Consider the following 230,686-nt stretch of genomic DNA (forward strand, 5'->3'; position numbering starts at 1 on the left):
TGATTTCTCTCATCCTCGTATTTATTGTTCTGATACCATTCTGAGTCTGAACCATACCCCGCGTTCTCTTATTATCTATGGGGCTGGTGTTATCGGTTGTGAATATGCGTCTATTTTTTGTGGCTTGGGTGTGCGTGTTGAGTTAATAAATCCAGGTAAAAAGCTATTAAGCTTTTTGGATGATGAGATCACAGATGCATTGAGTTATCACTTGCGTGACAGTGGCGTATTGATTCGTCATAACGAAACTTACGAATCCGTTGAAACCACTGAGCGTGGCGTTGTGATGCACATGGTATCTGGTAAAAAATTGCGTGCTGATGCTTTGCTATTTTGTAATGGCCGTTCTGGAAATACGGATAATCTTGGTCTGGATTCCATTGATTTGGAAGTGAACAGTCGCGGTCAGTTAGCAGTAAACGATACTTATCAGACTCAAGTTGAAAATGTATATGCTGTAGGTGATGTTATTGGTTGGCCTAGTTTGGCAAGTGCTGCTTACGATCAAGGGCGTGCGGCGGCGGCAAATATGCTTGGTATGCCTGGCGGTGAATTTATCAGCGAGGTACCGACAGGTATCTATACTATTCCAGAAATCAGTTCAGTGGGTAAAACGGAAGCAGAATTAACGGCTGAAAAAGTGCCATATGAAGTGGGTCGTGCTTTCTTCAAAAATACGGCCCGAGCGCAAATTACGGATGAAGCCGTCGGTATGTTGAAGATTTTGTTTCATCGGGAGTCATTAGAAATATTAGGGATCCATTGTTTTGGTGACCAAGCCTCGGAGATAGTGCACATAGGTCAAGCGATTATGAAGCAACCAGGGCAACAGAACACCTTAAAATACTTCTTGAATACCACTTTTAACTATCCAACAATGGCGGAAGCATATCGTGTTGCTGCCTTGAATGGCTTTAACCGAGTGTTTTAGTCTTAGGATTGGTGCATAAAAAAAAGGCGCTTTGTGATTTACAAAGCGCCTTTTTTATTGGTTTTAAAAAGACATTAAGAGCGCCTGCTCATAATGCTTAGCTGCCTTTTACCGCGTAAATGCCTTTTAGATTACGGAAGTAACCCTTGTAGTCCATACCATAGCCGAATAGGAATCTGTCTTCGACATCCGCACCTATGTAATCAGGCACCATGTTTGTCTTGCGGTCATGTAGTTTATTAATCACCGTTGCTGTATATACGCTGCTGGTGCCTTGTTGTTCAAGCCACTTAATGATGGCTTGCAGTGTGTGGCCTTGGTCAAAAATGTCATCCACTACCAAGATATGACGATCTTTTAGCTCTGTTTGTGGGTAGCTGATCCAATTAAGTGAAGTGCCTTCTGTTGCCATGCCATAGCGTGTGGCATGAATATAGTCTAACTCTATAGGAAAGCCTAAACGTTCTATGAGTGCTGCTGTTGGGATAAGGCCGCCGTTCATGACGCAAAGTACTAGGGGTAATTTATCGCCCAAATCGGCGGTGATTTGCTGTGCCATTTTATCGAGAGCGGCATTAATTTGCTGCTCGTTCATAAGGCAGTCTGCATCTTCAAGGATTTGGTTGAGTTGGGTGATGGTTGTCATGATTTACTCTGATTGTCTAAGTAGGCGCGATTTTACATCAAATGCCTATCGATGCTAAGTCTTAATCTTGTGTAATGTAGCGCATAGGCAGATTGAGGCAAGAATGATTAACCACGATGTTTGTAACCAAATTAAAAAAACGGGCAAAGCGGCAAATGCACCATAAATGATTTGGTAGTTAGTAAAAAATTGCGCAAAGGAACTAAAGATGATGTTCAAAATAAAGAGCCCAAGACTGCCAAAAATTGAGGCTAAGCAAGCCAGTTTAAAAGAGACTTCAGCATTAGGTGTTAAATAATTCAAGGTTAGTAGCATGAGAAAATACAGAACTAAACTGCCGAACTCCAAAAGGTTATTAAACCCCGCACTATTACTTTCTTGTTGAAACTCTAATGAGATAAGGGTGCCGTATAGACTTAAAGTGGCGGCGAATAAAATGGGGCCTAGGGTTAAAATAGCCCAATAGGTGAGCATTCTTTCACGGATTTTTCGTCGCTTCTGAATGTGCCAGATAGACTGAACACTGGCTTCGAAATTGTTTAATAAGAGTAGAGCGGTCAGAAACAGCATGATAATGCCAGCAATAGGCAGCTTTTTTGATTGCTCAGAGAACTTGACTAAATAAGGTAATACTTGCTCACTTGAGCCGGGTGCGAGATGCAGTTCGATAAAGTTTAGTAGTTGGTCCTGCATGGTTTGTAGTGTAGGGGTGAAGCTCAAAATACCAAGAATAATGGTGATGATGGGGACTGCTGCTAGTAAACTAGATAGGGTAAGCTGTGCCGCTTTTTGAAACAATGCGCTGGTTTTAAAATGGCCAAGCGTCATGATGGCGTAGGGTTTGAATTGTGTTGTGTAATGCTTGAAGCGAGCGTTCATAAACATCCATTAATTGGCCAAATGTAGAGCAATTAATACTTTATCATAAGGAGAGAAGTCGGGTAATACTCACTTACTTTATGCACAATGCACAAGAATAGTGCAATGTGCTTATTTATGGCGCATTAAGCTTGTTTTTTTCTTCTTTAGTGAGTAATATTGGTTTTGTTCCTTTTGTGATATTTGTGCTGTGGAGTAGTAGAGTTTAGCTATTCTCGGTTCCTTAGTAACAAATAGTCATTTTAGCCCAGTTTAACTGGGCTTTTTTATGTCTATTAGTTGACGATTGCTATTCCATCCCTATAATAGCCCACCACAAGAAATGTAATGAGTATTGCGCCTGTAGCTCAGTTGGATAGAGCATCCGCCTTCTAAGCGGACGGTCAGGGGTTCGAATCCCTTCAGGCGCGCCATTTCAGCCCATTACTTTAATAAGATTTAATTTAGGTTTTGTTGGCTGTGATTAGGTATGATGATCTTTTTGGTCATTTATTAGCCAATAAATTAAAGCAAGTTCCCGAGAGGAAATTTTATGCAAGTTTCTGTAGAGACAACGTCTCCAATTGAACGCGTACTGAGTATCACTGTTCCAGCTGCTCGCGTTGATGAAAAAGTAAATACTGAAGTGGCAAAGACAGCCAAAACTATCCGTATGGATGGTTTCCGTAAAGGTAAAGTGCCAGTTAGCGTGGTGAAAAAACGCTATGGCCAAGGCATTCGTGTTGAAGCAGTTGAACAAATCATGCGTGATGCATATGTTGAAGCGATCCAGAAAGAAGAGCTTCAACCTGCTGGTATGCCTTCAATTGAGCCAAAAAACTTCGCTGAGGGTGCTGATCTAGAGTTTGTTGTTAAAGTAGAAGTTTATCCAGAAGTAGAACTGGCTGATAACGCTGCTATCAAAGTTGATCGCGTTGTGTCTGAAGTAACAGAAGCTGACGTAGACACTATGTTGGAAACACTTCGCAAGCAAAATGCCGAGTGGAATGCTGTTGAGCGTGAAGCGGCTGATGGTGACCAAGTGACAATCGATTTTGTTGGTTACCTAGGTGAAGAAGCTTTTGAAGGTGGTTCTGCTGAAGGTCATAAGTTGGTTTTGGGTTCAAATACTATGATCCCAGGTTTTGAAACTGGCATTATTGGTGCAAAAGCAGGTGAAGAGCGTTCTATCGAAGTGACTTTCCCTGAAGATTACCAAGCGGAAAATCTAAAAGGTAAAGAAGCGACTTTTAAGATCACGGTTTCAGAAGTGGCTGAACAAGTATTGCCTGAACTTGACGATGCATTTGTTGAGAAATTCGGTTTAGAAGAAGCGACGCTAGAAGCTTTGCGTGCTGAAGTACGCAAAAACATGGAGCGTGAGCTAAATCAAGCGGTGAAAGCTAAATTGAAAACAGCTTTGTTTGATGGACTTTCTTCCATCAACGAAGTAGAAGTGCCTTCTGCATTGGTTGATCAAGAAGTAGATGCATTGCGTAAGCAAGCGGCTCAGCAATTTGGTGGTCAAGATTTTGATGCTTCTCAATTGCCGGTAGAACTTTTCCAAGACGAAGCGAAAAAACGCGCTAAACTTGGTCTATTGATTTCAGAAGTGATCAAGAAAGACGACATTAAAGTAGACGATGATCGTGTACGTACTTTCTTGGAAGAAATGGCTCAAGCATACCAAGAGCCACAACAAGTTATCGACTTCTACTTGAAGAACAAAGAGCAACTCGCTCAGGTTCAATCTGCTGTACTTGAAGAGCAGGTTGTTGATAAACTGTTGGAATCCGCTCAAGTAACTGAAGTAACTTTGGGCTATGAAGACGCTATTAAGCCAGCGGCTCAAGCTGCTGAAGCTGGAGAAGAAGCATAAGAATCTCTTCTTATCTTTTTTAAATAAGGTCGACATAGCTCAGGTTATGTCGACTTTTTTGTTTTAAGGAATGCGATATGAATTTGACGAATCCAACGACAGGCCCCGTAGCAATTACCAGTAATGGCCTTGTACCTATGGTCATTGAACAAACCGCACGTGGCGAAAGGTCATTCGATATCTATTCTCGCCTATTGAAAGAGCGTGTTATCTTTTTGGTTGGTCAAGTAGAAGATCACATGGCGAATTTGGTTGTCGCGCAATTGTTGTTTCTAGAGTCCGAGAACCCAGATAAAGATATTCATTTATACATTAATTCGCCTGGTGGTTCGGTAACGGCAGGTATGTCTATTTATGATACTATGCAATTTATCAAGCCAGATGTTAGTACCATGTGTATTGGTCAGGCAGCCAGCATGGGAGCGCTATTATTGACTGCAGGTGCGGCTGGTAAGCGTTATTGCCTACCAAATTCTCGAGTCATGATTCACCAGCCTCTTGGTGGTTATCAAGGTCAGGCGTCAGATATTGAGATCCATACTCGTGAGATCTTAAGTATTAAGCATAAGTTGAATGAAATTATTTCATTCCACACAGGTAAGCCGGTAGATCAGGTTGCTGTGGATACGGATCGTGACAATTTTATGGATCCAGAAGCTGCTAAAGAGTACGGTTTGATTGATGATATTTTGCAAAAACGTACAGTTTAATTTTTTATAAGGGTGGAATAGATGTCGGATGATAATTTTAGTCGTGGCGACCACTCAGATCGGTTGTTGTATTGTTCATTTTGTGGCAAAAGCCAAGATGAAGTAAAAAAACTCATTGCGGGTCCTTCTGTTTATATCTGCAACGAGTGTGTTGATCTGTGTAACAACATTATTACGCAAGAATTGTCACAGGCTGAAAGTGAAACCAGTGCTGATGATGAGTTGCCAACACCAGTTAAGTTAAGCACGGCTCTGGATGATTATGTTATTGGTCAAGATCGTGCTAAGCGGGTTTTGGCCGTTGCAGTCTATAATCATTACAAGCGCTTGCGTCATCAAGGTAAAGCAGAGTCAGGTGTGGAGCTAGGCAAAAGTAATATTTTGCTGATTGGCCCAACAGGAAGTGGTAAAACTTTACTGGCGCAGACATTGGCGCGTGTATTAGATGTGCCTTTCACTATCGCTGATGCAACCACTTTAACAGAAGCGGGTTATGTTGGGGAAGATGTAGAAAACATCATTCAGAAGTTGTTACAAAATTGCGATTATGATGTTGAAAAAGCGCAACGCGGTATTGTCTATATTGATGAGATCGATAAGATCTCACGTAAATCAGATAATCCCTCTATTACTCGTGATGTATCTGGTGAAGGTGTTCAGCAAGCCCTGTTAAAATTGATTGAAGGAACGGTAGCGTCCGTGCCGCCGCAAGGTGGCCGTAAGCATCCTCAGCAAGAGTTCTTGCAAGTTGATACCTCAAATATTTTATTTATTTGTGGTGGTGCGTTTGCTGGACTTGAGCGCGTGATCAGTGAGCGAACTGAGAAAAGCAGTATTGGTTTCTCTGCTAAAGTAAAAAGCAAAGACGAAGGCAAATCTTTTTCTGAAACGGTTCATAGAGTAGAAACCGAGGACTTGGTTAAATTTGGTCTGATTCCTGAGTTTGTTGGCCGTCTGCCTGTTGTGGCAACCTTGTCTGAATTGGATGAAGAGGCTTTGGTAACTATATTGAGTGAGCCGAAAAATGCTTTGGTTAAGCAATACCAGCATTTGTTTGAGCTTGAAGGTGTGGAGTTAGAGTTTACGCCTGAATCATTACATGAAGCGGCAAAGTTAGCATTGGAACGTAAAACCGGTGCTCGTGGTTTACGTAGTATCCTAGAGTCTGCTTTGTTGGATTGTATGTATGACTTACCAACACGACAAGATGTTGTGAAAGTGGTTATGGATGCGCTTTCTGTTCGTGGTGAGTCAGCGCCATTAATGGTGCTCGAAAAAGAAGATGTTGCCAAAAACGCTTAATTGCCATTAAAAATGAATAGCAAAGCCGAACCTGCATATGTGGATTCGGCTTTTTTGTTTTCGCATTTCACAGCAATCTGCGCTAAATTGAATAAGTTGAAAAAATTGAATGCTTGTAATTTCAAGCTTTGCCCTTATCTCTTTCGTAATCCTCGATTTAATAGCTATAGATAAATAGATAGTAAGTGCGCTTATACACAGATGCGCCCAAGTTGGAAATTAATATGTCAGATTCTTTGCTTCTTCCAATGTTGCCGTTACGTGATGTAGTGGTATACCCCCACATGGTGTTGCCTTTATTTGTTGGCCGTTCTAAATCCATTGCTGCACTTGAATCCGCAATGGAAGGCGATAAGCATGTTTTTCTCGTGGCCCAACAAGATGCCTCAAAAGATGACCCTGTGATGGAAGATTTGTACGACATTGGCACCACAGCCAAGGTAATGCAGTTGCTTCGTCTTCCTGATGGTACGGTTAAAGTCTTAGTTGAAGGTGTCAAGCGTGCGCGTTTGCAAGGCATGAAAGATGAAGGTGAGTTTGTATCGGGTGAAGTGATAGAGCTTGATCAAACAGAAGAGGATCAGGCTGAATTTGATGTTATTCGTAGTGCTTTGCTGAAGCAGTTAGATGAATATGTGGCTGGTAGCAAGCGTATTCCTTCTGAAGTGGTGGCCTCCCTTAAATCCATTGATGATTTGGCAAAGCTGATTGATAACATTACTGGCCATATGAGTTTAAAACTCGAAGATAAGCAAAAGATCCTTGAGATGGACTCTTTGGTGGCCCGTGGTGAATACTTGATTGGCTTGATGGATGGCGAGTTAGACATTGCTCATCTTGAAAAGAATATTCGTAGTCGTGTCAAAAAACAAATGGAAAAAAGTCAGCGAGAGTATTATTTGAATGAGCAAATGAAAGCTATTCAAAAAGAGCTGGGCGACATGGAGGACGGCAGTAACGAGTTGGATTTGCTGCAAGAAAAAATCACCGAAGTCGGTATGACAGAAGAGGCCAAAGAAAAAGCCGAAGCAGAGTTGAAAAAACTACGCATGATGTCACCCATGTCGGCTGAGGCCACGGTAGTGCGTGGTTATATCGATTGGTTGGTATCTTTGCCGTGGAAAAAACGCAGTAAGGTGCGTAACGATCTTGCCTATGCTGAGAAAGTATTGAATCAGGATCATTATGGCTTACAAGATGTTAAAGAGCGCATCTTGGAGTTCTTGGCCGTTCAGCAACGGGTGAAAAAAGTCAAAGGTCCTGTATTGTGTTTGGTTGGGCCGCCAGGCGTGGGTAAAACATCCCTAGGCCAATCCATTGCGAAAGCTGTGAATCGTAAATATGTGCGTATGGCATTAGGTGGGGTGCGTGATGAAGCGGAAATTCGCGGTCACCGTCGTACTTATATTGGTTCAATGCCGGGTAAGTTATTGCAAAAATTGACGAAAGTAAAAGTAAAGAACCCATTATTCTTGTTGGATGAAATCGACAAAATGGGCATGGATCAACGTGGGGATCCAGCTTCTGCTTTGCTAGAGGTTTTGGATCCAGAGCAAAATCATACTTTCAATGATCACTACCTAGAAGTGGACTATGATTTATCGGATGTCATGTTTATCTGTACCTCTAATAGCATGAACATTCCTGGACCATTATTGGATCGTATGGAAGTCATTCGTATACCAGGTTATACCGAAGACGAAAAATTAAACATTGCTAAACGTTATTTATTGCCTAAGCAAGTTAAGTTAGCAGGCTTGAAAGACAGTGAAATTGACATTACCGATGACGCTTTGATGGACGTTATTCGTTACTACACCAAAGAGGCTGGTGTACGTGGTTTAGAGAGAGAAATCAGTAAAATTTGTCGTCGTGTGGTGAAAAAACAAGCTTTGGCTAAAGCGAAAAAAACCGCTGTTATCTCTGTCACTAGCGAGAATCTAGAAGATTTCTCTGGTGTTCATAAATTTAGCTATGGCAAAGCGGAAGAAAAAAATCAAATCGGTCAGGTTACCGGTTTGGCTTGGACTTCAGTGGGTGGTGAATTATTAACCATTGAAGCGGCGGGTGTGGCTGGTAAAGGTCGCCATGTGAAAACAGGTTCACTTGGGGATGTGATGCAAGAATCCATTCAAGCCGCTCTTACTGTCGTACGAAGTCGTGCTGCTGGACTGGGAATTGATGACGATTTTCATGAAAAAATTGACCTCCATTTGCACGTACCAGAAGGCGCTACACCGAAGGATGGACCGAGTGCAGGGGTGGCTATGTGCACGGCTATTGTATCGGTGCTTGCAAAAGTGCCCGTTAAAGCCTCTGTGGCGATGACTGGCGAGATTACGTTGCGTGGAGAGGTGTTGCCTATAGGTGGGCTTAAAGAGAAGCTTCTGGCGGCTCATAGAGGTGGTATTAAAACGGTGATTATTCCACAAGAAAATAGCCGTGACCTGAAGGAAATACCAGACAATATTAAAGCAGACATTGATGTTATTCCGGTAAAATGGATTGATGAAGTGCTGGATATTGCATTAGAGTATATTCCTTCACCAAAAAAGGTAGAAACATTACCTTCGAGTGAAAAAACTGTTGATGAACAAGAGTCTGTAAGTCATCATTAAACGCATCCTGTGTTGACAGGGAGTAGGTTAGGCTTGTATAACTGCTCGCTCGGCCTTGTCGGTTGGCATACATACTGCGCCGAAATTAAAACTAAGGAACCACGATAATACTGAAGGGGTACAACGTGAACAAATCTGAATTGATTGATGCTATTGCAGCGTCTGCTGATTTATCTAAAGCTTCTGCGAGCAATGCTCTTGACGCTACTTTAAAAGCAATTGAAACGGCTTTGGCAAAAGGTGACCAGGTAACACTTGTAGGTTTTGGTACTTTTGCTGTTAAAGAACGTGCAGCACGTACTGGCCGCAACCCTCAAACTGGTGAGGAAATCCAAATTAAAGCAGCTAAGGTTCCTGGCTTTAAAGCCGGCAAAGGTTTAAAAGACGCTGTAAACTAATGCACGTGGAGCAGTAGTTCAGTTGGTTAGAATACCTGCCTGTCACGCAGGGGGTCGCGGGTTCGAGTCCCGTCTGTTCCGCCATTAGATACAAAAAGGTGTAGTCCGAGCGGAATACACCTTTTTTTATAGGCTAATTACATAATTTCATGTGGAGGCAGTAATGCTCCAGGATATCAGAGACAAGTCAAAAGGCGTTGCTGCCAAAATCATTGTCGGTTTTATCGTCGTGACTTTTGCTCTATTTGGCGTTGATGCCCTAGTTACGAGTTTTAATTCTTCAGATAAAGTGGCTGAAGTGGATGGCGTTGAAATCACCCGTACACAAATGTTGCAAGGCGCGGAAACTCAACGTCGCCAGCTGATTTCTATGATGGGAAGTCAGATTAATCCGGCTTTACTAGAAGACAATTTATTGCAGCGTCGCGCTCTGGATGAATTGATCCAGCGTGCCGTGCTTGCTAACCAAGCCGATGAGCTTGGCTTGGGGGTTTCAGATGCTCAGGTAAATGCTTACTTGGTGCAGGCTGGTCAATTTCAAACAAACGGTGAATTTGACCAAAACAAATATCTGAATTTCTTGCGCTCTCTTGGCTTTACGCCTTTAGCTTTCAAAGAGCGAATCAAGCAAGATGTGTTGATTCAGCAACCTCGCAATGCTATCGCCGGATCAGAATTTGTGTTGCCTTATCAGGTACAAACGGTAACGGATTTGCAATCACAAGTGCGCTCTTACGATTACGTGTCTTTTTCACTGGCTGATGAATCAGAGCAGACCAGTGTCTCTGATGCTGAGTTACAAGCTTACTATGACGAGCACAAAGACAGCTTTAAGACACCAGAACAAGTGAAGCTAGACTATGTGGTTATCTCTAGCAGCGACTTCAATGATAAAGTGCAGGTGACGGATGCTGAGTTACAAGATGCTTATCAGGCTCTAATTGCTAACATGACGCCAGAAGAACGTTCGGCATCTCATATTCAGATCGAAACAGCGGATCGCTCTGAGCAAGAGGCGGAAGCCATTGCTGCTGAGATCCAAGAAAAATTAGCTGCTGGTGAAAGCTTTGCCGACTTGGCAGCTCAGTATTCTGATGATATTGCCTCCAAAAATGATGGCGGCTACCTTGGTTATATCCAGAAAGGCTCAATGGGCGATGAATTTGAAACGGCTTTATTCTCTATGAAAAAGGGTGAAGTCAAAGAGGTGAAAACCGATTATGGTATTCATCTGATTCAATTAGACGATATTGCCGCGGTGGATCTGCCTAGTTTTGAGTCTGAAAAAGCGCAGTTAACACAAGACTTGCTTGCTGATAAGACTCGTGATGCTTTATTAACGGCTCATGAAGACATTACCGATTTGGCGTACGCAAGTGATAACTTACAAGCCATTGCCAAAGAGTACGATGTCGACGTACTACAAAGTGCTTACTTTGGTCGTCAAGGTGGTAGCGATGAGGTGACATCGAATCCTGCCGTGATTGCGGCGGCGTTTGGTGCCCCTGTGCTGGAAGACGGTCAGAACAGTGATTTAATTGAGTTAAATGACGACGAAGTCGTGGTGATTCATTTAAATGAACATAAAGCCGAAGCGGTGCAGAGTTTTGATGAGGTGAAAGATCAAGTGGCCTCTATCGTGACTCAGGATAAAGCTCTGGCTAACTTGAAGGTTAAAGCGCAAGCGGCTATGCAATCTGCTGGTACCAATTGGACCCGTGTTGAGAATGCACCGCGCGGTCAAGATGAAGTAACCTCATTAGCTTTTTCATTACCTCATCCTGAGCAAGGTCCTGTGACTGAGATTAAAGATATGGCCAATGGAGATTTGGCGCTCATTCGTCTCAACAAGGTGACCATTGGTGATGAGCCAGTAACGGATGAGCAGAAGCAAGCTTACCAGCGTTACTTGAGTCAAAACCAAGCGAGTTTGAGTACGCAAGCTCAGCAAGCTTACTTAACCGGACAAGCGGATATTGAACGCTAGTTATCTTAGTTGACGCATTAAAAAGCCACTTCAACATTATATGTGAAGTGGCTTTTTTGTTTTTTGAATGTTTCGCCTTGCTATGCTGGCAATGAATAGCTGCAGAGCTAAGCGAGCTTTATGCTTGAAATTTTAAAAACCATTCTGTGGCAGGCACAAAAAACGCTTGAGCTGTTTTCGCCTCTGTGTATTTCATAAGGTGGTCCGTGTTGCCTTGTTCATCGCCCAATATCATGCTTTCGAGCATCAGGTTGAAGTTTGTTGGGCTTTTACTGTAGCTGGCGAACATTAAACCTTGGTCAGTTAAACTCCCATAAGGCATGCTTTGGCGCAAAATCTCAATGGATTTACCTTGTGCGTCTTTTAAAGAGGTGCGCTTAGTGTGGGCGTGAACGGATTTTTCTGCAGCAGGGTATTCTTCATTGTCTTCTTTGGTTCGGCCGTAGGTGTCTTCTTGGGTCTTTAGATCTTGTTGTTGCCACTTATCTAAATCATGGCTGAAACGCATTAGGTTTAAGTAAGAGCCATTCGCAAAGTTTGCATCTTCCTCACTTACCAAGGCAACGGCTTTACGCTGTTCTCCTTGCGGGTTTTCGGTGCCATCGACAAAGCCAGTAAGATCACGACTGTCTTTATAGATAAAACAGGTAACCTCTTCTACCAGTTGGACGCAATCTTTGACTAGTGCAAATAGGCGACGACTCAGTTCGAATGCGGCATCGTGTCGCATAGCACGGATGTGTAACACCATGTCGACGTCCGTCGATGTGATTGTCATTTCTGGCCCTTGCAGATCAGGAAAAAGTGCTAACTCTTTAGGTTGTTGAGAGTCCAGTTTAGACCAAATGAGCTTGCTAAAACCCACTGCAGCATGCAATTGAGCCTGTTCAAAGTCTTGCTGAACTTGAGTGATGGTGTTGGGAAAAGCCGCTAGTGCTCTTTTAAAGTTAGAAAGGTGCTCAGGTAGTAGATTTAGGGTAACAAAAAACGCGTCACTGGAAGGTTCCGCGATAATGCCTGACTGGTAACTGGTCATTTTTGTTCCTTAGAAAATTGTCTTATAAATCAGGGTAAAGGGCTTTTAGTTGGCTGGCTTGAGAGGGTTTGGCAATGCCGCTGACATACTCTTCAAGGGCGTCAGCCAAAGGTTCACCATGCCATTCATGAGAAGGGTTGTTGGAGTACATCATGAGTTCTGCTTCCATGAGCAATTGGGTAACTTGTACAGACGTTAGCCGTTTGATGTCATCCAATGTGCGAATTTCGTGGTCGCCCCAACGATGACGTGCCCACTCTAGTAAGTTTGCACGTAACTCAGAAAGTTGATCATTATGACAGGTCGTCAATAACTGTTGAAACGCAGTGGCTTCATCTGGTGTAGCAAGCGGTGCGAACTCTTGCAGGGTCGGAACCGATTCTTCAATCCTTTCTGAGTTTGGTTTTTGACGGCGTAAAATTATCCACCAAGCCAAGGTGAATATAGCCATAGCGAATAGGGTGTATATCAGAAGGGTTTTGAACGACCAAGTTTCATTATCAGACTCAATGATGGTTGGAGGAGCAGTTAAGCTTGGTTCAGATTCAACTTCGGCTTTAGGTTCTGGTTTCTTTTGCAGTGAAATCGGTGCGGTTGAGCTTGGTTGTGCAGGCAAAGGTGTGGTGTCAATGCTAGGCGTTTGCTTATTATTTTTAATGCTTGGCAGTGGTGCAATGTTTATGCTGTTGGTATTGGCCACCGCATGAACCAGCTTGGCGTTGCGAGTGTCCCAGTAGCTAATGTCGATGTCTGGCAATTGCAGATTGCCTTGTGCCGTAGGCACTACTTCTACTTGTATACTTTGTTCACCGATGACGCCATTGGCATTCTTACTGGTACTGAATTTGGGGGGTTGTGGGTAAAGTTTATAATTTCTTGTGCTATTGAAATCTAATGTTGGAATTTGCTCTGGTAATGATCCTGTTGCGCGAATGTGAATGTTCCACAATAAGGTATCACCAACTCGGGGAGTATCAGAAGTAGACGATAGTTTGCTAGTGACTTCCACTGATTGACTTGGCAACCAAGCGTCGGCTACATAACTGGCAGGAATAGGAAGTACCTGTAGGCTTAATGGCTCGCTTTGAACCTTGATCAAGCGACGGCCAAAAGAGGTGTTCACCATGGCTTGAATGCCTTGGGGTGAGATTGTGAGTAAACCACTGCGTTGTGGAAAACTTAAGTAATCACGAGTAATCACCTGGTATTGCGTGCCATTGATGGTTTCATAGGTCATTTGATCATCGCTCAAACGTTCGATGACTAAGTCTGGATGGCTTGGCACAGTACGATTGGCATTTTGTAATGCAACCGAAGTATAAAGTTTGACTCGTAAAATTACCTGTTGTTGTAGATATGGTTCGTTGTTTGAAGCCTCCATGCGAACAATAACGGGAGGGTTGCCATTATCATCAAGCAGTTGAGGTGAGCTTTTCACTTCTAATTTGATTGGCTGGGACTGATGATCGCCAATCCTAATGGCAGGAATTTCTATGGTGCCAACAGATTTGGGCATAAGTGAAACGACCCAAAAGTTGAGTGCTTTGCTGGTGCCAAGGTTAAAACTGAATTGACTGTTTTGACTTTTACCTAATACCTCAAAATCTTTTTGTAACGGGCTCAAATCTGGACCATTACCTGTATTACTGAAATCGGCTTTTAGGGTCAGTTTAACAAGTGTATTTTCGGTGACTACTTTTTTGTCTAGGGTTGCGGTTACCGTGTCTGCATAACTGAAAGTGGACAAAAGCAGGGTGCAGCAGAAAGCCAGACAATAGTTCATTAGCCATCTTTTGTGAGCCTGATAGCAAGTGATGTTTGACTGTCTTACCATGGGTTCATCCCATCCTCTTGTCTTAATATATTCTGATCGCGTTTTTCTTGATGCAAATATTCTAATTTGCGTTGCAATAAGCTACCAGGGTTGTCCTGTATTTGACGTAGCCATTGTTCCAATGCTTGTTGGCTCTCAAGTTGACTTTGAGTTTCTTGATCGCCCTTAGAGGTATTATCCTCCGCTGAATCGCTCTTGTCTTGTGTTTCGTTATTTTTGTTTATTGTTTCTTCCGGTTGAGACTCTTGCTTAGCTTGTGACTCAGATGGCCGCGATGTTTTTGAGTCTTGATCTTTCTGTGGTGAAGGGTTTGGTGTGTTTTGCTGTGATCTTGAGTTTTGCTGTTGTTCTTTTTGTTGCGCTTTTAAATAGTCGAGGTTTTGTTTGGCAACAGTTAGTTCTGGATCTTGTTTTAGCGCTGCTTCGTAGGCTTGTATGGCTTTGTCTGATTGACCAGAAAGAGCATAGGCGTTGCCCAGGTTATAGTTATCAGAAGCGTTGCGCTCTAAGCTCTCTAAATGTTCTATGGTGTCTGAGTATTGTTCCAGCGCATAGGCCGAAGCGGCTTGCCAGTCGGGTCTTTCAAATAACTCACTGGCGGCTTGCCAATTACCTTGATCAACCAATTGTTGTGCTTTTTGGTCTTGCGTGCGGAACCAGTTTAAAGGTGATGCCATGAGGGGTTTACTTGGTAGGTTTAAAATACCAACCAATAGAAGGAAAAGTACGCCCCGACGAAATTGATAAGCCAGCCAAATTAATAATGGAATAGCGAACCAATGTCCCTGATCTTGCCAAGTGATACCTTGATTGTCTGCTTTTTCTCGATTGTCTTGTGAGTCGAATGTCTGATTTATTTTCTGTAATTCCTTGTTGGTAAGGCGGCCATGATAAAAGTGGCCATTAAGAGATTGAGTAAAGCCGCGTAATTTTTTAATGGGGGTTTGGGGAATAATGGTTTGGTTAGCGCGTTTTAATAATCTGCCGTTCGGTAGCTTAATAGTGCCGCCTTGAGGAGTGCCGATAGCAATCAAATTGAGACGAACGTCTTGATCCTTAAGTAACTCTGGGATGCGTACTTCATCTTGCGCAGAAATATCGTCGGTTAGCACGATTAAATGCAATACACTATCGCTCTTGTTAAGTTTAATCGCCGTATCAATAGCATCGGCCAAATTATTACCATAGATTGGCATTATGATGGGTTCGAGGGCCAACAAAAAGTGTGTGATGGTGTCTCTGTCTTGAGTGAAAGGGCTGATGACATAACTGTCCCCAGCGTAAGCGACTAAGGCAATGTCGCCGCCTTTGCTGCTGCTTAATATGTCACGTACTGTTTGTTTTAGCTGAGTTTGGCGATTAGGCTGAATGTCTGTGGCGTACATGGACAGTGATTGATCCACCACAATCACGGTTTTTTCACTGCTTAAATACATAGGTTGGGTGGTTTTTTGCCAGCTGATGCCTGCTATACCAAGCCAGCACAATAAAATGCTAAATAGTCCTAACCATTTATTTAAAGAAGGTATGTTTTGTTTCTCTTGTAAATAGGGTAGAAGATGCGAATCAACAAGGTTATTGAGCTTTTTTTGTTGATCTTGCTGGGCATGAAAGAAATACATTGCTAGTAAGCTAATGGGAATCAAGACTAGCCATTCAGGGCGATCAAAATGCAGACTATCAAATAAGGTCATTGTGCACCTCGACGTATTTGAATGCCTTTAGTGAGTGCCAGTGCGATAATCATACAAAGAATAGAAATGACAGCTAGCCAGTGAAATAAACTGGTAATAGGGCGCTGCCAGATATCTTCCGATGGGGTGGGTTCGAGTTGATCAAGCTCTTGATAAATGGCTTGTAGGTCTTCTGTACTGCGGGCTCGAAAGTAATGCCCACCGGTTTGTTGAGCTATGTCTTGTAACAGGCTTTCATCCAAATCACTGGAGGGGTTGATGATTTTGGGGCCAAAAAAGCCTCGCATTACCATTTGCTCAGCGCCCATACCAATGGTATGTACGCGTACTTGCTGGGAGGCGGCAAAAGCCGCTGCTTGACTGGGTTGCACTCGTCCTGCTGTATTGGCACCGTCGGTCATTAGGATAAGTACTTTTTGTTCGGCTGGTTTATCTTGTAGTTGCTTGATTCCTAATCCTATGGCATCACCAATGGCGGTACGTTGCCCAGCAAAACCAATTTGTGTTTCTTGGACTAATTGATTAATGGTTTTGGTGTCAAAGCTTAATGGTGCTTGTAAGAAGGCTTTGCTACCAAAAACTATAATGCCAATACGATCACCACGGCGTTGGTTGATAAAGTCAGACAGTACCGATTTGGCAACCTGTAAACGATCAGCAACTTGGTTTTCTAATGTCATGTCGGTAATTTTCATGCTGCCCGAAAGGTCTAAGGCAATCAATAAATCTCGCCCAGAAGGTGTTACTTGAGTGGGGTCTCCCAACCAAGTTGGGCGACTCATTCCTAAGACTAAGGTAACCCACGCCAGCCAGAGCATTAGTTTGGCAAGTTTGGTATGACTTGAAATACGGCTTTTGCTTTGATTTTCAATCAACTCACGACTGTGAGCCCACCAAATGGCGGCGTAAATCGTCTGTGCGCGTGGCAGTTTGCTGACCAGCCAAGGCAGTGGCAACAGCACGAATACCCAAGGCCAAATAAACTCAAGCACGATGCCTCCTGATCCAGTATCGGGTCGTTGCTATCATGGTGTCTAGTCGTTCTTTGTCTAACGCTACGTGTTGCTGGTAGGGTGCCGAAATAAAAATGTCGCCTAACTGTGAAAACTGGCGTTTTGTTGGCATGTCTATATCAAGATAAGCAACTAACTCTCGGCTGCTGAGTGCGGCTTTTTGCTCTTGACCTAAACTCACCAAACAACGGCGTATCAATTCGTGACACAGAACAATGGTATCTTTGGCTGAACATTGTGGAAGTTTGCTGTTAAGCAGGGCAAGTGCTTCTCGTCGATAGGCGCGTTTATGATAGCGTCTTATCCACCACCAAATTACCATCATGATGCTACTCAATAAAACAACAATTATTGGCCAAGTCCACCAAACTGGTGGCCACATGGCAATGGCATCAGGCAGTAGGTAGGCTTTATTAGGCAACTCAGTGGCGGAGGTGGATGGTATCATTAACCTAGCGCTCCCATAGAAAGTAAACTTCTGGCAATGCCTTCAGGTGGTTCGCCTAGATCAAATAGAAGATGCTCTATACCTAAATGGTTTAACTTGTGTTTGAGTTGCTGGTTATGTTTGATAAAGCTAGCACGGGCTAACTCTGCACTAGTATGACTAACATTGACTAGATCACTGCCTTTGGCATGTTTTATATGGTACTGTCCTGCAGCCAAATTAAAGGCGTTGTCGTCAATAATTTGTACCCAAAAAACCTTGTTGTGCTCCGCCAAATAATGCAAGTGTGCCAGCTCTTGAGGGGACAGTGACTGCTTATCTGTCAGTAGTATGATGTCTTTGTTTCTCATCTTTTTGGTAATGGCATCAGGCTTGGCAATTTGCAAACTGGCTTGGGCTTGGCTGCGATTGATAATCTGGCTAGCGCGAGACAGCAGTTGAAACAGCATAGACAGATTGCTCAACTTTTGTTGTTGGTGATCTTCACCAGCAAAACAAAGACGATAAGTAAGCACATCACCTTGTTGTTGACTTCGCCAAGCAATGATAGCGGCCAGTTGAATAAACCGAGTGGCAATGAAAGTATGGCGTGTGCCGAAATAGGCATCTGCCGAAAGATCCAGCATTAGCAAGCGCTGATGTTCGTGCTCTTGTGCGTATAGGCGAGTATGGGCTTTTCCTGTGCGAGCGGTAACTCGCCAATCAATGTGACGCAAATCATCGCTTGGTTGATAAGCCCGCAACTCCAGCATTTCCAAGCCTTGGCCTTTTAGGTGTGAGTATTTATCACCCGTGTTGAACGCGTAATGCTTGGCTTTTGGTGCGCGTCCTAAATGTTTCGCGTAATGGGCAAATACAGCAAAATCCGTTTCTGTAAGTTCTGGTGAAACGGGTGACAACAATAAGCTCATAGTGCAATCACCTGTTGATCAAAGTGTTGGCACATGACTTATCAGGCGACCTAATAGATCGTCGGTAGAAAGACCACTGGCTTGAGCTTCAAAGGAAGTAATGACGCGATGGCGCAGAACGGGTAAAGCCACTCGGCGCACATCGTCTGGAGTCACAAAGTCACGTCCTTCTAGCATGGCATTGGCGCGGGCGCAGCGATCCAAGGCGAGGGTGCCGCGTGGGCTTGCGCCAAATTCTATTAGGTGCAGATCTTGTGCTTCTTTACCCAGGAAAAGTTCTGGTTGGCGTGTGGCCATGACCAGTTGCACTATGTACTGTTCAACGTTTTCTGACATATATAAGCTTAGCGCTTGCTGTTGCAGAGCCAGAATTTGTTCAGGGTGACACAATGCTTGCACTGTACTGTCTTGAGTTTTATGTAGATCTTGTTGACGCACCAAACGTAATACTTCGAGTTCGCTTTTAGCGCTTGGGTAAGCCAAATTAATCTTCATCATAAAGCGATCAAGCTGGGCTTCAGGTAATGGGTAAGTCCCTTCTTGCTCAATAGGGTTTTGGGTGGCGATAACGAAGAACAAAGGTGGCAAAGCGTAACTTTGATTGCCCACTGTGACTTGTTGTTCGCCCATGGCTTCCAGTAGGGCGGATTGTACTTTTGCGGGGGCTCGGTTGATTTCGTCTGCCAACACTATGTCATTAATAATTGGGCCAGGTACGAAACTAAATTGCCCGGTTTCTTGTTGGTAAATGTCTGATCCCGTAATGTCACCTGGTAACAAATCAGGCGTAAATTGAATGCGTTGGAAACGACCTTCAATGGCATTGGCGAGGGCTTTTGCGGCAGTGGTCTTGGCAATGCCTGGTGGACCTTCTAATAGCACATGACCATTGGCGATTAATGCCACTAACAATTCGTGTGTTAAATCCTCCTGACCAATAATGGCTTGATTGAGATGATCTTTTAACTGCTCAACAAGAGATAGCATCGAATTGAGGTTCCTTATACTTCTGTCAATAATCGAATGAAAACTTTATAATAGCGCCCATCTTATCGGATTCAAATCTTTACGCACAGAGCTAACTTTGTAAGGGTAACGTAAGCGCGGAACGGAAAAATGGCAAAAATTGTACTAACGGTGGCTTTGCCTGCTTTTAAATATGAGGCCATGTATGCTGGTGCCGCCAAAAACTTGGTTGCCAGCAGTTTGGATGGGCGCAAAGTACAATTACCATTATCTGCTTTTCAATCTTTTGTGACACACCAAGGGATTCATGGTCTGTTTGAAGTGGAATTTGATGATAGGAATAAATTGGTTGGTGTGACTAGACTCAAATAACCGCTGCCAACTTAGATGACGTATTCAGGAGCTTTTGTATGTATCAGTTTGCCCGCTCGCTATTGTTTAAACTTGACCCCGAAGTATCTCATGAGCTTTCTTTGGATATGCTCGCGGCGAGCAGTCGATTGGGCTTGAATAAGCTGTTTGCGGATTTACCCAATACCAAACCGGTTGATCTGATGGGGTTAAGATTTCCGAATGCGGTGGGCTTGGCCGCAGGATTGGATAAAAATGCCGATGCATTTGAAGCCCTTGGGGCCATGGGATTTGGCTTTGTGGAAGTAGGTACTGTGACCCCCAGAGGGCAGGCGGGTAACCCCAAGCCACGTCTTTTTCGTTTGCCTGAACATCAAGCCATCATTAATCGCATGGGGTTTAATAACAAAGGTGTTGATCACCTTGTGTCGCGTATTAAAAAGCACAAGTATCCGGGTATTTTGGGCGTTAATATTGGTAAAAATTTGACTACCTCAGTAGAAGATGCAGCGGCGGATTATTTAGCTTGCTTAGAAGCCGTGATGCCTTATGCGGATTACGTCACCGCTAACATCAGTTCGCCAAATACCCCAGGCCTGCGTAGTTTACAGTTTGGCGAAAGTCTAGCGGAATTGATTTCGCCTTTGGTATCCGCCCGTGACCGCTTTCAAGAAGAGCACGGAAAATGTGTGCCTTTGGCGGTGAAAATTGCCCCAGACATGAGCGACGATGAAATCAAATTGGTGGCAGATACCCTAGTTGAGCAAAAAGTAGATGCCATCATTGCTACCAATACGACTTTATCTCGGGATGCTGTTACAGATCATCCTTTGTCGGAAGAAGCCGGTGGTCTGAGTGGTGCGCCTTTAAATGAAGCATCGACACACGTGGTGTATGTGCTTGCTGAGCATTTAAAAGATGCTTTACCTATTATTGGCGTTGGCGGTATTAGCACGGGAGCTGATGCCGTTGAGAAACTCCAAGCGGGTGCGAGTTTGGTGCAAATCTACTCTGGTTTTATTTATCGTGGGCCAGAGTTGGTGAAAGAGGCTGTTGCTAGTACCGATGCTTATTATCGAGAGCTTGATTTGAATAAGTAATTAAGCGGAATGATTTGCCTGTGTCGTTTGACGGCACAGTACGAGGCGGGATTCATATCCCGCCTTTGTTATTTTGGCGAAACCGCCAAACATTGAATTTAATCAAAAGTAGCCATAAATGAACCCTATGACAGACACACCTGAATCAAGCCTATACGCTTTAGAAATTACTTGCCCAATTGGCATGGAAAACGTACTTGAAAAAGAATTGCATGCTGAAGGTTTAACACAGACGCGTTTAGGTGAGGCTCAGGTAAAGCTCACCACGGATTTAACCGGTATCTATACCGCTTGCTTGTGGTCGCGTGTTGGTACTCGAGTCATGCTGCCCATTAGTCAGTTTAAGATGGAAACAGCGGATGACTTATATGCAGGTGTCAAAGCCATTAATTGGTCTGAGCATTTATCTGTAACCAATACCATTGCTATTGATTGTCATGGTACCAACCATCACATCCGTAACACTCAGTTTGGTGCGGTTCGCACCAAAGATGCAATCGCAGATTACTTTGTTGCTCTGACAGGTCAGCGTCCAAGCGTTGAAAAGAATCAGCCGGATGTGCGTATTGCAGTGCGTATTAAGCGTGACCAAGTGACGGTCAGTATCGACTTGTCAGGTGAAAGTATGCATAGACGCAGCTATCGCCAGCAGGGTTCGATGGCGCCTTTGAAAGAAAACCTTGCTGCGGGTTTATTGCTGCGAGCAGGGTGGCACAAAGACACACAATGGCGTCAGTTGATTGATCCTATGTGTGGTTCGGGCACCTTTTTGGTCGAAGCCGCTTTGATGTCATTGGACATAGCACCAGGTTTACGTCGTCATTACTGGGGCTTTAAAGGCTGGAAGCAGCATGATCATAGATTGTGGCAACAACTGAATGATTTGGCTAAAAATCGTAAAAAAGATCCTCAGACTTTAGGAGTGCGTTTTCAGGGCACAGATCGTGAGCAAAAATCCATCGCAGCAGCCCGTGAAAACATTAAACGTGCAGGTTTAACGGGTGTGATTGATGTGACCTTGTCACCTTTTCAGCAACATGAATTTGATATTGATAGCAGCCAAACGGGACTGGTGATTACCAACCCTCCTTATGGTGAGCGGCTTGGAGACGAGATGGCATTGATTGCCTTATATCGTCAATTGGGAGAATGGGTGGTGAACCATGCAAAAGGTTGGCAATTGATGATGTTGACCAGTAATCATCAATTGGCGCGCCAGATTCCTGTTCGTCCAGAGAAAAGTACTCGTGTCATCAATGGTGGTATTGAATGTCGTGCTTATCAATTTCCAGTAACCGACAACACTATTAAAGCCGATGCTGTGGCGCAATCTGTTATGACTCCGGGGGCTCAAATGGTGGCGAACCGTTTGCAGAAAAACCTTAAGAAGATGAAAAAATGGCTGGAGCGTAACAAAATTCAATGTTTTAGAGTGTACGATGCGGATATGCCCGAATACGCTGTAGCCATCGATTTGTATCAGGACTGGGCGCACGTTCAAGAATATCAGGCACCGAAAAGTGTTGATCCAGAAAAAGCAAAGCAGAGACTGTTTGAAGTGGTGTCTGCTATTCCTAGTGCCTTGCAGATTGCTGAATCCAATGTAGTCGTGAAGCATCGTCAGCGTCAGGCAGGCAAAGGTCAGTATGAAAAACTGGATCAGTCGCAGCATGAAATGGTGGTGGAAGAGCACGGTTGTGACTTCATTGTTAACTTGAAGGACTACTTGGATACAGGTTTGTTTCTTGATCATAGGCCAGTGCGCAAATTGATTCAGGAGAAAGCCAATGGTGTTCGTTTTCTGAATTTATTCTGTTATACCGCATCGGCTTCTGTACATGCAGGTCAAGGGGGCGCGCGTTCTACTTTGAGCGTAGATATGTCTAATACCTATACGGATTGGGCGCGTCGTAACATAGTATTAAATGAATTTTCTGAACGAGATCATAGGGTAGAAAGAGCGGACTGTTTTGAATGGTTAAAACAAAACAAAGACGAGTTTGATCTGATTTTTATGGATCCGCCAACGTTTTCTAATTCCAAAAAAATGGCCGATGTTTTGGACATTCAGCGTGATCACGGCGAACTAGTACGTTTGGCTATGGCGAGATTGGCAACAGGCGGCGAGCTGATTTTCTCAAACAATTATCGACGTTTTTGTTTAGACGAGGATTTGTTGAATGACTTTGACGTTGAAGACATCACTAAATCTACCTTAGATCCAGATTTTGAACGCAACAACAAGATACACCAATGTTATATCATCAAACATAAATCTGGGCGTTAGATGAGGAATCCAGTATAATTTCTTGAAAATTTTATAAAATCTATTTTTTTATAATTAAATCATTGTTTTTAAAGAGCTTATAAGTTTCCTAATATGAGAAAAACATTTCGTCTTGTGATCAGTTGTCCCGATCGTGTTGGGATTGTTGCGGCAGTCAGTCATTTTTTAAATGAGCGCTCTGGCTCGATTATTGAAGCCAGTCACCATACTGACTTAGAACAAAAATGGTTTTTCATGCGTCATGATATTGATGCTGAAAGCCTATCGATTGATGTGGATACTTTCCGTAAGGAATTCTCTTCGATCGCTGAAGAATTCAATATGCGTTGGTACGTGAAGGACAGTGAAGATCGTCCTAAAGTCATTCTAATGGCAACCAAAGAATCCCATTGTCTAAACGACATCATGCATCGCTGGCATACTGGTGAGCTGGCGTGTGAAATCGTTGGTGTGATTGCCAATCATGAAGACCTTCGTTCTATGGTGGAATGGTACAATGTGCCTTATTTCTGCATTCCTGTGCCGAAAGAAGACAAGATGCCAGCATTTCAAGAAATTGAGGCGCGTATTGATGAAACGGACGCAGACACAATTGTGCTAGCCCGTTATATGCAAATATTTCCAGAATATTTGTGTGAAAAATACAAGCATCGCGTGATTAATATTCACCACAGTTTCTTGCCTTCCTTTATTGGCGCTAAGCCATATCACCAAGCCGCGGTGCGCGGTGTGAAATTGATCGGGGCCACTTGTCATTATGTGACGGCTGACCTGGATGCTGGGCCTATCATTGAACAAGACGTTATCCGTGTTCGCCACAGTCATTCTGCGGAAGACATGGTGCGGTTAGGGAAAGACATTGAAAAGCTAGTACTGTCTCGTGGTCTACGTTATCACTTGGAAGACAGGGTACTGGTTCATGGTAACAAAACGGTAGTCTTTGCTGATTAAACGTAGCAACTAACTTATGCAGTAAAAAATGGAAGGCTTGGGCTTTCCATTTTTTTTATGTTTTTTTAATTTTTGTAATCTTAAGTGAGTGGGCATCTTCGTTTTCCCGAAAAGCGTCTATAGTTAACGAATGACTATAGTAAGAGACGGCTTTAAGAGGGAAATTATGAAACTTAAATTAACGCCAACTCAAAATTTATGCGTTGGTTTTTTGGAGTCAGGATTTAAGTTAGTGCAATTGGGCGAGCAATATTATTTTGTTAAAGGCGAGCGTCGCCAAAAAGTGCTCCCTAAAACCCTAGACGCTTTAGTGAATCGCGGAGCGTTATCCTTTACTGACGAGGGCGATTATATTTTAAGTGATGAGTTTGTAGCCCATCGCAAAAGAATGCGAGAGTCTGATCAAAGTGTTCCTATTAAGCATTAGTGAGTAGTTCTGCTTATTGACCCAAGTATTTCAATGTTGAAATCTTGGGTCTTTTTTTGTCTGTCATCTGCGCTATTGAACAGACTTGGGCGTTTGAGCGAATAAGTGTCCAACAGCCTGAGCTAATTGTGAACTGATACGCTCACTTCGCAATAATTGCCACAATGGCTGTTTGGTTTCAGGGTGCTGGCTAAACTCCGCTGTAATTTGTTTAAAGGCAATGAAAGCATCCTGACGATGTGCCAGTTTTTCCATAATAATGCGTAACAGCTGTGGATTAAGTGCAATCCAATGAGGGCATTTTGCTGCTAACGCGGCTATAAGGTGAATGTCATCATCATTGCATTGAGATAAATCCCCTAATAGTCCAAATAATGGCAATAACAATTGCTCAACAAATTCTCCTTTAGATAGGGCTCTAACATAACTGGCGCGCAACATAGGATCTTGCTCTTCACCAAGTTTGGCCAAAAGACTATCGCGAATTTCATTGGGTAGGGCTTGATGCTCTAGGGCATGACACAAAGCCGACACGAAAGGTGCAGGTGCCTTGGCTAAGGCCTTGAGTGCCAATTGGTGTTCTTCTGGCTGATCCACTCGCACTGCTAATTCAGCGATTCCTTGCAATCCTAAAGATTGCCAAGAATCAGAGTGGCTATCAATATCGCCTCGCAAATACTGGATCACATCGGCAAAGTAACGCGAAGTATCTTGGTGAAGGTCTTTTGCTAAGATGGCATGAAAACTCGCCATGCGTTCTTGGTCCGGTTTGAATGCATAAGGGCTGTCTTCCAATGCTTCCGATAAACCTTCTTCTTGCCCTTTATGCAAAATTTTATCAACAATGCTTTTGATAAAGTGGTCACGAGTGCCTAGGTTGAGAGCGCCAGCTTCATCTAATGGTAGCTTGAGAAACCAAATGACAGCTTCTGTATTTTGTTCTTGCCGTTCACCTTGGGTGTTTCTTAATAAGCATGCTAACCAAGCGTGCTGGCGAAAAGGGTAAGGATAAGCTTGCTGCTTACGATCAAATTGAATGGCTTGCTGCGGAGTGATTCTATTAATACAGCGGCCGAGATCATAATAGGTTACTTGGCAGCCGACCATATTAAACAGGTCGGAAAGAGATTCGATTTTATTCATAACTAAATTTTTACTCAGCTTGCCGATAACATACCGAATGTTATTTATATCGGTGATCAATAGATAACCCTATTCTACTGTTTTTGTTGGGAGAAATCAGTTTGAATCAAGGCTTTTTACGCCATCATATTTTGGCGGACTTGCTAATGGATTTGCAGCTTTGTATGCAAGAAAATGCTCTGTGGGAATCTGACGAACCTAGTCAACAAGCACGGCAAAGCCAAGAACCTTTTTGTATTGATACTATGAGTTTTGAACAGTGGTTAAGATATGTGATGATCGAGCGTTTCAAGCGGCTGATAGAAGAAGCTGCCGAGTTACCTACTCGGTGCCATATATCGCCAATGGCAGAAGAGGTTTATAAGGATTGCCCAAATGTCAATTTGCCTTGTTTAATTCAATGTTTGGACCGAATTGATAGACATTTAAGCAGTTAGAGAGAGGCGTAATTTGAATCCTTTGCAGATAATTGAGGATTTACAATGGTTGGTGGAAGGGCATGTCCTTGAGTCCGATTTTGATTTGTCTCCATATTGGTGTGCTGATTTAGAGCAAAGATTAGCTAAACTGAGACAAGACAATCAACCATTATTGGATCGAATTGCTCGCACCAAGTCACATTTTTTAGGCAGTTACTTTGAGGCCTTGTTTAGTTTCGCCATTGAACAGTTAACAGAGTTAAAAATTATCAAAGAGCACTTCCAAATTGATCAAATGGGTAAAACGTTAGGGGAAGTGGATATGTTAGTGCGTTTGCCTACGGGAGAAATTCATCAGTTTGAAATCGCTATTAAATTCTATTTGCAGCGACCAGACTTAGCACCAAATGATTGGATTGGCCCGAATAAAAACGACAGCCTGCATAAAAAGGTAACAAGGGCTCGTCAACATCAATTAACCTTACTATCAACAAGTGTAGGTAAACAATGGCTTGAGCAACACAATATCACTTCCGAAGTTGAATCCAATTTATTGATCTTTGGTCGTTTTTATATGGCGTTGAATAATTCGCGAGCAATTGAGCTTTGGTTTGCTGAAGAGGTCTTAGGTGGTTGGATTCGTGCCAGTCAATTTATACAGCTTCAAGCGTATTTTTCGTGTTTTTATGTTTTACAAAAGCCGCATTGGATGTCAAACCCTTTAGAAGATGCTAATTCCACTTTCTTTTCTAGAGAAAGTGCTTACAATCTTGTAAGCCTTTTCCTACGAGATGAAAGGCCAATACATCTTTTTATGCTGCCTTCGTTAGGGGCAAGCAAGGTTAGCGGTAAATGTATTTTTGTGGTTCCTGATCATTGGTGAAATTTTTTGTTTATTCAGAAACAAAGTCGCTGTAGTATCTGTTGTATTCGAGTTGTATTGAATTTAAATGACTGACTTAAAAGAAGTTCTTAAAAATAAATTGCCAATGGCTGCATGGGTTCTGGATGTCGAGAAATCTTCGGTTATTGCCTATAACGATGCCGCTGAATGCTTGTTAGCCAATTCATTGCAGCAAATCCAATCCGGCAGCAGACGTATTCCGAGCGACTTACAAGATAAATGGGTTCGTAAACTTGCAACCATAGATAGGCAACAGAGTTTTTCTTGTCCTTGGCCATCTGATAACGACGAAACATTGAAACATTGGTGTCAGGGATCGGTAGTTGATCTAGAGGATGGTCGTAAGGGGTTATTGCTCGAGTTACAACTGAAAAGCATCACTAAAGCCTCAGACCCTTTGATCGATAAAGACGTTAATCTACTGAAACAATTTAAAACCCTTTCCTTTGCTATCTTTTCCCTACAAGGCTGCTACCTTAATTCCAGTGATATTTTTACGGAACAATTTGGTTCTTTTGAGCAGTTATCCAGTTTGTTTGCCGTCTCTTCTGCCGCCAAAAGCTTTATGTTGCGTTTAAGCGAGCAGCAAAGCTTGTCGCAAGAAATTATGTTGTCTACTTTAAAGGGTGTTCGTTGGCACCGAATTGAAGCCAGGTATGATGTTCATTCAAAGCAAATTTATCTTCTGGCCCATGACATTCAAGAAGAGAGAGACCATGAGGTTGCGCTTTACCGCTTGAATAATTATGACAATTTGACCAATTTACCTAACCGTAATTTACTCTATCAACAATTGGAAAGTGCACTGCAAAATGCCAAAAAACGTGAACGAGAGTTTGGTCTTTTGTATATGGACTTGGATAGTTTCAAGGTAATTAATGATAATTTTGGTCATAGAGTCGGAGATGAGTTGATACAGCGGGTGGCAGAACGTATCCAGTCGAGTATTCCTGCAGCGGCGTGTTTGTATCGACTGGGTGGTGATGAGTTTGTTGTTGTATTGGAAAATACAAGTGCGATTAGTGATTTAGAAGACATTGCTCGAAGCATTATGTTCAACGCCAGTAACACATATCTGGTGGCTGAGATGGAGATGATGATCAGTGCCAGTATTGGCATTGCCAGTTATCCGCAGCACGCTGAAGATGTTGATAATTTGCTGAAAAACGCGGATGCCGCAATGTATCGTGCTAAATCTACGGGTCACAATTTGTATTGTGTGTATGAAAATCGTATGGCTGACAATATTAATGCACTTCTAACATTAGGCAGTGGTTTACGTAAGGCCATTGATAATGAAGAGTTTGAGTTACATTATCAGCCAAAGGTAGCGTTACCAAAAGAAAATGTTGTGGGCGCTGAGGCGCTAATTCGTTGGAATCACCCTGAATTAGGTATGGTCAGCCCAAATAAATTTATTCCCTTAGCAGAAGAAAGTGGTTTGATTCTTCCTTTGGGTGAGTGGGTGATTCGTCGTGCTTGCCGCCAACTGCAAGAGTGGCGTCAACAAGGTCATCCCCCCATTCGATTATCCGTTAATCTATCCAGTCGTCAGTTTATGCAAGCGGATTTGGTGGACATGGTGAAAGCCATTTTAGAAGAAACTGGGGTCGATCCTGAGTATTTGGAGCTTGAGTTGACGGAAAGTATGTTGATGACGGATGCTCAGCAATCGATAGAGAAATTACATAATTTCAGAAAGTTGGGACTGACGTTATCCATTGATGACTTTGGTACCGGCTATTCTTCATTGTCTTATCTTAAAAAATTCCCCATTCAAACCCTGAAAATTGATCGCTCTTTTATTCATGATATTGGCATAGACAGCGATAATGACGCCATTGTTAAAGCGACCATCGCCATGGCAAAAAGTCTAAATTTGAAGGTCATCGCGGAAGGGGTTGAAAATCGTTCTCAGGTCAGTGCACTTGATGGTTATCAGTGCCAAGAAGTCCAAGGCTTCTTGTATTCTAAACCTTTGCCGAGTAATGACTTTATGAATTACTTACAGGAACAAGTTAAAGTAGAGCATTTTAGTTTGGTGGAAACTGGTTCTTTGTAGTTTATATATTGTAATTATTCGTCATTTTCCATTTACCAACTTGCAGCCACTAGGCTAACCTCTTACTCTTAGCTTCAGACTGTAAATGACGGATTTGCTGTGCCAATCTTAGAAAATTTAACTTGTCCTATTGATGGCGAATACCTGCAAAGGCAAGCAGGAAGCCTGACATGTTCACGAGGACATACTTTCGATCTTGCTAAAACGGGTTATGTTAATTTATTACCCGTTCAAAATAAACGCTCCAAAGACCCGGGTGACAGCAAAGACATGGTGTCCTCGCGGCAAAATTTTCTTAACCTAGAACACTATCTGCCAATTATTGACGCCATTATGACTGGCTGGCCAAAAGCTGCATGGCAACCTCAGATGCGCATTTTGGACGCTGGATGTGGTGAGGGTTATTATCTGCATCATCTTGGACAAGCGTTTGAAAAAGCGGCCATACCAGTTGAGAGAGTGGGGTTGGATATTTCAAAATGGGCGGTGACGGCGGCCAGTAAGCGAGATAAAACGGTTTCTTGGATTGTGGGTAGTAATGCCAGTTTACCTGTGCCGGATCAGCGTTTTGACGTTATCTTATGTTTATTTGGTTTTCCTGTTTTTCATGAGTTTCAACGCACTTTGGTCGACTCAGGTTATTTACTATTGGTAGAGTCCGGCCCTCAGCACTTGATTGAACTGAGAGAAATTCTATACGACAGCATTCATCCTTATAAAGCGACTTATTCTGAAGGCGTCACAGGATTTGAGCTAGAGTCCGAGTACAGCAAACAATTTACTTTTTCACTCATGTCACAACAACAGATTCAATATTTGTTGAGCATGACACCTCATATTCATAAGGCTTCCTATCAAGGAAAACAGCAAATTAAACAATTAGACAAGATTAGCGTAACAGCTGACATCAAGTTACGCTGGTATCGTAAGACGAATGAGAGAAGTAAATAATGCCAAAGCAGAAGATAGAAGACCTTTTTCAAAAAAACCGGGACTGGGCGGAAAAAGTATCGGCTGAAGATCCAGCGTTTTTCTCAACCTTGTCTGAACAGCAACAGCCTGAATATTTATGGATAGGTTGTGCCGATAGTCGTGTGCCTGCCAATCAAATTATTGACCTTCTTCCAGGTGAGGTCTTTGTTCATCGCAATATTGCGAATATGGTAGTACATACCGACCTGAACTGTTTGTCAGTGATTCAATACGCTGTGGATGTGCTTAAGGTGAAACACATTATGGTGGTTGGACATTATGGTTGTGGCGGTATTAAAGCGGCAATGGATAAAGGGGATAATGGCATGATTGATAATTGGTTATGCCATATTAGAGACGTGTATCGTTTTCACCATAAAGAGTTAAACCAAATTAAGGATGAGCAAAAGCGCTTTGATCGCCTGTGCGAGCTTAATGTAATAGAGCAGGTATGGAATGTCTGTCAGACCACGATAGTTCAGAATGCGTGGAAAAAAGATCAAGAGTTACATGTTCATGGCTGGTGTTATAGCATTGATAACGGTCATATTACGGATTTAAAAGTAACGGTTTCGAATGCGCAACAAGCCATTGAAAATTTAGACAAAGTAAAATAATTGAGAAAAATGCCGTCGATTAAGACGGCATTTTTCTATCTAAAACTGGGCTTTTATAGGTTGTTGCTTTCTGCAATGGTCTTAGCACAACCGGCTATACTGGAGCGTAACCATATGTGGCCTGGGTCATGTTGTAACAGTGGGCTCCACAACATCTTCAATTCAATTGGTGGGATATCAAACGGTGGGGCTACTACCGTTACGTGAGAGTTGTCTTTCATTAAGCGTGTTGCAAGGGATGGTAGGGTGGCGATTAATCCCAATTGCTCGGTTGCGCGCATGGCCACATTGTAGTTTCGCGTAAAAAGACGAATGTTTCGCTTATAGCCAAGGTCAGCCAGGGTACCATCTACCCAACCCAGTTTCTGTACTTCTTCTGGTTGAATGCCCACACCGACACCAAACCCCGTTTTACTTACCCACACGTGAGGAGAGGACAAATACATCTCTAAACTGAAATTTTTGGCAATCTCAGAATTAGCTGGAATGAGGCAAGAGAATTGGTCAACCCAGACGGATTTTTGATGGAAAGATTGAGGTAGAGTGTCAAAGCGGTTAATGACCAAGTCGACTTTGCCTTTTTCCACATCGTGAAAGCTCACATCACTTGGGTTCATCACGTCTAAGATGACATTGGGTGCTTCTTCTTGCAGCTTTTTCATTAAAGGTGGAATCAGGGTGGCTTCAGCATAATCACTGGCCATGATACGGAACACTCGAGAGCTGGATTCGGCTTCAAAGTTTTGACCTAGGTGTAGGACTTCGTCGACCGACTGCAAAATATTTTGTACACGAGGTTGTAGCTGAATTGCCAAAGCGGTGGGCATCATGCCATCACTGGTGCGTACTAACAAAGGGTCGTGGAAAAGATCTCGTAATCGTCTTAAACCATTACTCATCGCCGGTTGTGTAATACCAAGTTGGTTGGCAGCATGAGTCACGTTTTGTTCCCTCAGTAGGGAATCCAAATAACGAAGTAAATTGAGGTCTATTTTGTCTAACTGCATCTGGGGGCCGTGTCCACAATTAATGGGGCTGAATCATACTCTATTTCCAAGATGAATAGAATGATTGCGCTTTAATCCTTTATTGAAATAGTCAGATTGTGCTTTTGTAATTGCTCAATTACCTCATAGCAAGCTCCCATGGTGTGGTAGTCTGTCTTGCCAGCGGGACTTTTACAATCGTCAATGGTTTGATTGTCTTGGGTGAGAATACGAAACCATGCTCCATATTGATGATCTACCATATGTTGCCAGCTGTACTGCCAAAGTTGATCGTATTTTTGCCAGTAGTCTGATTTTCCAGTCATCAGGGCCAGCATGGCGGCGGCAGCGAAGGATTCCGCTTGTACCCAGAAATATTTATCGCCATCGCATACTTTCCCTTGCAAGTCATAGCCGTAACAGAGTCCAGCGTTTTTTTCATCCCACGCTTTTAGCCAGGCTTGGTTAAAAAGCTGTTCCGCTTTAGGAATCAGCCAATCAATGGCACGACGTTGATGGATCAGCAAAAGTAGCTTTGCCCACTCAGTTTGATGGCCTGGCTGAAAACCCCAAGGTCTGAACAAATGCTTTGGATTGTCTCGGTTGTAATCCCAATCAAGCTGCCAATCGGCGTGATAATGTTCCCAGATTTCACCATTGGCTAGGTCAGCTTGTCGAATACAGATGTTTTCTGCCAAACGAATAGCGCGCTCAAGATAATGAGACTCTTGAGTGGCATCGTAGGCAGCCAACATGGCCTCACAAGAATGCATATTGGCATTTTGTCCACGGTATGGAGACACTTCTTGCCAATCAGCGGAGATCTCGTCTCGATAGAGACAATAGTCTGCATCCCAGTAATGTTTTTCCATGGTTTGAAAAGTTTCTTCTAGCCAACTTTTAGCTTCAGTAATGCCTGCTTTGTAAGCCATAGAATAGGCTAGCATGACAAATGCGAAGCCATAACAATGATTGGTCTCGTCAAGATTTTTGGCCCCTTTTAATAGCCAAACATAACCGCCATTGGCTTTAAGATGGCGCTTTCTTAAGTAATCAACACCGTGTTTTACTGCGTTAAGATAGTCTGGGTTCTGCTCCGCCAAATACGCTTTAGCATAGTTAAAAACAAAGCGCGTACTGCTTACTAGATGACGAGTGTCACTATCATAGATTTCCCCATTGTCTTTGAAGAAATGAAAGAAGCCGCCATTAGGATCAATGCAGTTTGGGTGATAAAAAGCCATGGTGTTTTGTATGTGTGATGAAAGAAACTCAGGAGAACGAAAATTTGGCAAGGCTGACATTATGATTCCCTAGCATTGTGGCTTGTTATTCTTATGAGTAGAAGAGGATTTTCTTCACATACTAATGGCTTAATTTATTAAATCAACTAGATTTATTAAATTGAAGTGGTTAGTTTACTGGCTTCTTATAAAGGTAATCTTGTCATGCAATCGTCGGGTAGTACCTCGGAACAAAGTCGAATATATAATGAGCGGATCATATTGCACTTGATTCGTCAGCATCCTGAAATATCTCGCGTACAAATCGCGAAACGCACAGGTTTAAGTGCACAGACCATTTCTGTTATTACTTCGTCCTTGTTAGAACGAGAATTATTGTCAGTGGTCGGCAAAGTAACTGGGCGTCGAGGACAACCTTCTATTAAGCTCAGTATTCATCCGCAAGGTGCTTATGGACTTGGTATTAATGTGGACCGCAATCACATCAGTGCCGCTTTATTGGATTTTACTGGAGCGCAGGTTTTATTGCTGGAAAGACAGGTGTCTTTTCCAACCGAACATTCTGCTAAAAGCATTGCGCAAGACTTGCTACAAGAGGTCAAACTTACCCTAGGTGATCGTTGGAGTAAGGTCCAAGGAGTGGGATTGGCCAAACCGGATTACATGGATTCTTGGTTGGATCGTCTGGTAACCAATCAAGATCAGCGAGAAGATTTAGGCAGCTTGCAAATGGCCTTGGCGTATTGGCAATCGGATGCATTTGAGCATTGGTTGAGTGAACAGACGGGCTTATCCTGTTTTTGTCAAAATGATGCCGCAGCCGCAGCCACCAGTGAGCTTTTATTGGCTTCTCAAACACCGCAAAAAGACTTTTTTTACTTATTCGTCAGTACCGCTTGCGGTGGAAGTATGGTGGTAAACGGCGAATGCTATTCTGGGGCCAATGGTAAGGCGGGCAGTTTTGGCTTGATGCCAACGGCCACAGGTCGTCATGGCAAATGGGTATTGGAGGCCCTGTCTTTGGCTTCACTGCATCGACATTTAAGTCATGCTAATTTGACCTGGCCTGATTCGCCACATTTATGGCATCAGCAAAAATGGCAAATTGCAGTACAAGAATGGGCTAGGGAAGTGGCGGAAGAGATCAAAAGTGCAATGGTGTCTTTGATAGCACTTTACGACCCGCAAAGCATATTGATAGGTGGGCCTTTGCCGACTCAGGTCACTTTGGCTTTGATAGATTCATTAGAGTCCGTGTTAGAAGGGGAAACTCTTTTGCCTCTTCCAAGCATCTGTATGGCTCAAACTGGCAATATTGCTGGCGTATTAGGGGCGGCAGTATTGCCTTTGTATGAAACCTTTGCACCACAGCAAAACCTACTTTTACTGAGTTCCAAAAGGTAAAACTTATGCGATTGGAAATACAATGTGAAGACAGAGTTGGCATGATACGTGAGATACTTGATATCTTTATCCCACATCATATTGATGTGCGCATGGTGGAAGTCGATTCTAAACAGCGTTGTGTTTATTGTGGTTTCTCAGATGTGCCTTTTAGTCTACTGCAAAGTCTGTTGGCGGAGATTCGTAAGCTAGACAGTGTTGAGGATGTGAAAACGGTACGTTTTACGCCGTTTGAGCGCGAACACAATGCCTTATATACCTTGCTGGAAACCTTACCTGACGGTGTGATTGCGGTAGATTTGCAAGGTAAGATTACCATGGTAACGGAATTGGCTGCCAAAGATCTGAATGTGCCCGTTCCACAACTGCTTCATCAACCTTTGCAAGATTTTATTAAAGGCATACATTTTTCCAAAAGTGCTTGGGCTAAGCCTCAAGCGGGCAGCAGCAAACGTATTCGTTTGCAAAACAACACTTTTTTATTAGAGATGCGGCCATTTTTTGTGGTCAATGATGAGGGGGATGAGATTCCGGCTGGCAGTGTTGTTTACCTTAAATCAGAACAACGCTTGGATCGGCAAACCGCAAACTTAAAATTAGCCCCGGAGGCCGAGAACCCTCTGGAAGGTTTCTTTCAGGCTGACCTTATTAAAAGCCATGCCATGGCACGCACCTTACAACAAGCTAAAGTCTTTGCTCTAACTCGTCATCCTTTATTAGTACAGGGTGAATCAGGAACTGGTAAGCGACATTTAATAGAGGCTTTATTTCAATATTGGCAACGTCAAGAAATGGATCATACTGTTGAGCTGGTGGTGCGTCATGCTTCGGACATTAGCTTGGCTGACATTCAGAGTTTGGATCAATTTACTGGGTGGTTTGTGATCGACCAAATAGAACACTTGACGACTGAAGTGCAGCAGCAGTTAGTACTCTGGTTACAAAAGCAGGCTGATGAAGCCACCAGCTTTGATCGGCCCGTGCGTTTGGTCAGCGTGACTCAGCATAAACAAGCAGGGCTGGTGACGAATGGTATGAGTAATGAGCTGTATTTCCAGCTCGCCAAACTCAGTCTTGCTATCCCAGCCTTACGAGACAGGACAGAAGATCTACCCGGTTTAATCAGGCAAACCTTAACGGATTTGACGACACGCTATCGTAAGCCTGTGCCAATCTTATCGAAATCTGCACAAGTGAAATTAAGTATGCATGCTTGGGCAGGGAATTTGGCAGAGCTGCAAAATGTGTGTTTGCAAACTCTGTTAGCTTGTCCAACCAGTCATTGGCAAGCAGAAGATATCCATCTCGAGGAGGCATCCTCTCTTTCATTGCGGTTAGAAAACGACTCCCTAGAGCAAACCGTAAAGATGTGGGAAGCGCAATTATTACGACAGCTCTATCCTCAATACCCCAGTACTCGGCGCTTAGCAAAAGCAGTAGGTATGAGTCACAGCACCATCGCCAATAAGCTAAAAGAATATGGAATACATAACTGAAAAAGCCCCATTAATATTCATTAACGAGGCTCTTACTCAAGCAAAAGAGATGGATTAGTAAGGACGCTGCTGACGTCGAGCAGAACGAGAAGCTTGCTCACGCTCAATTTTAATAGGCTGCATTTTTACTTTTGGTTGATTGACGGATTTGTGGATGCTCGCAACCAAGAAAGCAATAACTGCGCAAGCAGCTACGAATAATACGAATTCAAACATGGCGTTTCTCCAAACTAATTATTCTTATAACACTATGGTTTATTATGACCATTAGGTAAAGCACATTATGTTGTCTTTTCGTTAAGGAAGGTGACTTCCTCAATATTTTACGATTCTGTATATCTTAAGTAAGGGCGAAAAAATGGATTTCAAGACCCTAAAGATAATAGCGTTTGCGTAAGTAATGCGCGACCGCATCTTCGTCATGGTGGCCAATAACGTCGCTGGCGGCTTGTTTGACATGCGACATAGCGTTGTCCATTGCAAAGGCTTCATCGGCACAGTCAAACATAGACAAATCATTATCACCGTCGCCAAACACTACTAAGGTTTCGGCACCTATTTCTTGTTTTAGTTCTGTTAGGGCGGACCCTTTGCAAACCTTACTATGATGAATGTCTATCCAGTGGGCATCTGGATTATAAATGCCGCCACCAGAATAAGCCGTTAAGTGGTCGTGTTTTAGGCTTTCCTCAACAATTTTTTCAATATACTCAGGGTGACCCATGGCACTGATATTGGTGATTTTTGAGTCTATGGAAAGCTCAGAAATAGGATGCAGGCTCATGTTTTTATGATTGCCCAATTCGTTGGCGATGTGATCGCTCAGTTTACCTATGAGTGGTGCATGGTATACCTTGTGGCTGCCATCTTCTGCTAAACAAAAAACAAAGGGGGTAATGGCATGAGTATCAAAAGCGGCAAGCAATTCGTTAATGTGAGTCTGATCTAATAAGTGGCGATGGCGATATTCTTGAGCATTTGGTTGCCACCATTCAACACCATTCTTAAATATTTGCCAGTTGGGAAAATCATGACCGGCGATACAAGGCATGGCTGCAAGATGGGTTCGGCCTGTGGCAATGGTATAGTAAACGCCCGCAGCATTGAGTTTTTCAAGTGTTTCAATGGTGAAGTTGGATAAACGCTGATGACGGTTCAGTAAGGTGCCGTCGAGATCAAATGCCACTAATTCCATAATTACCTCGTTCTTATTATGTGACTATCGCATTATGTCTATTACGAATTCAACCGCAAATAGGTTACAAATTTGTATCTTTCATAGTCTTTAGTCTGCGTAATTTTATGCCAACATGGCAGGGGAAAGGAAAAAATGAACGTTGGGATTCAAGATAAGGGGCCAAGGATACGAGTTGGCCCCCTTAACCCATTACTTGGTATGAATGGCTTTTAATGCTTGAGAAGAAAATACCACCCCTTCCCAGCCATTTAACATGAACTGGCGAATGTTTTGATGATCCTCGCCTTGAGGATTTTGCAGTACGTCTACACGATAGAAGTCACCAAAAAGATGCAGGGTTTCATCTTTATTCAGCTGATGAATTAAGGCAAAGGAAAAGATTTTACATGAACCGTTGTTTTCATTAACTGCGTTAACTTGTTCACCATTGGTAAAAGCCGTGGGCGTAAAATCGTATTCCTTCTCAATCACGCCAATGGCTTCTTTGAAGTGTACGTCTTGTGGTGTGTTCTTGATTTTTTCAATCAAGCTTTGTGTATTTAGCATGATAACTCCAGAGCTAATTTCGTTTTGCTGAATAATGCACGGTTACTTTAAAAAGGATGAAGGATACTAGTCCGCATGTGGCCATGGTAGCAAGCATGGGAACAAAAGTACCATTATGAAATAGGCTAACCATGGCGCCACTCAAGGCGCCAAGCGCACAACGAGAGGTGCCGGCTAGGGCTGTGACACTGCCATTATTGTTGCCAGCGCTTTTTAGAGCACCTGCCATGAAGCCGCTACTGAGTATTCCCATCGGCCCAACAAACATCATGCTGGCAAGCATAATAAGCATGAGTGGTGGTTGCTCAAACAAACAAAGAAACAACATAAAGCATGATGCCACTAAAGGCACAAAACTGGCGTATTTGGACAGCACTTCCGTACCCAGTTTTTCAACAAAACGACTATTGATGCTAGACGCTATCATCATGGTGATCACATTGGCGCCCACAAGAAAACCAAAGTGTTCAGGTTTCACTTGATAGATTTCAATATAAACAAAGGATGAGCCTGTGATAAAACTCATCATGCCTGAAAAGAAAAAAGCGCCTGCCGCTATGTAGCCTAATACGGCTGGATTTCGAATAAGCCGATAATAGTTGGTCAGTGCCCCCCATAAAGAAAAAGGAATACGTTTTTCATGGGGCAAGGTTTCAGGAATATTAATGATAAATAATACTATTCCCAGCAGAGATAGCAGGCCAAGAAAAACGAAAATAAAGTGCCAGCTGAAAAGAGTTAAAATAGCGCCACCTAAAATAGGTGCCGCCAAAGGAGCGAGAGCCATAACTAACATGATCATTGACATGGCTTTTGCAAATTCGTTAATGGATAAACCGTCTTTGACTAACGCAGGGATACAAACCGCGACAGCCGCACCACCAAGGGCTTGGATTGCGCGCCCCATCATCAACCAGTCATAACTGCTTGACCAAGCACATATAAAACTGCCTAAAGCAAAAATACTTAAGCCACTGATCACCACTTTACGGCGCCCAATGGCATCGGATATAGGGCCAAATAGAATCTGCAAAAAAGCAAACACAATCAAATACATACTTAGCGTCATCTGTACTAAGCTGATATGGATATTTAAGTCTTTGGCAATGGTCGGAATACTGGGGAGATATGCATCGATGGCAAGCGGCGTTAAACCAGAGAGTAAACCTAGAATAAGAATGATAGGCAGAGTAAGGGACATAAGAGGTTGGTTGGATACCTTAATGGATTTATAACGAAACAGTATTATAATCCCTTTGCTGAAAGCTCGTGATATTAATTGTGCAAACACTAAGTAAAGGCGTTAGCAATCACAGGCATGCTCCATATAGTATGGTTTTAAAAACACTATCATGTTTCAATTTCGTCAAATTTTAATTCCCTTCTCGCTTAGCCGGCTCATTTGACGTATCAAGATGCAGAGAATAATGCAGCGGATACGTGTCGTGCGAAAATAAGGATTAGTATGCTAAGTTTGTTTGAAAAGTGGATCGCTCCCTATCCTGATCAGGATGCAGGGCAAGCTCCCAATACCCTTTATGCTTTTTGTCGCTACTATTCTCGTGGTGCCGAACTGCCTCTGATCATTATGTCTTGTCTGACTGCCATGATTGCCATACTGGAAGTGACCTTGTTTAGCTTTCTTGGACAATTGGTGGATTGGTTAATCGACAAAGATCCTAGTACTTTCTTCGCCCAAGAGGGTGGGCATTTATTGTTGATGTCCTTAATGATTTTGGTGGCTATGCCATTACTGACTTTTTTGCATTCGGCCATTATTCATCAGGTTTTGTTGGGCAACTATCCGATGCGTATTCGTTGGTTATCCCATCAGTTTATCTTAAAACAAAGTATGTCATTCTTTCAGGATGAGTTCGCTGGACGCATTTCTACAAAAGTGATGCAAACCTCTTTAGCGGTTCGTGAAACCGTAATGAAACTATTGGATGTCTTGGTTTATATAGGGGTTTATTTTGTTTCTATGGTGGTGTTAATCGCCAATGCAGACTACCGTTTAATGCTGCCTATGCTGGGCTGGTTGGTTTGCTATGTGATGTTGCAGTTGTATTTTGTGCCCAAGTTGAAACGTATCTCCAAAGCGCAAGCCGATGCGAGATCTATCATGACGGGGCGCGTGGTGGACAGTTATAGCAATATTTCTACCGTTAAACTCTTTTCTCATCACGATAGAGAAGCCGCTTATGCCAAAGAGGGCATGGATGGTTTTTTAAAGACGGTTTACAAGCAAATGCGCTTAGTAACTTTCCTCAATGTGGGGGTGCAAAGCTGTAACTATCTTTTGGCCTTTGTGATCGCGGCTTTGTCTATTTGGTTGTGGTCGGCCAGTGTGATCAGTGTTGGTGCCATCGCTATTTCGGTAAGTTTGGCGCTGAGATTGAATGGCATGTCGCAATGGATTATGTGGGAAGTCAGTGCCTTGTTTGAAAACATAGGTATGGTAAATGACGGCATGCAGACCTTGTCTCGACCAGTGGAAATTCAAGACAAGCCAAATGCCCCCGCTTTGCAAGTGACCCAAGGTCAAATCGATTACAAAAAGGTGTCATTTCATTATGGTAAAGTCGATCGAAAAGTCATTGAAGACTTGGTTTTATCCATTAAACCTGGTGAAAAAGTTGGTTTGGTTGGGCGCTCTGGCGCTGGTAAATCTACCATAGTGAATCTGTTAATGCGTTTCCATGATGTGGAAGCAGGCCAGGTTTGTATTGATGGACAAGATATAAGTGCCGTGACACAAGAGTCATTACGCGCGCAAATTGGTATGGTGACGCAAGATACCTCATTATTGCACAGAACCGTGCGAGAAAATTTACTTTATGGTCGTCCAGATGCCAGTGAAGAAGACATGATTGCGGCAGCGAAAAAGGCAGAGGCTCATGACTTTATTCAAGGTTTAACCGATCCTTATGGTAATCATGGTTATGATGCCATGGTAGGGGAGCGAGGCATAAAATTGTCTGGCGGTCAGCGTCAGCGTATTGCCATCGCTCGAGTATTGCTAAAAGATGCGCCTTTGCTGATGCTAGATGAAGCGACCTCGGCATTGGATTCTGAGGTAGAAGCGGCAATACAGGATAGCCTTTACAAATTAATGCAAGGCAAAACCGTGATCGCCATTGCACACAGACTATCAACTATAGCGGCGATGGACAGACTGATTGTGTTGGATAAAGGGCGCATTGTTGAACAAGGCAGCCATGAAGAATTGGTGAAAGCCAACGGCATTTATTCATCCTTGTGGGCGCACCAAACGGGTGGATTCCTAGCAGAAGACATTGAACTTGACGAAGACACTCTAGTGTAAGTTTGTCATATCATATAAGACGAAAAAGGCGACCCAACAGAGTTAGGTCGCCTTTTTTAGGCAAAATGACATTGCTTGCTGGCGATTTAATCGTCTTTGATTTTGCCTTTTTTATTGGCCAACCAAACAAACTGATAGGGCATCAGGGTGACCTTCCCTAAATGATCTTCATAGACCTGCTCTGATACTAAATCTGTCCAGATATCAGTGGCAATCAGGTTCAGTTCAGAAAGATTAAAATGTTGTGGCTGATCTGACATATTGTATACGGCAAACAGACTTTGACGACGATCCAGACTTTGGCGCCAGAAGGCAAATAAATGCTCTCCCATATGCAAAATGTATTGCGTGGCATTTGGATGAAACGCAGGCTGAGCGCGTCGTACCTTCAATAAATTAGTGACACTATTAAAGACTTTTTGATGATGGGTTGGTGTGTTTAATGCGTGATTTAATTCGTCCATATCCCAAATATGGCGGTTAATTGAGCGGAAATGCCCAGTGTTGTCAACGCGCTCATAATCGTTTTCGGTACCAAATAAGCTGTGAATATAGAAAGCAGGTACGCCTTCTAGGGCCATCATAACCCCAGCAGCACAAAGGAAACGAGCAAATTGCCATTGATCCGGCCCCTGATGGGCTGAGCCAGATAAGGCATCCCATAAACTGATGTTAATCTCATAGGGTTTGGCATCTCCTTGAGGCGTGGTTCGCGAACTAAGCTTGCCACCAAAACGTTTCATGGTGTTGATCAGGGTCTCCAATTCCCATTCGGTCAACAAACCTTCGGTCGGACGTAAGCCTATACCATCGTGAGAGGCAAGAAAATTAAGATAAGTGGTACCCTGTTGAGCTGGAGGCATGCTCATGAGCCATTGTTTTAAATGGTTACAATTCCCTGTTACCAAACTGTTAATCAACAGAGGTGGTAGGGAGAAGTTGTAAATTAAATGGGCTTCGTTGGCGTTACCAAAGTAGGTCAGATTTTCCTGATTTGGAATGTTGGTTTCGGTAATGATCACAGCGTCAGGTGCATAATGCTCTATCATCAAGCGCAACAAACGAATCATTTCGTGGGTTTGCGGTAAATTAATGCAAGTTGTACCGGGAATTTTCCAAAGAAAAGCAACTGCGTCTAGGCGAAACCAACGAATGCCTTTTTCTAAATAAAGACGAATTATACGTAAAAATTCCACTAACACTTCAGGGTTTTCGAAATTCAGGTCCACTTGGTCATGGCTGAAGGTACACCAAACATACTTGTCTCCCTGTTTGGTTTTGACCTCGCGAAGCAAAGGCGAGGTACGTGGACGAACGACAGCACTTAAATCGGCATGGGGGTCGGCTTCATAAAAGAAGCTGGCGCCCGGTTCCACCCCTGCCTTGTAATTTTCAAACCACAAACTACGACTAGAACAGTGATTAATCACCAAGTCTCCCATTACTTTAAAATCTTCAGCCAAGTCAGAGACATTGTCCCAATTGCCTGAAGATGGATTGACCGTAGTGTAGTCCATCACACTGAAACCATCGTCCGAGCTGTAAGGGAAAAAGGGCAGTAAATGCACCGCAGAAATACAACAAGCGAGCTTGCTTTTGACAAATTGATGTAAGGTTTCCAAAGGTGCTTCACCCTTTTTGCGAAGGGTGTCCGCATAGGTGATTAACATCACATCGGACTGATCCCACAAGTTTCTGTGTGGACGAGGTGATTCCGTTGCTGGGTCAAGAGAGAAGGTTGATAAGCATTTACTTGCCAAGTCCTTGTGATCAAGGTTGGGGTAAAGAATCTGCAAATGCGCCATTAACCTTTGTTCCAATTGTGACAAGGGAGCTTGTTCCATAATGTTTCCTGCCTTTTCAAGTGATTGCAAACAACGCCGTAGCGCTCACTTTTGATTTATCTTATTGTTTTATCAGGGCACACTAAAGTGACATTGAGGTGCGCTCTGATGGAAGAGGAGGAATCCTCTTGGTTGGCGAAGCTTACTTAGGTCCGAATTCCGCCATGTCTTTTTCAACCGCTTCTGACAGTTGCGATAGTACTCCAGGGAAGGCACTAATGACGCGATTCCAACTGGGTATAAAAGGTGTTTCCATTGGGTTCTCTAGATAATGATTACCCGCTTTCATAATATTACTGGCAAACAATTCCACGGCTTGCTCTTCCGTATGTACATCCAATTTTAGGCCATTTATCTCTGCATCATTACGATAGGTTTCAATAAAGTCCAATGCAACGCGGAAGTAAGTTGCTTTGATGGTGCGGAAGGTTGCCTGATTGAATATGGTGCCAGTAGTGGCCAATTTACGGAAAATGGCTTTGGTGATATCGATCGACATTTTCGATAATCCACCGTCATCATTATCCGCGGATAGGTCTTGATGTTTATGGTCGTATATATCGGCAATGTCAACCTGACACAATCTATTGGGTGAGTAATTACGATACATCTCACTCAATACACCAATCTCTAATCCCCAATCACTTGGAATGCGAAGGTCGGTCATAACATCGCGGCGGAAAGAGAATTCTCCTGCCAGTGGATAACGGTAGCTATCCAGATAATCTAGGTAATCTAAGTGCCCCAAGACTTTTTTCAAGGAATACAACAAGGGTGTCACCAGCAAACGGCTGACGCGCCCGTTCATTTTGCCATTCGCAGCACGAGCATAAAAACCTTTACAGAACTCGTAGTTAAAGTTTGGATTTGCCACCGGATAGATAAGACGTGCCAGTAGTTCTCGATCATAAGTAACAATGTCACAATCGTGCATGGCGATGGATTCAGCTTTCCCTGCTGCTAGGTTGTAACCCATGCAAAACCAAACATTACGACCTTTGCCCGGATCGGTTGGTGACAGGTTTTCTCCTTTCAAAACACTGTCTATTTCTCTCAAACGTGGGCCATCGTTCCATAGTACTTTGCAGTTTTGAGGTAACACACTAAAAAACTCCAAGGCGTGACGATATTGTTCTTCCGTGGCACGATCTAAGCCTATGATAATTTCAGACAGATAAGGGACCTGTTGCAAGTGCTTAATGATGTTTGGCATAGCCGCGGTTTCAAGTTCCGAATATAAGCAAGGTAAAATCAGCGACATAGGGCGGGTTTTGGCAAACTCGCAAAGCTCTTTCTCCATTTCTTCCAGTGGGCGGTGGGCTAAGTTGTGAAGTGTGGTGATGATGCCATTTTGATGAAAGTCACCCATAAAAAGTCTCCTAAAAAGATAAAATGTATCGTCTTATATTCATTGTGCGATTATTTATAATATTCCCTGTTTTTCTAACACCTGATTAATGGCCTGTGCCCAGCCTTTTGGGCCATAGTCGTCCGTTAACCAAGCATCACTTCGATTCGGTATTTCTGGTGGCACATGCACTGGGGAGCGAATCACCACAGGTATGTCTGCTTTACTCAGCATACCAATGTCATTTTCACCGTCTCCTAGGGCCATAGTAATTAACTCTTGATCTTCCAAAAGCTGATCCTGATAAAGCTTGGTTAGCCAGAGCATAGCATTGGCTTTATCGCACTTCTCTCCCATCAGATGAGAGAAGCGACCACCTTTTTGAATCTGCACACCAAAAGGTTTGAGATGCTCACGCAAACTCTGCAATGCTTGGTTAGAATCCGTCCATAACATAGGTTCAGTAAACTGACGTTGCATGGCCAATTTTGCGTTTTCCTCACTTAACCCTGTGACCCTAATGAGGTCATCCACTGACATGTCACTAAAACGTTGGAAGGTATATTGGTCTAGCTGATCGTCTGTCATATGAATCAGCTCTTTACGTTTTGGGCCAAAGGTTTTTAGCCAATATTCGCCCACGTCTTCGAGTGGTTCTTGGATGTCTAATCCTAATTGCTTAGGAATGTACACGGCAGAACCATTTTCGACAATAAAAGGGTCAAGGTGATTCAATTCCTTGCGTAAGGATAAAAGTTCATGAAAGGTTTTACTGGTATTGATAATACAGGGAATAGCAAATGTTTTTAGAGAAAGCATTGCCGACTTTGCTGGAGCAAAGCTGTAAGTGTGGTGGTCAAGTAAGGTGCCGTCTAGATCGGTAAAAATTAATAGACTCGTCATCTCGTTTCCAAATATAGGTCCATCAAGAGAAACTGTTGGACGTTAGGGTTAATCTTGCAAATCTGGTGCCAGTGCGTGAAAGTAAATACTTAAATTAATAGCTTAATCAAGGTATTAAACAATTAGATGACAAGTTTGCTACGTTTGTATGTCGGTATTTCACTGGCGCTCATTGCGTTTGCTGCCAATTCCGTTTTAAACCGTTTGGCCTTAGCGGATGATTTGATTGATCCGGGCAGTTTTACCCTATGGCGTTTATCCAGTGGCGCCGTCACTCTGTTGTTTCTTTGTTGGTTAAAAAGCCTAGCGAATTCGCAAGAAGACACTTTTATCCAGCTTAAAAAGGGCATGACTGAAGGTAATTGGCTGTCGGCTCTGGCACTCTTTGCCTATGCTGTGAGCTTCTCTTACGCTTACGTCAGCTTATCTACCGGAATGGGAGCCTTAGTCTTGTTTGCTATGGTGCAACTGACGCTGATTACATTGTCGATTTATTCCGGTCAGACATTGAGTAGGTTGGAGTGGCTGGGGCTAGCGTTAGCCTTTGCTGGTTTCGTCTACTTGCTCCTTCCTAATGTAACATCACCTTCCTTTATGGGATTTGTACTAATGTCTTTATCAGGCGTGGCTTGGGGCCTGTATACTTGGCGAGGTAAATTATCCAAACAGGCATTATGGACAACAACAGCTAATTTTACTCGCACTCTACCTATCTTATTGGTTGTTTTTTTGTGTTTGCTTTGGTTTGGCGATAGCCATGTTTCCCGACAAGGAATCGCCTTGGCTGTACTGTCTGGCGCGGTGATGTCAGGCTTAGGATATGCTTTATGGTATGCCGTCTTGCCTCTAATCAGTGCTTCAATGGCTGCGGTTCTGCAACTTCTGGTACCCATCATTGCAACCTTTGGTGGCATTATTTTTTCGGGTGAAAATATGAGTTTCCATCTAATGTCAGCCACACTGGTGGTTATTCTTGGTGTTTTGTTGGTGATACTGGGTAGAAAATAGTGAGTATATTTGGTGCGTTTTATTGTATTGATCTATTTTGGTGCTCGCTTGTGATGCAAAATGGGGAGTGAGAAATGGCCCAATGCGTGGGCCATTTAAAGACAATGCGAAATAAGGCGATTTTTAAGAAGACAGAGCCACATATGCCACAGTAAAGGCGTTTTCTTGGAAGGCTTTTAACCCTGTGGCTTTGAAAGCAACCGGTAATGGGTGACTTTGTAATGTTTCTTTGATGCTGGCGTTGTTATACAGATTGACTTGCACCGTATCGATAAGCTGTATCGCGGCTTCAATCTTGAAACCAATGGCACCGCCGGCAAATTTTCCTTTGGTTGGACGTTCCTTAATAGCAACATGGGTCACTTTGTAATCTTCAAATAATTTTTTTAGCGTGAATTGGAATTTACGCACGCTTTCACTGTCGTTTGGCTGACTTAATGCTAGGCGAATTTGTCGGCAATCTGGTATCTGAAACAAACCATCTTGTTTGGACAGTAAACATAAAATGGCTTCACTGCCTTTGATTTCGACACCACAAGTAATCATAAATGCACCTTCAATCATGAAATTTCTAGCATTATCTCATACTTACCTACATTCTAGCAGAGTAAAATACACTGCTTGTTTATAGCAAAAGAAGTCAGATCTAGGGCGAAAATAATGGCTTCTGGTTTATTACACTCTTTTCAAATTCATCACTCTCTTTATTAAGCGGAATGGGTTAGTATTTCGAGATATTATTTTGCAAAAATACAAATAACGATATTTTCTACTGAATAAATTCAAAAAACTGATTTTTCTTCGGTAGAAGTCTTTCTCTCACTTTGATGAAATTAGGTTGAAGCAAATGACTGTTCAATCGCCATTAGGCGTGACACCACCGCAAGTAAAATCATTGGATGAAATTTTACCTCATGAGCCTCTGTTAATGATGGGAGCAGGCCCTGTACCTATCCCTGAACGTGTGGCCAAGGCAAACTCAGTGGTCATTAACCACTTAGGCAGTGTCATGGCGCAAGTGATTGATCAAGTCAAATCTATGGCCAGATATGTCTTCCAAACAGAGTCCAAATGGGTTCTTGGTGTCGCTGGACCAGCCTCAGCTGCGATGGAGATGGCAGTAGCCAATTTGTTGCAAAAAGACGAACGTATTTTATGCGTTAATAACGGATTTTTTAGTCATCGTATGGCAGAAATGGCGAGCCGAGTGGGGGCTGATGTCCATGAGTTACATGTTGGTACTCATGAAGCGGCTGACCCTGAAAGAGTGCGTAAAGCCATCGAAGAGACGCGTCCTAAAGTCCTGACTCTGGTGCAGGGGGAGACATCAAATACGGTTTTCAATCACAGTCTTGAAGCCATCGCCAAAATCGCCAAATCCTACGGTTGTCTAGTCGTGGTTGATGCGGTATGTACACTGAGCACCATGCCGTTGCAAATGGATGAATGGCAAGTGGATGTGGTGATTACGGGTGGACAAAAAGGCTTATCTTCTATTCCTGGTGCTTCCTTGTTGGCTTTTTCCGATGAAGCTTGGAATGTCATTAAAAATCGTACTCAACCGACTGCACAATGGTGTTTTGATGTGCAATTGGCCGAGAATTTTTGGCACAAGGATGGCTACCATTACACCGCGCCAGTGTCTGGCATTATGGCGTTGCATGAAGCGTTGAAATTGGTTTGTGAAGAAACCTTAGAGCAGAGATTTGCACGTCATTTGCGTTGCTCAAAAGCCTTGCAAGCTGGGATTCAGGGCATGGGCTTGGATTTGTTTATTGCTCCTGAAGCGCGTTTGAATTCCGTGGTGGGAATCAATATTCCACAAGGTTTAACGGCTAATCAAATTTGTCATCATATTTCTGATGTCTATCGTGTGGAAATCGCCGGTTCTTTTGGGCAACCAATTGTGCGTATCGGTCAAATGGGTGAGCAATGTCGTGAGCATAACTTATTTAGAACACTGCACGCGCTTGGCAGCACCATGCGAGATTTAGGCGTGAAAGTGGATCAACCCAATGGCATGGCGGAAATGGAGGCCTATCTGCAACGTGTGCCGCGTACGCTTTATCAAGTAGCTTAACGAAATGTTAGCGAGTTAGACTTTTCCAATATAAAAAATAATGATTAAAAGTTCTTAGTTTTATTGCAACTAAAGGACTTTTTTAAACGAGTTACCATGAAGCTTGGTATAAAAGGGTAATAAATGAAAATAAGAAAATTTCGTTATTTAATTATATTGGTAGTGTTCTTGTGTCTTGGATGTGCAACCCATAATGGTTTGAGTGATGATCAAATCAAAATGGATCAAGACTATGAATATGCAATGAACGTTTATACTGGTCAGAACGGAGAAGAGCAAGATTATGACAAAGCTGTTTCGTTATTTAGTGCGTCTGCAAAAAATAATGATATAAGGGCTCAAGTATTTTTAGGGATCATATATGTATATGGTGCAGGGGTAAACGTTGATTATAAAAAAGCGAGAACACTCCTAGAGAAAGCCGCAGAAAGAGGACACCCAAAAGCTTTATTTCAAATGGGGGATTTATATTTTAAAGGTCGAGGTGTAAAACAAGACTATGAACAAGCAATGATTTTTTATAAAAAATCTGCTCTAAAAGGTGATAAATGGGCTCAACTTTCTTTAGGTAATATGTATTTATCGGGTAAAAGCATAGAAAAAAATTATAAGACAGCGTTTGAATGGTATGAAAAATCAGCACTGCAAGGTAATGACATTGCACAATTCAATGTAGGATTTATGTATGAATCTGGTGTTGGCATCATGCAAAATACTGAAAAAGCTTTAGAGTGGTATAAAAAGTCTGCACAACAGGATAATAAGGAAGCACAAAAAAGGCTGAAAATACTCTTAGGTGCAAACTAATGTGCTTTATTCGGCATCAGACTGGCAAATAAAGCCCCAAAGCTAATGAACAAACAGGCAATAATCTGACCTTGGCTCAGGTGCGCGTCAGTGAATAGTCCTAGCCATGCGGTTGAAAGAGCGGGAGCTGTGTAAGACAGTACGCCAAGCAAAGAAAGGTTGCCGCGTTTTACGCCAACATCCCAGCAGAAAAATGCCACCCCGACAGGGCCTAACCCTAATCCAAAAATCGCCAACCAAGTGCTAGCCTTCAGAGAAGAGGGCGTTGTTTCTAGAGCAAGGTGACTGATTCCCGCCAATAGGCTAGTGATTAAGCAATACCAAAGAACAGAACTGGATGGCACTTGCTGAAAGCGACGATTCGCCACCGAATAGCTTGACCAAATTAAGGCGCAAGCAAAAGCCGCCGCATACCCTGTCCAATGAGTCTTAAAGCCTACCACATCGGTTGATTGTGTTTTCGATTGCAACATGATTCCAGTGCCTACAAAGGCGATAACCGCTCCGACCAAATGAGTCCAAGAAAGTCCATTTCTACTGGTCAAACCTGCTAAAAGGACAATTAACAGTGGCCATAAATACGCGATTAATCCGGCCTCAACTGGCGGTGCGTGTTGGAAAGCATAGAAATAACAAAAGTGATAAAAGAAAAATCCAAGTCCACCCATTACGATGGCCTGTTTAGGGGTTTTTTGCCAAGACAACGTCAGTTCACCTTTAAGTAAATACACAACAAAGAATAACAGTGTGGCAACACCAAAAGTGATGGCCAATAACAGCAAAGGTGGCACCAAACCGGCTTGTGTGGTGAATAAGGCGAGGCTACTCCATAACAAGATAGCGATGCTGCCTATTAAGGTTGCTTGTGGGGAAATACTGGTGGTTGAACTCATTGGATGTCCTTATAAAAAAACGGCTTTTTATGTAAGTAAGGTTAACCTCATTGCAGTAACAAGGCATTGTCGAAAATCTCTGAATGTCTTGTTAAAAATCGTTTTGAGATGGGTGCTGAATAAGAAAAAAGCCATTTGACAGGGTGGTGACAGGTTTAAAAGGTAAGGTGATGACCTTCAAGTTTACTGAGTAATCTATCTGGCAAACTTGACTCGCTAACAAAAACAATAAACAAGCTGGAGAAAATCATGCTTAAAAACCTATCTTTGAAGTCTGTTCTTGTGTCTGGTGCAGTCGCACTTTCTATGGTTGGACAGGCTCATGCCTATGAACCTGCTCGCAGTGCTGAATGTATCGCTCCGGCCAATCCTGGTGGTGGTTGGGATTTTACTTGCCGTAGTGTCGGTAAAGTTCTAGTTGATCAAGATTACATTAAAGGTAATGTACAGACAGTGAACATGTCTGGCGCTGGTGGTGGTGTTGCATTTGCGCATACGGTCAGTAAACGAGCTAAAGATGACAGTTTAATCGTTGCAGCCAGTACTGCGACAACCACTCGTCTTGCTCAAGGTCAATTCCCTGGCATGAACTCTGATCAAGTAAAATGGGTAGGTACTTTGGGAGCAGACTACGGCATCATAGCGGTAGGTAAAGATTCAAAATACACTTCTCTTACTCAACTTTTAGACGCGTTGAAGGAAGATCCTACTTCTGTAAAGTTCGCAGGCGGTAGTGCGTCAGGTGGTTGGGATCATCTAAAAGTCTTAATGACGGCTCAAAAAGCCCAAGTGAAAGACCTGCCTAAAGTTCGTTACCTAGCCTTCAGTGGTGGTTCTGAAGCCTTGGTTCAGGTTGTTGGTGGACACGTTGATGCCTTCACCGGCGATGTTTCTGAAGTAAAAGGCTTTATGGATTCTGGTGACCTTCGTGTTTTGGCTGTGTTGTCTGCAGAACGTTTGCCAGCACCTTTTAATAGCATTCCGACCGCAATGGAACAAGGTATTGATTCTGTTGCACCAAACTGGCGTGGTTTCTATGTACCAGGTAAAGCCAGTCAAGCTTCTTATGATTGGTGGGTGAATACCATGGATGAGTTATACCAAACTCAAGAATGGAAAGACATCATGACCAAGAATGGTTTGATGCCATTTCACAAGTCTGGTGCTGACTTTACTCAATTCGTTAAAAATCAAACCTTGGATATTCAAATCCTGTCAAAAGACATTGGTTTGATTCGTTAATAGCAGACCGCTATTTGGAGAGGGCAACCTCTCCTTTTTTCCTATGTCCTTTAATCTAACATGGAGCAGAAACATGCGCGTGAATGATCGTGTGTTTGGCATGCTGATGCTAATTCTTGCCGTAGCATACGGCTGGCAAGCGACCCAATTTCCTGTGCCTTTTGGTGGTCATGAAAGTGTTGGGCCAGAAACTTTCCCCATCATGCTGTCTATTATCTTAGGGATCAGTTCAATTTACATGATGGTGCGTCCTGATGAAGACGAAAAATGGGCGCCAGCTGCCATGTTAGTTGAACTGACCGTCGTTGTGCTGTCTATGCTGGCATTCGCTTGGGCAATTGAGCCAATTGGTTTTATGCCTGCAGCGGCTTTAGTAGTGAGTTTCTTATGTTGGCGAATGGGAGCCAGTATCACCAAGAGTGTGATTACCGGTGTCGTCAGCTCAGTCAGTATCTTCTTGCTGTTTAATAATGTGCTTGAGCTAGCACTGCCTCTCGGTTTGTTGGAGTTTTAATATGGATACGATCAGCTTATTGATGCAGGGCTTTGCCGTTGCATTATCGCCCGAAAGTATTATGTTTGCCGTGACAGGTGCCATCTTAGGGACATTAATTGGTGCTTTGCCGGGCCTAGGTCCAGCCAATGGTGTGGCGATTCTTATTCCTTTGGCATTCAGCTTGGGCTTGTCGCCAACCTCTTCTTTAATCTTATTGACGTCTGTTTATGCTGGTGCCATGTACGGTGGGCGTATTTCGTCAATCTTACTGAACATTCCTGGTGATGAGCCTGCCATGATGACCTGTTTAGACGGTTATCCTATGGCAGTAAAGGGGAAAGCCGCGGAAGCATTAGCCATTTCGGCCATTGCCTCTTTTATTGGGAGTTTTATTGCGACTATTGGTTTAGTGATTCTGGCGCCAATCCTAGCAAAATTTGCCCTGAAATTTGGCCCGTCTGAATACTTTGCTTTGTTTGCGCTGGCGTTTGCCACTTTGGGTGGTATTACCGGTAAAAATCAATTTAAAACCCTAATGGCCGCGGCCATTGGTTTGATGATTGCCACTGTGGGGATTGATATTTCAACAGGGGTGCAACGCTATACGTTTAATACCCTTGAACTCTTTGAAGGGGTAGATTTCATCATTGCTATTGTCGGTTTGTTTGCCATCAGTGAGTTGTTGTTCTTCCTAGAACGACACGCAGGAGATGGTTTGAAACAAGTGGCCATTAATAAGCTGAAGTTAAGCGCGCAAGACATTATCAAAGTATTACCTGCTTCCATTCGCGGTGCTTTATTAGGCTTTGTGTCTGGTGTTTTACCGGGTGCTGGTGCGTCTTTGGGGAGTTTTATAAGTTACACGCTGGAAAAACGTACGTCTGATAAAGGTGAGTTTGGTAAGGGTGATCCTCGTGGCGTGGCTGCACCTGAAGCGGGTAACAATGGTGCCGCTTCAGGTGCCTTGGTGCCAATGCTGACGTTAGGTGTACCAGGTAGTGGTACCACCGCGGTTTTGCTGGCCATGCTGATCTCTTTAAATATTTCCCCAGGACCAATGTTGTTCCAGCAAAATGCGGACTTGGTGTGGGGGGTTATTGCGGCCATGTTTGTGGGTAACTTGGTATTGCTTTTGTTGAACATTCCTATGGTTGGGATTTTCGTTAAGCTGTTGAGTATTCCACCCAAATACTTGATGCCAATTGTTACCTTGATTGCGTCAGTGGGGATTTATTCAGTTAGTCACAGTGCGTTGGACTTGTACTTTATGGTGGGCTTTGGTGTCGCGGGATACATATTCCGTAAAGTGGACATTCCATTGGTGCCCATTATTTTAGGCATGTTGCTTGGACCCGAAATGGAAAAAAGCCTTCGCCATGCGTTAGTATTGTCCGATGGTGATTGGACTGTTCTGCTCAATAGTGGCCTGAGTATTGGTTTGTGGCTAGTGGCCATTTTAGGCTTGGTACTGCCGATATTGATCGGGCCTATTGTGCGAGCGAAAATGGCAAAATCTAAACATGTGGGTGATTAATATTTAGCACTCTGCAATATAGATTAAAAATTCGAACCGTTTTAGCGGTTCGAATTTTTTGCGTTTTAAACAATAAAAATGAGAAAGCCAATCTATTATGCGAATTTTAGTGGTTGAAGATACGCAAGTGTTAGGACAAGCAATTTGTGAAAGGCTAACCAGCCTTGGCCATGGAGTAGATCTGATCTGTGATGGCAAGCAAGCGGATCATATGCTTAAGTATCAAGCAGTCGACTTGATACTCTTGGATTTAAACTTGCCAGGTTTGTCTGGCTTACAACTCTTACAAAAACTCCGTCAGCGAGATGACGATACGCCAGTGCTTATTTTAACGGCGCGAGATCAAATTGAAGATCGTATTCGTTTATTGGACGCCGGAGCCGATGATTACCTGACCAAGCCTTTTGATTTTGGTGAGCTGGAAGCACGTTGTCGCGCCTTGTTGAGACGAAAGCAAGGTTATGCTGCGAATGTTACCGAACATGGTAATATTCGGGTGAATCGTGACAGTCGCCAAGTGTTTGTCAATGATGAACTCACCGCCATTACCAACAGAGAGTTTCGCTTGTTGGAAATCTTTTTAGGCCATCTAGGTCGTGTTTTGAGTAAGGACGAAATAACCGATCATTTGTTTAATTTTGATGAAACACCTGGGCCCAATGCTATTGAGTTGTATGTTGGACGTTTACGAAAAAAATTAGCGATGGGGGATTTGCGAATTAGTACCTTACGAGGAATCGGTTATGTGGCAGAAATCACTCAGTCCGCAAAATCTGAGTGAAGAAGAAAAGCAGGCGCTGAAAAACGCGCCTTCTTTACGCTTCCGATTCATCATTGCGGGTGTTTTAGTGATAGGCGTCATTGCTGTTATCGCGGTGAATTTGATTTTCGATTACAGTCGTCAGCTTGCCGATTTATCTTACGATCGTTTGCTGCGCAGTGCGTTACTGCAAATGGATGAAAATATTGTCTTGATTGATAACCAAATCAGCGTGGATATTCCTTGGTCGGCGTTTGCCACCCTAGCACAAGCCGATGAAGACAGAGTGTTTTACAAGGTGGAAAGTCAGGAACAAGGCTTTATCACAGGTTATGAAAGCTTAGTTTCAACTCCACCAGAGCCCCCTGAATTAGATCAAATCCAGTTTTATAATCAAGAGTATTCCGGTGAATCGGTGCGTTTCGCTTGGTTAGAACGTCATCTTACTGACCCTGAAAGTGCGCAAACCGTTCGAATTTTACTGGGTCAAACGCGTCTCTCTCGTGAACGCATGGCAACTTCGATTACGCAACGGGCATTAGAGGTGGTGATCGTTATTGCTTTGGTGGCAATCGCCTTGATTATCTTCGGCAGTCATTTGGTGTTGCGTCCTTTGCATCGTATTGAATGGGCCCTAGAAGAGCGGGTCATGGGAGACTTAACCCCTATTACATTGAACACACCCAAAGAAACTCATCATCTTAAAGTGGCGATTAATCACTTCATGGAGCGCTTGCAAAGTAACCTTGAGCAGCTTGAAAATTATACCGCGGATGCAGCCCATCAGTTGCGAACTCCATTAGCCAGTCTTAAGGCTCTAGCAGAGAATGCCCGCGATCATACCTCCCCGGAAAAACAACATATTGCCTTAGAAAATATTGTCAGACAATGTGATGATTTAAGCCAAACGGTCACCTTGTTATTGAATCAGGCGGTGGTTTCTCATCGTTTACAAACCCATCGACTAGAGGCGATTGATTTGCTGGTCCCCATAAAAGCGTCTTGTCGTGAACACGCAGTAACGGCTTTGCATCATGGGGTACATTTGTCCTTTGAAGCGTCGGTGCCACAAGCTTGGGTTTTAGGTGACGCTTTTGCCATGCAGCAAATGATGCAAAATTTGCTTGAGAATGCTGTACGTTATAGTGGTCAAGCAGGAGATGAAGAGAAAGAAGTGATTGTTATGGTGACAGAATCAGAGAAGAGCTTTCGAATCCAAGTGATAGATTATGGTGATGGTATTGCCGATGATGAGAAAGAAAGGGTCTTCGAACGATTCTATCGCGCTCGCTATGACATTGCTGGAAGTGGAGTGGGCTTATCTATGGTAAAAGACATTCTGGATTATCATCACGCGACCATCAGCATTCTGGATACCCGGCCTAAAGGCACCACATTCCAAGTCGAGATTGAAAAGCTGAAGGGCTTTCGGGAGCACCGTCAATGAGAACCCTGCTGTTTGTTTGCTTTTTAATGTCCTGTTCTAAGACGTTGGCCGAAGTGCCAACGGTATGGTTTGGAAAAACCAATGCATCGCGCGTCTTGGTGATTAACTCGGCGTTGGATTTAAGCTCATTTGAACCGATTCTGCAGCGTTTTGTTGAGCAGTATCCTGACATCCGAGTGGCGTATCGTGATGTGAATACACTGGAATTGTATTATCTCACCATAGACCAACAGCCTAACCCTGAAGCCAGTTTGGCGATCAGCAGTGCGATGGATTTACACTTTAAATTGGTCAACGATGGTTATGCTCAAACCTATGAATCGACCAATACGGAAAATTTGCCCAGCGACTATAAATGGCGTAATCAATTGTTTGCTTTTTCGCTTGAGCCGATTGTTATGCTGGTGAACAAAAAAGCCTTTCCAGGCCCTTTACCTCAAGACAGGCAATCCCTATTACAGACGATTCGTCAATATGGCCCAGAGATGACCAAGCGAATTGGTACCTACGATATTCGCCAAAGTGGAGTTGGTTATTTGTTAGCCAGTCAGGATGCCAGACAGGCGGATTTAACATGGGGACGCTTGTTAGAAGCCTTCGGCAGTCATGATGTGCAAACCTATTGTTGTACTCATAATATTATTGATGATGTGGCTGATGGTAAGCTGGTGTTGGGTTATAACTTGTTGGGCTCTTATGCGTCGCAAAGAGCAAAAGACGATGACAGGTTAGAAATGATTCTGCCTAAAGATTTTACCTTAATGTTGATGCGTGCCGCCTTGATTCCAAAAGGTGCGCCTAATCCAACGGATGCGGGTTTATTTATTGACTTTTTATTGTCAGACCAAGCACAAGCTATGATGCAGCAACAAGGTCTGCTTTTTCCCATTCGACCCGATGAGCAAAATAAAGAGGATCCATTTGTGGTGAGCGCACCGGGACCAACCGGCATCATAGAGTTGGATCAGCAATTATTGGTAGGGCGTGATTATGCAAAACAACAGCGTTTCATCCGTAACTGGGAAATCGCCTTTGAGATTAATCAGCAGGAATGAGGCGATATTGTCCTGGCGTGGTGTTTTCGTATTGGCGGAATAAACGGACCAATGCACTGGCATTAGACAATCCCACTTTTTCGGCTACTTGCTCTAAGCTTTTATTACTCTGTTGAAGCCAGTACTTGGCTTGCTTTAGTTGTTGTGCTCTCTGGTATTGCTTGGGTGTCACCTGTAAATGACGCTTAAACAATACCGTTAGTTGGCTTTGGCTTAAATGCACTTCTTGGGCGACTTGTGCAATGCTCATTTCTAGGTTTTCAATCTGTTTGAGTAGATGAATCGCTTTTTGCAATCTCTGATCGGACTTGAAAATATGTTCATTAGGAATAGGGAGTAAGCTCTCTAGTAACGCTAAAGCCTGTTGTTTGCGAAACTTATCATTGTCTTTTACTAAGCTGGCAAGAAAAGGCAAGTAGGTTTGTGCTTGCGGTGTTAAGTCAATAAAAGCCTTTGTGCTAATGAGTTTTTCATCCCAAACGGGGAGCGCATTAAGAATCAGGCATTGATTATCCTCTAATGCCAAATGAGTATGCGCTTGTTGTTTGGAAATCATACAGGCTTGGCCCAGTTGAATATTGGCTTGTTGACCTTCGACTTCCAGATTGAGTTGGCCCGAAAGAGGCAAAACAATTTGTGTGTGCTGATGCAAATGTGCTCTCGCAGTATCTCGATAAGATAGGATTTCAAGGGCATCGCGCATATGACTTTACCTTATGCTTTTTCTCTTGGATTCGACTCGCTTAGGGAACTAATGCAAACTTATGTAGACTGATACTCTATCTTGAACTCATGAAAAGCAAAAGGGGAATCTATGCGCAACCTGTGGATTGGGTGGTTGGTGCTTTGTTGTCAGGCTGTTCATGCCGAGGTGGCATTGCAAATTTTGGATCAAGATCAACAGCCAGTGGCGGATGCTGTGGTATTGGTAGCCAGTAAGCAAGTAGACACACCACAACAAAATGCCATCATTGATCAAATAGATTCGGCTTTTGTGCCACGTGTGGCGGTCATTCAAAAGGGTCAGTCGATAGGTTTTCCTAATAGTGATGATATTCGTCATCACGTTTACAGCTTCTCAGCGCCTAAAAGCTTTGAAATCAAGTTATATAAAGGCTCTGATATTGCTCCCATTGAGTTTGATAAAGCAGGTTTAGTAATTCTAGGCTGTAATATTCATGATGATATGATTGGTTACATTTTAGTGGCGGATAATCAATTTGCCGTAAAAAGTAATAAAAAAGGTTGGGTCACTTTACCAGTTGAAGCAGGAGATGAGATCACCATTTGGAGTGATCGTTTTGTGGCTGGCTTGGAGCATAGACAGAATTTCACTGTAGGATCAGCCAAACAACAAAGTGTCAGTTTGGAATTGTACCCTGCTCTTGAGATGTCAGATCATCAAGGTCATGACAGCGTATATGATTGGTAATGTGTTTGGGAATGGGCCTTATTTTTGGGCAAAGGGGATAAGCAGATAAATTTACAGATCGAGATACAGAAACGACATTCAAAATAAATTGTTATCCTGTATCCTGTTAGTCAAAATCAGTTTAGATATTTTAAGATTTGGCCCAAAAAACGCCTGCAAACCATTGTTTTATAATAAATTTAAGCCTCATCGTGGTGTTTAAGATGGGCCTATAGTATGGTAACACTGCATCTAGGATGCTCTTCTGCATAAATGAGACTTCATTAACAATGTCTTTAATGCGAATCCGTGAAAAGTAAATTTGCTTTTTTATACTGATTTATCGGTATTGGTTCGATTATCCACTATTTTTGTAGAATCAATGCTTGGATTTTAAACTGCCGTCATTGGCTTCAAACAAGGAACCTAAAGGATGGAAATTCTTCTTCATTATTTATTAAGCGTGCAATTTTTAGTTCTTATTCTGGCGGTTGTGCTGTTGAAGAGTTCGATAAAATTTGTGCCACAAAACCGCGCTTTTTTGATTGAGCGTTTTGGCAAATACCAATCGACAAAAGAAGCAGGCTTAAATTTCATTGTGCCATTTGTTGATCGTGTGGCTGCAGACCGTTCATTAAAAGAACAGGCTGTTGATGTTCCCGAGCAAAGTGCGATTACCAAGGATAATATTTCACTGCACGTGGACGGCGTTTTGTATTTTCGCGTTTTGGATCCATACAAAGCCACTTACGGTGTCGATAATTATGTCTTTGCGGTGACGCAATTGGCGCAAACGACCATGCGTTCAGAGTTGGGTAAAATGGAATTAGACAAAACCTTTGAAGAGCGTGATCAGTTGAATACCAACATAGTATCTTCCATTAATGAGGCTGCTGGTCCTTGGGGTATTCAGGTGTTACGTTACGAAATCAAAGACATCGTTCCGCCACATTCTGTGATGGAAGCCATGGAAGCGCAAATGAAGGCTGAGCGGGTTAAGCGTGCGCAGATTCTTGAATCTGAAGGTGATCGTCAAGCGGCGATTAACCGTGCGGAAGGTGAAAAGGCGTCTGTTGTTCTAGCGGCTGAGGCTGATAAAGAAGAGCAAGTTTTACGTGCCGAAGGTGAAGCCAAAGCCATTGTTGCAGTGGCAGAAGCACAAGCTGAAGCCTTGCGTAAAGTGGGTGAAGCGGCGGCGACAGATGAAGGCCAAAAAGCCATTCAATTGGATCTAGCAACCAAGGCCATTGAGGCAAAGCGTGCCATTGCTAAAGAATCTTCTGTGGTATTGTTGCCTGATGGTGCAACAGACGCTTCTTCCTTAGTTGCGCAAGCTACTAGCATTATTCAGCAAATGTCTAAAGGTAACTGAAGATGAGTTTTTTCACCGATAATTTAGCTCAAAGCCTACTCGTTATAGGTTTGATTCTATTGGTGATTGAAGTCGCCGTGTTGGGCTTTGCTACCTTCTTTTTATTTTTTGCTGGCGTCGCAGCCATTGGAACGAGCGTACTCTTGTACTTGGGTGTTATACAAGATACTTGGCTTAGCTCATTAATGAGCACTGGTGTGTTGACACTGGTGGCCGCTTTGCTTTTGTGGCGACCATTGAAAGCCATGCAAGCCAATGTAAGCAGTAAAAAGGCGCAAGGGGATTTAGTCGGTCATCAGTTTGTACTGCAAGATAGGGTATCGGCTACTGAGTCACCCAGTTACTCTTATTCAGGGGTGAAATGGCAGCTGGTTAGTCCGCAGACTCTTGAAGTCGGAACACGAGTTGAAGTGACTGAAGCGGAAGTGGGTGTGTTTCACATCAAACCCGTTGACTGAAAGGGCTTTAAGTAATCAAAAAAAACCAGACAGATGAAATCTTGTCTGGTTTTTTTTTGAGATTATCAACGTAGGATGAGTAAAGGGATAGTGCTTTCAATGATCATTTTACTGGTATTGCTACCGACAAAAAATTGACGCACTTTGGAATGAGCGTAAGCGCCCATCGCCATTAATTCGATATTGTGATCCTCACGATACTGAGTAAGAACTGGGTAGATTTTTCCCGGTAATAGGCTGCTTGTAACTTGGAAGCCTTCCTTCTCTAGTATGTTTTGAGCTTGTGTGAGTTTACCTCTGCGTTCAGGTGTGTCTTCACCTGCCATAACCAAATGGCAAGGTAAGCCTGACAATAGAGGGCTTTTGGCAATACGAGTAATGGCATTATCAGCCGCCTCGCGACCGTCGTATGCGATCATGAAATTTTGAGGTGCTTCAAATTCTCCAATAGTGATAAGAATTGGACGGTGTTGGCTGCGGGCCACTTTCTCAATGTGAGAGCCAATGGTGTGTGCATTCATTTTGTGATTGCTGCCATATCGGCCAAGTACAATTAAGCGAGTATCTTCTTCCAACTCGGATAAGCTTTCAGTCAGTTCGCCATGTCGTTGTAGCTGGGATACCTGATTGGCTCCAGATGACAGAGCAAACGATTTCGCTTTGTCGAGAATCAATTTACCGTGCTCTAACGCCAGTTTGGCGCGTCTGGCATCCAATTCGACCAGTTCTTCTAATAGGTGTTCACGGCTACCAAAACCGATGGAGCCGGACAAATCTTCTTCTGTCCGGCTTTCTTCTTTTTCCAAGGAGTGCAGGAGTATCAGGGGACAGGTTAATTTTTTAGCAGCCCAAACTGAGGCGGCTGTTATGTGTTCTGATAAAGATGAACCATCAATACAGGCGATGACATTGTTCATGATTGCACTCCTTTTTTTGATTTTTATTAGTGCCCACCCATGAGTTTTTCAACTTCTTCTGGATTGTTGTGAACGCCAAATTTATCGACCACGGTGGCACTGGCTTCATTCATGCCGATTAATTCCACTTCTGCGCCTTCTCGACGGAATTTAATCACTACCTTGTCCAGAGCCGATACGGCAGTGATGTCCCAAAAATGCGCATCAGATAGATCAATCGTAACCTTTTCAACGGCTTCTTTAAAATCAAATGATCCATTAAATTGATCTGAAGAAGCAAAAAACACTTGGCCAATTACCTTGTATTTACGATGGGCTTTATGATCGCCTTGCTCTTTTTTAACCGCCATAAAGCGACCAATTTTATTGGCAAAGAACATAGCTGCGAGTAGTACACCAACAAATACTCCCAGCGCCAAATTGTGTGTATAGACCACAATAGATACCGTAGCCAGCATAACAATATTAGTCGACAAAGGGTGCTTTTTCAGATTGATAACGGATTCCCAAGAGAAAGTACCAATGGACACCATGATCATGACGGCAACCAAGGCTGCCATTGGAATTTGACCAATTAACTCGTCTAAGAAAACCACCATAATTAAGAGTAAGAAGCCTGCGATAAAGGTGGAAAGACGACCACGACCGCCGGATTTAACATTGATAACCGATTGACCAATCATGGCACAACCTGCCATACCACCCAGTAAACCAGAAGTGATATTGGCCACGCCTTGGCCTTTACATTCGCGGTTTTTATCGCTTTTTGTGTCCGTGAATTCATCGACAATAGTGGCTGTCATCATGGATTCTAATAAGCCTACCACAGCAAGACCAAGGGAGTAGGGCAGTATGATCCACAAGGTTTCTAGGTTTAGTGGTACATCTGGCCATAGGAAAACAGGCAAGGTATCTGGTAGTTCGCCCATGTCACCAACCGTGCGAATATCTAAGCCATATGTCATAGCAAAGGCTGTCAACAAAACGATACACACAAGTGGTGATGGAATGGCTTTACCGATAACAGGAATGAGTGGGAACAAGTAAATAATACCCAAGCCGACAGCTGTCATCGCATAAACATGCCAAGTGACATTGGTCAGCTCAGGTAACTGGGCCATAAAAATGAGAATGGCCAAAGCATTTACAAAGCCTGTTACCACAGAGCGTGAGACGAAACGCATTAAACTACCGAGTTTCAGGTATCCGGCAATAATCTGAAACACCCCCGTTAGCAAAGTGGCAGCGAGCAAGTATTGCAAGCCATGTTCCTTTACTAGGGTTACCATGAGTAGGGCCATGGCACCCGTGGCAGCAGAAATCATACCTGGACGACCACCGAAAAACGAAATAACCACAGCAATACAGAATGAAGCGTATAGACCAACCTTAGGATCTACTCCTGCTATGATAGAGAATGCTATGGCTTCAGGTATGAGGGCCAAGGCAACCACTGTCCCAGCGAGTGAATCGCCTTTTATATTTGAGAACCAATCTCGTTTTATCGAATCGATCATTTATTACCTTCTGTCGTATGTATTTAGCAATGAGAGTTTTGCCGCTAAGAGAGACGCTGAGGAGCAGATGAGGTCAAGTTAACCTGTTGCTAAAGCTACTTTTAGTGTCATGAGTAGAAGCTGCAGCATCAAATTAAATTGATGAGTACGAGCGTCCAAAAATTAGGCGAAATTATAAAGACTTAGCACATTTAAGGCAATCATAAGGGAAGTTTATGATGCTAAGGTTACATTGCTTAACATTTCGCTACAAAAGCAAGGCGTTGACTGTACCAAGGTACAATAGCAGATAGGTGTTATGTCTCTTATTCTTTAGTTAATCATACATTAAATCCGTTAGTCATCGGAGACACTACATGAGCGACAATCAATTATCCTTCGCAACTCTTGGTCAACCTGTTGGCCTTGTTACCCAGCTAACTGGTGTTGCTGTGGTTGAATCCATCGATGGTCAAGAGCGGGTTGTTAGACTTGGTGATCCTATTTTTTTTGGTGAAGTGGTTAAAACCAGTAACAATAGCAACATCACCATTACATTTATCGATGAATCAGAAATAGTGATTGGTGATGAATCAATTGTTGAAATAAATGATGAAGTCTATAACTCAGGTGACGATGACGATTTAGTGGCGGACTCTTCTACTGACGCCGATGCGATTCAAGCTGCTATCGAGGCGGGAGAGGACCCTACTTTGATTCAAGATGCGCCAGCAGCAGGTGAATCAAACATTGATGAACAAAACAGAGTAGATGTTTCCATAGAACGAAATGATGATAGCGCATTGCCAGGTTTTGGTAATGATGGCATATCCTCTTTGCCTACTTATGGATACGATACAACCAATGGAGCGAATAGTGCTTCAGGGCGTTTGCCTGCAAGTAGTTTTGACAACACGACTTCCAATTCAACGTCTGGTTCAGACACTCAAGCCCAAGCGGGTACAGTGATTATTAATACCATTACCCAAGATGATCAAATCAGCTCAGAAGAAGCGGCTGGTAATGTCACGGTAACGGGTACTGCAACGGGTGGTGATATTTCTCAAGGTGATACCGTTACCTTGGTAATCAATGGTCAAACTTACAGCACAGAGGTGGCTCAAAATGGTACTTGGTCAGTTGAGGTAGCTGGTTCAGATCTTGTTGCCGACACTGATTTTGATGCGGTGGTAACCTCCACTAATGAGTTTGGAGCTCAAGTGCAAAGTGTGGGCTCATCAACACACACAGTTGATGACAGTGAATTGTTGATTAACCTTGATATTGATCCTATTACAGAAGACAGTACCATAAACGCGAATGAAGCGGACAGTACCGTTACCATAACAGGTAGGGTAACGGGCGATGCTTTTGAATCTGGCGTGGTTACTTTAACCATTAATGGTGTTGAGTATACGGCGCAAGTCAATACAGAAGATGGTACTTGGTCTGTCGACGTTGCGGGCAGTGATTTGGCGGCGGATACTGATACACAAGTATCCGGTTCTGTTAGCGTTAGTAATAATATTGGGCAAACTGGCTCTTCAACCACTACTGAAAGCTATTTTGTCGATACTGGTGCGAGAGCATCAATTCGTGTTGATGAGATTACTCAAGACGACATTATTAACGAGGAAGAAAGTAACCAAACTGTGACTGTTTCTGGTCGAGTAGGGTTCGATGCTTCAGCTGGTGATATTGTCTCTATGACTATTGGTGGCACCTTATACACTGCCACCGTTCAAGCCAATAAAACATGGAGTGTTGACGTCGCTGGTAGTGACTTAGTTAGTCAGGGAACTTCTTTTACGGCAACAGTATCTGGCGAAGATGATGCTGGTAATCCATATTCAGCAACAACAACGGCAACCTATGGCGTTGACTTAGAAGCCACGGCGGGTACGGTTACCGTTAACAACATCACTCAAGATGATGTGATCAATGCGACCGAAGCTGCTCAAACAATTGCTGTTACTGGTACTGCCGCGGGCGGTGATATTGCCGCTGGTGATACTGTTACACTTGAAATCAATGGTGAAACTTACACCACCAGGATTGACGAAGATGGCACTTGGTCTGTTGATGTGGCAGGCGCTGATCTTGCTGCGGATACGGCATTTGATGCGGTGGTGAGTTCAAGTGATGAAGCGGGTAACACTGTTGAATCCACAGGCTCGTCCACTCACACGGTCGATACCGAAGCAACCGCTGGCACAGTGACTGTCGGTGCGATTACTCAAGATGATGTCATTAACGCTCAAGAAAGCGGCGAAACTATTGTTGTATCTGGTACCGCAACAGGCGGCGATATTTCTGCAGGTGATACCGTTACTCTGGTGATTAACGACACGGAATACAGCACTACGGTTGATGAAGATGGCACTTGGTCGGTGGATGTATCGGGTGCTGACTTGGCTGCTGATACGGCGTTCGATGCTGTTGTTACATCTTCTGATGCGGCGGGCAATACTGTCGAATCCACTGGCTCTTCGACTCATACGGTGGATACCGAAGCTACTGCTGGTACTGTCACGGTTGGTGCAATTACTCAAGATGACGTGATCAATGCAGCCGAGTCAGAACAAACTATCGCTGTCTCTGGCACCGCTTCAGGCGGTGATATTGCTGAAGGCGATACCGTCACACTGGAAATCAATGGTGAAACTTATACTACCACCGTCTCAGAAAACGGTACTTGGTCTGTCGATGTATCTGGTGCTGACTTGGCGGCGGATACCGAGTTCGATGCTGTGGTGACATCTTCTGATGACGCTGGCAACACTGTTCAATCTACTGGTACGTCTACTCACACAGTTGATACCGAAGCAACTGCGGGTACGGTAACCGTAGACAACATCACGGAAGACGATGTGATCAACGCCACTGAAGCCGCTGGTACTGTATCTGTATCGGGTACGGCTGAAGGCGGTGACATTGCTTCTGGTGATACTGTTACACTTGAAATCAATGGTCAAACTTACACTACCACCGTCTCAGAAAATGGTACTTGGTCTGTTGATGTGGCGGGATCGGATCTGGCGGCGGATACGGCCTTCGATGCGGTGGTTAGCTCAAGTGATGCAGCTGGCAACAGAGTGGAATCCACTGGCTCATCTACTCACACGGTGGATACCGAAGCCACGGCTGGTACTGTCACGGTTGGTGCGATCACTCAAGATGATGTCATTAATGCGGCTGAATCTGAGCAAACGATTGCTGTTACTGGTACCGCTTCAAGCGGTGATATTGCTGCAGGTGATACTGTTACACTTGAAATCAATGGTCAAACTTACACTACCACCGTCTCAGAAAATGGTACTTGGTCTGTTGATGTGGCGGGATCGGATCTGGCGGCGGATACGGCCTTCGATGCGGTGGTTAGCTCAAGTGATGCAGCTGGCAACAGAGTGGAATCCACTGGCTCATCTACTCACACGGTGGATACCGAAGCCACGGCGGGTACGGTGACGGTTGGTGCGATCACTCAAGATGATGTCATTAATGCGGCTGAATCTGAGCAAACGATTGCTGTTACTGGTACCGCTTCAGGCGGTGATATTGCTGCAGGCGATACTGTCACACTAGAAATTAATGGTGAAACTTACACCACCACGGTTGACGAAGACGGCACTTGGTCTGTCGATGTGGCAGGCGCTGATCTTGCGGCGGATACGGCCTTCGATGCCGTGGTTAGCTCAAGTGATGCAGCAGGCAACACAGTGGAATCCACTGGCTCTTCGACTCATACGGTGGATACCGAAGCCACTGCGGGTACGGTTACCGTTAACAACATCACTCAAGATGACGTGATCAATGCGGCGGAATCGGAGCAAACGATTACTGTTACTGGTACGGCAACAGGTGGCGACATTGCTGCAGGCGATACCGTCACACTGGAAATCAACGGTGAAACTTACACTACCACGGTTTCAGAAAATGGTACTTGGTCTGTCGATGTGGCAGGCGCTGATTTGGCGGCGGATACGGCCTTCGATGCCGTTGTGACATCTTCTGATGCGGCGGGCAATACTGTTGAATCCACTGGCTCTTCGACTCATACGGTCGATACTGAAGCCACTGCTGGCACGGTTACCGTTAACAACATTACTCAAGACGATGTCATTAATGCTCAAGAAAGCGGCGAAACTATTGTTGTATCTGGTACCGCAACGGGTGGTGATATTGCCGAAGGCGATACCGTTACTCTGGTGATTAACGACACCGAATACACCACCACGGTTGACGAAGACGGCACTTGGTCGGTGGACGTAGCGGGATCGGATCTGGCTGCCGATACGGCCTTCGATGCGGTAGTGAGTTCAAGTGATGCAGCGGGTAACACAGTTGAATCCACTGGTTCATCAACTCACACGGTCGATACTGAAGCCACTGCTGGCACAGTGACGGTTGGTGCGATTACTCAAGATGATGTCATTAACGCGGCGGAATCGGAGCAAACGATTACTGTTACTGGTACGGCAACAGGTGGCGACATTGCTGCAGGCGATACCGTCACACTGGAAATCAACGGTGAAACTTACACTACCACGGTTTCAGAAAATGGCACTTGGTCGGTGGACGTAGCGGGATCGGATCTTGCTGCCGATACGGCGTTCGATGCTGTAGTTAGCTCAAGTGATGCCGCTGGCAACAGAGTGGAATCTACTGGCTCGTCCACACACAGAGTCGATACCGAAGCCACGGCGGGTACGGTGACTGTTAACAACATCACTCAAGACGATGTCATTAACGCGGCAGAATCTGAGCAAACGATTGCTGTTACTGGTACCGCAACAGGCGGCGATATTGCCGCTGGCGATACCGTCACTCTTGAAATCAACGGTGAAACTTACACCACCACGGTTGACGAAGACGGCACTTGGTCTGTTGATGTGGCGGGATCGGATCTTGCTGCCGATACGGCCTTCGATGCTGTAGTTAGCTCAAGCGATGCCGCTGGCAACACAGTGGAATCCACGGGTTCATCTACTCATACGGTGGATACCGAAGCTACGGCGGGTACGGTTACCGTTAACAACATTACTCAAGACGATGTCATTAACGCGGCGGAATCTGAGCAAACGATTGCTGTTACTGGTACTGCCGCGGGCGGTGATATTGCCGCTGGTGATACGGTTACCTTGGTGATTAACGACACCGAATACAGCACTACGGTTGATGAAGATGGCACTTGGACGGTGGATGTATCGGGTGCTGACTTGGCTGCTGATACGGCCTTCGATGCCGTGGTGACATCTTCTGATACAGCTGGCAACACTGTCGAATCCACTGGCTCATCTACTCACACGGTGGATACCGAAGCCACTGCTGGCAGAGTCACGGTTGGTGCGATCACTCAAGATGATGTCATTAATGCGGCTGAATCTGAGCAAACGATTGCTGTTACTGGTACCGCAACAGGTGGCGACATTGCTGCAGGTGATACCGTCACACTGGAAATCAATGGTGAAACTTACACCACAACCGTTTCAGAAAATGGCACTTGGTCTGTCGATGTAGCAGGTGCGGACTTGGCGGCGGATACGGCCTTCGATGCGGTCGTCACATCTTCTGATGCAGCTGGCAACACTGTCGAATCCACTGGCTCATCTACTCACACGGTGGATACCGAAGCCACTGCTGGCACAGTCACAGTTGGTGCGATCACTCAAGATGACGTGATCAATGCGGCCGAGTCGGAACAAACGATTGCTGTTTCTGGTACTGCAGCGGGTGGTGATATCTCGGCTGGCGACACGGTTACCCTGGTGATTAATGACACAGAATACACCACTACCGTCGACGAAGACGGCACTTGGTCTGTTGATGTGGCGGGATCGGATCTTGCAGAGGATACGGCCTTCGATGCGGTGGTTAGTTCAAGTGATGCAGCAGGCAACACAGTGGAATCCACTGGTTCATCTACTCACACGGTCGACACCGAAGCAACCGCTGGCACAGTAACGGTTGGTGCGATCACTCAAGATGATGTCATTAATGCGGCTGAATCTGAGCAAACGATTGCTGTTACTGGTACCGCTTCAGGTGGTGACATCTCGGCTGGCGATACCGTTACTCTGGTGATTAACGATACGGAATACACCACCACTGTCTCAGAAAATGGCACTTGGTCTGTTGATGTGGCGGGATCGGATCTGGCAGCGGATACGGCCTTCGATGCTGTGGTTAGCTCAAGTGATGCCGCTGGTAATACTGTCGAATCGACTGGCTCATCTACTCATACGGTCGACTTGGCTGCGGAAGCGGGTACGGTTATTGTTAACAACATCACTCAAGATGATGTCATTAACGCTCAAGAAAGTGGCGAAACCATCCTTGTTTCTGGTACGGCAACAGGTGGCGACATCGCTGCAGGCGATACCGTCACACTTGAAATCAATGGTCAAACTTACACAACTACTGTCTCAGAAAACGGTACTTGGTCTGTTGATGTGGCTGGTGCTGATCTTGCGGCGGATACAGCATTTGATGCCGTGGTTAGCTCAAGTGATGCAGCTGGCAATACAGTGGAATCCACAGGTTCATCTACTCATACCGTGGATACCGAAGCCACGGCGGGTACAGTGACGGTTGGTGCGATTACTCAAGATGACGTAATCAATGCGACCGAAGCTGGTCAAACAATTGCTGTTTCTGGTACTGCAGCGGGTGGTGATATCGCTGCAGGCGATACCGTCACTCTGGTGATTAACGACACCGAATACACCACCACGGTTGATGAAAACGGTACTTGGTCTGTCGATGTAGCGGGATCGGATCTGGCTGCGGATACGGCCTTCGATGCCGTGGTGAGTTCAAGTGATGAAGCGGGTAACACTGTTGAATCCACAGGCTCGTCCACTCATACGGTAGATACCGAAGCAACCGCTGGTACAGTCACGGTTGGTGCGATCACTCAAGATGATGTCATTAACGCTCAAGAAAGTGGCGAGACTATTGCTGTATCTGGTACCGCAACAGGCGGCGATATTGCCGCTGGCGATACCGTCACTCTTGAAATCAATGGTGAAACTTACACCACCACGGTTGACGAAGATGGCACTTGGTCTGTTGATGTGGCGGGATCGGATCTTGCTGCCGATACGGCCTTCGATGCTGTAGTTAGCTCAAGTGATGCAGCGGGTAACACTGTTGAATCCACTGGCTCTTCGACTCACACGGTGGATACCGAGGCCACTGCTGGCACAGTGACTGTCGGTGCGATTACTCAAGATGACGTGATCAATGCGACCGAGGCTGGTCAAACTATCGCTGTCTCTGGCACCGCTTCAGGTGGCGACATCGCTGCAGGCGATACTGTTACACTGGAAATCAATGGTCAAACTTACACCACCACAGTCTCTGAAAATGGTACTTGGTCGGTGGACGTAGCTGGTGCTGACTTGGCGGCGGATACAGCGTTCGATGCCGTGGTTAGCTCAAGTGATGCAGCAGGCAACACAGTGGAGTCTACCGGTTCCTCAACACACACAGTCGACTTAGCCGCGGAAGCGGGTACTTTGACTGTCGATGCGATTACTCAAGATGATGTCATTAACGCTCGAGAAAGTGGTGAAACGATTGCTGTTACTGGTACCGCAACAGGTGGCGATATTGCTGCAGGCGATACCGTCACACTGGAAATCAATGGTCAAACTTATACTACTCAAGTAGCCGAAGACGGTACTTGGTCTGTTGATGTGGCAGGTGCTGACCTTGCCGAAGACACGGCGTTTGATGCTGTAGTTAGCTCAAGTGATGCAGCTGGCAATACCGTCGAATCCACGGGTTCATCTACTCATACCGTGGATACTGAAGCAACCGCTGGCACAGTGACGGTTGGTGCGATTACTCAAGATGACGTGATCAATGCTCAAGAAAGCGGTGAGACTATTGCTGTTACGGGTTCAGCTTCAGGTGGTGACATCGCAACGGGCGACACGGTTACCTTGGTGATTAACGACACGGAATACACCACCACAGTTTCAGAAAACGGTACTTGGTCGGTTGATGTGGCAGGTTCAGATCTTGCGGCGGATACGGCCTTCGATGCCGTGGTTAGTTCAAGTGATGAAGCGGGTAACACTGTTGAATCCACTGGCTCTTCGACTCATACGGTGGATACCGAAGCCACTGCTGGCACGGTGACGGTTGGTGCAATCACTCAAGATGACGTGATCAATGCAGCCGAGTCAGAACAAACTATCGCTGTCTCTGGCACCGCAACAGGTGGCGACATCGCTGCAGGCGATACCGTCACACTGGAAATCAATGGTCAAACTTATACCACCACTGTCTCAGAAAACGGCACTTGGTCGGTGGACGTAGCTGGTGCTGACTTGGCGGCGGATACGGCCTTCGATGCCGTGGTTAGCTCAAGTGATGCAGCAGGCAACACAGTGGAATCTACTGGCTCTTCGACTCATACGGTCGACACCGAAGCAACCGCTGGCACAGTGAGGGTTGGTGCGATCACTCAAGACGATGTCATTAACGCGGCGGAATCGGAGCAAACGATTGCTGTTACTGGTACGGCAACAGGCGGCGACATCTCGGCTGGCGATACCGTCACACTGGAAATCAATGGTGAAACTTATACTACTCAAGTAGCCGAAGACGGTACTTGGTCTGTCGATGTAGCAGGCGCTGATCTTGCTGCCGATACTGCCTTCGATGCCGTGGTTAGTTCAAGTGATGCTGCTGGCAATATAGTGGAATCCACTGGTTCATCTACTCACACGGTCGACACCGAAGCAACCGCTGGCACAGTCACAGTTGGTGCGATCACTCAAGACGATGTCATTAATGCTCAAGAAAGCGGCGAAACTATTGCTTTATCTGGTACCGCAACAGGCGGCGACATCTCGGCTGGCGATACCGTTACTCTGGTTATCAACAACAATACTTACACCACCACGGTTTCAGAAAATGGCACTTGGACGGTGGATGTAGCGGGATCGGATTTGGCTGCCGATACGGCCTTCGATGCGGTCGTCGCATCTTCTGATGCCGCTGGCAACACTGTCGAATCTACGGGTTCTTCGATTCATACAGTGGATAGCGAAGCAACCGCTGGCACAGTCACAGTTGGTGCGATTACTCAAGATGACGTGATCAATGCCCAAGAAAGTGGTGAGACTATCGCGGTGTCTGGTACGGCAACAGGCGGTGATATTGCTGCAGGGGATACCGTCACACTGGAAATCAATGGTCAAACTTACACCACCACGGTTGACGAAGATGGTACTTGGTCTGTCGATGTAGCGGGATCGGATCTGGCTGCGGATACGGCCTTCGATGCTGTGGTTAGCTCAAGTGATGCAGCTGGCAACACAGTGGAATCCACTGGCTCTTCGACTCACACGGTCGACTTGGCTGCGGAAGCGGGTACGGTGACTGTTAACAACATCACTCAAGATGATGTTATTAACGCGACTGAATCTGAGCAAACGATTGCTGTTTCTGGTACCGCAACAGGCGGCGACATCTCGGTTGGTGACACGGTTACCTTGGTGATTAACGAAACCGAATACAGCACTACGGTTGATGAAGATGGCACTTGGTCTGTTGACGTGGCAGGCGCTGATCTTGCTGCGGATACGGCATTTGATGCCGTGGTTAGCTCAAGTGATGCTGCTGGTAATACAGTGGATTCTACTGGCTCGTCCACGCACACAGTCGACACAGAAGCAACCGCTGGTACGGTAACCGTAGACAAAATCACGGAAGACGATGTGATCAATGCGACCGAAGCTGGTCAAACGATTGCTGTTACTGGTACCGCAACAGGCGGCGACATTGCCGCGGGCGATACTGTCACTCTGGAAATCAATGGTCAAACGTACACCACAACTGTTGCCGAAGATGGTACTTGGACAGTGGATGTGGCGGGATCGGATCTGGCTGCGGATACGGCCTTCGATGCCGTGGTGACATCCTCTGATGCAGCAGGCAACACAGTGGAATCTACCGGTTCCTCAACACACATAGTCGACTTAGCCGCGGAAGCGGGTACTGTGACTGTTAACAACATCACTCAAGACGATGTAGTTAACGCCCAAGAAAGCGGCGAAACCATCCTTGTTTCTGGTACAGCTTCAGGTGGCGACATCTCGGCTGGCGATACTGTTACACTTGAAATCAATGGTCAAACTTACACCACCAGGATTGACGAAGATGGCACTTGGTCTGTCGATGTGGCAGGCGCTGACCTCGCAGCGGATACCGAGTTCGATGCCGTGGTTAGCTCAAGTGATGCAGCTGGCAATACAGTGGAATCCACAGGTTCATCTACTCATACCGTGGATACCGAAGCCACGGCGGGTACAGTGACGGTTGGTGCGATTACTCAAGATGACGTCATTAACGCTCAAGAAAGCGGCGAAACCATCCTTGTATCTGGTACAGCTTCAGGCGGCGACATCGCTGCAGGCGATACCGTTACACTGGAAATCAATGGTGAAACTTACACCACCACAGTTTCAGAAAATGGTATTTGGTCTGTCGATGTAGCAGGTGCGGACTTGGCGGCGGATACGGCCTTCGATGCCGTGGTGACATCTTCTGATGCGGCGGGTAATACTATTGAATCCACGGGTTCATCTACTCATACGGTGGATAGCGAAGCAACCGCTGGCACAGTCACGGTTGGTGCGATTACTCAAGATGACGTGATCAATGCTCAAGAAAGTGGTGAGACTATCACGGTGTCTGGTACGGCAACCGGTGGCGATATCTCGGCTGGCGATACGGTTACCTTGGTGATTAACGACACCGAATACACCACCACCGTTTCAGAAAACGGCACTTGGTCTGTTGATGTGGCTGGTGCTGATCTGGCTGCTGATACTGACTTCGATGCCGTGGTTAGCTCAAGTGATGCAGCTGGCAACACAGTGGAATCCACTGGCTCTTCGACTCACACGGTGGACACCGAAGCAACCGTTGGCACAGTGACGGTTGGTGCAATTACTCAAGACGATGTTATTAACGCTCAAGAAAGTGGCGAAACCATCCTTGTTTCTGGTATGGCAACAGGTGGCGACATCTCGGTTGGTGACACTGTTACCTTGGTGATTAACGACACCGAATACACCACCACAGTTTCAGAAAACGGCACTTGGTCTGTCGATGTATCGGGTGCTGACTTGGCTGCCGATACGGCCTTCGATGCGGTGGTGAGTTCAAGTGATGCTGCTGACAATACAGTGGAATCCACTGGCTCGTCCACGCACACAGTCGACTTGGCTGCAGAAGCGGGTACGGTGACTGTTAATAACATCACTCAAGACGATGTCATTAACGCTTCGGAATCTGAGCAAACGATTGCTGTTACTGGTACCGCAACAGGCGGCGACATCTCGGCTGGCGATACCGTCACACTGGAAATCAACGGTCAAACTTATACTACCACCGTTTCAGAAAACGGTACTTGGACAGTTGATGTATCGGGTGCTGATCTTGCGGCGGATACTGAGTTCGATGCGGTAGTAAGTTCAAGTGATGCGGCTGGCAACGCAGTGGAATCTACCGGTTCCTCAACACACACAGTCGACTTGGCTGCAGAAGCGGGTACGGTGACTGTTAACAACATCACTCAAGATGACGTCATTAATGCCCAAGAAAGTGGTGATACCATCCTTGTTTCTGGTACGGCAACAGGTGGCGACATTGCTGCAGGTGATACCGTTACGCTAGTAATCAACAACACCGAATACACCACCACAGTTTTAGAAAATGGTACTTGGTCTGTCGATGTGGCAGGCGCTGACTTGGCTGCGGATACGGCGTTCGATGCTGTGGTTAGCTCAAGTGATGCAGCAGGCAATACAGTGGAATCTACAGGCTCATCTACTCATACGGTCGATACTGAAGCCACTGCTGGCACGGTTACCGTTAACGACATCACAGAAGACGATGTCATTAACGCTCAAGAAAGCGGCGAAACCATCCTTGTTTCTGGTACCGCTTCAGGTGGTGACATATCGGCTGGCGATACTGTCTCACTGGAAATTAATGGTCAAACTTACACCACCACCGTCTCAGAAAACGGTACTTGGTCTGTTGATGTGGCAGGCGCTGACTTGGCGGCTGATACGGCGTTCGATGCTGTTGTTACATCTTCTGATGCGGCGGGCAATACTGTCGAATCCACTGGCTCTTCGACTCATACAGTCGACTTAGCCGCGGAAGCGGGCACTGTCACGGTTGGTTCGATTACTCAAGATGACGTGATCAATGCGACCGAAGCTGGGCAAACGATTGCTGTTACTGGTACGGCAACAAGCGGCGACATCGCTGCAGGCGATACCGTTACCCTGGTGATTAATAATAACACCTACACTACCCAAGTAGCCGAAGACGGTACTTGGTCTGTCGATGTGGCAGGTGCTGATCTGGCTGCAGATGCCATTTTTGATGCAGTTGTAACTTCGTCTGATGCCGCAGGCAATAGTGTAGAAAGTAAAGCAACGTCGACCCATACAGTCGATTTGACAGCTAATGCCAGTATTGATGTTGATGTTATCACTGGTGATAAGCTCATTAGTGCGGCAGAAGCTGAAGAAGGGAATTATGTTTCTATTACTGGTTGGGTTGGTGGTGATGCTCGACCAGGCGACACGGTTACGATTGAACTTGAAGGGAATGCTATAGGGACTGCGCAAGTCAGTGCAGAGCAGGATTCAAGTGGTAGATACTTGTACAGTGTTGATGTGTTGGGCTCGGATTTAGCGAATGCCACGGATAACCCATCCATCACGGCAAAAGTCACTGGTACTGATGATGCTGGCAATGATTTTGTTGCTACCAGTACTGAGATTTATAAGGTTGATCTAGTCGCAGATATTGATGCTTTTGTTAAAGATGAAAGTGGCGATATGGTCATTAATCTTGATGAACAAGGCAATATGACCGTTGGTGGTTGGATTGAATTAGGCGGTGACGTTCAATCTATTACCATTACCGATGAACAAGGAAACAGCATTAGGATAACGGAAGGCATAGATATTGAGGATGATAGTGGTTATGGCTATTTTGAAATTGGAGCGGATGTCTCTAGTTTACTTGATGGTGAATTAAGCGTTGTCGTAAATGCTTCGGATGCCGCTGGTAATACTGTTCAGTCTGAAGTGATGAGCATAGAGAAAGATACTTCAGCTGAATCCGGTGAGGTAACCGTTAATGCAATTACGTCAGATGACATTATCAACATAACAGAGAGTGAGCAGACGGTAACTGTGTCTGGTAGCGCTTCTGGTGGTGATATTTCAGCTGGTGATGTTGTCACCATGACCATTAATGGCACTGAATACTCAACCCGTGTTCAAGCGGATGGTACTTGGTCAGTTGCGGTAGCAGGCTCCGATCTCGCTGCAGATACCGAATTTGATGTTGTGGTTTCTTCTACTGACAGTGCAGGAAATGAAGTTGAGTCTACAGTAAGTTCGACACACACAACGGATTTAAGCATTGCTACACCGTCCATTAGCTTCGAAAGCACGGGTGACGACTCTTTATATAATGCCGATGAGGTGGGTGAAGACGGCACTGTGACAGCGACAATTGCTGTAACTGGTTCTGAAGTGGGCGACAAAGTTACCTATCAGATAAACAACAATACGGCTGTTACCATCACTTTGACGGCCGCCCTTATTGAAAGTGGTATTGCGGTTGAAGTGGCGCCAGAAGATAGCATAACTGTGAGTCTTTCTGATGACGCGGGTAACCGTTCCGTTGAAGTCAGCGGAACTGCACCAGCAGCGGATCTAGAAGCAGAAGCGGGAAGCGTTACTGTCAATGCAATTACCTCTGATGATCAGATTGATGGTACGGAATTATATGACACTGTGACCGTTTCTGGTCAGGCTTCAGGTGGGGACATTACTGTGGGTGACCAAGTTAAGATGGTCATCAATGGTACGGAATACACGACGACCGTTAATGACGACGGCTCTTGGTCGGTAAATGTCGCTGCCAGCGAATTGGCCGAAGATACAGAGTTTGATGTTGTGGTTACTTCCAGTGATGCAGCGGGTAATACAGTAGAAAGCCGAGGTACGTCAACTCATACCGTAGATCTGTCGACAGAAGTCACTTTATCGGCTGGTGAAGGTCAACAAGTTGTGCTGACAGGTTTGCCCGAAGGTTTTGTTTTCCCAGACGGTGTGACGCAAGTAACGACGGACTTTGGTGCCACTATTAGTCTGGTTGATGGAGAATATCTATACCAAGCGCCAGTTCGAGATCACAGTGACTCGCAAGGAGATCAAGACTCAGTCACAGTCACCTTGGACGATGGTCGTAGTTTTATTGTCAACATTGATGTAGAAGATTCCGTGCCAGTAGCCGTAGATGATCAAACGGATATCACAGTTCGACGCGAAACATTTGAAGTGTCCGGTGTTGAAGCGAATTGGGTTAGTCGCAGTGGCGGGACAAATGTTTGGACATTTGATGGCAATGATAATGATGACGGAGACGATCAAATTCGCTGGGGTCATTCGGCAAACTATAACGGAGCACAATCTGGCTACGGTTTTGTTGATAATGACGCGGAATTAGATGGCCATTTTGAACTTAACGAAGACATAGTGCTAGGGACTTTTACTCATTATAACTACCCAATTTTTGACGGTGGTGCCATTAATGCGGCTTCAATGACGGTTGATTTCGCATTGACCGATGACTTAGGAACCACTGAGTCGGTTCAATTGACGGTCAACTTCAGTCATAACGAAACACTGAATGTAAATGGTGATGAAGAAGCCTCTCGTGACATAGTTACCGTGGAAAATACCTTTGTTACTTTTGAATGGGAAGGCGATATTTACACTCTACAAGTGGTTGGTTTTCGTGAAGTAGGCAACCCAGATGGAGAGATCATTACCTCTATCCATACCTATGAAAATGCTTCCACAAGCTATGAACTTGTTGTTCGAGTGGTTGAAGGAGAAGGTTACAGCTTACCTGAAACAACGGGTAACGTGTTTGATGACAATGGTCTTGGTGCAGATGAGTTAAGCCAAGATGGTAGTATCAGCGTGACGAATGTGGCTGCCGGCAATACGGTCGATGTAGATGATTTCGCAGCGGGACAAAGTGTTGAAGGTGAGTACGGTCGTTTAACCTTAAATGCGGATGGCAGCTATGAATATCTTGTGACAGCAAGTGTTTCAAACATTCCTAGTGGTGCAACTGAAACCTTTACCTACATGATTCAAGACCAAGATGGTAGTACAGCAAGTGCCACATTGTCGATCAATGTAGGCTTGAATAATACGCCAGAAGCTTTTGATGATACTTTTGTGTCTATAACAAATGGCCTTAAAGGTGAGTACTTTGGCTTCAATGAACAGATTGATAATTTAACCGACTTCAAAAACTTGATCTCTAATAGCAGTGCTGATGCCGAATTTGTCGCCTCGAATATTGCTTACCAGTATGGTACAGGTAATGTTTCGAGTGGTTCTAATCTACAGAATTTCTTAGGTAGCGATGCGGCAAGTTTGAGTAATGATCCAGCAACCACGAGCGATGGTGGTATGCGCTTGTCAGGTTATGTTTATCTAGAGGCGGGCAGCTATAACTTTAAGGTGTATGCAGACGATGGCTATCAAATCACCCTTGATGGTAATGTGGTGGCGTCCGCCAGTAACAATCAAATAGCCTCAGAAGATACATTTGCTAGTTTTACAATCGCAGAAGACGGCTATTACGCCATAGAAATGTTGTGGTGGGATCAAGGTGGAGATCATGTTTTTCAGCCAGAGATTAGCGATGATGGTGGCGTAACTTACTCCGCTCTTGATTCATCAAGCTTAACGGCAAGCCTTTCTAGTACTGGTGGTGCGATAACAATGGATCCATCTGAACTCTTATCTAATGATACGGATTTAGATGGAGACACCTTAAATATTACAAGTGTTTCGAATGCACAGCATGGCTATGTTTATATGGATGCCACTGGAAAGATAATTTTTATTCCAGAAGTGGATTACAGTGGTAATGCATCATTTGATTACCGCATTTCCGATGGTAAAGGTGGTGAGTCGACAGCGTCTGTAAACTTATCAGTGCAAAATACTGCAGCAAGTATCACAGTGGATATAACCGAAGTCGCTGCTCAAGAAAGCCAATTTAACGCTAAATCTGATGTTATTACCAATGCAACTCATATTGAGTCTAAGGATTATGATAATTGGGTTAGATTTGATAACAGCGATCATCAAATCGACATTGGCGATGATATTGAAGCCAGTCTGCAAACAGGCTCGGGTGATGACAGTATCTATGTCAAAGACGATCTAAAAGGTAATGGCTACCTTTCAACGGGGAGCGGAGACGACAAAGTCTTTATTGGAGATAAAGTCGATGCAACTATGGAGACAGGGGCAGGAGATGACTCTGTCACTGTAGGTGGAAGCTTAACACGTGATGGTTATATCAATTTAGGCAGTGGTAATGACACTTTATCTATCAATGGGAATCTTCTTGCTTCAGTACACACTGGCTCTAACGATGATTATGTTGTGATTAAAGGACTTATCAGTCAAGGATACAATCAGGGCTACATTAGTGGGGGAGCCGGAACGGACTCCATTGTATTAGAGTCTTACACACTACAGGATTACCAAAATAATAAGGATAATATTAAGTATCAGGTGTCTGGCTTTGAAAATATTATGTTGGCAGATGGCTTACTAAAAGGTGACGAGAATGCCTTTAATAATAGCAGTACGGCTGGCTATAGTGTGGCAATTAGTGTGGCGGATTTGGCGCAAAATGAGAATGTGGAAAGCATTACCATTACTGGTGTTCCAGATGATGCTAAGCTGCAACAAAACGGTGAGGATCTGACTGAAAATTCAGATGGCAGTTATACGGTAACCTTGTCAGAAGGGCAAACGGAAGTAGATGATTTGTTGATCGTGAGCACTACGGATCAAGAGCTAGGACAATTTGATCTCGCCGTGACCGCCAATACCAGCGATGTAAATGATGGGCTTATGAACACCACACAAGATGACTATCTCGTTGGATCGGGTAATGATGATTATCTTGAAGGTGGAGTTGGTGAAGACAATATCTTGGGCAACCTTGGTGATGATGTACTGTTCGGTGGTGAAGACAATGCTGTTGATAGTCTTACTGGTGGAGAAGGCAATGATATCTTTATTCTGAATAATGATGATGACTTGTCTGATGGCTTTACACAAGACTTGTTGGTTGACTTCAACATGAATGAAGATTCATTGGATATCTCCGATTTACTGGATCTGCCGAATGGAACAGATTCTGAAGACGCTGATGCTATCACGGCATTCCTTGAGTCTAATGTAAGTATTACGGAAGACGGAGAAGGCGCGAAACATTTAACAATTGGTTCAGGTGAAGAGGCTCAGGATGTTGCTGTATTTGGTGATGCGAGCAATGTTGCTGCTGGCGGCACCATTAGTGTGGTATTTAATAATCAAGAATACGACATTAACATTGATGGTTAATGGTGATAGCCAAAAAAGCCGAGTACAGAACTCGGCTTTTTTCGTTTCGGGGTGAGTTTTAATGATCTTTAAATTGACAATCCGATAGGGCAACTGACACCTGTTCCAGCTAAACCACAGTAGCCATTTGGATTCTTATGAAGATATTGTTGATGATATTCTTCCGCTAGATAATACTTCTTCAGTGGCTCTATTTCTGTGGTGATCATTCCATGCCCGCTTTGGATAAGTGCTTTTTGAAAAGCGGCTTTACTTTGTTCAGCGATGGCCAAATCCGTTTCTTGAGTTGTATAAATAACGGACCGATATTGACTGCCAATGTCATTGCCTTGTCGCATCCCCTGAGTGGGATCATGACTTTCCCAGAACACTTTCAGAATGGTTTCTAAGTTGGTTTGCTTAGTATCGTAGACAACTTGTACCACTTCACTGTGACCTGTTTGACCAGTACAAACCTCTTCATAACTTGGGTTAGGAGTGAAACCGCCAGCGTAACCAACGGATGTCATGATAACGCCAGGTGTATTCCATAACCTTCGTTCGGCGCCCCAAAAACACCCCATGCCAAGAATGACCTCTGCTTCATGACTGGCTTTCTCCCTCAGAAAGTTCTCACCGTTAACGGCATGAATACCTGAAACTTGGATGGCTGAGTGACGACCGGGTAGTGCCTCAGACTCACTGGGGATAGAAGATTTTTTCAGCATTTGTTCAATTGGATTCGGCATAAAGAATTCCTCAACAAGCAAAATAATATGAGCGACACTTTTGCAGACACTGGATGAGTCTTCAAGTTTTTTCTTGCAACCAACAACACATCAATTGTGTTAAAAAAGTGCAAAACAAGCTAAATTTATTTAAATGCTAATATAGTGTTGACTCTGTTCTAAATCTACCTATAATACGCACCTCGTTGACGCGGGATGGAGCAGTCTGGTAGCTCGTCGGGCTCATAACCCGAAGGTCGTTGGTTCGAATCCGGCTCCCGCAACCAATGAAGTGAACAAAAATGTTAGTGGATTTATCTTTAAATCCTAATCTGTCGCGGGATGGAGCAGTCTGGTAGCTCGTCGGGCTCATAACCCGAAGGTCGTTGGTTCGAATCCGGCTCCCGCAACCAATCTAAAGGTCGTTGGTTCACTTTTTATTCAAGGAAGTGGCTCCCGCAACCAATTTAAAGGTCGTTGGTTCACTAAGAAAATTGTTAGCTATATCAATAGTTTATTTGTCGCGGGATGGAGCAGTCTGGTAGCTCGTCGGGCTCATAACCCGAAGGTCGTTGGTTCGAATCCGGCTCCCGCAACCATTTCTAATATCCTTAACGGTCGTTGGTTCGCTTTTTATTCAAGGAAGTGGCTCCCGCAACCATTTTTAATATCCTTACGGTCGTTGGTTCGCTTTTTATTCAAGGAAGTGGCTCCCGTAACCAATTCTAATCTTAATTTATCCTTAATGGTCGTTAGTTCGCTTTTCATTCAAGCAAGTGGCTCCCGCAACCATTTCAAAATTAATCATTGAATTTCAATAGGTTACATGTCGCGGGATGGAGCAGTCTGGTAGCTCGTCGGGCTCATAACCCGAAGGTCGTTGGTTCGCTTTTTATTCAAGAAAGTGGCTCCCGCAACCAATATTAAGGTCGTTAGTTCGCTTTTTATTCAAGAAAGAGGCTCCCGCAACCAATTCTAATTTTGACTTATCCTTAACGGTCGTTGGTTCGCTTCTCATTCAAAAAAGTGGCTCCCGCAACCATTTCTAATCTTGATTTATCCTTAATGGTCGTTAGTTCTCTTTTTATTTGAGAAAGAGGCTCCCGCAATCAATTCTAATTTTGGCTTATCCTTAACGGTTGTTGGTTCGCTTTTTATTCAAGAAAATGCTCCCGCAACGATTTAATTTCCTTTTTAAAAGGCATAGGTTGTTTATTTCTCTAAAGTGTTTCGTCCCAATTAATCTTTCAGCCATTCACTATTAAGGTTCATTGGGTAATCTCGAGGATTTTTTTCATACGTAGAGGTAAGCACTGGTTTGCTAGGTTTGAATTTGGCCACCACTCAGTGGAGAAAAGCTTAAGAGTTGAAGAGTGGCTGAGGTGATCCGTTTACCCAGCAAATGACATAGCATTCGCTGGGTAGGATTAGCATCGCGAGATTAGGTTTACGATAAATCAACCGTTAGCTCCGCAAAAGCTTGGTCGAGTGTTGTTAAAATTTGCTGAATTTGAGCTTCAGTAACGCACAAGGCTGGACTCATATTCAAAATATTATTGAATTTGGCAAAGCTACGATTGGTTCGACCGATTAACAATCCTGCTTGTTTGCATTTAGCAAAAATGCTGATGGCAATGCTCTCATCCAAAGGTTGTTTGCTAATTGGATCTGCAACCAGCTCAATGCCGACCAGTAAGCCTTTGCCTCGAACATCACCAATAATGGGATATTTTGATTTAAGCGCTGCTAAGCCTTTGAGTAAAATTTCACCCATTTTAGCTGAGTTCTCAATTAGATTTTCCTTTTCTATGATATTCATATTAGCGATGGCCGCAGCAGGGCCTGCTAAGCAGCCACCATAAGTTGAAATGTCTCGAAAATAGCCAAGTTTATCTGTTTGATCTGTTTCCTGAAGGTCTTTGTAAACAGCTTCTGTTGTCACAGTACATGAAATCGCAGCGTAACCAGAGGCAACGCCTTTTGCCATGGTGACTATGTCTGGTTGGATATCGTAATGTTGGTATCCGAACCACTTTCCTGTTCTGCCCAGTCCACATACGACTTCGTCAAGGATCAAAAGAACATTGTGTTTTTTACAGATTTGCTCTACCGCTTTTAAATAACCTTCAGGTGGAGTGATAATGCCGCCACCTGCGGTAATGGGTTCAATAATCACCGCACCTACTGTCTCAGGTCCTTCTTGTAAAATCACGTCCTCCATTAATTTTGCTGCTTTAAGACCATAATCTGTACAGTCTTCAAATTGACTACGATATTCAAAGCAGTGAGGGAATTCCACAAAGTCCGGTACAAAAGGACCGAATTGATCACGCCTCTGTGATTGCCCTGTCGCGCTCAAGGCGGCAATAGTGGTGCCGTGATAATCACGTTCACGATATAGAATTTTATGTTTCTTACCTGCGTACTTTTTGTGTGAAATTTGTCTCACCATTTTGAAGGCTTTTTCATTCGCTTCTGAACCTGAGCTTGAGTAAAAAACACGATTCATACCTGGCATTTTATCGATTAATTGATTTGCAAAAACCGCAGCGGGTTTGTTTCCCATGGCGCTGGCAAAGAAATTTAATTCCAGTAGTTGTTCGCTAATAGCATCGACGATCTCTTTACGGCCATAGCCTGTATTGGTAACCCAAACGCCACCTGCAGACGCGTCTAGGTAGTGGTTGCCATCGATATCCCATAGATCGAGGCCTTGACCCTTAACAAATACTGGCAGGCCATTATTTGCAGCCGTGCCTGGAGTTAAGTGGTGCCACACATGTTTTTTATCAAAGGCTTTTATTTGATGGTCAGTGTATGCATTTATTAAAGACATAAGGAATTCCTCTGAAATTTATTGATGGCGTTGAACAGCAAAAGGTGACCAGCTTTGGCTCACTGGCATGATTTCTAATTGATTAATGTTTAAATGAGCGGGAAGTTGAGCGATCCATAGTAAGGTTTCCGCAATGTCCTCTGGTTGTATGGCATTCGCTCCCTTATACAGAGCATCGTAGGCTTGTTTATCGCCGCCTGTTCTGACAAGAGTAAACTCACTTTCAGAAAGTCCAGGCGCTAGGCAAGTTACTCGAACGCCTGTTCCAGCGAGATCACAACGTAACGCGAGCGAAAACTGTTCGACAAAAGCCTTGGTGCCACAATAAACATTGCCGCCAGGATAAGGCCATCTTCCAGCAATCGAGCCAATGTTAATAATGCTAGCTGCGTTTCCAGACGCTATGAGTCGAGGCAATAGAGCATGAGTAACACTGGTTAAACCTTTGATATTGGTATCTATCATGGTGTGCCACTGTTTTAGGTCTGATTCTTGTGCAGCTTCTGTTCCCAAAGCTAAACCTGCGTTATTGATGAGTAAGTCTATAGATTGAAAATCAGCAGGTAATGATTGAAACGCAGCAATAATCTGCTGGTTATCACACACATCAAGTATCAACGTGAGCACCTTAGTTTGGTTGGATAGGTCGTCTTTAATTTGCTTTAGTCGATCACTTCTTCTACCTGTAAGGATGAGATTCCATCCTGATTGGGCAAAGAGTTTCGCCGCAGCTAAACCAAAGCCAGAAGTGGCACCCGTGATAACGGCGGTTTTGTTCATGTCACTCTCCTTAACGAGCAATGTGAAAGTTGAAATACAGACTCAGTAAAGACAAAGAAATCAGCACAGGTAGTGCGATATGCCGAAATGATTTTGGTGTATGTCGATGGAATAGCCATTGACCTAGCATGACGCCGATAAAGGCAGGGCCAAGTAAAATGAGAGTAGGCGCAAGCAAAGAGGCATCGATAAATTGATTCATCATCATGAGGATGACGGAAGCGAAATCGGTAGCGCTAAGAAACAGGACAAGTGTGGCACGTTGAACCTGAGCGGCATAAGAGGTGAGAAGTAAATAGCACACAACTGGCAAACCGCCAATCGATGCAGCAGCGGTAAAACCACCCGAAATCATGCCTATCTCACGTGTCAGCCATTTGTGTGGCGTTAAATGCTGATAATGTGGTTTTAATAGCCAGCATGACATGGCAAGGACGCTGACGCTCACACTCAATTTTAGAATAGAGTCTGGTAGGTGGGTTAAAATCAAAAGACCACAAGGAATGCCGACAAACGCTCCCATGCTGAGTTGTTTGAGCAAGTCCATGTCTGCAAAACACCAAGCTTTTCTGAGTAAGCCAATTGAGCAAATCAAGTCCAATAGTAAAATGACGGGAACACTCACTTTGGCAGGCCAAATAAAACTTAATCCCGAAATGGCAATTGCGGCGAAGCCAAAACCTGTGTAACCGCGAATGACAGCAGCCATAAAAATTAACAAGATGGCAATTTCAAAATGGGGCATTCAAACGATCTCCGTTATCACTGGCCCGAAGTGAGATGAAGTATGGGCGCAGTGATACGGTATAAGGGATTCTCGATTAGCCTATAGGTCCAGCTATAAGGGAATATGGTGCCAGCGAAGAAAGGCATCAATAACAGCGATAAATAGGGGCGTTAGATTTGACCTAATCCATACTAGAGAAAGTGGTCGAATACTTGTTTTAAGGCTTTGATGCCAGGTTCAATTTTATGAGATTCAATGGCTGAAAAGCCCAATCGGAAAAAATTCTGTGGCGGATTCTCAACCGTGAAGTGAACGGCCCCAGGCTCCATTAAAATGCTACTTTGTGCTGCCAACCAAGAAACTTCCTCTGTATTGACATGCTCTGGAGCTTTCAGCCAAACAGACGTTGCACCTGCACTGACATGTTGAATGGTGCGCATTTCTGGGAGATGACAATCAATGGCGTCGTTGATACGTTGCGACTTAGAGGCATTGATGACTCTGAGTTTTCTCAGATAAGTGTCGTGATAACCCAAGGACAAAAATAAGGACAGTTGGCGCTGTATATTCGCTGGAGGGTGGCGATACATAAGTCGCCTTAGAGCACGAATCTCTGTAATCAATTCTTCATCTGCCACCATAAACCCTACTCGTAGGCCTGGAGAAATGGATTTTGACATGCTGCCTATGTATATCACTCGATTGTTTTTATCGAGGGCTTTTAACGCTGGTTGTGGGTTTTGTTTGATGTTTACTTCTGCGTCGTAATCGTCCTCGATAATGATACAGTCATGTTTCGTACAGAGAGATAACAGCTGTTGTCTTCTTTCCTTACTGAGTTCTACGCCAGTTGGCACCTGAGTACTTGGCGTGATATAGACATAATCGCATTCTTTTAGTTGGTCATTCACAATCAGACCATGCTGATCGATGGGTTGACGGTGGATATTCGCATTAAAGATGGAAAAAATATTAAGAGCATCTCTAAATCCGGGATTTTCCAAGGCAACCTTAGTGGTCTGATTGCATAGTAGATTAGCCAATAAATAGAGAGAATTTTGCGTGCCGATAGTGATCAAAATTTCACTAGGTTCTACGTAAATACCACGTCGTGGCAATAGACGAGTGCGGATCTGCTCAATCAAAAGAGGGTCATCTGAATCAACAAGGTCATTGATCCAGTATTTATTCCATTGCCCCGACATACTTTTTCTCACACAGTCGCGCCATTGCTCCAAGGGGAAAAAGTCTTTTTGCACTTGTCCATAAATAAAAGGGTATTCAAACCTTTGCCAATCATAAGGTTTAACAATATTAATTTCGTTGCTTGGTTGTCTTTGAAAACGCTCAGACCAGTTTGGAGGGTTACTGTCGTCTTCTTGCACTAAATCAGTGCTCAAAGCTTCTGTGCTGTGAAATGTATGGCTAACATAAAAACCTTTTCGCGAACGCGCTTCAATGAAACCACTGTCCACTAGACTTTCATAAATCAGCACAATGGTATTACGAGAAACCCCTAACATCTTTGATAGATGGCGAGAAGAAGGCAAGGGTTCGTCTAATGGCAGGCCACCTTTCAGTATCAAATTGACGATAAATTCTCTGATCTGATCCTGTAGTGTTCTTTCAGGGTCAAATTCAATATGAAAGTAATGTTCTAACAAGATGTACCTCCACATCATCAATTTAATGCTCCAAACTAATGCAATATTTGCTCCACAACGATTAACTGGACTAATGCTTTTAAGCAACTGGATCTATCGCTTCATTCTCGACAACTTTTAAGGTGGGAAAAGTAGCAACCAATCCCATACTCAGGAGAACGAAAATGAACGTGAACCCATTAACAAAACTGGCTCGAAAAAGTCTTGGTTTGTCTTTAATAATGAGTAGCTTGTGTCTTTCTCAATTCGTCAGCGCGGAAACCATCACCATTGGTTATCAAGGCATGATGAACCCATGGAAATCTGTCATTGCAGAGAAAAAATTTGAAAGTGCGACTGGCATGGATGTGGAATGGCGTCGCTTTGACTCTGGGGCCAAGGTGATAACCGCAATGGCATCTGGGGACATTGATATTGCAACAGCGGGTTCTAGTCCAATAGCCGCTGCGGTGAATCGAGGATTAGACATTGAGTTGGTATGGATTCTTGAAAACATTAACGATGCTGAAGCCTTGGTCGTGCGCGATGGTTCAGGTATTTCTGCACCACAAGACCTAAAAGGCAAAAAAATTGGTGTGCCTTTCGTCTCAACAACGCATTTTCATATGTTGTTTGCGTTGGAGCAATTTGGTTTAACGGATAAAGAAGTCAACCTGATTAACATGCAACCCAATGCGATTGCTGCGGCATGGGAGCGAGGTGACATTGATGGTGCATTTATTTGGGATCCAGCATTAGGGCGTATCAAACAATCTGGTCAAGTATTGATTAGCTCTGGAGAGTTAAGCCGTTGGGGGAAAGCCACTTTTGATGGCATGGTGATCAACAAATCATTCGGTGAAGAGCATCCAGAAACAGTGGCTCAATTGATTAAACTAATTGCAGACACAGATGCGGAATACCGTAACAACAAAGCTTCATTGACAGCCGACTCAGTAATGGTGAAGAACATCGCCAAAATGACAGGTGGACAAGCTGACAATGTGTTAGGTGTGCTGGCATTGTATGAATTCCCAAGTCTAGCCGATCAAACCAGTTGCTTATGGTTAGGTTGTGGTAATCAAGGCGGTGCCGCTAAAGCCTTAAAATTCACCTCTGAATTTCTTAAACAAGAAGGCAAAGTGCCATCACTTGCAGACGATTACAGTGTTTTTGTAAACCCTTCTTTCGCGGAAGCTGCCGCCAATCTTTAAGTTAAATATGAGCTTCCTTTCGACAAGAATGCAGTCGAAAGGAAGTCTTCACACGATTTTTACACTTGGAGAAGTTAATGAGTCGACTAGAAATCCATGATGTGTCTGTTCGCTACCCCGGTATGAATGGGGGAGACATGATCACCGCTTTATCAGGCATTAATTTTCATATTGAGCCAGGCGAATTTGTTGTTGCGTTAGGTGCGTCAGGTTGTGGCAAAACGACCCTGCTCAATTTAATGGCTGGCTTTATTCAACCCAGTGATGGCTACTTAACATTGGGAGATAGTAGGGTCGCAGGTTTACCCCGTGTGGCCGTTGGCGTTGAATTGAATGATCAGATCACAGGCCCTGGTAAAGAACGAGGTGTGGTCTTTCAAAAGCATGCGTTATTGCCCTGGTTGAATGTACTGGAAAACACGGCGTTTGGTTTGAAATTGCAAGGTGTGGGGTTAAAAGAGCGTCATGCGAGAGCAAGTGAATACCTTAGGCTGGTTGGTTTAGAAGATTTTCATAATCATCCTGTTTATCAACTATCTGGTGGAATGCAACAACGTGTTGGTATCGCCAGAGCGTTAACCAATGACCCAAGAATGTTGCTATTAGATGAGCCACTGGGCGCTCTGGATGCATTAACGAGAGAGGTGTTGCAAGAGTTGTTATTAGAAGTTTGGCAACAAACTCAAAAAATGATGTTCTTCATCACACACAGTGTAGAAGAGGCGCTGTTTATGGCTTCTCGTTTAATTATTATGTCACCTCGACCTGGCCGTATTACTCATGACTTCTCATTGGATTTCAATAAAATTTTCCTTGAAACTCGCGATGCGAGAAAAGTGAAATCTATGCCAGAGTTCATTGCGATGCGGGAAAAAGTCCTAGGTATTATTCACGGTGACGAGGCAGCCAATGGAGGAGCTCACTAATGACTAAATCACTTGATCCGATGGACTCACTTGACCAACTGAGCAACAAGGCAAGCTTAAATGACATGGGGAAAATTACCTTATTACACCGCTTTACTCGTCTATTTGCGGCAGGGCCAGTGAAACCAGGGGAATCTTATGGCGCTCCTGGTCAGGGAAAGAGCCTTGCGATAAGTTTGTTAACTACCTTTGTGCTGATTTTCGTATGGTATCTTGCGACCCAACTGGCGTGGGTTAAACCTTTGTTCCTGCCTTCTCCAGTTGCAGTTGTAGAAAGGTTTTGGGAAGTTGCGACAGAAGGTTTTGCAAACGCCACACTTATTGAGCATACGGGCTGGAGTATGTTGCGTGTCTTTTCCGCTTTTGTACTTGCCTTATTAACGGCTGTGCCTATTGGTATTTTCATGGGGGTAAACCGTATTGTTCGGGGATTGTTTGACCCAATTATTGAGTTTTATCGTCCTTTGCCTCCTCTGGCCTATTTACCTCTGGTGATCATTTGGTTAGGCATTGGTGAGGTTTCAAAAGTTGTTTTGATTTATCTTGCTATTTTTGCCCCTATGGCGCTAAGTGCGAGAGCCGGTGTGAAATCGGTAGCCATTGAACAAATTCACGCAGCCTATTCAATGGGAGCCACTCGTTGGCAAGTCATTAGGCATATTGTTCTCATTAATGCTTTGCCAGAGATTCTGACGGGAATGCGTATTGGTATAGGCTTTGGTTGGACCACATTGGTGGCGGCTGAAATGGTAGCCGCACAAGCTGGTTTGGGCTTTATGGTGCTTAATGCGGCCGAGTTTTTAGTTACGGATGTGGTCATTATGGGAATTATAGTGATAGGCATCATTGCCTATTTATTTGATATGTTCATGCGATTCTTAGAAAAGAAACTGGTTCCGTGGAAAGGGCGTTAAGTGATTGAGCCTTGATCACTAAAAATAAAACACATTGACCAAACTACAGAGTAGCCACATGCAGATCGCATAATGGTAACTGTTTTTGACAATGGTTTTAGTGGCTATGCCGTATCGGCTGGTCATGAGTAAGCCTAATCCGGTTAAACCACTGCTGCCAGCTGAAATGGCCCACGCACTGAGAAATAAAAAGCCTAGTTGGCTAGGGTTGGGGGCGAGAGGTAGTATAAGTGGACTAATGATGGCCACGCTAACCACAGGATGAATGCCAATCATTCCTGCTATTATCATGGCTGCAAGGATGCCTGCAAACAGCCAAGCATTAAAGTCTAGATTGTCAAAGTTTATGGCGTTTGGGAAACTTTGGATAACCGCCGCGATGCCACTTGAAAAAACACCTGCGGCAAGAAACAAAGCAAACTGGCTACCAACTTGGGGCAGTTTATTTTGTACAAAGTGAATTAAGGTGCTCTGTCTTGGTTTGGAGCGCATGAGTAAGATTGCCGAGCTAGGAGCAAGTATACAAATTAACACGAGTATACTGATATTAGGTGAAATAAAGTGCGCAATTATGACAGCACATGCTAAAAAAAGGGGAATAATTAAACTTTCCTTGCGTAGCGGATAACCTTGAAAGGTGTCCTTACTGGTACGGTTTGCTTCAATGCTGGAGTAGATGACAGCTATCAATCCCATTAACAACCCTGGTAATACCGTCTCTTGCCAAGCCATTCCTGGTGAATAGGTAATGGCGACACCCGTTGCCACAAAAAATGGTGACCACCAAGCCGCCGCTGAAAAATTACGGGTCAGTATGTATTGCTGAGTAGGGCTGAGTTGAAACTTGCCTTTCATCCGATCAGCAAACACCATGATGACGGACAAATTGATTACGGCACCTAAAACCTGAACCCCCAGCGCTGTGTTGAAGATGGCTTTTGAACCTTTGGGCAAGGATGTGTCACTGTCTTTACTATTGGTTAGATCGAGAAAAGACACAGCAACAAACATTGCCAGCATGGGTAAATTTGCCGCAAAAACTTGCTGCCAATTCATCCAGACTCCGTGACTGGCGGCAAAGACTAAGCAACTTAAACCAATCAAGAATAACCATGATGATTGTCTCTTGGCGCCGCGACTCAGGCCATTCCAGAGGGCGAGATTAGCTAACCAAGCTATCATGGCAGAGGCAACGAATAAGCTGTTAAAGATAAGACTCAGTAAATACAGAACTAGGGTACCCAGTACCAAAATTCCGCTGTGCTTTTGAACGAATGACATGATAGTCCTTGTTGCGGGTTTTCCTTGAGGAAAAAGTCGCTAAGTGACTTATTTTCAGGGAAAAAGGATATGAAAATAATGAGCTAGAGGGTAGAGATTAATAAATCAATCCTCTATTTTAAAGGACTAATCCTTTTTACATGGCGACATTTTGCATTCATGTGTCATTCTTTATTTAGTAGGCAAGGAATATGAAGGGTTTTTTTAAGCAAAAAATTCGCCAATGCCAAGCATTATTAGAACATGGTTTTGGCGAAAGTGAGTTCGGTTATCAAAGGTATTTATCGGCTTTATTTAGTCTAGTGGGTTCTCTTATCGCCGTAGCCACTGGCATCAATGCTTGGTTGTTAGGATTAACTGTCTTATCAATAAGTTTGTGTATCGCTGGTGGATTGTTGTTCTTGTGTAGTTGGATCTTGATTCAGCCTGCTTATGCTAAATTTCATGGTGTAATGAAGTATGTTTCACTCATGGCGTTGTTTTTGTTGGGAGCGTATTTGATTGCTTCCGGTGGAGTAAACAACAGCGGCCCCTTATGGGTATTCGTTTTTCCTGCTGTCTTTTTTGCTTTCTGCGGTTTTAAAATAGGCATGATACTGAATCTGCTTTTTGTTGTTTTGATGGTATTGATGCTGTTTGCTTGGGGGCATCTATTACAAACTTTTTATCCGCAAGCTTTTAAAAGCAGACTGATTTTTGCGTATTTGACGACGGCCGCATTGTCTGGTTTTTACGAAATGGCTCGACACAGCTCCTATATGAAAATGAAGGGCTTGATGGAAAAATTTGAACATGAGTCAAGGCTGGATGAATTAACTTTATTACCTAATCGGCGGGGTATGGGAAATACCCTGCGAGAAGAATATCGTCGTATTTTAAAAAGCCAGTCTGTTTCCAGTATAGCGGTATTTGATATTGATTATTTCAAGGGCGTGAACGATTCTTTTGGTCATGATGTCGGTGATGAAGTATTAAGACATGTCAGCCAAGTGCTTAGAGATGGAATTGAACCACAAGATACTTTAAGTCGTTGGGGAGGCGAAGAGTTCTTGTTATTGATGCCAGAAACGAATGAAGAGGAGGCGATTAATCGACTGGAAGACTTGCGCAAACGAATGCAGTCCATGCCTTATGTAACAAGTGACTTTTGTATTCAAATTACCTTCAGTGTTGGTGTGTGTGATATGGCTCAGGATAGATCTTTGACTGAGATAATCTATTTTGCTGACATGTGTTTATACCGTGCCAAACATCAAGGACGTAACTGCGTGGTGGGCTACAGCAGTGTGACCTTATAAAAAACGCTAGAGCTAAATAAAAAAAGATAATTTTTCTCTTAGCGACTTCTCTTTACATTTCGTTTTACTCCTTTGGAGTTCCTGTATAAATAAAATAACAAGGAATACGAAGATGAAACGAGTTCTATCAATCAGTTTATTAGCGGCGACTTGTCTTGCCGTTTCCTTTCCTTCGCTAGCAGCAGGTGAAAAAATTGGGCTCCTAATGTCTGATTTACGTCTCGAACGCTGGCAAAAAGACCGAGATTTGTTCACTGCTGAAGCAGAAAAATTAGGGGCGAGAGTTTACACTCAATCTGCTAACGGTGATGTGAGTACACAAATTTCCCAAATAGAAAACATGATTTCTCGCGGTGTTGATGTATTAGTGATTGTGCCAGAAAACGGCGAAGTATTAAGTAATGTTCTGGCCGAAGCCAAAGCTGAAGGCATTAAAGTATTGGCTTATGATCGCTTAATAAAGTTTGCAGACATTGATTTGTATGTGTCTTTTGACAATATCCGTGTAGGTGAGATGCAAGCTGAAGCCTTGTTAAAAAGAAAGCCCATGGGGCGTTATTTTTTAATGGGTGGTTCGCCAACGGACAATAACGCGAAGATGTTTCGTGAAGGACAAATGAATGTACTGCAACCTGCTATAGATGCTGAAAAGATTCAAGTTATTGGCGATCAGTGGGCTATGGGCTGGTCAGCTGAAGCCGCGCTTAACATTATGGAAAATGCCTTAACGGCCAATGCGAATAAGGTGGATGCGGTGGTAGCCTCTAATGATTCTACTGCAGGAGGGGCTATTCAAGCCTTGGCGGCACAAGGACTCAGCGGCAAAGTCATTATTTCAGGTCAAGATGCCGATCTCGCGGCCGTGCGTAGAATCGTTCAAGGATCACAAACCATGACAGTATACAAACCCATTTCAAAATTGGCTGAAACCAGTGCTGAAATGGCGGTGAAATTGGCTCGTGGTGAAGCGATTCAGGCCGATGGCTATGTGAATAATGGCCAGAAAGATGTTGATGCTGTATTACTGACCCCCATTGCTGTGACTAAGGAAAATCTAGATGAGACAGTCATAGCGGATGGTTTTCATAGCAAAGCAGCGGTTTATAACCCGTAATTCATCCAGATAATGGCGCTGCAAAGCGCCATTTGCTTTTCATAAGGTGTTTAAAATGAAGCAAAAACTCTTGGATATGCAGGGGATTGTAAAAAGCTTTTCTGGTGTGCGCGCGTTAAATGGCGTGAATATTTCTCTTGAGGCGGGAGAAATTCTTTCCTTATGTGGTGAAAATGGTTCCGGCAAATCGACCTTGATGAAGGTGTTAAGTGGTGTGTGGCCATATGGCTCTTACGAGGGTGAAATTTGGTTCGATGGTCAACAAGTTAAGGCCAATAAAATTCGTGATACTGAATCGTTAGGTATCGTGATCATTCATCAGGAGCTGGCATTAGTTAAAGAGCTAAGCGTAATGGAAAACTTGTTTCTGGGAAATGAAATGGGTAAGAGCTGGCGGCTGGATGAAGAAAGTATGTATAGCCAGGCTCGAGAGTTACTCAAGCGCGTTAAGTTATCGGTTCCACCAGATACTCTAGTGAGTGAATTGGGGGTAGGTCAGCAGCAGTTAGTGGAAATTGCCAAAGCCTTAAACAAAGAAGTGAAGCTGTTGATACTAGATGAACCGACTTCTTCGTTGACCTCACAAGAAACCGATATTTTATTAGACATAGTGCATGGCTTAAAACAACAAGGGATTGCCTGCATTTATATTTCTCACAAATTGGATGAAGTGTTAAGTCTCTCTGACTGGGTCACTGTGATTCGTGATGGTGAACATATCGCTACACAACCGGCCGCTGAGCTCACGCAAGGTGACATTATTAGCATGATGGTCGGACGTGAATTAGAAGCTTTATTTCCCCGTCAAGAACATCCTATTGGTGAGGTCATTCTGGAAGTGAAAAACGCCAATGCACGCTTATACGGGGCCAGTCGTGCGCAAGTAGAGGATGTCAGTTTTGAATTACGCGAAGGGGAAATTCTTGGTATAGCAGGCTTAATTGGCTCTGGGCGAACCGAGCTGATGCAATGCTTGTTTGGTTGCTATACCGGAGACTATTCTGTGGCCATGCGACTTCATAATCAACCTGTGCAAATAAACAGCCAGAGCGACGCTTTGGCCGCTGGGATTGCCATGGTTCCAGAAGATCGAAAAACGCATGGTATTGTTCCTATTATGTCCGTTGGACGCAATATTACTTTGCCCGTCTTGGATAGATTCACCAATGTGATTTCAGCAATAGACGAAGAGCAAGAGGGCCATGACATTGAACATTTTATTGATAAGTTGAAAGTCAAAACAGCCTCATCAGACCTTGCTATCAAACATTTGAGTGGTGGTAATCAGCAAAAAGCCATCATCGCCAAATATCTTTTAACAGAGCCGAAGATACTGATTTTGGATGAGCCGACTCGGGGGATCGATGTGGGGGCGAAATACGAAATTTATAAACTCATGTTTGAGCTGGTGAAAAGCGGGGTATCTATCATCATGGTATCTTCGGAGTTGCCTGAGGTAATTGGCATAAGTGATCGTGTCTTAGTGATGCATGAAGGTAAGTTAAAAGGCCAGTTTGATCACTTAGGATTGACCCAAGAAATGATAATGAATTGCGCAATAAAAGAAGGGATGTCGCATGCTTAAAATAATAAAAACCAGTCAATTACAACTGTTAGCCATGATCGCGGCTTTGCTATTGATCTTGGTGTTTTTTTCTATTGCGACCGAAGGGGCTTTTATTTCTTCACGTAATATATCAAACCTGATTCGTCAAACCGCTATTGTGGGGGTATTGGCCATTGGTATGGTGTTTGTGATTATCAGTGCTGAAATTGATTTGTCTGTCGGTTCCATGATGGGACTGTTAGGCGGTATCGCTGCCATTCTCGATGTGTGGTTTGATTTGCCGATTTTGCTGACTATTTTAGTGACCTTGGCAAGTGGTTTATTGTTAGGGTTATTTAATGGCTGGTGGGTAGCTTATCAAAAGGTGCCATCTTTCATTGTGACTTTGGCTGGAATGTTGGCGTTTCGCGGTATCTTAGTGGGGTTAACAGATGGTGTAACAATCGCTCCAACATCATCCGCCTTGTCAGTTATTGGTCAAAGTTATGTCCCTTCCGCTTGGGGCATCAGTGTGGTGGCGTTAATATGTCTTGGTTTACTCGCCAAAGTTTACAGTAAACGACGCGCCAAAATACGTCATCAAGTCGCGGTTCCAAGTGCGCAATTTGAATACGGTAAAGCCACTTTGGCGGTACTTGTTTTGTTAAGCCTGCTTTGGAGCTTGGAAAATTATCGTGGTATTCCCACACCAATACTCATCATGGGTGTTTTGATTTTAGTAGCGAGTTATGTGGCCAAGCGAACAGCCTTTGGACGTAGGGTTTATGCCATAGGTGGAAATATTGAAGCCAGTCGAATGTCAGGTGTAAATGTTGAGAAAACCAAAATGTGGGTGTTTGGTTTTAACGGCATTATGGTGGCTGTTGCTGCCTTGATTTTAACATCACGATTGGGGGCCGGCTCACCGGCGGCCGGTAATATGGCGGAACTTGATGCCATTGCAGCTTGTGTGATTGGTGGCACCAGTTTGGCGGGAGGAATAGGGACTGTATTTGGTGCCATTATGGGAGCCTTGATCATGGCGAGCCTAGACAATGGTATGAGTATGTTGGATGTACCCACTTTTTGGCAGTTAATTGTAAAAGGTGCCATTCTATTACTGGCTGTTTGGTTGGATGTAAAAACCAAAAAAACACAATAAAAACAATATTTCAGAATTAGGCTATTTATGTTTATCGGGATTGATCTTGGCACTTCGGGTGTCAAAGTGGTATTGATGAATGCAGCAGGCTACATTTTAGCTTCCAGTTCAGTGGCTTTAAAGGTATCACGTCCACAAGAGATGTGGTCGGAACAAGATCCTGAAGATTGGTGGCAAGCCACAGATCGAGCGATGCGAGACTTGGCCAAACAGCATAGTCTGATGGACGTACAATCATTAGGCTTTTCTGGGCAAATGCACGGCGCGACACTGTTAGATAAACAGGGTAAGGTGCTGCGTCCTGCCATCTTGTGGAATGATGGTCGCTCCTATGAGGCATGCGGCCAGTTACAAAACCGTTGTCCTGATATACAAGCCATAACGGGTAACCTTGTTATGCCAGGTTTTACTGCACCAAAACTGGTGTGGTTGCAGCAACATGAAGCGGATATTTTTGCTCAACTTGATAAGATATTGTTGCCAAAAGATTATCTTCGTTATCGTATGACAGGTGAGTTTTATACCGATGTGTCTGATGCATCCGGTACCTTGTGGCTGGATATGGAAACTCGCCAATGGAGCTCACAAGCATTAGAAGCGTGTGGATTGAATGAGACGCACATGCCGACTGTGGTGGAAGGTACAAGGGTTACTGGTCATCTCAACGAAGCGCTAGCGACCTCATGGTCAATGCCGGTTGTTCCAGTGGTCGCAGGCGCTGGAGATAATGCCGCTGGGGCAATCGGTATGGGAATTATCAAACCCAAACAAACCATGATGTCACTTGGTACTTCCGGGGTGATTTTTTCCGTGAGTGACGGTTTTGTTGCGAATCCTGCTATGGCATTGCACAGTTTTGGGCACGCTATCTCGTCAACTTGGCACAGTATGTCTGTCATGTTAAGTGCCGCCAGTTGCGTACAATGGGTAGCTGACTTGACCAAGTTTAATAGTGTACAAGAGGCATTGCAGGCGGCGGAAAGTCGCTCAAAAGAAACTTCTTGTTCGGTTATTTTCTTACCCTATTTAAGCGGTGAAAGAACCCCTCATAATGACCCTGATGCCAAAGGTGTATTTTGGGGAATGACGCATCTAACGACGGCAGCGGATTTAGTGCAAGCGGTATTAGAAGGGATTGGTTTTGCCTTATTGGATGGCTTGGATGCGGTCCGCTCAGTGCAAAGCATTGAAGACAGTATCGATGTTATTGGAGGAGGGGCACGCAGTCGTTACTGGTTACAGCTATTGGCCGATATGTTCGCTATCAAGATGGTTTATCGTGAAGGTGGTGACCTTGGCCCTGCTTTGGGCGCTGCTCGTTTGGCTGCGTTAGGGGTTGAAGGTGAAGATAAACTGTCAGAACTCTGTGCCAAGCCAAAAATCATTGAAACCTTTCTACCGGACTTAAGCCAGCAAGGCATGTGGCAAGAGAAAAGAGGCCGTTTCCAAGCCTTATATCATGCATTACGAGATATTTAGAGAGACATACCTTAGACAGAAAAAAGGAAAAGTGGGCAAAATGCTGTCTTTGGAAGTATGCTTTATGACTAATAATAAAAATAAAGTAAGGGATGCTTCGTTATGTTTGAAAAACGTTATCGACTTAATTTGGTTTTCAATGCTAACAAAGTTTATGACCGTCAGGTGATTGAAGGCATAGGGGAATATTTACAAGCAGCACAATGCGATTGGGATGTGTATTTCGAGGATGATTTTCGTAGCCGCTTAGATGGCCTGAAGTATTGGCAAGGTGATGGCATCATCGCCGATTTTGATAATCCTGAGGTAGAAGAGTCACTTAAAGAAACGGATATACCTACGGTCGCTGTGGGAGGTTCTTATCAACGTAAGGAAGATTATCCCAGATTGCCCTATGTAGCGACCGATAATGCTGCTTTGGTCAGCAGTGCCTACCAACACTTAAAACGAAAAGGGCTTAGCCATTTTGGTTTTTATGGTGTTCCAGCCAACAAATATCATCGCTGGTCAAGTGAAAGACAACATACTTTTGTTGAACAAGTAGCCTGTGATGGTTTTCAACCTTACGTATATGAAGGGTATTTGACTTCAACACAACTTTGGGAAACAGCTCAACAGGGCTTAGAGAATTGGCTTAATGATTTACCCAAGCCGATTGGTATTATTGCGGTGACGGATTCCCGGGCCAGACATCTTCTACAGGTCTGCGATCATTTAAACATCATGGTGCCTGAGCAGGTGTCCATCATAGGGATAGACAATGAAAATATGGCGCGTTATCTCAATCGTACAGCCTTATCATCAGTAGAGCAGGGATGTAAGCAAATGGGTTATGAAGCAGCAAAAATATTACATAGGATGTTGTTGGGCTATAGCCAGAATAAAAGCCTAGTGTTGGTTAATCCAAATGGTGTACAAGAGAGGCAATCCTCTGATTTTCGAGCCTTGCGCGATCCTTATGTGATTCAAGCCATGCATTATATTCGACACAATGCTTGCCGGGGCGTTAAAGTTGCTCAAGTGGTTGATTATATTGGTATTTCACGAACTAATCTGGAATCACGCTTTGTCGATGAAATGGGCTGTTCAATGCACGAGCAATTGCATATGACAAAATTCTCTCGGGCATGCGAATTAATTTGTTCCACCAATTTACCTTTTGATGAAATTGCCCGTACCTGTGGTTATCCTTCAGTGCAATATTTGTATACGGTATCGCGCAAAAATTTAGGTATGACACCAAAAGAATATCGAGTCTCCAGTCGTTTGCAGAAAGAAGACTCGTAATTTTACTGTGTAGAATTTATCGTAATCAATGCCTAGTTTTTAGGGGAACGTATATAGGAATGCAGCAGGTTTTCAAGCATTTCTTGGCGACCTGATACAGGTTGTGGGTTGATATTGTGGGTTTCAGCATATTCAGCCACTTGTGACAAGGTCATCTTTCCATGCAGAAGCTGTTCACCTAAAGTTTGTGACCAAGCTTGGTAGCGATCTTTTATCATGGTTTCTAAGCTTGCTTCTTGGAGCATAGCGGCGGCATTTTGCAAGGCCAATGCTAAGGTGTCCATGGCGCCAATGTGGCCGTGGAAAAGGTCTTCTAGATCGATTGATTGTCGACGTAATTTGGTATCAAACATATAACCACCGGTTTTGAAACCACCAGCCTTGAGGATTTCGTAAGTCGCTAAGGTGTACTCTTCAACACTGGTTGGATATTGATCCGTGTCCCAGCCCAGTTGGGCGTCGCCCTGATTGGCATCAATGGAACCAAAAATGCCTAATGCGCAAGCGGTGGCGATTTCATGATGGAAGCTATGGCCCGCTAGGGTGGCGTGATTGGCTTCAATATTAACTTTGATTTCTTTTTCTAGATCAAATTCTTTTAAAAATCCAAAGACGGTGGCGGTATCATAATCGTATTGATGCTTAGTTGGTTCAGCAGGCTTGGGTTCGATCAGAATGGTGCCTTGAAAGCCTATCTTATGCTTGTGTTCCACCACCATTTGCATAAAACGTCCAAGTTGTTGGCGTTCTCGCTTTAGGTCTGTGTTAAGCAAAGTTTCATAGCCTTCCCGTCCTCCCCAGAGTACGTAGTTTTCCCCTTTTAATCTATGAGTTGCCTGCATGGCATGACACACTTGCGTCGCGGCATAGGCAAATATTTCCGGGTTCGGATTAGAGGCAGCACCTGACATATATCTTGGATGGGAAAAGACATTGGCGGTCCCCCATAATAGTTTCATGCCTGTAGTGGCTTGCTTTTCTTCTAACACATCTTGCATGTGCGCAAAGTTATTAATGTACTCACCTATGTTATTGCCTTCTGGTGAGACATCGACATCATGAAAACTGTAATAGGGAATGCCTAATTTGCTGAAGAATTCAAAAGCGGCATCGGCTTTTTGTTTGGCTGCTTGCATTTCATTATCTGTCTTATACCAAGGACGTTGAAAGGTGTTTGCGCCGAACACGTCACTGCCTTGCCAACAGAAATTATGCCAATAACAAGCTGCCATTCTTAGGTGTTCCGACATGCTTTTCCCCATGACAATTTTATTGGCGTCATAATGTTTAAAGGCAAATGGATTTTTAGATTGAGCACCTTCGTAACGAATAGGTGAAATATTGGGGAAGTATTCCGTCATGTGACTCTCCTAATTTTTGTTGTTGTTTTAGGTTTCATCTTGTCGGCATTGTGAAGACGCAGCAATTACGAAATTTGTTGTGGCCTTTATAGATTTGCGCAGTGTTGAAATAGCGATAGTGTGTGATGAAAAAAAGATTTATGAAATGCTGTTTTATTTATTGTAAGATGGTTGAAAGCCATTCCTATTTCCAAGAGCTGTCAAAAATTGAGTCTTGTTGCAAAAGATAATGTCACTAAAAATGTTTCATTAGCTTGGCCTCTGGCCTTAAATTCGCTGCTGGTACAATCCATGGTGCTAGTTGATGTCATGCTGGTGGCTGGGCTGGGAGAAGTGTCTGTGGCTGGTTTGGGCTTGGCTTCTGCTATTTTGGCCTTGCTGATTGGCACTCAGTATGCCTTAGCCAATGGTACTCAATTAATACTGGCAAGAGCCTTTGGTGCCGAAGACGGTCGTAAAATCGCCAACAGCTTATTCATTGGTTGGATCATAAACCTAGGTTTGACCTTGCTCACCAGTTTTTCTCTCATATTATCCATCGATATATTGCTACCTATATTAGTGGATGACCTTCTGGTGGCAGAACAAGCCTCATCCTATCTGCATGTCAGCGCTTTTATGCTATTAGCATCATCTTGTGCGCAAGTGATGATTGCTTTTTTTAATGGAAGTGGGAAAACACGCTTACCCCTTTATGGTTATGGCATTGAGATTCCTATTAATATTTTGCTCAGTTGGAGCTTAATATATGGGCATTATGGCTTACCTGAAATGGGCTTGCAGGGCGCTGCGGTGGGCAGCTTAGTGGCGGTTCTGATTCGTGTGCTGTATTTGTCTTGGCAACTTGGTAGGCAGGCAAATGTATCAATAAAGTTTGCCAAACAAGATATAAAGGCGCAGCAGATTTGGCGACATTTGGTCGAAATTTCCCCTATTGCTGCCAATTTTATTACGCTTGCTTCAGGGGTTATGCTGCATCAAATTTTATTCGCTCAGTTGGATATATATTCCTTTGCAGCCATCACTTTGGTGATGCCTTGGATGCAAATGGGAGCGCAATTTGTTACCTCCTGGGCGCTTGCCACATCCATTAATATTAGTCAGCTTAGAGGACAAAATCAGCCACATTTGATTCCCGGATTTGTTAGGGACGCGGTGCGTATTATCTTATTGTTGGGCATGCTTTTGTGTGGGATTTTTATTGCTTTTGGTGAAAGTCTGGGGTGGATTTACCCAAATTTAGCCCCCGCGACGTTACGAGCATTGGAAGTGATTGCTCCGATTTATATCTTGATTCCATTGGTGCGTACTTATAATGGTTTGTGTGGCCATTCTCTTCGTGCTCTGGGCCACAGCGTGACAGTGTTGCAGATTCACTTTGTTACTCAATGGATTATTGGTTTGCCATATCTGGCGTTGATGGTGTATTGGCAGGCGCCACTGTGGGCGATTTTTGGTTCTATTTTGTTAGAAGAGTGCTTGAAAGTGTATTTCTTCCGTAAGCACTTACAAAGAGAACTCATGTCTCTTTGTAAGCCAGCCTGATACTTATTTGGTTGGGACTGGTGTGTTAACCGAAGCGCTTTTCTAAATAACGGATAATTTCCGACGATTCGTACATCCAAGTGACTTGTCCCGCTTTTTCTATGCGTAAACAAGGTACTTTTACTTGTCCTCCACCTTCTAAGAGGGCCTGTCTGTGTTCGGAGCCTTCTGTGGCGTTGCGCTTTTCGATAGGCAAATTTAGCTTATAAAGAGCGCGACGAGTTTTTATACAAAAAGGATAAGCAAAAAATTGATAAAGGACTAAATTTTGTGAAGCCTTATCTACTTCAGTTTGTGCTTCAGTTGAACGTTTTAGATTACGGCCACGTGTTGCGAGATCGGCAATGGCGATAATGATGCCCAATAGATTACGGACGATTTTTAGGAAGAATTTCATAATGGATCTTTCAGCTGAAAATAAGGTGACATTATATCCATTGTGAATTTTGCTGAAAGTGCTAAACAGGCAATTTTTTAGTGTTATTTTAAAGGGCGTTAAGTGTCTTTTTTGATGTTTGTACCTTTCCTAAGCCTATTAAAAAACACACAAAGTAGTGAAATATAAATGGCTGTAATTTGACTTGTTACAAGAAGATACTCTTCCAAAAGGAATAGTATTGGTGTTATTTGCAGGGAAACATCATATTTATGCAAATCTTGCTATCCGCTCTTCCTATTCTTTTACTGATATGGCTAATGACCAAACGCTCTCCTTGGCCAGCCCATATTGCCTTGCCATTTACCGCCTTGCTGGTGGCGTTAGTACAAGTATTTTCCTTCCAAGCAGATATTCTTTTAATGTTAGCAAATGCCATCGCTGGTGTTTTGGCAGTGTTGACACCAATCTCCATTGTGGCTGGAGCCATCCTACTAAACCGTATCTTGTATTACTCTGGCGCGGAAGCGCATTTGAGCGCATGGTTAAAAACCATCAGTGATAATGATATTGCGCAATTGATGATTATAGGTTGGGCGTTTGCTTTTATGATTGAAGGAGCTTCCGGTTTCGGTACACCTGCTGCCATCGCGGCTCCTATACTAGTAGGATTGGGTTTTCCTGTATTGCGTGTGGCAATACTCACCTTAACCATGAACTCTATTCCTGTGTCTTTTGGCGCGGTAGGAACCCCACTTTGGTTTGGTCTAAGTGGTTTGAATTTAACCACGGACATGATGACTGAAATCGCTTCTCTGACAGCCTTACTAAACACGTTAGCCGCTTTCGTCGTACCTATTATCGCACTGAGTTTTGTCGTGACTTGGAAGTACATATGGCGTAACTCTGTGTTTATTATTTTGAGTATATTGTCCTGTACTTTACCCTATTACTTTGTCGCCCAATGGAATTATGAGTTTCCAGCTTTGATTGGTGGCGCAGTGGGACTAATACTGAGTATAGGCTTGGCAAAATTGGGCATTGGTTTAGTCAAGCAGCCTGATGAAACTTTTGATAAGAAGCACTTGTCAAACCTACAATTGATCAAAGTTATTACACCTTTCACATTGCTCATAATTGTTTTGGTGGTGACTCGCTTACCGCAATTGCCATTCAAAAGCTGGTTGAATGATGTCACCCCCATGTGGAGCAGCTTTATTGGCATAGGGCAGTTTGAGATCAGTCGAGCCTTGGTGTTAAGTGTCACTGATATACTGACTACTCAGGTAAGTTGGCAATATAAAAGTTTGTATGTTCCAGCACTGATTCCTTTTGTTTTGGTGGTTTTGATCTGTATACCCTTGTATCACATGTCTCGTCAGCAAGTATTCATGGCGATATCGGATACCTTTAAAAGATTATTACTGCCTTGCCTGTCTTTAATCGGTGCTTTGGTGATGGTCAATCTTATGATGCAGGGAGACAATGAGTCACCGATGAATATATTGGCGAATGGCTTTGCTCAATTACTTGGAGGTAGTTGGTTGTATGCCGCAGCTTGGTTAGGAGCGCTTGGGTCCTTTTTTTCTGGTTCGGCGACTGTCTCAAATTTAACCTTTAGTGGTATTCAGTACGCTATTGCTGAGAAGGTAGGACTACCAGTTAGTGTGATTTTAGCCTTGCAATCTGTGGGGGCAGCAATGGGCAATATGGTATGCATTAATAACATTATTGCAGTGTCGACGATTTTAGGCTTTGCGAATAAGGAAGGCGTCATTATTAAACGAACAATTTTGCCTATGCTTGCTTATGGTCTAATCGCTGGGGGAGTTGCATGGTGTCTTTTGAGGTGAAGATATGGTTAGGGTATTTGTTTATGGCACATTAAAAGAAGGGTTTCCCAACTTTCACCTCAATCATGGAAAACGCTTAGATGGTGATTTTGTCACTCAACAGAGTTTCCCTTTGTATTTGATTGGTGAACGTCATTCACCTTGGTTAATGCTTTCTGCAGGTCTTGGGCATCCCATAAAAGGACAAGTATTTTCGGTTTCAGATGAAATTTTAGCAGCAATGGATAAGCTGGAGCGGTGTGATCAGGCTAATGGATATAAAAGGGTGACGGTGCAAGTGATGTGTCTGCAAACAGGCAATGTATTAGAAGTCTATATGTATGGTAAGCCTAGTATCTTGCTTGATATTAAAGAGATCAAAGCAGAGTTGCACGGTGAATACGGGCAAGAACATGCGCGTTTGTATCGTTCAAGGTCTTTATAACTTAGTAAAAAAACAAGGCCAGCGGATAGCGGCCTTGTTTTCTGCGGATGAAAGACAGAAATTATGCGTCCGTCTTTTTCTCTGCTTGCTGTTTTTCTAGACGTTTTTCCCAGAAGTCAGCACCCTTAATGCCTAGGGCTTTTGGATCAAAAGTATAGTCAGTAACGCCACGAGCTTTTTGATTTTCGTAGTCTTTAAGCGCTTTCATGGTTGGTTGTGCCATGAAGAAAATCAGTAAAATACCAACAATGTTAAGCCAAGCCATTAAGCCAACACCAACGTCACCCAAGTTCCAGATGTAACCCGCTGTGTTTACTGTACCGTATGCCACCATAAACATAATTAATAGTTTTACTAGGGTCAGTGAAATATTCATGTTTAAGGCACGGCGAAGGTAAGCTACGTTGGTTTCTGCAATATAGTAGTAGGCCAAAATAGTGGTGAAAGCGAAGAAGAACAAAGCAATACCAACAAAGGCAGAACCTGTGTGCCCAAATACACTTGCTAATGCCATTTGAGTAAAGGCTGGTGAAGCGATGATAGTTGACGCATCCACATTTTGTACGATGAACTGACCTTCTGATAGTGTACCTTGTACATTGTACTGTTGTGTGATCAAGATCATTAAAGCGGTAGCCGTACAGATGAACAAAGTGTCCACGTATACAGAGAAAGCTTGTACTAGACCTTGCTGTGCAGGGTGCTGAACTTCTGCTGCTGCGGCCGCATGTGGGCCAGTACCTTGACCTGCTTCGTTAGAATACACACCACGTTTTACCCCCCAACCAATGGCCGCACCAAAACCCGCTTGAGCGGTGAAAGCATCGGAAATGATCAAGCTAAAAATGCCTGGTACTTTATCAAGGTTTAGGAAAACAATGATTAATGCCATGATGATGTAACCCATCGCCATGAAAGGCACAATGACTTGCGTGAAGTTAGCGATGCGTTTGATGCCACCAAAGATGATGAAAGCCAAAACCACAAGGATAACAGCCAAGGCTAATAGCTTAGTAGAACCTACTTCACCAAATGAGCTGGTGACCATAGTACCCTCGCCAAAGACTTGCGTTACTGCATTACCTACAGAGTTAGCTTGGATACCTGGTAAGAAAATACCACAGGCAATGATAGAAGACAGGGCAAACAAGACTCCTAACCAGCGCCAGCCTAGGCAACGTTCAAAGTAGTAAGCAGGGCCACCTCGGTATTGACCGTTTTCGCTGACTTTGTAAATCTGACCTAAGGTCGATTCTGCGTAGGCTGTGCTGGCGCCTAAGAAGGCCACAACCCACATCCAGAACACGGCACCAGGGCCACCAAATCCAATGGCGGCTGCAACACCGGCAATGTTACCTGTACCAACACGACCTGATAGTGATACCGCCAAAGCTTGGAAAGAAGAAATACCTTTTTCAGAGGTATTACCGTTAAACAGTAAAGTCCACATTTCTTTAAAATGGCGAACTTGCGCAAAACGCGTCAGAATTGAGTAGAAAAGACCTGCGCCAAGGCAGAGATAGATTAAGGCTGGGCTCCAAATGATACCGTTCAGGAAATCAATGAATGCTTGCATAGTAAATCCTCGAGTATAAGCTCGGTGAGCTTTTTTTAGTTGTTATATTCCTGATGAAGAAGCAAAGCTTGTGGCTTTTTTTCTTCGTACTAAGTGTGCGCACTAAAATTCATAAGTAAGTTTCTTAACATTAAGAAAGTGTGTGCACCTTAGTGGGGCAAATTTACCATGATTGCCAAAATTAGGCTATTTAATAGGAGCTAAAAATGCCTTTAATAAAAAAATCCCGCCCCCAAAATGGGGGACGGGATATAAGGCGGGAGTGCCTTAAAGAATATGAAGTGAGACACTTTGTATCGACTAGATAATCAAACTAATGGCATCTAATAGATACAGGTCGAACATGCCTTCTGGATAGTCAACATGCATAATACGACCCAAGGTTACCAAGAAGATAACCAGACACACGGCGATGGTGCTGGACTTCAGGTAAGAGGCTTTGGCGATCACACGCAAGAACACCAAAGAAAATACGAAAGTAGTGCAAATAAAACCAAACAAGTAATAGCAATATGCAATACCAAAGAAACCGGCGATGTATACCAAATTGGCAGTTAACTGAGCGGGAACCAAAGGATGTTTTTCTCGCACAGCTTTAATCGCCACCATAATTACAGAGAAGAGAACAATAGCAATAGCAATAATAGGGAAAGAGCGCGTTAACTCTGCCATGTTCCATACGTCGTATAAAGCATAGCCTGCGCACACAGCTAAGATAGCCATGATACCGTAATCGGCTAATGACATGGTTTGTTGCTCATCTTCTACAGGAGCAACGGCTTTTTCCGCTTCACTGGCTTGCGCCAATTTTGCTGCTTTACGTTTCTTCAAAACTGGTGGTAGAACAAAACCTATGATGATAAGTGCCGCAATAATCAAGACACCGGGACGGAAGAACCAAGAGGTTCCGTAGAACTGGATGCTCTGGAAGAAGTAGTTTTCAGCTCCTGAAGACAATACAAAACCAATCAGAAAAGCAGGGCGAGGCCAGTTTGCCCCTTTCATCAGAATACCAAGGCTTGCTACCACGCCAAGTAAAATGAAGTCACCTAAACTGCGAGTTGCTTGATAAGCGGCAAACAGGATAAGGGTTAAAATAATAGGAGTTAATACAGAGAACTTGATGTAAGTTAACAATGAAATTGGACGCGTAAAGCAAATACAGAAAATAGCGCCCAAAATGTTAGCCATCGCCAATGACCAGATAATGGTATAAGTCAGGTCTAGGTGCGTGGAGATCATAGATACGCCTGGCTGGATGCCAAGTAATAACATGCCACCAAGGAAAACCGCCGCTGAACCAGAACCTGGTACACCAAATAAGATGGTAGGAATCATACTCCCCGAAGCACAGGCATTGTTTGCTGACTCTGGTGCGATAACACCACGGATTTCCCCTTTACCAAACTGCGAAGTGTCTTTGCTTGAATTTAAAGCAAAGCTGTAAGTCATCCAGTCAACCACAGAGCCACCTAAACCAGGAATGGCACCGATCAAACTACCAAAAACAGATGATTTACCGACCAGTGGTAAATTGGCAAATACGTCTTTAAAACCTTGACCTAGGCCATGACCTAGCTTGTTTTTTGCTGATGCAATGGCGGTATCTTTTACCAATAGACTAACAATTTCAGGTAAGGCAAAAATACCCAAACCCACAATCACAAGTGGAATGCCGTCGTACAGATAATCAATGTCTAAAGTAAAACGGAATTCACCGGTGGCAGGTGCACCACCAATGGTACCAACCAATAAGCCAAATCCACATGCTGCTAACCCCTTGTATAGGTTACGGCCAGATAAGGCAGCCACAACGCTTAAGCCTAATAGAGTCAACATGAATAACTCGGCTGACGAGAAAGCCAATACCACAGGACGAGCAACAAGTATAAATACGCTGAGCACAATTGCCCCCACTACGCCACCTATCATGGAAGATAAGAAGGCAGCAGCGAGAGCACGTGCAGCTTGACCTTTTTTGGCTAATGGGAAGCCGTCCATCACAGTTGCTTGTGATGAACTAGAGCCTGGAATACCCATTAGGACAGAGGTAAAGGTATCCCCTGTCGGAATTACGGCGACAAGTCCCATCAGCATGCCGAGACCTACGGCAGGTTCCATCCCATACAAAAAAGGCAAGAGTAAAGACATTCCGGCAATACCGCCTAGCCCAGGAATAATCCCCACGACTAAGCCGACCAAGACACCCGTAATTAAGTAGGTGAGATGGCCAATAGACAGTATTTGATCCAGGGCGCTGAGGAACTCAATCATTAATAATAACTCCTAAAACCAGATTACAGTGTGTAATCGAATTTTGTTTTCAACCATTGCGCAACCCATTGGTATAGCTCTGGTGAAATGTTAAGCGCTTCGCTTAGGTGTTGTGCAGCATCAATACCTTCCACGTTAGTGTAAGGACCTACTTGAACAGCAGATTCTTCGATGAAAGTAGGATCTTTCAACATTGCGTTGATGCCTTTACGGTATGCTGCAATCACATCGCTTGGTGTTTCAGCAGGAATAAAGATAACTTTCTGGAAAGCAAAACCAGCCGCTAGGAACTTAGAGTAGGCATCGTAAGCTTGACCAGAAGGTTGTTTACCGTACTTCTGGATATACACTTCTTGGAAAGTGGGAAGATTTGGGAAGGCAGGATCACGTACCACTTTGCCTTCTTTGTTTAGTACACCTAGCGAGAATAATGGCACTGCTTTGTCGTTATTTACTAGGTCAACAACTGAGTTCAAGTAAGCAGAAGAGGTTTGGAAGTCAATTTTGGCTTCACCACGTTCAAAAGCCAGACGACCAGCACCACGGCTCTTCATACCAAATACAGGTTTAACGTCCAATCCAAGCATTTCGAAGGCGATCAACACAGGCAACTCAAGACGAGTAGGACCTTGTGAACCAAATGGTAGTGTTACACCATCAAGCTTGTCTATGTCTGCTGCAGATTTAACACCTAGATTTGGTTGTACATAAACAACGCCGCCAGTTGGGCTGGCCATTAGAGGCACCCATTTGTCGAAGTTATAACGTACACGTTTATCGCCTAACATGAATGGGAAAAGAGTAGAGGCAGATGTCCCTAGAATGTCTTGACCATTTTCTTTAGCGCGCTTGTAAAACAAGTTAGTACCTGTGATAGAACCACCACCAGGTTGGTTTTTGATGACAACCGTTGGGTTACCTTCAAGGTTTTTACTTAAATGAGGGGCAATAAAACGTGCCCAAACATCCGTACCACCACCCACACCAAATGGGATGGTCCAGTTAATGGTAGAAGGAAGCTCAGCTTCGTTTGCTTGTAATGGAGCAGATACTAAACAACTGAAAGACAGGAGAGAAGCACCTAATAGCGTAGAAAGTTTTTTCATCGAATTTATCCTTTCTTGTTTTTATGACTAATCAATACCAATACTTATCAGTATTGAAACGGTTAATTTAGATATACTGTGCCGGACAGTATTTTCTTCGCTGTGCGTATCAGTGATACGCTGTTTAATGCTGATGGTTCATCTTCCTTGCGTTGAGCAGTCAGCTCTATCGTTCCTGATGGATGCTCTAATGTGAAAAAGGATGCATTAGCCTTTTCACCAATTAGTTTTGACGCCACAGTGCCCGGTAAGCAGCAAGCGGTAACAATGGCGATACTACCTGTTACTGCTAATGCTTTATGGCACTTGTGGGGCACAAAATAGCGCGCGCAAACTGTGCCGCCCTGATTAGCAGGGGACAGCAAAATAGGTTTAGGAATGACGGAGTCTGAGACATCCCCCATGCCCATTAACTGGCCAGCTTGCAGGCGAATGTTTTCCAAGCGAGACATAAATTCGTGATCTTCATCTAATTCGGCTGGTGTTTCATGACCAGACTTGCCAAGGTCTGCCGCATTGATGATTACCACTGGTGTGGCGGCGTCGATACAAGTCACTTCAACCGAATCAATTAGATTGGTCTTCTCACCTGTTGGTAATAACTTGCCTGTTTTGGCACCTTCCACATCCAAAAAGGTCAATTCGATGGGAGCGCCTGGTGAGTTGGTACCACTGATGGTAATGTCACCCCTGTATTCTACTTGGCGGTTCGGGGTTTGAACTGTTGAATAAATGATTTTTCCTGTATTCAAATTGTGAATACGCACAGTGGTCTTGCCTTCTTGTGCTGGAAACAAACCTGTTTCGATTGCGTAAGGCGCAACGCCTGCAAGCATGTTGCCGCAGTTTGGAGAGAAGTCGACTTTTTGTTCAATAATACCCACTTGTGCAAACAAGTAATCTACGTCTGCATCAGGATGCGTCGAAGGACCAACCATCGCCACTTTACTGGTTAGGCTGTTACTGCCGCCAATACCATCAAGCTGAAGTTCATGGCCTGACCCCATGATCTTCATTAAAACCTCTGCACATGCCTCTCTGTCTTCAGGCAAATCAGAAATATTTAAATAAGGGCCTCGAGATGTGCCGCCACGCATTATCATGCATGAAATGGTTTGAGACATTGAGATTAACCTTTATTGTTGTTTGATCTTGCCGCCTAAGGTCTCACAAGATGTATTGCTGCATCAAATGCAAAGATAGGTCATAATTGATGCATGAATGTTATTAATTGGATTGGTTATGCATCAAATTGAATTTAAAGATCTGGTGATTTTTATCCGTATCGCAGAGACGGGAAACTTCCACGACGCCGCAGAATTAACGCATTTGTCGCAACCTGCACTGAGTCGTCGTATGCAAAAATTGGAAGCAATTTTGGGAGCGCCTTTGTTTGAACGTACTACGAGAAAAACTTGGTTGACCTCGGTAGGGCGAGAATTTTTACCCAAAGCCAGGCGTATGTTGGAAGAGTTTGAACTGTCTGTTCTGGGCATAAAGGATATGGCTTCGCAGCAAAAAGGTAAAGTGACGATTGCGTGTATTCCGACAGCGGCATTCTATTTTTTGCCCAGCGTTATCCATGTTTTTAATGAAAGGTACCCAGGCATTCGTATTCAAATTCTTGATGAAAGTGCCAATCATGGTCTGGAGTCTGTAATTCGTGGAGATGCAGATTTTGGTATTAATATGGCCATTGCACAGCACCCAGAAGTGACTTTTACCCCCTTGCTGGATGACCCATTTGTGGTGTGTTTACGAACTGACCATCCACTTTGTGAGCTGGAAGAAGTCTCTTGGACAGATATTGAACCTTATAAACTCATCAGTGTTGGGCGTGCCAGTGGTAACCGTATTTTGTTAGACAAATCCTTAGCCAGAGATCAGGTGCAACTGAACAGTTTTTATGAAGTCCAACACTTGTCCACGTCTCTGGGTTTGGTGGAAATGGGGTTGGGAATCTCCATTGTGCCAAAATTGGCGATGCCACTCAGTACTGCTTCGGTACTGACTTCTCGTCCTCTAAAAGGACAACAAATTGATCGCTCTATTGGCTTGGTAAAGCGCAGTTCAACCTCTTTGTCACCAGCGGCTGACTTGTTTATTAATATCTTGTTAGAGCATTGGTCAAAAGTCTAATTAGTTTTTTTCTTAAAGATGAGTGCCTTTAAGCTGGATTCTTCGTCTATGTCAGGAAACTCGGGTGGGTTTTGTAAGCGCTGCTGAAATTCAATGTCAGTGGCGTTTTCATGCATGGCGTTAATAACAAATTGGCAATCGATACTTGGATCGTTTGCGCAGGCTAATACCTGTCCTGAGGGCGTTATCAAGTCCGGTAAACGTCGTAGAATTTTCTGGTAGTCCTTAGTTAAGGCAAAGCTGCCTTTTTGGAAGCTAGGTGGATCGATAATAATCAAATCATAGGGACCATATTTGTTGATTTTTCCCCAGGATTTGAGAATGTCATGGGCGAAAAATTTGACCTTTGTCATGTCTTGTTGGTTGAGTTTATGGTTGTCACGTCCTCGATTCAGTGCAGCCTTGGCCATGTCGAAATTGATAACGGATTTTGCACCACCAGACAGCGCTGCCACAGAGAAACCGCAGGTGTAAGAGAACAAATTGAGAACGCTTTTATCTTGACTGTTTTCTTTTACCCAACGACGACCATACCGCATGTCGAGAAACAGGCCGGTATTCTGATTTCGCCCTAATGACATTTGAAAAGCAAGGTCATTTTCATAGGCCACGGGATTAGGATCCAGTTTCCCCCAAATTAACTCAGTGGGATTTCTGTCTTGATATCTGTATTGAATCAATATGCTCTTCACCGAATAGTCCTGCCATTCCGTGCGATGAGGCCAATTTAATAAGGTTTTAAGAAGTTGGTCTTGTTGGTCATTTGGTAGTGTTTTATACAAACTAACCAAAATGTGTCCAGCAACATAATCTACTGTTATTTGCTCTAAACCTGAGAAACATCTACCACGACCATGGAAGAGTCTGTGTAATTGGTTTGGGAGTTGAGGAGATTTTTGAGAAAATTGTTTGAATACTTGATCCGTGAGGACACTAAAAGGCGGGGAAGTCATATCTAGATTACTGCTAAAAAAGCAATATCTTACTGATTGTTGGCTCATTTGTCAGAAATTATTGTTCGGCAAATGGCAATCGGGCTCATATCATGAGGCAAAACTGAAAGGCGCAAACCGAGAGCATATCTCGGTTTGCACTAATATATTAACTTCTGTGCCAACGCCATGCATCGATTAACAGAAAGAAGAGTAAGCTGACACCCATTACAGGCATACTCAAGCCAAGTGCAATGGCAATCAGCAAAGTAACAATTTTTTGCAGACCGTTGAGTTTAGCCCAGGCTTCCAAAAGTGGTTTGGAGGTTGAACCAGGGTTTGGGCGACGCAACCACCACATTTTGTATCCCCAAATAATCATTATACAAAGAGATGCACCAAATAGGGTGAGTAGGATTTGGTTTGTAAGCCCAAACAAAACCCCCATGTGTCCATCAATGCCCCAGCGAATTAATTTGGCTACTAAAGGGAAGTTATCGAATTCTGCTTTGCTGGTAACTTCTAGACTGTTTGGATCCACTGCGACACTGTCGACTTGCGTTGGCCAAGAACGATCAATTTCACGAACAAACCAAGCTTTATTGCCAGTGCGATCGGGCTTTATTTCAATTTTATTGGCGTCAAGTCCCGCATCACGAGCGGCCTGTAATACGCCATCAAACAAGGTATCCGTGTTAACTGTTTGCTTTGCTATCTTGGTTGATTCATTTGTCTGCGTACCATGATGAGCATGATTAGTGTGCTCGTCTTGTGATGCCACTGCTTGATTCGCCAAACTCAGGTCGACAGAAGGCGTGACCCAGCCAAGGTTTGCTCTTAATGTACCTATATTACTTCCCGCCCATTTAGACCAAGTAAGCCCGGTAATGGAAACGAAAATCAGTCCGACAAAAATCCATAATCCCAGTTGGTAATGACGACGACGCTTACGCAAATGCTCTGTTTTACTAGCGACTTCGACGTTATTTTTTTTGCCACCTTTGTACCATAAAAATAAGCCACCAAGGGCCGCAATCCATAGCCAAGAGGCTGCCAGTTCACTGTAATAGCGACCAATCTCACCAAGCAGTAACTGACGATGGAAAAAGTCGATGGTAGTGCGGATTGGTAAAACACCACTGGTACCATAAACCGGTAAATTACCAGTAATGTTCAGGGTGACGGGATCCACAAAGAGGGCTCTAGCGCCTGTTAAATTAGCGGTTGAATCTAAAAACATAACTCGAGTGGTGTCTCCCACTTCCGGCGCTGGGCGCACGGCAAATAGGGTGAGATCTTCTGATAAAGAAGAGCGTGCAGCGGCAATTTGTCGACTGAGTGGTTGATAATCTCCTCGACTGTCAGTGGTTAAAATTTCTTTGTATACCGCTTGTTCAATTTGTGGCGTCAAAATGTAAAGGGTACCGGTGAATGCCGCGATGAAGATAAAAGGGCCGACAAAGACGCCAATATAAAAATGCAGACGTGTTATCAGTTGTAACAAAGCATTATTGTTGCTAGAGGCCTTGTTAGTATTCGATTGACTGGACATAAAATCTCTCTTGCTTGGGCACACTTTATTTAGGCAAAAGCGTACCTCTGAATTCATATTCATTAAGTTGAAATACACAGAGAAGGGGGGGCATAAATTTTCACACTTTCCCTAACGTGTATTTAGGTAATGTATGGGATCAGTGAGAGACTACTGGAGGAGCTCTGGGTTTCAGTGGAGTGAAAATGGCGAGGTATTTACGCACTAAAACTGCGTAGAAGACGCTCGGATAAGGTTCAAAATCCAAAGGAATAATGTCGAAGGTTTTGACATCCAACCAGCTAAGATGAAACAACAAGGAACAATAGCCACAAGCCTCAAGCACATTGATGCTGCCATTGTTATGTCCATGATGATGGTGACCTAAGTGATTGTGATGAGTAGACTGAGTTGAAGATGGCGTTTTCATCATGTTCGACTTGGAATGACTGACATGATTGTGATGATCTGAAAACTTAGTTGTCTTTGCTGTATCTGCTAAGTCGGAAGTAAATGCAATGTGGTGCTGGTGGTGCTGGTGGTGCGCAGAGCTTGGTTTGGTTTCCCTTTGCTCTACCATCACAATATTGACATGCTTGTTCTGAATAAGCTCAATCAGTTGGGAATACAAAGGGCCGAAATAGATTAGAAACACGCAAAATAAAGCCAGTAACACACCTAACAGCGTGTTGGTTTTATTGATAGAAAAACTGGCTTTAATGGTCACAGTCCGCATGTTTTTTTAATTACTGCAAAGGTGATCTGCTAAGCAGCTTGAATGTCGCGAGCGTGTTCTTCTGCTGAAGAAACAATACATTCTCCAGCCATATTAGGCGCTGCACCAATGGAATACTTATCTTGAGTCATGCCAGGCAGCCATTTTTCCTTCCAATCCTTTGCTGTAATCTCTATTCCCTTAAAGTCAGGATAGTCTTTTTCACCCCAATGTAGGGCCATGGCTTGGTTAGGCCACACAGGAAGTACTTGCTCGGTATTAAGAGGAATGATTAAACAGCCTTGTTCGTCCGCTAATGCCCAAATAGAAAGTCCTTGCCGGACTCTTTGAACCATTTTGCTGTAACGCTCGTTACTGGTTAAGCGGAAAAAAGCATCGTCGAATGGTGTGTCTGACATGAAATACAACCTGAAATAGAAATTTTCAGGGGATCATATCACAGAGTTTTTGAGTTCATAAAATTTTCGCCTTCCATGGCGGTCAGTTTAATTATCAAACAGAATATCGAGTTGCTGTAGATGTTGTTTCTTGATGGCGGTTTCCATCCAGCTGCCCTCAATACCGTTGCGGGCCAACTGATAAAGTTCTTGTTTATTGATTTGTGTACGCTCAATGAGTGCTTGGTAGTTATCATTCATATAACCACCAAAATAAGCTGGATCGTCTGAATTAACGGTGGCTTTAAGCCCTAATTTTAACATGGTACGGATTGGGTGATCGACCATGTCATTGACCACACAAAGCTTGAGATTAGATAAGGGACAAACAGTCAGAGTAAGCTGCTGTCTGGCGATTTCAGCTACTAAATCATCGTCCTCAAGAGCACGATTGCCATGATCTATGCGTTGAACCTTAATCAAATCCAGTGCTTGCCAGACATATTCTGGAGGTCCTTCTTCGCCAGCGTGAGCGGTAATTTTTAACCCCAAATCACGACATACAGAAAAAACCTTAGCGAATTTTTCTGGTGGGTGCCCAACTTCAGAGCTGTCTAAACCGACTCCGTCAATCCAGTCGAGAAAAGGTTTGGCTGCTTCTAAGGTTTCAAATGCACTTTCTTCGCTTAGGTGACGTAGAAAAGACATGATAAGCTGATAGGTCATGCCCCATTTTTGTTTTGCGTCTTCCAATGCTTGGCGAATACCTTTGATTTGAACATCAAAGGGAACGCCCCGTTCAGTATGGCCTTGTGGATCAAAAAAGATTTCTACGTGTACCACATTCTCACTGTGTACTTTTTGCAAATAGGCCATAGTAAGATCGTAAAAATCCGCTTCTTTAATAAGTACTGACATGCCTTGATAATAAAGATCGAGGAAATCTTGTAGATTGGTGAATTGATAGGCGGCTTTTAGTTCTTCAACCGTGGCGTATTTGAGAGTTACTTGATTGCGTTGGGCAATGCTAAACATCTGCTCTGGTTCAAAGGTACCTTCAATATGTAAGTGAAGTTCGGTTTTCGGCATGGCTTTCGAAAGTGCTATTAAAGAAGCTGTGTTTGTCATGTGATTACCTTTAAAGCAGATAGGTTTAAATGTATTTTAAAAATGTATCTAGACACTATAGGGAAAATACATTGAAAACGACAGAGTAAAAAAAGAGGGGGAATATACAGCCAGCTTAGCTGGCTGTATATATGTTTTAGCGAGGGATTTCGTCCGTAATACCTTCAACGTACCAATTAACTTGAGCAAGTTCTTCGTCAGTTAGTGAGTGACCCGCAGGAACAACGATGTTGCCTTTGTTATCCTTGATAGGGCCTGTGAAAGGTTTTAGCTCACCCGATTTGATTGCAGCGTAAGTCTCTTTGATCTTAGCTTGTACATCGGCAGGTAAGTTAGGGTTAATGGATTCGATCGTTAGCATGTCTTCTTTGAAGCCACCCCAAAAATCTTTTGGTTCCCAAGTATTGTTCATCACGGCTTCTGCCACGCTCACGTAGTAAGGTGTCCAGTTATCTCGTACTGAGAACATGTGCGCTTCTTTAGCAAACTTGCTCATGTTAGATGCTTGACCGATCGCTTTCATACCACGTTTTTCTGCAGCGATAAGCGGCGCAGGGCTGTCAGTGTGTTGCACAATAATGTCAGCACCTTGGTCCATCAAAGCATTTGCTGCATCAGTTTCTTTACCTGGATCGTACCAAGAGTTAACCCATACAATTTTGATTTTTACGTCTGGATTAACTTTTTTTGCTGACATGTAAACAGTGTTAATATCACGGATTACTTCAGGAATAGGGAAGGATGCAATGTAACCAATGGTATTGGTTTTGGTCATCATACCGGCAGCAACACCAGAGACATAGCGACCTTCATAAGTACGTAAAACATAGGTACCAACATTGCGTGAACGTTTGTAGCCTGTGGCATGTTCAAAGGTGACTTTTGGGAAACGCTTAGCAACTTTGACAGTTGGGTTCATAAAACCAAAAGAAGTGGTAAAGATGAGATCATTACCCGCTTTCGCCAATTGTGTAATAACACGTTCAGCGTCAGCACCTTCTGGCACGTTTTCCACATAAGTGGTTTCTACTTTATCACCAAAGTGCTTTTCAAGGCCGATACGACCTAAATCGTGCTCATAACTCCAGCCCAAATCACCGACAGGACCCACATAAACAAAACCAACTTTTAGTGGATCATCAGCTTGTACTGCACTGGCGCCTGCCAGAAGTCCCAAGCATAGTAGTAAAGATTTCATTTTCATTTTTTGCTCCTATTGTGTGCCCATTGGGCTTATTGCACTTTAAAATATTGATATGAGTCAGTTAGGAAAGTTACGACCAATCCATTTGCTGAAGCTGATGGACTGTTTGTGCGGTACTTTCCCTAGGCCATGTTCCTTGGATCAAAAGGTTTCCCTAATGACCTTGGCGCTAGTAATTTTTCCTTAAATTGATCTGCACTGATGATGACCATCACTATGACGGTGGCCACATAGGGCAGCATAGCCAGTAAATTTGGAGAAATAGACCAGCCAAAACCTTGTAAGACTAGATGCATAATACTGGCCAAACCGAACAGGTATGCACCTAGCATAATTCGACCGATACGCCATGATGCAAACACCACTAAGGCTAATGCGATCCAACCTCGTCCTGCGGTCATGTTTTCTACCCACATAGGGGTGTAAACCAATGACATGTAGGCACCAGAAATACCTGCCATGGCACCACCAAACATGATGGCCAAATAACGTACCTGCAGTACTTTGATGCCAATAGCATTGGCGGCATTAGGGTTCTCGCCAACGGCTTTTAAGGTCAAACCAAGGCGGGTTTTATTGACCACTATGTAGAGTACAAAAGTCATTACGAAAGACAAATAAACAAGAATGTCGTGCTTAAAGAAAATATCACCGATGAATGGAATGTTGGACAATACAGGCAAAGCAATTGGAGCGAAGCCAGGAAGGGTTTGACCGACCACACTCGAGCCAATAAAAGCGCTCAGACCAGTACCGAAGATGGTTAAGGCTAAACCTGTTGCGACTTGATTGGCTCCTAATTGTAATACTAAGACGGCAAAGATAAGACTCATAAAGGCGCCCATGATAACGGCGCCTAATACACCCAGTCCCATACTGCCAGTTGAGTACGCGGCTATGAAACCGACCACGGCCCCCATTAGCATCATGCCTTCTTGTCCTAAATTTAAAATGCCGGATTTTTCACAAATGACTTCCCCTAATGCAATGAAGAGTAAAGGGGTGCCCGTTTTGATGGCGGCGAACAAAATTTGTGTTAATAAATCTGCGTCCACAGTGTGCTCCTAGTTCGTCGCTTGTTGACTGAAAATTAAACGATTGTTGATGAAAAAATCACAGGCTAACAAGAAGAAAAGTAAGACCCCTTGAAACATGCTGACAACGGCGACAGGAATGCCCAGTTCTATTTGAGCCAAATCGCCGCCCATATACAAAATTGCCATGAAAATAGCAGCCAAGATGGCACCAATCGGATGTAGGCGACCTAAGTAGGCGACAATGATGGCGGAATAGCCGTATCCTGGAGAAACATTTGGTACCAGCTGACCAATTGGCCCAGTGGTTTCTCCTACACCCGCGAGTCCTGCCAGTGCACCAGCAAATAGCATAACAAACCAACTAAGCTTCTTACTGTTAAACCCTGCATATCTGGCGGCAGGTTCGTCTGCTCCTAATACACGGATTTGAAAACCAAGGTGAGTTTTGCTCAAAATAAACCAACCAATGATTCCTGCAATAACCGCAAACACTATACCTAAATGAATACGGCTGAATTCAAATAACGTGGGTAGCAAGGTGGCATCAGCAAACATAGCGGATTCAGGAAAGCCAAAACCTTGCGGATCACGCAATGGACCATGTACCGCCCAAATTAACAAATACAGGGCAATGTAGTTAAACATTATGGTGGTAAGAATTAGGTTAGAGTTAAAACGTAGCTTTAAAAAGGTTGGAATTGCAGACCACAACATGCCAGACACTATGCCTGCAATTAAGGTTAAAGGCAGAGCGAAAATGGAGTCAGAGTCGATCAAATAGAGGGCCATGGCAGAGCCACCTAAGGCACCTGCAAGTAATTGTCCTTCAGCACCAATATTCCACATGTTAGCGCGATAACAGATTGCCAAGCCAACAGCGCAGAGTAATAAAGGGCCCATTTTGACAAACATTTCGCCAATGTTATAACTGTCAGAAAGTGGTGCTATCAATAAAACATGCAATGCTTGTAAAGGATCTTTTCCAATTGCAGAGAACAGCACGCTGCCAAAAATGAGGGTTAACAAGATAGCGATTAAAGGTGAAGCGAACTTCATAACCGAGCTGGGCTCAGTACGAGCTTGGATACGTATCATAATGACGCCTCTTGTTGTGCTGAGTATTGCGAATCAATAAAAGTACCGGCCATCCATTGTCCGATCTGATCAATGTTGGTGTCTTGTGTTTTGATCTGAGGGGACAAGTGACCATCACAAATGGCGGCCATACGATCAGCAAGCAAGAAGAGTTCATCAATGTCTTCAGAAATCAAAAGAATCGCAGCACCTTGATCACGTAAGTCTAACAAGGCTTGGTGAATGGCTAATGCCGCTCCTACATCCACCCCCCAAGTTGGATGGGCACAGATGAGTACTTTAGGGTTCTGGCCTATTTCTCGACCCATAATAAATTTTTGTAAGTTACCACCGCTTAAGCTTTTTGCTTCTGAAAATTCACCATGACATTTGACGTTAAACTTATTGATCAACTCACTGGCATAGCGTTTTATCTCTGGCCATTGTACTAGACCTTTTTTTATAAAGCCTGAACTGTGCGTTAGCAGTGTATTTTCAGCTAAACTCATGTCAGGAACAGCTCCGCGCCCCAAACGTTCTTCAGGCACATAAGCCATACCAAGCTTGCGACGCTCGCCAGCATGCAAATTGCCAATAGTGGAATTGTTTAGAATCAATTGGTTTTCAACGGAACGATTGTCCTCGCCACTGATAATTGCCATTAATTCATCTTGGCCATTGCCTGCAACTCCTGCAATACCAAGAATTTCACCCGCCTTTAACTCAAATGAAATATTTTTTAAGCTGGTGCCAAATGGGTGCTTGGCTGTTAAGTTTAGATCCTGAGCACTAAAAATGGTCTGTTGGCCTTCGCGCTTGGTGTATTGAGTGTCTTGCTCAGCTAAATCGCCAACCATCATCTTGGCAATAGATGCTGGTGTCTCATCACTTGGTACACAGGTGTCCACTACTTTACCACCACGTAAGATGGTTGCTTGGTGGCAAATTTCAGTGACTTCATGCAATTTATGACTAATAAATAAAATACTACAACCTTCTTTGGATAGGGTTCTGAGCACTTCGAATAAGCCAGATACCTCCTGTGGCGTCAAAACGGATGTAGGTTCATCAAGAATCAATAATTTTACCGACTGAACAAGGCAGCGCATAATTTCAACACGTTGTCGCTCGCCAATGGAAAGGGCGTGGACGTATTTGTTTGGGTCGACATTAAGGCCGTATTCGATGGACAGTTGCTGTATCTTAGCCGGTAAGTTATCAATGCTTTCTAATTGTTTTTTGCTCAAGCAAAGCTCGATATTTTGGCTAACAGTAAGAGTTTCAAACAGCGAAAAATGTTGAAATACCATGCCTATGCCAAGATCTCTGGCAACAGATGGGGATTTAATACTGACTTCTTTACCATCCCAAAGGATACTGCCCTTATCAGGTGCGACGACGCCATAAATGGTTTTTACTAGTGTACTTTTACCTGCACCGTTTTCACCTAACAAGGCGTGAATTTCACCGGGCATCAAGTTCATTGTGATACTGTCATTTGCTAAGCAGCCGGGGTATTGCTTAGTAATGTCGAGTAGTTCTAAGCGCGAAACAGAATGTTGAGTGTTCAATGTATAGGCACCGTTTTTGAGCGTTATTAATCGGTTAAGCGAATTGCCTTCAATTGCGCACTAATGATGCCATAAATAATAATTGCACCAAAATGGGAATGAAGGTGTGCTTAAAGTGTGCGTTAAATGCGTTTATATCTTAGTTTTTTGACCGATTAGTTAGTTTTTGTTGCTTTGTAGGCGTATGTATATCAATATTCATGCCAAATGATACGAGTGCAAAAAGTGTCAATATTAGAATGGAAAAGTTGCCAGAGAGGAAAAAACGCGTTAAATGTGAGCAGTAGGAAATCCTATTAGCATTCGGTAGAATGCACTTAATTGATTGTTTGTTAAAGCCGTCAGCTTTGTGAATATCATGATTTATGTTTGTTTTAGATTGGGAATCTCGTGTTTTCTTCGATTAAAAAAACCACACAAAAGCTAATAAACCTCGGCTTTCAAGACGATCATGCTAATGATGTTAACCAAAAGCATGTGGTTAATTTTTCATACTTGGTGTTTTGCTTTGGCTGTTTTTTGCTGATGGCAATGTCACTGATCCCCTTTATCCCTATTGTGTTTTTTGTTTCTTTTATTTGTATTTGTTTGGCTTTTATTGGTCTTAGATGTAATTATTTAGGGCACTATGCCCGTGCTCAATTACTGATGCCAATACTGAAAATGGCTCAGGTTACGCTTCTCACACTCTTCTATTTTGGCTCTGAAAGCGGTTTTCATTTTTTACTCCTTCATGTCATTGCGTATTCTTTTATCGTGTTTAGAGCAGACCAAGGATTCACTAAGGGGATCATTGTTGGTGTCAGTAGCTTGCTTTTCTTGATGTGTGCATTTTTAAGCTTGAAAGGCGTGTACTTAACTGAGTCTAAACAGAACTTATTATTGGTGTCGGTTTTTTTCTTTATTGCCATCTATTTTTCAGTGGTTATTAATTTGGTTATGAGCCGTCTTAAATCTGCCAATCAGTATTTACGCGTTTTGGCGGAAAAAGATGAGCTAACAGGATTATCCAATCGTCGCAAGGTGTTAGCAGATGCTGTGAATATTTTTGCAGACTCTGTGATCAATCGAGAATCTTGTGTGTTCGCTATTGTAGATTTGGATCACTTTAAAAAGATCAACGATACCTATGGCCATGAAGCAGGGGATTTTGTGCTGACTAAAGTGGCTGGAAAAATGCAATCTGTCATTCGTCCAATTGATAAAGTGGGACGTTACGGCGGCGAAGAATTTATCATCCTTATGCCAAAAACAAGACTGCCTCAGGCAGAATTGGTAATGGAGCATTTGCGTCAGACTATTGCCAGTTTAGTAATAGAAACGGATAAAGGTATCATTATTCCCGTAACGATCAGTATTGGCTTGGCACCTATTTCACCTGAGGTGACTCGTTATGAAGAAATTTTGGCTGCCGCTGATAAAGGTTTGTATGCCGCCAAACGTAATGGACGGAATCGTGTGGCTGTTTCTCCTGATTTCCAAGATGGAAATTAAAATTCATAAGAATTTTCTATTGACATATAAGTTGTCCACTTTCTCTGTGGATAAGCTTGTTGGCTAAATACCAAATTACCCCTGTAGACTGAACGAGGTCTTTCTTGGTCACAATATTATATCGCTGCAAAGACTATTGGGTGCTCGAGAAACCGGCCGGTATGAGCTTCCATTCTGAGTCCGATGACATAGGGGTGATGGCTTACTTGCAGAATGCCTATCCAGAGTATACTTTTTACCCGGTTCATCGATTGGATAAAATGACCTCTGGCTTGCTTTTGGTGGCTTGCCATAAAGCCGCAGCAAAATTATTTGGCGAACTTTTCGAACAGCATCAAATAGAGAAGCGTTATTTAGCATTATCCAATCGTAAACCTAATAAGAAACAGGGCACGATAAGCGGTGGAATGCAGGTCAGTCGACGAGGGCAGTGGAAGCTGACTCAGTCGACAGACAATTTTGCCCAGACGCAGTTTTTTTCCAGCTACATAGAATCGCACAGAGTTTTTTGGTTACGCCCTTTGACAGGCAAGACACACCAAATTCGTGTGGCGCTGAAAAGCTTAGGGTCCCCCATTTTAGGTGATAAAAGGTACGCTGGTGAATCATCAGATCGAGGTTATTTGCATGCCACTGTGCTGGCATTCGAGTGGCAAGGTGAGCTGGTGTGTTATCGGTCTTGGCCAAATCAAGGCGAACATTTTAGCGCCTCTCTATTGGCGCAAGTTGATCAATGTTTTGACGAAGTGGGTCTGTATTGGCCTAAATCTAAATTTCAATTAAAACTCGGTGAATTGTCTTTTACCGAGAGGGAAAGTGAATGAAAAATATAATTGCCTATTGTCGTGCGGGCTTTGAAAAAGATTGTGCTGCTGAATTGACCGATCTTGCCGCCAGCAAAGGTTTCTATGGTTACACTAAGTTGGAACCAAATTCAGGTTACGTGTTGGTGTGTTTTGAAGCAGCAGATGCGGCGGAAAAAGTGATTCAGCAATTGTCTTTTAATCAGGTTATTTTTGCTCGCCAATTAATTGCTTGTAATCAAGTAGTGAGCCTTGAGCAAGGTGGACGCGTTGAGTCTTTATTAGAGGCAGCGAGAGAATTGCCGTTGGCAGAAGATATTTGTCTGGAAACAGCGGATACGAATGAAGCAAAGTCATTATCAGGTTTAATTAAAAAGTTAGATAAGCCTTTACGTGAAGGTTGGAAAAAATCTGGAGTATTGCGAAAAAAAGCCGTTGGTGTGCGTCATCATGTTTTCATGCTAGATGGCCAAACGGCTTATTTAGGTGTGTCTTATCAAGCTTGTCGTAGTGAGTTTGCTATGGGCATTCGCCGTTTGCGTTTTCCTGCTGCTGGGCCAAGTCGTTCGACATTAAAGTTAGAAGAGGCATTTTTGCAATTTGTACCGCCTCAGCGTCTAGAGCAAGACTTGACTGAAGGTATGACAGCCGTTGATTTGGGGGCCGCCCCCGGCGGTTGGACATATCAATTTGTAAAGCGTGGTATCCATGTGATTTCGGTAGACAATGGTCCTATGCAAAAAGAGTTAATGGCGACAGGGTTGGTGCAACATGAAAAAGCTGATGGCTTTAAATTCGAGCCGCCACAAACAGTAGATTGGTTGGTTTGTGATATGGTTGAGAGACCGGTAAAAGTAGCTGAGCTAATGGCAAACTGGTTGGTTAAAGGTTTTACTCGTCGTGCTATCTTTAATCTGAAGCTACCGATGAAAAAACGCTATCAAGAAGTGACTTTGTGTTTGGATAATATTCAGCAGTTGATGAAAAAAGCGCGCCTGCCTTTTGAGCTGCAAGTTAAGCACCTTTACCATGACAGGGAAGAGGTAACTGTCTGTATCATGGTGAAATAGCTGTTTTATATAATTTAATAAAGCGAGCGCCAAGTGGCGTTCGCTTTTTTGTTGTTTAGGTTTTTACTAAATGGATTCGTTTGGTTTGAAGGCGATATAGCCCATTGCCTGTTCCATTAGTGGATCCCGTGAATAAACATCGTTACGGAATTCAGGCATGCCATTGGCGTTAGGGACAACGGTAAAGTACACCAAATACACGGGAATGTAGTTGGGTAGTGAAATGACACTGTTAGAAGCATTTTTAAGTGTGTTTTGCATGTCGCTGAAGGCCTTAGAGCCTTTGGTAATTTGTTCAGCAAATTCGTATGGCTTTTCCAATCTCACGCAACCTGAACTAAAGGCTCTATCAGGTTCACGAAACAATTGTTTGGCGGGGGTGTCATGTAGATAAATTTCGTTTTTGTTAGGAAACATAAATTTAAACTGGCCCAACGCGTTGCCTTCGTCTGGTTCTTGTTCAAAACGATAAGCCAGTTTGTCTGGGGTGATTTTGTCCCAATCAATACTGGTCGAATCCAGTTCTTCCGCGCCAATGCCCCAATTAGAAAAAAGCTTGTAACCATGTTTAACCAAATAATTTGGATCGGCCTGTAATTTAGGCAGTAAATTCTCACGGGCAATGCGATGCGGTACACGCCAAGTTGGGTTCGTTACCATATAGGTCATCAAGCCCTTGAATACAGGGGTTTTTCGTTCAGCTTTCCCTATTACTATTTTCATGGAAGTTAATTCGCCGTTTAGGTGCATGTCCACGGTATAGTTTGTGAGATCCACCCAAATGCGATTTGCCTCCAGTTCACTTGGTAGCCAACGCCATCGTTCTAAATTATAGGCCAATTGCTTGGCGCGGGTTGCTAGAGGAACATTAAGCATTTCAATTGTTTTTGAACCGGCTGAGCCGTCAGCAACTAGGTGATGGCGTCGCTGAAAATTTCGTAGTGCTTTTCGCAGACGTGAATCAAATCTGTCTTCTTGAACTTTGCGTGTTGAAAAGCGTATGTCACCAAGTTGTACTAATCTCGCTCTGAGTTGGGCAACACGCGGGCCTTCGTCTCCCAGTGAAAGCGGATCGCCAGAATCGACAAAAATGTCTTTTTCTTTGGCGGCTAAATCTTGGTAATACACAAGCCATTTCTGCAGTATTTGGTATTGAGGGTTACGTGGTGCCATAAGGGGTAAAGAATTGACCATGTTAGACGCTGAGTCTAGGTACAAAAGGTCTTTCCAGTTGTTATTGGGAGCGTCTAGCTGCCAATTGGGATCAATTAATTGTGGTTCATAGCGACCATTACTTAGGTCATGAGCATAACTGGTAAGAGCGATGGTTGCGATGACATCCATTTCAGCCAGTTGCTGAGAGTCTGGTTTTTTCAAGGCAAGATAGCTTTTAATGATGTCGGTATGATAGTGAATCGGATTTAAACCGTGGGTGTATGATTCTTGCAAAATGTCTACTAACTTATAGATGGACATGTCTATCGTTTTGTTCTTAATCCAGATGGGCTCGTAGCCTCGCGCTTTATAGGCAGCAAGCACTGTGTTATTAGGGAGGGCTTGGCCAGCTACTGGAGTGAATGCATTCAGTGTAAGAGAGACTTGTTCTTTTACACTGCTTGCGATTTGTGCCTCACTTGGCGGCTCTACGACGAACTGATTTTTATTATTGGGTAACGAACAAGCGGTCAGTAATAAACCTAGGCAGAAAACAGCAATAAACTGCTTAAGGGGTTTCATATGGATTTCCTTGACGGTGAACTCTGAGAAAATGTAGTTTCATTTTCAATAATCGAAATAATTTCCAGTGCTTCATCTCTTGAAGCGCCGCAAATGTCTTTATCTGGCATAAATTCTGCGCAAACTTTCGGTCTGGCTGGATCATTAAAAATGGCGCAGCGATAATCCTCCATCAATTGGATACATGGCTCTCCGGCGGCTTTGCCATTGGGCATACCTGGAATGGCTGAACTGATAGAAGGGGCGGTGCAGCAAGCGCCACAGCCAGACCTACATTGCATGTTTAACACCTTGTATTGTAACTGGATATGTAAATAAAAGTGACGTATTTACAAAATATCACTCTGTATTAATATTTTAGAGTATCGTATTGTTGGGTCATAGTGGATAATCAAAAAAATAAGGTGAATTTTGATCCTCACTGGAGATGAGAAATAAATGATAAACGACGAATTAAAGGTTTTGGTAGTTGAGGACAGTCCAGTTGTGCTCAAAGTACTGAATCATTTGTTGTCACAGAACCCGAAATTCGTACCCGTTTTATGTGCTTGTTATGAAGAAGCAAAAGCCAAAATAGAAAACGCCAGTATGACCTTTTTTGCGGCAATAGTGGATCTCCACTTACCCGATGCAGAAAATGGTGAAATTGTAGACTTGGTATTGTCTCATCAAATTCCTTGTGTGGTTCTGACAGGTAACTTCGATGATTATCAACGTCTGAATTTATTAAATAAAGGTGTTCTGGACTATATCACTAAAGACAGTCGTTATTCTTTTAATCACGTTATTAAGGTGATTGATCGACTGCGTAAAAACCAGGATGTTAAAGTGCTGGTTGCTGAAGATTCTTCAACTAGCCGTTTATTTATTAAAATTTTACTTGAGCAATATCGTTTTAAGGTGGTTGAGGCAGAAGATGGACGGGAAGCTTTGGCCAAATTAGAAGAAGATCACAGTATTCGTATGTTGATTACGGATTACAATATGCCGCATATAAATGGTTATGATCTCGTGCGTATGTTGCGCCATAATACGCGTTTTCAGGATTTGGTAATTATAGGTCTATCGTCAGAAGGAGATTCCTCATTATCCGCTAAATTCATTAAAGCGGGCGCCAATGATTTCTTGAAAAAACCTTTCTATCATGAAGAGTTTAACTGTCGAGTGGTACACAACCTAGAATCTCAAGAGATGTTGGAAACCATTCGTGAGTTGGCGAATATTGATTCTTTGACCAGGCTTAAAAATCGTCGCTATTTATTTGATGATGGTGAGAAAATGTTTCGTAAAGCTATGCCGAATGCTTCTTTTGCCATGTTGGATTTAGATCATTTTAAGAAAGTTAATGATACTTATGGTCATGTTGTTGGTGATGCTTTATTGCAGGCGATCGGTCAAGAAGTGCTTGCGCATTTTCCAAATTTATTGGCATGTCGTTTTGGTGGTGAAGAGTTTTGCGTTGCGGCAGATGAGTCTGTTGAAAGTTTGATGCCTAAGTTAGAAGCTTTTATGGATAGCATTCGTGTTAAGGAGTTCACCGAAGCAAAAATCCACGTGACTTTTAGCATTGGTGTGTGTGGCGGAGAATTTAGTTCTTTAGATGATGCGATACGAATAGCGGATGACAATTTATACCGTGCGAAGCGACTAGGTCGAGACCGAATTGTCACGGATTGAATGGTCACCATTTCTATAATCGCCTTGAAGCTACTAAAATGCCGCTCCAAACAATAAAATGCCGCTCTAAAAAAATAGAGCGGCATTTTTTATGCTTAAGGTGATACGTTATCCTTTCAGCATTCTTGCTAAAATTGGGTTAACAATGCCTGGGTTCGCTTTACCTTGTGATGCTTTCATGACCTGACCAACAAAGAAACCGATCATTTTCTTTTGTTTGTCACTGTCCGCAGCACGGTATTGTTCTACCTGAGCAGGATTAGCATCCAAAATTGTTTGGATCATGCTTTCGATAGCGCCAGTATCAGTAACCTGTTTTAGCCCTTTTGCTTCAATGATGTCGTCTGCTGAGCCTTCTCCTTGCCACATGGCTTGGAAAACGTCTTTTGCTGTTTTGCCATTGATGGTGTTGTCTTTGATGCGAACTAAAAGCTCACCGAATGCTTGTGCAGAAACTGGCGACTGACTAATTTCCAACTGTTCTTGGTTGAGCATCTTGCTAAGTTCACCCATTACCCAGTTTGCAGCTAACTTGGCATCTTTCACCTGAGTATTGGCTTGTTCAAAGAAATCGGCCATGGGGCGAGATGAAGATAAAACGTTAGCGTCATACTCGCTTAACTTATATTCAGACTGAAAACGTTCTGCTTTTTGGCTTGGAAGCTCGGGCAGATTTTGTTTTATATCCTCTACATATTCTTGCGTCAGCACGACAGGTAGAAGGTCTGGGCAAGGAAAGTAGCGGTAGTCGTTAGCGTCTTCTTTAGAGCGCATACTGCGTGTTTCGTTTTTCTCAGGGTCGTATAAGCGTGTTTCCTGAACGATTTTGCCGCCGTCTTCAAGAATATCAGCCTGACGTTCAATCTCGGTATAAATGGCTTTTTCGATGAAACGGAATGAGTTTACATTCTTGATTTCAGTGCGTGTACCGAACTCTTGCTGGCCCTTTGGTCGCAGTGAAAGGTTGATATCACAACGCATTGAACCTTCGGCCATGTTGCCATCACAAATGCCTAAATATGTCACAATAGAGTGGATCATCTTGACGTAAGCAACCGCTTCTTTAGCAGAACGAATGTCGGGTTCAGACACAATTTCTAATAAAGGTGTACTGGAGCGGTTTAAATCGATGCCAGACATGCCGTGGAAGTCTTCATGTAGGGATTTACCTGCGTCTTCTTCTAAGTGGGCGCGGGTAATGCCAATACGTGATGTGGTGCCGTCATCAAGGGTTACATCAAGGTAGCCTTTACCGACGATAGGGTGATCCATTTGGCTAGTTTGGTAGCCTTTAGGCAGGTCAGGATAGAAATAATTTTTACGCGCAAAAACCGATGTCATGCCAATTTCAGCATTAATGGCATGACCAAACATGACCGCCATACGTAAGGCTTCTTTGTTAAACACTGGCAGGGCACCAGGCATACCAAGGTCGACTAGGGTGGTTTGTGTGTTTGGTTCTGCACCAAAACCAACAGCGGCACCAGAGAAAAGTTTTGAGTTGGTCGACAGTTGGGTGTGAATCTCAAGACCAATAACGACTTCCCAATTCATACTTATGCTCCTTTGGCCATAGTTGGTGTTTGAAGGTGCCAATCTGTGTTTTGTTGGAACTGATGAGCGACATTGAGTAGTTTGGCTTCCGCAAAGTAGTCTCCCATGATTTGTAAGCCCACGGGCATATTTTGCACAAAACCAGCAGGAACAGACATAGCAGGAATACCAGCAAGATTCACTGACAAGGTATAGATATCTTCTAGGTACATAGCCACAGGGTCGTTGGTTTTACTGCCAAGGTCAAATGCCGTAGTTGGTGCAACTGGTCCCATGATCACATCTACTTCTTGAAGGGCATTAGTGAAGTCTTGTTTGATCAGACGGCGAATCTTTTGGGCTTTCAGATAGTAAGCATCGTAATAGCCTTCCGATAGGGCGTAAGTACCAACCATAATACGTTTTTGAACTTCCTGACCAAAGCCTTCTGCACGAGAGCGCATGTACATATCAAGCAAGTCTTTTGGCTCCTCGCAGCGGTGGCCAAAACGTACGCCATCGTAACGAGATAGATTAGAAGATGCCTCAGATGGGGCGATGACATAATACGATGGAATGCTAAGGTTTAAGTTTGGTAAAGAAATGTCTTTGACTTCAGCACCAAGAGCTTCGAATTCTTTCACCGCATTCATGATGACATTAGCAACGTCTGAATCCAGGCCATCACCAAAATATTCTTTTGGAAGACCGATTTTTAAGCCTGTCAAAGGAGTATTGAGATTGCTTAGGTAGTTGTCATTTGCTGTTTCAGAAGAAGTGGAATCTTTATCATCAAATCCGGCCATGGCTTGCATTAGTTGGGCACAATCTTCGGCACTTTTGGCCATAGGACCACCTTGATCCAAGCTGGATGCATAAGCTATCATGCCAAAACGAGATACACGCCCATAGGTTGGTTTCAAACCTGTAATGCCACAGAAAGAAGCGGGTTGACGAATAGAGCCTCCAGTATCTGTACCAGTGGCGGCTACGGCAAGGCCTGCGGCTACGGCTGCAGCGGAACCGCCAGAAGAACCACCAGGTACTTTATCTAGGTTCCAAGGGTTTTTCACTGGACCATAATGGCTGTTCTCGTTGGAAGATCCCATGGCAAACTCGTCCATGTTGGTTTTTCCTAACATGACGCTGCCTGCTTGTTGTAAACGGCTAGTAACCGTAGATTCGTAAGGCGGCACAAAATTGTGCAGCATTTTCGATCCACAAGTGGTCAAGGTGCCTTGTGTGCAAAATAAGTCCTTGTGAGCAATCGGAATACCCGTAAGCGCATTGGTATTACCTTGTTGGATTAATTGGTCTGCCTTTGCTGCTTGTTTGAGAGCCAGCTCTTCACTCACTGTGATGTAACTGTTTAATTGTGGGTCAAGCTTAGCAATTCGTTCCAAAAAGTAACGAGTCAACTCGATACTGGAGATGTCTTTGTTGCGCAGTTGAGCAGCTAAGGCCGTAATGCTTTGATCTAACATACTTGTCTCTCTTAATCGATTACTTTTGGAACAAGGAAAAGGCCAGCTTCTGTTTGTGGCGCATTGGCTAAGAAGTCATCACGGCGATTGTCTTCTGTTACTAGGTCTTCACGTAGACGTTGTGTCATTTCAAGAGGATTAGACAAGGGTTCGATGCCATCCGTGTCGACGGATTGCATTTGTTCAACTAAAGAAAGGACACTGGAAAGCGAGTGTTGATATTGTTCGGCATCTGCCTCAGTTAAGGCAAGGCGAGCCAAGTGTGCAATTTTTTGCACGTCTTGTTTGTCTATGGACATGTTCCACCTGATTCTGTCGATTGTCATAAAATAGACGGGATTGTATCCTGTCGTAAAGGGTCTATAAAGCTAACTCAGTGAAAAACCGGGTAATATTTTAAAATCTTATGATAAAGGGGCGTTTTTTATTGTTTCGTCAGAAGTTTTTGAATATTTATTTGGAATTGCTTGCCCAATGGGCGAGCGATTGTTACATTTTGTTGCTGTTCGTATCGTATTTATCAGGGTGTAATAATTCATGTTTAAGAAAATCAGGGGAATGTTTTCAAGCGATTTGTCGATTGACCTAGGAACGGCAAATACCCTTATTTACGTCCGTGACCGCGGAATTGTGCTGGATGAGCCTTCTGTGGTTGCTATTCGTCATAATGGAAATCAGAAAACAGTTGCATCGGTAGGTGTTGATGCGAAACGTATGCTTGGTCGAACTCCAGGTAATATTACCGCTATTCGACCAATGAAAGATGGTGTTATTGCTGATTTTCATGTTACTGAAAAAATGCTTCAGCATTTTATTTCCAAAGTTCATGAGAACAGCTTGTTAAAGCCAAGTCCTCGTGTTCTTGTCTGTGTGCCATGTAAATCGACACAAGTTGAGCGTCGTGCTATTAAAGAATCTGCCTTAGGTGCAGGGGCTCGCGAGGTTTATATTATCGAAGAGCCTATGGCGGCAGCCATAGGGGCTGGCCTACCGGTCGCGGAAGCGTCTGGTTCTATGGTAATTGATATTGGTGGTGGTACAACAGAAATCGCCATTATCTCCCTAAACGGTATTGTTACGTCAGAGTCTATCCGTGTTGGTGGCGACCGTTTTGATGAGGCGATTACAACTTATGTACGTCGTCAATATGGTAGCTTAATCGGTGATGCCACGGCTGAGCGCATTAAGAAAGAAGTCGGAATGGCATTCCCTTCAGGCGAAGAATTGACCATAGATGTCCGTGGCCGTAATTTGGCGGAAGGTATTCCTCGTTCTTTCGTATTAAGTAGCAAAGAAGTTTTAGAAGCGCTTCAAGAGCCATTGGCGCAAATTGTACAAGCGGTTAAAGGGGTTCTTGAGCAATCTCCGCCAGAATTAGCAGCCGATATTGGCGAAACGGGTTTGGTGTTAACAGGTGGTGGTGCTTTGTTACGCGAATTGGATCGACTCATCAGTGAAGAAACTGGTTTGCCTGTGATCATCGCTGACGATCCATTAACTTGCGTTGCTCGCGGAGGCGGCATGGCAATGGAATTGATGGACAAGCATGCTTCTGAACTTTTTACTGCTGATAACGAGTAAAAGCTAGGAGCTTCACATTAATAACTCGCTTCTCTTTGGCGGTAAAATTTCAAGTGCAAAATTTGTGGTGCTTGTGATTTTATCGCTTGCTATGATCATAGCGGATGTTCGATATGCTTTGTTTTCACAGGTTAGGCCATACTTGAGTCTGATTGTGACGCCGATTCAAGAAGTTGTGAACATGCCTAAAAAAATCTTTTACTGGGCAGGTGAGCACTTAGAGAGTCGCGAAGGCTTAGTAAAAGAAAATCAGGAACTATTAGCTGAAATTCTTGTGTTGCGGAGTAAGCAGCAAAGACTAGAGTCTTTGCAAGCCGAAAATGTTCGCTTGCGTGAACTCCTGGATGCCTCACAGCGGGTAGACGAAAAAATTGTCATGGCAGAAGTAATTGGTTTTGATCAGAACGCTTACAGCCATAGGATCATGATTGATAAAGGCTTTTCTTCAGGTGCCTATGTAGGTCAGCCAGTATTAGATGCGACTGGCGTGCTTGGACAGGTCATTGAAACTGCAGCTTACAGTAGCAGAGTGTTATTGATAGCGGATGCCAGTCATTTTGTTCCTGTGCAATTGGCTAGAACGGGATTTCGCGGCATTCTAAAAGGAACTGGCGACTTAAAACGTATGGAGCTTTTAAGTGTGCCTAGATCCATTGACATCAAAAAAGGCGACGTTTTGACCACATCGGGTTTAGATAAGCGCTTTCCTCGAGGTTATCCTGTTGGTGTTGTCAAGAGTGTGCGTTTACCTGCGGGACAGTCTTATGCTGATGTGGATGTGGTGCCTCTAGCGCAATTGGGTCGAAGTCGCCATGTTATGTTGATTGAGAAGTCTGGGGTTAGTCGTCAATGAAGCCGTTTGTCGTATTTTGTATCACCTTATTGACGGCCTTGATGCTCGAGGCAATTCCTTTTCCTGGAGAGTTTATTTGGTTTCGGCCTGAATGGGCTTTGTTGGTAATTTTATATTGGGTTATTGCCTTGCCATTTCGTGTGGGAGTTGGCTTAGCGTGGTTTTTAGGTTTAATGGTGGACCTATTGCAAGGTGGCATCATAGGTCAGCATTCATTAACTTATGTCATCATTTCTTTTACGTGCGCTTTGTTTTATCAGCGTTTAAGAATGTATCATCGTTGGCAACAAGGTGTGTTTGTTGCTGTTTTGGTTAGTGTGAATCAATTGGTAGATTTTTGGATTGATCACTATCTAGGCTACGCCGAACCAACATTATTAATATTTATGCCTGCTGTTGTAACGGGTCTACTATGGCCTTGGTCTTTTATTATTTTACGCAGTGTACGGCGAATTTACGCAATTAGATAATTCATTTAAGGTAATCTCTATGCTTGTACTGGCCTCAGCCTCGCCGAGAAGAAAAGAGCTGTTAAGTCTCTTAGTTAAAGAGTTTGAGGTGCTGCCAGCGGACATTGATGAAACACCATTGCTACAAGAAAATCCACAAGATTATGTTATCCGTATGGCTCAGCAAAAGGCTGTGGCTTGTGCTGATATGCTGGCCAGCAAGTCTAGTAATATTGCCAATGTCATTATTGCATCAGACACCAGTGTGGTCGTAGACGATCAAATTCTTGGTAAACCGGACTCTTTAAATGATGCTAAACGTATGTTGCGTTTGTTGTCTGGTCGTGTTCATCAAGTCGTAACATCCTTGTGTGTCTTCAATCCTAAAAATCAGCATCAAGTATTATCTTCGGTTAATACACAGGTAACCTTTCGTAGTATTTCTGATTTGGAAATGGAGTATTATTGGCGAACTGGTGAGCCACAAGATAAAGCCGGTGCCTATGCCATTCAAGGACACGGAGCTGTATTTGTTGAGTCCATACAGGGATCTTATTCTGCGGTAGTGGGGTTGCCATTATACGAATGTGCGCAAATACTGTCACAATTTGGTATTCATTCATTAGAGGAGATGTCTCATGAGTGAAGACGTACTCATTAATGTCACTCCGATGGAAATCCGCGTTGCCTTAGTTGAAAATGGGGTATTACAGGAAGTTTATATTGAACGCTCCAGTCGTAAAGGCATAGTTGGCAATATTTATCAGGGTAAGGTTGTGCGAGTTTTACCTGGTATGCAAGCCGCCTTTGTTGATATTGGACTAGAACGAGCCGCTTTCATTCATGTGTCTGAAGTAGCGGATCGCGATGTGGTAAATCCCAGTGATCAAATTGGTGATTATTTACGGGAAGGCCAATCATTAGTGGTTCAAGTGACGAAAGACCCTATTAGCAGTAAGGGCGCGAGACTTACCACACATTTGTCCATTCCTTCTCGTTATCTGGTTTATATGCCGGATCAGTCTCATGTTGGGGTGAGTCAACGAATTGAGGACGAAGAAGAACGTGACCGTTTAAAACAGCTGGTTTCTGAGGCTTTGACCGATGCCGATGAAAACAGTGGTTATATCTTGCGTACTGCTGCAGAACGTGCAGGTGAAGAAGAGATTCTTGCTGATATCAAATTTTTAACCCGTTTATGGCAATCTGTTAAACGTCGCATGCAAAATGCCAAAGCCCCATCCGTCATATACGAAGATTTGCCTTTGCATTTAAGAACCATGCGTGACTTGGTGAGTTTGACGACAGAGAAGATTCGTATCGACTCAAAAGAAAACTACGCCAAGTTGCGTTCATTTGCCGAAGACTTTATTCCCGAGCTGACTGGGCGGATTGAATATTATCCAGGGGAAAGACCCATCTTTGACTTGTATAGTGTTGAAGATGAGATTCATAAAGCGCTGGATCGCAAAGTGCAGTTAAAGTCTGGCGGTTATCTTTTGGTTGAGCAGACGGAATCAATGACCACCATTGACGTGAATACTGGGGCGTTTGTTGGCAGTCGTAATCTGGAAGAAACCATCTATAAAACTAACTTGGAAGCCGCTACGGCAATAGGCCGTCAGCTAAGGTTACGAAATTTAGGTGGCATCATTATTATTGACTTTATCGACATGGAAGATGAAGAGCACAAGCGCCAAGTATTGCGTATGTTAGAAAAAGTTTTGGATGGTGATCATGCTAAAACTAAGATAACTGGTGTCTCTGAGCTAGGATTGGTCGAAATGACTCGTAAACGAACCCGCGAGAGTTTGGGGCAAACCTTGTGCGAGCCATGTCGTGCTTGTCGAGGGAGTGGCTTAGTGAAAACTCCTGAGACAGTATGTTATGAGGTATTTCGCGAAATTCTTAGGGCGGATCGTGCCTACAATTCACAGACCTATACTGTATTGGCTTCGACGCCCGTTGTTGAGCGCTTTTTAGATGAAGAAAGTGCAGCAGTGGCGGAATTAGAGGCTTTTATTGGTAAAACCATTCGCTTTCAGGTTGACTCAGTTTATACGCAAGATCAATATGACGTTGTGCTTCGTTAATCGAATGGTTGTTTAAAATGGGTTGGATTTTACGCAAGCTTACCTTGTTGTGTTTTTGGGGGCTTGTACTTTTTTCGATATTATTAGCGGCGATTGTTTTGGGTATTGGTTATGTTATGCCTTACCTTGATACGTATCGTCCACAGATAGAGCGTAACCTTTCGCAAATTACAGGCTATCCGGTAAGCTTGCAAGAAGTTGATGGCGCTTTAGAAGGTGTTGATCCTGTATTGTCTATAACAGGCTTTCAATTGCAGTCAAATGGAGAGTCGGCAATTGCTGTGGAAGAAATACGAGTTCGCCTTGATACCATTCGTTCACTATTAAGCTTTCAACCCCAATTTACTTATATTCGTTTTTTGCGTCCTACGATAGCTTTGCAAGAAACCGATCACCAATGGCGCTTACTAGGTGCACAGGTAAAGCAGCAAGCCAATGATGATATAGGCCTTGAACGGGTGCTGGGCTATTTATCGGAGCAAAAGAATTTCTCTATATTGGATGCAAATTTGTACATCTCCAGTCAGTATTATGGCGATCATAAACTGACCTTTCCTGAAACCTTTTTGTTTCAAAAAAAGTTTGAATCTTTACTGACGTCATCTTTTTTTGTCGATGATGAGAAACAAGCTTTTACACTTGATGCAAGAATAGAAGAGCCTCTGGGTTTTTTAGGACTGTATCGTATTGAAGCGGCGATAAATGTCCCTGAGTTTGATTTGCCCTTGTCATCCATGAGACCTAATGGCTTAGGAAAGTTATCTACTGCTAAGCTATCCGGTAAAGTGTGGTTAAACGCTTTGGTTGGCAAACAATTTGAAGTGCAATTGGCTGATACACAGCTGCAACTAGGTTTTGCTGATGGCGAGAATTATCATTTGTCCGCTGCAGCCAAGCTGGAAGTCAAACAAGACAGTCCCAGTATCAAATTAGAAATAGATGATTTGTTGCTTGACGACGGTCAAAATAGACAGATGAAAACGGATCTAAAAGTAAATTGGTCTGAGTTATCGCAAAGAACGCGCATTGCCTTTGATCGCTTAGATTTGTCTATTACTAATGATCTTGCTGCTCAATTTATTCCCGAAGATACACGGGCAGCAAAGATGTTGTCAGGTTTATCTCCGGCTGGTACTGCCATCAATGGCAGTGTTGAATTTTATCTTGAAGATCAAGAACCGCGCTTTCAATTAATTACCAACTTGGTGGATTCCTCGGTACAAGGTCACAATGGCATTCCACAAGCCAATCACATCAATGCTGTGTTCAGCCTTTCAGACACCAGTGGCTATATTGACTTTATTGGCAATCAAACTCAATTGGCATTTGATGCCTTATATGATGATGCTTGGCAAACTCAAGATGTTTCTGGTTATGTGTACTGGCAAAAACAGCAAGATATTTATCTGGTGGCAGGCCGAGATTTGCATTTGAGCCGCAATGGCGCTGAGGTTCAAGGTGGTTTCCGATTAGAAGTTCGCCAAGATCAAGCTGATTGGTTTGCTTTAGACCTGCACGCTAATAATATAGCGATTGGTGATAGATTGACTTATGTGCCTAATAACGTATTGGGCGATGAATTACAGCAATGGCTGAAGCAATCTTTTGAGAATCAAGGGCAGCTTGATGAAATGGATTTGGTGCTGCACACCAATCTTGCTGAACAATATGATTCTCATGTGCGATTACAGTTGGCCGCCAGTGATCTAGCAATCACTTTTGATCCCAAATGGCCCACAGCGAAGCAATTAAATGGCCGTTTCGAATTGACTAAGAATTCGGCGAATGCCCAAGTGTTAACGGCTCAATTGGACGAGATGGAAATTGCAGATGCCAGTATTCAGGTGTCGTTTGAGCAGGGTAAAGCGGAATGGTTGAAAATTGAAGACAGTGTAGAGGGTGATGCTAAAGACATAATGGATATGTTGTCTCAAACCCCTTTGTCGAAATCTGTATTGCAGCCCTTTTCCAATTGGCAGATAGAGGGAGGGGTCAATGGTCGATTTGACGTTGCTGTGCCGTTCGATACTCAACGAGAGCCAAAATTAAATTTAGAATTTAATTTTAACGAGAATTCTCTTTATGTTGGTGAGATTAATTTGCCTTTAACTGTTAAAGAGGGGCAATTGTCTTACAGCTCAGATAGTGGTTTGGCTGGTTCAGTCTTTGATATGGAATTACTGGGTGGGCAATCCCATCTTACTTTATCTTCAAGTAGAGAGAATGAAGTTTTTTCTGTATTAGGTGAGTTACAGGGTAGCTTTGCACCGAAGCAAGTGGCGCTATGGCAAGGATTACCTAGTTCTCTAGCAGATAAACTTTCAGGACTGTCTCAATACCAAGCGCAACTAACAGTAAATCAATCCCAGCAAGGTCAAGTCGATTTGACGCTGTCTAGTGATTTGAAGGGTAGTGGTTTGGATCTTCCTGACCCTGTTGGTAAAACGGCTGAGAGCACTAAGAACTTAGTCGTCAAGGTGAGACAGCATGATCAGGATTTACTGATTGATACTCAGTATGCGAATTTATCGCAAGGTCGATATTTATTACAGCAAGGGCAATTTATTGGTGGTGAAATATTGTTGAGTCCTAATAAAGCCTTAGTATTTTCTGACACCATTCCTAAAGGTTTGGTGATTAAAGGTGAGTTGGATGCTTTGTCCATTCCAGTATGGCAAGACGATTTGGCTGCATTGCATCAGCAAAAATTAACTGACCCTAGTGTATCGAAAAACGAACCGCCTAGTTGGTTGTCTAAAATTGAGTTAATTGTGGATCAGCTAGAGGTGAATGCTGACAACCGATGGCATAATTTGAAAGTCAGTTACGATGCCTCTCAACAAAAAGCCTTCATGGTAAACGCAGATGAAGTCAATTTTATATTGAAAAGTATAAATGATAAGCCGGATTTGCATATCGGCTTTTTAACTTGGCAGTTAGCAGAAGGTGATGACGCGAAGCAAGGTAATCAAGCAGCAGATAAACCGCCATTTGCAGTCCAAGATATACCCAGTATGACGTTAGCTGTAGATGAATTATATATTAATGAAAGCCCTTATGGGGATTGGCAGCTTGATATTACTCAGCAAGGCAATACTTTGACGGTAGAGCCAATTACCACAAGTTTGAAAACAGGTCAGTTTTCGTCTAGCTTGTTTTGGCAAGATACGGGAGAGACTTCTAACGTTGCTTTTAATATAAATGCGCAGGGCAAAGATCTGGCCGAATTGACGAAGAAATTTTCTGACGATGCGTTTGTGTCATCAAATAGTTTTGATATTAACGTTGCTTTGAGTTGGCAAGGTCATCCATTTCATTTTGATCGAGAGACATTGTCTGGGCGCATTAAGTTTAATGCCCAAGATGGAAACTTTAGTACACTGGATGAGTTGCCACCTTTCTTAAAAGTGTTAGGCATTTTCAACATGGGGGCACTGAGTCGTCGTTTAACCTTAGATTTTTCTGATATCTATGAGCCAGGCTTAACATACGATGAATTTAAAGGCGAAATGAAACTCGAAAAAGGAATTTTACACACTCAATCTCCTGTTTCAATTATTTCACCAACGGCAGAACTTTATCTGTCAGGAAAGGCCAATATAGTTGATGAAACCTTGGATGAAACCTTGACGGCCACTTTTCCAATCTCAGGTACCTTACCTTTGGCTGGTCTCATTTGGGGAACGCCTCAATTGGCTGGTTTGCTTTTTATCACAGACAAACTGATTGGAGATCAAATCTCCAAAGTGACGAGTGTGAAATACAAGGTAGAAGGGCCATTCAGTAATCCTGTGATGACGCCTGTTCGTTACACGCCAAAAGATAGGAAGGATTAATGCAGACATTAGCTGTTGCCGCTATTCAGTTGACCAGTGGTTATGAATGGCATGAAAACTTGCTGGATGTAAAGCGTTTGGTTACTAAAGCCGCCAAAGATGGCGCCCGTTTAGTTGTGTTGCCAGAGAATGTATTTTTATTTGACGGTAAAGCCATGCGTGATCTGGCGGAATCAGAAGTGCAGGATCAATTGTTTGAAGAGGTTCTGCAATTGGCGAAGAGTTTGGATATTTACCTGGTGATTGGTTCTCATCCTGCGATAGAAACGGGTGCGGGCGAGCCTGTTGATAACCATCGTGTGCGTCAAGCTTTATGGGTCATTAACCCACAAGGTGAGGTGATTTCGCGATACGACAAAATACATTTGTTCGACGTTACTGTAGACGATAAAGCGGGTTCTTATCTTGAGTCCGAAGTAATTGAACCAGGGGATTTACAAGCAAAAGTCGTCGAGATTGATGGTTTTAAAGTGGGATTAAGCATTTGTTATGATCTACGTTTTCCTGAACTGTATCGTCTGTTAACTAAAATGGGCGCTGAGCTTTTGTTGGTTCCGGCAGCTTTTACTTATGTTACGGGGAAGGCGCATTGGAATACACTATTAGCAGCCCGGGCCATCGAGAATCAATGCTACGTCCTTGGGGTGAATCAGTGTGGTTGGCATAATGATAAACGTCAGACCTATGGTCACAGCACTTTGTATTCACCATTTGGTGAAAAATTGCTTGGCTTGTCGGAAGAGCCTGGCTATTTTGTACATCAAATTAACAAATTAGACATTGCTAAATACCGTGAAAAGATGCCCTGCCTTGAGCATCGTCGATTTAGTTAGTTAGGATTAATAGATAGTAATAAGCCCGTTTGTTAAGGGATGATAAACGGGCTTATTTTTGTTTTCGTGTATTTGTTATGAAAATAACAGTGTAAAACGAATAAGATTATTCAGCTAAGCCTAAACGTTTTTCTTCTGTTTCACGTAAGAAGCGAAACAGCTTTTTACGATTGGTGGTTTTGCCTTGTTGGGAAACTTCTTTCTGAGATTGACGAATTAGGTTGCGCAAAGTTTGAATATCTTCAACTTCGGGATGTTCATCCAAGTAGTTAGCCAATTCTTCTTTACTGTTTTCACCAATTAATGCATCGCGTTTAAGCTCTAATTGATGGAAAAGCTTGTTATAAGCGGCAGATGTGGTATCAAACAGAGCCAATCTTTGTTCGATGGCTTGGTGATCTTCGCTACGCATCACTTTGCCTATGTATTGCAAATGACGACGGGTGGCTTCATGTTGCTTAATACGGTCGGCTTCATTTAAGGCGTCACGTAGTGTGTCAGACATAGGTACTTTCTTTTGCTGGCTTTTGCTCAGTTGCAAGAGTTTTTTGCCTATCTCTTGTAAGGCTTCCATTTCACGCTTGATCTGAGTTTTGCTCTTAGGGGTGTCGTCTTCGTCTTCGAATTGATCAAAATCTGTCATGAGAACCTATACAAGAAAAATAGTGGCCAAGCCTAGGAAGGATAAAAAGCCCACCACATCGGTCACGGTTGTTAAAATAACACTGCCTGCTAAGGCTGGGTCTATGCCAATTTTTTTTAATAAAATGGGCAATAAGGTTCCAGTGGTAGCGGCAAAAAGTAAGTTAATGATGGTTGCGCCTGCAATGATATAGGCAATCATAATATTGTCAAACCAAACGGCCGTAAGAGCGGCGATAACACTAGCCCAAAGGATACCGTTCAGCATACCGACAATTAATTCACGATTGAGTAGCCAGCGAGCATTGGTTGATCCTATTTGGTTAAGCGCTATCCCTCGAATAACCAAGGTCAGTACTTGTGAGCCTGCGATGCCTCCCATGCTGGCGACAATGGGCATTAAAATGGCTAATGCCACCACTTGGTCTAGGGTGTGTTGAAATAAACCAATGACATATGAGGCGATAAAGGCGGTAATCAGATTAATACCTAACCAAATAGCGCGACGTTTGGTGGTTTTTAGAATAGGGGAGAAGGTATCTTCATCATCATCCAAACCAGCCATACTTAGCATGGAGTGCTCAGCTTCGTCACGGATAACGTCTACCACGTCATCAATAGTGATGCGGCCGAGCAGTTTTTGGCTTTCTCCATCGATAACTGGAGCAGACACTAGGTCCATATTTTCAAATAGTTGAGCGACATCGCTGGCAGGTGTATCAGCGGTGATGGAAGTGTAATCCGTTTCCATGATGTCGCGTACTGTGTCGTCAGGATCACTCACTAAGAGTTTGGTTAACGTTAGTGTACCCAATAAGCGATCTGAACGGCTAACGACCAACAGGTTATCCGTCATATCTGGTAAGGTATTGTGACGACGTAAATAGCGGAATACGATATCCACAGTGATGTTCGGACGAATGGTGATGGTGTCCGTGTTCATCAAGCCACCCGCTGAATCCTCAGAGTAGCTCAGTAGGGTTTCGACACGGGTTCTGTCTTGCGCCGTCATAGACGCAAGAACTTCTTTTACGACCGTTTCAGGTAAGTGTTGTAATAAGTCGGCAAGGTCATCACTTTCAAAATGTTCTGATACTGCAACCAAGCGCTCAGTATCCATTTCTTTTAGGAACTGGACACCTATGTCTTCACTTAGATATTGAAGTACTTCCCCCTCGTTTTTAGAGTCAATTAACTCCCAAAGTAATTTACGCTCTTTTGGGGGGGAAGATTCGAGTAAACGGGCTACATCTTGTGCAGGTAGGGCGCCGTTAAGCAGGTATCGCGTCTGCATAGTTGCCCCAGACTCAAGGGACTCACTAACGGTCTGCAGATGGCTTAACGTTTTTTCAGACATGGAAACTACTCGTCTTCACCAAAACGATCATTAATCAAAGCCAAGACGGCTTTAATCGCTTCTTCCTCATCTTCTCCATTGGTTTTAACAGTGATTTCAGTACCTTTGCCTGCCGCCAACATCATCATTGCCATGATGCTTTTGCCGTCAACATTACGACCGTCCTTCTCAATGGTGATGTCACATGAGAAACGTGATGTGGTTTCAACCAGCTTGCCTGCTGCGCGGGCATGCAGGCCAAGCTTGTTGATAATAGTAATGGATTCTTCCTGCATGCTGTCTCATCCTTATATTAAAGATTCAAAGCTAGTGTATAACTCTTCATTGGTTTTTGCGTTACGAAGTTCTGCTAGTGCGTCAGGTGACTGCGCCAATTCAGCAATTTGCGCTAGAGTCGATAAGTGTTGATCGCATTCGTGAGGTGGCACAATTAAGGCGAAGATCAAGTCAACACTCTGTTTGTCGACAGAGTCAAAGTCAATGGGGCTTTGTAGTGACATAACAACAACGGCCGTACGATTGGCAGATTCTAGACGGCAATGCGGGATGGCAATGCCATTGCCTATGCCGGTGCTACCTAATTTTTCACGTGCCAACAAGGCGTCATAGACAGCTTCATTATCACAGTGTAGGCGGTTAGAAGTGATCTCCGCCAAACTTTCAAGAACCCGTTTTTTACTAACAATGTCTTGTTTAGCAAGCACCAGATCGGCTTTTAATAGTGAATTTAATGGCATGATACTTAATACCTGTTAAATCAATCTTTTTCGTTCATTGGAAGGCGGTATATTCATCGCCTCACGATATTTGGCAACGGTGCGTCTTGCTACTTGAATGCCTTGGTCCGCCAAGATGGTTGCTAATTTATTATCACTAAGTGGTTTCTTAGCAGGTTCATCAGCAACCAATTTTTTAATCATAGCGCGTATGGCGGTAGAAGAACATTCACCGCCTGACGCAGTATTAACATGGCTTGAAAAGAAGTATTTCAATTCAAAAATGCCTTTTGGTGTATGCATGTATTTTTGTGTAGTGACACGAGAAATAGTTGATTCATGCATGCCTACTTCTTCGGCAACATCATGTAATACCATAGGTTTCATGGCTTCTTCGCCAAGTTCGAAGAAATCAATCTGGCGACTCACAATACAGCTGGCTACTTTTAGCAGAGTTTCATTACGACTTTGTAAACTCTTCATAAACCATTTAGCTTCTTGTAAGGAATTTTTGATGTAGCTTACATCTTCTGCTGTAGAGGCCGTGTTGGCCATCGCAGAATAGGTTTCGTTAATCTTGATCGGCGGTAAAGCGTCATTATTCAATTCGACTTGCCAAATGCCGTTACGCTTTTTAACTGACACATCTGGTATGACATAATCCGTGTCGTCTTCATCAATGGCGGAACCTGGGCGCGGATTGAGTTGTTGGATAAGGTGAATAACTTCTTTAAGCGCTTCGTCTTTAAGCTTGGTTTTACGGCTTAACTGCACAAAATCTCGACTGCCTAGCAGATTTAAATAATGGCTGATCAAGTTTTGTGTGCTTCTGAATAAAGGGTGGTCTTGGAAAGCTTCTAATTGCACTAGCAGACAATCCCGTAAATCAATAGAGCATACGCCGACCGGATCAAAGCGTTGTAATCTGTGCTGAACAGCTTGGATTTCATCCAGTTCAAGGTCTTCTAGATCACCTGTGAGAGATTCTAGAATGTCTTCTAATGGCATGCTCAGATAACCGTCAGGCTGAACGCAATCAACAATCGCGTAAGCAATCTCCAAGTCACGGTCTGACATGTGAGTAAGATTGAGCTGCCAAATTAAATGGTCTTGAATACTCTCTGCTGGAGCATTACGACTCTCAAAGTCCATTTCATTATCGAAGCTAGTCACATCGCTTACTGCGGCTGAGCTTTGATAGGTATCATCCCAGTTGCTATCAATTGACAACTCTTCTGGGATACTTTCCGTCCATTCTGATTCTAATCGGGCTTCTTCGGCTGACTCACTGTTTGCCTTTTCTTTGCTTGTATCGTTTTCGACTTTAGATTCAATGCTGGCTGGTAAGTCGATGGCGGTTAAGTCGTCGTCATCTAATTCCAGCAAAGGATTGGATTCAAGGAATTCATGAATTTCTTGTTTTAAATCCAATGTCGAAAGTTGCAGCAAGCGAATGGCTTGTTGCAACTGCGGGGTCATGGTTAATTGTTGACCGAGCTTTAGCTGTAAAGACTGCTTCATGGAGCAACTCTGTCTGATTTAATAAATAATTGGAACGAGTTATGCATACTACTCCCTTTCTACAACAATGATAAGGGGTTACAGGCGGAAGTCGTCGCCTAAATAGACTTTTTTTACTTGTTCGTTGTTAATTACTTCACTGGCATCACCAGAAGCTATGATGTAACCATTGCCTACAATGTAAGCTTTGTCACAAATATCCAGCGTTTCCCTTACATTGTGGTCGGTAATTAAAACGCCAATGCCGTTGTCTTGTAAATGTTTAATAATCAGCTTTATATCGCCTACAGAAATTGGATCAACCCCTGCGAAAGGTTCGTCTAATAATATGAATTTAGGATTCATTGCCAAAGCACGTGCAATTTCAACTCTACGCCGTTCGCCACCAGAAAGGGCCATGCCTAAATTTTTACGAATATGAGTGATGTTGAATTCTTCCAGCAATGATTCTAGACGTTCTTTCTGCTCAGTTTTAGACAGTTCTTTACGGGTTTCTAAAATGGCTGAAATATTGTCTTCAACGGACATTTTTCTGAAAATAGAGGCCTCTTGCGGCAAATATCCCACCCCTTTTTGGGCTCGTACATGCATGGCATCTTGAGTAATGTCCTGGTCGTCGATAAAAATTCCCCCAGCATCATTGGCAACCATACCGACTATCATATAAAAACATGTCGTTTTACCCGCGCCATTTGGGCCTAGCAAGCCAACGGCTTGACCCGATTCAACAGCAACGGAGACATCCTTCACAACAGGGCGTTTTTTGTAACTTTTAGCTAGGTGTTTTGCTTCCAGTCGAGCCATGAATTAGTTTGCCTTGCTTGTTTGTGGTTGTAAGGTCATAGATACACGACCGGAATCTTTTTTCTCAGCGCTGAATGTGCCGTCATTGATCATGTATAAAATATAGTCTGCAGAGATGGAGTTTTGCATTCGACTTAGGTAGCCCTCACCAATGATTTCAAGTTTACCTTCATCTGTGGAGTAATGAATTTCATTGCCTTTGCTGATAACGATATTACCACTCCAGTCTATTTGCTGGCTGAATTTAGCTGGAGTGCCGGAAGCCTCTAAACTACTGAATTGTCGAGTTTCAGGGTTGCTCATTACTTTTAAATACTGGGCTTGAATTTCAATCGAACCTTGTTTAACAATGACGTTCCCTTTGTAAATTGCTTGCCCTGTATTTTGGTCAAAGGAAGCTTCGTCTGCTTGAATCTCTAGTGGTTTTTCAATGTCGTTAGGTAGAGCAAGGCTGTATTGACTTAATGTTATCAGAGTAATTAAACCAGATAATTTAGTGAGTTGTTTCATAATTTCCTCGTACTGATCCTGTCATAACGACTTCTTCAGAATTGATATAAGTAATAATTTTGCCTGCAGAAGTTTTGCCTTGAGAAGAGATAAGAATTGCATCTCCTTGGCTGGTTAATGATTTATCTTGGTCTAAATAATGAATAGTGTCTGCATGCAAAATCACATCTTCTGATTGCTTATATTTTTTTACCGCTTCTGCATTACGCGACAGCAAAATGTCGTTACTACCATCCTCAATAGTGCCTTGCGAAGCGTGAGCGTGCCAACTACCAGATATAGAATACCTATCTATATTTGGATTCTCCAATAAGGTACGTGACGTTTGGATGTAGTGTAGGGTTTGCTCGGCATTGATTCGCTCAATCAGGTTTCCTTGCGCATCATATCTCAGCGCGACAACCTGAGTGATAAAATAATCTGGAGTACTACTTAATGACTCAGACTCAACTAAATTGGTATGGGGTAGATTTTTGTACCAAATTAGCATTGTAATAATGGCGCACAATAGAACGATTATCAGTATATTGCGTAGACCTTTAAATGTTTTGTTTGTTGTCATTAAGCTGGGCCACCTGTACCTAGAATGTACAAGTATAAAGCGTAAGCGATCAGTAGTGGTAGTCCTAGCCATTTTGGAATGCTATTACTCTTAGTGCGCTTGAAGACAAAAATGGCAATGACCAAAGCCAGTGTTAAAAAAAGTGTCCATGGATAATCACGAGTTAAAATACTGTGATCTAGCACGCCTGGTGCTATCAGAGCAGGCAAGGGTAATACCGTTGCTAAATTGAATATGTTAGAACCTAAGATATTGCCGATGGCGATATCGTGATGTCCTTTGCGCACACTACTGATGGAGGCTGCTAATTCCGGTAGACTGGTGCCAATGGCAACAATGGTTAAACCTATTACCAATTCACTGACTCCAAGTTGAGTGGCGATTCCTATGGCGCCCCACACCAATAACTTGGAACTGCCAATTAAAACTGCAAGACCCAAGATCGCAATGAATAGTGAGTGTCCGATAGCGCTTCCATCATCTTCCGGAAGTTCTTCTGTTAGTTCGTTGGACAAATCTTTACTGCCTTTTAGTAGCAAAAACAAAATCACTATAAACGCAGCTACTAAGATAACACCGTCTAGAAAGCTGAGGTGTTGGTCGTGAATTAATAGCCCTGTTAGAAGTGTTATGCCTAATACAAGAGGGACTTCTTTGGTGGCAATGCCCGCAGTGATAGGTATGGCCGAAAACAATAAAGTGGCGCCTAAAACTAAAGCAATGTTCGCTATGTTAGATCCCAGCACATTACCCACAGCAATTTCAGGAGCCTGATCCAATGATGCAATGGCGGAGACAACCATTTCAGGTGCCGAGGTTCCTAGAGCCACTAGCGTAATGCCTATGATAATGGGGCTTACATTGAGTTTCTCTGCGACCAAAGCAGAGTTTTCAATAAACTTATCAGAACTAATAACCAAAAAAATCAACCCAGTGATCAGGGCAGCAGAAAACAACAACATGATGAAGGAATTACTCATAATTTCAGGAGCTACCATTTAATGAGGTTTGTCATTGAAATTCAAGGCTTGACCTAGCAAACAAATTGTATTTACACGGTGTGAGATTTTATTTCCGAAAAGGCGGTGTTAGTATCAGTCGATATTCGCTAGGGAATAAGGGTGTATTTGTGGAAGACGCATATATAAAGGTGCAAGGGTTAAGTTTTTATCGTGGTGAAAGAGCCATCTATAAAAATGTCTCTTTGACCATTCCAAGAGGTAAGGTAACTGCTGTAATGGGGCCAAGTGGTACAGGTAAAACCACTTTGTTGAAATTAATCGCCGCACAATTGGTGCCGGATCAGGGACAGATATGGGTAGATGGACAAGATGTTCATAGTTTGTCTCGTAAGAAGCTTTATAAAGTCCGCAAAAAAATGGGCATGCTTTTTCAGAGTGGTGCCTTGTTCAGTGATATGTCAGTGGCAGAAAACATCGCCTTTCCACTTGAGGAGCATACTCAACTCGACAAAAAACGTATTCAAGAAATTGTCATGGACAAACTTCATAGTGTAGGTCTACGTGGCGCGCATCAACTTATGCCGTCTGAATTATCTGGCGGTATGGCAAGGCGTGTAGCATTAGCCAGAGCTATCGCCTTGGATCCGGACTTGGTGATGTATGATGAACCCTTTACTGGTCAAGACCCTATCTCAAAGGGCGTGCTGGTTAAATTGATTCGACAATTAAACGATGCAGCTAACATTACTTCTGTGTTGGTGTCTCATGATGTTGAAGAATCCCTGTCTATTGCTGACCATGTCTGTATTTTGGCTGGTGGTAAAGTGATTGCCGAAGGCACTCCTGAAGAAATTCACGCTTCCAAAGATCCGCAGGTTAAACAATTTATGAAAGGCGAGCCAGATGGTCCCGTACCATTTCATTATCCTGAGCAAACTCAGTCACAAGGAGTATCAATATGAATCTTGTGATGCATTTAGGGGCTTGGTTTCTGAATTGGTTAGAAGCGGTTGGGCGTGCGGGTCTTTTTTTAGCGCAAAGCGTGCTTCGTGTCCCTGTTCGTTTCAGTGAGTCAATTCGATTACTGGTAAAACAGCTTTACTCTGTTGGTGTGTTGTCACTAGTGATTGTGGTGGTGTCTGGTGCCTTTATTGGTATGGTATTGGCTTTGCAGGGCTACAGTATTTTATCAAAATTTGGTTCAGAAGAAGCTGTGGGGCAGTTGTTGGCATTATCTCTATTACGCGAATTGGCTCCTGTTGTAACCGCTCTATTGTTCGCAGGCCGAGCCGGTTCTTCGTTAACTGCTGAAATTGGTTTAATGAAGGCTACTGAGCAATTATCCAGTTATGAGATGATGGGGGTTGACCCTTTGCGTCGCATTATTGCACCACGTTTTCTCGCTGGAGTGATCTGTTTGCCTTTGTTAAGTATTATTTTTGCAGCAACAGGTATCATTGGCGGCTTATTGGTATCCGTTGGTTGGCTTGGGGTACATGACGGCGCATTTTGGTCTTTGATGCAGCAGTCTGTGTATTTTGATACCGATATTATGAATGGCGTGATTAAGGCCTTTTTCTTTTCGGTCGTGGTGACTTGGATTGCGGTCTATCAGGGCTACGAATGTGTACCAACCTCGGAAGGTATTGGTAAAGCAACGACTCGCACTGTGGTGTTGGGTTCTTTGGCGATTTTAGCATTGGATTTTGTATTAACAGCTGCCATGTTTGGGGATTTTTAGGATGAGAAGTAAGCGTACTGAATTATTAGTTGGATGTTTTATTGTATTGGGAGTGGCAGCCTTTGTTTACTTGGCGGTGCAAGTAAGCGGCTTGGGGTTTTCTGCTCAAAAAGATTCTTACAAAATTGTCGCCAGGTTTGATGATATTGGCGGTTTGACGAGTCGTTCAAAGGTCACTATTGCGGGTGTAACAGTTGGTTCTGTTGAGTCCATCTCTTTTGATAAAGACTTGTACATGGGGTTGGTGACTATGAATATCGATGCCGATGTCGATAATATTCCTGAGGACAGTTCGATTGCCATTTTAACCAGTGGTTTATTAGGTGAGAAGTATCTTGGTATTACCATAGGTGCGGATGACAAAATGCTGACAGAAGGTGGAGAAATTTTTGATACTCAATCTGCTTTAGTATTGGAGAACTTGATCAGTCAATTCCTATTTAATTCAGGCGATTCGGAGTAATTCATTATGATAAAACTGCTGACTGGTACCTGTCTTGTTTTGTCTTTATTGCTGAGCTCAATTGTTTGGGCAAATGATAATGAAGGTGCAAGGGATGCCGTAGTGAAAGTCGTCAATGCATTCCGTGATGATATAGTAAAAGATAAGGACTTCTTAGCAAAAAATCCTGACGAACTTGCTGTCAGGGTGGATAGAATTTTAGCAGACGTAGTGGATTTTGATGATTTTTCTCGTAAGGTGATGGGGAAGTATTATCGACGAGCTACGCCGGAGCAAAGAGAGCGTTTTGCTAACGTCACTAAAGACACTTTGCTGCAGACTTATGGTTCTTCATTGTTAGAGTTAGACCCTGATCGAATTAATGTGTTGCCATTAGGACCTCAAGGTCGTGGCCGTGAAACCAAAGTTAATGTAGATTTCCAAATGGAAAATGGTAACCTGCTGAACATCATCTTCTACATGGAGCAAAACAAGAGTCAGCAATGGTTATTGAGTAATGTGGCAATTAATAACATTAATTTTGGTCTGACATTTCGTAAGCAATTTGGCGTCATGATGGAGCAGAATCGAAATGATATAGAAGCTGCGATTCTTGCTTGGAAGGATTCATTAGCGAAAAAGTCATAATATTTATAGTGACTCACTTTTAAAAATCCGCTTATAAAAGTTGTAAGCGGATTTTTTATTGCCGTTTTTTTGTGTGCTTTGTTTAAAAGCCTAAAAAAAACCATAGTTAATTTGTCATCATTGAATAAAATCTTAGAAAACAACTAATTTTTTGCTCTTAGTAGTCGTTGAAAGTGTTAAGTAGTTGGCTTTACTAAGGTAGAATATCGTCATTAAAGTACATTTTTAGATTGGAGCGACTGTGAACGCAGGTGAAGTAAAAGCACTTTTGGAATCTTCTATTCGTGATAGTGAAGTCATAGCGGAGGGAGAAGGTTGTAATTTTCAAGTAGTCATTGTATCGAGTGAATTTGAAGGTTTGTCGACGGTGAAACGTCAACAGCTTGTGTATTCACATTTACAAGACGCCATTGCCAGTGGTGCTATTCACGCTGTAACCATGAAAACTTACACGCCAGAGCAAGCAGATAAGCTGTAAAGAAATTATTATAAGAGATTGATTGTATGGATAAGCTTTTAATTACTGGTGGGTCACCTTTAAACGGTGTGGTGCGAGCTTCAGGGGCGAAAAATGCTGCGCTTCCAATTTTGGCAGCCACTTTGCTGACCAAAGATTTAATTACTATTAAGAATTTGCCACATTTGCATGACATTACCACTATGTTAGAGCTATTAGGCTCAATGGGGTGTGGTGTTGTTGTTGATGAAAAAATGAGTGTTCAATTGGACATCTCTACACTGAATAATTGTGAAGCGCCTTATGAACTTGTTAAAACCATGCGAGCTTCCATATTAGTACTAGGGCCATTAGTGAGTCATTTTGGTCGTGCCGTAGTATCTTTGCCGGGTGGTTGTGCAATTGGAAGTCGCCCTGTGGATTTACACTTGCGTGGATTAGAAGCCATGGGCGCTAAAATTGATGTCACTGGTGGCAATATTGTGGCCACCGTTGATGGGCGTTTACAAGGTGCTCGTATTTTCTTCGATAAGGTCACGGTAACTGGTACAGAAAATTTGCTAATGGCAGCAACTTTAGCAGAAGGTCAAACCATTCTTGAAAATGCCGCTCGTGAACCTGAAGTGGTTGATTTGGCTGAGTGTTTGATTTCCATGGGAGCAAAAATATCGGGTCATGGCTCGGACACTATTGTTGTGGATGGCGTAGAAGCGTTACATGGCACTACCTATCCTGTGATGCCTGATAGAATCGAGACAGGTACTTTTTTGGTCGCTGCGGCTATTACTGGTGGCAAGGTTAAAGTTATTGATACAGATGTGAAATCTCTGGAAGCCGTGTTATCGAAATTGGAAGAAGCAGGCGCTAAAGTGAGTTGTGGTGATGATTGGATTGAAGTGGATATGGAAGGCCGTCAACCGAAAGCCGTAAATATAAGTACTGCGCCATATCCTGCTTTTCCAACGGATATGCAAGCGCAATTTGTCGCATTAAACTCAGTGGCAACTGGCGTGGGTCGTGTTATTGAGAATATTTTTGAAAACCGCTTTATGCACGTAGATGAAATGTTGCGTATGGGAGCGGATATTGAAGTGAATGGTAATACGGCCATTATTCGCGGCTGTGACAAGCTAAAAGGCGCGCCAGTAATGGCAACAGATCTTCGGGCTTCGGCAAGTTTGGTGCTTTCAGCTTTGGTTGCAGAGGGCGATACTAAGATAGACCGTATCTACCATATTGACCGTGGTTATGAATGTATTGAGGAAAAGTTTGGCGCCTTGGGTGCGAAAATTTCGCGAGTATTGAATTAATATGAGTAAAGCATTAACCATCGCCCTTTCAAAAGGGCGTATTTTGGGCGAAACCCTACCGCTTTTGGAAAAGGCTAATATCATTCCCGCAGAGGACATTACTAAGAGCCGCAAGCTGATTTTTGATACCAATCACCAGCATATTAAATTGGTTATTTTGCGTGCAACTGATGTGCCTACCTATGTTGAACATGGTGTAGCGGATTTTGGTGTGGCAGGCAAAGACGTTTTAATGGAAGCTTCGACCAAAAATTTGTACGAACTTTTGGATTTGAAAATTTCCAAATGTCGTTTGATGACGGCTGGTGTTGTTGATCAGGCATTACCGCAACGTCGTCTAAAAGTTGCGTCCAAATTTTCTAAAACAGCTAAGCAATATTTTGCTGAGCAAGGTATCCAAGCGGATGTTATTAAGCTCTATGGTGCTATGGAATTAGCACCTATTATGGGCTTGGCTGATTTGATTGTAGACATAGTGGATACGGGTAACACGCTAAAAGCAAATGGTCTAGAAGCGAGAGACTTAATTGCTCCAATTAGTACCCGTCTGGTAGTGAATAAAGCGGCATACAAAACTAAATTTGCTGAGATTGAGCCTATCCTTGAAATGCTAAGAAAAGCCGTGGACGAAAACGAGGGCCAATAATTGAAACTGAACATTCGTGAGTTTTCATCAAAATCTGCAGGGTTTCGGGCGGAATTAGAGAGCCTGCTTGCATGGGACTCTGTTTCCGATGCCAATGTACAACAATCAGTAACCGATATTGTTACTCAAGTTCGTGCTCGTGGCGATGAAGCATTGGTGGAATTTACCAACCGTTTTGATCGTCGTGATGTGAAGCATGCTAAAGAGCTAGAAATTTCTCGTGAACAAATGGCACAAGCTAAGAGTCGTGTTAGTGAAGCATTAGTTTCCAGTCTAGAAGCAGCGGCGAAACGTGTCCGTGATTATCATGAGCATCAGGTACAAAACTCTTGGCAATATCAAGAAGCAGACGGCACTGTGTTAGGGCAGAAAGTAACGCCATTGGACAGAGTGGGAGTGTATGTGCCTGGGGGTAAGGCAGCTTATCCTTCTTCTGTTCTGATGAATGTTATGCCTGCTAAAGTGGCTGGCGTTGGCGAAATTATCATGGTGGTTCCTACGCCTGATGGTTTTGTGAATGATATTGTGTTGACGGCAGCCTATATTGCTGGTGTTGACCGTGTATTTACAGTAGGTGGCGCTCAAGCTATTGCGGCTTTGGCATACGGAACACAAAGTGTGCCTAAAGTCGACAAAATAGTCGGTCCTGGAAACATCTATGTAGCGACAGCGAAACGTATGGTATTTGGTGCGGTTGGCATTGATATGATTGCAGGTCCGTCAGAAATATTAGTGGTCTGCGATGGTAAAACGAATCCAGATTGGATTGCTATGGATTTGTTTTCTCAAGCAGAGCACGATGAAGACGCACAGTCGATTTTGATTTCGCCCAATATGGACTACATTCAGCAAGTTAAGCAAGCAATGGAAAGGCTAATTGAAACACAAAGCCGCAAAGACATCATAAAAGTGTCTTTGGAAAATCGAGGTGCTTTTATCCATGTCTTGGATATGGAAGAAGCAATAGAGATTGCAAATTTGGTTGCCGCAGAGCACTTAGAATTATCCGTTGATGAGCCAGAAAAATGGGCGCAAAAAATTCGTCACGCGGGTGCGATTTTTATGGGGCGTCACACACCTGAAGCCTTGGGCGATTATTGTGCTGGACCAAATCACGTTTTGCCTACTTCAGGCACGGCACGTTTTTCTTCTCCATTAGGTGTGTACGACTTTCAAAAACGTAGCTCTTTGATCAATTGTTCTCCAGAAGGTGCAAGTAATCTGGCTAAAATAGCATCGCCTTTGGCTCGAGGTGAGTCTTTAGAGGCGCACGCGATGTCAGCTGAATATCGTATTCTTAAGGATTAAACATGTTAGGCAAAAGTCACGGCCACTCTAATGCAATCTATTCGATTCGTCGTGTCACCCGTGTTCTCGCTTTGATTATCTTGTTGTTGGTAGGAGCTGGTTTTTTTCTACCAACAAGTTATCGGGTTGAGCGCAGTGTCGTGATCAATGCCACGCCACAGCGTATTCTAACCTTTGCCTTAGCTGGGGAGAATTTACCTCTGTGGCTACATGTACAAAATGGTCGTCTACAATCATCTCAGGGTGAATTGTCAGTAGGTCAGACTCTTGCCATCGATTATCAAGATAAAGATGTGAAAGGGAGTTTGACTTTGTTATCGGTAACTTCTTCGGAGTTTATGTTTGAAGTTCGTCCTAAGCCAAATGTGAATCTGGTACAGAACCAAATCCGTTTATTATCCTCTTCTGACGGTACGCAAGTTGTTTGGCGAATTGAAGGGGACTTAGATGCTGGTTTTATTGGGCCTTATTTAGCCATTTTTGCAAATGATATGGCAGGTGAGAATTTTGAAATTGGCCTGCAAAAGCTGAAAAATTTGGTAGAGAGTCAGACTCAATAAACAATTCTTTGCATGGTAGGTTGTTTTTCTAAGATTATTTTTGCTTGGTAAGATTGCCGACCTCTTAAGCCTAATAAAGAAATACTGGTGCCAGGTTTCAATGAGGCTATCATTCTTTGAACTTGATATGGGTCGGTACTGGGGGTTTGATTTATCTCTAAAATGATATCGCCCACTTCAATGCCGGCTTTTTGGGCTGGGCTCGATTGGGTTATGTCGCTGACCAATAGGCCATAATCACTTGGTAAAGCCAAATTGTCTGCTAGGTTCTGGGTGATTCTTTGAGCTTCCATTCCCAAATATCCGCGTATTACTTCACCGTGGGTAATTATATCTTGCATCACAGCCATAGCATCGTCGATGGGTGTGGCAAAACCAATACCTTGCGATCCGCCTGAGCTGGAATAAATGGCAGAGCTGATACCAATGAGTTCTCCGCGCATATTTACCAAGGCGCCACCAGAGTTACCTGGATTAATTGCTGCATCAGTTTGTAGAAAATTTTCGTAGGTATTTAAACCAATGCTATTGCGTCCTTTGGCGCTAATGATGCCTGATGTAACGGTTTGACCAATATCAAATGGATTGCCAATGGCTAAAATTCGATCGCCAATTTGCATTTTGCTGCTGTTGCCGATTTTTATACTAGGTAAGTCGTCTATTTGGATTTTTAAAACCGCTAAATCGGTTGAAGGGTCTGAACCAATAAGTTTGGCTTGTAACCGTCTTTCATCGTTTAATGCCACTGTAATGCTTTGTGCGTTTTGAATGACATGATGATTGGTTAGGATAAAACCGTCAGAAGTAATGATGACGCCAGAACCTAAATTCGTCGTTTGAGTAACAGCACCATTTTCGCTCCAGTGGCGCTTTTCCAATTTTTGGCTATAAATGCTAATAACAGAGGAGGCAGTGGCATTTACCGTGTTTGCGTAGCTTTCAACCTTATGTATATTTTCATAGGCCTGCATGAGTAATGCTGTTAAGCCTATACAAGCACCTAGTAGAATGGCGATAATGGTTGGCATTAAATAAATTTTTAACTTCATAAATAAGGAGCTGTTTTGTTACGCAGTGAGTTTGAATTATTACTGAATCGAACACTGAGTCCAAGCCGTTTTAAAGATTATGCGCCAAACGGCCTTCAGGTAGAAGGAAAAGACGAGATTCATCGAGTGGTAACAGGGGTAACCGCTAATCAAACTTTGATTAATGCTGCGGTAGAATGGCAAGCAGACGCAATCTTTGTGCATCATGGTTATTTCTGGAAAAATGAGTCTCCTGAAATAGTTGGTATGAAATATCGTCGTATCGCTACTTTAATCAAGAATGATATTAATCTGTATGGCTATCATCTGCCTTTAGATGCTCATCCCGAATACGGTAATAATGCTGGCTTGGCCAATGTGCTGGGGCTTGGTTCTCGTGAGCCTCTGCAGTCTTGGTTACCTATTGAGGAGTCTATAGGCATTGTAGGTGAGCTTAATGAGGCTATGACGTTGGATGCTTTTCAACACTTGATTGAAAAAGGTGTGGGTCGTGAGGTCTTGTTCGAACGGGTGTCTGATCTACCTATCAAGCGAGTGGCTTTGTGTACAGGCGGAGCGCAAGGTTATATTGAGCAGGCTTTAAAAGTAAAAGCGGATGTCTTTATTACGGGGGAAGTATCGGAGCAAACGATACATATTGCCCGAGAAATGGGGATTCACTTTATTGCAGCAGGCCATCATGCTACGGAGCGATTTGGAGCTCAAGCTATGGCTGCTTTCTTGGATAGGCAGGATGATTTGCAAGCTATATTCATAGATGTGGATAATCCGGCTTAATATTTTAGTAAGAGATAAAAAAACGGGCAAAAGCCCGTTTTTTTATCTGACAAAGATGTTACTTAAATTGTTCGCTTTGGTTCTAGATCGGTATTTTTGTTTTTAAGTCCAAATGCTTCACTCAACATACCATGATCTTTATCATTCTTCAGAGCATAATCTCTTGGTGGTTCATTCGGGTTAGTTTCTAAAGTGTCTCGGTGAGACATAGGAGCATCTACCTTTACATTGCTTATTTGAGAAGCGCTGCTGGCTAGGTTAGCTCTTAGTTCGCCAAGACGCTTTTCCACTATGTTGAGTTGTTCATTACTGTCGGCAAAAAAATTATCAATAATGACTTGTTTGTTGGCTAATTCCTGCTGCAGGGATTTCATGGTTACCAAGTTGTCGTTTGCTTCAATTGGCTTGTTATTGTTCTTGTTTAGAAGGTTTTTGATCGAATAGGTCGCAATACTACCAAGGATAATTCCAGTAATAAAAACAATGACATTGAATTCTTCTAAATTCATAACTCTCTCCTTATGACATCTTCCAATTATAACTCATATCACTTTCAGGGTAACAGGATGAGAGGTGTTGTTTAAGTTACAATTTGTTAGAATATTCATAATTTATTTATCCATACGAAAGACTGACAATGACCCCAATATCTCGTTATCAAGAAGACCTTAAGCGTGAGGATTTTCACTATGACCCTGCGCAAGAAGAAGCTGTAAAAGCATTACAAGAATTATTTGATCGTTTAGTGAGTAAGCAAGCCTTGCCAGAATCTGCTGGTCTGTTTGGTTTGTTTAAAAAGAAGAAGCCAGTAAAAGTAGAGCAGGGCTTATATTTTTGGGGCGGTGTTGGTCGTGGAAAAACTTACCTAATGGACACTTTTTTTGATTGTCTGCCAACGGAAAAGAAGATGCGCCTTCATTTTCACCGTTTTATGCAAATGGTGCATCAGGAGTTAAGAAAGCTTAAAGAGGTTAAAAATCCATTAGAGATTGTTGGTAAGCAAATTTCAGATAAAGCGCAAGTCCTGTGTTTTGACGAATTTTTTGTAACTGACATTACGGACGCCATGATACTGGCAGGTTTGCTGGATGAATTGTTTAAAAATGGTACCACTTTGGTGGCTACTTCAAACATAGAGCCAGATGGTTTGTATAAAAATGGACTGCAACGTGCACGCTTTTTGCCTGCGATTGCTTTAGTCAAAGAAAATACTAAGGTAATGAATGTTGATGGTGGCATAGATTATCGTCTTCGAACACTTAAACAGGCCAAGTTGTATCATTTCCCATTAGATGATCAGGCCGACCAAGAGTTGCAAAATCGCTTTATGAGTTTGATCACCGATGCTTCACATATAGTAGAAGGTGGAGTGGTTGAAATTGAAGGTCGTGAAATTCCTCTTTTACGAAGTTGTGAGGACATGGCGTGGTTTGATATTAAAGCGCTTTGTGATGGGCCTCGTAGTCAAGTGGACTATATCGAAATTGCTCGTTTGTATACCACTGTGATTATTTCAAATTTGCCTCAAATGGACGCATCTCGTGATGATTTGGCGCGTCGTTTCATCAACTTGGTAGATGAATTTTATGATCGTCATGTTAAAGTTATTTTCTCCGCTGAAGTCGCTATTCCAGATATTTATCAAGGAACACGTTTGAAATTTGAATATGACCGAACGATCAGTCGTCTTTTGGAAATGCAATCAGAAGAATATTTGTCGCTAGAGCATCGTCCTTAAGGATGAAATGCAAAGTGCTTTTAAAAAGATATTTAATGCTGTATACTTCGCTCGCCTTTTTAAAGGTAAATGTACGTTTATTGTTCAGTTTCTTATTGTTTAATAAGAGTAAGCAATAAACCAATAATAATAGGTATAGCGTGTTAATCACGCGTATTGATAGGGTTTTTTGATGAAAACTTTTACTGCTAAACCTGCTGAAGTACGCCGCGACTGGTTCGTGGTTGATGCTGAAGGCAAAACTCTAGGTCGTTTGGCTACCGAAATCGCTCGCCGTTTACGTGGTAAGCATAAAGCTGAATACACTCCTCATGTTGACACTGGTGATTACATCGTTGTTATCAATGCTGAGAAAGTTCATGTTACAGGTAACAAGGCCGCAGCGAAACAATACTACCGCCACACTGGTTACCCAGGCGGCTTGCGTTCTATGAATTTCGAGAAGTTGATTGATCACGCTCCAGAGCGCGTTCTTGAAATCGCCGTTAAAGGTATGTTGCCGAAAGGTCCTTTGGGCCGTGCAATGCACAAGAAAATGAAAGTATACGCTGGTGCAGAGCATCCACATGCTGCTCAACAGCCTCAAGAACTTAACATTTAATACGGAAGATCATTATGTCAGCTACTCAATACTACGGTACAGGTCGTCGCAAAACGTCTACCGCTCGTGTGTTCCTAAAAGCCGGTTCTGGTAACCTAGTTATCAACAACCGTTCTCTAGACCAATACTTTGGTCGTGAAACTGCTCGCATGGTTGTTCGTCAGCCTCTTGAGCTTGTTGAAGCGACTGAAAAGTTTGATGTTTACATCACTGTTAAAGGTGGTGGTATTTCTGGTCAAGCTGGTGCGATCCGTCATGGTATCACTCGTGCGCTAATGCAATACGATGAAGCCCTACGTCGTCCTCTACGTTCAGCTGGTTACGTTACTCGTGACTCTCGTGAAGTTGAGCGTAAGAAAGTTGGTCTTCGTAAAGCGCGTCGTCGTCCTCAGTTCTCAAAACGTTAATAATCGTTTTAGAATCTGTATTAAAACGCTTGGTAATTACGCCAAGCGTTTTTTTTGTTTTAAATATGCTCTCGCAGCAATCTTGTAACAAAATGATTTTTCAAAGAAAAAACATTTAAAAGATGATAGAATGGAGCATATTTTTAGTGGTGGTGTCAGCTAAGTGTCTGCCATCACACTGATTTGATTATTTGTCCTCTTTTTTAGAGGGTTTTGAAGTCTTTAAGTAAGGGGTTAGACATGGGTGTTATTGCAAAGCGCTCCTCAATGACGTTTTTTTCAGATGGAGAAGATCATTATAGTCATCGTGTACGCATTGTTTTGGCTGAAAAAGCGGTAACTGTGGACATCATTGATGTAGACCCGTTTAATAAGCCAGAGGAATTGGCTGATGTGAATCCATACAACGAATTACCTGCATTGGTTGATCGTGACTTAGTCTTGTACGAGCCAAATGTGATGATGGAATACTTAGATGAGCGTTTTCCTCATCCACCATTATTACCTGTATATCCGGTTGCACGTGCGGAAAGTCGTTTGTATATGTACCGTATTCAGCGTGACTGGGCAAAATTGGCTGATCTAATTTTGTCTAGCAAGGATAAAGAAGCGGTTGCGCAAGCACAAAAAGAATTGCGTGAAGGTTTGATTAGTGTGTCGCCTATATTTGAAGAAAAGCCGTACTTCATGAGCGACGAATTCACTATTGTAGATTGCTGTTTAGCTCCTATTTTGTGGCGTTTGCCTGTATTGGGAGTGGAGATTCCAAAAGAGCAAGCAAAAGCATTATACAAATATATGGATCTGGTTTTTACTCGTGAGTCTTTCAAAGAAAGTCTTTCAGAAGCAGAGCAAGAAATGCGCTTGGACTAAGATCCATTAGTGCTTAGAAGTAATAAAAGAAGGAGCCAGTGCTCCTTTTTTTGTTTGAGACAAAGGAAAATATGACCATGATACCGAAACGTTCTTACTTACTAAATGCAGCTTACTCTTGGGTTGCTGATAATGATATGACACCTTATCTACTAGTAGATGCTGAGCAGCAAGGTGTTGTGATTCCGACAGAGTTTGTTAAAGATGGTCAGATTGTTCTGAATATCAGTATGACGGCGGTTCGTAATTTATTGATGGACAAAGAGGCCGTGTCATTTGAAGCGCGTTTTAGTGGTAAGTCTATGCAGGTTTATGTGCCAATGCGCGCTGCAATTGCACTGTATGCCAAAGAAAATGGTGATGGATTTGTGTTTCCAGAAGAAATGTTTGAAGAAGAACCCACACCAACACCTCCTGAACCACCGAAAAAAGGCTTTCAGTTAAAAGTCGTTAAGTAGCCCTTCTCTAAGTTAGCTTAGGTTTATTAAAGAAGGGTGAGTTGACTTTAATCTTCGTAACCGAACAGTTGTCTTTCTAATAAATCCACTAAGGTGTGGATGACAGTGATTTGGCACTCATGAACGCGAGCGGTTCCCAAGAGATTTATTTTAATCTCAGTATCGTCTTGAGAGGTTAAAGATGAAATATTTTTGGCTTCTGGACTGGTTAAAGCGACCACGCTCATTTTGCGTTCGTGTGCGGCTTGGATAGCTTGAATGATAGGGGAAGTGTTGCCGCGATTGGCAATGGCAAACAAAATGTCCCCAGGGTTACCAATGGCGGTAATTTGTTTGGAGAAAACATCATGATAGCTGTCGTTATGGGTGATGGCTAATAACGAGGAACCTTCGCCACTTAAATTGATTGAAGGTAATCCTGGTCTTTCCCTGTCCATTTTATCCAACATAAGTGTACTGAAATATTGCGCAAGATGTGAGCCGGTACTATTGCCAATACAAATAACTTTGCCGCCGGAACCAATGCTGGTGAAAATGACTTTAGCGGCATGTTCTATATAAGGTGGTAAGCTTTCTAACGCTTGTTGTTGAGCTTCAAAGCTCTGTGCAAATTGGGTGTATATTGCTTCTTGAAAATCCATAATAATTAAAATGCTGCTTTAAGCCAGGTTAAATGTTGTTCGTCTATTTCTATATCAAATAGTACAGTATCGAAACGACTAGACTGGTCTAGTTTGTTGTTTTTTTGTAGCCACAATGCTGCGCTATTTCTTACTTTATTAAGCTTACTTTGAGCCAAGCTTTCAGCGGCTGATCCGTGCGTCAGATCTGCGCGAAATCTCACTTCGACAAAAACATAGGTTTGTTGATCGCGGAAGATTAAATCTATTTCACCTGTTCGACAAAAAAAATTTCGCGCTACGAAAATGAGTCCTTGTCGACAAAGGAAAGCTTCGGCAAATTGCTCTGCTTTTTGTCCACTAGTCTTGGTTAGTTTCTTCCTCTTTCTCAAAAAATTGCTTACTGCGCGCATAGACCAAATTCCCTCTTCGGTACGTCATAATTTCAGGACGTTTGTGAAACACGCCATTATCATCCATGGTAATGATGCCAGTATTGGCAGAAATACGTGTACTCTTGAGCAAGGCAAACAATTGATATTTGTTAGCCAACAAATAGGAATCTGCTCCGAGTGCTTGCAGGCGGCGCAAAATATTTGAGCCTGGACTTGGAGGTAAAGCACTAGCGTTTTTGTTGCTGCCAGAAAGTGCTGGTAGTTCAGTAAATAAAATACGCTCAATGTCTTCGGCTTTAGTGTTTCTATCAGGAGGGCTGTCATTCAAGTTACTGGTTGAGAGCATGGGTACAGAAGCAGCGAAATAGAAGTCTAATAGGGGGCGAATCTGTTTAGCATCGTTTAGCTTGCCAACATAAAACACATAATCTAAATCTTGACGTGGACGAGCGATGGCATCGACCTGATGACCAGTCCATTTCTCAATGAGGTTTTTTCGCGCATAACTTTCATTAATGAGAAGCAGTTTTTGTACCGCATTTTGACGACCTTGAGGCGTGTTGGCGTATGATTGCGCTGATGTAACAGTGACGTGTTCTTGTTCGGCTGCGGTAAGAAATTCATCATTTTGCTTCAGCGCCCAGGTATCTTGTGTACTGAGTACAGCAGCCTTAGTGGCCCCTTCTTGTTTAGCAAAATTGATCAACTCATGTATTTCGTCTTCTGCACTTAATGAGAAATGAAATAAATTTTTGGCAGCCTGATTAACATCCAATTGATTCAAAGTGATGACAGGATAGGGTAACTCTGTACGACTTATTTTTGCCACATTATTTTTTTCTAACGGACCAATTATGATATCAGGTGCCATGTTATTCGCGGCTGTTAATGCATCTATAATGTCAGGGTATTGGTCAGTATTGACTATATTCACCTGAGGGCGTTTTTCTTTTTGATTGTAATAAGTGGCAAAAAAGCCATCGACAACGGCTTGGGAAGCACGTTTCAGTTTGCCTGACATTGGTAGCATTAGAACCACTTTTTGTGGTGCCATGTCTTCGATTGACGCCATCAATTTAAAATCTTGCGGTGGCGTGATTGCCGCAGGGTGACTGGTGTTTCTTTGTTGCCAATTTTGAAAGGTGGCAAGTTGTTGCTCAATCGACAAAGATTGATCTCGCAAGATATTACTGATGGTGAGCCAACCATTCAAAATAGGCTGTTGAGCCTGATATAGGCTCTCTATTTCATTTTCTGTTAAGTTTTGAATAGCCAGCCAAAGTTTGTCTTGATTGGCCTGTATTTCATCCAATGGCAAGCTGTAACTCAACGCCATTCTTAACTTAACTGCTTCTGGCCAATTACCAAAATGCTCAAGAATACTAGCGCGTGTCTCTGTGATTTGGTTTTGCTTGTCAGGGTGCCGTGCTGCTGTCAGCTGATCCGCTTTGTTGAGCAATAGAAAAGCATCTAGGGCATTATCAAGTTGTGCATTGATTTTAGCGGCCAGCAGATACGCATCGAATTGTAACGAAGAGGTTTTGTTAAGTACGGACTTTTCGAGAATCGAAATGGCTTGAACATAGGCGCCATCTTGATAATTTTGTAAAGCCTGTTCATAAGCCGCACTAATGACTTTGCTGTTATTGGGCTTATAAGGTTGATAAATGCTCGGGGGTGGCGTGTTGTCAGAGGCTTTTTTATCACCTTTCACCAAAGCAGAAGTCTGCTGAGGCATATTTAAGTTTGCTGAGTTACATGCACTGAGCAGAAATGCACATAAGGTTAATGATATGATGCGATAATTGGTTAGGCTCATAATCTTACAAATGACAAATGAAAGAGGAAACATGGTATCACATACTAATGATGATGTGAGAGGGTCGCTGTACATTGTTGCGACACCAATTGGCAATTTGGACGACTTTACCAAGCGAGCCGAGCAAACTTTACGAGATGTTGACTATATCGCCGCAGAAGATACCCGTCACAGCCGCCGTTTATTGAATCATTTTGGTATTGAAGGCAAGTTATTTTCACTGCACGATCATAATGAGAAAGACAAAGCAGAATACGTTGCAAGCCTATTAAATGAAGGCAAGAATGTCGCGCTGGTATCTGACGCTGGCACCCCATTAATTTCTGATCCTGGTTATCATTTGGTATCCATTCTGCGTGATCTAGATCACAAAGTAGTACCAGTGCCAGGTGCGAGTGCTTTGATTGCCGCTCTCTCTGCTTCAGGTTTACCCACAGATCAATTCTTTTTTGCAGGTTTTGTGCCGGCTAAATCAAAAGCTCGCACTGATGTGTTTGAGTCATGGCGACAACAAGTTGGCACTATAGTGTTTTATGAATCGACGCACCGTATTGAAGACTCTATGAAGGATTTGCAAACTGTATACGGTGATCAAGTTAGTGTGGTGTTGGCGAGAGAAATCACCAAAACCTTTGAAACCTTTTTATCTGGAACGCCCAACCAGATTCTCGACCGTTTCACTCAAGATGCGAATCAGTTGAAAGGTGAGTTTGTGGTAATGCTTAACATAGTCAAACCGGATCATGCGGATGAAGAAGAGGACGCCAAACGTATTCTTACAATCCTTCTAGAAGAGAACGTCTCGGTAAAACAAGCAGCTGCCATCGCTGCTAAGTTGACAGGTGGTAAGAAAAACCCCTTGTATAAGCTTGCCTTGAAGATGCAAGAAGGTGAATAACTGACTCTATCATATCAAACATTTCCTTTCAGAAGAGTTTACAGAGACATTTGAATCCGTATACTCAATGCTACTTGTCGGAGTGCCATTTGGCTGAGATCGCACAATTGAGTGCGGGATCCGCAGAACCTGATCGGGTTAACACCCGCGTAGGAAACAAGAAAGTCACACTATTTCTTTTCTGCATCGAATGAACTCCTGTTTTGCAAAGGTAAATTTGATGCTGTCAGTCGCATGAAATTTAATTTTCGATTCAGGATTTCTTTTTTTTGTCATAAGTTTGTCGCAGAACTTTGGCTAAACCAGCACCCCAGACAAGCAATTCTCCATCTATTTATAAGGGAAATGCTCATGTCGAACCAAAACAAAAAACCAAATAAGTCTTCTCGCGAAGCGTCTCGTCTTGCTGCTAAGGCTTTTATTGAGTCCTTACAAGCCAAGCCTTTTCCAGCGTCAGAGCGCATTTACCTCATGGGTACAGATGCTTCCATTCGTGTGCCGATGCGTAAAATTAATCTTACCGATACGCCGATTGGCTCGGATCCTGATAACTTGACCTTTGAACCGAACGAGGCGGTTTATGTTTATGATTGTTCAGGCCCTTATGGTGATCCACAAGAAAAAATTGATGTGTACCAGGGCATTAAAGCGATTCGCAATGAATGGATAGAGGCTCGCCAAGATACGCAATTTTTAACGCAAGTGAGCTCTACTTTTACCCAGTCTCGGTTAGATGACGAGCGTCTTGATGAACTGAGATTCCAGCATTTGCCTAAAGTAAGGCGTGCTCGTCAAGGTAAGTGTGTTACTCAGATGCATTATGCCAAGCAAGGCATTATTACCCCAGAAATGGAGTACATTGCCATTCGCGAAAATCAAAATCTTGAAGCCATCAAGAGTGAACTCTTGTTGAAACAGCATCCTGGCCAGAGTTTTGGAGCGAATTTACAAGACAAAATCACCCCGGAGTTTGTTCGAGATGAAGTCGCTAAAGGCCGGGCCATTATCCCTAACAATATTAATCATCCTGAATCTGAGCCTATGATCATAGGGCGTAACTTCTTGGTCAAAGTAAACGCCAACATAGGCAATTCGGCTGTGACTTCTTCCATTGAAGAAGAGGTGGAAAAACTGGTTTGGTCGACTCGTTGGGGAGCCGACACTGTGATGGATTTATCGACAGGGAAAAACATTCACGAAACCCGCGAATGGATTTTACGTAATTCTCCTGTGCCTATTGGTACAGTGCCGATTTATCAGGCGCTAGAAAAAGTAAATGGCATTGCTGAAGACTTGAATTGGGAAGTGTTTCGCGACACCTTGATTGAACAGGCAGAGCAGGGGGTAGACTACTTTACCATTCATGCAGGTGTGTTATTAAGATACGTTCCTATGACGGCAAAACGTCTTACTGGCATTGTTTCTCGTGGTGGCTCTATTATGGCGAAATGGTGTCTTGCGCACCACCAAGAGAGCTTCTTGTATCAGCGTTTTCGTGACATCTGTGAAATTTGTGCGGCCTATGATGTGGCCTTATCCCTTGGTGATGGGTTACGCCCTGGCTCCATCATGGACGCCAACGATGAAGCGCAAATGTCTGAGTTGAGAACCTTGGGTGAGCTGACCAAAATCGCCTGGGAATATGATGTACAAGTCATGATCGAAGGCCCTGGCCATGTGCCAATGCAGCTCATTAAGGAGAACATGACGGAACAGCTAGAGCATTGTCATGAAGCACCGTTTTATACCCTTGGCCCGTTAACACAGGACATCGCACCGGGTTATGACCACATTACTTCTGGAATTGGTGCGGCGCAGATTGGTTGGTATGGTTGTGCCATGTTGTGCTATGTCACACCCAAAGAACATTTAGGCTTGCCAAACAAGGAAGACGTTAAGCAAGGTTTGATTACTTATAAGATTGCCGCTCATGCTGCGGATCTGGCCAAAGGTCATCCTGGTGCACAAGTAAGAGACAATGCGTTGTCGAAAGCGCGTTTTGAGTTCCGTTGGGAAGATCAATTTAATCTGGCGCTGGACCCAGAAACCGCTCGTGCTTATCACGATGAAACCTTGCCGCAAGCCTCGGGTAAAGTTGCGCATTTTTGTTCTATGTGTGGGCCTAAGTTCTGTTCAATGAAAATCACTCAAGAAGTACGTGATTACGCTGCCGGCTTAGAAAAGCATGAAGATAAACAAGTCATTAATGTCGCGGCGCTGCAAGATAATGAGGCACTGCTTGGTATGGAGCAAATGTCTGAGCAGTTCCGCGAATTAGGCAGTGATGTTTATTTAACAACGGATAAATTGGATGAAGCGCAAGCCAAGGCGGAAACAAAATGAGTCAAGCAAGCCAAACAAGACCGCCGATAGTCTGGTGTGTTGGCGGCTCTGATTCCTCTGCTCATGCGGGTTTGCAAGCGGATTTACGTACCGGACAGGATTTGTCTTGTCACGTGCAAACCATAGTGACCTGTACTACGGCGCAAAATTCCAAACGAGTAGATCTGGTGGAACCCGTGAGCTTGTCCATGTTCGATGGACAGTGGCAAACCCTCTTGGACGATGTGTTGCCTGATGCCATTAAAGTGAGTTTGTTGCCGACACCAGAGTTGGTGAAAGCCTGTAGTGAATGGTTGTCGCGCATGAAAAGACAGCAACCAAACATCAAGGTGGTGTTTGACCCTGTTATGGCGGCCAGTAGTGAAGCGGGAAATCGCTTACAGCAAGACAATGCTGCAGAGAATTTACTGACTATCATGCTACCTCATGTGGACATCATCACGCCCAATTTGATGGAGTTTGAGGCCTTGACTGGCTTGTTGGGCCAGTCAAACCCTCATACTTTGGCACAATCTATGATCGAACTATTTGGTGTAAATCAGTTGAGCTGGTTACTCAAGGGAGGTCATTCTGATGATGCATCCGCTACGGATTGGTGGTTTAAGGGAGAAGAGATTCACGGTTTTAGCTCGCCTCGCTTAAGGGTACATAATACGCGTGGCACAGGTTGTACCTTGTCCACGGCGTTGGCTAGCTTTCTTGCTCATGGTTATGCCCTAGAAGACGCAATCACCTTGGCAAAAGCCTATATTACAGGTGCACTTAAATCGGGTGTGCAAATTGGTCAAGGTGCCGGGCCCTTAGGGCGCCCGGGTTGGCCATCCAAACTGGATGATTTTCCTGAGATCCTTTCTACCTCAAAAATGCCTTTGCCAATGGAAAGCTTTGCGTCTGCACAGCAGGGGTTCTATGGGTTATATCCTGTGGTGGATTCGGTGTCATGGTTGGCTTTAGTGCTCAAACAAGGTGTTAAGGTTGCTCAGCTTAGAATTAAAGAGTCAAACTCATCCGATTTAGATGACCAGATTAGAGAGGCCATCCAGTTAGGTCAAGAATACCAAGCACAAATTTATATCAATGATTATTGGCAAAAGGCCATTGAGTTTGGTGCCTATGGTGTTCATCTTGGCCAAGAGGACTTAATGACAGCGGATTTACAGGCCATACAAGCCGCAGGACTGCGCCTTGGCATAAGTACTCATGGTTATTTTGAAATTGCGCGTGCGAAAAACTTTCAGCCAAGCTATATAGCACTCGGTCATATTTTCCCAACACAAACCAAAGACATGCCGTCACAGCCTCAAGGTGTGATGCGCTTACAGGTTTATGCAAACTTGCTAAAAGAGGCTTTTCCCTGCGTGGCCATTGGAGGCATTAATCAACAAGGTTTTGCCTCTGTTGCGCAGACAGGAGTGAACTGTGTCGCCGTGGTTTCTGCTATTACTCAAGCGGAGCATCCGGTTGAAGCGACCAATAAGTTAATGCAACTTTTTGAAGAAGCGCAACAGGAGGCGTAATGAATATTTTTATTAACGATAGTGCCTATGAATTTCATGGTGTCAATGTGCAGGATTTAATAGAAGATTTGCAAAAAGAAGGGCAAGGAATAGCAGTAGCGATTGATCAAACTGTCATTGCTCGCAGTGCGTGGCAATCGACTTTGCTCATGCCAGAAAGCAGAGTCTTTATTTTTGAATCCATTGCAGGAGGCTAAGATGCAAGCTTTAACGATTGCTGATCATACTTTTTCTTCGCGTTTGTTCACCGGCACAGGAAAATACGCCAACGCAGAGAATATGACGTGTTCCTTAACCGCCAGTGGAACGGAATTGGTTACCTTGTCGCTCCGCAGAATGGATTTGAAACGACATTCGGATGACATACTAAAGCCTTTGCAAGGGATGGGAATTAAGTTATTGCCTAATACGTCAGGAGCGAGGAACGCGGACGAAGCGGTTTTCGCTGCTGAGTTGGCAAGAGAGGCGTTACAGACTCATTGGATAAAGCTGGAAATTCATCCTGATCCCCGATACCTCATGCCAGATGGGCATGAAACTTTATTGGCAGCGAAGCGCTTGGTGCAAAAAGGCTTTGTGGTGATGCCTTATGTGCATGCCGATCCTGTTCTATGTAAACGACTCGAAGAAGTGGGTTGTCAGTGTGTCATGCCATTGGGTTCCCCCATTGGCTCGAACATGGGGTTGGCCAGCCGTCCCTTTCTTGAAATCATCATAGAGCAAGCTAATGTGCCTGTGATTGTGGATGCGGGCATAGGGGCTCCCTCGGATGCGGCGTTGGCCATGGAAATTGGGGCTGATGCCGTATTGGTCAATACGGCCATGGCGGTTGCCACGCAACCTGAACAGATGGCAAAAGCCTTTCAAATGGCAGTGATGTCAGGTCGCATGGCGTTTGAAGCCGGGTTAGGAGAGAAGGGCATGGTCGCGGTCGCCACCAGTCCATTGACTGAGTTTGTCGGTGCTTTGTCATGAGTAAAATACGTTTGATTGAGCAGAGTCCAGCCATTCAAGGACACTTTAGTGCTGTGTTGGAAAGCATGGATTGGCAGCAAGTGAGTCAACTGCATCAGCAGAAAACGGCCGCCGATGTGGAGTTAGCGTTAACTAAGCAAAAGCTCAATGTGGACGATTTTGCTGCGCTGATTTCAGCTGCTGCCGAACCTTATTTGATGACCATGTTGACCAAGAGTGAGCGAATAACTCAGCAAAGGTTTGGCAATACTTTAAGTTTGTTTGCGCCTTTATATTTGTCCAATACTTGTGCCAATGAATGTACTTACTGCGGTTTTTCCATGTCCAACGCGATACGTCGTTTAACCCTTAATGAGCAGCAATTAGACGCAGAAATCGCTGCCATTAAAGGCAAAGGCTTTGATCATATTTTGCTGGTCACAGGGGAAACGAATAAGGTCTCGATGCCGTATTTTGAGCGCATGTTACCGCGTATTAAACCGCATTTTAGTCAGCTTTCTATGGAAGTTCAGCCCCTTCAAACACAAGAGTATCAAGCGCTCCGTAAACTAGGGTTGGATGCTGTATTGGTGTACCAAGAAACCTATCGTCGTTCGACCTATTTACAGCATCATTTGCGCGGCAATAAAGCCAACTTCAATTACCGATTGGACGCCCCTGATAGGCTTGGACAAGTGCATATTCATAAGATTGGCTTGGGAGTCTTGTTGGGTTTGGAAGATTGGCGAACCGATTCATTGATGATGGCGTATCACTTGCGGCATTTGCAAAAGCATTATTGGCGTAGTCGTTTTAGTGTCGCCTTTCCACGCATTCGACCTTGTGAAGGGGGCATCGAGCCCAAGTCTGTGATCAGTGATCGACAGTTGATTCAGTTAATTGCGGCGTGGCGTTTATTCGATGGGGATTTGGAGATGAGTTTGTCCACTCGCGAATCACCAGAGTTTCGCCATCATGCCATACGCATGGGTTTTACCACCATGAGTGCGGAATCGAAAACTCAACCGGGGGGGTACGCTGAGGAATCACAGTCAGCACTTGAACAATTTGAAATCAGCGATGACAGATCCGTTCAAGAAATTGCCGCTATGATTGAACAGCAAGGTCGGCAGGTAATCTGGAAAGACTGGGATCCGGCGTTAAGTACAATATAAGGTGTTGTAATCGTTTAAAAATAAATGACCTGCTGCTATCAGCAGGCCATTTAATAGATTAGCGCGTTACCTTAGCAAACAAGTCGAAGTAGGTTGGAAAGGTTTTAGAGGTACAGCCAGGATCATTGATGGTGACGGGAGTATCTGAAAAGGCTACCAATGAAAAACACATGGCAATGCGGTGGTCATTGTAGGTATCAATTGCTGCATGCTTAAGTTGTTTAACGGGCGTGACGGTGATGAAATCTTCTCCTTCAACGACTTCCGCTCCTAACTTCTTCAACTCGGTTGCCATGGCGGATAAACGATCGGTTTCCTTCACTCGCCAGTTATAGATATTGCGTATGCTGGTGGTGCCTTCTGCAAAAAGAGCTGTGGTCGCAATGGTCATGGCTGCATCAGGAATGTGGTTCATGTCCAAATCCACGCCTTTTAGTGTGTCGTGCTCTGCTTCAATCCAAGTTGGGCCATAGGTAATCTTAGCCCCCATTTTTTCCAGTACTTCGGCAAATTTAACATCACCTTGTATGCTGTCTGTACCAACGCCATGCACCTTGATTTTGCCACCTGCAATGGCGGCGGCGGCAAGAAAGTAAGAAGCCGAAGAAGCGTCACCTTCCACCATGATTACGCCAGGGCTTTGGTAAGTTTGCTGGCCTTTCACGATAAAGGCTTGATAATTTTGGTTTTCCACTTCAACACCAAATTGCTTCATAGCGTGTAGGGTGATGTCTATGTAGGGTTTAGATACCAATTCACCATCCACCTTGATGGTCAAATCCTGTTTTGCCAAAGGGGCGCTCATCAAAATGGCCGTCAGGAATTGGCTGGAAATATTGCCTTTGATGGATACTTCGCCACCTTGTAAGCCATTTGCCTTGATGAGCAAAGGGGGGTAATTCACCTCTCCTTGGTATTGAATATCAACACCAAGAGATTGCAGAGCATCCACTAGATCACCGATAGGGCGTTCGTGCATACGAGGCTCACCGTGCAATAAAAATTCCCCTTCACCTAAACACAAGGCCGCTGTTAATGGGCGCATTGCGGTGCCTGCATTACCTAAGAAAAGATCTGCTTTATCCGCTTTGATAGGGCCTGCTAAACCTTCAAGAATGCAGGTAGTTCCTTGATCTTCTAAACGATAATGAACCCCTAACTTGGTTAGACTGTTTAACATGTGCCTAATGTCGTCACTGTCCAGCAGGTTGGTGATTTTGGTCGTACCTTTGGCAAGGGTGGCCAGCAATAAAATGCGATTTGAAAGACTCTTTGAGCCAGGTATTTGGATTTCGCCATTGGCCTGAGTGAAAGGGCCAAGAGTTAAAGAATTCATGAATTAGTCCATCACAGTGGTTTAGGTTATTTGTTATTGAGCGCCTTAAAGGCTGTATAGATTGAAAGGTAAAGTTAGCTCAAATGCTTATCCCGTCTGTAAGTGGTCGCGTTTCTCAGTGTAAAGAGATCCGTCTTGAATGCGAGCTAGTATACCTAGGATGTTGAATGATGTCATTTGCAGAAAAAACCTATTGAGAGATATGTGTAAAGATATTGTTGATAATAATGATGTTAATCATTATCATTTATATTAAGGGTTGCAGGGAAAGCAAGTTGTACATCATCTTTCAACTTTCTTAGGTTTTAAAAAATGAAGATAAATAAAACAAAGTTAGCCATTCTGATATCTGGTTGTGTCATTACAGCAAATACCCTATTGGCGGATGAAGCAACAGATGTTGATCTGGATTCCTTGATTATTTCTGCTAAAGCGCCTGTTGATCAAAATGATTATTCTGGTTCAGTGAGTGTAATTACGGCTGAAGATATACAAGCCAGTGGCGCTACTGATTTGGCGGATGTAGTAAATTTGTCTCCTAGTGTTCAACTCATTTCCACCTATGTGAATCCGTCGCCAGCGGCTCAAATAAGAGGCTTTGGTACGGATCAAGTATTGATTTTAATAAATGGCAAACGCATTCCAAATATAGACCGTTCCGTACCGAGAGAACCATCTTATCGTTATGGATTAGTGCCTTTAGCGAATATTGAAAAAATTGAAATTATCCGTGGACCAGCCTCCAGTTTGTATGGGGCGGATGCTTTGGCAGGGGTGATTAACATCATTACCAAAAAGTCATCCCTTGAATGGTCTGGTTCGATTTCTCTTTACGGGGAAGTGATGGACGATGCCAATGGTGGTGACGGTCAAGGAGTGAGTGTGTCTGCTTCTGGCGCAGTAACGGAAAATATAGATTTATTGATTTCTGGCCAAACCAGCGACAGAGATGAAATTCGTGATAATGACAATTTAGCCAGTCTACAATCGTCTAAAGACCTTAAAAATTATCAAGCTGTAATGGGGGTTGATTTAAATAATGGCGATCGTTTTGAACTCAGTGCTCTACATTCTGATGATAAGAGTAAAGAATACGATTCATCAGGAGAAGAAGACGACAATACTGACGTGGAAACCAAAGTATTTACTGTTGAATATTTTACCGAAATAGCCAATTTTGAAAGTACATTCTCTTATTCAACTGGTGAGTCGAATGTGCTTGAAGCCACTCGGGATTGGACGGTTAAAGAAGATAATTTTGCTATGGATACCCAAGGTTACTTAAATGAAAAAAATTATCTGAGTCTTGGCTTAAATTATCGAGAAGAAGAAGCTATTCGCGACGATACCTCGAGTTTCCAAGATAAGGTCGATTCAACTACTTTTGTTGCTCAAAATATTTTTAAGATGACGGACGAGACGAGTATTACAGTGAGTGCGGCTTTTGATGATCACAGTAAATATGGCACTGAGGTGAGTCCAAAGGTGAGTGTTTTTAGACAGCTGACGCCGATTGTGGGTATTAAAGCAGGTTATGGTAAAAGTTATCTTGCACCTTCTCTCAGTCAGGGGTCTTCTAATTATGTGGTAAATGCAGGGCCAACTCGCTATTTAGGAAACGATGATCTGAAGCCAGAAACGGCAAAAACCCTTGAACTAGGCCTAACATTTCAGCAGAAGCATTCGCAAGCTGCCATTACTCTGTTTCGCTCTGATGTAGAGGATCTAATAGAAACAGAAATAATATCATCAACTGGTATCGAAATTAGACAATATGAGAATGTGGAATCCGCTATCTTACAAGGTGTGGAGTTCACCTGGTCGATATTTAATGATGCAGAGTCTCAGAAACTTAGCTTGAGTTACACCTATCTGGATACAGAAGATGAGTCCACTGGTTTGGAACTGGAGGATCGCGCGGATCGTCTGATAAAAGTCAATTACCTTCATAAAGATGTCTATTCAGGTTTCGATCTTGATACACAAGCGCGTTACGTCGGTGACCAGTTTACTAACGAGGATAATACTGAAGTGCTTGATGGCTATTTTGTGGCGGATTTAGGAATCAGTAAGCAGATATTGGATAACACTAGATTGCGATTTGGTATTAATAATTTAACCGATAAGGTTGTGACAACCCAACCGACAAGAGAATCAGAACGTTATATTGAAAGCGGGCGCTCTTACAAACTTTCACTTACTTCCACTTTTTAATTAGAAAAATTTGGAGTCATTATGTCCATTGAGACACTATTTGACAGAGCCGTTGATAATACTTCAATGCAGGATAGGTATGCCGCCCTGAAGCAAGAGCAGCCAAGTATGCGTCAGCGTGATGTCGCTGAACAATTGCTTATCTCGGAAGCGGAAATGCTTCATCAACAATTGGGTGTACAAAGTCTTTATTTAAACAGTGATTTTGCCAATTTGCTTAGAGATCTACCAAGTTTAGGCTATGTCATGATTTTGCTGCGTAATGAGTATGCGGTGCATGAGCGAAAAGGTGTTTATGATAATGTCAAAATTGGCGGACCTATGGGGATGGGGTTAATCATCTCTGCGGATAAACGCATTGATTTGCGTTTGTTTCTGAAGCAATGGAAGCATGGTTTTGCCGTTCGAGAAACACTGAGTCATGGAAGTCGTTTTAGTCTTCAGTTTTTTGATGAAAATGGCGTGGCAATTCAAAAGCTCTTTTTGCAAGACAAGAGTGATATGCAAGCCTATGCTAGATTGGTGACAAAATATCGTCATCCTGATCAGCAAGCTCACTTGGATATCGTAAAAAGGTCTGAGGAAGAAGCTGCCACTAAGGCAGTCGAAGTGGATCAACAAGCTTTGTATCATGACTGGTCTGCTATGACAGATGTGCACCAGTTTGTTGGCCTGTTAAAGAAACATACCGTCACTCGAGAACAAGCATTTGATTTGGTCGGTGAAGAGTTCGCTCAGCCCTTTGATATTGCTAAGTTAAAGGATGTGCTGATGACTTTAGCGGAGCAACAGGTGCCCATTATGTGCTTTGTGGGTAATAAGGGTGGCATTCAAATACACTCTGGAGTGATTCATTCAATTGTTGAAAAAGGCGACTGGCTGAATATCCTCGACCCGGAATTTAACTTGCATTTACTGATGAGCGGCATAAGCCGTGGTTGGTTAATCAGAAAACCGACCTCTGATGGCATCATCACTTCGTTAGAATTGTATGATGAAACAGGAGGTCAGGTGGCGCAATTCTTTGGTAAGAGAGTGGAAAAAAGTCCAGAAAATCTAGATTGGCGTGCCGTTGCGGAAGCTACCCTAGTGGCTTGATCAAGGCTATCAAAAGAAAAAAATACAAAAAGAGCGCTTTACGCGCTCTTTTTTATTCGCACTCTCTTTTTATTGTGATATTGGTTTGGAGGAGAGCAGAGCTATTGAATGGCGTCCAGTAGTACTGTGGGTTGGGTATTTGATGATGAGTGAAAGTAATCGCCTTTGATCCCATACACCTTCTCAAGGTTTTGTCTTTGTAGTACGTTTTTCGCATTGCCTTGTGCTATCACCTTACCATGATTGAGTAAGATTAATTGGTCTGCAAAATTGGCGGCAAGTGATAGATCGTGAATGACAGCCAAAACGCCAATGTTTCTCTGGGTAAGGGTTTTTGCAATAGATAGGACATGGTGCTGATGAAAAATATCTAGGCTAGATGTGGGTTCATCTAAGAGTAGATAGCGCGGGGTATCTTGCTGATAAGGAAACCAAAGTTGCGCCAGTACACGAGCCAATTGTGTACGTTGTTTTTCTCCTCCAGACAGGGTTAAAAAATTTTGTTCACTCAAATGCGCTATCGACATGTAATTCATAACGTCTTTGATTATTTTTGCTTTGTCTTGTCGAGAGATAAGATGTTCGAACGCATAACATCCCATGGCAACTATCTCATACACAGAAAAACTAAAGCCCATGTCATATGACTGAGTCATGACCGCTCTGATTTGAGCAAGTTGCACTGCTGAATAGTGATTGATGCTTTTACCATTTAAATAAACCTGATCTGTTACCTTCTCAAAATCACCACAACAGGCTTTTAATAATGTGGATTTTCCCGCGCCATTCGGTCCAATTAAAATGGTCAATTGATTAGACTTAGCTGTTAATTGAACATTACTTAGGCAAGGTTTGCCGTTAAATGAAATTGATAAGTCATGTGTACTAATTGACATGATGGATACCCTAAAATGAGTTAATGCAAGCGTTGAGTTTGTTTGTACAGCACATAAAGAAAAAATGGGCCGCCTAAAGCGCTGGTGACTAAGCCAATAGGGACTTCCGCTGGACTAATGGCAAGCCTTGCAATGATATCTGTGAGGGTTAAAAAACTGCCTCCTAATAACATGCTAGTCGGCAGTAAATACTTGTGATCTGGGCCAATTAAAATGCGCACAAGATGAGGAATGACAAAGCCAACAAAGCCGATCATACCGCTAATAGAAACGGCTGCACCAATTGCTATGGCGGTAAAAAAAAACACGTGTTTCTTGAGCTGAGCAACCTGAACCCCAAGGTGCTGAGCTTGAGCTTCGCCTAAAAGGTAAAGGTTGAGAGGTTTCGCGAGGCGGCTTAGACCTATTAAGCTAATAGCAATCAAGAGTATGACAGGTAAAGTAAGGGACCAGTTATTCCCTCCAAGATTGCCCATGGTCCAAAAGGTTAATTCCCGTAATTCTTCGTCCGTACTGATAAGGGTCAGGATGCCGATAAAAGAACCGACAATCGCATTCACGGCAATGCCAGCCAATAATAGGGTGATGATGGTAAATTGGCCCTGTCTGTTACTGAGTTTATAGATAATGCCACACACTCCAAGGCAACCTAACATAGCGCCTATTGGCAGAGCATAAGAGCCAAAATAGGACATTGCATGTGGAAAGAGGCTATTTCCTAAGACAATAATGACCACAGCACCGAAGGCCCCACCTCCTGCCACTCCTATTAAGCCCGGATCGGCTAAAGGATTGCGAAACAAAGCTTGCATGGCGGCACCGCACATGCCTAGTGCTGCTCCAACGGCCATCGCCAGCAAGGTACGAGGTAAGCGAATTTCTAATAAAACATGGGTGCTCAATGTGTAATCTTGTGAGACTTTGTGCATTAAGTCTTGAAATATTTGGCTAAAAGACAAGGGCATAGCACCGATTGTGATGGACAAAATGGCGCTCATTAAAAGTAAGCCAAGGGTAAATGGCTTGGCCATAAATTGCTTTTTACTGCGTTCAGCGCTCAGCGTTAACATGTCCATCATGAGCCATGCCCAGTATTGCTCTGCTGGTTGTCATAACGAAACTGATAACCTGGTGGCAGGGGAAACGAATCATGTATCATGGTGCCCAGCTCAACAATGGCTTGTGGCGTCCTTGGTCCAAAGCCCAATAAATAGCCGCCATCAATACTGTATACGGCGTTATTTTTAACTGCATTGGTGTATTTGAAGTGGGCCAGTTTCGCCACTGCATCTAGGGGGGCGTCTGGGCGATTCATGACCACAATCACATCTGGATTGAGATCAAGGGCTGCTTCGGGAGAAAGTTTTACCCAACCTTTTTCATTTTTCAGGGCGTTGTCACCGCCAGCGGCCGTTATCGTTGTGTGAGCGGAAGTATGATTACCCGCTGCAATAGGGGAGCCATTTTGTAGAGTGAGCAGAAAGAGTACTTTAGGCTTTACGTCGGAGATTTCTTGTTGCTTGTTATTAGCGTATTCGAGGGCATCAATGTCGAGCTGAATTTCCTGAATTAACTGCTCAGCTTTGTCTTGGGCTTGCACCAGTTTACCCACTTCACGAATTTTCTTTTTGATGGCGGGAATGGAGCCGTCTTCTTCTATGATAACGGTTTTAAGACCTACTGCCCTTACTTGTTCTAATGCTTTGCTTGGACCAGTATCATTTTCGCCAATTAATAAGTCTGGGTTTAAGGACAACAAACCTTCAACGGAAATGTTTCTAACATAACCTAATAATGGATGTTTTTTGTCTGCAGCTTGGTATGTGCTGGTGGAGTCAACAGCGATGATTTTATCTTGTTCTCCTAACCTATATAGGATTTCTGTTATGGAACCTCCAGCAACGGCAATACGTTCAGCAGCATATAGGGGAGAGGTTATCATCAGAGTGAGTAATAGACGGAATAGGTAAGCGGATAAAGGCTTCATAAAGTTTCCCCAAATATTTTAAATTTTCTGTAAATGATAATTACTTGCAATTGAAAGTCAATTCTATATTTCCTATCAGCTCTATTTGAGTTGAGTTTCCCTGTGTCTTACTTAGAATGAGCCGATTCAAAAAAAGGATAAAATTAATGAGACATCAATATCATCCATTAGGTTTTGAAGGATCTCGTATCGCTCAAGGTTTTTGGCGTTTACAAGATTGGGGTTGGTCTGACCAAGAGACATTGGCGTTTATTGAGCAATGTTTGCATCTCGGTGTGACCACTTTTGATCATGCGGATATTTACGGTGATTATCGGTGCGAGGAGTTATTTGGCAAAGCGTTAATGCGCAAGCCAATACTTCGTGACAAAATAGAGATTGTTACTAAATGCAGTATTTTATTGCCCTCAGAGCAGCGTCCTGAGATAAAAGTGCACCGTTATGATTATCGTAGTGAGCATATTTTGTCCAGTGTGGATAGATCATTAGACAATCTGCAATGTGAATACATTGATACATTGTTGCTGCATCGTCCTAGCCCTTTGATGGATGCTGATGAAGTGGCACAAGCTTTTGATCACTTGTTTACCTTGGGTAAGGTGAAACATTTTGGTGTGTCGAATTTCACGCCTCAGCAATTTGACTTGTTGCAATCGCGAATGGATGCTCCTTTGATTGTTAATCAGCTTGAACTATCGCCTCTTGCATTGCAGCATTTTGAGGATGGTAGTTTGGATCATGCGCAGCAGCATGCGGTTACGCCAATGGCTTGGTCACCTTTTTCTGGTGGTGATTTATTTGGCGCTCAAACTGAGCAAGCATTGCGAGTACGTAACCTGCTCAATGAAATGGCGGAAGATTTGGCAGCTTCAGTTGATCAGCTTGTGGTGGCTTGGTTGTTACGACATCCTGCTGGCATTTGTCCTGTTATGGGCTCAGGTAAAATAGAGAGATTACAAAGTGCGGTTGAAGCACTTCAAATTGATTTGAGTGATGATGACTGGTTTCGTATCTGGATTGCTTCTCAGGGGCAGCCTGTCCCATAACCCTATTATTTGTTGTAACCTCTTATTTAAAGCCGCTCAGAGCGGCTTTTTTCGTACTCTGTGTTTTCCTTTGTATGGCTTGGTTGAAAAAGCGTAGCGTTTCGTAATCACCTAGAGGAATGACGATTTACTTTACATATACTCTGAAGAACTAAGCCATACTCGGAGTATTGCATGAAGCACATTATTTTTTCCCTTTTGCCATTCTTTCTGGCGTTGTCTGTCTCTACCAGTATTCAAGCTGAGACCCTTGCACAACCTAAAGGCAAAGTTATTTTGACGGTGTCTGGTAAAATTACCCATACCAATCTAGGTGATACCGCCCAATTTGATCGAGAGATGTTAATAAACCTTGGTTTTTTTGATCTGGATACCGTAACGCCTTGGACGGAAGGTTCAAATCTGTATCAGGGGCCTATGCTCAGTGCTGTGTTAAAAGCCGTTGGAGCGCAGGGTAAAACACTAAAAGTATCTGCGCTGAACGATTACAGTGCCAGAATGCCTGCTGAGGATGCCATTAAATACGATGTTCTATTGGCTATGGATCTGAATGGCAAGCCAATGTCTGTCCGAGATAAAGGTCCCTTGTTCATCCTATATCCTTTTAGTGATATGCCCGAGTTAAACAACGAAGTCATTCATAACCGTTCTGTATGGCAAATTAAGTCTATTGTTGTTGAATAGGTGATGTATGAGCTTGTTGTCTTCAATTAATCCTCTAAAAATGTTCACTAAGAAACCATCGCCCATTCTAATCTTCGTCAGTGCCGCGGTGATTTTTATGGCTGCGGCTATGGGCATTTTTTATGAGCTGGTAGAACGACAAAAAGTCATTATGTCCGCAGTGGAAGAAGACGCATTATGGGCCTCTTATCAGCTTGATAGAGAAGCGCTTAGGCTAAGAAATTCTTTAACGCTTTATAAGGATGTGTCTAATGAGTCACGTTTAGAAGAGGCAAGAAACCGCTTTAATATTTTATATAGTCGACTGAACGTCATTAAGTTTGGTCAACTACGAGAAATGTTTTTAAGACAGCCCAATTCGGCAGAAGTTATCGAGATTGTGACTAAAAAATTAGACAAGATGGATGCCTTGTTATTTGCCGACACGAATCCAGTAGATATTGATACTTTGTTAACGGACAGCAATCAAATTTTGTCTACCACGGAAACTATTGTGTTGGATACCTTGGCCATTCGGTCTGCTGAAAAGGTCGAACGACGAGCTGTGTCTTATGATTTGTTTATCAAATTAGCTGGCTTGATTGCCTTGTTAACCATCACTGTGATGGTCATTATTTACTTACTGTTCAGGCAGTTACATCTTGCAAGAGAGTCGTATCGGAAATCCGTGAAGTTAACCCATGAGTTAGAAACGGCGGTTCAGGTTGCGGAAGACGCCTTAAAAGTGAAGTCCGATTTTATGGCCACCATGAGTCATGAAATTCGAACTCCGATGAATGCTATTATAGGCTTTAGCTATTTATTGTTAGAGGAAAATTTAGAAGAAAAAGTCAAAGAAAAGGTGGCAAACATAAAAACTTCAGCCGACGGACTGCTTCATATTATTAATAGCATTTTGGAATTTTCGAAATTGGAGTCTGATCATGTTGAATTGGAAGAGACAAAATTTAGTTTGGATCAGGTTTTGCAGTATGCCTATCAGGTGAATGTGGAATCTGCTCGTGAACATAACATACATTTTAGTGTGAATCGTGATTTCTCAATTCAAGATCAACTGTTGGGAGATCAAACCAGACTGCAGCAAATCTTCGTTAACCTTATCGGCAATGCTATTAAGTTTACTCATGAGGGAAGAGTAGACGTTAGGGTTGATTTGCAAGATAGCAAGACTTTAAGCATTGAAATACAAGATACTGGCGTTGGAATTGCCAATGGCGTGGATGTCTTTGAAGTATTTAAACAAGCGGATAGCAGTACCACTCGAATGTATGGTGGAACAGGGTTGGGACTCAGTATTACACGTCAGTTAGTGGAATTGTTGGGTGGTGAAATAGGTTATCAAAGCCAAGTTGGTAAAGGCACTCGATTTTGGGTGAATCTACCTTATCGCCCCGTGAATAAAGCTTCAACGAGGAACAAATTGTGGTTAATTGCAGAAGATAAATACTTAGTAAACTTTTTACATGAGGCTAGGTTTAAAGGAGCAAGCCTCTTATCTACGGAAGAGTGTGAGTATTTATTAGCTGACAATGATTGGAATTCGGAAAAAAATCATGTGCTGGTCAGCTACACTTATTATAGTCAGTTGCAAAGTCAGTCTCCGTTTTTATATCGGGCTCTACAGGACAAAGCCGCGATCTATTGTAAGAAAGACCTGCCTAAAGAGGGAGCAGCCTATTCCATTTTGGTCACGCCGAAAGAAGTGAGTGAGTTACGAAGTAAGAATAAGGCTATGTTGTTTGGCAAAGCGCAACATACACTGCAAGACTCTTTGAATGGGTTGCAACGCTTTGCAGTAACTAATAAGCGTATTTTGTTGGCGGAAGACAACCTTGTGAACGCCAATATAGTCAAAGCCATATATGAAAAAATTGGTATCCAAGTAGATTGGGTGGACGATGGTAAAAAGGCCTTAGATAAGGTGTTAGCTGAACATTATGACCTAGTATTGATGGACATTAGAATGCCCGTTATGGATGGCTATGAAGCAACGCAAGCCATAAGGCAAGCTCTTGCTGATAATGCACCGAAGATACTGTGTCTGACGGCCGATGTGGTGAAAGTGGATGAGGAACAAGGAAAGCAACAACTTTTCGACGATGTCATGTATAAACCACTAGATCATCAGCTGCTAATAAAAAAGACCATGGCAATTTTGGCAACGGCGACACAAGCTGATTCAGCGTCGTCGAGTGCTGAATTGGATCAACAGCAGGTTTGTTTGGCAATGGATGAGATTGAACAACTGCTTGCGGCGGGTGATGTGCTATCGGAGTCGAAAGTAAAACAACTGATTCGTCAGTTGTATCGTAAAGAACAAGTAGAGGCTTTGGAAAAAGTACTGAAATACATAAGTGAATACGATTTCCGAGATGCGATGAAAGGGCTGAAAGAATTTAGAAGAGTCTATTTCTCATGAGTTTGTACGGACGAGAGCCAATAGATATGACGATGGATAATACAGCACAAAACACCAGTATGAAAAGAGTACTCATTGTTGATGATGTACCAAGAAATATCGATTTGCTCAGAGAAATTTTGTCTGAGCACTATCAAGTACAGGTGGCCAAAAGTGGTCGTGCTGCTTTGGATATCATTGCTCATAAGACGCCGGACATTATTTTATTAGATGTGATGATGCCTGAAATGAATGGCTTTGAGGTGTGTGAAATTATCAAATCTAATCCTGAAACGGCAGATATTCCGGTGATCTTTTTAACTGCAGTAACAGATGTGGAGAACGAGATTAAAGGGTTTGAAGTGGGTTGCGTGGATTTTATTACCAAACCCATCACACCTATTACCACTTTATCACGGGTGGAAACACATCTGAGATTGGCTGAAAACGACCAACGTAACAAATCGCTTATTGCTTCAAGGACTCAAGAGTTAGATGATGCTTTGGAATCCGCTGTTTCTATGCTAGGTGAAATGGGGCATCTCAACGATACCGATACAGGTATTCATATGTGGCGGATGGCGGACTACAGCGCGGCTTTAGCAAAGGCGGCGGGTTGGGATGAGGAGCGAGTTGAATTATTACGTCTAGCTGCACCCATGCACGATACGGGAAAGGTTGCCATTCCACACTCGATTTTGAAATCTCCTAATAAGTTGAGTGAAGACGAATGGAAGATTATGAAATCCCATACCCAAATAGGCCATAAAATTCTCAGTAAAAGTGAAGCACCTTTGTTTCAGTTAGCTGCCGAAGCGGCACTGGGACACCATGAAAAGTGGGATGGCAGTGGTTATCCTTATGGTTTAATGGGTGAAAAGATTCCCGAGTCAGCACGCATCGTTGCCATGGCGGATGTGTTTGATGCGTTAACTATGGAGCGTTCTTACAAGAAAAGCTGGAGTATTGAAGAAGCACTAGAACATATTGAGTCTTCCGCAGGTGGCCATTTTGACCCAAGATTGGTTACTTTGTTTTTATCCATTAAAGATGAATTAAAAAATATTCAAGAGAAGTGGCGAAAAAAAGAGCAGGAATTGGTTCAAAAATAAAGTCTGAAATACAGAAAGCGGGAATGATTTGAATCATTGCCGCTTTCTATTATTGTGATGCTTTAGCTCAAGCTGCACCACAGCATTTTTTGAACTTTTTTCCAGAACCGCAAGAACAGGGATCATTGCGGCCAATTTTCATTTCTGCATTATTGACTAAAGGTGTGTTCTTAGCGACATCATGTTCACCTGAAATATAAAACCATTGATTTTTTACTTTCTTGAATAAGGAGCGCTCGCTCAAGCGGCCAATGTGTTTGCCTTCTTTAAAATGTGCAGAAAAAGCCACCATGCCTGTTTTGTCTTTTTCTAGGCCGTCTTCAGTGGCTGTGATTTCTAGCTTGATCCAGTGGGTATTCTGATTGCTATCACGAATCACCTTGGCGGATTGTTTAGGGTCTTCTTTTAGTTTCTGTGTGTTGGCAATATAGTCAAAATCACCAATAGCAAACGCGCTATAGCGAGAGCGCATTAATATCTCTGCTGTGGGTGCTGTGCCAGGGTTGTTATGGTACATACCACAACATATTTCGTAAGGATTGCCCGTTCCACAAGGACAATTCACAGGGATTGGCATAGATCGACTCCTCTCATCGCCAAAAACTTTCGAAGATGCGTATAATACGGTTTTTCTTTAATGGCTAACAGGAATTATTTGTGACCGCATCGGGCCCAACGTCATTTTTTTGGTTTGATTTTGAAACAACAGGAACGGACCCAGCTAGAGATCGTCCTATGCAATTCGCCGGCATTCGTACTGATCTTAATTTTAATCCTATTGGTGAGCCTGTCATGTTGTATTGCCGCTTGGCAGAAGATGTCTTGCCTCATCCAGAAGCTTGTTTGTTGACGGGCATCAGTCCACAAGATGCGAATCGCGAGGGATTGTGTGAAGCGGAATTCATGCAAGCCGTCGAAGCGGAATTAGCCTTACCGGGAACCTGTGCTCTGGGTTATAACAGCATACGTTTTGACGATGAAGTAGTGCGCTATGGTTTTTACCGTAATTTTATTGATCCTTATGCTCGGGAATGGCAAAACAATTGTTCTCGATGGGATATAATTGATTTAGTGCGCATGACTTACGCGATGCGACCGGATGGTATTGTTTGGCCGAAAAAAGAAGACGGTCAAGTATCGATGAAATTGGAAGATTTGACCAAGGCAAATAATATTGCCCACGAGCAAGCTCACGACGCTTTGTCTGATGTTTATGGCACTATTGAAATTGCTAAATTGATTTATAACAAACAACCAAGATTGTTTGATTACTACTTTAAAATGCGTCAAAAGCATGAACTGCAACAGTTTATTGATCCGGTAAGAATGAAACCTTTTTTACATATCTCAGGAATGTTTGGTCAGGCCAAACATTACTCTGCTTTTGTGGTGCCAATTGCCCCTCATCCTACGAATAAAAATGGGGTGATTGTTTGGGATTTGATGGTGGACGCGCAACCCTTGCTTGAGCTTTCAGTCGAAGACATTCGTCATCGCGTTTTTACACGTCAAGAAGCGTTAGGGGAATTGGCAAGATTACCATTAAAAGTGATTCATTTTAATCGTTCTCCAGCGGTTGCCCCGGCGACTTTTTTGAAAGACGAAGTGCTAGTAAATCGTCTAGGTTTGGATGGTGAAGTTTGTCGTAACAACCTTGCCAAAATTAAACAGCATAATGGCTTAGCTGCGAAAGTAACTGAGGTATTCTTAGAAGAAGAAAGACCCATTGATAAAGATACGGATTTGATGTTGTATTCTGGTGGTTTCTTCTCACGTGAAGACAAAGCGCGAATGGAAACCATACGCAGCACACCAGCGCATGCTTTATCAGAGCTAAGTATGTCGTTTGATGACCGTCGCTTACCTGAAATGTTGATGCGCTACATTGGGCGTAATTACCCTGAGCAGCTAAACGATCAACAGCGAGTGGAATGGGAAGAATATCGTCAACTACGTTTACTTGAAAAAGACGGTGGTGGCTCTATCAATATGGAGCAGTATTTTGCCCGCCTGAATGAGTTAGCGCACGATGCTGAATTACCCAGTAGTCAACAGATTATGCTGCAGGATTTGGCCGATTATGCACAAAGTATTTACCCAATGGCAATGTAAGGACAGACAATGAGTGAACAACATAAAGGTACGCAATGGTTAGTTGGCTTTGCCGCTTTCATCATTATTATTGCGGGTTTAAAAGCTGCATCACAGATTGTGGTGCCTTTTATGTTGGCGGTTTTTATTGCCATCATTTGTGCTCCCGCTATGTCTAGCTTGCGGCGTCGTAAAGTGCCAACTTGGCTGGCCATTATTTTAGTGGTTATGCTCATTTTAGTTGGCTTGGGTTCGGTGGCCTTGTTAGTAGGGGCGTCACTGGATAGTTTCTCAAGTCAACTACCAAATTATAAGCAAAGGTTTGCCGAAGAAATGTCTGGGTTGATAGCTTTGCTGAACGATCTGGGTTTGCATATTTCCTACGATCAAGTGAAAGGCTATATTGATCCATCCTCTTTAATGCAAATGGTCGCCAATGCTTTACGTGGTTTGGGCAGCGCCTTAACCAATTTGATACTGGTGGTGATGATTGTGATCTTCATTTTGTTTGAGGCGGTAGAATTGCCTCACAAATTATCCTTGGCCTTGACTGATGCGTCTCAATCCATGGGGCGGTTCGAAACCTTCATTAACTCGGTTAATCGTTATTTGGTGATTAAAACCTTAGTGAGTATCTTGACCGGTGTATTGATCACCACTTGGTTATGGGTATTGGGTGTTGATTTTCCAATATTGTGGGGTGTTTGTGCTTTTTTGTTGAACTTTGTGCCAAACATTGGTTCTATTATCGCTGCCATTCCCGCGGTATTACTGGCTTTTGTTCAGCTCGGTGGTTTGTCGGCAGGGTTAACAGCACTGGGTTTTGTGGTGGTCAACTTGATCGTCGGTAATGTGATTGAACCCAGATACATGGGGCGTGGCCTTGGTTTATCGACCTTAGTGGTCTTCCTATCCTTACTCTTGTGGGGTTGGGTTTTTGGTCCAGTAGGCATGTTGTTGTCTATACCATTAACCATTATTCTTAAATTGGCCTTTGAAGCTAATCCTAAAATGCGTTGGTTGGCGATCATGTTGGATTCGGATAAAGGCGCTTCAGAAGCTGAAAAATAAGCAATTTTGTTGAGTATTAGTGCCAAACTTGGTAGCTTATTTTAGATTACTTGTATATAATGCCGCACTTAGATTTTCCTCTAGAGAAATCCCAGAGAAGTTTCGTTGAGGCATGTAAATTGTTACAGGCCTTACTCCCACCAAAAGAAAGGTACACATTTACATGTCTGATGCTGATATTCAGCCTACATTTGATTCGTTGGGCTTAATTGCCCCTGTTCTAAAAGCGGTTGCTGACCTAGGTTATGAGCAACCCTCTGCTATCCAAGCGCAAAGTATTCCATATCTGTTAGAAGGTCACGACCTTTTGGGGCAAGCGCAAACGGGTACAGGTAAGACGGCAGCGTTTGCATTGCCGCTCTTGTCTCGCATTGACGTGACAGATAAAACGACACAATTACTTGTATTGGCTCCAACTCGTGAACTTGCTATTCAGGTATCTGAAGCATTTCAAAGTTACGCTCGTAACATTCCAGATTTCCACGTATTGCCCATTTATGGCGGTATGTCTTACGACACACAATTGCGTCAATTACGCCGTGGTGTGCAAGTCGTTGTGGGTACACCGGGTCGAGTGATGGATCATATTCGTCGCAGAACCCTCAAATTAGAAACCCTAAAAGCACTTGTGTTGGATGAAGCCGACGAAATGTTGCGCATGGGCTTCATTGATGACGTTGAGTGGATTCTTGAGCAAACGCCTCAAGATCGTCAAATCGCTTTGTTCTCGGCAACCATGCCGTCGGTGATTCGTCAGGTGGCTAAGCGCCACTTAAACAATCCAAAAGAAGTGAAAATTGCGACCAAAACCTCAACCGCTACGACCATTACGCAAAAATATTGGCAAGTAAGTGGTCTTCATAAGCTAGACGCCTTGACCCGTATTCTGGAAATGAATGAACACGATGGCATGATCATCTTCGTTCGTACCAAAGCGGCAACGGTTGAGTTAGCTGAGAAGCTGACTGCTCGTGGTCATGCTTGTGAAGCCTTAAACGGTGACATTAGTCAGAATCTTCGTGAGCGTACCGTTGAGCGTATTAAGAAAGGTCAAATTGATATTCTTGTCGCGACTGACGTGGTAGCCCGTGGTTTGGACGTTGAGCGTGTCAGTCATGTGGTAAACTACGATATCCCATACGACACGGAATCCTACGTACACCGTATCGGCCGTACTGGTCGTGCTGGTCGAACCGGTACCGCGATCTTGTTTGTAGCGCATCGTGAACGTCGTATGTTGCAAGCCATTGAGCGTGCCACTCGTCAACCCATTGAAAAAATGAACTTGCCGACTGCGTCTGACATTAATGAGCAGCGAGTAGGTCGATTTAAGCAACGTATCACTGATACATTGGATAATGAAGATCTTGATTTCTTCCTTGAATTGGTACAAAGCTACCAGAAAGAGAATGAAGTGGATCCGTTAAAAATGGCGGCGGCCTTAGCGCACATGGCACAAGGTAAAACGCCTTTGTTGTTATCTGAAATGGAAGTGCGTCAAGAACGCCGTGAGCGCCGTGAACGTGATGATAGAGCGCCTCGTGAGCGTAAAGTGCGCCCAGTAACAGCAGACGCTATGCCGTTGAAAGACGATCCGGGTATGCCAATGACGCGTTACGTTGTCCAAGTTGGTTACAATGCTGGCGTTAAGCCTGGCAACATAGTAGGTGCCATTGCTAATGAAGCGTCCATTGAAAGCCGTTACATTGGTCATATTGAAATTTATGAAGATTTTGCCACAGTGGATCTACCCTCTAGCCTGAGTTCTGGCGTAATGGGTAAATTAGGCAAGATGCGTATTTGCGGTCAACGTACTGATATTGCTAAGCTTGAAAACGCTGAGGAATTAAACAAACGTGCAGCCTCTCCAGCGGGGCGCCGTCGTGGCGGTGAGCGCCGTGGCTATGGTGATCGCCGCCGTTCAAATGGCGGTGGGCGTGATCGTGGTGAGCGTCGTTCACGCGCACCACGCAAAGACAGTTGATATTGATTTAAAAAAGCCGCTCTTTAGCGGCTTTTTTGTGAATATTTGTTGTAAAAAATGAGTCGAAATGAAAGCTTTTAAAAATATAATAATGAGAAAAAAATACGAAGTATCACCTTTAATTGTATATTGTATTGTTTTTTTGGTTTTTCTTGTTGGATTTAGCTTAACTAGATTACTTTTCTGGATTTATCTGTCGGATTATTTTGTATTATCAGATAATGAAAATATTCTATGGGCTTTTATTCATGGTGTTAGGTTTGATGCATCTTTAATTGCGATACTAAACGCCCCCTTGTTAATTTACCTATTTTTCTCTATCTGGTTTAGTCGAATAGAAAAATTTAATATAAATGTTATTTATTATTACTGCTTTTTAGTGACTCTGCCAGCTTTAATTATAAACATAATAGATATTGCTTACTTTCCGTATAGTGGTAAGAGAAGTGGTCCAGAAGTATTTTCAATGCTCAATGACTTATCTACTCAGTGTCCCGAAGTGATTTATACTTATTGGGTTTATGTGCTTTTTTCGTTTATAGCTATTATACTGTACTACTTTGTTTTTAGAATAGTTAAAAGGCGTATTGATAGCTATTCTTTAAATAGTATCGCTTTAATTTTTCTCTTATTTTTATGTTTTTATTTTATTGTAATTGCAGGAAGAGGTGGGACTCAATCAAAACCGATTAGAACATTGACGGCATATAGTTTTCCAGAATCTAAGTTAGGTGCTTTAGTCTTAAACACACCTTTTTCTTTATTAAAAGAAGAAATAGGAGGGTTGAAGCGATTAGATTATTTTCATGATGGTGAAATTAAATCGTTTCTGAATCCTGCAGTAGAAATAAATCATGATTTTGGAATTGAAAAGGATAATATTGTAATTTTAATATTGGAAAGTTTTGGCCTAGAGTATTTTGGCCCCCCATATGGACTAAAATCTTATGTGCCCTTTCTACAAAAACTGGCGAGTAAAGGAATGTTCTTTCCAAACGGCATTGCAAACGGTCGACGTTCTATAGAAGCTGTACCATCAATTTTAGCAGGTATACCTTCGTTAATGTCTGAAGCTTTTATACGCTCACCATATCAGTCAAATGAGATATATGGAATTGGTAACATTTTAAAGCCCTATGGTTATGAGTCTGCTTTTTTTCATGGTGCAAAAAATGGCAGTATGTATTTTGATGATACAACTTATAGGTTGGGTTTTGATCATTATTATGGAAAAAATGAATTTCCTGATCAGTCTAAATTTGATGGTCAATGGGGTATATTTGATGAGCCTTTTTTACAATTCACAGTTGATAAAATAGATACAATGCCAAGACCTTTTTTAGCTGGTATTTTTACAATCAGCTCACACCCTCCTTATACTCTACCAGAAGAATATAGTGATCAGTTCAAGAGTGCAGAAATTCCAATGCATAGGGTGATTCAATACTCTGATCATGCTATTAAGAAGTTTTTTGAATACGCTAAAACAAAAGATTGGTTTGAAGATACTTTATTTATAATTTCTGCAGATCATACATCTGATAATTATGATAGAAGATTTGCATCTTCACTAGGACGGCATCAAATTCCAATAATACTTTATCAAGCAGCTAATAAGATCTCAGTGGGCGTCAGAAGAAGTATAGCTCAGCAAGTTGATATTCCGGCGACCATTCTTGATTACTTGAATTTGCCAGAAGAGAAGAAGTTGTTGCCATTTGGTCGTTCATTATTGTCGAATGATTTTTCATCAGATGCGATTTTACATGAGGAAGGTGCTTACTGGTTACTAACTCAAAATGAATATGTAAAAATGTCGCAGGCAGATGGAAGCATAAGTCATGGTGAGTTACCCGATACATTTCAGAAGGATAAACTTGATTCCTTTGATTCTAAGCTAATTGAAAATCGTTTGAAGGCGTATTTACAAATTTATAATAACGGTTTGATAGATAATGAATTATATAGATATTCACGTTAAGGGCAGAAGATGAACGAAATTACCATCATTAAACCGGACGATTGGCATTTACATTTTCGTGATGACGACATGTTGTTGGAGACAGTTCCAGCGACAGCACGCTGCTTTTCTCGTGCGATCGTTATGCCGAATTTAGTGCCACCGGTAGTGAATGCAGACATGGCGACGCGTTATAAGAAGCGTATTCTGGCAGCTCGTCCTCAAGGCAATGAGTTTATGCCATTAATGACTTTATATTTAACGGATAAAACCAGTGTGGAAGACATCAAAGCGGCGAAAGCGGCAGGTGTTGTTGCAGTAAAAATGTATCCAGCTGGTGCAACCACTAACTCAGATTCAGGAGTGACGTCTGTTGAGTCACGTTACCCTATTTTTGAGGCCATGGCTGAACATAATATCTTGCTGTTGGTGCATGGTGAAGTTACCCACAGTCATATTGATATCTTTGATCGTGAAAAAGCATTTATTGATCAGCACATGACAAAAATTGTCGAGAGCGTGCCGAATCTAAAAGTGGTGTTCGAGCACATTACAACGAAAGAGGCGGCTGATTTTGTACTTTCTGCCCGTGATGGTGTTGCGGCCACTATTACGCCACAACATTTAATGATGAATCGCAATGATATGCTGGTGGGCGGTATACGTCCGCATAACTACTGTCTGCCTGTACTTAAACGCTCAACTCACCAAGAAGCTTTGCGGCAAGTGGTGGCGTCCGGTTCCAAGCGTTTTTTCCTTGGTACGGATTCTGCGCCTCATGCTCGTAATAAAAAAGAAAATGCCTGTGGTTGTGCCGGTTGTTACAGTGCTTGGTCAGCCTTGGAGCTTTACACTCAAGTATTTGAAGAGCTGGAGGCGTTAGATAAGTTAGAAGGCTTTGCTAGCTTGCATGGCCCAGATTTCTATGGTCTTCCACACAACACAGAAACCGTTACTTTAATCAAAGAAGAGTGGCAAGTGCCAGACAGTATTAACTTGGCGAATGGGGAGCCAATTGTGCCTTTCTATTCTGGCCAAGAAGTGTCTTGGAAGCTAAAAGCTTAAGGGACAGTTTAAAGTTTGTGAAATACACAAAGCCGAATTCAATAATGGGTTCGGTTTTTTTATTGATGTAATAGATAAAGAAAGCATGGTGCGGATGGAGAGACTCGAACTCTCACGCCGTGAAGCACTGGAACCTAAATCCAGCGTGTCTACCAATTCCACCACATCCGCATCTTGTGTAGGAAGCAGGGATGTTACCGATATTCTTTGTGGATGCAAGTTTTATTCAAGTGTATTGAACAATAAAACTCAATAATGGGATGAAATAATATCGGCTATAAATTTACACAGGCCCGATGAAAAATGCTCTAATTAAGTCTTAGATTTTAATGCTTAGGAGGAGCTGAGTATTATGGAGAAGCATTCCGTGTTCTTGTTATTAAATCCGTTGGATCTGATGACCTTGTTTGTGTTTTTTGCGTGTTGGTGGGGCTACGCTTTTTATGCTCAGTATAACTCTAAAAGGCGTTCATGTTTGGTAAGTGTATTACATCAGTTTCGCTTGGCTTGGATGTCGAGATTGTTACGCCGGGATAATCGCATTGCCGATGCCTCTGTGATGGCAAACTTGGAACGCAGTAGTTTGTTTTTTGCCTCCAGTAGTTTGTTGATCATTGCCGGTCTTTTTACCGCGTTTAATTATTCAGAAAAAGCATTAGGCATCATTTCTGACTTTTATTTATTGGCACCTATCAGTCAACAAGAATGGGAGTTGAAGATCATAGTGCTAGTGGTAATTTTTGCTTATGCCTTTTTCACTTTTACCTGGTCAGTTCGACAATATAACTTTTGTTCTGTGCTAGTTGGCAGTGCTCCTTTAGCAACCGAGCGGGGCATTGAAGACAGTGAACGAGAACTTTATGCCAGTCACATGGCGCTGGTCTGCAGTTTGGCGGCGAACCAATTCAACTATGGTTTAAGAGCTTATTATTTTGCTATGGCGTTTTGTGGTTGGTTTTTAGGCCCCTATTTCTGTATGGCGGCCAGTGTGATGGTGGTTGCAGTGCTTTATCGTCGAGAATTCCGTTCTAAAACCTTTAAAACCTTAAGTCGTGGATTGGTGATGACTTCAAATGCTGCCTAATTTTCCAAAGCCAGTTTCAGAAGACAATCGACCCGTAAATCGAACGGTAAAAGTCGATGATAGATTGTACGATTACCTGATTGATCACTCGGTACGAGAACCCCAAATATTAGAAGATTTACGCCGTGAAACGGCACAATATCATATGGCGCGAATGGCGCTTTCTCCGGAAGTGGGGCAGTTTTTAACTCTTTTGGTGAAACTGTTAAACCCCCAAAAAGTGATGGAAATTGGTGTCTTTACTGGTTATAGCACTATTTCTATTGCCTCAGGTTTGTCTGCTAGTGCCAGTATGTTGGCGATAGATAAAAAACAAATGTGGCTCGACATTGCTAATAAATACCTAGCACAGGCCGATTTATTGGCCAAGGTAGACACCTTGTGTGCTAATGCGCTGCAAGTAATGCAAGAAAAAGCCCAGCAAGAAAGCGAAAGTTTTGATTTCCTCTTTATTGATGCGGATAAGGCCAATTTACTCAACTATTATTCATTGGGTAAGAAATTGCTGCGACCCGGAGCTTGCATGGTGATTGATAATACCTTGTGGTGGGGGAATGTGGCCGATGAAAGTTTTGATGACAAAGACACTAAAATTGTTCGACAGCTCAACGATACCATTCATCGAGATACTGATGTAAGTCTGTCGCAATTGCCTATCGGAGATGGTTTGACCCTAGTGCGAAAAAATACTATCTCCTCAGAGCCTTGATAGTGATTTGAAAAACCACAAAAAAATTGCGTCTAAGCCTCTTGAAATCCCATCAAGAGGCTTTATTTATGTTGCACATGTAAAACTGATATACCTTCACCTTAAGTAAGGTAAGGTTCAATCAAATAGGAGCAATAAATAACATGGCAACTGATACTCAAAAAGAAACGTTAGGGTTTCAAACGGAAGTAAAACAACTTCTGCATTTGATGATCCACTCTTTGTACTCAAACAAAGAGATCTTTCTTCGTGAACTTATTTCAAATGCGTCAGATGCGGTGGATAAGCTTCGCTTTGAGTCTGTCGCGAACGCTGACCTATTATCTGATGATCCAAATCTTCGTGTGCGTGTTGAATTTGATAAAGATGCAGGCACAGTCATTATTGACGACAATGGTATTGGTATGTCTCGTGAAGAAGCCATTGCCAACCTGGGTACCATTGCAAAATCCGGTACATCGGCTTTTCTAGAGCAACTCAGTGGTGATCAGAAAAAAGACAGTCAACTGATTGGTCAATTTGGCGTGGGTTTCTATTCTGCCTTTATCGTGGCCGATAAGGTAACGGTGGAAACCCGTCGTGCTGATGTCGCAGAAGGTGAAGCTGTGCGTTGGGTGTCGGATGGTTCTGGTGAATTCACCATCGAAAACATAGATAAAGATACGCGTGGTACACGCATTATCTTACAGCTAAAAGCGGATGAAAAAGAATTTGCTGATAACTATCGTTTGCGTTCCTTAGTGACAAAATACTCTGATCACATTTCTATTCCAGTAGAGATGGAAAAAGTGGTTTATCCAGAAATGGATGAAGAGGGCAATCCAAAACCAGTAGATGAAAACAAAGCCCCTGAGTTTGAAGCAGTAAACTCAGCGAAAGCCTTGTGGACGCGTTCTCGTAACGAAGTGAAGGACGAAGAATACAAAGAGTTCTACAAGCACATTTCACACGACTTCCAAGAACCATTGAAGTGGTCTCACAATAAGGTTGAAGGTAAGTTGGAATACACAAGCTTGCTGTACATTCCTTCCAAAGCACCATACGACCTATGGAATCGTGACATGCAGCGCGGTCTGAAATTGTATGTTCAGCGCGTCTTTATTATGGATGAGGCAGAAGCTTTCTTGCCGCCATACATGCGCTTTGTAAAAGGTGTAGTGGACTCCAATGATTTATCTTTGAACGTATCTCGTGAAATTCTGCAAAACGACAGTGCTGTAGATTCCATGCGTTCTGCATTGACCAAGCGTGTTTTGGACATGCTGTCTAAAATGGCGAAGAACGACCCAGAAACCTACCAAACTTTCTGGAATGAGTTCGGTAATGTATTAAAAGAAGGCCCGGCGGATGACATGGGCAACAAAGACAAGATCGCTGCTTTGTTGCGTTTCAGCTCGACGCATACAGACAGTGCAGATCAGACAGAATCTTTGGCTGACTATGTTGCTCGTATGAGCGAGGGTCAAGATAAGATCTACTACATTTACGCGGAAAATCACAATACGGCTAAGAACAGCCCGCACCTAGAAATCTTGCGTAAGAAAGGTTTTGAGGTCTTGTTGCTAAGTGACCGTATCGATGAGTGGATGATGTCGTCTCTGCAAGAGTTTGAAGGTAAGTCTTTCCAAGACGTGACTAAAGGCAAGCTCGATTTGGCTGAAGAAGATAACGAAGAAGCCAAAAAAGAGAAGGAAGAAAAAGCAGAGCAAATTAAGCCATTACTTGAGCGCATGAAAACAGTGCTGGAAGAGAAGGTGGCTGATGTGAACTCTACGGATCGCCTAACCAATTCGCCAGCTTGTTTGGTGGTAGGCGAATACGACATGGGTCTGCAAATGCGCCGTTTGCTTGAGCAAGCGGGTCAAAAACTACCAGACTCTAAGCCAACCTTGGAAGTCAATCCAGATCACCCTATAGTGGTGAAAATGGACGCAGAAGCCGATGAAGAGCGTTTCGCTGACATGGCTTGGTTATTGTTCGAACAGGCGACCTTGTCAGAAGGGGGTCAACTAGAAGACCCGGCGACTTTTGTTTCTCGTATGAATAAGCTGATTGTGCAATTAAGCCAATAATCTTAGCTGCTTTAGGGAAGGTGAGAATAAGTCTTCTGAACATCAGTCTTATCAGAGAAACGGCCTATCAAGGCAAGAGTGAGCAGGAATGTTAATACCTTTCAATCACTCTTAACACAGAGAGGCCGTTTCTCTGAAAAACCCGGAGGGCGTGGTCTAAGCTCTCTTTATTCTTTGTTAAGCTTCTTGCCAATATACTTATATTGGACTGCGAAACTTGCCTCGAATAAAGGAGAGTTATCCACACGCTGAAGTCAGTGGACTTGTTCGTACCTTCCCTATACAAGCCGGTATGGTCACTAGGTCATGCCGGTTTTTTTTAAGCGTTAATAGGTGACATCGGCATTATGGCAATAAATAGGGAAAACGACTGAGGGCGTTGATTTGGATAAAAGCTCAGCGCTAGACTGAGTCTACTTTTTAATGGAGGTGATCTATGAGTCAAGATTTTGATTCTTTGTTTAAGCATAATATCGAGCGACATCATTACCAGAAAAGTGCCGCGACAGCGCAATCCGCCTTGCAGATTTTAATTTGGCCGACTTTCTCGGGCTTGAGCGATTTTGAAAAACAGTTTGCGGATCGGTTGGCAGAGCAAGGTTACTCAGTAACAGCTATCGATTTATATGGTCAAGGACAAAACCCTCAAGACCTACCGGAAAAACAAGCCAAAATGGGAGCCTTGTTGGCCGAAGCGGAAGCTTTGCACGGCTTGCAACAGGAATTAACTCAGCAAGCGTTGCAGGGAGATTCCCCCATTGTGCACATTGGTTTTTGTTTAGGTGGTCGCTTGGCGTTAGAGGCGGGTCTGCACTTCAAAGAAACTCTGGGCGCGGCAAGTTTTCACGGATTAATGTCTTTCTATCGTGCCCAGTCAGCAGAGCTTGCCAATCAAGAGGTGAAGCTGATGATAATGAATGGCTATCAAGATCCTTTGGTGAGCGATGAAGACGCCCAATCTGCGAAAGAGTACTGGTCCAGTTTGGGGATCGATTTTCAGTTTTTTGATTTTGGCAACACTGTGCATTCCTTTATGTTACCAAGTGCCAACAACCCAGATCATGGCAGCTTATACAATCCTGTGGTTGCTCAGCGTGGTTTTGCTTACCTCACGCATTTTTTAGCGGAGTTGTCTTAGGTTAGCTGAGCTGAGCATTAACTCATACTGAACAAACATACAAAAGCCACTCCATTAGTGAAGTGGCTTTTTTGCGTTTTTAGAGCGAGGTAATGTAACGCTTATCTTTTTGGAACCGGGCGTTGGATGATGGATTCGCCTGCTTTATTGAATAAGTAGCAATCCTCTTTCTTGATGCCAACGGTGATATTTTCACCATGGCGAGTCAAGTTGCCACCGCTGACTTCAATGGTCAGTTTTTCATTATCGTATTGACCGTATAGATAGGTTAGGCCACCAAGGTGTTCTGCCACATCAATGTCTAGATTCAAGCTGAAATCCGCAGCCTCTGTGTCTTCAGTGATGTGTTCTGGGCGCACGCCCAATTTTATCTGACTGTTGACTGATACCTTGTTGGTATCAACGGGTAATTGGATGCTTTGTCCGGCTACCGTTATGGTGGCTACATTATCATCAATACTCGTTACGCTAGCGGCGAGGAAATTCATTTTGGGTGAACCAATGAAGCCGGCGACAAATTCATTGCTAGGGTTATGATAAAGCTCTAATGGGGAACCAACTTGTTCTACGTTTCCAGCGCGTAGTACGACGATTTTATCCGCCAAAGTCATGGCTTCGACTTGGTCGTGAGTAACGTAAATCATGGTGGATTTGAGGCGATTATGCAGTTGCGCAATCTGGATGCGCATATCAACACGTAATTCGGCATCCAGGTTGGACAAAGGCTCATCGAATAAAAAAACTTCAGGCTGACGCACAATGGCGCGGCCAATCGCGACACGTTGACGCTGACCACCTGAAAGTTGCTTTGGTTTACGGTCAAGCAGTTCATTCAATTGCAAAATATTCGCAGCATTCGCTACCTGTTCTTTGATTTTCTCTGCTGCGACACCGTTCATACGTAGACCAAAGCTCATGTTCTCTTCCACTGTCATATGTGGATAGAGGGCATAAGATTGGAAAACCATGGCCACACCGCGATCCGCTGGTGCGACATCATTCATGTTGACATGGTTGATCTCTAAGCTGCCTTCGGTGATGTCTTCAAGCCCGGCTATTAGACGTAAGAGGGTGGATTTGCCACAGCCTGATGGACCGACAAAGACAACAAATTCACCGTCTTTTAAATCAAGGTCGACGCCATGAATGGTTTCTATGTCATTAAATCGTTTGATGACGTTTGTTAGTTTTATCGTCGCCATAATGGACTTTTCCTATGCTATTTAGAGGCCACGGCCCCCATTCGAATGGATACTTTCGTACAGGCGTCTTTGACCAGTGTTTGAAAGTGTTGAAAGCGAGCATCATCGACGCGAAATTTCGGAGCGGTAATGCTCATCGCGGCAATGGGTTCATTGTTATGATTTAGAATCACCGAAGCAGCACATTGGATGCCTTCTTCGTGTTCTTCTAAATCCAAAGAAACGCGGCTACTACGAATCTGGTTCAGCGCCGCTCGTAACTCGGCCTCGTTTTTTAACGTGGTTTTAGTGTGTTCAATAAAATTTTGTTCTTGGATGGCTTGCGCCAAATTGTCTTCATCTAAAAATGCCAGCATGGCTTTGCCAACCCCGGTGCAATAGGCAGGGCCTTTTTTGCCTACTGCCGAAAAGAGGCGTAAGCTTTTTTGGCTTTCTAACTTATCAATGTAGATGACTTCACCGCGATCTAAAACAGCAAGATGAATGGTTTCTCCGGTTTCTTGCCAAAGTGCTTTCATTTGGTCGGCAGCAATATCACGAACATCCATACTTGCCCAAGCCTGATGTGCCAATTCTAATAATCCATAGCCTGGGTGATAGAGTTGGCTTTCTTCGTCAAAACGCACTAAACCTTTATCTGTGAGGGAGGTGAGAGTGCGATGTGCGGTCGCTTTAGGTAAGTCTGTTTTTTCAACCAATTCAGCAAAGCGCAAAGGCACAGGCGTCATACATACCTCTTGTAGTAAGCTCAGCGCCTTATCGAGAGAGGAGCCAGCTGTTTTGTTGTCCGATGCTGCCATAGCTTTTACCTTGTTATTTTTTAATGCTGCTTTTTTTGCTGTGCTTTTTAGTGCAGTTATTGGCGCATTTCGCACCTTGTTAAAAATGTTATGAAATCAGTATTGCAAAAAATGGAACTTTATTCCATTATTTTATTAGGCGAGTGAAGTGTCAAGTTTGACAATTGATACGGTTCACAAAAAAGTTATAAAAATAAAGAGGTATGTGCGCCATGCAGAAGTTGCATAGCAAGCAGCAGCAATGGATGCCGGTTCTGTTTTTAGCACCTGCAGTCATTTTGTTTGTAGTCTACGTTATTTTTCCCATCTTACAGAGTATCTGGTTAAGCTTTTACGATTGGGATGGTATCGGTGAAAAGGTATTCGTTGGTTTTGAAAACTACATCGAACTGTTCGATGATTATCAATTCTGGGTGGCACTGAAAAATAATATCTACTGGTTGATTTTCTTTATGCTGGCACCGCCGATTGGGCTTGCCATTGCACTCTTCCTCAATCAAAAAGTCATGGGCATTCGCGTCGTCAAATCCATGTTCTTCTTTCCTTTCGTTATCTCTCAGGTTGTTGTCGGTCTGGTGTTCTCTTGGTTTTACGATCCCTCTTTTGGTTTGTTCAATAAAGCCATTGGGGTATTTGGTTTTGAACCTGTTGCGGTTTTGTCAGACGAGAACTGGGTTACTTTTGGCATTATTGTAGCGGGTCTTTGGCCACAAATTGCCTATTGCATGATTTTGTACCTCACAGGCTTAAACAACCTCAACCCTGACCAAATCGAAGCGGCGCGTTTAGACGGTGCGCATGGTTGGAAAATGTTACGTCATGTGATCTTGCCTCAGTTGCGACCAGCAACCTTTATTGCTGTGGTGGTAACCGTGATAGGCGCGCTTCGCAGTTTCGATTTGGTGGCAACTATGACCAGTGGCGGACCCTTCGGCTCTTCCAGTGTATTGGCCTACTTCATGTACGAACAATCCATTTTCAATTATCGCGCAGGCTATGGTGCCGCCATCGCGACAGTATTGTTCTTAATTATGGATGTCTATATTGCCTATTTCTTGTGGCGCATGCTGAAGAGTGAGAAAGCCTAATGTTTCCTACACCCATTGAAAAACGATCTTTACCTTTTAATCTAAGTTACCGTGTGGCCATTTGGGTGGCTTTACTACTTTGGTTGTTGCCATTGATTGCTGTTATGTTGACTTCCGCGCGATCTACTGCAGACATCAATGCCGGTAATTATTGGGGTATTCCATCCGAGTGGATGTTGTTGGAAAACTATACTCTGGTGTTTACTGAAACCCCTATGTTTCGGTATCTACTGAACTCTCTCATCATTACTTTGCCAGCAGTGTTTGGTGCGGTTGCCTTGTCTACATTAGCAGGCTATGCCCTGGCTAAGTTTAAGTTTCGTGGTAATGTGGCTTTGTTTGCTACCTTTATTGCGGGTAACTTTGTGCCCTTTCAAATCTTGATGATCCCAGTGCGTGATTTAACCATTGGCATGGGGTTATACGATACGGCAACGGGTCTGATCATCTTTCATATCGCCTTCCAAACCGGCTTTTGTACCTTGTTTATGCGTAATTTCATTGTGGGTTTGCCGGATGAGTTAATTGAAGCGGCTCGAGTTGAAGGAGTCAGTGAGTGGAAGATCTTTTGGTACGTGGTTTTGCCTTTGGTAAGGCCCGCTTTAGCCGCTTTGTCAGTGTTGATATTTACCTTCATCTGGAACGACTACTTCTGGGCATTGGTCTTGGTGCAAAGCGATGAAGTTCGACCTATTACTGCCGGTATCAGTGCCTTAAAAGGTCAATGGCTGGCGTCTTGGCAATTGATCGCGGCTGGCTCCATTGTAGCTGCTTTACCGCCCGTTATCTTGTTCTTTGCCATGCAGCGTCACTTTATTGCAGGGCTGACACTGGGTGCCACAAAAGGGTAATCGCTATGTCTGTATTAGAACACACTAGCTTGTATCGTGTAGATCAAAATGACAAAACACTGGTGATTGCCTGTCATCAAAAGGCGTCCCCTGAATTGGTGTATTTTGGCGATGCTTTGCCGATAGAGACGGTCTTGGACACTGTGTATTTGTCACAACAGGCGGGTATTCCTCAGGCCATGCTGGATCAACCTGCGCCGATGAGTTTAATCCCCGAAGCGGGAAGGGGGTGGCTGCAATCACCAGCGGTGGAGGCCCATGCCCTTGACCGTCCGGTATGGGCCATGCGTTGGCAACAGGTTCGAGTGGATCAGCAAGGTCAGGATATATTTATTGCCCTTGAGGATCCGATTGCTCAGTTGGCGTTGACACTGCAAATAGGCTTATTGCCTTCGGGTGTGCTGCGTCAGCAAGTGACCTTAACTAACTTGGGGGCAGCTCATGTGCAAGTACAGCGTTTGGCTTGTACCTTGCCTGTGAGTGTGGAATTAACAGAACGCATCAGTTTTTATGGACGTTGGTGTCAGGAATTTCAACAGGCCAGAGAGCCTTGGCAAAGTACTTGGTTACAAGAAAACCGCAATGGTCGCAATGGGCATGCTAATTTTCCGGGTGTGATAGTAGGTGAATCTGGCTTCAGTGAGCAACAAGGTCAAGTGGTGGGTATGCATTTGGCTTGGAGCGGGAACCATAGACTGAAAGCTGACTATAGCATTGAAGGACATCGCTATTTGCAGGGGGAAGCCTTGTACCTGCCAGGTGAAATAGTGCTTGAGGCAAATGCCAGTTTAACCACACCGCAAATGTTGGTCAGTCACAGTGCTGCTGGGGCGAATCAAATGAGTCAGGCTTTTCATCGTGAAGCTCGAGCGCGATTACAATTAGACAAACCTCGACCAGTCCATCTAAACACTTGGGAAGCCTTTTATTTTGATCATGATATGGCCCAATTAAAAGCCTTAGCGTCAGCGGCGGCTGAGGTCGGAGTGGAGCGCTACATATTGGATGATGGTTGGTTCAAAGGGCGCAATGATGATCATGCCGCCCTTGGTGATTGGTTTGTTGATGAAGCCAAATACCCAGAGGGTCTCATGCCGTTAATTCGCCATGTGAAAGGACTGGGTATGGAGTTTGGTCTTTGGTTTGAACCAGAAATGGTGAATCCAGATTCCGATTTGTATCGTGCTCATCCTGAATGGGCTCTACAACTGCCACAATACAGTGCCTGCTTAGGGCGCAACCAACTGGTGCTCAATCTGGCTATTCCTGAAGCCTATGATTATCTGCGTGAACGCTTATTCGATCTTTTCAAAGCCTATCCCATTGATTATGTGAAATGGGATATGAACCGAGATTATTCTCAACCCGGTGGGGCCATTGCACCGCAAGCTCAAGCTCAGGTAATTGCTTTGTACCGTTTATTGGCGGAGATCAATCAGGCTTTCCCTCACATGGAAATTGAAAGTTGCTCTTCGGGCGGCGCACGAGTGGATTTTGGTATTCTGAATTTCACCAAGCGCTTCTGGACATCGGATTGCAATGATGCCTTGGAGCGTCAGAGCATACAGCGTGGCTTCAGTTACTTTTTCCCACCGGAAGTGATGGGCTCACACATAGGGCCAGATAAGAGCCACACCACGAGTCGTATTCACGATGTGGCGTTTCGTGCAGGCACGGCCATGTTGGGGCATCTTGGTATTGAATGGAATTTGTTGGCAGCCAATGCTGAACAGAAAGTCACTATAGCCAATTGGATTAAACAATATAAGCGTACCCGTGATTGTCTACATCAAGGAAACAATTGGCGTTTGCCGAGTGCTGATGGGCGTGCGCAAACCCACTGGGCGCTTAGACAGGACGCGCAGCAGGGTATCGCGGTTTACAGTCAGCTTGCCATGCCAAAGCAGGCACAAAGCTTACCCATTCGATTACCAGGCTTACTTCCTGAGCAGAATTATCGAGTCACAGTATTAGAACACAGTCCTTTACCAGGTCATTTGATGAAAGCCAAACCGGCTTGGTGGGACACTGAATTAGAGTTAAACGGTGCCAGTTTGATGCAGATTGGAGTGCAACTTCCTATCTTAGATCCAGAGTCCATTGTCTTAATGGAAGTCAAGGCTGTGCCCAGCGCGGAGAAAAATGCATGAGTGATGATAACAAAAGTAAAAAGCCGTTACGTAGCCAAGAATGGTACGGAAAGCTCGATAAGGACGGCTTTATTCATCGCAGTTGGATGAAAAACCAAGGCTTACCAGATCACAGTTTTGATGGTCGTCCTATTATCGGTATTTGTAACTCTTGGAGTGAATTAACGCCATGTAATGCGCACTTACGCGAATTGGCCGAATACGTGAAACGTGGTGTGTGGGAAGCGGGCGGTGTGCCGCTTGAGTTTCCTGTTATGTCCTTGGGTGAAACGCAAATGAAACCTACGGCCATGCTGTTTCGAAATCTGATGAGTATGGACGTGGAAGAGTCCATTCGCGCCTACGGTATGGACGGCGTGGTCTTATTGGGTGGCTGTGATAAAACCACGCCCGCGCAATTAATGGGTGCCTGTTCAGTTGATTTGCCTGCTATCGTGGTCAGTTCTGGCCCCATGTTGAACGGTAAATATCGTGGTAAGGACATAGGCTCGGGTACCGATGTATGGAAATTCAGTGAAGCGGTGCGTGGCGGAAAAATGAGCCTAGATGAATTTATGCGCGCTGAATCTGGTATGTCGCGCTCCCGTGGAACTTGTATGACTATGGGAACCGCGTCCACCATGTCTTGCTTGACAGAAGCTTTGGGTATGTCTTTGCCAGAAAACGGTACGCTTCCAGCGGTAGATGCTCGTCGTCAGGCGTTGGCTCATTTGACCGGTATGCGCATTGTAGAAATGGTCAAAGAAGACCTGAAACCATCGGATATACTGACCAAATCTGCGTTTGAAAATGCCATTCGAGCCAACGCCGCCATTGGTGGTTCGACTAATGCTGTGGTGCATTTGTTGGCCATTGCGGGTCGTGTCGGTGTGGAACTGACGTTAGACGATTGGGATCGCATAGGTGCCGAAATTCCTTGTTTAGTAGATCTCATGCCGTCAGGGCGTTTTCTAATGGAAGATTTTCATTATGCCGGTGGATTTCCCGCTTTGATTCAGCGTTTAAAGGACGCCTTTGACATGCAGGCGATAACGGTATCGGGGTCCAGCCTTGCCGACTCAACCAAAGAAGCAGAATGCTTTAACGACGAGGTTATTCGACCGCTAGACAAACCGTTGCGTGAAAAAGCCGGTATTGCGGTGCTGAAAGGAAATTTGTGTCCACAAGGTGCCATTATCAAACCCAGTGCCGCCACGCCAGCTTTGTTACAGCACACAGGTAAAGCTGTGGTGTTTGAAAACATTGAAGACTACAAAGCGCGCATTGATTCACCAGAATTGGAGGTGGATAAAGACTCTATTTTAGTGCTAAAAGGCTGTGGTCCTAAAGGTTATCCAGGCATGCCGGAAGTGGGCAATATGGCACTGCCGAGTAAATTGTTAGCGCAAGGTATTACCGACATGGTTCGCATCAGCGATGCCCGCATGAGTGGTACAGCCTTTGGTACTGTGGTCTTGCATGTGGCACCAGAAGCCACCATGGGTGGCCCGCTAGCCTTGGTGAAAAATGGGGATGAAATCACCTTAGATGTGGCTGGACGTGGTTTGCATTTGCACATTTCGGATGACGAGATGACAGAGCGTCAAGCGAGCTGGCAAGCAGAAGAAAGTGAGTATCACCGCGGTTACGCCAAACTTTATATCGATCATGTGATGCAAGCAGATCGTGGTGCTGATCTCGATTTCTTAGTGGGCAAAAGTGGCTCAAAAGTGAGTAGGGAGTCTCATTAATGGCAAATAATAACAATAAAACCTCTTACCCGAGTTTGGCTGGGCGACATGCTTTGGTCAGTGGCGGAGCATCCGGCATAGGTGAGGCCCTAGTCCGTGCCTTAGCAGCACAAGGCTGCAAGGTCAGCTTTTTCGATATTGATCAGAACGCAGGAGCTGCCCTAGCAAGTGAATTGCAGCAACAAGGTCATCAGGCCCATTTTGACTTAGTAGATCTGACGCAAATTGACCTGTTAAAAACCACCATTGAGAAGCGTATAGAAGCTTGGGGTGCAGTGCGTATTTTGGTCAATAACGCGGCCAATGATCATAGGCACAGTTTGCAAGAACTGACCTCAGAGCAATTTGATCAATGCATGGCGGTGAATCTAAAGCATCACTTTTTTGCTGCTCAGGTGGTTGCGCCGGGCATGGCCGCCTCTGGCGGTGGCAGCATCATCAACATGAGTTCCAATTCTTGGATGTTGGGTTTGTCTGGTTACCCGGGTTATGTCACAGCCAAAGCGGGTATTTCTGGTTTGACCAAAGGCTTAGCTCGTGAGCTAGGTGCAGACAAAATCCGCGTCAATACTGTGTTGCCGGGTTGGGTCATGACAGAGAAACAGAAACGTCTATGGCTGACGCCTGAAGCGGAAGCTGAATTAATGACGCAACAAGCCTTGAAAGAAAAGATTGAGCCTGAAGATGTGGCGGATCTGGTGCTGTTCTTGGGTGCGGATGACAGTCGTATGATTTCAGGTCAGAGCTTAGTCGTTGATGGAGGGCGTTTGTAATGACCTCTGTGAACTCTGTTTCGCCATTATCAAAATCCTCTGCAAACTTCATTGCTGTAGATTGGGGAACCACCAATCTGCGTGCTTTTTTGATGAATCAGCAGGGGCAAATCCAAGCCCAGCGAAGCAGTGATAAGGGGATGTTAACACTGTCGAGCGACGAGTTTGAAAAGACGTTGGCTGATCTTTTAGACGATTGGTTGGATTCGGGTCTGCCAATATATATGGCGGGCATGGTTGGCAGTCGTGGCGGTTGGCAAGAAGTGCCTTATCAAAGTTGTCCCATGCCGTTAACCGAGCTAGCCAATCATCTACATTGGCTAACCACCTCCTTACCAAATCAAGTTGCCATAGTGCCTGGACTGCAAAGTAAGGGCGTTGCTGGCATGGCAGATGTCATGCGCGGTGAAGAAACGCAATTGTTAGGGGCATTGGATTGGTTAGAAAGCCAAAATCTCAGCAGTGAAGAGCGTGTGTTTTGCTTGCCTGGAACCCACTGTAAATGGGTGCAGATTGAACAAGGGCAAGTGACCGGCTTCTCAACGGCCATTACGGGGGAGTTGTTTGCTCGCCTAAATGATGAATCCAGTCTGGTGAAGGGCTTGCCTCACCCTGACCAATTACAAGTAGATTCATTTCAGCAAGGTCTCAAAGCCAGCCAACAAGCCGGTGGCATTATGCATCAATTATTCAGTGCGCGCAGCCGCTATGTGTGCGGTGAATTAGCGGCTGAAGAAGTACGTGATTACTTGTCTGGCATAGTGATAGGTCACGATGTCAATGACATCTTGGCAGACCTGCCTTACCCAGTGAAAAGTGTATTGATTATTGGCAGTAAAGCGTTAAATGAGCGCTATCAATTGGCCTTGGCTGAACATGATGTGCAGGTGGACTTCATGGAAGCTGGAGAGGCCAGTATTCGTGGTTTAAAACGTTTGGCGAACTCTCTGGTGCGCCAAATTTAGCTGAAGGAAAATAATAATGACGCATTCCTTTGATGCATTCATGCAAGAATTTCCCATGGTGGCCATTTTACGTGGCGTGCAACCGGATGAAGTGGTCGAGCATACACAAGTTTTGTTGGATGCTGGCTTTAAGATGATAGAAGTACCACTTAATTCTCCAGATCCTTTCACCAGCATTCGTCTTTTGCAAGACACCTTTGGAGAGCAGGCACTGATAGGTGCGGGCACTGTGTTAACCCAACAAGATCTGGCGCAGTTAATTGCTACGGGCGCAGGGCTTATGGTGTGTCCACATACGGATGTTGAGCTGATTAAAACAGCGAAACTAGCCGGGCTATTTGCTTTACCGGGCTTTTTCACTGCCAGCGAAGCTTTTGCCGCCTTACAGGCAGGGGCTGACGGGTTAAAACTCTTTCCCGCAGAAGCCTTGCCTTCACTCAAAGTGATTAAAGCCTTGGGCGCGGTGATCCCGAGTGATACTTGGATTTGCCCAGTCGGTGGCGTTACGCCAGACAATGTGCCTGAGTATTTTGCTGCAGGAGCAAAAGGCTTTGGTTTGGGTTCTGCTCTTTACAAGAAAGGCCAATCTGTTGCCACAACGAAAACCAATGCACAGGCTTTTGCTAACGCGTGGCAAGCTTGGCAGGGAGCAAACTAAGATGCAGCAAATCAGTGTACAGCGTCATCAATTGGCAGAAGGGCCGTTTTGGTGCGCACAGCAGCAAGCTTTGTATTGGGTGGATATTCCAGCTTGTCAGGTTTGGTGTTGGCATCAGGCAAGCAATCAAACCCAGCATTGGACCTTACCGAAAAAAGTCTCGGCCGTATTTACCACTCAAGGTGAACGTTTGTTAGTGACCTTAGCAGACGGTGTTGCTTATTTGGATAAGCAAACCGGTGAGCTGGAATACCTTTGTGAGCTTGATAAAGATATTCCCGGTAATCGCAGTAACGATGCTAAATGTGACCCTGACGGTACCTTGTGGGTCGGAACCATGGACGACGCCGAACAAAAAGCCAGTGGACGTTTATGGAAAGTGACTGCTGAGGGTAAGAAAACTCTGATGTTAGAAGGGATTGGCATTTCTAATACTTTAGCATGGGATCTGTCCCGTGGTCGTTTTTACTTTGGCGATTCCATGACACGCAAAGTACATGCTTTTCCTTATCCGGAATTCGACGATATTCGTTCTCAGAAACCCTTTTTTGAGGTGAAAGAAGGCATAGGAGCTGACGGTTCTTGCATTGATCAGCAAGCCTGTTTGTGGAATGCCAATTGGGACGGTTCTCGTATCGTGCGTTATAGCCCTGAAGGCGAGGTGTTACAGACCATTGAGTTGCCATTTAAAAAGCCAACCAGTTGTGTCTTTGGTGGAGTGGATGGCAATACCTTGTTCGTTACTTCTGCCAGTGTCGCAAGCAGTGAAGAAGAACTGGCCAACCAGCCACTAGCAGGTCATGTGGTGGCGATCCATCTTAAAGCAGAGTACGGCATGGACGTGACAGGTGAGCCAAGTCAGCCGTTTGCTGGAGCATAAAATGAAATTAGGCGTTTGTTATTACCCAGAGCATTGGCCAAAAAGCCGTTGGCGAGCCGATGCCGAGCATATGAAGAAAATTGGTATAGAGTACGTTCGTGTTGGTGAATTTAGTTGGAGCACCATTGAACCAAGATCGGGTGAATTTCACTGGCAATGGCTGGATGAATCACTGGATATTTTGCATGAATACGGTTTAAAAGTGATCCTTGGCACGCCGACCGCAACGCCACCTAAATGGTTGGTTGATCGTTATCCTGGCATGTTGGCGAAAGATGAACAAGGCCGTATACGTGGTTTTGGGTCGCGTCGTCATTATACTTTTGCCAGCTTGGAGTATCGAGAAGAATGCCGCCGTATCACTTGTTTGATGGCGCAGCGTTATGGTAATCACCCCGCGGTTGTCTCTTGGCAAACCGACAATGAGTTCGGCTGTCACGATACCATTTTGAGTTATGCTGAAGCGGACTTAGCGGCATTTCGTATTTGGTTAAAAGAAAAATACGGCAGCATTGAGGCGCTTAATCAGGCTTGGGGGAATGTTTTTTGGAGCATGGAGTACCTTAGCTTTAATGAAATCGAGTTGCCTAATCTGACGGTGACAGAAGCTAACCCTTCCCACCGTTTAGACTTTCAGCGTTGCTGCTCGGATCAAGTGGTGGTCTATAACAAGTTGCAGGTGGATATTTTACGAGAGCATTCTGCTGGTCGTGAATTGGTTCATAACTATATGGGATTTTTCACTGCATTTGATCATCATAAAGTGGGGCAGGATCTCGATGTCGCGAGCTGGGATACTTACCCACTGGGTTTTCTAGATCAAGAAGCCATTTACAGTGAAGAAGAAAAGCATGCTTATTTGCGTGTTGGTCATCCTGATTTTGGCGCTTTCCATCATGACTTGTATCGTGGCTGTGGTAAAGGTCGCTTATGGATCATGGAGCAGCAACCCGGCCCGGTAAACTGGGCGCCTCACAATCCGACTCCCGCTGATGGTGCGGTGCGTTTGTGGACATGGGAAGCCTTTTCCCATGGTGCTGAATTGGTGTCGTATTTCCGTTGGCGTCAAGCGCCCTTTGCCCAAGAACAAATGCACGCCGGTTTATTACGCCCCGATGCGGAAGAAGCCGAAGCCGCTAAAGAGGCAGCGCAAGTGGCACAGGAAGTTGCGCAATTGTCTGCTGCTCTGGGTATGGATGCCGATGAGCTATTGTCTTTACCAAGTGCCGGTAAAGTGGCCTTGATGTTTGACTATGACGCTTGTTGGTCGTTGGACATTCAGCCGCAATCACGGGCTTATCGTTATTTGTTTTGGTGTTATCGCATGTATGAAGCATTGCGTGAATTGGGCTTGTCCGTTGATATCATTCCTGCCAATGCTTCTTTGGACTCCTATCCAATGCTGGTGTTACCAGCGCAAGCCCATATTAGTGACGATCTGCTAAAACGTTTAGAGGCATTTGATGGTGTGTTATTGGCTGGTCCAAGAACGGGCAGTAAAACCTCGAGTTATCAGATTCCAGAAAATCTAGCACCAGGTCCATTGGCCAAATTAATACCATTGCAGGTAGAGCGAGTTGATGCTTTGCCAAATCATACTCAATTAGCGGTTTCTGGTGTATGGGGAGAAGGTTCGCTCAAACATTGGCATGAGCAAATCGCCACTGACTTACCTTGTTTGTTAAAAGACGATTCTGGTAACCCTGTGCTGGTTGGCAAAAATCAACATTATTACCTAGGCTCATGTTTGGACAAGGGCGCATTGAAAGCCAGTTTGGTTAAGTTAACTGAAAAAGCGGGTTTAGCAAGCTATTACTTGCCGAAAGGTTTAAGAATTCGTGAGAGAGGCGAGCTTATTTTTGTCATGAATTACGCTTCTCGTACGATTGATTTCGCACCCGAAGGAGCAGAATTGCTGATAGGTAGTCGTCAAGTTGGAGCGGTGAATGTAGCAATTTGGAAGAAAACAGCCAGCAGCAAAAAATAAAGTGGAACTAAGTTTCTTTTATTGAAAAAAACATAAAATTATTCGATACTGAAACTTGGTTCCAGTAAATAAAAAGAAAAAGAGGACTTGCTCAAAATGAAAAAGATCCAATCTATGTTGGTCGGCGCTATGGCAATGACCGCAGCTTCATTGGTTAATGCGGGCACTTTGGTGATCAACTCGGATCAGGCTGATCCAGCACCGAAGAAAGCTTTCGCAGAGATCATTGAAAAATTTGAAAAAGAAAACCCTGATATCACAGTGAAATACAACCTTTATGATAAAGAAGGTTATAAAACCGCCATTCGCAATTGGCTATCTACCACTCCGCCTGACATTGTCTTCTGGTATGCTGGTAACCGTATGAAGGCTTTCGTTGAACGTGGATTATTTGAAGACGTGAGTGATATTTGGGATCAAAATGGCCTGAAGCAAACCATGTCTGCAGCCACTCCAGCCATGACGATTGATGGAAAGCAGTGGGGCATGCCATACACTTATTATCAATGGGGTATTTACTACCGTAAAGACATCTTTGAGAAATTGGGATTGTCTGAGCCGAAAACTTGGGATGAGTTTTTAGCAGTAAACGCCAAATTAAAAGCCAACGACGTCACACCTGTTACCATTGGTACTAAGTACCTATGGACTGCTGCGGGTTGGTTTGACTACTTAAACATGCGTACCAATGGTCTGGATTTCCACATTGACCTAATGGACGGTAAAATTCCATACACAGACGATCGCGTTCGTAAGACGTTCGAAAACTGGAAAGTCTTAGTGGACAATGGTTATTTCTTGGATAATCACGCGTCTTACTCTTGGCAAGAAGCTCAGCCTTTCTTATACAATGGCCAAGCAGCAATGTACTTGATTGGTAACTTCATTACGCCAAATTTCCCGAAAGAATTGGATGGTAAAATTGGCTTCTTTCAATTCCCACAAATCAATCCAAATGTAGGTATGTCTGAGGATGCACCTATGGATACTGTGCATATTCCAGCCAAAGCGAAGAACAAGGCGGATGCGCGTAAGTTCCTAGAATTTATGTCGCGTGCTGACAACCAAACTTTGGTGAATGCAGCTTTGATTCAGATTCCACCCAATGTGAATGCACAAGCACCGGATAACTACTTCCTAAATAAAGGGGTGGCAATGCTCAATCAGGCATCTGGTACGGCACAGTTTTATGACCGTGATACGGATCCAAGTATGGCGCAAGAGGGCATGAAAGGTTTCCAAGAATTTATGGTCAAACCTGAGCGCTTGGATGCCATTCTTAAGCGTCTTGAAAGAGCCAGAAAACGCGCTTTCCGTTAATTCAGTCTTTATAGACCTTATTTTTTAATGTTAAAGAGCCAGCTTCATTATGAAGCTGGCTCTTTTTTATTAAGATAAGTGTGAATAAATCACCTTCCTTAACATCTTGTATCACTTAATGTTTTTCAAGTGAAATAGGATATTTTTCAACTTAAATAAGTGTGATTCTCATAAAATATGTTATATCATAACCTTTCTTTTTGGGTTGAATAGGAATTAAGTCTGTGACTAGGCTATTTATTGTTTTATTGGGGTTGTTGAGTGGCTTGATCAGCGTGTCTGCGCAAGCACAACCAACCGCAAGTAATACTCTTTCGATCAGTGCTGCGTTTGAATTCACTAGCATGGATCCTTCTAAAAATGGTTACATTTTCAGTCGCATGCAGGTGATTGAAACCTTATTAGATGTCAATGCTAAGGGCGAATTGGTGCCTGCATTGGCCAGTGATTGGAAGGTGAGTGATGACGCGAAAACCTGGACATTTACACTGCGTGATCAAGTGACCTTCCATGATGGTAGCCCGCTTAATGCTGATGCTGTTGTAAAGAGTTTAGAGATTGCCTTGAAAAAGCACGGTGCTTTACGCAAAGCGCCTATTGTCGCTATTAAGGCGTTAGACCAAAAAACGGTCGTCATTGAGTTGAGCAAACCTTATGTGGTGCTGGGTGCTGTCTTAGCCAATTATGCAAATGCCATTTTGTCTCCTTCCGCTTATGGTAAAGAGGGCGAGGTGTTAGCTTTATCGGCAACTGGCCCGTATCAATTATTGCAATTTTCACCACCACATAAGCTAGTGGTGGAAAAATTTGATGATTATTGGGGTAAAAAAGCCAGCATTCCTTATGCTAGTTATCTAACGGGTCACCGTGCGGAAAGTCGAGTGCTACAAGCTCGTAGTGGTCAGGCGGATGTGGTCTTTGGATTAGACCCTGCCAGTTTGCCCTTGTTAAAGCGTATGCCAAACCTGTCTCTGCATTCAGATGCCATTCCTCGCACCATTGTGATTAAACTGAATTCGGGCGACCCTCAGTTGAAAGACGTGAAAGCACGTCAGGCACTTAGCTATGCATTAAACCGTTCTGGTATTGCTGCTGGCGTGTTGCGCATTCCTGGTGCTGGCACAGAACAAATCATGCCGGCTTCTATGGGCGATTGGTATTTAAACATTGCTAATCAGGAAGAGAATGGTCAGCAAAAAGCCTTGTCTTTACTCGCTGAATTGGGTTGGCAGAAAAATGCTAATGGTTACCTAGAAAAAGACGGCAAAGAGTTTTCCATTCGTTTGATTACCTATGCGGATCGTCCGGAGTTGACTACGGTTGCGACTGCCATTCAGGCACAATGGGAAGCCATTGGGGTCAAAACCAAAGTGGATGTGACTAATTCAAGTGCTATTCCAATGGGACATCAAGACGGTTCATTGCAAGCGGCTTTGATTGCGCGTAATTATGGTTTCATTGCTAATCCATTGGCGGTGATTATGGCGGATTACGGCAGCAACGGCGGTGGCGACTGGGGAGCAATGAATTGGCATAATGCAAAAGTCAGTGAGTTGGTGAGCAAGTTAGAGAAAACCGCGGACCCTGACATTTTCCGTCAATACGCTCAGCAAGTGGCGCAATTGATTTACGATGAGCGTCCAGTCATTCCTGTTACTTCCTATGTGCAGCAAACGTCAGTGAGCAATCGCGTAAAAGGTTTCCATTTTGATCCTTTTGAACGCAGCTTCTTTATCAATGACATGGAGTTTGTGCGTTAATGAAGTCGATGCTTTTTAAGCGACTATTACAACTGATCACTGTGGTATGGGGCGTAGGCACATTAACTTTTGTGTTGATGCGCTCTTTGCCGGGTGACATGGCGTATCGCATCGCTGCTAGTCGTTATGGACAAGATAATGTGGATTCACAGGCAGCGGCTTTGGTGCGTGAAGAGCTAGGGTTAGATCAAAGTGCTTTTCAGGCCTATTGGCATTGGTTAACGGATTTGCTTCAGTTTAATCTAGGCAATTCTCTAGTCAGTGGTTTGCCTGTGATGGAGTCAGTACAACATATGTTGGGCCATTCTTTACTGTTGGCTTTGGCTGGCTTGTTGGTATCTATCTTAATTGCTGTGCCATTGGGCATACTGTCTGCTTGGCGAGGCAATCCTTTGGACTCTGTTTTAATGGGGTTGTCGAGTGCAGTGCGTGCCATGCCTGTGTTTGTACTTGGTGTGTTATTTGTATTGTTGTTCGCCCTGCATTGGGGTTGGTTCCCTGTGGCGGGTTACGGTACTTTCGCGCATTTGGTATTGCCAGCAGTGACATTGGCCATCAGTTTGGCGGCCGTATCCAATCGTGTGGTCAGAGATTCAGCAAAACAGACCTTCCAGTCTATTTTCTATCAATTTTCCAAGGTGAAAGGCTTAACCAGTTGGCAGACGTTTCGTCGTCATGGTGTTCGTAATATTGCTGTCCCCGTGGTGGCCTTTTTAGGGATTCAGCTAGTGAGCATGATTGAAGGCATCGTCATGATCGAGTCTTTATTCTCTTGGCCTGGAATTGGTCATGGTTTGGCACATGCTATCTTTGCGCGAGACATTCCTGTTATTCAAGGGGCGGCATTAGCTATGGGCGTAGTGTTTGTGTTGCTTAATACTTTTGTCGATCTATTATGTTTGTGGATTGATCCACGTGGAGGAGAGCAATGAGCATGAGTTTACGTTCTTCTCAATGGTTTGGTTTAAGTATTTTGCTTGCCTTATTGGCTTTTGCTTTGTTGGGTATGAATTTTTCATCTTACAACATCGCTCAGCAAGATCTGAACGCCATATTGCAACCACCTAGTGCCCAACACTGGTTAGGTACGGATCATTTTGGCCGCAGTATGCTAAGCCGTATGGCGCATGCGGTGGCCTTGTCATTTGCCTTGGGGCTACTTTGTGTAGTGACTTCGGCTATTTTAGGGACTGTGCTTGGTGTGACGTCGGTATGGGCGGGTAAGCGAGTGGATCAGGCTTTGGCTATTGTGGTCAATATTTTACTGGCGCTGCCGGGGTTGGTTATTGTGCTGTTGTTTGCCGCGATTGCGCCAGGTTCATTTTGGGTGCTCTATTTGGCCATTTCTCTGGTGCAGTGGGTCGAGTATTTTCGTGTTACTCGTGCTATTACGCAAAATGTCATTCAAAGTCCTGCACGTCAGTCTTCCAAAATGATGGGGTTTGGTACTTGGTATCAGTTCAAACGTCATATTTGGCCTGCGATTGCGCCCTCGGTGTTTACCTTAGCTGCCTTTGGTGGGGCTAATGCAATTTTGACCATGGCTTCATTGGGTTTTGTTTATGTCGGTATTCAGCCGCCTCTCGCTGAGTTGGGCTTAATGACAGTGGAGTTGTTTCCTTTTTACAGTGAAGCGCCTTGGGTATTGGCTCAACCTTTGATTGTCATCGCTCTGATGGTATTGGGTTTTCATCTATTGGCAGGTAAACGAGCATGACAAGTTTATTAAATGTGACTAATTTGGCTGTGTATGCAGGCAATATTTGCTTGCTTGAACCCATCAGTTTTCGTCTTGAAAAAGATCAGCCGCTGACCATTCTTGGGCAAACAGGTTCAGGTAAGAGTCTGTTGGCACAAGCTATTATGGGGTTATTGCCAGAAGAATTATCGGTTTCTGGAGACATAGAGGTTTTTGGAAAATCCTTAACCCTCGCGCAACGTCGAGCCTTATGGGGCCGGGAAATGGTAATGTTACCTCAAGAGCCTTGGCATGCTTTAGACCCTTTGATGAAAGGTGTGAATCAAGTATCTGAGGTTTATCATTTGGTGCAAGGTGAGACGAAACTTGATGCCAATATTCATGCCCAACAAGACCTGCAACAGGTGGGATTGGCTGACAATGGACATAAGCGTCCCGGTCAGTTGTCTGGCGGTATGGCGCAGCGTTTGGCCATTGCAGCAGCCACCGCGGCGGGGGCAAATTTGATACTGGCAGATGAGCCAACCAAAGGTTTGGATGTGAATCGTCGTGATGGCATTGTGCGTTTATTGCAATCTCGTTCAGCTGGCGGTGGTTTATTGACCATCACCCACGATGTAGCCATTGCTCGACAGCTGGCGGGTCGTATGATGGTTATCAAGGGCGGTAATTTGGTTGAGCATGGCGATGCCATCGACATTCTAAACCAACCTAAAGATGCCTACACCAAAGCCTTAATTGCCGCTGAACCAAAACAATGGACGCATGCGCCAAGCGCAAGACTTTCCAATGAAAAAGTGGTGGAAGTGAGCGATTTAGCTTTGGAGCGTGGTGGTAAACGCCTGTTTGATTCCGTGTCTTTTAATGTTCATCAGGGCGAAGTGGTTGGTGTGGTTGGTGACAGTGGCTGTGGTAAGTCTTCTCTTGGGGATGCTTTACTTGGTTTGTTGCCATTACAAGCGGGTGATGTCAAAAAGTGCTTAGATAATACCCAGCCTTATCAATGGTTGAAGTTGTATCAGGATCCACCATCTGCCTTTACGGCCAGTGTTACCTTGCAGCAATTGCTTGATGACTTGGTAAGACTACACAAGATAGACAGGGCTCGTATTCCTGTGTTGATGAAACGTTTGAATTTACCAGAAGGTATATTGACGCGTAATTGTCTTGGTGTGTCAGGAGGTGAGCTGCAACGCTTTGCGATTCTTCGTGCTTTGTTGTTAGACCCTGTTTTTTTATTCGCTGATGAACCCACTTCGCGATTGGATCCGATAACGGCTCAGCAAGTGACGGAACTTCTAGTGGAACTGGCTCGTGAAACGGGATGCTCTGTACTGTTAGTCAGCCATGACCCTGATCTTGTGGCGAAAACCTGTGATCAGGTGATTAAGTTAACAGCTTAAGTTGATGACAGGATAATTTGCCTTATCTTGCAAGCTAAGCCCAAGTCGTTCATGACTTGGGCTTTTTTACCTGCATTTTGCTTTAATTCTCATATCCTGTGTGGTCTAATTTTCCTGATATATCAAATTATTAGGATGCCATAATGTCATTAAATAAAATCGTTTTGTTGCCAGTTGTTTGTTTGATAACGAGCTTCTCTTCCAGTCTGTTGGCGTTTGATGATTATTGCACACCCAAATTAAACACCTACATTAAAAATGTTCAAAAAACGGTGGATTCAAAATACATTTCCCAGCGCCAAAAAGAGGTGGCGCAAAAAATACTGGATAGAGTAAAAAATAGCCGTAATGATACAAAAGATTGTGTTTTATTAGATAAATTATTGCCATAAATTCAGCGCAGTTTAATAAAACTTCAAATGTCTGTTATCGGCTAAAGGCTTGTTTAAAGGAAAGTAAGAATAAGCCTCTGTACTTGTCTTGATAGGCTATTATTTAGAAAGCCCGCAAGAGAACTACTTAGATGTTGATTATTAGTGCAACAAAGAAGCTATTGTATTGGCCAATAGACTTGTTCGTGTTTTTCTTAATGCATTGATATAAAAATTATTAAAGGGTCATGGAGAGATGTTATGTCTAAAGTAGAGGCCACGTTAAAAATTGCACAATCTTTGATGGCTGCACCCTATGCTGCTTTGGTATATCAAAACGGGCAAATCGTTTCTAATGGTAAATTAAAGCACTATTCTTTCGCCGATGCTTTGGCCACCAATTTGGCCATGCAAGGTTCTCATCGCATTGTCGATATTGAAACCGAAGTGGATTTGCCTCCGATTCTTCGAGACATATCGTCATTGCGACTTTGTTTTGTTGAGCCTATTAAGCAGTGTCGCGCGACTTTAGTTTGTCTTGGTGAAGAGCCTTATTCAAGAACAGGAGCGAATCTTGACCAAGATTTGGAAGCTTTGGTGAGTTTGCTTGCGACGATTTTGTCCGGTCAAAGTGGAGGCATTGCTCGTCAAGATCTGTTGAACCTACACGATAATATCCCGGCATTTGTCGCTCTAGTCGACAAAGATTTGCGTTATGAATTTGTTAATGAAACCTATGAGCGTCGTTTTTCCTTACCAAGACAGGAAATTATCGGCAAGCGTATTCCTGAACTCATACCAGCAGAATATTTCTCGAAAATTAGCGACAAACTTGCTGAGGGTCTGTTGGGTAAACCTGTGAACTATAATTATCAAGTGAACATTGGTGATAATAAAGAGCAGCGTTTTATTCAATCATCCTATGTACCAAGATTCGAAAATGGTCAGGTAACAGGTTTATATCTATGCATGCAAGATATTACTGCTCAACGGCGTACCATAAACACGCTTAAATCCTTGCATAGTGTGACTGCCGACAGTGAGTTATCACTCGATGAAAAGTTACAAAAAATACTGTCAGTTGGCTGTAAGCAGTTTTCTTTGCCTTTTGGCTTGATCAGTAAAATTGATGGTTCGCTGTATGAAGTTAAACATGCTTTTACGCCAAATGGAGAGGTGCCTGTTGGGGCAACCTTTGAACTTGATGGAACCTATTGCGTTCATACCTTAAACAATGACTTGCCAACGGCCTATCATCATACCGGAATCAGTGAAATTCAAAACCACCCATGTTATCAAGCGTTTGGCTTGGAAGCTTATATTGGCATTGTTATCTATGTGGATAATCAGCGCTATGGAACATTAAACTTTTCCAGTCCTAACCCTAAGTTTGAAGCATTTGGAGAAGATGACTTTGAGCTGATGAAGCTATTAGGACAGTGGGTTGGTAATGCGATAACGACTCACCTTGCTGAGGTCAAAATTAAACAAGCTAAACGTCAACAAGAGTTGATTTTAGAAGCCGTTCATGAAGGGATATTTGGTATCAGCTTAGAAGGTGAAATTACCTTTGTAAATACGGCTGCTTGTAACATCTTAGGCTATTTATCAGAAAACATATTAGGTAAAAATATACTCAACCTTGTTAACACATCTGAGCCAAGTTACTTATCCTGCCAACCTGTTTTGACCGCTATTCAGCATACTTTGTCATCTGGACAACAGAGTCAAGTCAGAGCAGAGCACGTCTCACAAACGGGGGAGCAATTTGTTTGTGAGTATTCCTGTATGGCGGTTCGTGATGAGCAGAATCGTATTACGGGGGCTGTGGTTTCCTTCCAAGATAGAACGGAACAAATTCATGCTGAACAAGATTTGCGTGAGCAGAAAAAAATGTTCGAGTCTTTGTTCATGAATGCACCAGAAGCCATAGTCTTTGTCGACCATCAGCGTGTTATCAAAATGGTGAATCCTGCTTTTTGTGACATGTTTGGTTATCAAGTTGATGAAGTGATTGGTCAAACGACTGAACATTTGTATGCCGCTGAAAGTGATTATGTGGATTTAGGTCATAAATATTATGGCGAACAGCACATTGAATCAGACCGATATCTAGCCGCTTATCGTAGCAAACAGGGGGGGATTTTTCATGCGGAAACCATAGGCAGTCGTATTGAGGACCAGGATGGACAGTTGCTTGGCTACATAGCCCATGTGCGTGATGTGAGTCAGCGTCTTGAGGTTGAGCGTAAAATGATCAATACCAATATACGCTTGTCGATTGCTGCAGATGCGGCTGGTATTGGTGTGTGGGAATTTGATTTAGCTGATCGTCACTTGCAATGGGATGATTGGATGTACCGTTTATATGGTATTTCAAAAGACCACAAAACCTCGCCTATGGAAGTATGGGAAGCGAGTGTTCATCCAGAAGACAGAGAGAAGCTGCAAGAAATTCTCAGTGGCATTGAGCAAAGTGGTTTTCAAGTAGAAAATCAACAAGAAGCATCCGCTATTGCGCAAAAATTGGATTTTGATTTTCGTATTACTCGTCGTGATGGACAGTTACGTTATCTTAAATCGAATGCAGCCGTATTGTTTGACGAGCAAGGTGTCGCCACTCGTTTAGTTGGTGTGAACATGGATATCACGTCACGTAAAGAAACGGAGGAATTACTCCGTACCGCGAGTGAACAGGCGGTGGCGGCCAGTAAGGCGAAAAGCAACTTTTTAGCCACCATGAGTCATGAAATCAGAACGCCATTAAATGGTGTACTTGGGATGGCTGAACTGATGGCGGGAACCAAATTAGATCGAGAGCAAAGCGAGCAATTACGTGTGTTGCGAGACTCAGGTGAAAGTTTGTTGGAGTTGATTGACGGTATTCTAGATTTTTCTAAGATTGAGGCTGGTCACTTGTCTATTGAACGGGTGGATTTTGATCTGGAAAAAGCCATCTTTGATGTGGTGCGATTACTGATGGTGAAAGCGGAGGAGAAAGGCATTGATTTATTGGTTGAGTATCAAGATTCCTGTCCGCGTTATTTGGTAGGTGATGTTTTCCGTATTAAACAAGTCCTCACTAATTTGGTCAGTAATGCGATTAAATTTACTCATGTGGGACATGTGCTGATTTCTGTCAAAGGTCAGACCGATAAGCAAGGTCGCGTTTCTTTTGTGATGAGTATTTCTGATACAGGAGTGGGCATAGCGAAAGAGGCTCAACCACATTTATTCAATGCTTTTGTACAGGCTGATAGTTCAACAACGCGTAAATTTGGTGGTACAGGGTTGGGGTTAGCCATCACCAAGCAATTGGTTGGATTAATGAATGGCAGTGTAGCATTGGATAGTGAGTTAAATATTGGTTCCTGTTTTAGTGTCTCGTTAACCTTACCTGAAAGTCATGCCAAACCAAGGCCAGAAGTTGTTGCCGATGAGGCTTTATTGGTCGGCAAGAAAACCATTGTTATTGATGACAATGAAACCAATCTAACCATTCTTAAAAACCAATTATCTTCTTTCGGTATTGCGGCGCATACCGAGTCGAAACCACAAAAAGCCTTATCTCGAATTCATGGGGCTTACGATAATAATCAAGCCTACGAGATCATTATATTGGACTACATGATGCCCGAACTAGATGGCCTAATGCTATCAAGAAAAATTCGTGAATTATGTGGTTCTTTATACCAGCCAATTATCTTGATTACTTCTTCAGCCGGCTTGTTGTCTCATCAAGAATTAACGGATGCAGGGATAAACTTGTGTATTGCAAAGCCCATGGGGGCCAGAAGCTTGAAGAAAGGCCTTGCTTATTGTTTGTCCAAAGACGTTTTGGCTTATCAGGTCATTAGCGACGATCAGACTGCCATAGAAGAGGTTAGTTCTGAACAAACGCTTAGCAAACGAGACTCTCGTGACCGTATTTTGGTAGTCGAGGATATGAAAGCCAATATGGCGGTTGCTCATGGCGTATTGAGCCGCATGGGTTTTGAGGTAATTGAAGCAACGAATGGTGCTATCGGTGTGGAATGTTGGCAAGAATATCATCCAAATTTGATTCTGATGGATTTACACATGCCTGTGATGGACGGTTTAACGGCCATGAGGCACATTCGACAAGCGGAAAAAAATCAGCAATTAAAAAAACGTGTGCCGATTTTTGCGCTAACGGCCGACATTATGCCTGAAACCTCAGCTGAAGTTTTTCGTGCTGGTGGTGATGGTGTCCTTCCTAAACCTTTTAAACAGATTCATTTGTCTCAGATTATTGAAGAGTGGTTGCCAAATCATGACCATGATTCATTAGGCGGTGAAGATCTTATACAGCCTGCTCAGTTGGAAGCAAAAGATAGTGTGATTGATATTAGCGTTCTGCATGGTTTAAAGGAGGCGCTAGGAGGTGATATCCGTTTATTAGTGAATGCTTTCTTCGAAGATACGGAGAGTTTGATGTCTCGCTTTGATGAGATTCATTATTCATCAGAAGCAGCAGAAAAAATTAGTCAGTTAGCGCACAGTTTAAAATCTGTCAGTCAGAATGTGGGGGCAATGGCATTATCTGAATTGGCTGCTAGGCTTGAAATACAAGGACGCGAAGGAGAGATTATGGATTACGCACAGCAAGCGAAGAATCTTAAGGTTATGTATCAAAAAGTGAAAAATGAATTAAATCGTGTGATGGTCGAATTATGAAAGTACTAATTGCCGATGATACTAATACGGATCGTTTGTTGCTGAAATTGCTTTTGAGCAAGCTTGGATGTGATGTGATTGAAGCCAGAGACGGTTTAGAGGTAATTGAAGAGTATCAAAGCCATATTAATGACATTGATCTTATTTTGGTTGATGTGCAAATGCCCAAGATGAATGGTTTTGCTGCAGTTAAGCAGATTCGCTCCTTACAACAAGAGGGTGGGCAAGAGTGGTTTCCCATCATCTTTCTGAGTGCCAGTGATGAGGAAGGTGATATTGAAGACGCGATTCACGCCGGTGGTGACGACTACCTGATTAAACCCATCAGTCAAAAAATCCTCTCTGCCAAAATGCTAGCGATGAGGCGAATAGCGGATATGCGTGGCCGCCTCGTTGCCTCTAACAAGATGCTTGAAGAGTTGGCATCAACGGATCATTTAACTGGCGTCGCTAACCGTCGCAGTTTTGAGGTGATGCTGGATGATGCGTTAGAAAGTGTTGATAGTGAAGGCATATCCATTGCGTGCGGTATATTTGATTTGGATAAATTTAAACACATTAATGATGCTTATGGTCATGATGTGGGTGACAAGGTGCTTATTGAGATAAGCAATTGTGTTCGAGATAATCTATCTGAAAAGGATAAGTTGGGACGTTTAGGTGGCGAGGAGTTTGGTTTGATTCTGTTTGATGATCATCAAGATAAGCTGGTTAAGCGTTTAGAGCATATTCGATCGAAAGTTGAAGAATGCGTGATAAAGAGCAAACAAGAGGAGATTAAGGTAACCATTAGCATGGGAGCAGTCGTTTTATCCCCCGAGTTGAATACTAAGCGTAAAGTGCTTAAGCGAGCGGATGAGCTCTTGTATAAAGCCAAGGATCAAGGCCGTAATAGATTGTTGATGTAGCATGGGGGCGTTATAATCCCGCGCACTTAAAATTGAATAAAACGAAACCCTATGAATACCGATTTTTCCATACTTTCCGCTACCTTGTTATTTCTCTTTGTTATTGATCCTTTTGGCAATATTCCTATTTTATTAGCAGCCATGAAAGGCGTGGCGCAAAGACGCCAATCGCAAATCGTCCTGCGTGACGGCATCATTGGTTTGGTCATTCTAGTGTGCTTTTTGTTTTTCGGGGCAGAGTTTTTGGCTTTATTGCATTTGGAAACCGAGTCGATTTCGATCGCTGGTGGTGTGGTGCTATTTGTCATTGCCTTAAAAATGATTTTTCCCAGCGTGGTTCAAGCAGATAAACATCAACCCCTAGAGCCTTTTATTGTTCCTATCTCTATTCCTATGCTAGCAGGTCCATCTACTTTGGCGACTTTGTTGGTTATGGTAAAAAGCTATCCACAACAACAAACGGGTTTATTAATTTCTGTCTTTGCTGCTTGGGGAATCTCTGTGGTGATTTTAGCCTTGGCACCTTTATTGAATCGCATTTTGAGAGAGAAGGGCTTGGCTGCCCTCGAACGATTGATGGGGATGTTGTTATTAATGATGGCTGTTCAAATGCTGGTTAATGGTGTCCGTAGTCTCTTTACCCATACTATGGCTGCACTTTGATTGGTGTTTGAGGATGTTAAGCGCTTGCTCTATTGAGGTAGAGCAAGCTCATGTTTGGCAACCAAAACCCCGTTTAGGTCACAGTAAATAAAGTCACCCGATTCAATATGAATGCCAGCAAAACTTAAGGCCTTACCTATGTCTCCTAAGCCACGTTTTTCAGTGGGCATGGGGTGAGCACATAATGCTTTAATGCCAATGTTTAATTCGGCTTGAGCCGCCACATCACGAATGGCGCCATAGATGACAAAGCCTTCCCAGCCATTATTTACCGCTTTTTCTGCTAACATATCACCTAATAGGGCACGACGTTTACTACCGCCGCCATCCACTACCATTACTTTGCCACGACCATCTTGACTGACTAACTCGCGAACTCGACTATTGTCCTCAAAGCAAGCCACAGTAACAGCTTGACCATAAAAATGCGTCTTTTTACCAAACGATTGAAAAACTGGCTCGGCTATGTCGATTTCTTTTGGATAGAGATCACATAAATCGGGCAGTAAATCTTTCATAAGCTTTCCTCATCTTTTGGATTTATTGTTCTTTGACTTTAAAAGCACTATCAGAATTTAACCACTTTCGTCTTAGTATAATGAGTATAGACAAAGGTGATAAAAGTTATTCTGGATTCAGTTCACTGGTATCAATTAACTCGTATTCGGCGGCGATCTGCAGTAATTGCACGATCAATTCGTCTGGTGGAAGTAGATGCAGGGCAGAATGTTGTCCTTGATCTTCAAATGCTTCGTTTAGATCGACACCATGTTCATTAAACCATTGATGGATACTAAGTATCTCAAAGCTTGGGTCTAAAGCTTTGGTATCGTAAGTGGCTTCTACTAATTTAGAAAGCATTTCTGGATCCAGTGCATAAATGACATCTGTGTCAAATTCATTGGTCCATTCAGCCAATATATCACTGGCTTCAAAACCGAATTCATAAAGCTGTTGTTCGTCCAAATCCTGAGCATTTGGCTCAATTGTATAATGATGAAGCCAGTCATCATCTGGTATGACTAGGACCTCTTTCACTTGAGCGTCATGGGTTGACCAAGTAAATAATAAAGGGAAAGTAGGATCGTCAGGAGAGTTGGCGACAGCTGTGATGAATATAGGTAAACTTGCCATAATTTAGAACCATGCTTGTTAAGGAAGAAAAATGACCAGCCGAATCAAGATCAGCAGTGCATTTGATGGTGGAAATATCTCTGTTATTAATGCCTTAGAGCCGGACAATATTAGAGTAAAGATCCCTCATGATACAAACTCTAAATTTTTGCAGTGGTTTTATTTCCGTCTTCAAGGAGGCATGGGTGAAGAATGTGTGATTTATTTTGACAATGCCAGTGAGGCAGCTTATCCGGACGGATGGGTGGATTATCAAGCTGTCGCATCCTATGACAGGGAAGAATGGTTTCGCGTGCCGACCGATTATCAAGATGGAAAATTAGTGATTCGTCATCAGCCAGAACAGGACAGCATTTATTATGCTTATTTCGCACCATACAGCTATGAGCGCCATTTAGACATGATAGCGTGGGCGGCGAGTCATCAAGATTGTATAACGCATCATCTTGGTGAAACGGCTGAAGGTCGTGATATTACTATGTTGGAAATTAGTCAAACTCAAGGTTTGGCAAAGAATGTTTGGATTATCGCCAGACAACATCCTGGAGAAACCATGGCGGAGTGGTTTGTAGAAGGATTGTTGGAACGTCTTTTTGATGAATCTCACCCAATTGCGCGCAGTTTATTACAAAGTTGTCGTTTTTATGTGGTGCCTCACATGAATCCTGATGGGGCAGTGCATGGTAACTTACGGGTTAATTCTAAAGGTGTAAATTTGAATCGTGAGTGGAAAAATCCAACTCAAGAATTCAGTCCAGAAGTCTTGGCAGTACAGACGAAAATGGCGGAAACCGGGGTGGATTTGTTTCTGGATATTCATGGTGATGAAACTTTGCCTGTTAACTTTGTTGATGGTTGTAAAGGTATTCCGTCCTTTGATGCACGTATGCAAGGCATGGAAACCTTGTTTGAAGATGTTTTTAAAGTGGTCAGTCCAGATTTTCAGACCGATATTGGCTATGCAGCAGATCAGTTTGGAGAGGCGAATTTGACCGTTGCCACCAAATGGGTAGGTGAAACATATCGCTGTTTGTCATTTACCTTAGAAATGCCTTTTAAAGATAATCAGAATTTGCCCGATGACATAGTAGGATGGTCTCCTGAAAGAGCGAAAATATTAGGTGCGGATGTACTTTATCCAATATATCAAGTTATTCATAGTGCCTACATGAAGGTCTAACCTCACTTTTTGTTGTTGATTTATTAGGAAGATAAACATGCCAAAGGCAAGTGAAATCAAAAAAAATGCTGCCATTGAATTCGAAGGCAAAACCTACATAGTGAAAGACGTTGAACGCTCAGTCCCGCAAGGACGTGCAGGTGGTAGTTTATACCGCATGCGCATGTATGATGTGGTGTCGGGTCGAAAATTGGATGAAACTTTTAAGGATTCTGACATGATCAATCTGGCGGATTTGATTCGTCGTCCTGTCATGTTTTCCTATCTAGATGGCGAAGAGTATGTCTTTATGGACAGTGAGAATTTCACGCCATACAACTTAAATCAACGCAGTATCGAAGAAGATATTCTATTCTTAAATGAAGAAACCAGTGGCATTCAAGTGGTGTTGGTCAATGATATACCTGTCGCATTGGACATGCCAACCAATGTTGAGTTGGAGGTTATTGAAACGGATCCGTCTATTAAAGGCGCTTCGGCAACATCGCGAACTAAGCCCGCCGTACTTTCAACCGGTGCAGTGGTTCAGGTGCCTGAGCACATTTCAACCGGTGATCGCATTAAAGTTAATATTGACGAGCGTAAATTTGCTGGCCGCGCAGAAAAATAACAGGCATTCATATCGTTCATCAGCAATATGACAGGAAATCAGGATAGTTTAGGGGCGCAGGAGCAATAACATCTTAAGATGTCTTCCCTAGCAAAGTGATTAATAGCAGCTTAGCTACTTTTAATCGAGTAGAACTGAGAGAGGGTTATATTGTCTCAAGGTGCAATAGTAGCTTTCTTTCTAACTGTGTTTTCCTATAAACAGTTGTTAACACAGGGATTCTTTGTCAATTTGAGGTTTAAAATGACGTTGCATCGTAAATTAATCTTAGCCAGTTGCTCTACACTGGTAGTGGCGGCTTGTGTCTTGGCGCTGATCTCCATCACTTCAATGCGTAATCAGATCCTAAATGATTTAGAGATCAGTATGCATCAGTATGGCGTGAGTAGTGCGAGTCGAATTAGCAGCTGGTTGGAGGGCAAGCAACAAGTAGTGCTGTCTATGAAAAAAATCATAGAAAGTGATCCTACGGATGATCAAGCCATTGTCGATGCTTTAATTCAAGGTAAGATTGCTGGTGATTTTATTAGTGTTTTGTATGGTACAGATCAGGGAGACGCTTACCGTGTAAATGGTAAGAATACAAAAGCAGGTTATGATGTAAAAGCTCGTGACTGGTATCAAGTGGGAGCAAATTCTAATGCTCCTACCATTACCGAACCTTTTTTTGCTGCGACTTCTAAAGTGTTTATTTTGTCAGCGGTGGATCAAGTTCAATCTGATGGTAAATTTTTGGGTGTAGTAACGGCCAATGTTGCCTTAACAGGTATCAATGAAGTGGTATCCAGTTTAAAAGCGCCAGGCAATGGTTTGGCTTTTATTGTGTCTGATTCAGGCAATATTATTTCTTACCCAGATGGTAGTTTAAATAACAAGCCGTTGGAAGAACTGCAGTCGGAACTGAATTTAGCGCAAATCCAAGAAAATATTCGTACCGAGGCTTTAGACGAAGTCAGTGTTAATGATGCTGATTATTTGATGTCGTCTGTACGTATCGAGGGGACTGAGTGGTCCATGGTGTCATTGGGCAATAAATCTATTTTATTGGCTCCTATTCAAAAGCTAATGTTATATCAAATCATTACAGTTATTGTGTTGATTGTAGTATCGACAGTGATATTGAGTTTGTTAATTCGTTATTTACTGACTGACTTGCTAAAAGTATCAACTGCTCTAGAGGATATTGCTCAAGGCGATGGTGATTTGACTGTTACGATTGATACGAAAAGCCAAGATGAAGTGGGTAAACTGGCCAATAATTTCAATGCCTTTGTGTTGAAGTTGAGAGACATTATTAAGAATATAGATGAGTTAAGTAATATTCTATTTGAGCAGTCTCAAAGCAGTGCTCAATCCGTTGCTGAAAGTACCAAGCGATTGAACCGTCAGCAGGATGAAATGGTATCGGTTGTGGCGGCAGTTGAACAAATGACAACGGCAACACAGGAAATTGCTACCAATGCTGAACAAACAGCGTCACAGGCCAATGATACGGTAGAAGTCAGTAGCAGTGGTCAAGCTCTTGCTAAAACCAGTTTGTCCTCTATCAATCAGTTGGCGCAAGAAGTAACTTTGGCAACAGAAGTAATCACCGAATTGAATCAACAAGGCGATAAAATCAATTCGATTGTTTCCACAATCAGCGATATCGCAGAACAGACCAACTTATTAGCGTTGAATGCTGCCATCGAAGCAGCACGAGCGGGAGAACAAGGTCGAGGTTTTGCTGTAGTGGCAGATGAAGTGCGTGTGTTGTCACAGCGTACTCATACTTCTACTGAAGAAATTTCTTCTATGATTTCCAGTTTACAAACCACAACTGCAAAAGCAGTAGATGTGATGGCTTTGTGTCATAAGTTGGCTTCTACTAGTGTGGAGGATACGGAAAAATCAGGTAGTAGCTTTGTGGAAATCGCAAAATCTATTGATATGATTAATGGCATGACAGCGCAGATTGCTACGGCGGCGGAAGAGCAGACCAGTGTGATCAGTGAGATAGGCCAAAATACCTATGCCATTCGCGAAGTGTCCACTCAATTACAAGATGAAATGGGCGAGGGATTAGCGCAAGCCAATAAACTTAAAGAACTGGCAGAAAACCTGAGAGGCCAAGTAGATAAGTTTAAATTGTAGTTTGGGTGTAATGGACATGCGATAGCATGTTTACTATTTTAGGATGGGACATCTGATCAAAAAAAACGGGCCAGTTTGATTGCCCGTTTTTTTTATCCTTTATAAGTGTATTTTGACTATATGTCTTTAGTGTAAATGCACTGACTCTATGTAAAAGAAAACCCTCTGACAAGGAATTTGTCAGAGGGTTTAGGTGTTATGACATTTCGATTAGCTACTTAGAAAGAAGCATCTAATGCAACCCAGTATTCGCGTCCGTGATCAACAAAGCCGTATTCTTCGTCGGTAAACTCTTCATCTAGGAAGTTGTTCATACCAAGACTGACTCTCAAATGTTTGTTGATAGTGTAGTTAGCACCTAAGTCTACTAATTTGTAAGAAGGAGTTGGATCTTCTTCTTCATTGGTTTCACCATAATAGGTGCAGCTGGTCCATACTTTCAGCTTATCATTCACAGACCAATTGACAGAGGCAGTAGCCATATGAAGCGGTATGCTGGTTAGCGGAGAGCCTTTGTCATCACCTGTCAGTATTTCTGAGTCTGTGTAGGTGTAGCTAAGAGAAGCTGATACAGCGTCTGTTAAGTAAGCTTTTCCAGAAATCTCTAGGCCTTTGGTTTCAGCTTCGTCAACATTATACCAGCCTCGGTCCCTTGTACCTACTCCACTTGGGCATTCAATTTCTGCTTCAGAACAGTTTCCATTCTCGATTTTATCTTCGAAGTGATTATTAAACACAGTAATACTAGCTAATAGTTTATCATTTTCAAAAATAGCGCTGATTTCTGTATTAACAGAGGACTCTGGTTTTAAGCTTGCATTACCATATGTTGTTGCATTGTCTGATCGGATTGCCCAATCTTCGGACAATTGTCTTAATTTGGGGGCTTTATAGCCTGTGGATACGCCACCTTTTAAAGTTAGCGTTTCTGTAGCAGAAAAGACACCATATATCTTCGGGCTCAAATGGTTTTTGAAATTCTCATTTTTGTCGGCGCGTAAACCTGTGATTAATGAGAATTGATCTGTCATATACCACTCATCTTCTGCAAATAGAGATAATTGGTTGTTGGATAGCTCAGTTAGGCCGCTAGAAGAAAGGTTATCTTCGTCTTTAAGTTGTGCATCATTATAGCTACCACCAACGGATGTAATATGCTCTTCAGTTGGTAAAATCCAAGTGCTACTTAAAAGAGTGTTTTGAATTTTTACTTCATTTGTTCGATTCAAGTCGTCTTTTAAGTTTTTGGTTGTATCAATTTGTATATAACTGGAGTCTGTAATTTGCCCATATTTACCTGAATGAGTTAAAGCAATGGATTCTTTTTCGTTTTCTTGTTCTTCATCATCCTCCTCAAATAGTCTTTTTTGATGAATTTTAGTCAGATCAAGTCCGAAAGTATGGTTGTCGTTTGCTACTAAATTAAACTTAGCGTTCAAGTTGTTAATTTTTTTCTCTGGATTACCATCTTCAATCTCATCGGCTTCTTGATCATAGTATCCAATGTTTATTTGAGCACTTAAAACGTCTTTTAGAATGGGGCCAGATAAAGAAACGGAGCTCTTTTTAGAATCATTAAATTCACTACCTTCGGCTATTACAACTTCATGTCGAAGGGCACCAGTCCATTCATTACTGGTTTTCTTTGTAATTATGTTGATTACACCGCCAATTGCGCTTGAACCATATAGAGTAGACATCGGGCCACGAATGATTTCAATTCGCTCTATCATAGAAAGTGGTGGCATCCATTCTTGATCATAGCCATCAGCTCGTTTTGCTCTGGTTTCTCTGGAGGTTTGAGGACGTCCATCAATCATAAAGAGTGTGTAATCAGGTGCAAGCCCACGCATCTGAATGTTTGTTGAACCTGCTCCTGATGCTTGAGTGGCTCTAGCCAATTGAACCCCAGGCACGCTTTCGATGGCTTCTGCAAGGTCGCGATAAGCGCCTTTCTCGATGTCTTCTGCAGTAATAACACTAATGGAAGCAGGCGCTTCTGTGGTTTCTTGCTCAAAACCAGAGGCAGTGATAACAAGGTTATCTAGTTGTTCTTCAGCAAGAGCGGCATTGGAAATGGCGACGGCCATAGCGGTGAACGTCAGTACACAGTTTTTTTTCATTATGAAAGAAACTCCAAGTATGGGTGTGGTGTTTTTTTGTTTAAATGTTAATTGTTCTCATTATTGCATTAATTCCTATTTGGTTGTTGCAACATTGTGTTCCGCTTTGTGCAATGTATACAAATTACTGACATTAAAATGCTGTATTTAGGAAGACGTATTGCGAGATGAGTTCTGTTACTGTGCTAACATAGCAGCACAAATATCCAGTTTTTTGAGAAAAATCATGTCATTGCCACCTTGCGTAAGTTGCCAATCTGAATACGTATATCAAGATCACATACTATTGATTTGTCCCGAATGTGGTTATGAATGGAATCCGGATGAGGAAGAGAGTGTTAAGCTAGTGGACGCCAATGGTAACCTTTTGACAGAAGGTGACAAGGTAACGCTTATAAAAGACTTAAGAGTGAAAGGTCGTTCTCAAGTGTTGAAAATAGGCACGAAAGCCTTGGTTAGACGAATTAAAGACGCTAAAGATCATCAGTTGGACTGTCGTGTAGATGGGGCTGGTGAAATGTTTATTTCTGCACACTTTGTGAAGAAGTTGAATTAGATTGAGTTTGATTTTCTTGACTTATTTTGATTTAAGCTAAGTTTTTAATCTGATTAGTGATTATGAAAATATCTTGCCGTATTCAGTTTATTTTTGTTAACATTTTCCCGTGATAGACGTTTAAGTTCTCTCATTGTTGCAAAGCGTTTGCATGAGGAATATAAGTGAAAAATGTTAGTTTTTTGATTGCTGATGATAGTCCTTCTATACGATCGGTGGTGAAGAGTACTATTTATGATCAACTAGGAAGCCAAAGAATTTTATCTGCTGTCAATGGACTAACAGCCAAACTGATTTTACAGAAACAAGCCGTAGACATTATCATCTCGGATTTAGATATGCCTCATCTCGACGGCTTTCAATTGCTGTCATTTGTTCGTTCACATTCGAAATTGAAAGACACGCCTTTTATCATGATGACGTCGGAAGACAGCAAAGAATCTGTTGTTGATGCTATTCAGAAAGGTGTGACTCAGTATTTGGTGAAACCCTTTACATCAGAACGATTAGAAGAAGCTATTCGTCGTGCTTGGTATGGATCAGAACAAAGGCGTAGCGCACGTATTACGGATTTACCTCCTCATAGTCTAGAAGTGTCGTTTGACTTAGAAAAGTCAAAAAAAGGTTCAATCAAAAATCTGAGTAAAACTGGCATACTGATTGAGTTGCCTTATTCAGATGAAATTAAACTTTTTGCTAAATGTCGTGTTGCTTTTAAATTTTCCTTAGGTAAAAGGGGAACATTTAAAGTGACCGAGCTGGTTTATAACACGGTACGTATTGAAACAGCGGATTATTCCACGTCATCTAATACCATGTGCCATGTCGCCGTAAATCTTGATGCGGATGCCAGCCAGCAGGAGAGTATTAATCAACTCACTGAGTTGATGGATATTCTTACCTTGGAAGGTGTAAAGCATGCCACGGTAGAGCAAGAACTTGAGTCACTTGATTTTGAAGATTAACGAAGAGAACTGTAGCTAGTGCGCTGTTATTAATACAAGTTAGGGTAATGGCAAAGAATGTTGTTGAGCAATTTCCATAAATCGCTTTTTCACGTATTTCGGTAAGCTTGGTGGAATGATGAGTTCAGAGGAATCTGAGTCACCCACCTTGATTAACATGACCATACCCATAGTGAAATGAGGCTGGCATTTTACGCCGTAAAATCCGTTTACATCAAATTTCATTGTGATTTCTTCATTGATTGCGCCAGTGATTGCTTTGGCTTGGCGTGGTTTCATGAAGCGAATAATCTGGGCATTGTGGCCCAGATCCACGGCTTTAAAGGTAACAGTATCTCCTAATTTTAGTTGCAAAAAACTTGGTTCGAACACCATGTAACCAAGTTCCCCCTGGTTTTTCATCTCTACCTGATAATCTTGTGCTGTTGCATGAGAAATCATGAAAATGGATACGATAAAAAGTGATAAAAGTTGCATATCGACCTATC

At 43.4% G+C, this 230,686-nt stretch carries 191 protein-coding genes, 7 tRNA genes and 1 riboswitch (1 of these 199 running past the window's edge); of the genes, 122 read left to right on the forward strand and 76 right to left on the reverse strand.

Going from position 1 to position 230,686, the window contains the following annotated elements; genetic code table 11:
- On the forward strand, positions 1–931 hold the 3' portion of the coding sequence (sthA, locus tag ABXS85_RS00290) for a Si-specific NAD(P)(+) transhydrogenase (protein WP_353668053.1). It extends 464 nt beyond the left edge of the window; only the last 931 of its 1,395 coding nucleotides appear in the window; the start codon falls outside the window, past its left edge; its stop codon occupies positions 929–931.
- 97 nt (positions 932–1,028) lie between these two features.
- Here sthA and ABXS85_RS00295 read toward each other — a convergent pair whose 3' ends face one another.
- Positions 1,029–1,577: a hypoxanthine-guanine phosphoribosyltransferase gene (locus ABXS85_RS00295; RefSeq protein ID WP_353668054.1), complete on the reverse strand. Its 549-nt coding sequence runs from the start codon at positions 1,575–1,577 to the stop codon at positions 1,029–1,031.
- A 54-nt stretch (positions 1,578–1,631) separates the two neighbouring features.
- Positions 1,632–2,456 carry a YihY family inner membrane protein gene (locus tag ABXS85_RS00300; RefSeq protein WP_353668055.1) on the reverse strand — a complete coding sequence of 275 codons (825 nt, stop codon included), beginning with the start codon at positions 2,454–2,456 and terminating at the stop codon, positions 1,632–1,634.
- 336 nt (positions 2,457–2,792) lie between these two features.
- Here ABXS85_RS00300 and ABXS85_RS00305 point away from each other — a divergent pair.
- The 8 genes from ABXS85_RS00305 to ABXS85_RS00340 all read left to right on the forward strand — a co-directional run bounded on the left by ABXS85_RS00305 (position 2,793) and on the right by ABXS85_RS00340 (position 11,329).
- Positions 2,793–2,869 (forward strand) — tRNA-Arg (locus ABXS85_RS00305).
- Positions 2,870–2,988: 119 nt separating this feature from the next.
- Positions 2,989–4,314 carry a trigger factor gene (gene tig / locus ABXS85_RS00310; RefSeq protein ID WP_353668056.1) on the forward strand — a complete coding sequence of 442 codons (1,326 nt, stop codon included), beginning with the start codon at positions 2,989–2,991 and terminating at the stop codon, positions 4,312–4,314.
- Between the two features lie 77 nt (positions 4,315–4,391).
- Entirely contained in the window at positions 4,392–5,024 is a 633-nt protein-coding gene (clpP, locus tag ABXS85_RS00315) for an ATP-dependent Clp endopeptidase proteolytic subunit ClpP (protein ID WP_353668057.1), read from the forward strand.
- A gap of 21 nt (positions 5,025–5,045) precedes the next feature.
- Positions 5,046–6,326: an ATP-dependent protease ATP-binding subunit ClpX gene (gene clpX, locus ABXS85_RS00320; protein ID WP_353668058.1), complete on the forward strand. Its 1,281-nt coding sequence runs from the start codon at positions 5,046–5,048 to the stop codon at positions 6,324–6,326.
- Positions 6,327–6,550: 224 nt separating this feature from the next.
- Positions 6,551–8,944, forward strand: a complete 2,394-nt coding sequence (gene lon, locus ABXS85_RS00325) for an endopeptidase La (RefSeq protein WP_353668059.1) — start codon at positions 6,551–6,553, stop codon at positions 8,942–8,944.
- Positions 8,945–9,069: 125 nt separating this feature from the next.
- Complete coding sequence (locus ABXS85_RS00330; RefSeq protein WP_353668060.1) at positions 9,070–9,342, forward strand: HU family DNA-binding protein; 273 nt, start codon at positions 9,070–9,072, stop codon at positions 9,340–9,342.
- A gap of 7 nt (positions 9,343–9,349) precedes the next feature.
- Positions 9,350–9,426: transfer RNA gene (locus ABXS85_RS00335), tRNA-Asp, on the forward strand.
- 79 nt (positions 9,427–9,505) lie between these two features.
- On the forward strand, positions 9,506–11,329 hold the full coding sequence (locus ABXS85_RS00340) for a SurA N-terminal domain-containing protein (protein ID WP_353668061.1): 1,824 nt from the start codon (positions 9,506–9,508) through the stop codon (positions 11,327–11,329).
- A 118-nt stretch (positions 11,330–11,447) separates the two neighbouring features.
- On the opposite strand, the gene ABXS85_RS00345 is transcribed toward ABXS85_RS00340, so the two are convergent.
- The 7 genes from ABXS85_RS00345 to ABXS85_RS00375 are packed head-to-tail and all read right to left on the reverse strand — an operon-like array spanning position 11,448 to position 19,252.
- The gene (locus ABXS85_RS00345; protein ID WP_353668062.1) at positions 11,448–12,365 is read right to left on the reverse strand and encodes a Dyp-type peroxidase; all 918 of its coding nucleotides are present in this window, start codon (positions 12,363–12,365) and stop codon (positions 11,448–11,450) included.
- A gap of 22 nt (positions 12,366–12,387) precedes the next feature.
- Entirely contained in the window at positions 12,388–14,148 is a 1,761-nt protein-coding gene (locus ABXS85_RS00350) for a BatD family protein (protein WP_353668063.1), read from the reverse strand.
- 44 nt (positions 14,149–14,192) lie between these two features.
- Positions 14,193–15,893 (reverse strand): VWA domain-containing protein, encoded by a 1,701-nt coding sequence (locus tag ABXS85_RS00355; protein WP_353668064.1) that lies wholly within the window; start codon positions 15,891–15,893, stop codon positions 14,193–14,195.
- A complete protein-coding gene (locus ABXS85_RS00360; protein ID WP_353668065.1) occupies positions 15,890–16,885 on the reverse strand; it encodes a VWA domain-containing protein in 996 nt (331 codons plus the stop codon). Before ABXS85_RS00360 ends, ABXS85_RS00355 begins: the two co-directional genes overlap by 4 nt.
- Positions 16,878–17,354 carry a DUF4381 domain-containing protein gene (locus tag ABXS85_RS00365; RefSeq protein WP_353668066.1) on the reverse strand — a complete coding sequence of 159 codons (477 nt, stop codon included), beginning with the start codon at positions 17,352–17,354 and terminating at the stop codon, positions 16,878–16,880. The genes ABXS85_RS00360 and ABXS85_RS00365 overlap by 8 nt, the downstream gene beginning before the upstream one ends.
- Positions 17,354–18,265 (reverse strand): DUF58 domain-containing protein, encoded by a 912-nt coding sequence (locus tag ABXS85_RS00370; protein ID WP_353668067.1) that lies wholly within the window; start codon positions 18,263–18,265, stop codon positions 17,354–17,356. The genes ABXS85_RS00365 and ABXS85_RS00370 overlap by 1 nt, the downstream gene beginning before the upstream one ends.
- 18 nt (positions 18,266–18,283) lie before the next feature.
- The gene (locus ABXS85_RS00375; RefSeq protein WP_353668068.1) at positions 18,284–19,252 is read right to left on the reverse strand and encodes a MoxR family ATPase; all 969 of its coding nucleotides are present in this window, start codon (positions 19,250–19,252) and stop codon (positions 18,284–18,286) included.
- Positions 19,253–19,381: 129 nt separating this feature from the next.
- Here ABXS85_RS00375 and ABXS85_RS00380 point away from each other — a divergent pair, with 129 nt between their 5' ends.
- From ABXS85_RS00380 to ABXS85_RS00400, 5 genes are all read left to right on the forward strand, one after another.
- Positions 19,382–19,603: a DUF2835 domain-containing protein gene (locus ABXS85_RS00380; RefSeq protein WP_353668069.1), complete on the forward strand. Its 222-nt coding sequence runs from the start codon at positions 19,382–19,384 to the stop codon at positions 19,601–19,603.
- A gap of 38 nt (positions 19,604–19,641) precedes the next feature.
- A complete protein-coding gene (locus ABXS85_RS00385) occupies positions 19,642–20,682 on the forward strand; it encodes a quinone-dependent dihydroorotate dehydrogenase (protein WP_353668070.1) in 1,041 nt (346 codons plus the stop codon).
- A 118-nt stretch (positions 20,683–20,800) separates the two neighbouring features.
- The gene (gene rlmKL, locus ABXS85_RS00390) at positions 20,801–22,969 is read left to right on the forward strand and encodes a bifunctional 23S rRNA (guanine(2069)-N(7))-methyltransferase RlmK/23S rRNA (guanine(2445)-N(2))-methyltransferase RlmL (RefSeq protein ID WP_353668071.1); all 2,169 of its coding nucleotides are present in this window, start codon (positions 20,801–20,803) and stop codon (positions 22,967–22,969) included.
- A 93-nt stretch (positions 22,970–23,062) separates the two neighbouring features.
- Complete coding sequence (gene purU / locus ABXS85_RS00395; RefSeq protein ID WP_353668072.1) at positions 23,063–23,920, forward strand: formyltetrahydrofolate deformylase; 858 nt, start codon at positions 23,063–23,065, stop codon at positions 23,918–23,920.
- A gap of 166 nt (positions 23,921–24,086) precedes the next feature.
- Positions 24,087–24,347, forward strand: coding sequence for a formyltetrahydrofolate deformylase (locus ABXS85_RS00400; protein WP_353668073.1), 261 nt, complete (start codon positions 24,087–24,089; stop codon positions 24,345–24,347).
- Between the two features lie 72 nt (positions 24,348–24,419).
- Here the strand turns inward: ABXS85_RS00400 and ABXS85_RS00405 are convergent, their stop codons facing one another.
- Positions 24,420–25,490: a DUF3549 family protein gene (locus ABXS85_RS00405; protein WP_353668074.1), complete on the reverse strand. Its 1,071-nt coding sequence runs from the start codon at positions 25,488–25,490 to the stop codon at positions 24,420–24,422.
- 101 nt (positions 25,491–25,591) lie between these two features.
- Between ABXS85_RS00405 and ABXS85_RS00410 the strand changes: the two genes are divergently transcribed.
- The 5 genes from ABXS85_RS00410 (at position 25,592) to can (ending at position 30,464) form a co-directional block, all read left to right on the forward strand.
- On the forward strand, positions 25,592–25,927 hold the full coding sequence (locus ABXS85_RS00410; protein ID WP_353668075.1) for a YqcC family protein: 336 nt from the start codon (positions 25,592–25,594) through the stop codon (positions 25,925–25,927).
- A 22-nt stretch (positions 25,928–25,949) separates the two neighbouring features.
- Positions 25,950–26,792 carry a DUF1853 family protein gene (locus ABXS85_RS00415; protein ID WP_353668076.1) on the forward strand — a complete coding sequence of 281 codons (843 nt, stop codon included), beginning with the start codon at positions 25,950–25,952 and terminating at the stop codon, positions 26,790–26,792.
- A gap of 67 nt (positions 26,793–26,859) precedes the next feature.
- The gene (locus ABXS85_RS00420) at positions 26,860–28,875 is read left to right on the forward strand and encodes an EAL domain-containing protein (protein WP_353668077.1); all 2,016 of its coding nucleotides are present in this window, start codon (positions 26,860–26,862) and stop codon (positions 28,873–28,875) included.
- A gap of 99 nt (positions 28,876–28,974) precedes the next feature.
- The gene (locus ABXS85_RS00425) at positions 28,975–29,826 is read left to right on the forward strand and encodes a putative RNA methyltransferase (RefSeq protein WP_353668078.1); all 852 of its coding nucleotides are present in this window, start codon (positions 28,975–28,977) and stop codon (positions 29,824–29,826) included.
- On the forward strand, positions 29,826–30,464 hold the full coding sequence (gene can / locus ABXS85_RS00430) for a carbonate dehydratase (protein WP_353668079.1): 639 nt from the start codon (positions 29,826–29,828) through the stop codon (positions 30,462–30,464). Before ABXS85_RS00425 ends, can begins: the two co-directional genes overlap by 1 nt.
- A 53-nt stretch (positions 30,465–30,517) precedes the next feature.
- Here can and ABXS85_RS00435 read toward each other — a convergent pair whose 3' ends face one another.
- Together ABXS85_RS00435 and ABXS85_RS00440 are read right to left on the reverse strand one after the other, a co-directional pair.
- A complete protein-coding gene (locus ABXS85_RS00435; protein ID WP_353668080.1) occupies positions 30,518–31,471 on the reverse strand; it encodes a LysR family transcriptional regulator in 954 nt (317 codons plus the stop codon).
- Positions 31,472–31,542: 71 nt separating this feature from the next.
- A complete protein-coding gene (locus tag ABXS85_RS00440; RefSeq protein ID WP_353668081.1) occupies positions 31,543–32,754 on the reverse strand; it encodes an AGE family epimerase/isomerase in 1,212 nt (403 codons plus the stop codon).
- A gap of 144 nt (positions 32,755–32,898) precedes the next feature.
- Between ABXS85_RS00440 and ABXS85_RS00445 the strand changes: the two genes are divergently transcribed.
- Complete coding sequence (locus tag ABXS85_RS00445; RefSeq protein WP_353668082.1) at positions 32,899–34,098, forward strand: ROK family transcriptional regulator; 1,200 nt, start codon at positions 32,899–32,901, stop codon at positions 34,096–34,098.
- A gap of 5 nt (positions 34,099–34,103) precedes the next feature.
- The gene (locus tag ABXS85_RS00450) at positions 34,104–35,594 is read left to right on the forward strand and encodes a TyrR/PhhR family helix-turn-helix DNA-binding protein (RefSeq protein WP_353668083.1); all 1,491 of its coding nucleotides are present in this window, start codon (positions 34,104–34,106) and stop codon (positions 35,592–35,594) included.
- Positions 35,595–35,648: 54 nt separating this feature from the next.
- Here the strand turns inward: ABXS85_RS00450 and ABXS85_RS00455 are convergent, their stop codons facing one another.
- The 4 genes from ABXS85_RS00455 to ABXS85_RS00470 form a co-directional block, all read right to left on the reverse strand.
- Complete coding sequence (locus tag ABXS85_RS00455) at positions 35,649–35,810, reverse strand: hypothetical protein (RefSeq protein ID WP_353668084.1); 162 nt, start codon at positions 35,808–35,810, stop codon at positions 35,649–35,651.
- A gap of 157 nt (positions 35,811–35,967) precedes the next feature.
- Positions 35,968–36,789, reverse strand: a complete 822-nt coding sequence (locus ABXS85_RS00460) for an HAD family hydrolase (RefSeq protein WP_353668085.1) — start codon at positions 36,787–36,789, stop codon at positions 35,968–35,970.
- Positions 36,790–36,981: 192 nt separating this feature from the next.
- On the reverse strand, positions 36,982–37,338 hold the full coding sequence (locus tag ABXS85_RS00465) for a HopJ type III effector protein (RefSeq protein WP_353668086.1): 357 nt from the start codon (positions 37,336–37,338) through the stop codon (positions 36,982–36,984).
- A gap of 13 nt (positions 37,339–37,351) precedes the next feature.
- Positions 37,352–38,539 (reverse strand): Bcr/CflA family multidrug efflux MFS transporter, encoded by a 1,188-nt coding sequence (locus tag ABXS85_RS00470; protein ID WP_353668087.1) that lies wholly within the window; start codon positions 38,537–38,539, stop codon positions 37,352–37,354.
- A 264-nt stretch (positions 38,540–38,803) separates the two neighbouring features.
- On the opposite strand from ABXS85_RS00470, the gene ABXS85_RS00475 reads away from it, so the two are divergent.
- Entirely contained in the window at positions 38,804–40,663 is a 1,860-nt protein-coding gene (locus tag ABXS85_RS00475) for an ABC transporter ATP-binding protein (RefSeq protein WP_353668088.1), read from the forward strand.
- 86 nt (positions 40,664–40,749) lie between these two features.
- On the opposite strand, the gene ABXS85_RS00480 is transcribed toward ABXS85_RS00475, so the two are convergent.
- The 3 genes from ABXS85_RS00480 to ABXS85_RS00490 form a co-directional block, all read right to left on the reverse strand.
- Positions 40,750–42,507, reverse strand: a complete 1,758-nt coding sequence (locus ABXS85_RS00480; protein WP_353668089.1) for an alpha-amylase family glycosyl hydrolase — start codon at positions 42,505–42,507, stop codon at positions 40,750–40,752.
- A 142-nt stretch (positions 42,508–42,649) separates the two neighbouring features.
- Positions 42,650–43,876, reverse strand: a complete 1,227-nt coding sequence (locus ABXS85_RS00485) for a glycosyl transferase (protein ID WP_353668090.1) — start codon at positions 43,874–43,876, stop codon at positions 42,650–42,652.
- A 54-nt stretch (positions 43,877–43,930) separates the two neighbouring features.
- Positions 43,931–44,758: an HAD-IIB family hydrolase gene (locus ABXS85_RS00490; protein ID WP_353668091.1), complete on the reverse strand. Its 828-nt coding sequence runs from the start codon at positions 44,756–44,758 to the stop codon at positions 43,931–43,933.
- Positions 44,759–44,884: 126 nt separating this feature from the next.
- On the opposite strand from ABXS85_RS00490, the gene ABXS85_RS00495 reads away from it, so the two are divergent.
- Positions 44,885–45,766 (forward strand): DMT family transporter, encoded by an 882-nt coding sequence (locus ABXS85_RS00495; RefSeq protein ID WP_353668092.1) that lies wholly within the window; start codon positions 44,885–44,887, stop codon positions 45,764–45,766.
- Between the two features lie 123 nt (positions 45,767–45,889).
- Here ABXS85_RS00495 and ABXS85_RS00500 read toward each other — a convergent pair whose 3' ends face one another.
- On the reverse strand, positions 45,890–46,312 hold the full coding sequence (locus ABXS85_RS00500; RefSeq protein ID WP_353669793.1) for a DUF3010 family protein: 423 nt from the start codon (positions 46,310–46,312) through the stop codon (positions 45,890–45,892).
- Positions 46,313–46,613: 301 nt separating this feature from the next.
- Between ABXS85_RS00500 and ABXS85_RS00505 the strand changes: the two genes are divergently transcribed.
- Positions 46,614–47,846: an alanine--glyoxylate aminotransferase family protein gene (locus ABXS85_RS00505; protein ID WP_353668093.1), complete on the forward strand. Its 1,233-nt coding sequence runs from the start codon at positions 46,614–46,616 to the stop codon at positions 47,844–47,846.
- Positions 47,847–47,969: 123 nt separating this feature from the next.
- On the forward strand, positions 47,970–48,653 hold the full coding sequence (locus ABXS85_RS00510; RefSeq protein ID WP_353668094.1) for a tetratricopeptide repeat protein: 684 nt from the start codon (positions 47,970–47,972) through the stop codon (positions 48,651–48,653).
- Here ABXS85_RS00510 and ABXS85_RS00515 read toward each other — a convergent pair.
- Entirely contained in the window at positions 48,650–49,546 is an 897-nt protein-coding gene (locus ABXS85_RS00515) for an EamA family transporter (protein ID WP_353668095.1), read from the reverse strand. The two genes, ABXS85_RS00510 and ABXS85_RS00515, sit on opposite strands and share 4 nt — an antisense overlap.
- A 249-nt stretch (positions 49,547–49,795) precedes the next feature.
- Between ABXS85_RS00515 and ABXS85_RS00520 the strand changes: the two genes are divergently transcribed.
- From ABXS85_RS00520 to ABXS85_RS00545, 6 genes are all read left to right on the forward strand, one after another.
- Positions 49,796–50,788 (forward strand): tripartite tricarboxylate transporter substrate-binding protein, encoded by a 993-nt coding sequence (locus tag ABXS85_RS00520; RefSeq protein WP_353668096.1) that lies wholly within the window; start codon positions 49,796–49,798, stop codon positions 50,786–50,788.
- Between the two features lie 73 nt (positions 50,789–50,861).
- Positions 50,862–51,302 (forward strand): tripartite tricarboxylate transporter TctB family protein, encoded by a 441-nt coding sequence (locus ABXS85_RS00525; RefSeq protein WP_353668097.1) that lies wholly within the window; start codon positions 50,862–50,864, stop codon positions 51,300–51,302.
- A gap of 1 nt (position 51,303) precedes the next feature.
- A complete protein-coding gene (locus ABXS85_RS00530; RefSeq protein WP_353668098.1) occupies positions 51,304–52,818 on the forward strand; it encodes a tripartite tricarboxylate transporter permease in 1,515 nt (504 codons plus the stop codon).
- 97 nt (positions 52,819–52,915) lie between these two features.
- Entirely contained in the window at positions 52,916–53,599 is a 684-nt protein-coding gene (locus ABXS85_RS00535; protein ID WP_353668099.1) for a response regulator transcription factor, read from the forward strand.
- A complete protein-coding gene (locus ABXS85_RS00540; protein WP_353668100.1) occupies positions 53,562–55,025 on the forward strand; it encodes a sensor histidine kinase in 1,464 nt (487 codons plus the stop codon). Before ABXS85_RS00535 ends, ABXS85_RS00540 begins: the two co-directional genes overlap by 38 nt.
- Positions 55,022–56,080 (forward strand): ABC transporter substrate-binding protein, encoded by a 1,059-nt coding sequence (locus tag ABXS85_RS00545; RefSeq protein ID WP_353668101.1) that lies wholly within the window; start codon positions 55,022–55,024, stop codon positions 56,078–56,080. Before ABXS85_RS00540 ends, ABXS85_RS00545 begins: the two co-directional genes overlap by 4 nt.
- On the opposite strand, the gene ABXS85_RS00550 is transcribed toward ABXS85_RS00545, so the two are convergent.
- Positions 56,064–56,783 (reverse strand): AraC family transcriptional regulator, encoded by a 720-nt coding sequence (locus ABXS85_RS00550; protein WP_353668102.1) that lies wholly within the window; start codon positions 56,781–56,783, stop codon positions 56,064–56,066. The two genes, ABXS85_RS00545 and ABXS85_RS00550, sit on opposite strands and share 17 nt — an antisense overlap.
- A gap of 111 nt (positions 56,784–56,894) precedes the next feature.
- On the opposite strand from ABXS85_RS00550, the gene ABXS85_RS00555 reads away from it, so the two are divergent.
- From ABXS85_RS00555 to ABXS85_RS00565, 3 genes are all read left to right on the forward strand, one after another.
- Complete coding sequence (locus tag ABXS85_RS00555; protein WP_353668103.1) at positions 56,895–57,512, forward strand: methylamine utilization protein; 618 nt, start codon at positions 56,895–56,897, stop codon at positions 57,510–57,512.
- A gap of 412 nt (positions 57,513–57,924) precedes the next feature.
- Positions 57,925–58,863: a stomatin-like protein gene (locus ABXS85_RS00560; RefSeq protein WP_353668104.1), complete on the forward strand. Its 939-nt coding sequence runs from the start codon at positions 57,925–57,927 to the stop codon at positions 58,861–58,863.
- 2 nt (positions 58,864–58,865) lie between these two features.
- Positions 58,866–59,321 (forward strand): NfeD family protein, encoded by a 456-nt coding sequence (locus tag ABXS85_RS00565; protein ID WP_353668105.1) that lies wholly within the window; start codon positions 58,866–58,868, stop codon positions 59,319–59,321.
- 65 nt (positions 59,322–59,386) lie between these two features.
- Here ABXS85_RS00565 and ABXS85_RS00570 read toward each other — a convergent pair whose 3' ends face one another.
- Positions 59,387–60,238, reverse strand: coding sequence for a universal stress protein (locus ABXS85_RS00570; RefSeq protein ID WP_353668106.1), 852 nt, complete (start codon positions 60,236–60,238; stop codon positions 59,387–59,389).
- A 26-nt stretch (positions 60,239–60,264) separates the two neighbouring features.
- On the reverse strand, positions 60,265–61,755 hold the full coding sequence (locus tag ABXS85_RS00575; RefSeq protein WP_353668107.1) for a SulP family inorganic anion transporter: 1,491 nt from the start codon (positions 61,753–61,755) through the stop codon (positions 60,265–60,267).
- A gap of 356 nt (positions 61,756–62,111) precedes the next feature.
- On the opposite strand from ABXS85_RS00575, the gene ABXS85_RS00580 reads away from it, so the two are divergent.
- Entirely contained in the window at positions 62,112–79,235 is a 17,124-nt protein-coding gene (locus tag ABXS85_RS00580) for an Ig-like domain-containing protein (RefSeq protein ID WP_353668108.1), read from the forward strand.
- 68 nt (positions 79,236–79,303) lie between these two features.
- Here ABXS85_RS00580 and msrA read toward each other — a convergent pair whose 3' ends face one another.
- Complete coding sequence (gene msrA, locus ABXS85_RS00585) at positions 79,304–79,963, reverse strand: peptide-methionine (S)-S-oxide reductase MsrA (RefSeq protein WP_353668109.1); 660 nt, start codon at positions 79,961–79,963, stop codon at positions 79,304–79,306.
- A 189-nt stretch (positions 79,964–80,152) separates the two neighbouring features.
- Here msrA and ABXS85_RS00590 point away from each other — a divergent pair.
- The 4 genes from ABXS85_RS00590 (at position 80,153) to ABXS85_RS00605 (ending at position 80,862) form a co-directional block, all read left to right on the forward strand.
- Positions 80,153–80,229 (forward strand) — tRNA-Met (locus ABXS85_RS00590).
- A gap of 49 nt (positions 80,230–80,278) precedes the next feature.
- Positions 80,279–80,355: transfer RNA gene (locus ABXS85_RS00595), tRNA-Met, on the forward strand.
- Between the two features lie 109 nt (positions 80,356–80,464).
- Positions 80,465–80,541: transfer RNA gene (locus ABXS85_RS00600), tRNA-Met, on the forward strand.
- 231 nt (positions 80,542–80,772) lie between these two features.
- Positions 80,773–80,862, forward strand: a tRNA-Met gene (locus ABXS85_RS00605).
- 527 nt (positions 80,863–81,389) lie between these two features.
- Here the strand turns inward: ABXS85_RS00605 and ABXS85_RS00610 are convergent.
- From ABXS85_RS00610 to ABXS85_RS00625, 4 genes are all read right to left on the reverse strand, one after another.
- Positions 81,390–82,778: an aminotransferase class III-fold pyridoxal phosphate-dependent enzyme gene (locus tag ABXS85_RS00610; RefSeq protein ID WP_353668110.1), complete on the reverse strand. Its 1,389-nt coding sequence runs from the start codon at positions 82,776–82,778 to the stop codon at positions 81,390–81,392.
- 18 nt (positions 82,779–82,796) lie between these two features.
- On the reverse strand, positions 82,797–83,558 hold the full coding sequence (locus ABXS85_RS00615; protein ID WP_353668111.1) for an SDR family NAD(P)-dependent oxidoreductase: 762 nt from the start codon (positions 83,556–83,558) through the stop codon (positions 82,797–82,799).
- Positions 83,559–83,568: 10 nt separating this feature from the next.
- A complete protein-coding gene (locus ABXS85_RS00620) occupies positions 83,569–84,303 on the reverse strand; it encodes a sulfite exporter TauE/SafE family protein (protein ID WP_353668112.1) in 735 nt (244 codons plus the stop codon).
- Between the two features lie 173 nt (positions 84,304–84,476).
- On the reverse strand, positions 84,477–85,967 hold the full coding sequence (locus ABXS85_RS00625; RefSeq protein ID WP_353668113.1) for a PLP-dependent aminotransferase family protein: 1,491 nt from the start codon (positions 85,965–85,967) through the stop codon (positions 84,477–84,479).
- A 146-nt stretch (positions 85,968–86,113) separates the two neighbouring features.
- On the opposite strand from ABXS85_RS00625, the gene tauA reads away from it, so the two are divergent.
- The 3 genes from tauA to ABXS85_RS00640 all read left to right on the forward strand — a co-directional run bounded on the left by tauA (position 86,114) and on the right by ABXS85_RS00640 (position 88,982).
- Positions 86,114–87,142: a taurine ABC transporter substrate-binding protein gene (tauA, locus tag ABXS85_RS00630; protein WP_353668114.1), complete on the forward strand. Its 1,029-nt coding sequence runs from the start codon at positions 86,114–86,116 to the stop codon at positions 87,140–87,142.
- Between the two features lie 77 nt (positions 87,143–87,219).
- Positions 87,220–88,068 carry an ATP-binding cassette domain-containing protein gene (locus ABXS85_RS00635; RefSeq protein WP_353668115.1) on the forward strand — a complete coding sequence of 283 codons (849 nt, stop codon included), beginning with the start codon at positions 87,220–87,222 and terminating at the stop codon, positions 88,066–88,068.
- Positions 88,068–88,982 (forward strand): ABC transporter permease subunit, encoded by a 915-nt coding sequence (locus ABXS85_RS00640; RefSeq protein ID WP_353668116.1) that lies wholly within the window; start codon positions 88,068–88,070, stop codon positions 88,980–88,982. The genes ABXS85_RS00635 and ABXS85_RS00640 overlap by 1 nt, the downstream gene beginning before the upstream one ends.
- A gap of 18 nt (positions 88,983–89,000) precedes the next feature.
- On the opposite strand, the gene ABXS85_RS00645 is transcribed toward ABXS85_RS00640, so the two are convergent.
- Positions 89,001–90,263, reverse strand: coding sequence for a hypothetical protein (locus ABXS85_RS00645; protein ID WP_353668117.1), 1,263 nt, complete (start codon positions 90,261–90,263; stop codon positions 89,001–89,003).
- A gap of 191 nt (positions 90,264–90,454) precedes the next feature.
- Between ABXS85_RS00645 and ABXS85_RS00650 the strand changes: the two genes are divergently transcribed.
- The 6 genes from ABXS85_RS00650 to ABXS85_RS00675 all read left to right on the forward strand — a co-directional run bounded on the left by ABXS85_RS00650 (position 90,455) and on the right by ABXS85_RS00675 (position 98,149).
- Positions 90,455–91,561, forward strand: coding sequence for a GGDEF domain-containing protein (locus tag ABXS85_RS00650; protein WP_353668118.1), 1,107 nt, complete (start codon positions 90,455–90,457; stop codon positions 91,559–91,561).
- Between the two features lie 112 nt (positions 91,562–91,673).
- Positions 91,674–92,675, forward strand: coding sequence for a D-xylose ABC transporter substrate-binding protein (gene xylF, locus ABXS85_RS00655; RefSeq protein WP_353668119.1), 1,002 nt, complete (start codon positions 91,674–91,676; stop codon positions 92,673–92,675).
- A 55-nt stretch (positions 92,676–92,730) separates the two neighbouring features.
- Positions 92,731–94,260 (forward strand): xylose ABC transporter ATP-binding protein, encoded by a 1,530-nt coding sequence (locus tag ABXS85_RS00660; RefSeq protein WP_353668120.1) that lies wholly within the window; start codon positions 92,731–92,733, stop codon positions 94,258–94,260.
- The gene (locus ABXS85_RS00665; protein ID WP_353668121.1) at positions 94,253–95,383 is read left to right on the forward strand and encodes a sugar ABC transporter permease; all 1,131 of its coding nucleotides are present in this window, start codon (positions 94,253–94,255) and stop codon (positions 95,381–95,383) included. The genes ABXS85_RS00660 and ABXS85_RS00665 overlap by 8 nt, the downstream gene beginning before the upstream one ends.
- A 27-nt stretch (positions 95,384–95,410) precedes the next feature.
- Positions 95,411–96,862, forward strand: a complete 1,452-nt coding sequence (gene xylB / locus ABXS85_RS00670) for a xylulokinase (protein ID WP_353668122.1) — start codon at positions 95,411–95,413, stop codon at positions 96,860–96,862.
- 102 nt (positions 96,863–96,964) lie between these two features.
- Positions 96,965–98,149, forward strand: a complete 1,185-nt coding sequence (locus ABXS85_RS00675) for a DNA-binding transcriptional regulator (protein ID WP_353668123.1) — start codon at positions 96,965–96,967, stop codon at positions 98,147–98,149.
- A 32-nt stretch (positions 98,150–98,181) separates the two neighbouring features.
- On the opposite strand, the gene xylA is transcribed toward ABXS85_RS00675, so the two are convergent.
- Positions 98,182–99,510, reverse strand: a complete 1,329-nt coding sequence (gene xylA, locus ABXS85_RS00680) for a xylose isomerase (protein WP_353668124.1) — start codon at positions 99,508–99,510, stop codon at positions 98,182–98,184.
- 207 nt (positions 99,511–99,717) lie between these two features.
- Here xylA and ABXS85_RS00685 point away from each other — a divergent pair, with 207 nt between their 5' ends.
- Entirely contained in the window at positions 99,718–101,055 is a 1,338-nt protein-coding gene (locus ABXS85_RS00685) for an MATE family efflux transporter (protein WP_353668125.1), read from the forward strand.
- 25 nt (positions 101,056–101,080) lie between these two features.
- Here the strand turns inward: ABXS85_RS00685 and ABXS85_RS00690 are convergent, their stop codons facing one another.
- Entirely contained in the window at positions 101,081–101,452 is a 372-nt protein-coding gene (locus ABXS85_RS00690) for a glutathione S-transferase N-terminal domain-containing protein (RefSeq protein ID WP_353668126.1), read from the reverse strand.
- A 251-nt stretch (positions 101,453–101,703) separates the two neighbouring features.
- On the opposite strand from ABXS85_RS00690, the gene ABXS85_RS00695 reads away from it, so the two are divergent.
- Positions 101,704–103,284, forward strand: a complete 1,581-nt coding sequence (locus tag ABXS85_RS00695) for an L-lactate permease (protein ID WP_353668127.1) — start codon at positions 101,704–101,706, stop codon at positions 103,282–103,284.
- A gap of 4 nt (positions 103,285–103,288) precedes the next feature.
- Positions 103,289–103,708, forward strand: a complete 420-nt coding sequence (locus ABXS85_RS00700) for a gamma-glutamylcyclotransferase family protein (RefSeq protein WP_353668128.1) — start codon at positions 103,289–103,291, stop codon at positions 103,706–103,708.
- Positions 103,709–103,769: 61 nt separating this feature from the next.
- On the opposite strand, the gene ABXS85_RS00705 is transcribed toward ABXS85_RS00700, so the two are convergent.
- From ABXS85_RS00705 to ABXS85_RS00720, 4 genes are all read right to left on the reverse strand, one after another.
- On the reverse strand, positions 103,770–105,284 hold the full coding sequence (locus ABXS85_RS00705) for an alanine/glycine:cation symporter family protein (RefSeq protein WP_353668129.1): 1,515 nt from the start codon (positions 105,282–105,284) through the stop codon (positions 103,770–103,772).
- A 300-nt stretch (positions 105,285–105,584) separates the two neighbouring features.
- A complete protein-coding gene (locus ABXS85_RS00710) occupies positions 105,585–107,558 on the reverse strand; it encodes a tripartite tricarboxylate transporter permease (RefSeq protein ID WP_353668130.1) in 1,974 nt (657 codons plus the stop codon).
- Positions 107,559–107,581: 23 nt separating this feature from the next.
- Positions 107,582–108,664: a tricarboxylate transporter gene (locus ABXS85_RS00715; protein ID WP_353668131.1), complete on the reverse strand. Its 1,083-nt coding sequence runs from the start codon at positions 108,662–108,664 to the stop codon at positions 107,582–107,584.
- Between the two features lie 62 nt (positions 108,665–108,726).
- Positions 108,727–109,788 (reverse strand): 4-oxalomesaconate tautomerase, encoded by a 1,062-nt coding sequence (locus tag ABXS85_RS00720; protein WP_353668132.1) that lies wholly within the window; start codon positions 109,786–109,788, stop codon positions 108,727–108,729.
- Positions 109,789–109,906: 118 nt separating this feature from the next.
- Here ABXS85_RS00720 and ABXS85_RS00725 point away from each other — a divergent pair, with 118 nt between their 5' ends.
- Positions 109,907–110,803: a LysR family transcriptional regulator gene (locus tag ABXS85_RS00725; RefSeq protein ID WP_353668133.1), complete on the forward strand. Its 897-nt coding sequence runs from the start codon at positions 109,907–109,909 to the stop codon at positions 110,801–110,803.
- Here the strand turns inward: ABXS85_RS00725 and ABXS85_RS00730 are convergent.
- From ABXS85_RS00730 to ABXS85_RS00770, 9 genes are all read right to left on the reverse strand, one after another.
- Positions 110,800–111,756 carry a class I SAM-dependent methyltransferase gene (locus ABXS85_RS00730; RefSeq protein WP_353668134.1) on the reverse strand — a complete coding sequence of 319 codons (957 nt, stop codon included), beginning with the start codon at positions 111,754–111,756 and terminating at the stop codon, positions 110,800–110,802. The two genes, ABXS85_RS00725 and ABXS85_RS00730, sit on opposite strands and share 4 nt — an antisense overlap.
- A 148-nt stretch (positions 111,757–111,904) precedes the next feature.
- A complete protein-coding gene (locus ABXS85_RS00735; protein ID WP_353668135.1) occupies positions 111,905–113,287 on the reverse strand; it encodes a PepSY-associated TM helix domain-containing protein in 1,383 nt (460 codons plus the stop codon).
- Positions 113,288–113,426: 139 nt separating this feature from the next.
- Positions 113,427–113,993: a DUF2946 domain-containing protein gene (locus ABXS85_RS00740; protein ID WP_353668136.1), complete on the reverse strand. Its 567-nt coding sequence runs from the start codon at positions 113,991–113,993 to the stop codon at positions 113,427–113,429.
- A gap of 38 nt (positions 113,994–114,031) precedes the next feature.
- Positions 114,032–114,400 carry a DUF2750 domain-containing protein gene (locus tag ABXS85_RS00745; RefSeq protein WP_353668137.1) on the reverse strand — a complete coding sequence of 123 codons (369 nt, stop codon included), beginning with the start codon at positions 114,398–114,400 and terminating at the stop codon, positions 114,032–114,034.
- Between the two features lie 87 nt (positions 114,401–114,487).
- Entirely contained in the window at positions 114,488–115,507 is a 1,020-nt protein-coding gene (locus tag ABXS85_RS00750; protein ID WP_353668138.1) for an adenosine deaminase, read from the reverse strand.
- Between the two features lie 136 nt (positions 115,508–115,643).
- Positions 115,644–116,711 (reverse strand): BMP family ABC transporter substrate-binding protein, encoded by a 1,068-nt coding sequence (locus tag ABXS85_RS00755; protein WP_353668139.1) that lies wholly within the window; start codon positions 116,709–116,711, stop codon positions 115,644–115,646.
- A 122-nt stretch (positions 116,712–116,833) separates the two neighbouring features.
- Complete coding sequence (locus ABXS85_RS00760) at positions 116,834–117,766, reverse strand: ABC transporter permease (protein ID WP_353668140.1); 933 nt, start codon at positions 117,764–117,766, stop codon at positions 116,834–116,836.
- Positions 117,767–117,775: 9 nt separating this feature from the next.
- Positions 117,776–118,843 carry an ABC transporter permease gene (locus ABXS85_RS00765; protein ID WP_353668141.1) on the reverse strand — a complete coding sequence of 356 codons (1,068 nt, stop codon included), beginning with the start codon at positions 118,841–118,843 and terminating at the stop codon, positions 117,776–117,778.
- On the reverse strand, positions 118,840–120,393 hold the full coding sequence (locus ABXS85_RS00770) for an ABC transporter ATP-binding protein (protein WP_353668142.1): 1,554 nt from the start codon (positions 120,391–120,393) through the stop codon (positions 118,840–118,842). The genes ABXS85_RS00765 and ABXS85_RS00770 overlap by 4 nt, the downstream gene beginning before the upstream one ends.
- 390 nt (positions 120,394–120,783) lie before the next feature.
- On the opposite strand from ABXS85_RS00770, the gene ABXS85_RS00775 reads away from it, so the two are divergent.
- The 3 genes from ABXS85_RS00775 (at position 120,784) to rlmM (ending at position 123,760) form a co-directional block, all read left to right on the forward strand.
- Positions 120,784–121,887, forward strand: a complete 1,104-nt coding sequence (locus ABXS85_RS00775; RefSeq protein WP_353668143.1) for a GGDEF domain-containing protein — start codon at positions 120,784–120,786, stop codon at positions 121,885–121,887.
- Between the two features lie 140 nt (positions 121,888–122,027).
- Positions 122,028–122,711 carry a pseudouridine synthase gene (locus ABXS85_RS00780; RefSeq protein WP_353668144.1) on the forward strand — a complete coding sequence of 228 codons (684 nt, stop codon included), beginning with the start codon at positions 122,028–122,030 and terminating at the stop codon, positions 122,709–122,711.
- On the forward strand, positions 122,708–123,760 hold the full coding sequence (rlmM, locus tag ABXS85_RS00785; RefSeq protein WP_353668145.1) for a 23S rRNA (cytidine(2498)-2'-O)-methyltransferase RlmM: 1,053 nt from the start codon (positions 122,708–122,710) through the stop codon (positions 123,758–123,760). Before ABXS85_RS00780 ends, rlmM begins: the two co-directional genes overlap by 4 nt.
- 66 nt (positions 123,761–123,826) lie before the next feature.
- Here the strand turns inward: rlmM and ABXS85_RS00790 are convergent, their stop codons facing one another.
- Both ABXS85_RS00790 and ABXS85_RS00795 read right to left on the reverse strand, forming a co-directional pair.
- Positions 123,827–125,497 carry a L,D-transpeptidase family protein gene (locus ABXS85_RS00790; protein WP_353668146.1) on the reverse strand — a complete coding sequence of 557 codons (1,671 nt, stop codon included), beginning with the start codon at positions 125,495–125,497 and terminating at the stop codon, positions 123,827–123,829.
- Positions 125,494–125,778 (reverse strand): YkgJ family cysteine cluster protein, encoded by a 285-nt coding sequence (locus ABXS85_RS00795; RefSeq protein ID WP_353668147.1) that lies wholly within the window; start codon positions 125,776–125,778, stop codon positions 125,494–125,496. Before ABXS85_RS00795 ends, ABXS85_RS00790 begins: the two co-directional genes overlap by 4 nt.
- 157 nt (positions 125,779–125,935) lie before the next feature.
- Between ABXS85_RS00795 and ABXS85_RS00800 the strand changes: the two genes are divergently transcribed.
- Positions 125,936–127,174, forward strand: coding sequence for a response regulator (locus tag ABXS85_RS00800; RefSeq protein WP_353668148.1), 1,239 nt, complete (start codon positions 125,936–125,938; stop codon positions 127,172–127,174).
- A gap of 108 nt (positions 127,175–127,282) precedes the next feature.
- Here ABXS85_RS00800 and gatB read toward each other — a convergent pair whose 3' ends face one another.
- The 3 genes from gatB to gatC are packed head-to-tail and all read right to left on the reverse strand — an operon-like array spanning position 127,283 to position 130,490.
- The gene (gene gatB / locus ABXS85_RS00805) at positions 127,283–128,728 is read right to left on the reverse strand and encodes an Asp-tRNA(Asn)/Glu-tRNA(Gln) amidotransferase subunit GatB (protein ID WP_353668149.1); all 1,446 of its coding nucleotides are present in this window, start codon (positions 128,726–128,728) and stop codon (positions 127,283–127,285) included.
- Between the two features lie 2 nt (positions 128,729–128,730).
- A complete protein-coding gene (gene gatA, locus ABXS85_RS00810; RefSeq protein ID WP_353668150.1) occupies positions 128,731–130,191 on the reverse strand; it encodes an Asp-tRNA(Asn)/Glu-tRNA(Gln) amidotransferase subunit GatA in 1,461 nt (486 codons plus the stop codon).
- An 11-nt stretch (positions 130,192–130,202) separates the two neighbouring features.
- Positions 130,203–130,490 carry an Asp-tRNA(Asn)/Glu-tRNA(Gln) amidotransferase subunit GatC gene (gene gatC, locus ABXS85_RS00815; protein ID WP_353668151.1) on the reverse strand — a complete coding sequence of 96 codons (288 nt, stop codon included), beginning with the start codon at positions 130,488–130,490 and terminating at the stop codon, positions 130,203–130,205.
- Between the two features lie 238 nt (positions 130,491–130,728).
- Here gatC and ABXS85_RS00820 point away from each other — a divergent pair, with 238 nt between their 5' ends.
- From ABXS85_RS00820 to ABXS85_RS00850, 7 genes are all read left to right on the forward strand, one after another.
- Positions 130,729–131,772, forward strand: coding sequence for a rod shape-determining protein (locus tag ABXS85_RS00820; RefSeq protein ID WP_353668152.1), 1,044 nt, complete (start codon positions 130,729–130,731; stop codon positions 131,770–131,772).
- Between the two features lie 91 nt (positions 131,773–131,863).
- Positions 131,864–132,625 carry a rod shape-determining protein MreC gene (gene mreC / locus ABXS85_RS00825; RefSeq protein WP_353669794.1) on the forward strand — a complete coding sequence of 254 codons (762 nt, stop codon included), beginning with the start codon at positions 131,864–131,866 and terminating at the stop codon, positions 132,623–132,625.
- Entirely contained in the window at positions 132,622–133,095 is a 474-nt protein-coding gene (gene mreD, locus ABXS85_RS00830; protein ID WP_353668153.1) for a rod shape-determining protein MreD, read from the forward strand. Before mreC ends, mreD begins: the two co-directional genes overlap by 4 nt.
- Before the next feature lie 19 nt (positions 133,096–133,114).
- Positions 133,115–133,720 carry a Maf family protein gene (locus ABXS85_RS00835; protein ID WP_353668154.1) on the forward strand — a complete coding sequence of 202 codons (606 nt, stop codon included), beginning with the start codon at positions 133,115–133,117 and terminating at the stop codon, positions 133,718–133,720.
- Complete coding sequence (rng, locus tag ABXS85_RS00840) at positions 133,713–135,167, forward strand: ribonuclease G (protein ID WP_353668155.1); 1,455 nt, start codon at positions 133,713–133,715, stop codon at positions 135,165–135,167. The genes ABXS85_RS00835 and rng overlap by 8 nt, the downstream gene beginning before the upstream one ends.
- Before the next feature lie 17 nt (positions 135,168–135,184).
- Positions 135,185–139,003: a YhdP family protein gene (locus ABXS85_RS00845; RefSeq protein WP_353668156.1), complete on the forward strand. Its 3,819-nt coding sequence runs from the start codon at positions 135,185–135,187 to the stop codon at positions 139,001–139,003.
- Complete coding sequence (locus ABXS85_RS00850; RefSeq protein WP_353668157.1) at positions 139,003–139,836, forward strand: carbon-nitrogen hydrolase family protein; 834 nt, start codon at positions 139,003–139,005, stop codon at positions 139,834–139,836. The genes ABXS85_RS00845 and ABXS85_RS00850 overlap by 1 nt, the downstream gene beginning before the upstream one ends.
- 106 nt (positions 139,837–139,942) lie before the next feature.
- Here the strand turns inward: ABXS85_RS00850 and yjgA are convergent, their stop codons facing one another.
- The 9 genes from yjgA to ABXS85_RS00895 form a co-directional block, all read right to left on the reverse strand.
- On the reverse strand, positions 139,943–140,479 hold the full coding sequence (gene yjgA / locus ABXS85_RS00855) for a ribosome biogenesis factor YjgA (protein ID WP_353668158.1): 537 nt from the start codon (positions 140,477–140,479) through the stop codon (positions 139,943–139,945).
- A 6-nt stretch (positions 140,480–140,485) separates the two neighbouring features.
- Complete coding sequence (mgtE, locus tag ABXS85_RS00860) at positions 140,486–141,835, reverse strand: magnesium transporter (RefSeq protein WP_353668159.1); 1,350 nt, start codon at positions 141,833–141,835, stop codon at positions 140,486–140,488.
- A gap of 5 nt (positions 141,836–141,840) precedes the next feature.
- A complete protein-coding gene (locus ABXS85_RS00865; protein ID WP_353668160.1) occupies positions 141,841–142,110 on the reverse strand; it encodes an HPr family phosphocarrier protein in 270 nt (89 codons plus the stop codon).
- Between the two features lie 12 nt (positions 142,111–142,122).
- Positions 142,123–142,572 carry a PTS IIA-like nitrogen regulatory protein PtsN gene (gene ptsN / locus ABXS85_RS00870; protein ID WP_353668161.1) on the reverse strand — a complete coding sequence of 150 codons (450 nt, stop codon included), beginning with the start codon at positions 142,570–142,572 and terminating at the stop codon, positions 142,123–142,125.
- 15 nt (positions 142,573–142,587) lie between these two features.
- Positions 142,588–144,072, reverse strand: coding sequence for an RNA polymerase factor sigma-54 (locus ABXS85_RS00875; protein ID WP_353668162.1), 1,485 nt, complete (start codon positions 144,070–144,072; stop codon positions 142,588–142,590).
- Positions 144,073–144,150: 78 nt separating this feature from the next.
- The gene (lptB, locus tag ABXS85_RS00880; RefSeq protein ID WP_353668163.1) at positions 144,151–144,876 is read right to left on the reverse strand and encodes an LPS export ABC transporter ATP-binding protein; all 726 of its coding nucleotides are present in this window, start codon (positions 144,874–144,876) and stop codon (positions 144,151–144,153) included.
- 3 nt (positions 144,877–144,879) lie between these two features.
- Complete coding sequence (gene lptA, locus ABXS85_RS00885; RefSeq protein WP_353668164.1) at positions 144,880–145,386, reverse strand: lipopolysaccharide transport periplasmic protein LptA; 507 nt, start codon at positions 145,384–145,386, stop codon at positions 144,880–144,882.
- Positions 145,370–145,876 (reverse strand): LPS export ABC transporter periplasmic protein LptC, encoded by a 507-nt coding sequence (gene lptC / locus ABXS85_RS00890; RefSeq protein ID WP_353668165.1) that lies wholly within the window; start codon positions 145,874–145,876, stop codon positions 145,370–145,372. The genes lptA and lptC overlap by 17 nt, the downstream gene beginning before the upstream one ends.
- A 71-nt stretch (positions 145,877–145,947) precedes the next feature.
- Entirely contained in the window at positions 145,948–146,928 is a 981-nt protein-coding gene (locus tag ABXS85_RS00895; RefSeq protein ID WP_353668166.1) for a calcium/sodium antiporter, read from the reverse strand.
- A gap of 149 nt (positions 146,929–147,077) precedes the next feature.
- On the opposite strand from ABXS85_RS00895, the gene ABXS85_RS00900 reads away from it, so the two are divergent.
- From ABXS85_RS00900 to ABXS85_RS00940, 9 genes are all read left to right on the forward strand, one after another.
- Positions 147,078–147,872: an ATP-binding cassette domain-containing protein gene (locus ABXS85_RS00900; RefSeq protein ID WP_353668167.1), complete on the forward strand. Its 795-nt coding sequence runs from the start codon at positions 147,078–147,080 to the stop codon at positions 147,870–147,872.
- Positions 147,869–148,651 (forward strand): lipid asymmetry maintenance ABC transporter permease subunit MlaE, encoded by a 783-nt coding sequence (gene mlaE / locus ABXS85_RS00905; protein WP_353668168.1) that lies wholly within the window; start codon positions 147,869–147,871, stop codon positions 148,649–148,651. The genes ABXS85_RS00900 and mlaE overlap by 4 nt, the downstream gene beginning before the upstream one ends.
- 1 nt (position 148,652) lies before the next feature.
- Complete coding sequence (gene mlaD, locus ABXS85_RS00910; RefSeq protein WP_353668169.1) at positions 148,653–149,114, forward strand: outer membrane lipid asymmetry maintenance protein MlaD; 462 nt, start codon at positions 148,653–148,655, stop codon at positions 149,112–149,114.
- Between the two features lie 6 nt (positions 149,115–149,120).
- The gene (locus tag ABXS85_RS00915; RefSeq protein WP_353668170.1) at positions 149,121–149,741 is read left to right on the forward strand and encodes an ABC transporter substrate-binding protein; all 621 of its coding nucleotides are present in this window, start codon (positions 149,121–149,123) and stop codon (positions 149,739–149,741) included.
- 241 nt (positions 149,742–149,982) lie between these two features.
- Positions 149,983–150,219, forward strand: a complete 237-nt coding sequence (locus ABXS85_RS00920; RefSeq protein ID WP_353668171.1) for a BolA/IbaG family iron-sulfur metabolism protein — start codon at positions 149,983–149,985, stop codon at positions 150,217–150,219.
- Positions 150,220–150,245: 26 nt separating this feature from the next.
- A complete protein-coding gene (gene murA, locus ABXS85_RS00925) occupies positions 150,246–151,508 on the forward strand; it encodes a UDP-N-acetylglucosamine 1-carboxyvinyltransferase (protein WP_353668172.1) in 1,263 nt (420 codons plus the stop codon).
- A 1-nt stretch (position 151,509) separates the two neighbouring features.
- Entirely contained in the window at positions 151,510–152,154 is a 645-nt protein-coding gene (hisG, locus tag ABXS85_RS00930; protein WP_353668173.1) for an ATP phosphoribosyltransferase, read from the forward strand.
- Positions 152,155–153,462, forward strand: coding sequence for a histidinol dehydrogenase (gene hisD / locus ABXS85_RS00935; RefSeq protein WP_353668174.1), 1,308 nt, complete (start codon positions 152,155–152,157; stop codon positions 153,460–153,462).
- A gap of 2 nt (positions 153,463–153,464) precedes the next feature.
- The gene (locus ABXS85_RS00940; protein WP_353668175.1) at positions 153,465–154,022 is read left to right on the forward strand and encodes an SRPBCC family protein; all 558 of its coding nucleotides are present in this window, start codon (positions 153,465–153,467) and stop codon (positions 154,020–154,022) included.
- On the opposite strand, the gene ABXS85_RS00945 is transcribed toward ABXS85_RS00940, so the two are convergent.
- Complete coding sequence (locus ABXS85_RS00945; RefSeq protein WP_353668176.1) at positions 154,016–155,071, reverse strand: trypsin-like peptidase domain-containing protein; 1,056 nt, start codon at positions 155,069–155,071, stop codon at positions 154,016–154,018. The two genes, ABXS85_RS00940 and ABXS85_RS00945, sit on opposite strands and share 7 nt — an antisense overlap.
- A 15-nt stretch (positions 155,072–155,086) precedes the next feature.
- Between ABXS85_RS00945 and ABXS85_RS00950 the strand changes: the two genes are divergently transcribed.
- Positions 155,087–155,848, forward strand: coding sequence for a Nif3-like dinuclear metal center hexameric protein (locus ABXS85_RS00950; RefSeq protein WP_353668177.1), 762 nt, complete (start codon positions 155,087–155,089; stop codon positions 155,846–155,848).
- A gap of 62 nt (positions 155,849–155,910) precedes the next feature.
- Here ABXS85_RS00950 and ABXS85_RS00955 read toward each other — a convergent pair whose 3' ends face one another.
- Positions 155,911–156,357, reverse strand: coding sequence for a DUF1043 domain-containing protein (locus tag ABXS85_RS00955; protein ID WP_353668178.1), 447 nt, complete (start codon positions 156,355–156,357; stop codon positions 155,911–155,913).
- A 128-nt stretch (positions 156,358–156,485) separates the two neighbouring features.
- Here ABXS85_RS00955 and zapE point away from each other — a divergent pair, with 128 nt between their 5' ends.
- The 5 genes from zapE (at position 156,486) to ABXS85_RS00980 (ending at position 159,925) form a co-directional block, all read left to right on the forward strand.
- The gene (gene zapE / locus ABXS85_RS00960) at positions 156,486–157,586 is read left to right on the forward strand and encodes a cell division protein ZapE (protein ID WP_353668179.1); all 1,101 of its coding nucleotides are present in this window, start codon (positions 156,486–156,488) and stop codon (positions 157,584–157,586) included.
- A gap of 172 nt (positions 157,587–157,758) precedes the next feature.
- Positions 157,759–158,187, forward strand: coding sequence for a 50S ribosomal protein L13 (gene rplM, locus ABXS85_RS00965; RefSeq protein WP_353668180.1), 429 nt, complete (start codon positions 157,759–157,761; stop codon positions 158,185–158,187).
- Positions 158,188–158,201: 14 nt separating this feature from the next.
- On the forward strand, positions 158,202–158,594 hold the full coding sequence (gene rpsI, locus ABXS85_RS00970; protein WP_353668181.1) for a 30S ribosomal protein S9: 393 nt from the start codon (positions 158,202–158,204) through the stop codon (positions 158,592–158,594).
- A 240-nt stretch (positions 158,595–158,834) separates the two neighbouring features.
- Positions 158,835–159,467 carry a glutathione S-transferase N-terminal domain-containing protein gene (locus ABXS85_RS00975; protein ID WP_353668182.1) on the forward strand — a complete coding sequence of 211 codons (633 nt, stop codon included), beginning with the start codon at positions 158,835–158,837 and terminating at the stop codon, positions 159,465–159,467.
- 77 nt (positions 159,468–159,544) lie between these two features.
- Positions 159,545–159,925, forward strand: coding sequence for a ClpXP protease specificity-enhancing factor (locus ABXS85_RS00980; RefSeq protein ID WP_353668183.1), 381 nt, complete (start codon positions 159,545–159,547; stop codon positions 159,923–159,925).
- A 47-nt stretch (positions 159,926–159,972) separates the two neighbouring features.
- Here ABXS85_RS00980 and ABXS85_RS00985 read toward each other — a convergent pair whose 3' ends face one another.
- From ABXS85_RS00985 to ABXS85_RS00995, 3 genes are read right to left on the reverse strand one after another with little or no spacing between them, the layout of a single operon-like run.
- Entirely contained in the window at positions 159,973–160,566 is a 594-nt protein-coding gene (locus ABXS85_RS00985; RefSeq protein WP_353668184.1) for an SIS domain-containing protein, read from the reverse strand.
- Between the two features lie 5 nt (positions 160,567–160,571).
- Positions 160,572–160,958, reverse strand: coding sequence for a YraN family protein (locus ABXS85_RS00990; RefSeq protein ID WP_353668185.1), 387 nt, complete (start codon positions 160,956–160,958; stop codon positions 160,572–160,574).
- Positions 160,906–162,678 carry a penicillin-binding protein activator gene (locus tag ABXS85_RS00995; RefSeq protein WP_353668186.1) on the reverse strand — a complete coding sequence of 591 codons (1,773 nt, stop codon included), beginning with the start codon at positions 162,676–162,678 and terminating at the stop codon, positions 160,906–160,908. Before ABXS85_RS00995 ends, ABXS85_RS00990 begins: the two co-directional genes overlap by 53 nt.
- 112 nt (positions 162,679–162,790) lie before the next feature.
- Between ABXS85_RS00995 and rsmI the strand changes: the two genes are divergently transcribed.
- The 6 genes from rsmI (at position 162,791) to thiH (ending at position 169,646) form a co-directional block, all read left to right on the forward strand.
- A complete protein-coding gene (gene rsmI, locus ABXS85_RS01000; protein WP_353668187.1) occupies positions 162,791–163,657 on the forward strand; it encodes a 16S rRNA (cytidine(1402)-2'-O)-methyltransferase in 867 nt (288 codons plus the stop codon).
- Between the two features lie 68 nt (positions 163,658–163,725).
- Positions 163,726–163,830, forward strand: a riboswitch (TPP riboswitch).
- A gap of 178 nt (positions 163,831–164,008) precedes the next feature.
- A complete protein-coding gene (thiC, locus tag ABXS85_RS01005; RefSeq protein WP_353668188.1) occupies positions 164,009–166,000 on the forward strand; it encodes a phosphomethylpyrimidine synthase ThiC in 1,992 nt (663 codons plus the stop codon).
- Positions 165,997–167,517 (forward strand): thiamine phosphate synthase, encoded by a 1,521-nt coding sequence (gene thiE / locus ABXS85_RS01010; RefSeq protein ID WP_353668189.1) that lies wholly within the window; start codon positions 165,997–165,999, stop codon positions 167,515–167,517. Before thiC ends, thiE begins: the two co-directional genes overlap by 4 nt.
- Positions 167,517–167,714, forward strand: a complete 198-nt coding sequence (gene thiS, locus ABXS85_RS01015) for a sulfur carrier protein ThiS (protein ID WP_353668190.1) — start codon at positions 167,517–167,519, stop codon at positions 167,712–167,714. Before thiE ends, thiS begins: the two co-directional genes overlap by 1 nt.
- Before the next feature lies 1 nt (position 167,715).
- On the forward strand, positions 167,716–168,492 hold the full coding sequence (locus ABXS85_RS01020) for a thiazole synthase (RefSeq protein WP_353668191.1): 777 nt from the start codon (positions 167,716–167,718) through the stop codon (positions 168,490–168,492).
- Entirely contained in the window at positions 168,489–169,646 is a 1,158-nt protein-coding gene (gene thiH / locus ABXS85_RS01025) for a 2-iminoacetate synthase ThiH (RefSeq protein ID WP_353668192.1), read from the forward strand. The genes ABXS85_RS01020 and thiH overlap by 4 nt, the downstream gene beginning before the upstream one ends.
- 58 nt (positions 169,647–169,704) lie before the next feature.
- Here the strand turns inward: thiH and aroA are convergent, their stop codons facing one another.
- Entirely contained in the window at positions 169,705–170,982 is a 1,278-nt protein-coding gene (gene aroA, locus ABXS85_RS01030; RefSeq protein WP_353668193.1) for a 3-phosphoshikimate 1-carboxyvinyltransferase, read from the reverse strand.
- Between the two features lie 312 nt (positions 170,983–171,294).
- Between aroA and ABXS85_RS01035 the strand changes: the two genes are divergently transcribed.
- A complete protein-coding gene (locus ABXS85_RS01035; protein ID WP_353668194.1) occupies positions 171,295–173,196 on the forward strand; it encodes a TonB-dependent receptor in 1,902 nt (633 codons plus the stop codon).
- Between the two features lie 21 nt (positions 173,197–173,217).
- Entirely contained in the window at positions 173,218–174,294 is a 1,077-nt protein-coding gene (locus tag ABXS85_RS01040) for a ChuX/HutX family heme-like substrate-binding protein (RefSeq protein WP_353668195.1), read from the forward strand.
- 101 nt (positions 174,295–174,395) lie between these two features.
- Here ABXS85_RS01040 and ABXS85_RS01045 read toward each other — a convergent pair whose 3' ends face one another.
- Genes ABXS85_RS01045 through ABXS85_RS01055 form a run of 3 tightly spaced genes read right to left on the reverse strand, consistent with a single transcriptional unit; the run spans position 174,396 to position 177,177 of the window.
- Positions 174,396–175,190: a heme ABC transporter ATP-binding protein gene (locus ABXS85_RS01045; RefSeq protein ID WP_353668196.1), complete on the reverse strand. Its 795-nt coding sequence runs from the start codon at positions 175,188–175,190 to the stop codon at positions 174,396–174,398.
- A gap of 20 nt (positions 175,191–175,210) precedes the next feature.
- Positions 175,211–176,269 (reverse strand): iron ABC transporter permease, encoded by a 1,059-nt coding sequence (locus tag ABXS85_RS01050; protein WP_353668197.1) that lies wholly within the window; start codon positions 176,267–176,269, stop codon positions 175,211–175,213.
- Positions 176,266–177,177 carry an ABC transporter substrate-binding protein gene (locus ABXS85_RS01055; protein WP_353668198.1) on the reverse strand — a complete coding sequence of 304 codons (912 nt, stop codon included), beginning with the start codon at positions 177,175–177,177 and terminating at the stop codon, positions 176,266–176,268. The genes ABXS85_RS01050 and ABXS85_RS01055 overlap by 4 nt, the downstream gene beginning before the upstream one ends.
- A gap of 146 nt (positions 177,178–177,323) precedes the next feature.
- On the opposite strand from ABXS85_RS01055, the gene ABXS85_RS01060 reads away from it, so the two are divergent.
- The 4 genes from ABXS85_RS01060 to ABXS85_RS01075 all read left to right on the forward strand — a co-directional run bounded on the left by ABXS85_RS01060 (position 177,324) and on the right by ABXS85_RS01075 (position 182,417).
- On the forward strand, positions 177,324–178,223 hold the full coding sequence (locus ABXS85_RS01060) for an aldo/keto reductase (protein ID WP_353668199.1): 900 nt from the start codon (positions 177,324–177,326) through the stop codon (positions 178,221–178,223).
- Positions 178,224–178,397: 174 nt separating this feature from the next.
- Positions 178,398–178,907 (forward strand): molybdopterin-dependent oxidoreductase, encoded by a 510-nt coding sequence (locus tag ABXS85_RS01065; protein WP_353668200.1) that lies wholly within the window; start codon positions 178,398–178,400, stop codon positions 178,905–178,907.
- Positions 178,908–178,914: 7 nt separating this feature from the next.
- Positions 178,915–181,326: an ATP-binding protein gene (locus ABXS85_RS01070; RefSeq protein WP_353668201.1), complete on the forward strand. Its 2,412-nt coding sequence runs from the start codon at positions 178,915–178,917 to the stop codon at positions 181,324–181,326.
- Positions 181,323–182,417, forward strand: coding sequence for an HD domain-containing phosphohydrolase (locus ABXS85_RS01075; RefSeq protein WP_353668202.1), 1,095 nt, complete (start codon positions 181,323–181,325; stop codon positions 182,415–182,417). Before ABXS85_RS01070 ends, ABXS85_RS01075 begins: the two co-directional genes overlap by 4 nt.
- 67 nt (positions 182,418–182,484) lie before the next feature.
- On the opposite strand, the gene ABXS85_RS01080 is transcribed toward ABXS85_RS01075, so the two are convergent.
- A complete protein-coding gene (locus tag ABXS85_RS01080; RefSeq protein WP_353668203.1) occupies positions 182,485–182,994 on the reverse strand; it encodes a YchJ family protein in 510 nt (169 codons plus the stop codon).
- An 80-nt stretch (positions 182,995–183,074) separates the two neighbouring features.
- On the opposite strand from ABXS85_RS01080, the gene sbcB reads away from it, so the two are divergent.
- From sbcB to pyrC, 5 genes are all read left to right on the forward strand, one after another.
- A complete protein-coding gene (gene sbcB / locus ABXS85_RS01085) occupies positions 183,075–184,529 on the forward strand; it encodes an exodeoxyribonuclease I (RefSeq protein ID WP_353668204.1) in 1,455 nt (484 codons plus the stop codon).
- Positions 184,530–184,538: 9 nt separating this feature from the next.
- Positions 184,539–185,579: an AI-2E family transporter gene (locus tag ABXS85_RS01090; RefSeq protein WP_353668205.1), complete on the forward strand. Its 1,041-nt coding sequence runs from the start codon at positions 184,539–184,541 to the stop codon at positions 185,577–185,579.
- A gap of 163 nt (positions 185,580–185,742) precedes the next feature.
- Complete coding sequence (locus ABXS85_RS01095; RefSeq protein ID WP_353668206.1) at positions 185,743–187,563, forward strand: DEAD/DEAH box helicase; 1,821 nt, start codon at positions 185,743–185,745, stop codon at positions 187,561–187,563.
- Between the two features lie 67 nt (positions 187,564–187,630).
- On the forward strand, positions 187,631–189,544 hold the full coding sequence (locus ABXS85_RS01100; protein WP_353668207.1) for a sulfatase-like hydrolase/transferase: 1,914 nt from the start codon (positions 187,631–187,633) through the stop codon (positions 189,542–189,544).
- A gap of 9 nt (positions 189,545–189,553) precedes the next feature.
- Positions 189,554–190,588, forward strand: a complete 1,035-nt coding sequence (gene pyrC, locus ABXS85_RS01105; RefSeq protein ID WP_353668208.1) for a dihydroorotase — start codon at positions 189,554–189,556, stop codon at positions 190,586–190,588.
- Positions 190,589–190,674: 86 nt separating this feature from the next.
- Here the strand turns inward: pyrC and ABXS85_RS01110 are convergent.
- A tRNA-Leu gene (locus tag ABXS85_RS01110) sits at positions 190,675–190,759 on the reverse strand.
- Between the two features lie 181 nt (positions 190,760–190,940).
- Between ABXS85_RS01110 and ABXS85_RS01115 the strand changes: the two genes are divergently transcribed.
- From ABXS85_RS01115 to ABXS85_RS01130, 4 genes are all read left to right on the forward strand, one after another.
- Positions 190,941–191,672, forward strand: a complete 732-nt coding sequence (locus ABXS85_RS01115; protein WP_353668209.1) for a DUF599 domain-containing protein — start codon at positions 190,941–190,943, stop codon at positions 191,670–191,672.
- Positions 191,662–192,381: a class I SAM-dependent methyltransferase gene (locus ABXS85_RS01120; protein ID WP_353668210.1), complete on the forward strand. Its 720-nt coding sequence runs from the start codon at positions 191,662–191,664 to the stop codon at positions 192,379–192,381. Before ABXS85_RS01115 ends, ABXS85_RS01120 begins: the two co-directional genes overlap by 11 nt.
- Positions 192,382–192,524: 143 nt before the next feature.
- A complete protein-coding gene (htpG, locus tag ABXS85_RS01125; protein WP_353668211.1) occupies positions 192,525–194,453 on the forward strand; it encodes a molecular chaperone HtpG in 1,929 nt (642 codons plus the stop codon).
- Positions 194,454–194,889: 436 nt separating this feature from the next.
- Entirely contained in the window at positions 194,890–195,591 is a 702-nt protein-coding gene (locus ABXS85_RS01130) for a dienelactone hydrolase family protein (protein WP_353668212.1), read from the forward strand.
- Positions 195,592–195,692: 101 nt separating this feature from the next.
- Here ABXS85_RS01130 and ugpC read toward each other — a convergent pair whose 3' ends face one another.
- Both ugpC and ABXS85_RS01140 read right to left on the reverse strand, forming a co-directional pair.
- Positions 195,693–196,793: a sn-glycerol-3-phosphate ABC transporter ATP-binding protein UgpC gene (ugpC, locus tag ABXS85_RS01135; RefSeq protein WP_353668213.1), complete on the reverse strand. Its 1,101-nt coding sequence runs from the start codon at positions 196,791–196,793 to the stop codon at positions 195,693–195,695.
- 17 nt (positions 196,794–196,810) lie between these two features.
- Entirely contained in the window at positions 196,811–197,593 is a 783-nt protein-coding gene (locus tag ABXS85_RS01140; RefSeq protein ID WP_353668214.1) for an IclR family transcriptional regulator, read from the reverse strand.
- Positions 197,594–197,805: 212 nt separating this feature from the next.
- Here ABXS85_RS01140 and ABXS85_RS01145 point away from each other — a divergent pair, with 212 nt between their 5' ends.
- The 18 genes from ABXS85_RS01145 (at position 197,806) to ABXS85_RS01230 (ending at position 221,497) form a co-directional block, all read left to right on the forward strand.
- Entirely contained in the window at positions 197,806–198,681 is an 876-nt protein-coding gene (locus ABXS85_RS01145) for a sugar ABC transporter permease (RefSeq protein WP_353668215.1), read from the forward strand.
- Complete coding sequence (locus tag ABXS85_RS01150) at positions 198,681–199,532, forward strand: carbohydrate ABC transporter permease (protein WP_353668216.1); 852 nt, start codon at positions 198,681–198,683, stop codon at positions 199,530–199,532. Before ABXS85_RS01145 ends, ABXS85_RS01150 begins: the two co-directional genes overlap by 1 nt.
- A gap of 5 nt (positions 199,533–199,537) precedes the next feature.
- Positions 199,538–201,682 carry an alpha-galactosidase gene (locus ABXS85_RS01155; protein ID WP_353668217.1) on the forward strand — a complete coding sequence of 715 codons (2,145 nt, stop codon included), beginning with the start codon at positions 199,538–199,540 and terminating at the stop codon, positions 201,680–201,682.
- The gene (locus ABXS85_RS01160; RefSeq protein WP_353668218.1) at positions 201,679–203,412 is read left to right on the forward strand and encodes an IlvD/Edd family dehydratase; all 1,734 of its coding nucleotides are present in this window, start codon (positions 201,679–201,681) and stop codon (positions 203,410–203,412) included. The genes ABXS85_RS01155 and ABXS85_RS01160 overlap by 4 nt, the downstream gene beginning before the upstream one ends.
- Complete coding sequence (locus ABXS85_RS01165) at positions 203,412–204,185, forward strand: SDR family oxidoreductase (protein WP_353668219.1); 774 nt, start codon at positions 203,412–203,414, stop codon at positions 204,183–204,185. The genes ABXS85_RS01160 and ABXS85_RS01165 overlap by 1 nt, the downstream gene beginning before the upstream one ends.
- Entirely contained in the window at positions 204,185–205,150 is a 966-nt protein-coding gene (locus ABXS85_RS01170) for a 2-dehydro-3-deoxygalactonokinase (RefSeq protein WP_353668220.1), read from the forward strand. The genes ABXS85_RS01165 and ABXS85_RS01170 overlap by 1 nt, the downstream gene beginning before the upstream one ends.
- Positions 205,151–205,166: 16 nt before the next feature.
- Positions 205,167–205,808 (forward strand): 2-dehydro-3-deoxy-6-phosphogalactonate aldolase, encoded by a 642-nt coding sequence (locus ABXS85_RS01175; protein WP_353668221.1) that lies wholly within the window; start codon positions 205,167–205,169, stop codon positions 205,806–205,808.
- 1 nt (position 205,809) lies between these two features.
- Positions 205,810–206,688 carry an SMP-30/gluconolactonase/LRE family protein gene (locus ABXS85_RS01180; RefSeq protein WP_353668222.1) on the forward strand — a complete coding sequence of 293 codons (879 nt, stop codon included), beginning with the start codon at positions 205,810–205,812 and terminating at the stop codon, positions 206,686–206,688.
- 1 nt (position 206,689) lies between these two features.
- Complete coding sequence (locus tag ABXS85_RS01185; RefSeq protein WP_353668223.1) at positions 206,690–208,675, forward strand: beta-galactosidase; 1,986 nt, start codon at positions 206,690–206,692, stop codon at positions 208,673–208,675.
- Between the two features lie 96 nt (positions 208,676–208,771).
- Positions 208,772–209,995: an extracellular solute-binding protein gene (locus ABXS85_RS01190; protein ID WP_353668224.1), complete on the forward strand. Its 1,224-nt coding sequence runs from the start codon at positions 208,772–208,774 to the stop codon at positions 209,993–209,995.
- A 224-nt stretch (positions 209,996–210,219) separates the two neighbouring features.
- Positions 210,220–211,755 carry an ABC transporter substrate-binding protein gene (locus ABXS85_RS01195; protein WP_353668225.1) on the forward strand — a complete coding sequence of 512 codons (1,536 nt, stop codon included), beginning with the start codon at positions 210,220–210,222 and terminating at the stop codon, positions 211,753–211,755.
- A complete protein-coding gene (locus ABXS85_RS01200; RefSeq protein ID WP_353668226.1) occupies positions 211,755–212,687 on the forward strand; it encodes an ABC transporter permease in 933 nt (310 codons plus the stop codon). Before ABXS85_RS01195 ends, ABXS85_RS01200 begins: the two co-directional genes overlap by 1 nt.
- A gap of 2 nt (positions 212,688–212,689) precedes the next feature.
- Positions 212,690–213,472, forward strand: a complete 783-nt coding sequence (locus ABXS85_RS01205) for an ABC transporter permease (RefSeq protein ID WP_353668227.1) — start codon at positions 212,690–212,692, stop codon at positions 213,470–213,472.
- Positions 213,469–214,857, forward strand: coding sequence for an ATP-binding cassette domain-containing protein (locus ABXS85_RS01210; RefSeq protein WP_353668228.1), 1,389 nt, complete (start codon positions 213,469–213,471; stop codon positions 214,855–214,857). Before ABXS85_RS01205 ends, ABXS85_RS01210 begins: the two co-directional genes overlap by 4 nt.
- Before the next feature lie 143 nt (positions 214,858–215,000).
- Positions 215,001–215,249, forward strand: a complete 249-nt coding sequence (locus ABXS85_RS01215) for a hypothetical protein (RefSeq protein ID WP_353668229.1) — start codon at positions 215,001–215,003, stop codon at positions 215,247–215,249.
- 240 nt (positions 215,250–215,489) lie between these two features.
- Positions 215,490–219,926, forward strand: coding sequence for a PAS domain S-box protein (locus ABXS85_RS01220; protein ID WP_353668230.1), 4,437 nt, complete (start codon positions 215,490–215,492; stop codon positions 219,924–219,926).
- Positions 219,923–220,834: a diguanylate cyclase gene (locus tag ABXS85_RS01225; RefSeq protein WP_353668231.1), complete on the forward strand. Its 912-nt coding sequence runs from the start codon at positions 219,923–219,925 to the stop codon at positions 220,832–220,834. The genes ABXS85_RS01220 and ABXS85_RS01225 overlap by 4 nt, the downstream gene beginning before the upstream one ends.
- A 51-nt stretch (positions 220,835–220,885) precedes the next feature.
- Positions 220,886–221,497 (forward strand): MarC family protein, encoded by a 612-nt coding sequence (locus ABXS85_RS01230; protein WP_353668232.1) that lies wholly within the window; start codon positions 220,886–220,888, stop codon positions 221,495–221,497.
- A gap of 29 nt (positions 221,498–221,526) precedes the next feature.
- On the opposite strand, the gene ABXS85_RS01235 is transcribed toward ABXS85_RS01230, so the two are convergent.
- Both ABXS85_RS01235 and ABXS85_RS01240 read right to left on the reverse strand, forming a co-directional pair.
- Positions 221,527–222,015: a putative 4-hydroxy-4-methyl-2-oxoglutarate aldolase gene (locus ABXS85_RS01235; RefSeq protein ID WP_353668233.1), complete on the reverse strand. Its 489-nt coding sequence runs from the start codon at positions 222,013–222,015 to the stop codon at positions 221,527–221,529.
- A 106-nt stretch (positions 222,016–222,121) separates the two neighbouring features.
- Positions 222,122–222,631: a hypothetical protein gene (locus ABXS85_RS01240; RefSeq protein ID WP_353668234.1), complete on the reverse strand. Its 510-nt coding sequence runs from the start codon at positions 222,629–222,631 to the stop codon at positions 222,122–222,124.
- 31 nt (positions 222,632–222,662) lie between these two features.
- Here ABXS85_RS01240 and ABXS85_RS01245 point away from each other — a divergent pair, with 31 nt between their 5' ends.
- The 3 genes from ABXS85_RS01245 (at position 222,663) to ABXS85_RS01255 (ending at position 226,554) form a co-directional block, all read left to right on the forward strand.
- On the forward strand, positions 222,663–223,811 hold the full coding sequence (locus ABXS85_RS01245) for a M14-type cytosolic carboxypeptidase (protein ID WP_353668235.1): 1,149 nt from the start codon (positions 222,663–222,665) through the stop codon (positions 223,809–223,811).
- A 37-nt stretch (positions 223,812–223,848) separates the two neighbouring features.
- Positions 223,849–224,421 carry an elongation factor P-like protein YeiP gene (gene yeiP, locus ABXS85_RS01250; RefSeq protein WP_353668236.1) on the forward strand — a complete coding sequence of 191 codons (573 nt, stop codon included), beginning with the start codon at positions 223,849–223,851 and terminating at the stop codon, positions 224,419–224,421.
- Between the two features lie 243 nt (positions 224,422–224,664).
- Positions 224,665–226,554, forward strand: coding sequence for a methyl-accepting chemotaxis protein (locus ABXS85_RS01255; protein WP_353668237.1), 1,890 nt, complete (start codon positions 224,665–224,667; stop codon positions 226,552–226,554).
- Between the two features lie 218 nt (positions 226,555–226,772).
- On the opposite strand, the gene ABXS85_RS01260 is transcribed toward ABXS85_RS01255, so the two are convergent.
- Positions 226,773–228,677 (reverse strand): TonB-dependent receptor, encoded by a 1,905-nt coding sequence (locus ABXS85_RS01260; RefSeq protein ID WP_353668238.1) that lies wholly within the window; start codon positions 228,675–228,677, stop codon positions 226,773–226,775.
- A gap of 226 nt (positions 228,678–228,903) precedes the next feature.
- Here ABXS85_RS01260 and ABXS85_RS01265 point away from each other — a divergent pair, with 226 nt between their 5' ends.
- Entirely contained in the window at positions 228,904–229,233 is a 330-nt protein-coding gene (locus ABXS85_RS01265; protein ID WP_353668239.1) for a zinc ribbon domain-containing protein YjdM, read from the forward strand.
- A gap of 164 nt (positions 229,234–229,397) precedes the next feature.
- Positions 229,398–230,198, forward strand: coding sequence for a response regulator (locus ABXS85_RS01270; RefSeq protein ID WP_353668240.1), 801 nt, complete (start codon positions 229,398–229,400; stop codon positions 230,196–230,198).
- A gap of 39 nt (positions 230,199–230,237) precedes the next feature.
- Here ABXS85_RS01270 and ABXS85_RS01275 read toward each other — a convergent pair whose 3' ends face one another.
- Positions 230,238–230,675, reverse strand: coding sequence for a pseudoazurin (locus tag ABXS85_RS01275; RefSeq protein WP_353668241.1), 438 nt, complete (start codon positions 230,673–230,675; stop codon positions 230,238–230,240).
- Between the last annotated feature and the right edge of the window lie 11 nt (positions 230,676–230,686).

Origin of the sequence: Marinomonas sp. THO17 (assembly GCF_040436405.1) — a bacterium.
Lineage (GTDB): Bacteria > Pseudomonadota > Gammaproteobacteria > Pseudomonadales > Marinomonadaceae > Marinomonas.

Excerpts from the sequence above, each read along its gene's own strand:
- ABXS85_RS00365 (WP_353668066.1), bottom strand. The coding sequence starts at position 17,354 with ATGATACCATCCACCTCCGCCACTGAGTTGCCTAATAAAGCCTACCTA.
- ABXS85_RS00475 (WP_353668088.1), top strand. The coding sequence starts at position 38,804 with ATGCTAAGTTTGTTTGAAAAGTGGATCGCTCCCTATCCTGATCAGGAT.
- ABXS85_RS00485 (WP_353668090.1), bottom strand. The coding sequence starts at position 43,876 with ATGGGTGACTTTCATCAAAATGGCATCATCACCACACTTCACAACTTA.
- ABXS85_RS01130 (WP_353668212.1), top strand. The coding sequence starts at position 194,890 with ATGAGTCAAGATTTTGATTCTTTGTTTAAGCATAATATCGAGCGACAT.
- can (WP_353668079.1), top strand. The coding sequence starts at position 29,826 with ATGCCAAAGCAGAAGATAGAAGACCTTTTTCAAAAAAACCGGGACTGG.
- ABXS85_RS00465 (WP_353668086.1), bottom strand. The coding sequence starts at position 37,338 with ATGCTAAATACACAAAGCTTGATTGAAAAAATCAAGAACACACCACAA.
- ABXS85_RS00730 (WP_353668134.1), bottom strand. The coding sequence starts at position 111,756 with ATGACTTCCCCGCCTTTTAGTGTCCTCACGGATCAAGTATTCAAACAA.
- ABXS85_RS00420 (WP_353668077.1), top strand. The coding sequence starts at position 26,860 with ATGACTGACTTAAAAGAAGTTCTTAAAAATAAATTGCCAATGGCTGCA.
- ABXS85_RS00615 (WP_353668111.1), bottom strand. The coding sequence starts at position 83,558 with ATGAACAAAACCGCCGTTATCACGGGTGCCACTTCTGGCTTTGGTTTA.
- ABXS85_RS01055 (WP_353668198.1), bottom strand. The coding sequence starts at position 177,177 with ATGAAGCCTTTATCCGCTTACCTATTCCGTCTATTACTCACTCTGATG.
- purU (WP_353668072.1), top strand. The coding sequence starts at position 23,063 with ATGAGAAAAACATTTCGTCTTGTGATCAGTTGTCCCGATCGTGTTGGG.
- ABXS85_RS01265 (WP_353668239.1), top strand. The coding sequence starts at position 228,904 with ATGTCATTGCCACCTTGCGTAAGTTGCCAATCTGAATACGTATATCAA.
- ABXS85_RS00375 (WP_353668068.1), bottom strand. The coding sequence starts at position 19,252 with ATGCTATCTCTTGTTGAGCAGTTAAAAGATCATCTCAATCAAGCCATT.
- clpX (WP_353668058.1), top strand. The coding sequence starts at position 5,046 with ATGTCGGATGATAATTTTAGTCGTGGCGACCACTCAGATCGGTTGTTG.
- ABXS85_RS00520 (WP_353668096.1), top strand. The coding sequence starts at position 49,796 with ATGCTTAAAAACCTATCTTTGAAGTCTGTTCTTGTGTCTGGTGCAGTC.
- ABXS85_RS00945 (WP_353668176.1), bottom strand. The coding sequence starts at position 155,071 with ATGAAGTTAAAAATTTATTTAATGCCAACCATTATCGCCATTCTACTA.
- lptB (WP_353668163.1), bottom strand. The coding sequence starts at position 144,876 with ATGGCTCGACTGGAAGCAAAACACCTAGCTAAAAGTTACAAAAAACGC.
- ABXS85_RS00915 (WP_353668170.1), top strand. The coding sequence starts at position 149,121 with ATGATAAAACTGCTGACTGGTACCTGTCTTGTTTTGTCTTTATTGCTG.
- ABXS85_RS00560 (WP_353668104.1), top strand. The coding sequence starts at position 57,925 with ATGGAAATTCTTCTTCATTATTTATTAAGCGTGCAATTTTTAGTTCTT.
- ABXS85_RS00555 (WP_353668103.1), top strand. The coding sequence starts at position 56,895 with ATGCGCAACCTGTGGATTGGGTGGTTGGTGCTTTGTTGTCAGGCTGTT.
- ABXS85_RS00500 (WP_353669793.1), bottom strand. The coding sequence starts at position 46,312 with ATGATTACTTGTGGTGTCGAAATCAAAGGCAGTGAAGCCATTTTATGT.
- ABXS85_RS01040 (WP_353668195.1), top strand. The coding sequence starts at position 173,218 with ATGTCCATTGAGACACTATTTGACAGAGCCGTTGATAATACTTCAATG.
- ABXS85_RS01090 (WP_353668205.1), top strand. The coding sequence starts at position 184,539 with ATGAGTGAACAACATAAAGGTACGCAATGGTTAGTTGGCTTTGCCGCT.
- hisG (WP_353668173.1), top strand. The coding sequence starts at position 151,510 with ATGAGTAAAGCATTAACCATCGCCCTTTCAAAAGGGCGTATTTTGGGC.
- ABXS85_RS00955 (WP_353668178.1), bottom strand. The coding sequence starts at position 156,357 with ATGAATTTAGAAGAATTCAATGTCATTGTTTTTATTACTGGAATTATC.
- xylF (WP_353668119.1), top strand. The coding sequence starts at position 91,674 with ATGAAACGAGTTCTATCAATCAGTTTATTAGCGGCGACTTGTCTTGCC.
- ABXS85_RS01060 (WP_353668199.1), top strand. The coding sequence starts at position 177,324 with ATGAGACATCAATATCATCCATTAGGTTTTGAAGGATCTCGTATCGCT.
- ABXS85_RS00665 (WP_353668121.1), top strand. The coding sequence starts at position 94,253 with ATGCTTAAAATAATAAAAACCAGTCAATTACAACTGTTAGCCATGATC.
- clpP (WP_353668057.1), top strand. The coding sequence starts at position 4,392 with ATGAATTTGACGAATCCAACGACAGGCCCCGTAGCAATTACCAGTAAT.
- ABXS85_RS00565 (WP_353668105.1), top strand. The coding sequence starts at position 58,866 with ATGAGTTTTTTCACCGATAATTTAGCTCAAAGCCTACTCGTTATAGGT.
- ABXS85_RS01255 (WP_353668237.1), top strand. The coding sequence starts at position 224,665 with ATGACGTTGCATCGTAAATTAATCTTAGCCAGTTGCTCTACACTGGTA.
- thiC (WP_353668188.1), top strand. The coding sequence starts at position 164,009 with ATGTCGAACCAAAACAAAAAACCAAATAAGTCTTCTCGCGAAGCGTCT.
- ABXS85_RS00295 (WP_353668054.1), bottom strand. The coding sequence starts at position 1,577 with ATGACAACCATCACCCAACTCAACCAAATCCTTGAAGATGCAGACTGC.
- ABXS85_RS00530 (WP_353668098.1), top strand. The coding sequence starts at position 51,304 with ATGGATACGATCAGCTTATTGATGCAGGGCTTTGCCGTTGCATTATCG.
- ABXS85_RS00660 (WP_353668120.1), top strand. The coding sequence starts at position 92,731 with ATGAAGCAAAAACTCTTGGATATGCAGGGGATTGTAAAAAGCTTTTCT.
- ABXS85_RS00540 (WP_353668100.1), top strand. The coding sequence starts at position 53,562 with ATGTGGCAGAAATCACTCAGTCCGCAAAATCTGAGTGAAGAAGAAAAG.
- lon (WP_353668059.1), top strand. The coding sequence starts at position 6,551 with ATGTCAGATTCTTTGCTTCTTCCAATGTTGCCGTTACGTGATGTAGTG.
- ABXS85_RS00765 (WP_353668141.1), bottom strand. The coding sequence starts at position 118,843 with ATGATACGTATCCAAGCTCGTACTGAGCCCAGCTCGGTTATGAAGTTC.
- ABXS85_RS00435 (WP_353668080.1), bottom strand. The coding sequence starts at position 31,471 with ATGCAGTTAGACAAAATAGACCTCAATTTACTTCGTTATTTGGATTCC.
- rsmI (WP_353668187.1), top strand. The coding sequence starts at position 162,791 with ATGGTATCACATACTAATGATGATGTGAGAGGGTCGCTGTACATTGTT.
- gatC (WP_353668151.1), bottom strand. The coding sequence starts at position 130,490 with ATGTCCATAGACAAACAAGACGTGCAAAAAATTGCACACTTGGCTCGC.
- ABXS85_RS00495 (WP_353668092.1), top strand. The coding sequence starts at position 44,885 with ATGACAAGTTTGCTACGTTTGTATGTCGGTATTTCACTGGCGCTCATT.
- ABXS85_RS01100 (WP_353668207.1), top strand. The coding sequence starts at position 187,631 with ATGAAAGCTTTTAAAAATATAATAATGAGAAAAAAATACGAAGTATCA.
- ABXS85_RS00790 (WP_353668146.1), bottom strand. The coding sequence starts at position 125,497 with ATGAAACCCCTTAAGCAGTTTATTGCTGTTTTCTGCCTAGGTTTATTA.
- ABXS85_RS00700 (WP_353668128.1), top strand. The coding sequence starts at position 103,289 with ATGGTTAGGGTATTTGTTTATGGCACATTAAAAGAAGGGTTTCCCAAC.
- ABXS85_RS00545 (WP_353668101.1), top strand. The coding sequence starts at position 55,022 with ATGAGAACCCTGCTGTTTGTTTGCTTTTTAATGTCCTGTTCTAAGACG.
- rlmM (WP_353668145.1), top strand. The coding sequence starts at position 122,708 with ATGAAAAATATAATTGCCTATTGTCGTGCGGGCTTTGAAAAAGATTGT.
- htpG (WP_353668211.1), top strand. The coding sequence starts at position 192,525 with ATGGCAACTGATACTCAAAAAGAAACGTTAGGGTTTCAAACGGAAGTA.
- ABXS85_RS01165 (WP_353668219.1), top strand. The coding sequence starts at position 203,412 with ATGGCAAATAATAACAATAAAACCTCTTACCCGAGTTTGGCTGGGCGA.
- ABXS85_RS00800 (WP_353668148.1), top strand. The coding sequence starts at position 125,936 with ATGATAAACGACGAATTAAAGGTTTTGGTAGTTGAGGACAGTCCAGTT.
- ABXS85_RS00895 (WP_353668166.1), bottom strand. The coding sequence starts at position 146,928 with ATGAGTAATTCCTTCATCATGTTGTTGTTTTCTGCTGCCCTGATCACT.
- ABXS85_RS00380 (WP_353668069.1), top strand. The coding sequence starts at position 19,382 with ATGGCAAAAATTGTACTAACGGTGGCTTTGCCTGCTTTTAAATATGAG.
- ABXS85_RS01045 (WP_353668196.1), bottom strand. The coding sequence starts at position 175,190 with ATGTCAATTAGTACACATGACTTATCAATTTCATTTAACGGCAAACCT.
- ABXS85_RS01020 (WP_353668191.1), top strand. The coding sequence starts at position 167,716 with ATGCAAGCTTTAACGATTGCTGATCATACTTTTTCTTCGCGTTTGTTC.
- mlaE (WP_353668168.1), top strand. The coding sequence starts at position 147,869 with ATGAATCTTGTGATGCATTTAGGGGCTTGGTTTCTGAATTGGTTAGAA.
- ABXS85_RS00750 (WP_353668138.1), bottom strand. The coding sequence starts at position 115,507 with ATGACAAACACAGCTTCTTTAATAGCACTTTCGAAAGCCATGCCGAAA.
- ABXS85_RS00735 (WP_353668135.1), bottom strand. The coding sequence starts at position 113,287 with ATGTCCAGTCAATCGAATACTAACAAGGCCTCTAGCAACAATAATGCT.
- ABXS85_RS00580 (WP_353668108.1), top strand. The coding sequence starts at position 62,112 with ATGAGCGACAATCAATTATCCTTCGCAACTCTTGGTCAACCTGTTGGC.
- ABXS85_RS00650 (WP_353668118.1), top strand. The coding sequence starts at position 90,455 with ATGAAGGGTTTTTTTAAGCAAAAAATTCGCCAATGCCAAGCATTATTA.
- yjgA (WP_353668158.1), bottom strand. The coding sequence starts at position 140,479 with ATGACAGATTTTGATCAATTCGAAGACGAAGACGACACCCCTAAGAGC.
- ABXS85_RS00575 (WP_353668107.1), bottom strand. The coding sequence starts at position 61,755 with ATGATCGATTCGATAAAACGAGATTGGTTCTCAAATATAAAAGGCGAT.
- lptC (WP_353668165.1), bottom strand. The coding sequence starts at position 145,876 with ATGCTAATTTGGTACAAAAATCTACCCCATACCAATTTAGTTGAGTCT.
- ABXS85_RS00535 (WP_353668099.1), top strand. The coding sequence starts at position 52,916 with ATGCGAATTTTAGTGGTTGAAGATACGCAAGTGTTAGGACAAGCAATT.
- murA (WP_353668172.1), top strand. The coding sequence starts at position 150,246 with ATGGATAAGCTTTTAATTACTGGTGGGTCACCTTTAAACGGTGTGGTG.
- ABXS85_RS01220 (WP_353668230.1), top strand. The coding sequence starts at position 215,490 with ATGTCTAAAGTAGAGGCCACGTTAAAAATTGCACAATCTTTGATGGCT.
- ABXS85_RS00300 (WP_353668055.1), bottom strand. The coding sequence starts at position 2,456 with ATGAACGCTCGCTTCAAGCATTACACAACACAATTCAAACCCTACGCC.
- ABXS85_RS00975 (WP_353668182.1), top strand. The coding sequence starts at position 158,835 with ATGGGTGTTATTGCAAAGCGCTCCTCAATGACGTTTTTTTCAGATGGA.
- ABXS85_RS01115 (WP_353668209.1), top strand. The coding sequence starts at position 190,941 with ATGGAGAAGCATTCCGTGTTCTTGTTATTAAATCCGTTGGATCTGATG.
- mgtE (WP_353668159.1), bottom strand. The coding sequence starts at position 141,835 with ATGTCTGAAAAAACGTTAAGCCATCTGCAGACCGTTAGTGAGTCCCTT.
- ABXS85_RS00505 (WP_353668093.1), top strand. The coding sequence starts at position 46,614 with ATGACTGTTCAATCGCCATTAGGCGTGACACCACCGCAAGTAAAATCA.
- ugpC (WP_353668213.1), bottom strand. The coding sequence starts at position 196,793 with ATGGCGACGATAAAACTAACAAACGTCATCAAACGATTTAATGACATA.
- ABXS85_RS00525 (WP_353668097.1), top strand. The coding sequence starts at position 50,862 with ATGCGCGTGAATGATCGTGTGTTTGGCATGCTGATGCTAATTCTTGCC.
- ABXS85_RS01230 (WP_353668232.1), top strand. The coding sequence starts at position 220,886 with ATGAATACCGATTTTTCCATACTTTCCGCTACCTTGTTATTTCTCTTT.
- gatB (WP_353668149.1), bottom strand. The coding sequence starts at position 128,728 with ATGAATTGGGAAGTCGTTATTGGTCTTGAGATTCACACCCAACTGTCG.
- ABXS85_RS00820 (WP_353668152.1), top strand. The coding sequence starts at position 130,729 with ATGTTTAAGAAAATCAGGGGAATGTTTTCAAGCGATTTGTCGATTGAC.
- mreD (WP_353668153.1), top strand. The coding sequence starts at position 132,622 with ATGAAGCCGTTTGTCGTATTTTGTATCACCTTATTGACGGCCTTGATG.
- rpsI (WP_353668181.1), top strand. The coding sequence starts at position 158,202 with ATGTCAGCTACTCAATACTACGGTACAGGTCGTCGCAAAACGTCTACC.
- ptsN (WP_353668161.1), bottom strand. The coding sequence starts at position 142,572 with ATGCCATTAAATTCACTATTAAAAGCCGATCTGGTGCTTGCTAAACAA.
- ABXS85_RS00635 (WP_353668115.1), top strand. The coding sequence starts at position 87,220 with ATGAGTCGACTAGAAATCCATGATGTGTCTGTTCGCTACCCCGGTATG.
- ABXS85_RS01150 (WP_353668216.1), top strand. The coding sequence starts at position 198,681 with ATGTTTCCTACACCCATTGAAAAACGATCTTTACCTTTTAATCTAAGT.
- ABXS85_RS01225 (WP_353668231.1), top strand. The coding sequence starts at position 219,923 with ATGAAAGTACTAATTGCCGATGATACTAATACGGATCGTTTGTTGCTG.
- ABXS85_RS00470 (WP_353668087.1), bottom strand. The coding sequence starts at position 38,539 with ATGTCCCTTACTCTGCCTATCATTCTTATTCTAGGTTTACTCTCTGGT.
- ABXS85_RS00985 (WP_353668184.1), bottom strand. The coding sequence starts at position 160,566 with ATGGATTTTCAAGAAGCAATATACACCCAATTTGCACAGAGCTTTGAA.
- ABXS85_RS00980 (WP_353668183.1), top strand. The coding sequence starts at position 159,545 with ATGATACCGAAACGTTCTTACTTACTAAATGCAGCTTACTCTTGGGTT.
- ABXS85_RS00690 (WP_353668126.1), bottom strand. The coding sequence starts at position 101,452 with ATGAAATTCTTCCTAAAAATCGTCCGTAATCTATTGGGCATCATTATC.
- ABXS85_RS00645 (WP_353668117.1), bottom strand. The coding sequence starts at position 90,263 with ATGTCATTCGTTCAAAAGCACAGCGGAATTTTGGTACTGGGTACCCTA.
- ABXS85_RS00480 (WP_353668089.1), bottom strand. The coding sequence starts at position 42,507 with ATGGAACAAGCTCCCTTGTCACAATTGGAACAAAGGTTAATGGCGCAT.
- ABXS85_RS00865 (WP_353668160.1), bottom strand. The coding sequence starts at position 142,110 with ATGCAGGAAGAATCCATTACTATTATCAACAAGCTTGGCCTGCATGCC.
- thiE (WP_353668189.1), top strand. The coding sequence starts at position 165,997 with ATGAGTCAAGCAAGCCAAACAAGACCGCCGATAGTCTGGTGTGTTGGC.
- yeiP (WP_353668236.1), top strand. The coding sequence starts at position 223,849 with ATGCCAAAGGCAAGTGAAATCAAAAAAAATGCTGCCATTGAATTCGAA.
- ABXS85_RS00795 (WP_353668147.1), bottom strand. The coding sequence starts at position 125,778 with ATGCAATGTAGGTCTGGCTGTGGCGCTTGCTGCACCGCCCCTTCTATC.
- ABXS85_RS00710 (WP_353668130.1), bottom strand. The coding sequence starts at position 107,558 with ATGATTGAGTTCCTCAGCGCCCTGGATCAAATACTGTCTATTGGCCAT.
- ABXS85_RS00625 (WP_353668113.1), bottom strand. The coding sequence starts at position 85,967 with ATGATGTGGAGGTACATCTTGTTAGAACATTACTTTCATATTGAATTT.
- ABXS85_RS00725 (WP_353668133.1), top strand. The coding sequence starts at position 109,907 with ATGCATCAAATTGAATTTAAAGATCTGGTGATTTTTATCCGTATCGCA.
- ABXS85_RS00515 (WP_353668095.1), bottom strand. The coding sequence starts at position 49,546 with ATGAGTTCAACCACCAGTATTTCCCCACAAGCAACCTTAATAGGCAGC.
- ABXS85_RS01240 (WP_353668234.1), bottom strand. The coding sequence starts at position 222,631 with ATGGCAAGTTTACCTATATTCATCACAGCTGTCGCCAACTCTCCTGAC.
- ABXS85_RS00620 (WP_353668112.1), bottom strand. The coding sequence starts at position 84,303 with ATGCCCCATTTTGAAATTGCCATCTTGTTAATTTTTATGGCTGCTGTC.
- ABXS85_RS00450 (WP_353668083.1), top strand. The coding sequence starts at position 34,104 with ATGCGATTGGAAATACAATGTGAAGACAGAGTTGGCATGATACGTGAG.
- ABXS85_RS01175 (WP_353668221.1), top strand. The coding sequence starts at position 205,167 with ATGACGCATTCCTTTGATGCATTCATGCAAGAATTTCCCATGGTGGCC.
- lptA (WP_353668164.1), bottom strand. The coding sequence starts at position 145,386 with ATGAAACAACTCACTAAATTATCTGGTTTAATTACTCTGATAACATTA.
- ABXS85_RS00370 (WP_353668067.1), bottom strand. The coding sequence starts at position 18,265 with ATGAGCTTATTGTTGTCACCCGTTTCACCAGAACTTACAGAAACGGAT.
- ABXS85_RS00705 (WP_353668129.1), bottom strand. The coding sequence starts at position 105,284 with ATGCAAGCATTCATTGATTTCCTGAACGGTATCATTTGGAGCCCAGCC.
- ABXS85_RS00835 (WP_353668154.1), top strand. The coding sequence starts at position 133,115 with ATGCTTGTACTGGCCTCAGCCTCGCCGAGAAGAAAAGAGCTGTTAAGT.
- ABXS85_RS01065 (WP_353668200.1), top strand. The coding sequence starts at position 178,398 with ATGAAGCACATTATTTTTTCCCTTTTGCCATTCTTTCTGGCGTTGTCT.
- ABXS85_RS00405 (WP_353668074.1), bottom strand. The coding sequence starts at position 25,490 with ATGAATAAAATCGAATCTCTTTCCGACCTGTTTAATATGGTCGGCTGC.
- ABXS85_RS00990 (WP_353668185.1), bottom strand. The coding sequence starts at position 160,958 with ATGCGCGCAGTAAGCAATTTTTTGAGAAAGAGGAAGAAACTAACCAAG.
- ABXS85_RS00610 (WP_353668110.1), bottom strand. The coding sequence starts at position 82,778 with ATGTCTTTAATAAATGCATACACTGACCATCAAATAAAAGCCTTTGAT.
- ABXS85_RS00445 (WP_353668082.1), top strand. The coding sequence starts at position 32,899 with ATGCAATCGTCGGGTAGTACCTCGGAACAAAGTCGAATATATAATGAG.
- ABXS85_RS00340 (WP_353668061.1), top strand. The coding sequence starts at position 9,506 with ATGCTCCAGGATATCAGAGACAAGTCAAAAGGCGTTGCTGCCAAAATC.
- ABXS85_RS01245 (WP_353668235.1), top strand. The coding sequence starts at position 222,663 with ATGACCAGCCGAATCAAGATCAGCAGTGCATTTGATGGTGGAAATATC.
- ABXS85_RS01145 (WP_353668215.1), top strand. The coding sequence starts at position 197,806 with ATGCAGAAGTTGCATAGCAAGCAGCAGCAATGGATGCCGGTTCTGTTT.
- ABXS85_RS00695 (WP_353668127.1), top strand. The coding sequence starts at position 101,704 with ATGCAAATCTTGCTATCCGCTCTTCCTATTCTTTTACTGATATGGCTA.
- ABXS85_RS00490 (WP_353668091.1), bottom strand. The coding sequence starts at position 44,758 with ATGACGAGTCTATTAATTTTTACCGATCTAGACGGCACCTTACTTGAC.
- ABXS85_RS01200 (WP_353668226.1), top strand. The coding sequence starts at position 211,755 with ATGAAGTCGATGCTTTTTAAGCGACTATTACAACTGATCACTGTGGTA.
- ABXS85_RS01215 (WP_353668229.1), top strand. The coding sequence starts at position 215,001 with ATGTCATTAAATAAAATCGTTTTGTTGCCAGTTGTTTGTTTGATAACG.
- ABXS85_RS00720 (WP_353668132.1), bottom strand. The coding sequence starts at position 109,788 with ATGTCTCAAACCATTTCATGCATGATAATGCGTGGCGGCACATCTCGA.
- ABXS85_RS00550 (WP_353668102.1), bottom strand. The coding sequence starts at position 56,783 with ATGCGCGATGCCCTTGAAATCCTATCTTATCGAGATACTGCGAGAGCA.
- ABXS85_RS01180 (WP_353668222.1), top strand. The coding sequence starts at position 205,810 with ATGCAGCAAATCAGTGTACAGCGTCATCAATTGGCAGAAGGGCCGTTT.
- ABXS85_RS01275 (WP_353668241.1), bottom strand. The coding sequence starts at position 230,675 with ATGCAACTTTTATCACTTTTTATCGTATCCATTTTCATGATTTCTCAT.
- rlmKL (WP_353668071.1), top strand. The coding sequence starts at position 20,801 with ATGAACCCTATGACAGACACACCTGAATCAAGCCTATACGCTTTAGAA.
- ABXS85_RS01155 (WP_353668217.1), top strand. The coding sequence starts at position 199,538 with ATGTCTGTATTAGAACACACTAGCTTGTATCGTGTAGATCAAAATGAC.
- ABXS85_RS01185 (WP_353668223.1), top strand. The coding sequence starts at position 206,690 with ATGAAATTAGGCGTTTGTTATTACCCAGAGCATTGGCCAAAAAGCCGT.
- ABXS85_RS01050 (WP_353668197.1), bottom strand. The coding sequence starts at position 176,269 with ATGATGGACATGTTAACGCTGAGCGCTGAACGCAGTAAAAAGCAATTT.
- ABXS85_RS00675 (WP_353668123.1), top strand. The coding sequence starts at position 96,965 with ATGTTTGAAAAACGTTATCGACTTAATTTGGTTTTCAATGCTAACAAA.
- ABXS85_RS00385 (WP_353668070.1), top strand. The coding sequence starts at position 19,642 with ATGTATCAGTTTGCCCGCTCGCTATTGTTTAAACTTGACCCCGAAGTA.
- ABXS85_RS00440 (WP_353668081.1), bottom strand. The coding sequence starts at position 32,754 with ATGTCAGCCTTGCCAAATTTTCGTTCTCCTGAGTTTCTTTCATCACAC.
- mlaD (WP_353668169.1), top strand. The coding sequence starts at position 148,653 with ATGAGAAGTAAGCGTACTGAATTATTAGTTGGATGTTTTATTGTATTG.
- ABXS85_RS01080 (WP_353668203.1), bottom strand. The coding sequence starts at position 182,994 with ATGCCAATCCCTGTGAATTGTCCTTGTGGAACGGGCAATCCTTACGAA.
- ABXS85_RS01260 (WP_353668238.1), bottom strand. The coding sequence starts at position 228,677 with ATGAAAAAAAACTGTGTACTGACGTTCACCGCTATGGCCGTCGCCATT.
- ABXS85_RS00715 (WP_353668131.1), bottom strand. The coding sequence starts at position 108,664 with ATGAAAAAACTTTCTACGCTATTAGGTGCTTCTCTCCTGTCTTTCAGT.
- mreC (WP_353669794.1), top strand. The coding sequence starts at position 131,864 with ATGATCATAGCGGATGTTCGATATGCTTTGTTTTCACAGGTTAGGCCA.
- ABXS85_RS01120 (WP_353668210.1), top strand. The coding sequence starts at position 191,662 with ATGCTGCCTAATTTTCCAAAGCCAGTTTCAGAAGACAATCGACCCGTA.
- ABXS85_RS01210 (WP_353668228.1), top strand. The coding sequence starts at position 213,469 with ATGACAAGTTTATTAAATGTGACTAATTTGGCTGTGTATGCAGGCAAT.
- ABXS85_RS00845 (WP_353668156.1), top strand. The coding sequence starts at position 135,185 with ATGGGTTGGATTTTACGCAAGCTTACCTTGTTGTGTTTTTGGGGGCTT.
- ABXS85_RS01205 (WP_353668227.1), top strand. The coding sequence starts at position 212,690 with ATGAGTTTACGTTCTTCTCAATGGTTTGGTTTAAGTATTTTGCTTGCC.
- ABXS85_RS01075 (WP_353668202.1), top strand. The coding sequence starts at position 181,323 with ATGAGTTTGTACGGACGAGAGCCAATAGATATGACGATGGATAATACA.
- ABXS85_RS00455 (WP_353668084.1), bottom strand. The coding sequence starts at position 35,810 with ATGTTTGAATTCGTATTATTCGTAGCTGCTTGCGCAGTTATTGCTTTC.
- ABXS85_RS01190 (WP_353668224.1), top strand. The coding sequence starts at position 208,772 with ATGAAAAAGATCCAATCTATGTTGGTCGGCGCTATGGCAATGACCGCA.
- ABXS85_RS00400 (WP_353668073.1), top strand. The coding sequence starts at position 24,087 with ATGAAACTTAAATTAACGCCAACTCAAAATTTATGCGTTGGTTTTTTG.
- ABXS85_RS00350 (WP_353668063.1), bottom strand. The coding sequence starts at position 14,148 with ATGAACTATTGTCTGGCTTTCTGCTGCACCCTGCTTTTGTCCACTTTC.
- xylB (WP_353668122.1), top strand. The coding sequence starts at position 95,411 with ATGTTTATCGGGATTGATCTTGGCACTTCGGGTGTCAAAGTGGTATTG.
- ABXS85_RS00850 (WP_353668157.1), top strand. The coding sequence starts at position 139,003 with ATGCAGACATTAGCTGTTGCCGCTATTCAGTTGACCAGTGGTTATGAA.
- ABXS85_RS00355 (WP_353668064.1), bottom strand. The coding sequence starts at position 15,893 with ATGACCTTATTTGATAGTCTGCATTTTGATCGCCCTGAATGGCTAGTC.
- ABXS85_RS00745 (WP_353668137.1), bottom strand. The coding sequence starts at position 114,400 with ATGTCAGACACACCATTCGACGATGCTTTTTTCCGCTTAACCAGTAAC.
- ABXS85_RS00755 (WP_353668139.1), bottom strand. The coding sequence starts at position 116,711 with ATGAAAATGAAATCTTTACTACTATGCTTGGGACTTCTGGCAGGCGCC.
- ABXS85_RS00510 (WP_353668094.1), top strand. The coding sequence starts at position 47,970 with ATGAAAATAAGAAAATTTCGTTATTTAATTATATTGGTAGTGTTCTTG.
- tauA (WP_353668114.1), top strand. The coding sequence starts at position 86,114 with ATGAACGTGAACCCATTAACAAAACTGGCTCGAAAAAGTCTTGGTTTG.
- ABXS85_RS01035 (WP_353668194.1), top strand. The coding sequence starts at position 171,295 with ATGAAGATAAATAAAACAAAGTTAGCCATTCTGATATCTGGTTGTGTC.
- ABXS85_RS00995 (WP_353668186.1), bottom strand. The coding sequence starts at position 162,678 with ATGCCTCAGCAGACTTCTGCTTTGGTGAAAGGTGATAAAAAAGCCTCT.
- gatA (WP_353668150.1), bottom strand. The coding sequence starts at position 130,191 with ATGTTAGATCAAAGCATTACGGCCTTAGCTGCTCAACTGCGCAACAAA.
- pyrC (WP_353668208.1), top strand. The coding sequence starts at position 189,554 with ATGAACGAAATTACCATCATTAAACCGGACGATTGGCATTTACATTTT.
- rng (WP_353668155.1), top strand. The coding sequence starts at position 133,713 with ATGAGTGAAGACGTACTCATTAATGTCACTCCGATGGAAATCCGCGTT.
- ABXS85_RS01140 (WP_353668214.1), bottom strand. The coding sequence starts at position 197,593 with ATGGCAGCATCGGACAACAAAACAGCTGGCTCCTCTCTCGATAAGGCG.
- ABXS85_RS00570 (WP_353668106.1), bottom strand. The coding sequence starts at position 60,238 with ATGAACAATGTCATCGCCTGTATTGATGGTTCATCTTTATCAGAACAC.
- xylA (WP_353668124.1), bottom strand. The coding sequence starts at position 99,510 with ATGACGGAATACTTCCCCAATATTTCACCTATTCGTTACGAAGGTGCT.
- ABXS85_RS01070 (WP_353668201.1), top strand. The coding sequence starts at position 178,915 with ATGAGCTTGTTGTCTTCAATTAATCCTCTAAAAATGTTCACTAAGAAA.
- ABXS85_RS00640 (WP_353668116.1), top strand. The coding sequence starts at position 88,068 with ATGACTAAATCACTTGATCCGATGGACTCACTTGACCAACTGAGCAAC.
- aroA (WP_353668193.1), bottom strand. The coding sequence starts at position 170,982 with ATGAATTCTTTAACTCTTGGCCCTTTCACTCAGGCCAATGGCGAAATC.
- zapE (WP_353668179.1), top strand. The coding sequence starts at position 156,486 with ATGACCCCAATATCTCGTTATCAAGAAGACCTTAAGCGTGAGGATTTT.
- tig (WP_353668056.1), top strand. The coding sequence starts at position 2,989 with ATGCAAGTTTCTGTAGAGACAACGTCTCCAATTGAACGCGTACTGAGT.
- ABXS85_RS01170 (WP_353668220.1), top strand. The coding sequence starts at position 204,185 with ATGACCTCTGTGAACTCTGTTTCGCCATTATCAAAATCCTCTGCAAAC.
- ABXS85_RS00940 (WP_353668175.1), top strand. The coding sequence starts at position 153,465 with ATGTTAGGCAAAAGTCACGGCCACTCTAATGCAATCTATTCGATTCGT.
- msrA (WP_353668109.1), bottom strand. The coding sequence starts at position 79,963 with ATGCCGAATCCAATTGAACAAATGCTGAAAAAATCTTCTATCCCCAGT.
- ABXS85_RS01235 (WP_353668233.1), bottom strand. The coding sequence starts at position 222,015 with ATGAAAGATTTACTGCCCGATTTATGTGATCTCTATCCAAAAGAAATC.
- thiH (WP_353668192.1), top strand. The coding sequence starts at position 168,489 with ATGAGTAAAATACGTTTGATTGAGCAGAGTCCAGCCATTCAAGGACAC.
- rplM (WP_353668180.1), top strand. The coding sequence starts at position 157,759 with ATGAAAACTTTTACTGCTAAACCTGCTGAAGTACGCCGCGACTGGTTC.
- ABXS85_RS00345 (WP_353668062.1), bottom strand. The coding sequence starts at position 12,365 with ATGACCAGTTACCAGTCAGGCATTATCGCGGAACCTTCCAGTGACGCG.
- ABXS85_RS01095 (WP_353668206.1), top strand. The coding sequence starts at position 185,743 with ATGTCTGATGCTGATATTCAGCCTACATTTGATTCGTTGGGCTTAATT.
- ABXS85_RS00875 (WP_353668162.1), bottom strand. The coding sequence starts at position 144,072 with ATGAAGCAGTCTTTACAGCTAAAGCTCGGTCAACAATTAACCATGACC.
- ABXS85_RS01160 (WP_353668218.1), top strand. The coding sequence starts at position 201,679 with ATGAGTGATGATAACAAAAGTAAAAAGCCGTTACGTAGCCAAGAATGG.
- ABXS85_RS00460 (WP_353668085.1), bottom strand. The coding sequence starts at position 36,789 with ATGGAATTAGTGGCATTTGATCTCGACGGCACCTTACTGAACCGTCAT.
- thiS (WP_353668190.1), top strand. The coding sequence starts at position 167,517 with ATGAATATTTTTATTAACGATAGTGCCTATGAATTTCATGGTGTCAAT.